This is a genomic window from Kitasatospora sp. NPDC088160 (assembly GCF_044741445.1).
In the GTDB taxonomy this organism is placed as follows: domain Bacteria; phylum Actinomycetota; class Actinomycetes; order Streptomycetales; family Streptomycetaceae; genus Kitasatospora.
In genome coordinates, this window is sequence record NZ_JBIUSS010000016.1 from 54985 (window position 1) to 232594 (window position 177610).

At 73.0% G+C, this 177610-nt stretch carries 135 protein-coding genes, 1 pseudogene and 5 riboswitches (1 of these 141 cut by a window edge); of the genes and pseudogenes, 70 read left to right on the forward strand and 66 right to left on the reverse strand.

Annotated elements, in window-relative coordinates:
- The 12 genes from ACIOGZ_RS24630 to ACIOGZ_RS24685 form a co-directional block, all read right to left on the reverse strand.
- Positions 1-796: the 5' portion of a class I SAM-dependent methyltransferase gene (locus ACIOGZ_RS24630; RefSeq protein WP_363629992.1), read on the reverse strand. It extends 53 nt beyond the left edge of the window; 796 of the gene's 849 nt are visible here — the first part of the coding sequence; it begins with the start codon at positions 794-796; its stop codon lies off the left edge, out of view.
- A 220-nt stretch (positions 797-1016) separates the two neighbouring features.
- Positions 1017-1466: a TIGR03618 family F420-dependent PPOX class oxidoreductase gene (locus tag ACIOGZ_RS24635; RefSeq protein ID WP_363629994.1), complete on the reverse strand. Its 450-nt coding sequence runs from the start codon at positions 1464-1466 to the stop codon at positions 1017-1019.
- A gap of 117 nt (positions 1467-1583) precedes the next feature.
- Positions 1584-2762, reverse strand: a complete 1179-nt coding sequence (locus tag ACIOGZ_RS24640) for a Glu/Leu/Phe/Val dehydrogenase dimerization domain-containing protein (RefSeq protein WP_400987290.1) — start codon at positions 2760-2762, stop codon at positions 1584-1586.
- Entirely contained in the window at positions 2759-2974 is a 216-nt protein-coding gene (locus tag ACIOGZ_RS24645; RefSeq protein ID WP_363629998.1) for an MbtH family NRPS accessory protein, read from the reverse strand. The genes ACIOGZ_RS24640 and ACIOGZ_RS24645 overlap by 4 nt, the downstream gene beginning before the upstream one ends.
- A 4-nt stretch (positions 2975-2978) precedes the next feature.
- On the reverse strand, positions 2979-3782 hold the full coding sequence (locus ACIOGZ_RS24650) for an indole-3-glycerol-phosphate synthase (protein WP_400987292.1): 804 nt from the start codon (positions 3780-3782) through the stop codon (positions 2979-2981).
- A complete protein-coding gene (locus tag ACIOGZ_RS24655) occupies positions 3783-4457 on the reverse strand; it encodes an N-(5'-phosphoribosyl)anthranilate isomerase (protein ID WP_400987294.1) in 675 nt (224 codons plus the stop codon).
- A gap of 6 nt (positions 4458-4463) precedes the next feature.
- On the reverse strand, positions 4464-5603 hold the full coding sequence (locus tag ACIOGZ_RS24660; RefSeq protein WP_363583403.1) for an acyl-CoA dehydrogenase family protein: 1140 nt from the start codon (positions 5601-5603) through the stop codon (positions 4464-4466).
- A gap of 12 nt (positions 5604-5615) precedes the next feature.
- Positions 5616-5990 carry an ectoine synthase gene (locus ACIOGZ_RS24665; protein WP_331744348.1) on the reverse strand — a complete coding sequence of 125 codons (375 nt, stop codon included), beginning with the start codon at positions 5988-5990 and terminating at the stop codon, positions 5616-5618.
- 108 nt (positions 5991-6098) lie between these two features.
- Entirely contained in the window at positions 6099-6902 is an 804-nt protein-coding gene (gene trpA, locus ACIOGZ_RS24670) for a tryptophan synthase subunit alpha (protein ID WP_400987296.1), read from the reverse strand.
- Positions 6899-7954 (reverse strand): anthranilate phosphoribosyltransferase, encoded by a 1056-nt coding sequence (locus ACIOGZ_RS24675; protein ID WP_400987298.1) that lies wholly within the window; start codon positions 7952-7954, stop codon positions 6899-6901. Before ACIOGZ_RS24675 ends, trpA begins: the two co-directional genes overlap by 4 nt.
- A 2-nt stretch (positions 7955-7956) precedes the next feature.
- Positions 7957-8226: an acyl carrier protein gene (locus ACIOGZ_RS24680; RefSeq protein WP_363583409.1), complete on the reverse strand. Its 270-nt coding sequence runs from the start codon at positions 8224-8226 to the stop codon at positions 7957-7959.
- A complete protein-coding gene (locus tag ACIOGZ_RS24685) occupies positions 8223-9740 on the reverse strand; it encodes an AMP-binding protein (protein WP_400987300.1) in 1518 nt (505 codons plus the stop codon). The genes ACIOGZ_RS24680 and ACIOGZ_RS24685 overlap by 4 nt, the downstream gene beginning before the upstream one ends.
- A 437-nt stretch (positions 9741-10177) precedes the next feature.
- Between ACIOGZ_RS24685 and ACIOGZ_RS24690 the strand changes: the two genes are divergently transcribed.
- The 7 genes from ACIOGZ_RS24690 (at position 10178) to ACIOGZ_RS24720 (ending at position 23982) form a co-directional block, all read left to right on the forward strand.
- Positions 10178-11965, forward strand: coding sequence for a condensation domain-containing protein (locus tag ACIOGZ_RS24690; RefSeq protein WP_400987302.1), 1788 nt, complete (start codon positions 10178-10180; stop codon positions 11963-11965).
- Positions 11962-16242, forward strand: a complete 4281-nt coding sequence (locus tag ACIOGZ_RS24695) for an amino acid adenylation domain-containing protein (protein ID WP_400987304.1) — start codon at positions 11962-11964, stop codon at positions 16240-16242. Before ACIOGZ_RS24690 ends, ACIOGZ_RS24695 begins: the two co-directional genes overlap by 4 nt.
- Positions 16239-19385, forward strand: coding sequence for an amino acid adenylation domain-containing protein (locus ACIOGZ_RS24700; RefSeq protein WP_400987306.1), 3147 nt, complete (start codon positions 16239-16241; stop codon positions 19383-19385). The genes ACIOGZ_RS24695 and ACIOGZ_RS24700 overlap by 4 nt, the downstream gene beginning before the upstream one ends.
- A 103-nt stretch (positions 19386-19488) precedes the next feature.
- Entirely contained in the window at positions 19489-19869 is a 381-nt protein-coding gene (locus ACIOGZ_RS24705; protein ID WP_363583418.1) for a nuclear transport factor 2 family protein, read from the forward strand.
- Between the two features lie 4 nt (positions 19870-19873).
- Positions 19874-21937: an amino acid adenylation domain-containing protein gene (locus ACIOGZ_RS24710; protein ID WP_400987308.1), complete on the forward strand. Its 2064-nt coding sequence runs from the start codon at positions 19874-19876 to the stop codon at positions 21935-21937.
- Positions 21934-23169, forward strand: a complete 1236-nt coding sequence (locus ACIOGZ_RS24715) for a cytochrome P450 (RefSeq protein ID WP_400987310.1) — start codon at positions 21934-21936, stop codon at positions 23167-23169. The genes ACIOGZ_RS24710 and ACIOGZ_RS24715 overlap by 4 nt, the downstream gene beginning before the upstream one ends.
- Before the next feature lie 54 nt (positions 23170-23223).
- Positions 23224-23982 carry a thioesterase domain-containing protein gene (locus ACIOGZ_RS24720; RefSeq protein ID WP_363583424.1) on the forward strand — a complete coding sequence of 253 codons (759 nt, stop codon included), beginning with the start codon at positions 23224-23226 and terminating at the stop codon, positions 23980-23982.
- Between the two features lie 159 nt (positions 23983-24141).
- Here the strand turns inward: ACIOGZ_RS24720 and ACIOGZ_RS24725 are convergent, their stop codons facing one another.
- Entirely contained in the window at positions 24142-29034 is a 4893-nt protein-coding gene (locus ACIOGZ_RS24725; protein WP_400987312.1) for a glycosyl hydrolase family 18 protein, read from the reverse strand.
- Between the two features lie 488 nt (positions 29035-29522).
- Here ACIOGZ_RS24725 and ACIOGZ_RS24730 point away from each other — a divergent pair, with 488 nt between their 5' ends.
- Complete coding sequence (locus ACIOGZ_RS24730; RefSeq protein ID WP_363630024.1) at positions 29523-32486, forward strand: glycoside hydrolase family 3 C-terminal domain-containing protein; 2964 nt, start codon at positions 29523-29525, stop codon at positions 32484-32486.
- A gap of 72 nt (positions 32487-32558) precedes the next feature.
- Here the strand turns inward: ACIOGZ_RS24730 and ACIOGZ_RS24735 are convergent, their stop codons facing one another.
- The 3 genes from ACIOGZ_RS24735 to ACIOGZ_RS24745 form a co-directional block, all read right to left on the reverse strand.
- The gene (locus ACIOGZ_RS24735; RefSeq protein ID WP_400987314.1) at positions 32559-33389 is read right to left on the reverse strand and encodes an SGNH/GDSL hydrolase family protein; all 831 of its coding nucleotides are present in this window, start codon (positions 33387-33389) and stop codon (positions 32559-32561) included.
- Positions 33390-33464: 75 nt separating this feature from the next.
- The gene (locus ACIOGZ_RS24740) at positions 33465-34703 is read right to left on the reverse strand and encodes an alpha/beta hydrolase (RefSeq protein ID WP_400987316.1); all 1239 of its coding nucleotides are present in this window, start codon (positions 34701-34703) and stop codon (positions 33465-33467) included.
- On the reverse strand, positions 34700-35452 hold the full coding sequence (locus tag ACIOGZ_RS24745) for a DUF2993 domain-containing protein (protein ID WP_363583434.1): 753 nt from the start codon (positions 35450-35452) through the stop codon (positions 34700-34702). Before ACIOGZ_RS24745 ends, ACIOGZ_RS24740 begins: the two co-directional genes overlap by 4 nt.
- 431 nt (positions 35453-35883) lie before the next feature.
- Between ACIOGZ_RS24745 and ACIOGZ_RS24750 the strand changes: the two genes are divergently transcribed.
- From ACIOGZ_RS24750 to ACIOGZ_RS24775, 6 genes are all read left to right on the forward strand, one after another.
- A complete protein-coding gene (locus ACIOGZ_RS24750; protein WP_363583436.1) occupies positions 35884-36570 on the forward strand; it encodes a response regulator transcription factor in 687 nt (228 codons plus the stop codon).
- On the forward strand, positions 36567-37940 hold the full coding sequence (locus ACIOGZ_RS24755) for a HAMP domain-containing sensor histidine kinase (RefSeq protein ID WP_363583438.1): 1374 nt from the start codon (positions 36567-36569) through the stop codon (positions 37938-37940). Before ACIOGZ_RS24750 ends, ACIOGZ_RS24755 begins: the two co-directional genes overlap by 4 nt.
- A 226-nt stretch (positions 37941-38166) precedes the next feature.
- On the forward strand, positions 38167-38814 hold the full coding sequence (locus ACIOGZ_RS24760) for a hypothetical protein (protein ID WP_363583440.1): 648 nt from the start codon (positions 38167-38169) through the stop codon (positions 38812-38814).
- Positions 38811-39707: a DUF692 domain-containing protein gene (locus ACIOGZ_RS24765; RefSeq protein ID WP_400987318.1), complete on the forward strand. Its 897-nt coding sequence runs from the start codon at positions 38811-38813 to the stop codon at positions 39705-39707. The genes ACIOGZ_RS24760 and ACIOGZ_RS24765 overlap by 4 nt, the downstream gene beginning before the upstream one ends.
- A 1-nt stretch (position 39708) precedes the next feature.
- Positions 39709-40497 carry a DNA-binding domain-containing protein gene (locus tag ACIOGZ_RS24770; protein WP_363583444.1) on the forward strand — a complete coding sequence of 263 codons (789 nt, stop codon included), beginning with the start codon at positions 39709-39711 and terminating at the stop codon, positions 40495-40497.
- Positions 40494-41813, forward strand: a complete 1320-nt coding sequence (locus ACIOGZ_RS24775; RefSeq protein WP_400335574.1) for a ferritin-like protein — start codon at positions 40494-40496, stop codon at positions 41811-41813. The genes ACIOGZ_RS24770 and ACIOGZ_RS24775 overlap by 4 nt, the downstream gene beginning before the upstream one ends.
- 212 nt (positions 41814-42025) lie before the next feature.
- Here the strand turns inward: ACIOGZ_RS24775 and ACIOGZ_RS24780 are convergent, their stop codons facing one another.
- Entirely contained in the window at positions 42026-45856 is a 3831-nt protein-coding gene (locus ACIOGZ_RS24780) for a cytochrome D1 domain-containing protein (RefSeq protein ID WP_400987321.1), read from the reverse strand.
- A 333-nt stretch (positions 45857-46189) separates the two neighbouring features.
- On the opposite strand from ACIOGZ_RS24780, the gene ACIOGZ_RS24785 reads away from it, so the two are divergent.
- The gene (locus ACIOGZ_RS24785; RefSeq protein WP_363583450.1) at positions 46190-46831 is read left to right on the forward strand and encodes an RNA polymerase sigma factor; all 642 of its coding nucleotides are present in this window, start codon (positions 46190-46192) and stop codon (positions 46829-46831) included.
- Positions 46828-47889: a CU044_5270 family protein gene (locus ACIOGZ_RS24790; protein WP_400987323.1), complete on the forward strand. Its 1062-nt coding sequence runs from the start codon at positions 46828-46830 to the stop codon at positions 47887-47889. Before ACIOGZ_RS24785 ends, ACIOGZ_RS24790 begins: the two co-directional genes overlap by 4 nt.
- 140 nt (positions 47890-48029) lie before the next feature.
- Here ACIOGZ_RS24790 and ACIOGZ_RS24795 read toward each other — a convergent pair whose 3' ends face one another.
- Positions 48030-48752 carry a TetR/AcrR family transcriptional regulator gene (locus tag ACIOGZ_RS24795; RefSeq protein WP_363583454.1) on the reverse strand — a complete coding sequence of 241 codons (723 nt, stop codon included), beginning with the start codon at positions 48750-48752 and terminating at the stop codon, positions 48030-48032.
- 104 nt (positions 48753-48856) lie between these two features.
- On the opposite strand from ACIOGZ_RS24795, the gene ACIOGZ_RS24800 reads away from it, so the two are divergent.
- Positions 48857-50485, forward strand: coding sequence for an FAD-dependent monooxygenase (locus ACIOGZ_RS24800; RefSeq protein WP_400987325.1), 1629 nt, complete (start codon positions 48857-48859; stop codon positions 50483-50485).
- Between the two features lie 110 nt (positions 50486-50595).
- On the opposite strand, the gene ACIOGZ_RS24805 is transcribed toward ACIOGZ_RS24800, so the two are convergent.
- Positions 50596-51513 (reverse strand): LysR substrate-binding domain-containing protein, encoded by a 918-nt coding sequence (locus ACIOGZ_RS24805; RefSeq protein ID WP_400987412.1) that lies wholly within the window; start codon positions 51511-51513, stop codon positions 50596-50598.
- Between the two features lie 142 nt (positions 51514-51655).
- On the opposite strand from ACIOGZ_RS24805, the gene ACIOGZ_RS24810 reads away from it, so the two are divergent.
- Both ACIOGZ_RS24810 and ACIOGZ_RS24815 read left to right on the forward strand, forming a co-directional pair.
- Positions 51656-53461 carry an acyclic terpene utilization AtuA family protein gene (locus ACIOGZ_RS24810; RefSeq protein WP_363583458.1) on the forward strand — a complete coding sequence of 602 codons (1806 nt, stop codon included), beginning with the start codon at positions 51656-51658 and terminating at the stop codon, positions 53459-53461.
- Positions 53448-54929, forward strand: coding sequence for a CoA transferase (locus tag ACIOGZ_RS24815; protein WP_363583460.1), 1482 nt, complete (start codon positions 53448-53450; stop codon positions 54927-54929). Before ACIOGZ_RS24810 ends, ACIOGZ_RS24815 begins: the two co-directional genes overlap by 14 nt.
- Positions 54930-54948: 19 nt before the next feature.
- Here the strand turns inward: ACIOGZ_RS24815 and ACIOGZ_RS24820 are convergent, their stop codons facing one another.
- Both ACIOGZ_RS24820 and ACIOGZ_RS24825 read right to left on the reverse strand, forming a co-directional pair.
- Positions 54949-55731: a MerR family transcriptional regulator gene (locus ACIOGZ_RS24820; RefSeq protein ID WP_363583462.1), complete on the reverse strand. Its 783-nt coding sequence runs from the start codon at positions 55729-55731 to the stop codon at positions 54949-54951.
- A gap of 47 nt (positions 55732-55778) precedes the next feature.
- Positions 55779-56987, reverse strand: coding sequence for a serine hydrolase domain-containing protein (locus ACIOGZ_RS24825; RefSeq protein ID WP_363583464.1), 1209 nt, complete (start codon positions 56985-56987; stop codon positions 55779-55781).
- Between the two features lie 400 nt (positions 56988-57387).
- On the opposite strand from ACIOGZ_RS24825, the gene ACIOGZ_RS24830 reads away from it, so the two are divergent.
- Positions 57388-58230, forward strand: coding sequence for an LLM class F420-dependent oxidoreductase (locus ACIOGZ_RS24830; RefSeq protein WP_363583466.1), 843 nt, complete (start codon positions 57388-57390; stop codon positions 58228-58230).
- A 332-nt stretch (positions 58231-58562) separates the two neighbouring features.
- On the opposite strand, the gene ACIOGZ_RS24835 is transcribed toward ACIOGZ_RS24830, so the two are convergent.
- Both ACIOGZ_RS24835 and ACIOGZ_RS24840 read right to left on the reverse strand, forming a co-directional pair.
- Entirely contained in the window at positions 58563-59759 is a 1197-nt protein-coding gene (locus tag ACIOGZ_RS24835) for a S8 family serine peptidase (protein WP_363583468.1), read from the reverse strand.
- 434 nt (positions 59760-60193) lie between these two features.
- Positions 60194-60904, reverse strand: coding sequence for a TNT domain-containing protein (locus ACIOGZ_RS24840; protein WP_400987328.1), 711 nt, complete (start codon positions 60902-60904; stop codon positions 60194-60196).
- 701 nt (positions 60905-61605) lie between these two features.
- Between ACIOGZ_RS24840 and ACIOGZ_RS24845 the strand changes: the two genes are divergently transcribed.
- Entirely contained in the window at positions 61606-61926 is a 321-nt protein-coding gene (locus tag ACIOGZ_RS24845; protein WP_363630054.1) for a hypothetical protein, read from the forward strand.
- A gap of 114 nt (positions 61927-62040) precedes the next feature.
- Here the strand turns inward: ACIOGZ_RS24845 and ACIOGZ_RS24850 are convergent, their stop codons facing one another.
- The gene (locus tag ACIOGZ_RS24850; protein ID WP_363583474.1) at positions 62041-62985 is read right to left on the reverse strand and encodes a nitrilase-related carbon-nitrogen hydrolase; all 945 of its coding nucleotides are present in this window, start codon (positions 62983-62985) and stop codon (positions 62041-62043) included.
- Positions 62986-63239: 254 nt separating this feature from the next.
- A riboswitch (cobalamin riboswitch) is annotated at positions 63240-63431 on the forward strand.
- Between the two features lie 216 nt (positions 63432-63647).
- Here ACIOGZ_RS24850 and ACIOGZ_RS24855 point away from each other — a divergent pair.
- The 7 genes from ACIOGZ_RS24855 (at position 63648) to ACIOGZ_RS24885 (ending at position 70925) form a co-directional block, all read left to right on the forward strand.
- A complete protein-coding gene (locus ACIOGZ_RS24855; RefSeq protein ID WP_400987330.1) occupies positions 63648-65147 on the forward strand; it encodes a CoA-acylating methylmalonate-semialdehyde dehydrogenase in 1500 nt (499 codons plus the stop codon).
- A gap of 7 nt (positions 65148-65154) precedes the next feature.
- Positions 65155-66294, forward strand: coding sequence for an acyl-CoA dehydrogenase family protein (locus tag ACIOGZ_RS24860; protein WP_363583478.1), 1140 nt, complete (start codon positions 65155-65157; stop codon positions 66292-66294).
- Positions 66294-67367 (forward strand): enoyl-CoA hydratase/isomerase family protein, encoded by a 1074-nt coding sequence (locus ACIOGZ_RS24865; protein ID WP_400987332.1) that lies wholly within the window; start codon positions 66294-66296, stop codon positions 67365-67367. Before ACIOGZ_RS24860 ends, ACIOGZ_RS24865 begins: the two co-directional genes overlap by 1 nt.
- Entirely contained in the window at positions 67364-68272 is a 909-nt protein-coding gene (gene mmsB / locus ACIOGZ_RS24870) for a 3-hydroxyisobutyrate dehydrogenase (protein ID WP_363583482.1), read from the forward strand. Before ACIOGZ_RS24865 ends, mmsB begins: the two co-directional genes overlap by 4 nt.
- Positions 68269-69045: an enoyl-CoA hydratase gene (locus tag ACIOGZ_RS24875; RefSeq protein WP_400987334.1), complete on the forward strand. Its 777-nt coding sequence runs from the start codon at positions 68269-68271 to the stop codon at positions 69043-69045. The genes mmsB and ACIOGZ_RS24875 overlap by 4 nt, the downstream gene beginning before the upstream one ends.
- An 86-nt stretch (positions 69046-69131) precedes the next feature.
- Positions 69132-69253: riboswitch (cobalamin riboswitch) on the forward strand.
- A gap of 99 nt (positions 69254-69352) precedes the next feature.
- On the forward strand, positions 69353-70426 hold the full coding sequence (locus ACIOGZ_RS24880; protein WP_400987336.1) for a peptidase: 1074 nt from the start codon (positions 69353-69355) through the stop codon (positions 70424-70426).
- Between the two features lie 19 nt (positions 70427-70445).
- Entirely contained in the window at positions 70446-70925 is a 480-nt protein-coding gene (locus ACIOGZ_RS24885) for a flagellar hook-length control protein FliK (protein ID WP_363583486.1), read from the forward strand.
- A gap of 179 nt (positions 70926-71104) precedes the next feature.
- Here ACIOGZ_RS24885 and ACIOGZ_RS24890 read toward each other — a convergent pair whose 3' ends face one another.
- A complete protein-coding gene (locus ACIOGZ_RS24890) occupies positions 71105-71500 on the reverse strand; it encodes a hypothetical protein (RefSeq protein ID WP_363630068.1) in 396 nt (131 codons plus the stop codon).
- Positions 71501-71815: 315 nt separating this feature from the next.
- On the reverse strand, positions 71816-73243 hold the full coding sequence (locus ACIOGZ_RS24895) for a hypothetical protein (RefSeq protein ID WP_400987338.1): 1428 nt from the start codon (positions 73241-73243) through the stop codon (positions 71816-71818).
- Between the two features lie 133 nt (positions 73244-73376).
- Positions 73377-73453: riboswitch (cobalamin riboswitch) on the reverse strand.
- Positions 73454-73530: 77 nt separating this feature from the next.
- Positions 73531-73674: riboswitch (cobalamin riboswitch) on the forward strand.
- Between the two features lie 104 nt (positions 73675-73778).
- Here ACIOGZ_RS24895 and ACIOGZ_RS24900 point away from each other — a divergent pair.
- From ACIOGZ_RS24900 to metE, 6 genes are all read left to right on the forward strand, one after another.
- Complete coding sequence (locus ACIOGZ_RS24900; protein ID WP_400987340.1) at positions 73779-76763, forward strand: prenyltransferase/squalene oxidase repeat-containing protein; 2985 nt, start codon at positions 73779-73781, stop codon at positions 76761-76763.
- A complete protein-coding gene (locus ACIOGZ_RS24905) occupies positions 76760-77950 on the forward strand; it encodes a hypothetical protein (protein WP_363583494.1) in 1191 nt (396 codons plus the stop codon). Before ACIOGZ_RS24900 ends, ACIOGZ_RS24905 begins: the two co-directional genes overlap by 4 nt.
- Before the next feature lie 10 nt (positions 77951-77960).
- Positions 77961-79196 carry a CbiQ family ECF transporter T component gene (locus ACIOGZ_RS24910; protein WP_363583496.1) on the forward strand — a complete coding sequence of 412 codons (1236 nt, stop codon included), beginning with the start codon at positions 77961-77963 and terminating at the stop codon, positions 79194-79196.
- Positions 79193-80866 carry an ATP-binding cassette domain-containing protein gene (locus tag ACIOGZ_RS24915; RefSeq protein ID WP_363583498.1) on the forward strand — a complete coding sequence of 558 codons (1674 nt, stop codon included), beginning with the start codon at positions 79193-79195 and terminating at the stop codon, positions 80864-80866. Before ACIOGZ_RS24910 ends, ACIOGZ_RS24915 begins: the two co-directional genes overlap by 4 nt.
- Positions 80863-81744: an ECF transporter S component gene (locus ACIOGZ_RS24920; protein ID WP_363583500.1), complete on the forward strand. Its 882-nt coding sequence runs from the start codon at positions 80863-80865 to the stop codon at positions 81742-81744. Before ACIOGZ_RS24915 ends, ACIOGZ_RS24920 begins: the two co-directional genes overlap by 4 nt.
- 29 nt (positions 81745-81773) lie before the next feature.
- Positions 81774-81996, forward strand: a riboswitch (cobalamin riboswitch).
- Between the two features lie 164 nt (positions 81997-82160).
- Positions 82161-84476, forward strand: coding sequence for a 5-methyltetrahydropteroyltriglutamate--homocysteine S-methyltransferase (metE, locus tag ACIOGZ_RS24925; protein WP_363583502.1), 2316 nt, complete (start codon positions 82161-82163; stop codon positions 84474-84476).
- Positions 84477-84581: 105 nt separating this feature from the next.
- Here the strand turns inward: metE and metF are convergent, their stop codons facing one another.
- The gene (gene metF / locus ACIOGZ_RS24930; protein WP_363583504.1) at positions 84582-85499 is read right to left on the reverse strand and encodes a methylenetetrahydrofolate reductase [NAD(P)H]; all 918 of its coding nucleotides are present in this window, start codon (positions 85497-85499) and stop codon (positions 84582-84584) included.
- 114 nt (positions 85500-85613) lie between these two features.
- Here metF and folP point away from each other — a divergent pair, with 114 nt between their 5' ends.
- Together folP and ACIOGZ_RS24940 are read left to right on the forward strand one after the other, a co-directional pair.
- Entirely contained in the window at positions 85614-86474 is an 861-nt protein-coding gene (gene folP / locus ACIOGZ_RS24935) for a dihydropteroate synthase (RefSeq protein ID WP_363583506.1), read from the forward strand.
- 17 nt (positions 86475-86491) lie between these two features.
- Positions 86492-87958: a short-chain fatty acyl-CoA regulator family protein gene (locus ACIOGZ_RS24940; RefSeq protein ID WP_363583510.1), complete on the forward strand. Its 1467-nt coding sequence runs from the start codon at positions 86492-86494 to the stop codon at positions 87956-87958.
- Here ACIOGZ_RS24940 and ACIOGZ_RS24945 read toward each other — a convergent pair.
- From ACIOGZ_RS24945 to ACIOGZ_RS24955, 3 genes are read right to left on the reverse strand one after another with little or no spacing between them, the layout of a single operon-like run.
- Positions 87904-89052 (reverse strand): bifunctional 2-methylcitrate synthase/citrate synthase, encoded by a 1149-nt coding sequence (locus ACIOGZ_RS24945; RefSeq protein ID WP_363583512.1) that lies wholly within the window; start codon positions 89050-89052, stop codon positions 87904-87906. The genes ACIOGZ_RS24940 and ACIOGZ_RS24945 overlap by 55 nt on opposite strands.
- 20 nt (positions 89053-89072) lie before the next feature.
- Positions 89073-89978: a methylisocitrate lyase gene (gene prpB / locus ACIOGZ_RS24950; protein ID WP_363583514.1), complete on the reverse strand. Its 906-nt coding sequence runs from the start codon at positions 89976-89978 to the stop codon at positions 89073-89075.
- Positions 89978-91483, reverse strand: a complete 1506-nt coding sequence (locus ACIOGZ_RS24955) for an MmgE/PrpD family protein (RefSeq protein ID WP_400808255.1) — start codon at positions 91481-91483, stop codon at positions 89978-89980. Before ACIOGZ_RS24955 ends, prpB begins: the two co-directional genes overlap by 1 nt.
- Before the next feature lie 155 nt (positions 91484-91638).
- On the opposite strand from ACIOGZ_RS24955, the pseudogene ACIOGZ_RS24960 reads away from it, so the two are divergent.
- Positions 91639-92040, forward strand: a pseudogene (locus ACIOGZ_RS24960) (short-chain fatty acyl-CoA regulator family protein); the annotation flags it as partial.
- 228 nt (positions 92041-92268) lie between these two features.
- The gene (asnB, locus tag ACIOGZ_RS24965; protein WP_400808253.1) at positions 92269-94116 is read left to right on the forward strand and encodes an asparagine synthase (glutamine-hydrolyzing); all 1848 of its coding nucleotides are present in this window, start codon (positions 92269-92271) and stop codon (positions 94114-94116) included.
- Positions 94117-94147: 31 nt separating this feature from the next.
- On the opposite strand, the gene ACIOGZ_RS24970 is transcribed toward asnB, so the two are convergent.
- Together ACIOGZ_RS24970 and ACIOGZ_RS24975 are read right to left on the reverse strand one after the other, a co-directional pair.
- Positions 94148-94891 (reverse strand): DUF4232 domain-containing protein, encoded by a 744-nt coding sequence (locus ACIOGZ_RS24970; RefSeq protein WP_400987345.1) that lies wholly within the window; start codon positions 94889-94891, stop codon positions 94148-94150.
- 253 nt (positions 94892-95144) lie between these two features.
- Positions 95145-96086, reverse strand: coding sequence for a nitrilase-related carbon-nitrogen hydrolase (locus ACIOGZ_RS24975; RefSeq protein ID WP_350876327.1), 942 nt, complete (start codon positions 96084-96086; stop codon positions 95145-95147).
- A 179-nt stretch (positions 96087-96265) separates the two neighbouring features.
- Here ACIOGZ_RS24975 and ACIOGZ_RS24980 point away from each other — a divergent pair, with 179 nt between their 5' ends.
- From ACIOGZ_RS24980 to ACIOGZ_RS24995, 4 genes are all read left to right on the forward strand, one after another.
- Positions 96266-97267 carry a LacI family DNA-binding transcriptional regulator gene (locus ACIOGZ_RS24980; RefSeq protein WP_363631861.1) on the forward strand — a complete coding sequence of 334 codons (1002 nt, stop codon included), beginning with the start codon at positions 96266-96268 and terminating at the stop codon, positions 97265-97267.
- A 190-nt stretch (positions 97268-97457) separates the two neighbouring features.
- On the forward strand, positions 97458-98771 hold the full coding sequence (locus tag ACIOGZ_RS24985; RefSeq protein WP_363586165.1) for a cytochrome P450: 1314 nt from the start codon (positions 97458-97460) through the stop codon (positions 98769-98771).
- Positions 98772-98940: 169 nt separating this feature from the next.
- Entirely contained in the window at positions 98941-99813 is an 873-nt protein-coding gene (locus tag ACIOGZ_RS24990) for a HEAT repeat domain-containing protein (RefSeq protein WP_363586166.1), read from the forward strand.
- A gap of 76 nt (positions 99814-99889) precedes the next feature.
- The gene (locus tag ACIOGZ_RS24995; RefSeq protein WP_363586167.1) at positions 99890-100246 is read left to right on the forward strand and encodes an immunity 51 family protein; all 357 of its coding nucleotides are present in this window, start codon (positions 99890-99892) and stop codon (positions 100244-100246) included.
- 208 nt (positions 100247-100454) lie between these two features.
- Here ACIOGZ_RS24995 and ACIOGZ_RS25000 read toward each other — a convergent pair whose 3' ends face one another.
- The gene (locus tag ACIOGZ_RS25000; protein ID WP_400987347.1) at positions 100455-101279 is read right to left on the reverse strand and encodes an SAM-dependent methyltransferase; all 825 of its coding nucleotides are present in this window, start codon (positions 101277-101279) and stop codon (positions 100455-100457) included.
- Between the two features lie 307 nt (positions 101280-101586).
- Between ACIOGZ_RS25000 and ACIOGZ_RS25005 the strand changes: the two genes are divergently transcribed.
- Both ACIOGZ_RS25005 and ACIOGZ_RS25010 read left to right on the forward strand, forming a co-directional pair.
- Entirely contained in the window at positions 101587-103086 is a 1500-nt protein-coding gene (locus ACIOGZ_RS25005; RefSeq protein ID WP_400808239.1) for a leucyl aminopeptidase family protein, read from the forward strand.
- Positions 103083-104783 carry an AbgT family transporter gene (locus ACIOGZ_RS25010; protein WP_363631859.1) on the forward strand — a complete coding sequence of 567 codons (1701 nt, stop codon included), beginning with the start codon at positions 103083-103085 and terminating at the stop codon, positions 104781-104783. Before ACIOGZ_RS25005 ends, ACIOGZ_RS25010 begins: the two co-directional genes overlap by 4 nt.
- An 18-nt stretch (positions 104784-104801) precedes the next feature.
- Here the strand turns inward: ACIOGZ_RS25010 and glsA are convergent, their stop codons facing one another.
- The 3 genes from glsA to ACIOGZ_RS25025 form a co-directional block, all read right to left on the reverse strand.
- The gene (gene glsA / locus ACIOGZ_RS25015) at positions 104802-106037 is read right to left on the reverse strand and encodes a glutaminase A (protein WP_363586171.1); all 1236 of its coding nucleotides are present in this window, start codon (positions 106035-106037) and stop codon (positions 104802-104804) included.
- A 77-nt stretch (positions 106038-106114) separates the two neighbouring features.
- Positions 106115-106417, reverse strand: coding sequence for an SHOCT domain-containing protein (locus ACIOGZ_RS25020; protein ID WP_363586172.1), 303 nt, complete (start codon positions 106415-106417; stop codon positions 106115-106117).
- Between the two features lie 46 nt (positions 106418-106463).
- Complete coding sequence (locus ACIOGZ_RS25025) at positions 106464-106886, reverse strand: DUF6325 family protein (protein WP_400328034.1); 423 nt, start codon at positions 106884-106886, stop codon at positions 106464-106466.
- Positions 106887-107250: 364 nt separating this feature from the next.
- Here ACIOGZ_RS25025 and ACIOGZ_RS25030 point away from each other — a divergent pair, with 364 nt between their 5' ends.
- Positions 107251-107790, forward strand: coding sequence for a hypothetical protein (locus ACIOGZ_RS25030; protein ID WP_363586174.1), 540 nt, complete (start codon positions 107251-107253; stop codon positions 107788-107790).
- A gap of 83 nt (positions 107791-107873) precedes the next feature.
- On the opposite strand, the gene ACIOGZ_RS25035 is transcribed toward ACIOGZ_RS25030, so the two are convergent.
- From ACIOGZ_RS25035 to ACIOGZ_RS25095, 13 genes are all read right to left on the reverse strand, one after another.
- Positions 107874-110708 (reverse strand): hypothetical protein, encoded by a 2835-nt coding sequence (locus ACIOGZ_RS25035; protein ID WP_400987350.1) that lies wholly within the window; start codon positions 110706-110708, stop codon positions 107874-107876.
- Positions 110705-110875 (reverse strand): hypothetical protein, encoded by a 171-nt coding sequence (locus ACIOGZ_RS25040; RefSeq protein WP_363586176.1) that lies wholly within the window; start codon positions 110873-110875, stop codon positions 110705-110707. The genes ACIOGZ_RS25035 and ACIOGZ_RS25040 overlap by 4 nt, the downstream gene beginning before the upstream one ends.
- Before the next feature lie 392 nt (positions 110876-111267).
- Complete coding sequence (locus ACIOGZ_RS25045) at positions 111268-112206, reverse strand: LysR family transcriptional regulator (RefSeq protein ID WP_363631853.1); 939 nt, start codon at positions 112204-112206, stop codon at positions 111268-111270.
- 132 nt (positions 112207-112338) lie between these two features.
- Positions 112339-113649, reverse strand: coding sequence for an MFS transporter (locus tag ACIOGZ_RS25050; RefSeq protein ID WP_400987352.1), 1311 nt, complete (start codon positions 113647-113649; stop codon positions 112339-112341).
- Positions 113650-113770: 121 nt separating this feature from the next.
- Positions 113771-115048, reverse strand: a complete 1278-nt coding sequence (locus ACIOGZ_RS25055; RefSeq protein WP_400987354.1) for an ATP-grasp domain-containing protein — start codon at positions 115046-115048, stop codon at positions 113771-113773.
- Positions 115045-115281, reverse strand: a complete 237-nt coding sequence (locus tag ACIOGZ_RS25060) for an MbtH family protein (RefSeq protein WP_400808226.1) — start codon at positions 115279-115281, stop codon at positions 115045-115047. Before ACIOGZ_RS25060 ends, ACIOGZ_RS25055 begins: the two co-directional genes overlap by 4 nt.
- On the reverse strand, positions 115278-116012 hold the full coding sequence (locus tag ACIOGZ_RS25065) for a DUF6875 domain-containing protein (protein WP_363631851.1): 735 nt from the start codon (positions 116010-116012) through the stop codon (positions 115278-115280). The genes ACIOGZ_RS25060 and ACIOGZ_RS25065 overlap by 4 nt, the downstream gene beginning before the upstream one ends.
- Positions 116009-117886: a non-ribosomal peptide synthetase gene (locus tag ACIOGZ_RS25070; protein ID WP_400987356.1), complete on the reverse strand. Its 1878-nt coding sequence runs from the start codon at positions 117884-117886 to the stop codon at positions 116009-116011. Before ACIOGZ_RS25070 ends, ACIOGZ_RS25065 begins: the two co-directional genes overlap by 4 nt.
- Complete coding sequence (locus tag ACIOGZ_RS25075; RefSeq protein ID WP_400987359.1) at positions 117883-119265, reverse strand: cytochrome P450; 1383 nt, start codon at positions 119263-119265, stop codon at positions 117883-117885. The genes ACIOGZ_RS25070 and ACIOGZ_RS25075 overlap by 4 nt, the downstream gene beginning before the upstream one ends.
- A 2-nt stretch (positions 119266-119267) precedes the next feature.
- Complete coding sequence (locus ACIOGZ_RS25080) at positions 119268-120167, reverse strand: phytanoyl-CoA dioxygenase family protein (protein WP_363586184.1); 900 nt, start codon at positions 120165-120167, stop codon at positions 119268-119270.
- A 136-nt stretch (positions 120168-120303) separates the two neighbouring features.
- Complete coding sequence (locus tag ACIOGZ_RS25085; protein ID WP_400987361.1) at positions 120304-124914, reverse strand: amino acid adenylation domain-containing protein; 4611 nt, start codon at positions 124912-124914, stop codon at positions 120304-120306.
- The gene (locus ACIOGZ_RS25090) at positions 124911-127889 is read right to left on the reverse strand and encodes a type I polyketide synthase (protein WP_400987363.1); all 2979 of its coding nucleotides are present in this window, start codon (positions 127887-127889) and stop codon (positions 124911-124913) included. Before ACIOGZ_RS25090 ends, ACIOGZ_RS25085 begins: the two co-directional genes overlap by 4 nt.
- Complete coding sequence (locus ACIOGZ_RS25095) at positions 127886-134365, reverse strand: amino acid adenylation domain-containing protein (RefSeq protein ID WP_400987365.1); 6480 nt, start codon at positions 134363-134365, stop codon at positions 127886-127888. Before ACIOGZ_RS25095 ends, ACIOGZ_RS25090 begins: the two co-directional genes overlap by 4 nt.
- An 829-nt stretch (positions 134366-135194) precedes the next feature.
- Between ACIOGZ_RS25095 and ACIOGZ_RS25100 the strand changes: the two genes are divergently transcribed.
- The 3 genes from ACIOGZ_RS25100 (at position 135195) to ACIOGZ_RS25110 (ending at position 137731) form a co-directional block, all read left to right on the forward strand.
- Complete coding sequence (locus ACIOGZ_RS25100; RefSeq protein ID WP_400987367.1) at positions 135195-136022, forward strand: LLM class flavin-dependent oxidoreductase; 828 nt, start codon at positions 135195-135197, stop codon at positions 136020-136022.
- Between the two features lie 122 nt (positions 136023-136144).
- Complete coding sequence (locus tag ACIOGZ_RS25105; RefSeq protein ID WP_363586189.1) at positions 136145-136570, forward strand: VOC family protein; 426 nt, start codon at positions 136145-136147, stop codon at positions 136568-136570.
- A 228-nt stretch (positions 136571-136798) separates the two neighbouring features.
- Positions 136799-137731, forward strand: coding sequence for a chitinase (locus tag ACIOGZ_RS25110; RefSeq protein ID WP_400808204.1), 933 nt, complete (start codon positions 136799-136801; stop codon positions 137729-137731).
- 41 nt (positions 137732-137772) lie between these two features.
- Here the strand turns inward: ACIOGZ_RS25110 and ACIOGZ_RS25115 are convergent, their stop codons facing one another.
- Complete coding sequence (locus tag ACIOGZ_RS25115) at positions 137773-138369, reverse strand: TetR/AcrR family transcriptional regulator (protein WP_400987369.1); 597 nt, start codon at positions 138367-138369, stop codon at positions 137773-137775.
- A 63-nt stretch (positions 138370-138432) separates the two neighbouring features.
- On the opposite strand from ACIOGZ_RS25115, the gene ACIOGZ_RS25120 reads away from it, so the two are divergent.
- Positions 138433-138921 carry an SRPBCC family protein gene (locus ACIOGZ_RS25120; protein WP_400987371.1) on the forward strand — a complete coding sequence of 163 codons (489 nt, stop codon included), beginning with the start codon at positions 138433-138435 and terminating at the stop codon, positions 138919-138921.
- Positions 138922-139022: 101 nt separating this feature from the next.
- Here the strand turns inward: ACIOGZ_RS25120 and ACIOGZ_RS25125 are convergent, their stop codons facing one another.
- Positions 139023-140522 (reverse strand): alpha/beta hydrolase family protein, encoded by a 1500-nt coding sequence (locus ACIOGZ_RS25125; RefSeq protein WP_400987414.1) that lies wholly within the window; start codon positions 140520-140522, stop codon positions 139023-139025.
- 324 nt (positions 140523-140846) lie between these two features.
- Between ACIOGZ_RS25125 and ACIOGZ_RS25130 the strand changes: the two genes are divergently transcribed.
- From ACIOGZ_RS25130 to ACIOGZ_RS25140, 3 genes are all read left to right on the forward strand, one after another.
- Positions 140847-142148, forward strand: coding sequence for a sensor histidine kinase (locus ACIOGZ_RS25130; protein ID WP_400987373.1), 1302 nt, complete (start codon positions 140847-140849; stop codon positions 142146-142148).
- Complete coding sequence (locus ACIOGZ_RS25135; RefSeq protein WP_363586194.1) at positions 142145-142807, forward strand: response regulator transcription factor; 663 nt, start codon at positions 142145-142147, stop codon at positions 142805-142807. The genes ACIOGZ_RS25130 and ACIOGZ_RS25135 overlap by 4 nt, the downstream gene beginning before the upstream one ends.
- 167 nt (positions 142808-142974) lie before the next feature.
- Positions 142975-143892, forward strand: a complete 918-nt coding sequence (locus ACIOGZ_RS25140; protein ID WP_400987375.1) for a phosphatase PAP2 family protein — start codon at positions 142975-142977, stop codon at positions 143890-143892.
- 196 nt (positions 143893-144088) lie between these two features.
- On the opposite strand, the gene ACIOGZ_RS25145 is transcribed toward ACIOGZ_RS25140, so the two are convergent.
- The 3 genes from ACIOGZ_RS25145 to ACIOGZ_RS25155 all read right to left on the reverse strand — a co-directional run bounded on the left by ACIOGZ_RS25145 (position 144089) and on the right by ACIOGZ_RS25155 (position 151392).
- Complete coding sequence (locus tag ACIOGZ_RS25145) at positions 144089-144346, reverse strand: hypothetical protein (protein ID WP_400987377.1); 258 nt, start codon at positions 144344-144346, stop codon at positions 144089-144091.
- Complete coding sequence (locus tag ACIOGZ_RS25150) at positions 144343-150561, reverse strand: DNRLRE domain-containing protein (RefSeq protein WP_400987379.1); 6219 nt, start codon at positions 150559-150561, stop codon at positions 144343-144345. The genes ACIOGZ_RS25145 and ACIOGZ_RS25150 overlap by 4 nt, the downstream gene beginning before the upstream one ends.
- A 300-nt stretch (positions 150562-150861) precedes the next feature.
- Entirely contained in the window at positions 150862-151392 is a 531-nt protein-coding gene (locus ACIOGZ_RS25155) for an AAA family ATPase (protein WP_400987381.1), read from the reverse strand.
- Positions 151393-151537: 145 nt separating this feature from the next.
- Between ACIOGZ_RS25155 and ACIOGZ_RS25160 the strand changes: the two genes are divergently transcribed.
- Complete coding sequence (locus ACIOGZ_RS25160; RefSeq protein ID WP_363586200.1) at positions 151538-151975, forward strand: VOC family protein; 438 nt, start codon at positions 151538-151540, stop codon at positions 151973-151975.
- A 94-nt stretch (positions 151976-152069) separates the two neighbouring features.
- Here ACIOGZ_RS25160 and ACIOGZ_RS25165 read toward each other — a convergent pair whose 3' ends face one another.
- Entirely contained in the window at positions 152070-153602 is a 1533-nt protein-coding gene (locus ACIOGZ_RS25165; RefSeq protein ID WP_363631834.1) for an alkaline phosphatase family protein, read from the reverse strand.
- A 202-nt stretch (positions 153603-153804) separates the two neighbouring features.
- On the opposite strand from ACIOGZ_RS25165, the gene ACIOGZ_RS25170 reads away from it, so the two are divergent.
- Positions 153805-154572: a GntR family transcriptional regulator gene (locus tag ACIOGZ_RS25170; RefSeq protein ID WP_063352162.1), complete on the forward strand. Its 768-nt coding sequence runs from the start codon at positions 153805-153807 to the stop codon at positions 154570-154572.
- Positions 154573-154643: 71 nt separating this feature from the next.
- Here ACIOGZ_RS25170 and ACIOGZ_RS25175 read toward each other — a convergent pair whose 3' ends face one another.
- Complete coding sequence (locus tag ACIOGZ_RS25175; RefSeq protein WP_363586203.1) at positions 154644-156149, reverse strand: MFS transporter; 1506 nt, start codon at positions 156147-156149, stop codon at positions 154644-154646.
- Positions 156150-156247: 98 nt separating this feature from the next.
- On the opposite strand from ACIOGZ_RS25175, the gene ACIOGZ_RS25180 reads away from it, so the two are divergent.
- From ACIOGZ_RS25180 to ACIOGZ_RS25195, 4 genes are all read left to right on the forward strand, one after another.
- Positions 156248-156772: a MarR family transcriptional regulator gene (locus ACIOGZ_RS25180; protein WP_363586204.1), complete on the forward strand. Its 525-nt coding sequence runs from the start codon at positions 156248-156250 to the stop codon at positions 156770-156772.
- Between the two features lie 234 nt (positions 156773-157006).
- Positions 157007-157216 (forward strand): ferredoxin, encoded by a 210-nt coding sequence (locus ACIOGZ_RS25185; protein WP_363586205.1) that lies wholly within the window; start codon positions 157007-157009, stop codon positions 157214-157216.
- Positions 157206-158579, forward strand: coding sequence for an FAD-dependent oxidoreductase (locus ACIOGZ_RS25190; RefSeq protein WP_363586206.1), 1374 nt, complete (start codon positions 157206-157208; stop codon positions 158577-158579). The genes ACIOGZ_RS25185 and ACIOGZ_RS25190 overlap by 11 nt, the downstream gene beginning before the upstream one ends.
- Positions 158580-158610: 31 nt before the next feature.
- Positions 158611-159807: a cytochrome P450 gene (locus tag ACIOGZ_RS25195; protein ID WP_400987383.1), complete on the forward strand. Its 1197-nt coding sequence runs from the start codon at positions 158611-158613 to the stop codon at positions 159805-159807.
- A gap of 180 nt (positions 159808-159987) precedes the next feature.
- Here the strand turns inward: ACIOGZ_RS25195 and ACIOGZ_RS25200 are convergent, their stop codons facing one another.
- Positions 159988-160470: a universal stress protein gene (locus tag ACIOGZ_RS25200; protein ID WP_363631831.1), complete on the reverse strand. Its 483-nt coding sequence runs from the start codon at positions 160468-160470 to the stop codon at positions 159988-159990.
- A gap of 417 nt (positions 160471-160887) precedes the next feature.
- On the opposite strand from ACIOGZ_RS25200, the gene ACIOGZ_RS25205 reads away from it, so the two are divergent.
- Positions 160888-161382 (forward strand): discoidin domain-containing protein, encoded by a 495-nt coding sequence (locus ACIOGZ_RS25205; RefSeq protein WP_400987385.1) that lies wholly within the window; start codon positions 160888-160890, stop codon positions 161380-161382.
- Positions 161383-161389: 7 nt separating this feature from the next.
- Positions 161390-161593: a hypothetical protein gene (locus ACIOGZ_RS25210; protein WP_400987387.1), complete on the forward strand. Its 204-nt coding sequence runs from the start codon at positions 161390-161392 to the stop codon at positions 161591-161593.
- Positions 161594-161758: 165 nt separating this feature from the next.
- Here the strand turns inward: ACIOGZ_RS25210 and ACIOGZ_RS25215 are convergent, their stop codons facing one another.
- Complete coding sequence (locus tag ACIOGZ_RS25215; protein ID WP_363586211.1) at positions 161759-162124, reverse strand: hypothetical protein; 366 nt, start codon at positions 162122-162124, stop codon at positions 161759-161761.
- Between ACIOGZ_RS25215 and ACIOGZ_RS25220 the strand changes: the two genes are divergently transcribed.
- Positions 162114-162314, forward strand: a complete 201-nt coding sequence (locus ACIOGZ_RS25220; RefSeq protein ID WP_363586212.1) for a hypothetical protein — start codon at positions 162114-162116, stop codon at positions 162312-162314. The two genes, ACIOGZ_RS25215 and ACIOGZ_RS25220, sit on opposite strands and share 11 nt — an antisense overlap.
- 7 nt (positions 162315-162321) lie before the next feature.
- On the opposite strand, the gene ACIOGZ_RS25225 is transcribed toward ACIOGZ_RS25220, so the two are convergent.
- Both ACIOGZ_RS25225 and ACIOGZ_RS25230 read right to left on the reverse strand, forming a co-directional pair.
- Positions 162322-162774 carry a hypothetical protein gene (locus ACIOGZ_RS25225; RefSeq protein WP_400987389.1) on the reverse strand — a complete coding sequence of 151 codons (453 nt, stop codon included), beginning with the start codon at positions 162772-162774 and terminating at the stop codon, positions 162322-162324.
- A 171-nt stretch (positions 162775-162945) separates the two neighbouring features.
- Positions 162946-163929: a LysR family transcriptional regulator gene (locus ACIOGZ_RS25230; protein ID WP_363586214.1), complete on the reverse strand. Its 984-nt coding sequence runs from the start codon at positions 163927-163929 to the stop codon at positions 162946-162948.
- A 104-nt stretch (positions 163930-164033) separates the two neighbouring features.
- Between ACIOGZ_RS25230 and ACIOGZ_RS25235 the strand changes: the two genes are divergently transcribed.
- A complete protein-coding gene (locus ACIOGZ_RS25235; RefSeq protein WP_400987391.1) occupies positions 164034-164927 on the forward strand; it encodes an NAD(P)H-binding protein in 894 nt (297 codons plus the stop codon).
- Between the two features lie 80 nt (positions 164928-165007).
- Positions 165008-165373, forward strand: coding sequence for a darcynin family protein (locus ACIOGZ_RS25240; RefSeq protein ID WP_363631821.1), 366 nt, complete (start codon positions 165008-165010; stop codon positions 165371-165373).
- 97 nt (positions 165374-165470) lie between these two features.
- On the opposite strand, the gene ACIOGZ_RS25245 is transcribed toward ACIOGZ_RS25240, so the two are convergent.
- The 4 genes from ACIOGZ_RS25245 to mdlC all read right to left on the reverse strand — a co-directional run bounded on the left by ACIOGZ_RS25245 (position 165471) and on the right by mdlC (position 169457).
- Positions 165471-165734, reverse strand: a complete 264-nt coding sequence (locus tag ACIOGZ_RS25245; RefSeq protein ID WP_400987418.1) for a hypothetical protein — start codon at positions 165732-165734, stop codon at positions 165471-165473.
- A 115-nt stretch (positions 165735-165849) separates the two neighbouring features.
- A complete protein-coding gene (locus ACIOGZ_RS25250) occupies positions 165850-166410 on the reverse strand; it encodes a hypothetical protein (protein WP_400987393.1) in 561 nt (186 codons plus the stop codon).
- 80 nt (positions 166411-166490) lie between these two features.
- On the reverse strand, positions 166491-167048 hold the full coding sequence (locus ACIOGZ_RS25255; RefSeq protein WP_363586218.1) for a hypothetical protein: 558 nt from the start codon (positions 167046-167048) through the stop codon (positions 166491-166493).
- Positions 167049-167846: 798 nt separating this feature from the next.
- Positions 167847-169457 carry a benzoylformate decarboxylase gene (gene mdlC, locus ACIOGZ_RS25260; RefSeq protein WP_400987395.1) on the reverse strand — a complete coding sequence of 537 codons (1611 nt, stop codon included), beginning with the start codon at positions 169455-169457 and terminating at the stop codon, positions 167847-167849.
- Between the two features lie 253 nt (positions 169458-169710).
- Here mdlC and ACIOGZ_RS25265 point away from each other — a divergent pair, with 253 nt between their 5' ends.
- Both ACIOGZ_RS25265 and ACIOGZ_RS25270 read left to right on the forward strand, forming a co-directional pair.
- Positions 169711-170871: an anion permease gene (locus ACIOGZ_RS25265; RefSeq protein ID WP_400987397.1), complete on the forward strand. Its 1161-nt coding sequence runs from the start codon at positions 169711-169713 to the stop codon at positions 170869-170871.
- The gene (locus ACIOGZ_RS25270) at positions 170868-171113 is read left to right on the forward strand and encodes a hypothetical protein (protein ID WP_363586220.1); all 246 of its coding nucleotides are present in this window, start codon (positions 170868-170870) and stop codon (positions 171111-171113) included. Before ACIOGZ_RS25265 ends, ACIOGZ_RS25270 begins: the two co-directional genes overlap by 4 nt.
- Before the next feature lie 81 nt (positions 171114-171194).
- On the opposite strand, the gene ACIOGZ_RS25275 is transcribed toward ACIOGZ_RS25270, so the two are convergent.
- Positions 171195-172196 (reverse strand): alpha/beta hydrolase, encoded by a 1002-nt coding sequence (locus ACIOGZ_RS25275; protein ID WP_400987399.1) that lies wholly within the window; start codon positions 172194-172196, stop codon positions 171195-171197.
- A gap of 175 nt (positions 172197-172371) precedes the next feature.
- On the opposite strand from ACIOGZ_RS25275, the gene ACIOGZ_RS25280 reads away from it, so the two are divergent.
- From ACIOGZ_RS25280 to ACIOGZ_RS25295, 4 genes are all read left to right on the forward strand, one after another.
- Positions 172372-173235, forward strand: coding sequence for a helix-turn-helix transcriptional regulator (locus ACIOGZ_RS25280; protein ID WP_400987401.1), 864 nt, complete (start codon positions 172372-172374; stop codon positions 173233-173235).
- Positions 173236-173529: 294 nt separating this feature from the next.
- On the forward strand, positions 173530-174108 hold the full coding sequence (locus ACIOGZ_RS25285; protein WP_363586223.1) for a hypothetical protein: 579 nt from the start codon (positions 173530-173532) through the stop codon (positions 174106-174108).
- 279 nt (positions 174109-174387) lie between these two features.
- Positions 174388-174996: a hypothetical protein gene (locus ACIOGZ_RS25290; protein ID WP_400987416.1), complete on the forward strand. Its 609-nt coding sequence runs from the start codon at positions 174388-174390 to the stop codon at positions 174994-174996.
- Complete coding sequence (locus ACIOGZ_RS25295) at positions 174993-175502, forward strand: transposase (protein ID WP_400987403.1); 510 nt, start codon at positions 174993-174995, stop codon at positions 175500-175502. Before ACIOGZ_RS25290 ends, ACIOGZ_RS25295 begins: the two co-directional genes overlap by 4 nt.
- 74 nt (positions 175503-175576) lie before the next feature.
- Here the strand turns inward: ACIOGZ_RS25295 and ACIOGZ_RS25300 are convergent, their stop codons facing one another.
- Positions 175577-176233 carry a hypothetical protein gene (locus ACIOGZ_RS25300; RefSeq protein WP_400987405.1) on the reverse strand — a complete coding sequence of 219 codons (657 nt, stop codon included), beginning with the start codon at positions 176231-176233 and terminating at the stop codon, positions 175577-175579.
- Positions 176234-176909: 676 nt separating this feature from the next.
- Between ACIOGZ_RS25300 and ACIOGZ_RS25305 the strand changes: the two genes are divergently transcribed.
- Positions 176910-177536, forward strand: coding sequence for a major capsid protein (locus ACIOGZ_RS25305; protein ID WP_400987407.1), 627 nt, complete (start codon positions 176910-176912; stop codon positions 177534-177536).
- The last annotated feature ends 74 nt before the right edge of the window (positions 177537-177610 follow it).

Below are 177610 nucleotides of genomic sequence, written 5' to 3' on the forward strand. Positions count from 1 at the left end.
GGGTGCTGACCGGGCGGCCGTAGGCGGCGGCGCGCTCGCGCAGGGTGTGGCTGTCGGCCTCCCAGCCGTGCCCGGCCAGCCAGCGCACCGGGTCGTCGGGCATCTCCGAGACCCACATGGACGCCGCCGAGCCGGGCACCGCGTCCGCGCCGAAGCGCTCGATCACGCCGCGCGAGCCCAACGTCAGCCCCATCCGACTGCCTGCCGCCGACTGCGCGCTGATCCGGGCCAGCAGCAGCTCCACCGCGTCCTCGGGCAGATAGATCAGCAGTCCTTCGGCGATCCACACGGTCGGCGCGGCCGGGTCGTGCCCTGCGGCGGCCAGCGCGGCCGGCCAGTCCTCCCGCAGATCCGCCGCGACGGTGATCCGCTCGCAGCGTGCGACGGCCCGCTCCTGGCGCAGTACCGAGGCCTTGAAGTCCAGTGGCGCGGCGGTGTCGACCTCGAACAGCCGGGTGCCCTCGGGCCAGTCCATCCGGAAGGCGCGGCTGTCCATGCCGGCGCCGAGCAGCACGACCTGCCGGACCCCGGACGCGGAGGCCTGCCGCAACAGGTCGTCGAGGAACTTCGTCCTGATGACGATGGAGAACGACACGGCCAGTCGGCGGCGGCGCGCGGACTCGTCAGCGGGTGGCGGCGAGGAGGGCCACAGGCCGCCGGCGGTGGCGAAGGCCTGTGCCAGTGGGTCGCGGAACAACGCGTCCACCCGCGCGGTCTCCAGCGCCCGCACCCTGGCCACCCCCACCGCCGTGGCCCACACTCCCGACGGCTGCACCCGCTCCTGCTCATCAGTCACCGCGCCAGCCTAGATGATCGATCCCGAGGGGCCTGATGAGGGGAGCCGGGTTCACGCGCGGCCGGTCGCGCATGCGCGCACTGACCGCCGACCTTGAGTCGCTTCGGTCGCTGACGAGTCGCTGCACCGGCCTCCGCACCGGCCTCCGCACCGGCCTCCGCACCGGCCTCCGGAACGGCGACCCGTCGCCGGGTCTCGATGACGACGCCCGGCAGGAGCACTACTCAGGGGCAGGGACGGGCCCGCCGGGACGGAAGCGCTCCACCCCGACGATGTGCCGCACCTTGAGCGGGCGCACGATCACCGCGACCCGCTGCTCACCGGGCATGGTCCACTCGAAGCGTTCGACGCCCAGGTACTTGCGGGCCAGCCGGTCCATCCGGTCACGCGCCTCCTCGCCCTCGACGAAGCGGGCCACCACGCCACTGATCTGCACGCGGTCGAAGGGGTCGGTGGCGTCCGCGTGCGAGAGGTAGACGCGCGGGTCGCGACGGAGGTTCTCCTCCTTCACCCGCCCCACCGAGGTGTTGAACGTCAGCTCCCCCTCGCCCTCCAGATCCACCCACATCGGGCTGACCTGCGGTGCTCCGTCGGCGAACACGGTGCCGACGTACCAGATGTTGGGTGCCCGCAGCCGGGCGCGGACGGCTTCGTCGAATGTCGCGGTCATCCGGGGAGGCTAGCAACCACGAAGGGGGCGGTTCGCTTCGAGTGAAGCCACGTTCGAGTGAGGCCGCGAGGGCGCGTCCTCCCGCCGGTCACCGTTCGGCCGACACCTCCCGCCGGGTCACCGCTCGGCCGGCACCTCCGGTTCGGAGGCGCCCGCCGGGGCTCCGCGCGAACCGAGGAGCTGCGCGACCGGATCGGCGCTGCCCGAGGCGCTCAGCTCCTGCACCAGCTCGCAGTTCCTGGCGATCCTGCTGGAGACCCATTCGCGCAGCCACTCGGACAGCTGCGGGAGCGGCAGGTCGGACGGGGCCAGCCCGGCGAGCACGCACCCGGTTGCCGCCGCTCCGCCGACGTTGACGACCACGTCCGGCAGGACGGTGTGGCCGGCCTCGCGCAGCAACCGGCGGGCGGGCGGGGTGCAGCTCAGGTTTCCGCCCTCGACCACCAGGCCGGCCCGGACCGCCGGCACCGCCTCCTCGTCGACCGCGGAGGCGGATGCCGCCAGCACCAGCACATCGGCGTCGACGTGCAGCCACGTCTGGCCGGGCCCGTGGACGGTGACCCGGGTGGGCAGGCGGCTCCGGTCGATCGTGCCGTCGCTGCTGGTGAGCGCGGCGAGTTCAGCGACGGGCAGTCCGCGCTGGTCCTCGATGGTGCCCCGGACGTCGGCCACGGCCACCACCGAGTGGCCGTGGGCGGCCAGGTGGCCGGCCACCGCGCGCCCGACGGTGCCGAAGCCCTGGATCGCGATGCGCTGCGGGGTCCGCGCACCGGAGGCCCGTAGGGCCCCGAGCACCGCGACGGCCACGCCGAACCCGGTGATGTCGGCCATGTGGTCCCACAGTTCGGCCCAGTCGACGGTGAGACGGGTGGTGCCGGGGCGGCGGGTGACGTCGTACCCGGCGGCCTCGAAGGCGACCTGCCGGTCGGCGTAGGTGGTGCCCTGGTCGCACCCCAGGTACACCCCGCCGTGCAGCAGCGGGGCCGCGGCGCGGCCGAACCCCCGCATCACCGCCCGCCGTTCGACGGTGGCGCCCGGATCGGGTGCGATGCCGGCCTTGGCGCCACCGATGGGCAGGCCGACCAGTGCCAGCTTGTGGGTCATCGCCCTGGCGAGCCCGGTCAGCTCCTGTTCGGTCACCGTCCGGGTCATCCTGGTGCCGCCCAGGGCCAGGCCGTCGACCATGGAGTCGACGACGACCCAGCCCCGGGCCTGGCACCCCGGGAGGTTCAGGGTGGTGGAGAGCAGGGGCTCGGCCACCGGGCGCGCGCCGTGCGGTGCGAGCGTCCGGTTCACTGCGCACCGCCCTCCGGGACGGACCGCAGGCGCAGGCTGCGGGGGCGCATGTCGGTCCACACGTGTTCGATGTGCGCGAGGCATTCGTCCTTCGCGCCCCGGACGCCGACCTCGCGCCAGCCCGCCGGCGACTCGCGGTCGGCGGACCAGATCGAGTACTGCTCCTCGTCGTTGACGACGACCTTCCACTGCTCGGATGCTTCGCTGGTCATGCCGTTACCTCCAGATGTCGGTGGTCGGGGGGTCCGCCGGGCGGCGGACGGGTGGAGCCGGTTCACGGCCGGTGTCGAGACGGGTGCCAAGACGGGAGCCGAGGTGGGTGCCAAGACGGGAGCCGAGGTGGGTGTCGAGGCCGTCCAGCCATTGCGGAAGGCTGGCGGCGCGCAGGAGGCCCGTTCCGATGAGTACACCGGCGAAGCCCTCACCGAGCAGGCGGGCGGCGTCATCGGGGCAGCGGATGGCCCCGGCACTCACCGGGCACCGGGTGCCGCTGCCCAGCACCGCGGGCAGGAGCGACGAGCTTCGCCCGAGGTCGCCCGCGCCGCGTTCGCGGGTGGCGATGTCCTTGTTGTTCACCGCGACCACGCACTCCTCGGCGCGCGGCACGCGGCCGATCTCCTCCTCGGTGGTGACCTCGACGAACGGCGTCAGGCCCAGGCTCAGGCCGAGCTCGACCAGATGGCCCAGGGTGGTGCGCGGCAGCAGCGCGGCGGTGAGCAGGACCGCGGACGCGCCGCTCTCGCGGGCCTGGTGCAGTTGGCTCCGGCGGGTGATGAAGTCCTTCTGCAGCACGGGCAGGTCCGTCGCCGCCACGACCTCGTGCAGCAGCTCCGGGGTGCCGCCGAACCACTGGCCGGTCACCACGGACAGGCAGGGTGCGCCGACGTCCTGGTAGTCGGCGACCAGCCGGGCGGCCGACCTGTCACCGAACAGGTCGTGCCCGGCGGCGTCCTGCCGCTTGAGCTCCATGATCACCGGTCGGCGGGCGTCCAGCAGCGCCTCGATGAACGCGGCCGTCATCTAGGCCCTCGCTTTCGGATCACGCCAGCCGCGCCGTACGGCCGTGACCCGGTCGGCGCTCAGTCGTCCGTCGCCGTCCCTGGCCGCCGTGTCCACGTCGATGCCCAGGAACAGGGGGTGGTCCAGCACCGCCCGGTAGTCCTCCCGGTTGTCGGCCGAGATGCCGCCGGCCAGCAGGAAGGGCCGCGAGAGGCGGTCCGCGATCTCGATGACGGCCCCGCAGTCCGCCGGTTGCCCGGTGCTGCCGATCCGGCCGTCTCCGGCGACCGCGTCCAGCAGGAAGAGGTCCGTTCCGGCCCGCTCGTACGCCGCGATCAGGGACCGCTCCGCGCGGGTGTCCGCGCCGAGGTGCAGCACCTTGACCACGGTGAGGTCCGTGGTGCCCTTCAGGGCGCGGACCAGGCCCGGCGGCTGGTAGCCGTGCAGTTGGACCCACCGGACCCGGGCCGCGGCCGTCGCCGCGCGCAGCGTCTCGGCCTCGTTGAGGAAGGTCACGAGGACCGGATGCATGCGCGCCGTTCGGTGTACGGCGTCGGCGAGGGAGGCGAGTTGACTGAGCGTCAGGTCGGCACGGCCGCCTGGGACGCCGTGCCACAGGCCGACGAAGTCGGCTCCGGCGCTGTCGAGCGATGCCACGTCCTCGGCCGAGGCGGCTCCGCAGATCTTGACCAGCATCAGGTGTCACAACCCCAACATGGCGGCGATGCGGTTGCGTTGGATCTCCGACGTGCCCGAGTAGATCGGGCCGGCGACCGCGTCGCGCACGTCCTTCTCCAGTCCGTACTCGGCCAGGTACCCGCTGCCACCGAAGATCTGCACGGCGGCCAGCGCGGAGGAGAGGTTGCTCTCGCTGGCGAGGACCTTGCTGACGGCGATGTCCCTCGTGACGTTCTCGCCCTCCGTCAGCCGGACGGCCGTGTCGTAGAGCCACTTCCGCGCGGTGTCCAAGCCGATGCTCATGTCCACGAGCTTGTGGGAGATCGACTGGTACGAGCCGATCGGACTGCCGAACTGGACGCGCTCCTTGGCGTACTCGACGCAGCGGTCGAGCCGGTAGCGCATCTGCCCGGTGTTGATGACGAAGGAGCAGAGGATCTCCCACTTCATCACGTGGTCCAGGACCAGGAACCCTGATCCGACCCGGCCGATCACGGCGGATGCGGGGATCCGGCAGTCGTCGAAGTGCAGTTCGCCCAGCGGCGCCGTCCGCAGCCCCATGGTGGCGACGGGCGGCCCGACGACGAGCCCCGGGGTGTCCCGCTCCACGACGAAGGCGGTGATGCTGAGCGGGCCGGCCTTCGGGTGGGTGCGCGCGTAGACCACGAACACGTCGGCCACCGGGCCGTTGGTGATGAAGGCCTTGCCGCCCCGCAGCACGAAGCCGTCGCCCTCGCGGGTGGCCGTGGTCCTCATCGCCAGCGCGTCGGAGCCGCTCTCGGTCTCGCTGATCGCGTGCGCCCCGATCGTCTCTCCCGAGCAGATCCCCGGCAGGTGGCGCGCCTTGAGCTCCGGCGAGCCGAACCGTTGCAGCGGGACTCCGACGCTGACCAGGTGGGTGGCGACCGAGAAGTTCAGTCCGCCGTCACGGCACCCGGTGCCGAGTTGTTCGAGCACGTGCATGGTGGTGAGTAGGTCCTGGCCCAGCCCGCCCCACTGCTCGTCGAACGGCAGGCCGAGGATTCCGGACCGCTGGATCAGCTTCCACTTGTCCCACGGGAAGGCGCCTTCCGCGTCCCCTTCGAGATGGCCCGAGCTGAGTTCCTCGCACCACTGGGCGATGCCCTCGCCCAGAGCGATCTGGTCGGCGTTCCAGCTGATCATCTGTCAGTCCTGTTAGTACTCGGAGAAATCGGTCGAGTCCAGGTTGTGGCGTTCGTCGCCGCGCAACGCGGGCGAGAACACGCACACCAGGCGGAGGTCCGCGTCCTGGTCCGCGATCAGGAAGTGGGCGTCGTGCAGGTCGAGCGCGTACAGCGTGCCCGGCTCGATCGGGTGGGACGTGCCGTCGGCGTTCACGACCTGCCCCGTTCCCTCGATGCAGTAGCAGGCCTCCAGATGACGGCGGTACTCCAGCCTCGACTTGGTGCCGGCGCGGACGGTGGTGTCCGTCATCGTGTAGCCCAGGCCGTCGGATTCGAGAAGGAACCTGCGGCTGAGCCCGTTGCCCCAGTCCACGGTGGTCACCTCGTCAAGGCGTCGGACGATCATCGGGTGTGCCTCCTAGCGGTTTGCCGAATCAGCGGTTTGTCGAATCAGCGGCTTGTTGAGTGAGCGGTTTGCTGAATGAGCGGCTTGTTGAGTGAGCGGCTTGCCGGATCAGCGGTTTGCTGAGTACGGCGAAACGGTCCGTACGAAGGTGTGGAACTCCTCGACCACGTCGGCCCCTGCGGCGAGGGCGTGCTCGATCCGGGCGACCCCGGCGCTGCCCACGACCGCGGCGTCGGCGCCGAGGCCGTGCAGCAGGTCGATGTCCGCCCGGGAGCGGACGCCGAATCCGACGGCGATCGGTACGGCGGTCGTCCTGCGCAGTGCGGCCAGCGCGTCGGCCAGTTCCTGGCGGTCGGCCGTGAGCTCGCCGCCGCTGCGGCCGTAGTGGGCCACCAGGTACAGGTACGCGGTGGCGGACTCGGCGGCTGCGGCCTTCACCTCGGCCGTCGACGCGGCGTAGCAGGTGGCGACCACGGGCAGCCCCGCCTCCTGCACCGCTTCGAGGTAGCCGGCCCGTAGCCGCGGCGGCAGGCCGTGGACCAGCAGGCCGTCGACGCCCGAGTCGGCGACCCGCCGGACGAAGCCGGGCACGGTCAGGCCTCTGACCGTGTGGCTCCAGTCGGCCAGCAGCGCCACCCGCAGGTGGCGCAGCCGGGGCAGGATCCCGCTGAGGAGTCCGAGCACCTCGTCGAGTCCGACGCCGTCGGCCAGGGCCCGCTGCGCCGATCGGCGGATGACCGGCCCGTCGGTGACCGAGTGGGGGAAGGGCACCGCCAGCTCCAGGCAGTCCACGCGGCAGTCGTCGAGCATCCGCATGACGTCGGCCAGGACGGGCAGCGGGGGATCTCCGGCGTTGAGGAACATCGCCAGGCCGGGCTGGTCCGGTGGCCGGCGTGCGAAGAACCCGCTCACCGCGCACGCGCCGTGGTGATCACGCGGCGCGCCGGGTGCGCGCGCAGGCGGTCGACGAGGTCGCGGGCGGCGCCGCTGCGGAGGGCGCCGTCGGCCGCCCTGATCGCCTCCGGCCACCCGTCGATCAGCCCGCTCGCGACGGCCAGGGCGGCGGCGTTCAGGCAGACGGTCCGCGTTGCGAGAGCCGTCCCGGCTCCGGAGAGCACGCCGAGGAAGTGGTCGACCACGTCCTCGCCCTCGCTGGTCGGCCGTAGTCCGGCGATCGGGTCGGTGCCGCTTGCGGGAGTCCCGGGAGCCTCGGCCCGCAGTCGGATCGCGTCGGTGCCGTCATTGGTGAGGACGACGCTGTCGACGGAGCTGACGAGCTCGTCGACTCCCAGCTCGTTGGAGCACAGCCAGATCCTCCGGTCGGCAACGGTGGCGGCGACCTGGGCCAGAGTCGGCAGCAGCGAATGGTCCGAGACACCGACGAGCTGGGCGGAGACCGGCACCGCGGCCAGGAAGGGGCCGACGGAGTTGATGAATCCGCCGATCATCCGCAGGTCCATCGGCACGATGCTCCGGGCCAGCAGTGCCACCTCCCGCGGGTAGACGAAGTTCCCCGGGAAGGCGATGCCGAAGCGTTCCAGCAGGGCGTCGGTCTGCTCGTAGGAGGTGGTCGTTCCGATGCCGAGGCGGTCGAGCAGGTCGTGGGAGCCGCAGGTGCTCGTGTAGGCGCGGGATCCCGTCTTGACGATGCGCACGCCCAGGGCGGCGGCGACGAACGCCGCCGCGGTGGAGATGTTGAACGTGGCCGGCCCGCCTCCGGTGCCGACGATGTTGGCCGTGCGGTCCAGCCGCGCGGTGACGGCCGGCCGGCGCTCGTCCAGCGAGCGGAGCATGGCGACCAGCGTGTCCCGATCGGGCATCCGGGTGGACAGCGAGGACAGCAGCGCCACCGTCTCGCCGGAGCGGAGGGCGCCGTCACGCAGTTGGTCCCAGAAGGACCCCCACATCTCCTGGTCGACGACGGCGCGGTCCCGGTCGATCAGCGCTCGCAGCACCTCGTGCATGGCTAGTGGGCGTCCGTCCGGTGCTGCTGGGCCTGCTCGATGAACCTGCTGATCGAGCCGACCGAGCGGAAGCTGTCCGGGTCGAGGTCGAGGTCGATCTCCTCGACGCGCAGGTCGAAGCAGTCCTCGAGCCAGGCGATCGTCTTGAGCAGGCCGAGGCTGTCGATGACCCCGCCGTCCACGAGGTCGTAGTCGGAGTCCAGTTCGTTCGCGCCGACGTCCGGCAGGAACTCCTCGATGATGAACTGCGTGACTACCGCGGCGTGTTTCACGTGGCCGTTCCTTCGTTTGGCTGGGACGGGGAGCAGGCGGGCTGGAGGGGCGTGCGGTCGATCTTTCCGGTGGACGTCCTGGGCAGCGGGTCGTCCACGATCAGCAGGGTCGAGGGGACGGCGGTGAGCGGGAGCCGTTGTGCGCAGTGCCGGCGCAGCGCCAGCGAGTTCAGCCGGCTGTCCGGGGCGCGGCGGACCACGCTGCGCAGCAGGCGGCCGGCCACCGGGTCGGGCACGGTCACCACGGCCGCCTCGACGACGTCGGGATGGTCGAGCAGCACCTGCTCGACCTCGTGGGTGTTGACCCGCACGCCGCGGACCTTGACCTGGTGGTCGTTGCGGCCTTCCAGGGTGATGCGGCCGTCCCGGTCACGTCGCACGAGGTCGCCGCTGCGGAAGTAGCGCCGCGCCTCCCCGTCGTGGTGGTGGGTCGCGAACCTGTCCGCGTCCTGCTCCCGGTCCAGGTAGCCGTCGGTCTGGAACGGCGTCGCGACGTGGAGCTCGCCGGTCCCCGGCCCGGTCACGATCCCGCCGTCGGCACCGACGATCACCGCGTGGACTCCGGGCAGCGGGCGTCCGATCGGCACCGGGCCGTCCGCCGGTTCGGTGCCGTCGACCTCGTGCAGGAAGCTGTCGTTGGTCTCGGTGCAGCCGTAGATGTTGTAGAACCGCGCGCCGGTGAACAACTGCGGGAGTTCGGCCAGGCAGCGGGCGGGCATGCTGTCGCCGGTGAAGACGACGTGCTCGACGGTGTCGAGCCGCCGGCCGCTCCCGGCGGCCGCGTCGACCAGCAGCCGGTAGAACATCGGTACCGCCTGGACGAGTTGGACCGCGTGGCGGGACACGAGGTCCAGCAGGTAGCCCGGCTGGGTGGCCCGGGCCGGATCGACCAGGACGACGCGGCCGCCGTACTTGAGCGTGGTCCAGATGTCCAGCAGGCACAGGTCGAAGGTGAGCGGGGCGTAGTTGAGGACCGTTGTTCCCCGGCGGACGCCGAACCGCTCGCCGGCCCAGGTGGTGAAGCGGTCCACCGCCCCCGTGCTCAGTGGCACGATCTTCGGCCGCCCGGTGGAACCGGAGGTGGTGAACATGAAGGAGACGTCGGCGGGCTCCGTACGGCGCGGCGCCTCCGGTTCCGCCGGCCGGTCCGGGGCGCCCGGCCCGGGTCCGGGCGCCCGGGGGCTCTCCGGTGACAGGACGTGCCGGATTCCGGCCTGCTCGACCAACGTGTGGGGCGTCCGCCCCTCCGGCGTGGGCGCCGGCAGCAGCAGGAAGCGCCGCCCTTCCAGCAGGCAGGCGAGCATCAGGGCGATCGTCGAGGGCGACTTGGCGGCCGGGATGCCGACCGGCTCGTCCCCGCCCGGGGCGAGCCGGGCGATCCGGACGCGCTCCCGCTCCGCCAGCTGGTGGAGTTCACGGTAGGTCGTCTCTTCTCCGCGCCATATCAGCGCCGGATCACCGGGGTGGCCGGTGGCGTGCGAGACGAATGAACCCACCAGACTCTGCTGCTGCATCACGACTTCTCCGAGTTCATGCAACGGGGTGGGTTCATATACAACGGATGAGTTCATGCAGCGGGTTCACCGATCTTATTCGGAACAATGAAGGCCCGGCATGAAAGGGGCCCACCCGGCCGTCCCCTGGAGACAGAAGAATTATCACGTGGTGCCCGTCCACGGAAGTGGGGTGCACGATCCGAGCCATGACGGCACGTCAGAGAGGGTGTCACGGCCGGCCGCGCCGATGCTAGCCGTCGAGCGTGTTCGATCTACATAAGGATTCCGGTGGACTGGCGTAAATATTGTCTTGATGCCTGCAACCCCGTTCTCGATCTTGCGGAGTGAGACGGGAGCCACCTAGTATCCGCCGTACTGTTCGCCAAGTAGCGAATCGGCGAGGGGATTTCCGGGGCGTTGAAGCGTTCCCGATCGCCGTGAAAGGTGGATCCGTCATGCCTGGTCCCGATCGGCGCGCGCACGCTCCGACCCTGTTGTCCTTCGCCCAGCAACGGCTGTGGTTCCTCGACCGGCTGCGGCCGGGCCGGCCGGACCACAACGTCCCGACCGCGGTACGCCTGCGCGGACGACTGGACCAGGGGGCGCTCACCCGGGCGCTGACCGAAGTCGTGCGGCGCCACGAGGTGTTGCGCGGCAGGATCGTCGACACCGAGGACGGCCCGCGCCACGCCGCGGAGCCGGTCGAGACCTTCGTGCCGACGATCACCGATCTGACGCACGCCCCCGCGGAGCAGGCCTGGCAGCGGGCCCGGGAGCTGGTGGCCGCCGATCTGGCGACCCCGTTCGACCTCGGGACCGCTCCGATGCTGCGGGCCCGACTGATCCGCATCGCCCCCGACGACCATCTGCTGCTCCTGGTGATCCACCACATCGCCTGCGACGGCTGGTCGCTGTTGGTGCTGTGGCAGGAGTTCTCCGCCGGATACGCCGCTGCCGTCGACGGCCGGCCGATCGCCCTGGCGGACCTGCCCGTCCAGTACGCCGATTTCGCCGACTGGCAACGGAGCCATCAGGCCGGAACGGCGATGCTGGACCAACTCGCCTACTGGCGCGAGCACTTGGCCGACCTGAGCCCGTCGGTGATCCCGACGGACCGAACCCGCCCCGCGGTGTGGTCAGGCCGGGGCGACCAGGTCGAGATCGAGATCCCGGCGGAACTCGCCGAGCGAATACGCACACTGGGGCGCGCCCACGAGGTGACGCCGTTCATGACGCTGCTGGCCGCCTTCCAGGTCCTGCTCGCGCGTTGCACGGGACAGGCCGACGTGACGGTGGGGACGCCGATCTCCGGGCGGACCCGGATCGAGGTGGAGCCGCTGGTCGGCTTCTTCGTCAACACGCTCGTCCTGCGCACCGACCTGTCGGGCGACCCCGGCTTCACCGACGTGCTCGCCCGGGTGCGGCGGTGCGCGGTGGAGGCCTACGCCCACCAGGACGTCCCCTTCGAGCGGCTGGTACAGGAGCTGCGGCCCGAACGCGACCTCGGCCAACACCCGCTGTTCACGGTCATGTTCCAGCTGGAGGAGCCGCCCGCGCTCCCGTCCGGCCTTCCGGGGATCGAGGTGAGTGACCACCAGATGCCGAACGACGTGGCGAAGTTCGACATCGAGGTCTCCATGACGGACGGCGGCGATCGCTTCACCGGCGTCATCCGCTACGCCGCCGACCTCTTCGACCGCGACACGGTGCGGCAACTCTCCGAGGGTTTCCGGGTGTTGCTCGACCAGCTCGTCGAGAGCCCCGAACGGCCGATATCGGCGTGGGAGACCCCTCCCGGCCTCCGGGTGAGCCGCCCCGCTCCCGCCACCAGGAGCGAGACGGCCAGCGAGCCCGCCACCGAGACCGAACCCGAGCCCGCCGCCGAGACCGAACCCGAGTCCGCCGCCGTACCCGAGTCCGCCACCGAGACCGGGCCCGCCACCGAGACCGGGCCCGCCACCGAGACCGAGCTCCTCGTGCTGGAGACCTGGGCCGAGGTGCTCGGTGTCACCCCGGACGGCGTGGACAGCGACTTCTTCGAGCTGGGCGGCCATTCGCTCCTCGCGTCGAAGGTCATGTCCCGACTGGGCCGGGCACTCGACCTCGAACTGCCCGTCGCCCTGCTCTTCTACCACCCGACCGTCGCCGAACTCGCCGACGGCATCGACGCGGCGTTGCTGGCGGACCTCGGTGCCGCCGCCGAAGCGGAACCGCTTCCCGCCGGAAAGGCCCGTCACCCGTGAAGGCACAGCACAGTCGCCCCGAGCCCGGCCGGCCGACCGGTTCCGCGCCCGGAGCCGCCCCGTCGGCCGGTTCCACGCCGGCCGCCACCCGGGCCCTGCTCGACCAACGCGTCCGCGCGGCCCGGAGCAGGGCCGCCGAGGGCGAGCCGGAGGCCGCGATCCCGCCCCGTCCGGCGGGTGCGCAGGTGACGTCGTTCACCCAGGAACGCATGTGGCTGGTCGAGCGGCTGTCCGACGGCCCCGCGATGTACAACGTCCACGAGGTCTTCCGGCTGCACGGCCCGCTGGACGTGGCCGCCCTCGGCCACAGCCTCACCGAGCTGGTGCGGCGCCACGAAGTCCTGCGCACCGCCTTCCCCGAGCGGGACGGGCTCCCCAGCCCCTCGGTCGAGCCGGCCCGGCCGCTCGACCTGCCCGTCACGGACCTCCGGACCGAGCCCGCGGAACGCCGGACGCGGCTGGCCCTCGATCTCGTTCAGTCCGAGATCCTGCGCCCGTTCGACCTGGCCGCCGCCCCGCTGCTGCGCGCATCACTGCTGCGGGTCGGCGAGGACGAACACGTCCTGGTGGTGGTCGTCCACCACATCGCCGTCGACGGCTGGTCGATGCCGCTGCTGTGGGACGACCTGTCGGCGATGTACCGGAGCCGGCTGGAAGGCCGCGAGCACGAGCTGCCCCCCTTGCGGATCCAGTACGCGGACTTCGCCCACTGGCAGCGGGCCCGGCTGTCCGGCGACCGCCTGCGGCGCCAACTGGACTACTGGAGCGCACAGCTGTCCGGGCTGTCGCCGCTGGACCTGCCCACCGACCGCCCGCGCGGACCGGTCCGCGCGGGCCGGGGCGAGCGGATCACCTTCACGGTGCCCGAGGAACTGGCCGACCGGTTGCGGCTGCTGGGTCGGCGGCACGGCGCGACGATGTTCATGACGCTGCTCGCCGCGTTCCAGGCCCTGCTCGCCCGCTACAGCGGGCAGTCCGACGTGGCGGTCGGCACACCGGTCGCGGGCCGGACCCGTCCGGAACTCGACCCGCTGGTGGGCTCGTTCATCAACACCGTGGTCATCCGCACCGACCTCGCGGACGACCCGAGCTTCGCCGAACTGCTCGACCGGGTCCGCAGCACCGCCGTGGACGCCTACGCGCACCAGGACCTGCCGTTCGAACGGCTGGTGCAGGAATTGCGGCCGGCCCGCGGTCTCGACCGCAACCCGCTGTTCCAGGTGATGTTCGCCGGCCTGTCCGACCCGGCCGCGGCCCTCCGGCTGGTGGGGACGGAGGTCGAACAGATCGAGGTCGACAACGGCACGGCCAAGGTCGACCTCAGCCTGGTGATAGCCGACCGGCCGACGGGCGCGACCGGGGCAGCCGGCACCACCGGGACCGTGGCCTTCGACACCGATCTGTTCGACCGCGCGAGCGTGGAACGGCTGGTCGGCCACTACCTGCGGCTGCTGGACGCCGCGGCCGGCGATCCCGACCGTCCCGTCTCGCGCCTGGACCTGCTCACCGAGGCCGAGCGCGAAGCGCTCCTGGTGGCCGCCAACGCCACCGACGAACCCTTCCCCGCGGACCTCTGCGTTCACGAGCTGGTCGAGGAGCAGGCCCGGCTGACCCCCGACGCGGTGGCGGTCCGCTGCGGCGCCCAGCGACTGACCTACCGGGAACTCGACCACCGGGCCAACCAGTTGGCCCGGCACCTGCGAGCCCGGGGAGCGCGGCCGGAACGCCTGGTCGGCGTGTGCCTGCCGCGCTCGGCGGACCTGGTCGTGGCCCTGCTGGCCGTCCTCAAGTCGGGCGCCGCCTACCTGCCGCTGGACCCGGACCTCCCGGCGCAGCGCATGTCGTTCATGCTCGCCGACGCCGAAGTGCCGCTGCTGCTCACCCAGCGCTCCCTGGCCGACCGGCTGCCGCGGCACGGCGCCGCAACGGTGTGGACGGACGACGAGGCCGGGCTCATCGCGGCCCTGCCCGGGGACCGGCTGCCGCCGCTCGCGACGCCCGCCAACCTGGCGTACTCGATCTACACCTCCGGTTCGACCGGCCGCCCCAAGGCCGTGCTGGTCCCGCACGAGGGCGTGGTCAACTACCTGGTGGTCCGCGGCCGACAGCTGGATCTCGGCGGGGACGATGTCGTCGCCTCGGTGGCCTCGATCTCCTTCGACGTCATCGTCCCCCAGGTGCTCATGCCCCTGGCCTGGGGCGCGAGCGTGGTGATCGCCCCGTCGGAGGTCGCGGTCGACGGCCCGCGCCTGACGGAGATGATGCGCGGGTTCGGCGTCACCACGCTCATGGCCACACCGGCCACCTGGCTCCTGCTGCTGGACGGCGGATGGCAGGGCGGCCGGTTCCAGGCGATCTGCGTGGGCGAACCGCTCCAGCCCGCCCTGGCCCGGAGGCTCCTCGACCGGGTCTCCACGCTGTGGAACGGCTACGGTCCCACCGAGGCGTCCGTCGGCTGCGTCACCCGGCGCGTGGACGCCGACCGGGACCTGGCCCGGCCGGGAGGGTCCGTGCCGATCGGCCGGCCGCTCGGCAACCTCCGGATCTACCTGCTGGACCCGGCCGGCGCCCCGGTGCCCGTCGGCGTACCGGGCGAGATCCACATCGGCGGGGTCGGCGTCACCCGCGGGTACGCCAACCGGCCGGGGCTGACCGCCGAGCGCTTCGTGCCCGATCCGTTCGGTGTCGACGGCGGCCGGCTGTACCGGACCGGCGACCTGGCGCGGTACCTGCCGGACGGCAGCCTGGTCTTCCTGGGCCGCACCGACGAGCAGGTGAAGATCCGGGGCTACCGCATCGAGCTGGGCGAGATCGAGGCCGCGCTGTGCGCGCAGCCCGGTGTCGCCAGGGCCACGGTGACGGTGCGGGGCACCGGGACGGACGCCGAACTGGCCGGCTACCTGGTGTGGCAGGACCGGCCCGGTGACCTGGCGGTCCTGCGGCGCTCCCTGCGCGAGACCCTGCCCGAGTTCATGGTGCCCACGACGCTGACCGCGCTCGACCGGATCCCGTTGACCACGAACGGCAAGGTGGACCGCGGGGCCCTGCCCGAGCCCGCCCGCCACGGCCACGACGCGGGTGCGCTACCGCCGCGGGACCTGCTGGAACTCCTGATGACCAGGATCTGGGAGCGTGTGCTGGGCACCCCGCGGGTCGGCGTCCGGGACGACTTCTTCGCGCTGGGCGGGCATTCGCTCAGGGCGGTCGAACTCGTGGAGGCGATCCGGCGGGAGTGGGGGGTCACCGTGCCGCTGAACACGGTGTTCCGCCATCCCACCGTCGAGGGTCTGTGCGCGGAACTGCCCAACGCCTCGCAGGCCCTGCGCCGGCTCGTGGTTCCGCTGGCCGAAGGAGATCACCGCAGGGCGCCGCTGATCCTGGTGCACCCGCAGAGCGGCGACGTGTGCTCCTTCCTCCACCTGGCCGAGCACCTCACCGAACACCTGGCCGAGCACCCCGCCGAACAGCCAGCCGAGCACCCCGTCGAACCGCTCGCCGGCGGCCGGCCCGTCTACGGCCTGGAGGCCGTCGGCTACAACACCGAGGAGCCGCCACTGGCCACCGTCGAGGAGCAGGCGCAGCGCTACCTGCGGGAGCTGCGGTCCGTCCTGCCCGACGGCCCGTACCTGCTGGCCGGCTGGTCCTTCGGCGGGCTGGTCGCCTTCGAGATGGCCCGCCTGCTGGAGGAGGAGGGGAACCCCCCGGGATTCCTCGGGATCATCGACGTCGGAGCGCCCGCGTTCACCGGCGGATCCACCGACGGCTCCACCGGCGGATCCACCGACGGCTCCACCGGCGGATCCACCGAGTCCGACCACGGGCCCACCGACGGGCCCGGCGGCCATGACGCGCACGGGACGGCCCGGTTCGCGCTCGCCTCCGGGCTGCCCACCGGAGCCGTCGGAGAGCTCCACGAGCTCGACGAGCAGGACGCCCTCTCCCTGCTGCTCCACGACGCGCACGCCGGCGAGCGCCTTCCCCTGCGGGTGCGCACCGAACAACTGCGGCGCATGGTAAGGGTCTTCACCACCAACGGCGACGCCGCCCGACGCTACCGGTCGACCGCGCGGCTGCGGACACCGATCCACCTGTTCACGAGCGCCGAGGCACACCCCGTGCTCGCCGCCCCGGTCGTGGTCCCCGCCCGGTGGCGCGACCGCACGCAGGGGGCGTTGAGCGTGGTCGAGGTGCCCGGCAACCACCACGACATGCTGTCGCCGCCCCACGCCGCACCCTTCGCCGACGCCCTGTCGGCCGTCCTGGAGGAGCTCGGATGAGCGACGGACACGAGCTGCCGTTGTCGTCGGCGCAGTCCGGCATCTGGTTCGCCCACCACCTGCGCCCCGGCAGCCCCGTCTACAACACCGGTGAGTACGTGGACATCCCCGGGCCGATCGACCCGGAGCTGTTCGAGACGGCCGTGCGGCGCGTGGTGGACGAGACCGAGTCCCTGCGCGTTTGCCTCACCGACGGTGCCGAGGGCCCCCGGCAGGTCGTCACCCCGTCGCCCGACTGGTCGATGGACCACGTCGACCTCACCTCGACACCGGATCCGCTGCGGGCGGCCGAGCGCTGGATGCGCGCCGACCTGTCCACACCGGTCGGGCTCACCCGGGACCCGCTGTTCCGCCAGGCCCTGTTCGCCGTCGCGCCGGACCGCTTCCTCTGGTACCAGCGCGTCCACCACATCGTGGTCGACGGCTTCAGCATGTCGCTCATCGCGCGCCGCGTCGCCAAGACCTACACCGGACTGGTCGAGGGCAGGGGAGGGGCAGGACCGGCCTTCGGGCCGCTGAGCCTCCTGCTGGCGCACGACGCCGCCTACCGCGCGTCGGAACAGCCCGGACAGGACCGGGCGTTCTGGGCGGCCCGGCTGGCCGGCCGGCCGGATCCCGTCAGCCTCGCCAGCCGCTCGGCGGCCGCCTCGGACGGCTTCCTGCGCCGTACCAGCACCCTCGACGCGCCCACCGTCGCGGCGCTGCGGCGGGCCGCGCGGCCCGCCGGGGCGAGCTGGCCCACCGCCTTCACCGCAGCGGTCGCCGCGTACCTCCACCGCCTCAGCGGCGAACGGGACATCGTGCTCAGCATGCCGGTGACCGGGCGCACCGGCTCCTCCGTGCAGGCCGTCCCCGGCATGGTGGCGAACGTGGTGCCGCTGCGGCTGCGCGTGCACCCGGAACAGGGTCTGTCCGCACTCGCGCGACAGGCGGCCGAGGAGGTCGCCGCCCTGCGCGGGCACCAGCGCCACCGCAGCGAGGACCTGCGCAGGGAACTGGATCCGGCCCGGTCGGAGCGGGTCCTGTTCGGGCCCCTCGTCAACATCATGTCCTTCTACTACCACCTGGACTTCGCGGGTGTCCGGGCCACCGTGCACAACCTGTCCAACGGGCCGGTCGAGGACCTCTCGTTCTCCGTCTACGACCGCTCCGACGGCACCGCGCCCCGGCTCGACGTCGACGCGAACCCCGCGCTCTACTCCGAGGCCGAACTCACCGCCCACCAGCAGCGGTTCCTCCGGTTCCTGGACGCGGTGGCCGCCGACCCGGACCGGCCGATCGGCCGGCCCGACCTCCTCACCCCCGAGGAACGGCAGCGGACCGTCGTGGCCGTCAACCGCACCACGCAGCCGCTGCCGCACCCGACGGTGCCGCTGGCCTTCGCGGCCGAGGCCGCGCGCACGCCCGATGCGCCCGCCGTCGTGTGCGGCGAAACCACCCTGTCCTACGCGGAGTTGAACGACCGGGCCAACCGGCTGGCCCACCGGCTCATCGCCCTGGGCGTCCGCTGCGACAGCACGGTGGCCGTGCTCATGGAACGCTCCGCCGACGTGGTGGTGTCGGTCCTGGCGATCAGCAAGGCCGGCGGCGCCTACGTACCGCTGGACACCCGGGCCCCGACGGCCCGCCTGCGCCGCGTCCTGGACGACACCGGGGCGGCGGTGCTGCTCACCCACCGGGCCACCCTGGACGACGCACTGTCCCACGGCACCCCGGTCGTCGTCGTCGACACCGACCCCGGACTCGCCGACGAGCCGGCCACCGACCCCGTCGTGCCGCTGCGCCCGGACCACCTGGCGTGCGTCCTGTACACCTCCGGGTCCACGGGCACGCCGAAGGGGGTGGCCCTGACCCACCGCAACGTCATCAGCCTGACCGCGCAACGCTGTTGGCGCGAAGAGGACGGCCCGCGGGTCCTCGCACACTCCCCGCACGCCTTCGACGCCTCGACCTACGAGTGGTGGGTGCCGCTGCTCAACGGGGGCCGGGTCGTCGTGGCCCCGCCCGGCGAGCTGGCGCTCGCGGACCTCCACCGGCTCATCGTCGACCACCGGGTCGGTGCGCTGTGGCTGACGGCCGGGCTGTTCCGGGTGTTCGCCGAGGAGTCACCCGGCACGCTGGCCGGGGTCGGCCAGGTGTGGACCGGCGGTGACATCGTGCCGGCCGATGCCGTCCGGCGCGTCCTGGCACGGTGTCCGGACTCCGTGGTGGTCGCCGGGTACGGCCCGACCGAGGCCACCACGTTCACCACGCGCAGGGTGCTGCGCCCCGGCCGGCCCGTGCCCGACGTCGTCCCCCTCGGCCGACCGGTGGACAACAGGCGGGTGTACGTCCTGGACGAGGCGCTGTCACCGGTGCCGCCGGGGGTGGCCGGCGTGCTGTACGTCGCCGGTGCGGGCGTGGCGCGCGGGTACCTGAACGACCCCCGCCGCACGGCCGGCCAGTTCCTGCCGTGCCCCTTCGGCGACCCGGGCGAGCGGATGTACCGCACGGGCGACGTCGTCCGCTGGAACGCCGAGGGGGAACTCGAGTTCCTCGGCCGCGCGGACGAGCAGGTCAAGCTCCACGGCTTCCGCATCGAGCTGGGCGAGATCGAGGCGGTGCTGGCCGGGCACCCGGCCGTCGCCCAGGCGACCGTGGTCGCCGGCCCGGGCGCCTCGCCCGGCAGGCGTCTGATCGGCTACGTCGTCCCGGCCGGGGACTCGGGGCTCGACCCGGCGGCGGTGCGGGAGCACGCCTGCGCGGTGCTGCCGGACTACATGGTGCCCTCGGCGATCCTCACGCTCGACGCCTTCCCCCTGACCCCCAGGGGCAAGATCGACCGGGCCGCGCTGCCCGTCCCGGACCTCGCGCCGGCACCGTCCGGGCCCGGACCGCGAACCCCGGCGGAGCAGACGATGTGCGCGCTGTTCGCCGAGGTGCTCGGCCGGCCCGCGGTGGGCGTCGACGACGGTTTCTTCGCGCTGGGCGGCAACTCCCTGCTCGCGACCCGGCTGGTCAACCGGGTGCGGGTGAGGTTCGGCCGTGAACTCACCCTCGGCGCCCTGTTCCAGGCACCCACGCCGGCGCGCCTGGTCGAAGCGCTCGAGGACGCCCCGGACGCCGCGGCCGTACCGGCTCTCTCACCACGTACACGACTCTGACAGATCAAGCGATCACAGGAAGCACCTCGGCATGGTCCACACCCTCTCCCATCCCGACGAAACGCCGGCACCACCGGCAACACCCGCAACACCGGAGACCCCGATGGCCCCGGAAACCCTGACGGCCCCGGCGCTGGGGGTGTCCCAGGTCCGCCGGTACTACCAGCTCGTCGACGCCGGGGACGTGCCCGCGCTGGTCGCCCTGTTCACCCCGGACGCCCGCTACCACCGCCCCGGCTACCGACCCATGGTCGGGCACGCCGAACTGGAACGCTTCTACCGCGACCAGCGGGTGATCCGCACCGGTGTGCACACCCTGGCCACCGTGGTCACGACCGACGACGAGGTGGCGGTGCACGGCCTGTTCCGTGGCGTGCTGCACGACGGCGGTGAGGTCGAGCTGCGGTTCGCGGACTTCTTCCGGATGACGCCGCAGGGCCGCATCGCCGCGCGGGACACCTTCTTCCACGTGCCGGCGGTCTGAGGCGGTGGACGCACCCGGTGACACCGCGCACCACGTGCTGCGCAGCGGCCACCGCGACGGCCACCGCGACGGCGACGGCCACGGCGACGGCCCACGCGGTCGCGCGTTCAACCCCGACGGGGACACTTCAGCACAGGAAAGCGGGAAGCAGTTGACCAAGACGGTCCTCACCTCCGACATCCCGGCGTTCGTCGGCAGCGGACGGCCACCGTTCGACGCGCGGGCCATCCACGAGCTGGTCGCCGAACAGGCGGAGCGGGCCCCGCACGCGCCCGCCGTCACCTGCGACGGACGGACCCTGACCTACCGGCAGCTCAACGACCGCGCCAACCGGCTCGCCGGGCGGCTGCGAGCGGCCGGACTGGCGCAGGAGGACGTCGTGGGCGTGCTGGTGCCGCGGTCGCCGGAGCTGATCGTGGCCCTGCTCGCCGTCCTCATCGCGGGCGGGGCGTACCTCGGACTCGAACCGGACGACCCGGCCGGCCGCCACGCGATGCTGCTCGAGGACGCCGGCGCGGGCATGGTGATCGTCGGAGAGGCCCTGGGGGAGCAGCTGCCCGGCACCGTCGTCACGGTGACGGAAGGCGGACCGGCGCAGGAGCCGGCCGCCGGGCCGGCGGCTGCGGCCCGCCCCGGCGACCCGGACCGGCTCGCCTACGTCAGCTACACCTCGGGCTCCACCGGCGAGCCCAAGGGCGTCGGCGTGCCCCACCGGGCGATCGACCGGCTCGTCCGGGGTGCGGACTGGGTGGACGTCCGCGCCGAGGACGTCTTCTTCCACCTCGCGCCGGTCGCGTTCGACGCGTCCACGTTCGAGATCTGGGCCCCCCTCGTCAACGGCTGCCGACTGGTCCTCTTCCCCCCGGTCGCCATCACGCTGGAGCACGTGGCGCGCGTCGTCCGCGCCGAGCGCGTGACGGTCCTGCTGCTGACCACCGGGCTCTTCCACCAGATGGTGAGCTCCCACCTGGAGGCGTTCGCCGACGTGCGGCACGTCCTCACCGGGGGTGACGTGGCCTCGCCGGGCCACGTCCAGCACCTGCTGGCCCGCTACCCGGAGCTGCTCTTCACCAACGGCTACGGGCCGACCGAGAACACCACGTACACGACCTGCTGGACCAGCAGCACCCTCCCGGAGCTGCGCAGCGTGCCGATCGGCCGCCCGATCAGCGGCACCAGGGTCGCCGTGCTCGACGGCGACCTCAGGCCGGTGCCCGTCGGCGAGTGCGGCGAACTGTACGTGGCCGGGGCGGGCCTGGCCCGCGGCTACCTGGGGCGCCCGGCCGCAACGGCCGAACGGTTCCTGCCCGACCCGTTCGGGACCGAGCCCGGGGCCCGGATGTACCGGACCGGCGACCTCGTGCGATGGCTGCCCGACGGCACGCTGGAGTTCGTCGGACGCGCGGACGACCAGGTCAAGGTCCAGGGCTACCGCGCCGAACCGCGCGCCGTCGAGGTCGAGCTGGAACGGCTCGCCGAGGTGCGGCACGCGGTCGTGCTGCCGCAGGCCGATCCGGCGGGCGGCACCCGGCTCCTGGCCTACGTCGTGCCCGCGCAGTCCGACCCGGCGGGTAACGCCGACCTCGGTCGGCGGCTGCGCCACGAGCTGCGGGACAGGCTGCCGGGCTACCTGATCCCCTGGGCGATCCTCGTCCGTCCCGAGCTGCCGGTGAACCGCAACGGCAAGATCGACCGCCGGGCCCTGCCCACCGCCACCCGGGTACCGCGCAACGTGGCCAACGAGTACGTCCCGCCCGTCACCGAGGTGCAGACGCGGCTGACCGAGTTGTGGGGCGACATCCTCGGCATCGAACCGGTCGGCGTCGACGACGACTTCTTCGACCTCGGCGGGCACTCCCTGCTGGCCACCGACCTCCTGGTCGCCACCCAGCGCGAGTTCGACGTGGACCTCCCCGCGCAGATCCTGTACCTGTCGCCGACCGTCGCCGAGCTGGCGACGGCCCTCACCGCCCGGATGCGGACGGCGGGCCAGGACGGCCCGGCGGCGCGCCCGGACAGTCCGACGGCGGGCCAGGCCGACGGAGCACGGCAGGAGCAGCCCCGATGACGGCGGTTCCCCCCACCCCGCGATGCCCGGTCCTCGCCCCGCAACTGGTCGACCTGATCGACCCCGACCTGTACCACTCGGGCGGGGCGCACGAGGTGTGGCGACGGCTGCGCCGCCACGCCCCGGTGAGCTGGCAGCCGGTCGGCGACATCGGCTACTGGTCGGTCGTCGGCTACGCCGAGGCCAACCGGGTGCTCCGCGACCACGACACGTTCACCTCCGAACAGGGCACCCTGCTCAACCTCCTCGGCCAGGGCGACCCCGCCGGCGGCCGGCAGATGGCCGTGACCGACCCGCCCCGGCACGCGCACCTGCGCGGCCCGCTGCAACAGGCGCTGTCGATCAAGACGGTGGAGAACGACCGGGAGGCCATCCGCCGGGTCATCGTCGAACTGATCCGGCCGTTGGCCGACGGCGGCCCGTTCGACTTCGCCGCCGCCATGGCCACCCTGCCGATGGCGGTGATCGGCACCATGATGGCGCTGCCGGAACAGGACTGGCCGCGGCTGGTCCGACTCGCCCACGCCTGCATCGCCGCGGACGACCCCGAGTTCCAGCTCGCCGCCGGACCGCAGGCCACCCTCGTGACCGCCCACCGCGAACTGTTCGCCTACTTCCAGGACATCGTCACCGCGCGTCGGCGCGCACCGGGTGACGACCTGATCAGCGTGCTGCTCACGATGGAACTGGACGGACGGCGGCTGTCGCCGGGCGAGATCGTGTCCAACTGCTACAGCCTGCTGCTCGGTGCGACCGTCACCACCGCCCAGCCGCCGATCGCGGCGATGGTCGAATTGGCCGGGACGGCGGTCCTGGACGACTGGGCGGCACACCCGGAGCTGCTCGGCAGCGGCGTGGAGGAAGCCCTGCGATGGGCCTCGCCCACCCAGCACTTCATGCGCCACGCCACCCGCGACGTCGAGGTCCGGGGCGTGCCGATCCCCGCGGGGGACGCGGTCGTCGTGTGGCTGGGGTCGGCCAACCGCGACGAGACCGTGTTCGCCGACCCGGACACCTTCGACATCCGACGGCGGCCCAACAAGCACATCGCGTTCGGCGTCGGCGCGCACTACTGCATCGGACACACCGTCGCACGGGTGGCCCTGCGGATCCTGTTCGCCGAACTGCTCGGCCGGTTCACCGGCTTCGAACTCGCCGGGACGCCGCGGCGCATGCGCTCGAACATCATCGCGGGCTTCACCCACCTGCCGATCACCGCGCGAGCCCGCTAGGGCGTGCACCACCGCAGCCGCACCCGAGAAGAAACCCCACCCGGAAGGTCATCAGTGAACGCTCCGACGGCCCGTACCCGCAACAAGTGGTTCCTGCGCGAGCCGTCGCCGGTGGCACCGGCACGGCTGTTCTGCCTGCCCTACTCCGGCTGCGGAGCGAGCATGTACCGCCAGTGGCCGTCATCGGTCAACGGCGTCGAGGTCTGCCCCGTGCAGCTGCCCGGCCGGGAGAACCGGATGCGCGAGCCCGCCCACACCACCTACGAGGCACTGGCCGACGACCTCTGCGAGGCGCTGCGCCCCTACCTGGACCGTCCCTACGCGCTGTTCGGGCACTGCGGCTCCGCGCTGGCGGCGTACGAGACCGCCGTACGGCTGGTCGAAAGGGGCTGCCCCGCCCCGACCCGGGTGTTCGTCTCCGCCGAGGTCGCGCCGCAGGATGGCCCCTACGGCCGCTTCCTCGGCATGGACGACGACGAGCTGGCCGGCGAACTGCGCCAGCTCGTCGCGGAACTGGGCGGCACCCTGGAACCGAGCCTGCTCGCGCTCTACCTCGGCGTCCTGCGGAACGACGTCGACATGAACAAGCGGTACCACGTGGCCGAGCCGGTCCGGCTGCCGTGCCCGATCACCGCCATCGGCTGGACGGAGGACACGGGCATCGAGCCGTCGCTGATGACCGGCTGGTCGGCCTGCGGCGAAGCGACCTTCGAACTCCTGGAGGGAGGCCACTACCGCTTCATCGAGGCGCCGACGGACCTGCTGGCGCTCCTGGTCGCGGACCTGACGCCCACCCGGTCCGGCACCCCCTGACACCTGCACCCCCTGACACCTGCACCCCCTGACACCTGCACCCTCTGACACCTGCACCCGGACGAGCCGGCAGCCCCGGCGTCGATGCGCAGCGGGCCCCGGCAGAGCATCGCTCTGCCGGGGCCCGCTGCGGTCAACTCCCCTCAGGGCGCGGGTCGGTCACGGTGTGGGGCCGAGCTTCTGCCAGGCGTCGCTCTTGCCGGGTTCGTCGGTCGCCTTGTTCCACCACTTGGCGCGCCAGTAGAAGCCGTTCCACGACACCGTCGAGGCCCAGGCGCCGTCGGTGTCCCCGGCGATGATCTTCGTACTGGAGGCGGTGGCGCTGTTGGCGGGGGCGGCGAGGTAGGCCGGTGCCTTCCACCAGTCGTCGTTCCCGCCGGCGAAGCTGCCCAGCGCGTAGGAGCTGCCGTGCTTGGCGCCACCGGTGACCCACCGGTCCAGCATCGGCTTGCCCGCGGTGGCCTGGTCCGTGCTGAGCGGCACCAGCCGCCACCACTGGTCGACCTTCCCGTCGCAGTCCCGGACCGTGAGGGTGCCCCTGGCCGTGGTGGCGCCGAGGCACTGGTCGTGGCCGCTGGTAGCGGACTTGATGTGGTACCAGCCCTGGTCGTCCTCGCTCACCGCCCACAGCTGGTTGGCGTTGCCGGTCTGCTTCATCGACAGGTGGGCGTCGGTCCAGCTGCCGGGGTGGTCGAGGACGTTGCCGCTGTTGCGGTCCTCGATGATCCACTTGTCGCCGGTCTGCCAGAACGCGAACGAGGGGTTGGGGTTGTAGGCGTGCGCCTGCCACGGCGCGGCCTGGCACTGGGCCCCGGAGGCCGGTGCCGGGGGATCGACGGTCGTCACCGCGCGGCGCTTGTCGCCGGTGGATCCGTAGTCCTTGCCGCCGATCCTGAAGGTGACGTTCGCCGGGCCGGTGACGGGCAGGTAGTACTTGACCTCGATGTCCTTCGACCTGCCGGCGGGGATGTCCTCGCAGTAGCCGAGTTTGACGGTCACCCGGTGGAAGTCGCCCTTCAGCCCGCCCGCGTTGGGCCCCGTGTGGCCGGGGACGATGCCGCTCATCTCCTTCCAGGCCCCGTCCTTCACCACCGGCGGGGCGGAGGTGGGCAGGTCGAAGGAGATCTCCGTGCCCTGGGCGAGGGCGACCTTGGAGTTGTTGGTGATCCGCAGCTTCGGCTGCATCGGCCACATGTCCCCGACGTCGGTCGGGAAGTCCACCAGCTCGGCCTTGACGTCGATCACCTCGGCGGGCAGCGTCTTGCCGCCGCCGGTGGTGTTGCCGGACGCCCCCGCGCCCTTGAGCGCGTTGTCGAGGCGGGTGGTCAGGTCGTAGCCCATCCCCCACTCGCCGTTGGAACGCTTGGTGTAGTCACCCGCGAGCTCCCAGATCATCGCCCCGCCGACGCCCTTGTCCGCGATGTACTTCGCCTTGGCGTCGATCGACCTCTCGTTCTCGGTGGAGAGGAACACCTTCTTGGTGTCGTTCCACAGCCACGAGGCCTGGAGCGGGTCGGAGTACTTCTCGGCGTAGCCGCCGGTCAGCTTGCCCGCGTCGGTGGCCGGGTCGACGCCGTAGGACTTCAGGTAGCCGGGGGTGCGGCCGTCCTGGAGGTTCTTGGTGTGCCACAGCGGGTTCGACCCGGCGCCGACCTCGCGGCCGTCCTCGGTGTCGTGCCACACGTTGTCGATGCCGGTCGCGCCGAGGCCGCAGTCCTGGCCGTTGGCCGGGCCCCGGCCGCCGACGCCCTTCGGGCACTGGGACTGGTCCGCCATGGCGGAGGTGCCCCACAGGCCGTCGGTGCCGCCTTGGACGTTCTGCCAGCCGCGGGAGTAGTAGGGGATGCCGAGGTTGATCCGGCCGGGCGGGAGGGCGCCGCGGTAGTAGTGGTAGGCCCAGTCGGTGTTGAAGTAGCCGTTCTTCTGGTAGTCCTTGGTGTTCGCGGCCTGGTCGTTGTAGATCCCGGCGTCGGCCAGCTCGTTGTCCTGCCCGGTGTCGTAGAGCGGGGCCTGCGGGCCGACGTACTTGTTCCAGGAGCCGTGCAGGTCGTAGCTCATGACGTTGACGTAGTCCTGGTACTGGAGCGCCTGGCCGGCGTCCAGTCCGCGCACGAGGTAGCCGGAGGCGGACCCGGCCGAGGTCAGCAGGTAGTAGCGGCCCTTGGTCGTGCCGGACTGGTCCAGCTTGGTCCGCAGGGTCTTCATCAGGGCGGTGTAGCCCTGCTGGAGGCCCTTGCGGCGCGGGTTGGAGACGTCCCAGTCGTTGGGGTTGCCCGTGTTGGGCAGGGCGCCGGGGTACTCGTAGTCGATGTCGACGCCGTTGAACCCGTACCGGTCGAGGAAGTCCGTCACGGAGTCGGCGAACGCGTCGATGCCCGCCTGGTTCACCGAGCCGTCGGCGTTGGTGGCCATCGCGTAGAAGTTCCGGGTGTCCGCCCAGCCGCCGACGGAGATCAGCGTCTTCACGGCCGGGTGCTTCTTCTTGTACGTGTTCAGCAGGTTGAAGTGCCCCTTGTACGGCAGCGACGGGTCCATGGCGTTCCGGTCGCCGTCCCAGGTCATGCCGGTGGCCGGGTTGGCCGGGTCGTTCACGTCACCGACGCTGATCCGGTTGTTCTCCACCTTCGCGAACGCATAGTTCACGTGCGTGACCTTCGACCAGGGGATGTTGGACGCCAGGTACGCGGGGTCTCCCTTGGCCCCGGAGCGCCACCCCGTGAAGTACCCCACCGTGCGCCGGGTGCGGTTGTTACCGACCCACTCCCGGCCGCTGTTGTCGTAGACGTCGCAGTACCGGGCGTTCACCCCCGGGGTGGCGGCCATCCCCTCGGGCCGGCAGTCGCCCGAGGAGGCGGGCTTCGTCCCCCGGTCGTCGGGCGAGTCGTCGAACGGGGCTCCCGCGGAGTCCGGCCCCCCGGGGTCGCCGGTGCTGGTGCCGCCCTCCAGGTGCCACCGCTGTTCGGCGGCCCCGGCGCACTTCCAGAAGGCCAGGGCCTTGTCCTCGCCCTGGTCGGTCAGGCAGCCGCCGTCCGAGGAGACGATCTGGTACGTCCGCCCGTCCAGCGCGTCGAGCTGCCAGCGCTGGTTCGCGCCCCCGCCGTCCCGCCAGAGCGCGCTGTAGTAGCTGGTGCCGTCCACGGTCTGCGACCGGTTGCTGTTGGCGTCCAGCACCTGTCCGGGGTCGAGGGCCGTCCGGATCGCGAACCGGCCGTCGTCCTGGCGGTCCAGGTTCCACTTCTGCGCCGGGTTCCCGTTCCCGCCGAGGGCTTTGACCTTGGTGCCGTTGGCGGGGTTCGCCTGGTCGACGTCGGCCACCCGGCCGGTGCCGTCGTTGACCAGCGAGACGCCGGCCGCCGAGGGCGGGGGCGGTGGGGTGTCCGTCGGGCGGCCGTTGTCGTCCATCCGCGGGATCTTCGGCATGCCGGTGGTGTCGCCGGCGGCGAAGATCGTGCCCTGCAGGACGTTCCAGCGCAGAGCCGTGGGGCCCACGACGACGGTGCCGTCCGTGCCGCCGGCCGCAACGAATCCGCTGGTCAACTGGTTCCCGCGGAAGAAGGAGGCATAGGCCCTGTTGGAGAACTGCGAGCCTGGCCACCGGATGGCCGCGTTGAACCCGTCGGTCCAGCCGGCTCGGGTCAGGGCGGTGAAGTTGTCGCCGATGGGCTTGGGCCCGTTGAGCACGCGGTCGGTGGAACGGCCGATGTTGGCTTCCAGCGACACGTACGTGTCGCCCTTGAAGAGGAAGACCTGGTTCTCCGTCACCGAGAGGGCGGCGTCGACCCCCTGGGTGAAGGGTGCGGTGCTGTCACTGCCGGCCAGGCTGTGCCACCCGTCCGCGATCGTGGTCGGCGGCTTGGTCATCGTTGCGGTCCCCGTGTCGGGGTCCACCCTCATCCGCATGTACTGGTCCCCCCGGAACATCATCACTTCATCCGGGTTCTCCGGCAGCGTGAAGGCCGCGTCGAAGCCGTTCGCGAACGGTGTGTTCCCCAGGACCGGCCACAGGTGGGAGATGGTGTCCTCCTTGCCTCCGGCCAGGCTGGCGTTGCCCGGGAAGTCCGTGATGCGGGCGACGAACGGCCCCCGGAGGAGGTAGACGTCACGGCTGGTGCTGAAACTCGCTTCCACCAGTGGCTGGGAGCACGCGAACGGGCCGTCGCTCGACCGCGGTATCCGGCAGATCCGATTCTGCGCCTGGACCTGGAGGACGGCCAGCCCGACGGCGGCTGCGGTGGCGGCGAACCAGGAGTTGCTCGGGTCCTGGTTGGCGTCCCACAGGTCCCTGCTTCGCCTGGCCCAGGTCAGGATCTGGGTCTCGTACTCACGGATGCGTGCCGGGATCCGGCTGCGCATCGCCGCCGCGATGCCGTTCCTGACGTTCTGGAACCGAGTGCCCTCGGCCACGGCTTCGACGAGGACCATCAGTGCGCTGCGCAACCATGGTGTCCGTTGCGCCTGCGCCGCCGGGTCCGGGCCGCCGTCGAGGACGTTCTCCAGGACTCTGACGGCGTTCCTCAGCGCGTCGGCATCGACATTCGCCCAGCCGTTCTCGAATGTGAAGAGGTTGCCTGGCGTGGCGGACTCGTTCCTGAGGTCGCCGTACTCGACGCCGATGGCGCTGAGCTCGCGATACCGGACCGTGATGGTTTGCCCTGGTTGCGGCCGCTGCCGCTGCTGCTGCGTGAACCAGTTGTCGCGGGCAGTCCGCGATGTGCCGACGCCCCTGTCGGCCAAGCGGTAGAGCGTCTTCACGCCCGCCCGGACGGTGTAGAAGCCGCAGATGTACATGTCGCGCGGCGCGATGATCAGTCCGGTTTCCATCCCCGGCACGGGGTCCTGATCCGGGTGTCCCAGATCGAAGAGGTCGACCATCACGGGGTTCGGGTCATCGAGCGTGACGTTGAAGTCCGCGCGGTACGGGCGGGTGAAGTTCCCCCGCAGCAGCTCGATGAGCTGGAGGTAGGGACGAGCCGGGTCCGGCGGGTCGGCGGCGTGCGCCGGCCCGGTCGCCCCGATGGGCAGGAGGAGAACCGCCAGCAGGACCACCAGCATCCGCCGGAGCCCTCCGACAAGCCGTCTTGGCGGTGGGCCCCCCGGTGCCAGGCCGGGCCGGACGGTCGTTCGCAACCGCAACATGTCCTCTCCAAAGGAATTCGGTGACATTGATGCGGCAGAACGTACGAGGCACCGGTAGACACGTGATGGACAGCGCCAGCCCGTTCGGCGCTCAGCGCCCTCCGGCGATGATCTCCAGGGCAGGGCGCGGTGATCGCCCCGAGGAACTCGGCGTACAGACCGTTGCGCAGCACCGTTCGTCTAGGGTCGGCGTGTTGACAGCGGATAGACGACGCGTCAACGACGGCCGGGCCGACGCCGTCCGCGCCCCCGCCTGCGCCCCTCGGTGACGGTTCGCGCCCTTGGTGCCTCCGACGCGCCCTTGCGCGCTACCTGCCGGTAAGTGTTAATGCGCCGTAAATTTGACTGGCCGTCACATTTCCCGGCCCTCCCGGCTCGGCCCGCCTTCGTCGAAAGGTGCTGCCATGCGGCGTATCACCTCGTGGACGCGAATACTCCGTTTCGGGCTCAGCGGCTGCCTCCTGGCGGCCGCCTCCGGCTCCGGCATGTGCCCAGCGGTCGCCGGACCGGCCGGTCCGCAGCCGCACGGCGGGCGGTCTCAGGACGGGGGGTCGCACGGTGGGTGGTCGCACGGCGGGCCGTCGCCGGAGCAGAGGATCGAAGCGCTCCTCGGCCAGCTGACCACCGACGAGAAGACGACGCTGCTACAGGGGATCGCCGCACCGAACGGGGTGTACGCGGTCGGCTACGTCCGGGGCGTGCCGCGGCTGGGCATCCCGCCGCTGCTGCTGTCCGACGGCCCGGCCGGCGTGCGGGACGGGCAACCGGCGACGGCGCTGCCGGCGCCGGTGTCGCTGGCCGCCGCCTTCGACCCGGGGCTCGCCACCACCTACGGCGCGGTGCTGGGCCGTGAGGCCCGGGCGCGCGGCTACCAGGTGCTGTACGCGCCGATGGTGAACCTCGTGCGGGTGCCGCAGGGCGGGCGGAACTTCGAGACGCTGGGGGAGGACCCGTTCCTCGCCGGGCGGGTCGCGGCGGCGGAGGTCCGCGGCATCCAGGCGCAGGGGGTCGCGGCGCAGGTGAAGCACTTCGCGGCGAACAACCAGGAGAACAACCGGCAGTCGTACAGCTCGGAGGTGGACGAGCGGACGCTGGCCGAGATCGAGCTGCCCGCCTTCCGGGCGGCCGTCCGGGACGGCCGGGCCTGGTCGGCGATGTGCGGCTACAACCCGGTCAACAGCATCTGGGCGTGCGAGAACTTCCCGCTGCTGCGGGACGTGCTGAAGGGCCGTTGGGGGTTCGACGGGGTGATCGGTTCCGACTACCCGGCCACCCACTCCTCGGTGAACGCCGCGGCGGGCGGGCTGGACCAGGAGTTCGGCGGTACGACGTACTTCGCCGACCTGAACGCGGCCGTGGCCGACGGGCGGCTCGCCCCGGCCGTCCTGGACGACCAGGTGCGGCGGGTGCTGCGGCTGATGGTCCGGACCGGGGCGCTGGACGGCGGCCGGCCGCCCGGCTCCGGCCCCGGCTCCGGCTCGGGCCAGGCCGTCTCCGATCCGCCCGTCTCCGATCCGCCCGCCTCCGACCCCGCCGCCGGCGCGCGCGACGCCCGGGCGGCGGCCGCCGCCGGGACGGTGCTGCTGCGCAACCAGGGGCCGGTGCTGCCGCTGGACGCCGCCCACCTGTCGTCCGTCGCGGTGATCGGCCCGTGGGCCGACCACGCCTACACCGGCGGCTACGGCTCCTCGCACGTCGCCCCCTACCCCGACCAGGTCGTGACGCCTCGCCAGGGCATTGCCGCCCGGGCCGGTGCGGGCGTCTCGGTGCGCTACCACCCGGGCGACGACGCGGCCGCGGCCGCCTCGGTGGCCGCCGGGGCGGACGTCGCGGTGGTGGTGGTCGGCGACGAGGAGACCGAGGGCGCGGACCGCGGCTCGCTGGACCTCGCCCCGGCGGACGACGCCCTGATCCGCGCCGTCGCCCGCGCCAACCCGCGGACGGTGGTGGTGCTCAACACCGGCGGGCCGGTCACCATGCCGTGGCTGGACGCGGTGCCGGCGGTGGTCGAGGCCTGGTACCCGGGCGAGCAGAGCGGCACCGCGCTCGCCGACGTGCTGTTCGGCGACGCCGATCCGGCGGGGCGGCTGCCCGTCACCTTCCCGACCTCGGTGGCGGCCACGCCGATCCGGGACGCCTCCCAGTACCCCGGCACGGACGGCGCCTACCACTACACCGAGCAGCTCGCGGTCGGGTACCGCTGGTACGACGCGACCGCCACCGCCCCGCTGTTCCCCTTCGGCCACGGCCTCTCGTACACCACCTTCGGCTACAGCAACCTCACCGTGACCGGCCCGGACGCCGCCGGCCGGGTGCGGGTCGGCTTCGACCTCGCCAACCAGGGCGCCCGGACCGGCACCGAGGTGCCGCAGCTGTACGTCTCCTTCCCGTCCGCGGCCGGCGAGCCGCCGCAGCAGCTCAAGGCCTTCGACAAGGTCACGCTGGCGCCCGGCCGGTCGACGCACGTGGAACTGCCGCTGGACCGCTCCTCCTTCGCGGTCTGGGATCCCGGCGTGCACGGCTGGCAGGTCCCCGGCGGGCGGTACGGCCTCATGGTCGGCTCCTCCTCGCGCGCGCCGAAGTTGCAGGGCGCGGTGGACGTCCCGGGCTCTCCGGTCGTCTCCACCTGGTCCGGGCGGATCACCGGTGCCGACGGGTCCTGTCTGGACGCGGGCGCCGCCGCCGCGGACGGCAACGAGGCGGTACGGCTGGCCGGCTGCGCGGGCACGGCGGCCCAGGACGCCATGGTCGGCTCGGACGGCACCGTCCGCGCCCTCGACGGCTGCCTGACCCCGGCGGGCCCGGACGACGGCGCCGCCGTCCGGCTGCGGGACTGCACCGCGGGCGCCGACCAGGTGTGGCGCCCGGGCCCGGGCTCCTCGATCCTCCACCCGGCGTCCGGCCGCTGCCTCGCGGCCGCCGACGGCCGGCTGCTGCTGCGGACCTGCTCGGGGGGCGCCGAGCAGAGCTGGGCCACCCCCCGCCCGAGCGGCCGGGTGACCGGCATCGCCGGGCAGTGCGTGGACCTCAACCGCGCCGACACGGCCAACGGCACCGCCGTCCAGCTCTACCGCTGCAACTCCACCGGCGCCCAGGACTGGACCGTCGGGCAGGACGAGTCCCTGCGGGCCCTCGGCAAGTGCCTGGACGTCACCAACGGCTGGACCGCCGCCGGGACGCCCGCCCAGCTCTACGACTGCAACGGCACCGGCGCCCAGCGCTGGCAGCCACGCCCGGACGGCACGCTCCTCAACCCGGCCTCCGGCCGCTGCCTCGACGCCCGCGACGGCAGCGGCGCCGACTGGACCAGGCTGCAGATCTGGGACTGCCACGGCGGCCCCAACCAGCGCTGGACCCTGCCCTCCTGATGCCCACCGCCGGCCGGGCGCCGGCCGTCCGCCGTCCGCCGCCGTCCGATGGCGGCGGGCGGCGGGGCTGCGTCAGCCGTTTGCTTCCAGAGCCGGGAGGTAGGCGCCGGCCTGGCCGGCGGCGGTCGGGTGGAAGGACTGTCCGATCGGCCAGTTCAGGGCGTGCAGCCAGGGAGCGGGGTCGCAGAGCTGGTGGCCGGCGAACCGGCTGGTCACATCCGCGTAGGCGAAGTTCGGGTACTTGGCGGCCTCGCTCTGGATGACGCTGTTCAGGACGTCGGCGCCGTCGTTGAGGGCAGCACGCCTGGCCGGGCTGATCCCCGGGCAGAGGGGGGCGCCGGGGTCGTAGAAGCGGGGGTAGCCGAGGATCACCACGTGGGCGTTGGCGGCGCGGGAGCGGATGGCGCCGTAGACGGTGTCGAGTTCGCCGGGGAGCTGGGTGCGGGCGGTGTTCTCTGCGGAGGAGACGGCGCTGAGGCAGGCGGCGTCGCTGCCGAGCAGGCAGGAGGCCAGTACGTCGCGCAGGCCGACGTCGTTGCCGCCGATGGTCATGCTGACCAAGGTGGTGCCGGAAGTGAGCGGGGCGAGTTGGTTGTTCACGACGTCGGTGGTGGTGGCGCCGCCGCAGGCCTGGAAGTCGAAGGTGGCCGGTGAGGTGGACTGGGCGTAGAGGTACGGGTACGCGTTGGTGCTCTGGTTGCAGCTGTTGAGGTACGTGCTGGATGATCCGCCGCCCGCGGAGTAGGAGTCGCCGAGGGCCACGTAGTTGACGGTGGCGGCGTGGGCGGCGTGGGCGGCGTGGGCGGCGTGGGCGGCGTGGGCGGTGCCGGTGGTGGCGGCGAGTGCGGTGGTCGTCAGGGTGAGGAGCGCGGCCGCGAGGGCTGCGGGGCGGGTTCGGCTCATCGGTTGCCTCCTTGGTGGGACGGCTGGTGTGTCAGTGGGGCTGTTCGGCGTTGCGGCGCGGTGCCCGGGACGCGGTCAGGAGTGCTGACCGAGGAAGTCGGCGAGCTCTTTGTCGTACCGGGCGGGGTCGGCGTTCCAGGAGCCGGTGTGGCCGGCCCCGGGGACGGTGACGAGTCGGACCTTGTCCGGCCAGTCGCGGGCGAACCGGGCGCTGCCGGCGTACGGGACGAGTGTGTCGGCGGTGCCGTGGAAGAGCAGCACGGGCTGTTCGGGGCCGCCGTTGCGCCGGTTCGCCGCCAGGGTGTCGACCTGGTCGAGGTCCACTCCGGCTCGGAAGCGGATGAAGGGGGCCGTGAGGTCGGCGATGGGGAACGGGAGTCCGAGGCCGGTGGCGATCGTGTCGATGGCCGCCCGGTAGTCGAGTGCGGGTGAGTCGAGGACGACTGAGCGGACCGCGCTGGTGTCCTGGGCGCGCTGAAGGTAGTTCTCGACGATGGCGCCGCCCATGGAGAACCCGTAGAGCACCACGCCGGAGGCTCCGTGGGCGCGGGCGTAGCGGACGGCGGCGTCGAGGTCGCGCCATTCCGTGTTGCCGAGTTGTCGGTTGCCGTTGGAGTCGCGGGGTGCGCCGGGGTCGTTGCGGTAGGTGATGTCGAGGATAGGGTAGCCGAGGTCGTGCAGTCCGGGCATCGTCCGCAGGCCCGCGCTGCGGCCGGCGCCGAGCCCGTGGACCTGGATGACCCAGGTGCTGCGCGAGCCCGGGAGGTACCAGGCGGGCATCGGGCCCAGGTCGCCGGGGTAGCTGACGTCCTGGTAGTCCAGCCCCACCGCTCGGCGCGGGTCCGAGTTCCACACGGTGACGATGATCTTCGCCTTGGCGCCGACGGCGGGTGGGGTGGTGGCCTGGAGTTCGCGGGTGACGGTCTTGCCGTCCGAGGCGAGGACGCGGCCGAGTTCTCCCGAGCGCCGCTGTGCGGATCCGCTGTCCTGCCAGACCAGGCCGTAGGTGCCGGTGTAGCGGCTCTCGTCGGTGGCGGGAAGGGTCACCGTCGCGGCCCCCACGGCGATGACGCGGGTGTTCAGCGGGGTGTCGTCGGTGGGGTGCAGCAACTTGCCGGTCAGTAGCCACAGCGCGCCGGACGCCGCGGTGAGAGCGAGGACGAGCAGGCCCGTGACGGCGACGACGATGCGTCGGCGCAGGCGGGTGCGGCGGCTGGACGGCGGTGTCGTGGGGTGGCTGGACGGCGGTGTCGTGGGGTGGCTGGACGGTGGTGTCGTGGGGTCGGTCATCGCCGGGGTCGGCTCCTGGTTCATGGCTGCTTCAGCGTGGTGGGGCCGGAGGCCAGGGTGAGGGCGAGCCCGGTCGGTGTGACGGTGAGTGAGACGGGCTTGAGGGACAGGGGGTAGTCGGCTTGTCGGTTCCGCGCGGTGAGCTTGGTGTTGATCTGGTCGAGCTGGGGACCGGTGATCGTTCGGCCGAGGAACTGCAGGCTGGTGGCGGTGATGGTGACCCGGCCGTCGGCCAGGGCGGGCTTCAGCGTCAACTGGCCCATGCCACCCGGGCCCAGGGCGAGCAGGAGGGTGCCGGTGGCGGGGTCGGTCCGGGTGCTGCTGACGGGAACGCCCTGGCCCGAGTCGTGGATCGCTCCCGCCAGGGAGTCGGCGGGGATCGTGACGGTGGCCCGGACGTCGGACGCCGTCGCGGGCTCGGCCAGGTGGAGGTCGTCGAGCGTGATGCGGACCGAGGCGCCCGTGAGTGAGCCGAGGTGGGCGTCGTCCGCGCCGAGCGTGACGTGATCCAGGTGCCGGTCGAGGATCGCGAGCAGCGCCGGGCCGGCGCCGGTGTCGACCGTCACCCGGGTGTCGAGCGCCTTTCCCATGCGGTCGGCGATCCGGCTCTTCAGGACGTGCCGGGTGACGGCCTCGCCGCCCCCGGCGAGGGCCAGCACGACGGCCACGGGCAGGACGACGGCGCGAGTGATCCGGCCTCGCCGGGTGGTCGGGCGGCGGAGGCGGCCCAGCCGCGCGGTGGCGGTTCGGGCCGGTTCTGGACGGATGGTCATCATTGTCCTGCTGTCGTTGTCGGGGCGTCGGAGGGGGCGGGCGGCCCGGTGCGGTCCCGGCGGCGTCCTGTGGTCGGCCGTTGTCCTGGGGACGGGGCGCGACCGGTGCGCGTGAGCAGCACGACGACCGCGACGATCAGGAGGGCCGCAACACAGACGCCGAGCAGCACGAGGGATCTGGAGCCCGTGAGCACGACTGCTCTCCCTTGTCCCGACCCCGCCGGTCGGCGAGGTCGGAAGCATCCTGTCGCCGTTGTGCAAGGCGAAGGTTCGGCCTGTGTTCGGGCCTTGTAAGGATCGCCGTCGGTCCGCCGGACGGTGACGGCCCGCGGGTTAGCATCGGTGCAGTTCGAAGCCGTGGCACGCGCGACTGGCCAAGCAGCCGCGGGATGGGTGCCGCGGCGCGGGGAGACTGCGGTGACACCGGACAGATGACACAGAGCAAGGGCCTTGTGCTGGTGGTGGAGGACGAGCGCCACATCGCCGACCTCCAGCGCCTGTACCTCACCCGCGAGGGCTTCGGCGTCCACACCGAGGCCGACGGCACCGCCGGGTTGGCCGCCGTGGCACGGCTGCGGCCGGTGGCGATCGTTCTCGACATCGGGCTGCCCGGGCTGGACGGCACGGACTTCTGCCGCCGGCTGCGCGCCGCCGACGACTGGACGCCCGTCATCCTGGTCACCGCCCGGGACGAGGAGGCCGACCGGATCCTCGGCCTGGAGATCGGTGCCGACGACTACCTCACCAAACCGTTCTCGCCCCGCGAGCTGGTCGCCCGGGTCAAGGCGGTGCTGCGCCGCACCGCCGGCCCACCGGTCTCGGCCGTCCTGGGCGGCAGCCGGCTGCGCCTGGACCCCGGTCGCCGCACGGTGCTCTGCGACGGCGAACCGCTGGAGCTGACCACCACCGAGTTCAACCTGCTCGCCCACCTGCTGGCCCGGCCCGGTCAGGTCTTCAGCCGCGAGCAGCTCCGTGCCCAGGTCTGGGGGCAGGCCGACTACGGCGACAGCCGGGTCGTCGACGTCTACGTCTCGCAGCTGCGTGCCAAGCTCGGCGACGCCAGCCCGATCCGCACCGTGCGGGGGATCGGCTACAGCGCCCAGGAGCCGGAGCGGTGAGGCGCCTGCGCGCGGGCTCCCTCACCGGCAGCCTGGTCCTGCTCGCCACCGTGGTGGCAGCCACGGCCGTGCTACTGGCGGGGGTCGCGGCCTGGCAGACCGCCTTCTCCAACGCCGAGTCCCAGTACCGGGAGCGCCTGTCCCGGCAGGCCACCGTGCTCAGCCTCGCTCCCAACCTGTCCGTGCTGCTCCTCGACCAGACCCAACGGCTGACCGGGGCCACCGGCGTCCTGGTCGCCGTCGTCGATCCCGACGGACACGTGGACGGCCCCGCGGCGCAGGCCGTCGCCCCGGCCGACCGGGACGCGCTGCTCGCCGGACGGACGCTCTCCGCCACGGCCTCGCTCGGCGACCAGCGCGTACTCGTCCAGGGACACCCGGCAAGCAACGGCGGCGCTGTCGTGCTGACCCAGCCGTTCACCGAGGTCGATGCGGCTGCCGGCCGGATGCGCGGCAGTCTGACGCTCCCCCTGGTCGCGGGCCTGGTCGGAGCCGCCCTCGCCGGAGCCCTGCTGGCCCGCCGCATCGCCCGCCCCCTGGTCGCGGCGGCCGGTGTCGCCCACCGACTCGCCGCAGGTGAACGCGGCCTGCGCTGCGAGGCCGACGGCCCCACCGAGGCCCGTGACGTCGCCCAGGCCCTGAACGCACTGGGCGCCGCCCTCGAACGCAGCGAACAACGCCAGCGCGACTTCCTGACCTCGATCTCCCACGAGATCCGTACCCCCCTCACCGCACTCCAGGGCTACGCCGAGGCCCTCACCGACGGGGTCGTCGAACCCGGGCAGCAGGCCCAGGTCGGCCAGATCCTCCTGACCGAGACCAGACGCCTGGACCGCTTCGTCTCCGACCTGCTCGAACTCGCACGCCTGGACGCCGACGACTTCCCCATCACCCGCGAACCCACGGACCTCACCGCCCTCGTCCGTGAGACCGCGCGAGCCTGGGACCAGAGGGTCCGGCAGAGCGAACTCCACCTGCGGGTGGAAACGGCCGGGGAACCCGTGATCACGGTCACCGACGGATTCCGGGTCCGCCAGTTGCTCGACGGTCTGATCGGCAACGCCGTGCGGATCTCGCCGCCCGGCGCCCCCGTGGTGCTGGCCCTGCGCCGAACGGACAGCGGCGACACCGAGCTACAGGTCCGCGACGGCGGCCCCGGCCTGACCGACGAGGACGTCCGGGTCGCCTTCGAACCCGGCGCCCTGCACTCCCGCTATGCGGGCACCCGCCCCGGCGGCACCGGCCTCGGCCTGGCCATCACCCGTCGCCTCACCGACCGGCTCGGCGCCACCATCACCGTCCACGGCCACGGCCCCGAGGGCGGCGCCTGCTTCACCGTCGCCCTCGGCACCATCCCGCTCGACGCGTAGCCGCCCGCGCAGCACCCCGGACCAGGGCCGCCGTCCGAACCGCCTGCCCCGCGCAGCGCCCGGAGCTCGCTCCGCAGGAATAATTCGCACACTACTCATTTGGCGCTATCCAGCCCGCCTCCGGCTGTGATGACCTTGGCGACTGTGGCGCGCGTCACATCGTGTGACAGCGCAGTGAGATCGCACTGCCGTGCGTGCCCGACCCAAGGCGATCGAGGAGGTACTCGTGAGTGGCAGGGAGAACAGTGGCAGGGCGGCCGGCGGTGACGGCTTCCCGGATCTGAGCCCCGGGGAACTGGCGGAGATCGAGCGCGTGATCCTCGGCGGCGACGACGGGATCGCGCTGCGGCACGCCGCGCACGAGGCCGGCGGGCCGCGCGTGTCTGCGGCCGAGCTGCAGAAGGCCCTTGAGCTCCATGTGTGCATGGGCTTGAACGCCTGCCGCAACCACGACATCGACGAGAAGGCGCCGATGGCGGGCATGGGAGCCTGTGCCACCGTCCTGCACGTGTGCCACGGCGCCAACGAGTGCCGCGGGCAGGGCGGGTGCGGCTACACCGGCCCCGACGCGGAACTCGCCAAGCCGGGCGAGCAGGCCTGTCGGCAGAACGGCAGCTGCGCGAGCCCGATCAATGTCAGCCGGGTGTTCGCGGGCGGCCCGCTGAAGGGCAAGAGCGTCTGGAAGCTCGCCCGCCAGCTGTTCGAGGCCCGGATGTACGCCGCCGGCCTCCCGTTCGGCCCGTCCCCGGGTGAGGGCTACCCGGACGACCTGGTCCCGCCGTACGAAGTGAACGAGGCCGAGCGGAGGAAGAAGAGGCTCGACCGGAGCAAGCCGCAGGTGCTGCCGCTGCCGTCGGACGAGGCGACCGCGTGACGGAGCCCCACCAGGGCGAGCGGATCGGCAGGGTGTCCCGCTTCGACCTGCCGAACCTGGGGTTCGGTGTCGGCCTGCGCGGCCCGCACCACCGGTACGTACTGGACCACCTCGGTGATGGGCTGGGCGCCGAGTGGCTGGAGATCATCTCCGAGAACTACCTCGACTCCCACGGCCACCCACGTCACGTACTGGACCGGGTCGCCGAGCGGCACTCCCTGGTCATGCACGGGGTGTCGCTGTCGATCGGCAGCGTGGAGCCCCTGGACTTCGACTACCTGGGGCGGCTCCGGCGGCTGGCCGACACGGTGGGCGCCGCCTGGGTGTCGGACCACGTGTGCTTCACCGGGGTCGCCGGGCTCAACACCCACGACCTGCTGCCGGTCCCCTTCACCGAGGCCGCGCTGACGCATCTGGTGCGACGGGTCAGGACCGTGCAGGACTTCCTGGAGCGCCCGCTGGTGCTGGAGAACCCCAGCACGTACGTGGGCTTCGCCGCATCGACCATGCCGGAGGAGGAGTTCGTCGCGCGGCTGGCGGTCGAGGCCGACTGTGGGCTCCTGCTGGACGTCAACAACGTCTACGTGTCGGCCGTCAACCACGACACCGATCCGCGCGCATACCTCGGAGCGCTCCCGCACGACCGGGTCGTACAGATCCATCTGGCCGGTCACACCGACGCGGGCACACATCTGATCGACACCCATGACGGACCGGTCGCACCGGCCGTGTGGGAGCTGTACGACGCGGCGATCGCGCTGACCGGGCCCGTGTCCACCCTGCTGGAGTGGGACGACCGCCTGCCGCCCTTCCCCGAGCTGGTGGCGGAACTCGGAAAGGCGCGCCAGCGGGCCCTCGATCCGGCGAACATCCCCGTCGCGACGGGAGTCTGACATGTCGACGGTCGAAGGGGCGCCGGCGCACCTGGCCGAACTCCAGCACTGGCTGCAGGCCGCCGTCCTCCACGCCACCGGCCCGGACCAGGAGGGCGGCGAGGCCACCGCCCAGGTGCTCACGCCGTCCAGCCGGCTCACCGCCGGCGAGCGGCTGGACATCTACCGCCGCGGTTACCGGCTGCGCCTACTGGCCTGCCTGCGCTCCTGCTTCCCCGCGCTGCGCCGACTCCTGGGGCCGGAGGCCTTCGACGCGCTCGCCACCGAGTACCTGAACACCTGCCCGTCCCGCAGCTGGACCCTGGAGCACTTCGCCGACGGCTTCGCGTCGCACCTCGCGACCACCAGACCCGACCGCGACCCACCGGGCCACGACGTCGATCCCTGGGTCCAGCTGATCGTCGAACTCGCGGGATATGAAAGGGCTTTCGCCGAGGTGTACGACGCCGAGCCGGACCGCGCGTGCCGAGTGCTGGCCTGTCGGCACCCCGTGCACCGCTACGCGGCCGCGGTGGCCCGCGGCGAGGACCCGCAGCCGCCGGCCGCACGCCCCGTACTCCTGCTGCTGCGCCGCCGGGACCACGGCGTCCACGTGACGGAGCTGACCGAGGACGTCCGGCGCACGCTCCTCGCCTCCCGGGCTGGGTTCCCCGACCACCCCGACCGAGTCGACCGCCCCGACCGGGCAGGCCACCCCGACCGAGTCGACCGCCCCGACCGGGCCGGTCCGCCACCCGCACCGCCCTCACCGCGCCACGAGCGCCCGGAACCGAACGGAGCCGAGGTATGACGACCGATGCCACCAAGTCCGCCACCCGTCGCCTGGCCGACATCCCCTTCGCCGTCACCCCGATCGACACGATCAAGGCCGACCGGCCGATCGAGGACATCGACGCCTTGCTCGACCACCTGCATCAGGCGGCCCAGGTCGAGCTGTCCACGATCCCGATGTACCTGTACGCGGCCTACTCCATCGGGACCAAGGGCCACAGCCAGTGGGACCCGGGAATCTCCGCCCAGCGCACGATCATCAGCATCGCGATCGAGGAGATGCTGCACCTGTGCCTGGTGCGCAACCTGGCGGTCGCGCTCGGCGGAGCGGACCGGATCGTCTTCTACGACCCGGACTTCATCACCAAGTACCCGAGCAAGATGCTCCATCGGACTCCGCCGTTGACCCTTCACCTGGAGCGGTGCAGCAAGGACCTGATGACCCGGGTGTTCCTGCCGCTGGAACTGCCCGCCGAGAAGGGCGCCGAGCCGCAACCGGACGAGTACAACACGCTCGGCCAGTTCTACCGGGCGATCGAAGAGGGCCTCAAGCACCTGACCCAGGTCGACCCGGACGGCGTGTGGAAGTACGCGAAGGCAAACGCCCCCTGGCAGTACGAGAGCGCGTACTGGAACCATGACGGCGGCGGCGAACCCGTGGTCATCACCGACCTCGACACGGCCCAGACCGCCTTGAAGATCGTGATCGAGCAGGGCGAGGGCGTGGACCCGAAGAAGGCCACCGTCCCGATCGACCCCGTCAACCCGCGACCCGGCCTCGACGAGCTCTCGCACTACGCGAAGTTCAAGAGGATCGAACAGGGCATCGAGGTCATCGGGCAGGTCCGCGACGTCCCCGGCGATCCCCGGGTGAAGGACTTCTCCGGACCGGCCGGAGGCCTGGCCCTCCTCTTCAATGCCGCCTACTGCTACACCCTGGCCATGCTCGACAAGCTCTACGCCGTCCGGTCGAACCTCAACCCGAACCGGACGAGCACCCGTTACCACCTGGAACGCACCTTCATCGCCTCGATGAGCGGTGTGCTCTACCCCATCGCGGAACTCCTCATGACGACCCCGGGCAGCGACGACCCCGCCTGGGACGGAGCCTGTGCCGCTCCCACCTTCGAGTACTACGACTTCGCCGCGGAGCAGAAGGCCAAGGGGCACCGGACCATGAAGGAGCACCTGATCTGGCTCTGCGAGACCGCCGTCGTCGACTTCCCCGAACTCGGCGGTGACAACAGCGTCCACTGGCTCCTGAAGAACCTGCCCAGCGTGGACGACATCCCCTCGGATCCCCCCGCCAGCCGCCCGCGCCCGATGCCCAACTGACGGACCGCGACCGGCGCCCCGGCCCGTCCGCCCGCTCCGACGATCCGCGCAACGGGGGGTTGGCGGTGTCTTCGTGGCACATCCGGCGTTCGGGCGGGTGCGGGCGGGTGCGGGCGGGTGCGGGCGGGTGCGGGCGGGTGCGGGCGGCGAAGCAGGAGAGCTGTGGGTGGGCGGGTGCGCTGTGGGCGCGGGCTACGTCAACGACTCGGAGCTCACCGGCAGGTGTCGCCCGTGGCGGAACCGGAGAGGGATTCGGGCCAGTGGTTGCTCCGGCTCAGGTCGCAGATGCGGTCGGCGGTCCGGTCCGCGTCCGTGGGCCACAGCCGTGCTCCGTCGCCGGCGGCGGTGAGGAGCGTGCTCTGGTCGGGGCTGAAGGCGGCCGTGTGCACGGCTCTGGTGTGACCGACGAGCAGTGCCGTGACCTGCTGTGATGCCACGTCCCACAGGCACACCGTGCCGCTGGCGTCCGTGCTGGCCAGCGTGCGGCCGTCGGCGCTGAAGGTGACGGAGAAGACGGTGTTGATGTGGCCGGTGAGGGTGGCGACCGTCCGGCGCTGCGCCACGTCCCACAGGCGCACGGTGGCGTCGGAGCTGCCGGTGGCCAGGGTGCGGCCGTCGGGGGAGAAGGCCAGGGAAGCGATGGCGTTGGTGTTCTCGGACAGGACGGCGACGGTGCGGTGCGTGGCCAGGTCCCACAGGCGCACCGTCCCGTCGTACCCGGCGGTGGCCAGGGTGCGTCCGTCGGGGGCGAAGACGGCCTTGGAGACCAGGCTGGTGTGCCCCTGGAGGACCGCTGTCGTCTGGTGGGTCGCCACGTCCCACAGGCGTACGGTCGTGTCGAGGCTGCTGGTGGCCAGGGTGCGGCCGTCGGGGGAGAAGGCGACGCTCGACACCTGGTCGGTGTGGCCTTCGAGGGTGGCGACCGGGCGGCCTGACGCGGCGTCCCACAGGCGTGCCGTGCGGTCGGAGCTCGCGGCGGCCAGCAGGAGGCCGTCCGGGGAGAACGCCAGGTGCATGATGCCCTGGCTGTGCGCCGCGAAGGTCACGGCGGGGCGCAGCGGAGCGGTGGTCCACGAGGTGACGGAGCCGTCGGTGTGGCCGATGGCGAGGGTCCGGCCGTCGGGGGCGTAGGTGGCGACGGTCGCGAGGGTGTCCAGGTCGTTCGTCGCGCTGAAGGTGGCGGCGATCTGGCGGCTCTTGAGGTCCCACGTGTGGACGATGTTGTCGGTGGCGGTGGTGGCCAGCTCGTTGCCGTCGGGGGAGAGCGCCAGCGCGGGGGCGGATGTGTTGGTCTCGTGGAGGGTGGCGGTCAGTCGGCGCTCGGCCACGTCCCACAGGGCGACCGTGTTGTCCTGGCCGATCGTGGTCAGGGTGCGGCCGTCGGCGGTGAACGCGGCCTGGCTCACCTCCTGCGTGTGCCCGTTGAGGACGGCCGTGGTGTCGTGCGACGCCACGTCCCACAGCCGCACGGCGCGGTCGGCGCCGGCGCTGGCCAGGGTGCGGCCGTCGGGGCTGAAGGCGACGGTGCCGACGGCGCCGGTGTGGCCGGTCAGGGTGGCGAGCATGCGGTGGGTGGTGGTGTCCCACAGCTTCACGGTGTGGTCGGCGCCGCTGGTGGCCAGGGTGCGGCCGTCGGGCGCGTACGCCACCGCTCGTACGGAACCGGCGTGACCGGTGAGCGTCGTGAGGGCGCGCTGGGACGCCACGTCCCACAGCCGGGCGGTCTGGTCGTACCCGGCGGTGGCCAGGGTGTGTCCGTCGGGCGAGAACACCGCCGAGGAGACGGCGCCGGTGTGGCCGGTGAGGATGCCCGTCGTGCGGTCGGAGGCGACGTCCCACAGCCGTACGGTGCGGTCGGCGCCGGCGCTGGCCAGGGTGCGGCCGTCGGGGCTGAAGGCGACCGTGTTGACGATGCCGGTGTGGCCGGTCAGGGTGGCGAGCATGCGGTGGGTGGTGGTGTCCCACAGCTTCACGGTGTGGTCGGCGCTGCCGGTGGCCAGGGTGCGGCCGTCGGGCGCGTACGCCACCGCCGTCACGGTGCCGGTGTGACCGGTGAACTGGTTGGAGGAGTAGGCGGCGTAGGCGCTCAGCAGGCTGCCGCGGGCCTCGGTGGTGCGGGCCGTCCGGTAGCCCTCCAGCGCGACCAGCGCCGCGGCCTCGGGCTGCGTTTCGAGGAGCTGCCTGGACTGGGCGGCCCGTTCGCGGGAGACCGCGACGCGGCGCTGCGCGTCGGACTGCTCCCCCTGGACGAACGCGGTCACCGCCAGCACCAGGGAGAGCACGGTCAGGACGGCCAGCGCCACGACCGTCCGGCGCCGGCGACGGCCACGCTGGCCGTCCGCCGCGGTGCTGGCGTCCAGGAAGGCGGACTCAAGCCGGTTGAGCGCCGCGCCGCGGGTACGGGACCAGCTCCAGGCGGTGGCGAGCTGTGCTCCCCGGTACAACGCGCCCGGGTCGCGCTGGAGTTCGTTCCAGGTCAGGGCGGCCTGGGTGAGCCGGCGGTGTGTCCGCAGGGCCTCGCGGTCGACGTCGAGCCAGTGGCGCAGCCGAGGCCAGGCGCGGATGACCGCTTCGTGGGCGACGTCGACGGTGCCGTCGGCCAGGACGATCAGGCGGGCGGCGGCGAGCCGGTGCAGGAGGTCGTCGACGGTCGCGGCGTCGGCGAGGCCGTCGAGTTCCTTCCGGGCCAGGCGGCGGCGGGTGTCCTCGGTGCCCTCGCCCGGGGCGGTGAGCCGGAGGAACAGCAGCCGCATGGCCTCCTGGTGGCCCGGCGGGAGAGCGGCGTACATGGCCTCGGCGGTCTGGGTGATGGCTCCCCGCATGCCGCCGGTGGCCCGGTAGTCGGCCAGCCGCAGGACGGTCCCGCGGTGCCTGGTCCAGGTCTCGCGCATCGCGTGGGCCACCAGCGGCAGCGCGCCGGGCTGGCCGGTGGCCTCCGCGAGGACGGCCTCGAGCAGGTCCGGGTCCACCACGACGCCCGCTCGGGCCGCGGGTTCGACGACGATGTCCCGCAGCTCGGCCCGGGTGGGTGCGCCGACCGGCAGTTGGGCGCCGGAGCGGAGGGCGGCGGCCAGGGCGGGGTGGGCGAGGCAGCGGTCGTAGAAGTCGGCGCGCACGCTGATGACGACCCGTACCCGGGCCTCGGCCGCGCCGGCCCCGGCCGCTCCGTCGCCGGCTGTGTGGCCGTCGGCCGTCCCGTCGACGGCCGTGCGGTCGCCGGCCGTCCAGGCCAGGCAGGCCAGGGCCGCTTCCCGCTCCCCGACGTCCGCGCAGGTGGTGAAGAGCTCCTCGAACTGGTCGACGACGAGGACGACGCGCCGGTCGGCGGGCTGCGTGACCAGCCAGGTGTCCAGCGCGATCCCCAGGGCCGCGGGCTCGTCGGCCAGCGCGCGGGACAGTGCCTCCGCGTCACCGCCCGTCAGGGCGCAGACCGCCAGGGCCAGCGCCCGTAGCGGGTGGTCGCCGGGGACCAGCGGCGCGGTGTGCCAGGACTCGTCGAGCCGGGGGAGCAGCCCGGCCCGCAGCAGCGAGGACTTGCCGCTGCCGGAGGCGCCGACGACTGCCGTCAGCCGGTGGTCACCCACGTGCCGGACCAGGTGGCTCACCAGTTCCGACCGGCCGAAGAAGATGTCGGCGTCCCCCGTGCCGAACGCGGCCAGTCCCAGGTACGGGCAGTGAGCGGGGTCGCCCCCGTCCGCGCGGTCCTTGTCGCCGTCCTGCGCCGTGGCGGACGGCCCTTGGACGGCCCGGGAAGCCGCCAGCCAGCGGGCCTCCCACTCCGCCTTCTCCCCGCCGCACACCCGCGCGTAGGCGAGCACCACGGCCAGCGACGGCAGGCGCTCGCCCTTCGCTGCCTCCGCCAGCGTGCTGGCGGAGTAGTGCGACTCCTTCGCCAGCGCGCGGTAGCTCGGTGCGCCCGACCGGTCCCGTAGCTGGCGCAGCTCCCAGGCGAGCCGCTCCACCGGACCGGCCTGCGGATCGACGAACCGCTCCGGTCTGCCCAGTCGGGCCTTGCGCCGTGTCCCGTTCGGCCGCGTGTCCACGTTCACCACCCCTGGCAGGCCTCTCCCGCCCCCTCACATCGTTGTCCGACTTGAATGTCCTGCCCAGAGGGCTCTTTCGGACAATGCGCCGCCGCTGCAGAGTTTCTGGCATCGGGGGGTTCGCCGGAACACCTCGTGGCGTTCGGGGGACGGCCCGGTGGCAGCCGCTCGCCACCGGGCCGAGCGCCTCAGGTGCCGCCGCGCAGGTGCCGCCGCTCAAGTCGGCACCTGCGCGGAGGACCCGTCGTCCGCGCGAAAGGCATCCGCCGGTTGCCGGCACACCTGTGACGCAGCTCACTGGAACTGCTTCGTGGTGGCCGGACAACCAGAGGTGTGGACTATTCGCTGCACGAACGGATCAGAGCCGGGGACCCGGGCGCCTTCCGGCAGTTGTTCCAGGAGCACTCGCAGGCGGTTCTGTCGCACGCGGTCCGGGTGAGTGGGGACCGCGCCGGTGCCGAGGACGTCATGGCGGTGGTCTTCCTGGAGGCCTGGCGGCTGCGGGACAAGCTCCGCGACGAGGGGACCACTCCTCGCCCGTGGTTGATGGGCATCACTGTCAACGTGCTGCGCAACCGGGCCAGGGCGGCCCGCCGGCATGCGGCCGCCCTCGCCCGCATGCCGCTCGCCGAACCCGCCCCGGACTTCGCCGACGAGTTGGTCGGCCGGCTCGCCGACCGCGATCAACTACTCGCTGCCAAGGCGGCGCTGGAGAAACTGCGCCGCGGGGAGCGCGAGGTGTTCTCGCTGTGCGTGTGGGCGGGCCTCAGCTACCCCGAGGCCGCCGAGGCCCTCGGCATCCCGGTCGGCACCGTGCGCTCCAGGCTCTCCAGGGCCCGGACCCGGCTGCGTGCTCTGGCCGACAAGGAACTGCGGCAGGCTTCGAAAACTCGCCGGGAACCCCTGCCGGCAGCCGGACAAGTACAGGGTGGCCGGATGGTTCCGGCCCGGTCGAACAAGGAGTGGAACAGATGACCAGCACCCCGGAGTGGCAGCAGCCGCTTGAGGACGCGGAGCTGAGGCACCTGCTGCCGGCGGCCGGAGCACCGGCCGCCCCGCTCGGCCGACAGCGCCAGATCGAGGAGTTCCTGATGAACGAGATCACCCGTACCCCCGAAGCCGCAATGCCGGTCCGCCCCGAGGCCAGGAGGCGTCGGCGGCTGCTGATCGCCGTGCCCACCACGGTGGCGGCCTTCGCCCTCGCCGCCACCGTGGCGGCCACCACGCTCGGCAGCCCGGGAACGACCCCCGCGCGCAGTGAGCGCGTCGCCGCACCCGTCATCCAGGTCTCGGCGGGCGACACCGCGGGCCTGGCCGGCGCGGTGGAGCGGATCTCGCTGGCCGCCGCGGCCGCGCCCGACCTCGTCCTGCGCCCGGGGCAGTACGTCTACATCGAGAGCACCGTCTCCCACCTCACGGGCACCATCGACGCCGCCAGCGGCACCTCGAACGTGTGGGTCGAGAAGCCCCACCAGCGCCAGATCTGGCACTCGGCCGACGGCCGCACGGGCTGGCTCACCGAAGAGGGCAAGTCCCCGGAAGGCGGCAAGGCACTCGAATCGGGCACTGGTGCCTACCTGAACGCGCCCTCCTACGACTACGTGCGCACCCTGCCCACCGACCCGCAGGAACTGCTGCAGAAGATCTACACCGAGACCAAGGGAAGCGGCAACGGGCCGGACCAGGAGGCGTTCGTCACCATCGCCGACCTGATCCGCGAGCAGGCCGTCCCCGGCAAGCTCGCCGCCGCGCTCTACCAGGCCGCGGCCCGCATCCCCGGTGTCGTCCTCCTCGACAGCGCCACCGACGCCGCCGGGCGCACCGGCATCGCGATCGCCCGGACCAACACCACCACCGGCTCCCGCGACGAGATCATCTTCGACCGCAGCTCCTACGCCTTCCTGGGCGAGCGCAGCGTCCAGGTCACCGAAGCCTACGGAGTCAAGCCCGGCACCGTCACCGCGAACACCGCCGTCCTCAAGCGCGCCGCCGCCGACGCCCCCGGCCGCCAGCCGGGCAACGCACAGGCCTGACCACACCCGCGCGTCGCTCCGCCCGTCGCTCCGGCCCCCGTTCTCGGGCCGGGGCGACGGGCGGAGCTGTGTGAGCAGACGGGCGGAGCTGCGTGAACAGCAGTTGACAGTGAACCCGGCCGGCTTCGGAACGTCACGCCCTAGCGGCGGGCGAGGCCGTCGATCATCAGGGAGACGGTGAAGTCGAAGCGGTCGTGGCCCGTGCCGGCGGTGAGTTCGGCGGCGTGGCGGGTGGTGTGGGGGAAGGTCTCGGCGGGCAGGGCGGTGAGGCGGCGCAGCAGCTCGTCGCGGTCGAGGACCCACGCGTCGTCGTCGTGTGCTGCTCGCTGGCGCACGATCGAGGCTTCGAGGCAGTAGGCGGCCACGTACAGCAGGAGCGCGTCGACGGCCCAGGCGGCGGCCTGTGGGGCGACGCCGCCGGCGAGCAGGATCGCCAGCATCCCTTCGCTGACGCGCATGGTTTCGAGGTCGGTGGGGGCGATGGCGAGCGCGGCACGGGAGATCCCGGGGTAGTCCAGGTACTGGTCGCGGATCCGGGTGCAGACGCCGCGGATCTGGTCCCGCCAGGCCGCGGGGTCGGGCTCGGGCAGGGCGAGCGCGGCGCACAGCCGTCCGATGAGCAGCTCGTCGAGGTCGGCCTTGTTGACGACGTGGGCGTAGAGGGAGGCGGGCCCGGTGTCGAGGGCGCCGGCGAGGCGGCGCATGGTCAGTGCCTCGTAGCCCTCGGTGGCGATGACGCCCAGCGCGGTGTCGATGACCTGGTCCACGGTGATGGGGGCCTTGCGGCGGCGCGGCCTGGGGTCGGTTTCGGCGTCGGGGTTCGGCGGCTGGTGGCGTGCCGCGCGTCGCTCTCTCGGGTTCACCGGATCATCATAGCTTGACACGAACGCTGTTCGTTTATAGAACATTGTTCGTGACTAGGAATGTGAACGTGAACCGGGATCCGCATCAGGATTCGAACCAGACCATGAACCAGGACGTGGACGTGGACGTGGACGTGACCGTCGTCGGCGCCGGGCCGGTGGGCCTCGTGCTCGCCGCCGAGCTGGCGCTCTCCGGGGCGACGGTGCAGGTGCTCGAACGGCTCGCCGAGCCGGACCGGTCGATGAAGGCGGGGGCGGTCAACGTCCCGACGGCCGAGGCGCTCGACCGCCGCGGCCTGCTGCCGGCCGCCGAACAGGTGCAGCGGGAGCAGCTCGAACGGGTCGGGTCGTTCGCCCGCGCGGTCGACCAGCCGCCCGGCGGTGGCCGGCCGGCGCGCGCACCCCGCTTCACCGGGCACTTCGCCGGGATGGTCCTCGACGCCGACCTCGTGGACTGGTCCGATACCGACCTCGCCGCGCACACCGCCGTCGACGGAGCGCGGATGGTGCCGCAGCGCGAGCTGGAGGCGCTGCTGGCCGGCCAGGTCGCGCGTCTGGGCGTGGCGGTGCGTCGCGGGGTGGAGGTCACCGCGCTCGAAGACACCGGCGACGGCGTGCTCGTCACCACCACCGCCGGCACGGTGCGCACCGGATGGCTGGTCGGGTGCGACGGCGGGCGCAGCACCGTGCGCCGCCTCGCGGGCATCGGCTTCCCCGGCACCGACCCCGAACTCACCGGACACCTGGCGGTCGTCGACATCGCCGACCCCACGGTGCTCGCGGACGGATGGGTGTGGTCGTCCAAGGGCGCCTACCGTTGCGGGCCGCAGCCCGGGCGGGTGGTCACCGTGGAGTTCGGCGGCGCCCCCGCCGACCGCTCCGCGCCGGTCACCCTTGAAGAGGTGCAGAGCAGCCTGCGCCGGGTCTCGGGCACCGACGTCACGCTCACCGCGCTGCGTGGCCCCGCGACCCGCTGGAGCGACAACGCCCGCCAGGCCGCGGCCTACCGCTCGGGGCGGGTGCTCCTGGCCGGCGACGCCGCGCACGTGCACTCGCCGTTCGGCGGCCAGGGGCTCAACCTCGGGGTCGGCGACGCGATGAACCTCGGCTGGAAGCTCGGCGCCGTGGTCGCCGGGTGGGCGCCCGAAGGGCTGCTCGACACCTACGACGCCGAGCGCCGCCCCCTCGGCGCCTGGGTACTGGACTGGACGAGGGCCCAGATCGGGGTGATGCGCGGGGACGCCAAGTCGGCCGCGCTCCGGGAGGTCGTCGCCGACCTGCTGGGCACCGGGGCGGGCGCGACCTACGCGGTCAAGAAGATCTCCGGGGTGACGCAGCGCGTCGACCTGCCCGGCGACCACCCGCTGGTCGGGCGGTACGCCCCCGACCTGTGGCTGGGGGACGGCTCCCGGCTGGTCGACCACGGCCACGGCGGCGGGTTCCTGCTGCTCGACCGTACGGCGGACGGCGCGTTCACCCGTCTCGCCGCGGGCTGGACCGGGCGGGTGACCAGCGTGACCAGCGTGACCGACGACCACGCGACGCCGACCGGAGTCCTCGTCCGCCCGGACGGAGTGGTCGCCTGGGCCTGCGACACCACCGACACCGACACCGACACCGACACCGACACCGACACCGACACCACCGCCGCCGACGCCGCCGGCCTCGAAGCCGCCCTGCACCGCTGGGCGGGCACGCCGTCCCCCTCGCCGGAGCCCGAGCCGGTGCGCTGAACCCCGGTGCGCGTCGACCTCGGCGGGTGTCCTGCCGCACGGCGTTGCCCCCCGCTCCTCGGGGGCGGCCGTTCAACCGTGGTGCCGACTCCCCGCCCGCTCCCGCGGCGTCACCCCGGGGAGGGACCGTGGGCGGTGGGCAGACCTTTGGCGAGGGCGGCGGCCAGTTCGGCCAGCATCTCGCCGGGGCCGGGCCGGTCCTGGTGCCAGGCCGCGACGGTGGTGAGGGTGAGATCGCCGCCTTCGATGGCGAGGGTCACGACGGGCTCGCCGGTGAAGGCCTTGCCTGTGGTGCCACCGCCCAGGGCGATGAGGGTGAAAGCCTGGCCTGCGGCGACCAGGTGGGCCAGGCCGCCGAAGTTGTCCCCTTCGAGCCTGATGCGCTTGCGGACCGCGACCCGGTTCAGGGCGTCGTCCAGTCTGCGGTAGATCTCCGGTGCGGCGTCGTAGCCGATCGAGGCGAACGGCAGGTGCGCGAGCTCTTCCAGCCGGACGGTCGTGCGGGCGTCGAAACCGGTCCCGCGTCCGACCACCACGGCCACCGGGGCCGTCTCCAGGTCGAGGGTGCGGATGCCGGGGCCGGTGACGGGACCGTGGAGGAAGCCCATGTCGATCTCGCCGGTGAGCAGGGAGCGCACCAGGGGCTCGGTGCTGGCGGGGCGCAGCCGCAGGAGGAGATCGGGGTGCCGGGCCGCGACGGTGTTCAGGAAGCTGGTCCGCAGTTCGGTGGACACATCGGGTGCGATGCCGATGACGACGGTGCGCGCAGTGGTGCCGGCTGCCGTGCGGACGAGGCCGGGGAGGGCGTCGAACCGTCGGATCGTGTCGCGGGCCGCCGGTAGCAGCGTCTCGCCGGCGGGGGTGAGTTCGACCTTGTGGTGGGTGCGGACGAACAGGGGGGTGGCGAGTTCGCGTTCCAGGTCCCTGATGCGCTGGCTCAGCGGGGAGGTCGCCATGTGCAGGCGTGCGGCGGCGCGGGTGAAGTTCAACTCCTCGGCGACGGCCACGAAGTACCGCAGATGCAGCATGTCCACCGCCACAACATACGCCCGTCTTCCACGTGACCGGTGCGGTCACGTGCGCGTGCGGGGATTGGTCGTGGCCGCCGGGGACGGTCGCCTCCTAACGTCGGACGGGAAGGGCTCACCCCATCGAGGGAAGGTGTTGACCATGAGCGGCCGACCCATTCGCATCGCCAACTTCTCCGGCTACCTGGGAGACCGGTACACCGCCATCGACGAGGCCGTGGCCGGTGACCCGGTCGACGTGCTGGTCGGTGACTACCTGGCGGAGATCACCCTCGCCGGCCTGTCGGCGCAGTACCAGGAGGATCCGGCGCGGGGCTACGTCGAGTACTTCCTCGACCAGCTGCGGCCGCACCTGGCCACGCTGGCCCGGCGGCGGGTCAAGGTGGTGACCAACGCGGGCGGTTTCCGGCCCGCGGCCTTGGCCGAGGCCGTGCGCGCGGCGGCCGCCCGGGCGGGCGTCGAGGTCTCGGTGGCCCACATCGAGGGCGACGACCTGCTGCCCCGGCTGCCCGAACTGGCGCGGGCAGGGCACCGGTTGGAGCACCTCGACACCGGCCGGCCGCTGGCGTCGTGGGGCGCGGAGCCCGTGTCTGCCAACGCCTACCTCGGCGGTTGGGGCATCGCGCGGGCGCTGGCCGAGGGCGCGGACATCGTCGTGTGCGGCCGGGTCACGGACGCGTCCCTGGCCCTGGGCCCGGCGGCGTGGTGGCACGGCTGGGACGGCACGGACTGGGACCGGCTGGCCGGTGCGGTCGTCGCCGGGCACATCATCGAATGCGGCCCGCAGGCCGTCGGCGGCAACTTCTCCGGCTTCACCCGCATCCCGGGCATGCTCACCCCCGGCTTCCCGATCGCCGAGATCGCCGAGGACGGCACCAGCGTGATCACCAAGCACCGGCGGGACGGCGGGGCCGTCACGGTCGACACCGTCACCGCCCAGCTCGTGTACGAGATCCAGGGGCCGCGCTACCTCAACCCCGACGTCACCGTCCACCTGGACGGCGTCCGGCTCCATCCGGCCGGTCCCGACCGGGTCCGGGTGTCCGGGGCGGCGGGTTCGCCTCCGTCGCCGACGACCAAGGTCGCGCTCTTCGCGCCCATCGGCCACACGGTCGTGAACACCGTCTACGTGACCGCGCCCGAGGTCGAGGAGAAGGTGGACCTGCTGCGCGCCCAGATCGGCAGGGACCTGCCCGCGGGCGTGGACGAGCTGGACATCACCAGGATCGGGACCGCGGCCACCGACCCCGAGACGCAGTGGGACGCGACGGTCGCGCTGCGGGTCATGGCCGCCGCCCGCGAGCGCGAGCCGCTGGAGCGCCTCGACCTCGCGGGCCGGCTGGGCAGCCTGTACCTGCAGAGCATCCCGGGTTTCTTCCTGGACGGCCAGGCCGTCCCGCAGACCAGCCCGAAACCCAGGATCGACTACTGGCCCGCCCTGCTGGACATCACCGCCGTGGCCCACCGGGTGGTCCTCGCCGAAGGCCGCACCCTCGACATCGCACCCCCCTCCCGGACGGCGACGGCCCGTCAGCCCGTCCACCCCGAGCCCGAGGAAGCCGTAGAGGAAGCCGTGGAGGCAACCCGGGTGCGCCGCGTGCCGCTGGGCACGGTCACCTACGCCCGCAGCGGCGACAAGGGCGGCAACAGCAACGTGGGGATCTGGGCCCACGACCCCGCCGTGTGGCCGTGGCTGCGCCGGACGCTGACCACGGCGCAGCTGCGGCTGCTGCTGCCGGAGGCGAAGGACCTCGACGTGGTCCGCCACGAGTTCGAGCACCTGCGCGCCGTGCACTTCGTCCTGCGCGGACTGCTGGGAACCGGGGGGTCGTCCAATCTGCGGGTCGACCAGGTCGGCAAGGCGGTCGGCGAATACCTGCGCGCCAAGCACGTCCTGGTTCCCGAAGCACTGCTGACCGGCGCGGAGGGGCCCGATGACGCTCACTGACCAACTCGCCGAAGCGGTCGCCGACCCGCTGACCCACGACGCCTTCGACCCGCACGCCCACCTCGCCCAGGTCCTGGCCGGGATCGGGATGAGCCCCGCCGACACCGGTGGTGCCATCGCCTTCCACGGCGCGGACCCGGTGGTGCCCAGCACCCTGCGCCTCGGGGCCGCCTCCGCCATCGCGCTGGCCGCCAAGTCCGCCGCCATCGCCAAGCTCTGGCGGCTGCGCGGCGGTCCCGGACAGGACATCGCGGTGGACCTGCGGGTCACCCCGCACCGGCTCTGCCCCTTCTACGACCGCAGGTGGGAACTGCTGAACGGCCACCCGCCCACCGCCTCGTCGAACCCCTCCCAGGCCCTGGGATTCCGCTTCTACCGCACGGCGGACGACCGCTGGGTCATGCCCCTCAACCCCTACCCCAAGATCAAGATCGCCGCCCAGCGGCTGCTCGACGTCCCGGACGACCCCGACCGCGTGGCCGCCGCCATCGCCCGCCGCGACGCGCGCGAGCTGGAGGAAGCCGCCGGGGCGGCCGGAGTGGTCCTGCCGATGCTGCGCACCACCGGTGAACTGCTCGCCGAGCGGCACTACCGCGACGTCCTCGCCGACCTTCCCCTGATCGAGATCACCAAGATCGCCGACAGCGAGCCCGAGCCGTTCCCCCACGGCGCCGACCAGCCCCTGTCCGGGATGCGCGCGCTCGGCATGGGCCACGTGATCGCCGGCGCCGGCCTCGGCCGGGCCCTCGCCCTGCACGGCGCCGACGTCCTCAACCTCTGGCGCCCGGACGAGTTCGAACACGACCTCACCTACGCCAGCGCCAACGTCGGCGTACGGTCGGCCACCGTGGACCCCTACCAGGGCGAAGGCGCCCGGCGGATCAGAGAACTGCTCGCCTCGGCCGACGTCTTCTACGCCAACCGCAGGCCGGGATACCTGGAACGGATCGGCCTCACCGCGCAGGAGGCCGCGCACCTGCGCCCCGGCATCGTCCACGCCACCGCCTCGCTCAACGGTGAACGAGGCCCCTGGGCGGAGCGCGTGGGCTTCGACCAGAGCGCCGGAAGCCTGACCGGCATGATGCTGCTGGAAGGCGGCGGCCAACGCCCCGCACTGCCGCCGATCCTCGTGGTCAACGACTACATCGTCTCCTGGCTGATGGCCGCCGGCGTCGTCGAGGCCCTGACCCGCCGGGCCACCCACGGCGGCAGCTACCGGGTCCACGTCTCGCTGACCCGCGCCGCCCTGTGGATCCTCGCCATGGGGGTGTTCGACCACGCCTATGCCCACGAGACCGCCGGACACGGCGAGCAGCACGCCTACCTGCCCCCACGGACCTTCACCGCCGACACCCCGCTGGGCCGCTACCAGGGCGTCACCGACCAGGTGGCCATGTCCCGCACCCCCGGCCGGTACCGCACCGTCCTCGTGCCCCGGGGCTCCTGCCGCCCGCAATGGGAGCGGTGACGCCGCGACCCCGGGCCGGTCAGGGGGAGTCCGGCCCGGGGATGCGGACGCCGGCGGAGCGGAGCTCGGTCTCGACCAGTGCGACCAGCCGGGCCCCGCCCGATCCCTGTTCTTCGCCGTGGTGGGCGATCAGCTGGTACCGGCGCGCGGCTTCGGCGCGGGCTTGGAGGCCGGTCACGATCTTCAGCTGGGCGGGGTTGGCGAGGAAGTGGTCGGCCGCGGCGGTCGCGAGTTCGGCGATGCGCGGGTCGTCCGGCTCCCAGGCCGCGGCTTCGGCGCCGCGCTTGAGCAAGGCGACGAACCGGCTGTCCAGCAGGGCGTGTTCGACATGGGTGAGGTAGTCGTCGAAGCCTTCCGGTACCAGGGCCCTGGCCAGCACCCAGCCCTCCCTGGTGGCCGCCGCCTCGTCCGGGGTGAAGCCGAGGTCGGCCATCCGCTCCAGCAGTGCCACGGCGCGGTCGGGCAGCAGCGCCCGGTCGCCGTCGGCGAGCCGGTGCAGCATGTCGCGCCGAGCGGTCAACTCCTCGATCCGTTCGGTGAGTTGACGTTCGACGTCGGCGAGCTTGGCGGTGAACAGTGCGGCGTCGGCGTCGAGCAGGGGCCCGGTCTCGGCCAGCGGCACCCCGGCGGCGGCCAGCGTCCGGACCTGCACCAGCCGCAACAGGTCGGCCGATCCGTACCGCCGGTATCCGGAGCTGTCGCGTTCCGGCTCCTCGGCCAGGCCGAGCTTGTGGTAGTGCCGCACCGTCTTCACCGTGACGCCGACGAACGCCGCCGCCTGCCCGATCGTGACTCCGTTCATCCGCCAATCCTGCCTCGGGTTCGAACTCGGTGGCTACGCGCAGCACATCAGTCCGTCGGCCGGGCCGGATCGGCCTGCCCGCCGCGGAACACCTCGCCGACGAGCCTGTGCATCGCCTGCTGGAACGCCCCGCCGACGGACAGGCCGGCGTCGTCCACGCAGTTCAGCGCGGCGGTCAGGGTCCTGCTGCCGTCGGGCGTGCCGTACATCAGCGCCGCGTGGCCCACGGCGGCGCCGTTGTGGGAGATGACGGTGGCGCCGTCGTCCGTCGTCACCACGAACACGCCCAGGCCGTAGTCCATGTTCGGGATGCCCGTCGGGTGCGGGGTACACATCTCGGCCAGCAGCGGGGGCGGCAGGAGCCTGCCGCCCAGGAGCGCGGAGATGAACGTGTGGAGGTCCCGGGTGGTGGAGATCATGTCGCCGCCGCTGGAGATCCAGGAGGGGTTCTGGCGGGTGATGTCGACCGTCCTCTGCTCGCCGGCGTCCTCGTAGCGGTAGTAGGCGTGGGCGTGCGGCTCGGGGATCTCCGGCGAGGCGCCCGGCACCACGGTGCCCGACAGTCCGAGCGGCCCCAGGACCAGCCGCCGCATCTCCTCGGCGACCGGGCGGCCGGTGACCTTCTCGATCAGCAGCCGGGTCAGCACGTAGTTGGTGTTGGAGTAGCTCCAGCCCGCCCCCGGCTCGAACCGGGCCGGCCTGGACAGCGCCAGCCGCACCAGCTCCTGCGGCCGGTAGGTCTTGAACCGGTTGTCCATCCACTCCCTGCCCGTGGTGCCGTAGGGGATGGGGATGCCCGGCGCGACCGTCCCGTCGGCGTAGACCTCGCCGGTGTGGTTGAACACCCCGCTGGTGTGCTGCAACAGCATCCGCACCGTGATCCGCCCGTCCAGCCCGAACTCGGGCAGGTAGTGCGCCGCGGGGGTGTCCAGCCCGACCTTGCCCTCGGCCACCAGTTGCAGCACCAGGGTCGCGGTGAAGGTCTTGGTGCTGCTGCCGATCCGGACCCGCCCGTCCGTCGGCGGCTTCGCGGCCCCGCCCAGTTCGGCCGCCCCGGCGCTGCCGACCCACGCGCCCCGCTCGTCGTGCACGCGCAGCGACACCCCGGTGAAACCGGAGTCGACGATCTCCTCGATCGCCTTCCGCAGTTCCGGGCGGTCCTGCCCGGCGGCGTCGGGGGCGACGGTCCGCAGGGTGCTCTCGTCCTGGCCGGAAGGGCCGGAAGGGCCGGAAGGGCCGGAAAGGGGGAGTGGCATGGTGGTGTGCTCCTTCACATCGGTGACGCCCGGGTCGGCGTCGTGCCGTTGCGAGGAGCTTGAGCCCTGACCCAAGGTCAACCTCAACGGTGATCTGGCTCACAGGCGAGCGGGGGCAAGCCCCGGCGGGCAGGCACCCTCGCCGCTCGGCAGCCTCCACGCCACCCGCCACCGGGAGGCCGCCACGGACCAGTGGCAGCCCGGCAGTCCTCGATGAGAGAAGTGGCGAGAACCGCGGGTTTCCGCGCGGTGCCCGCCGCCACCGGGGCGGACCGCCGCGCGTCGCCCGTGACGGCGGCCTCCGCTTCGGGTATGACGGGTCCACGGCCGTGAAACGCGCACGCCACCGGTGCGACGTTCCCGGCCGCACACATGCCGGTGTCGAACGAGGCGGGCAGTCATGGAACTCGGAGTGTTCGGAATCAGCGCCAAGGCCACGCACGGGCGGCAGGCGACGGCGCGCCTGGCCGCCCTGGCCGAGGAACTCGGTTACCGGTCGTGGTGGGTGGGCGACCACGTGGCGCTGCCCGACCCGCGCACCCCCGACTCGCCCATGGATGCGGACGAGCCGATCCTCGACCCGCTCGTCCACCTCGCCTATGTCGCTGCCCTCACGCAACGGATCGAACTCGGCACCGGGATCATCATCCTGCCCCAACGCCACCCCGTGGTCCTCGCCAAACAACTCGCCAGCCTCGACGTGCTCAGCGGCGGCCGGCTGCGGGTCGGCGTCGGAGCCGGCTACCTGGAACCGGAACTCGCCGCAGTGGGCGTGCCGTTGGCCGAGCGCGGCGCGCGCACCGACGAGTACCTCGACGCCATGACGGCCCTGTGGACCCAGCCCGCACCCTCCTTCCAGGGCAGGTACGTCGCCTTCGACCACCTCGACGCCCACCCCCGCCCCGTACAGACCGGCGGCCCGCGCATCCTCATCGGCGGACACAGCCCCGCCGCCTACCGCAGGGCCGTCGCCCGCGGCCACGGCTGGTTCGGCGCCGGCGACAGCCCCGACCAGCTCGCCGCCAACCTCGCCGGGCTGCGCAAGGCGGCCGACGAGGTCGAACGCCCCGCCCGGCTGGGCCCCCTCGAACTCAACTACACCGCCATGACGCCCGTCGACACCGAGGCCTACCACCGCTACGCAGCACTCGGCCTCACCCGCCTCGTCGTCTACCCCCTGCCCCTCGACGACGTCCAGGACGTCGCCGACTTCCTCCGCCGACACGCCCGCCTCCCCCACTGAACGAGCCGAGGGCCGGCCGCCATCAGTCAAGTTCCAGCCCCATCCGTGAAGCGCCCCGACTGCATTGCGTTCATGGCCACCTGCACGAGCGCAATCCAGCGCAAGCGGATCTGGCCCGATCGTGTCGTATGGGCGAGCGGTGGTCTCACGTGGACGCGGGCCGCGCACCGGGCAACCACCCGGGCCCGGGCCGGGGGTCCGGTCAACGACGGGACCGCCCTCCGGACGCGCACCATCGAGTCATCGCCGCGGCCCGGGGAGAACGCGGGGTTCGGGCCTGGTCCGGCGGGAACGGCCGGACCGGGCCCGAAGTGCCGTGGTGGCGGGCGGTGTTACAGGCCGTCGGTGAAGAGGAGGAGGTTGGGGGTGTCCTGGTGGACGTTGCTCAGGACGTTCCGGGTGGCGGCGCGTTGGAGGAAGGCGGCGGTCTCGGCGGGGTCGGCGTCGGGGTGTTCGGCGGTGTAGAGGGCGGCGGCGCCGGTGACGTGGGGCGCGGCCATGGAGGTGCCGCTGAGGGTGGTGCTGCCGCCGCCGAGTTTGGCGGATTCGATGGCCTGGCCGGGGGCGTGGAGGGTGACGCAGGGGCCCCAGTTGGAGAAGGTGCTCTCCTGGTCCTGCCGGTTGGTGGCGGCGACGGTGACGACCCGGTCCGCGGAGGCGGGGGAGGCGGTGCAGGCGTCGGCGGCGTCGTTGCCGGCGGAGACGACGGGCAGGACGCCCTTGTCGGAGAGTGCGGTGGTGGCGTCGTTGAGGGCCTGGGAGCGTTCCTCGCCGGCGGAGGCGTTGAGGACGGCGGGGTACTGGGCGTGGTGGGCGACCCAGTCGAGGCCGGCGATCATCTGGGCTTTGTCGCCGTTGCCGGTGCAGTCGACGATGCGTACGGAGACGAGGCGGGCCTGCGGGGCGACGCCGTAGGTGCGGCCGGCGACGGTGCCGGCGACGTGGGTGCCGTGGCCGTGGCAGTCGCGGCCGTTCTGGCCGTCGCCGACGGCGTCGAAGCCGGGTACGGCGCGGCCGTCGAATTCCGGGTGGGTGTAGTCGATGCCGGTGTCGAGGATGTAGGCGGTCGTTCCGGCGCCGTGGCCGTGGGTGGTGAACTGGCCGTCCAGGGGCAGGTTCCGCTGGTCGATGCGGTCCAGGCCCCAGGTGGCGGCCGGTGCCCGGGTGGCGCTCGCACCGTCGTGGGGGGCCGGGACGCGGAGGGTGGTGTTCTCCTCGACGGCTTCGACGGCGGGGCTGGTTCGTACGGCGCGCAGCAGGAGGGGGTCGAGGGTGGCGGCGAAGCCGTTCAGCGTGTCGGTGTAGGTGAACCTGGGGGTGATGCCGAGGCCGCGCAGGACCTCACCAGGGTCGCGGCCGTGCTTGAGGGTGACGATGTACTGCCCGGGCACGGCACTGGCGGAGTGCGCCACGGCCACGGCGGTGGAGGCGGTGGGTGGCTGGGCGGCATACGCGGCGGGCGCAAGGGCCGTGACGGGTGTGAGGGTCAGCAGCAGGGCCGCCGACGCCCGGCGGAGGGGCAGGGGCACGGATCGGGCTCCGATCAGTCGGGTCAGTCGGGTTGCCTGCGGGCCCGGCGGCCGCAGGGCACCCGGATCATCCCTGGTGCGGCGGTCGCATCCGCGCCGCCCTGCCGGGCGCGGGGAGCGGACAACCCGTACGGGGGTGGGTGCCGGGAGGCCGAGGCGGGGGAACCAGCCCTGCCGGTCGTCCGGTGGCCGGAGCGCGGTGCGACCCATACCGACCTCGCCCAGGCCCTGTCGCCTCGCCGGTCCGCCGCGCTGGCGACTTGACGAGGAGTAACCGGTTCTCGTTGCCCGCTCCGCATTGAAGCCGCAGGTCACAGGCCCGTGCCGACTGCTGCGGCAGCCCCGCCGAGCGCGTAGCAGGGCGTGGCGGGCCGGTTGCCGGTTGCCGGTTGCCGGTTGCCGGGCGTGCGCAGCCAGGTCCGGCCGGGTGGGGGTCAGGCGTCGTTCTGGCTCGACAGGCAGAAGGTCTTGTCGGCGGCGTGTTCGGTCAGGTACCCGGCGGTGATGAGGGCGGCGACGTCGTACGTGCCCGGGATGTCGCCCGGCTTCAGGGCCGGGTCGAGCCACTGCTGGAGTCCGTTGCCCGGCTGGGAGAACGCGCCCGCGATGTGCCCCTGCTGGACGTTGAACGGCCTCTGCACCTCGAAGCAGTGGTAGTTGTCCTCGCCCCCGTTGAGGGAGTCCGGCGGAAGGGCGCGCTGGGAGAACAGTGTGCCGCCGGGGGCGAGGAACGAGCCGTAGGCGCTGTTCCCGAAGCGGTCCAGCTTCTGGTGCTCCGTCATGCTCTGTACGGCCATGTCGAGGGTGCCGTCGTTGTCGGTGAAGCCGTTGTGGTCCGGGTACTTCCACCCCCTCCAGTCCCGGTACCAGTCCAGGAAGCGCACCGGCGTCACTCCGCCCAGCCGGTCGTAGCCCGCCAGCAGCTTGGTCAGCACGGAGTCCGTCGGCAGGGTGACCGGGCCGAGTTCCTTCCGGGTGCAGAGGTAGTTCTCGGCGCCGGTATCGCGGACCTTGGGGACGCCCTCGCACTCCGTGATCGGCACCGCCCGGGAGGAGGACTGTGCGGCGGCGGTGCCGGTGGCGGCCAGCCCCGTCAGGGGTAGGGCGATCGCCAGCGAGAGGGCGGCGAGAGTGGGGGTGCGCATGGGCGGGCGGCTCCGTTCGGGGTGCGGGGCGTGGAGGGGTGGGACTGGGCGGGTTGCGGCCGTCGGCTCGTACGGCGGACCGTGTGGCCGCCGGACCCGCGCACAGTTACGCACGGCGATTTGCCTTCGTGCGCGCACAAGATGTCCGACGCCGCTGGTGCCCACCCGTTCGGCCGATGCCGCTGACGGATGCTCGGCTCGCGGGAGCCGGACCCGTCCCGTCCGCTCCCTCGCCCTCATCCAGCCCTCCGCCTTCACCGGGGTAGCGCTTGTCAGACGACCGCACGCGCCTTGGTGTCGGCTGTCACGCTTCGGCACATGCGGAGCCTTTCCGGTGGTGCCGTAGCATCCGGATGGCAAAAACGCACACCTGTCAGCGGGGGAGAGTACTGCACTTGTTCAAGAGATCGACGGCCGTGCCGGCCGGGGCGGGCGCACGGGCGGCCTGCGCGGCCGTGCTGATGGTGTCGGGTGCCCTGGTGCTCGGCTCATGCTCGTCCGTGGGGTCGCCGGGCGGAGGGCGGGAAACGCCGGGCGGAGGACGGGAAACGCCGAGCGAGCCCACACGTGTCGAGTCCCGGGAGGAGGCGCTGGCCCGGACGGATCGGGTCCAGGGCCACGTGCGCGAGCTGACGGGCCTCGAGCGGGATCCGTGGAGCAAGCTCATCGGCTACTACAGGTGCCCGGGGCGGGGATTGGGTGTGGCCGACGAGGGCGAGGCCTACCAGCTCAGCTCGGGGATCCTGCTCAAGGCCACGGACGACCAGCGCCCCGAGGTGCTGCGGGCGCTGCGGGAGAAGCTGGCGGGCGAGGGCTTCAAGATCACCTCGTCGGCGTCCGGTGCGGACGCTCAGTCCACCCCGCCCACCTGGGAGTTCGATGCCGTCCACGAGTCCGACGGCTACACCGTTTCGGCGGGCGCGTCGAAGCCCGGCCAGGGTGTGAGTGTGATGGTCGTCCTGCCCTGCCAGGCCCCGCCGTCCGCCGGTGCGGCTTCGCCCGCTCCGACGGCCACCACCTGAGGTCGGCGCGTCGGTCACGTCAACTACGCTACTGGAAAAGGTAGTTGGCGTCAGTCCCGGCACGTCGACTCGTGGCGGCGGGACGCCCCGGCGTGGGTGCGCCGGGGCGTCCGGTCAGGCGTCGGTGCGGCTCGTCGCGGTCAGCGGGGCGTACAGCTCGGGGCGGCGGGTGCGCAGGAGGCCGAACTCCCGCCAGTCCCGGCACTGGTCGAGGTCGAGGTCGGCGACGAGGACGGCGGGCCGGTCGCGCGGGGCGCGGAGCAGGATCCGGCCGTACGGGTCGGAGATGAACGACGAGCCGTAGAAGGTGGACCGGCCCTCCGTCCCGATCCGGTTGGGCACGATCATGAACAGCGCGTTGGCGAGGCCGTTGGCGCTGATGGCGTGCTCCCACATGGGCCGGGTGTCGAAGTCCGGGAGGTCCACCTCGGAGCCGATGGCGGTGGGGTGGACGAGGACTTCGGCGCCGCCGAGCGCGTAGGCGCGGGCGAGTTCGGGGAACCACTCGTCCCAGCAGGTGGGGAAGCCGAAGGCGGCGCCCTGGTGGGCCAGGACGGGGAACCCGCTGTCGCCGGGGCGGAAGCACAGGTCCTCGCGGTAGCCGGGGAAGGCCGGGATGTGGTTCTTCCGGGTTCTGGCGACGAGGGTGCCGTCGCGGTCCACGCAGACGGCCGTGTTGTAGCCGAGGCCGCCGTCCTCGGCGCGCTCGTACAGGGAGGCGTGGACGCTGATGCCGAGTTCGGCGGCGAGTTCGGCGGCGAGGCGGGTGGTGGGCCCCGTCTCGACGTCCTCCAGGTGGCGGGCGGCGCCCTCCCCCATCGGGTCGTCGGTGTTGCAGAAGTAGGGACTGCGGGTCAGCTCGGGCAGGCACACCATCGTCGCGCCCTGCGCGGCGGCGAGTGCCACGCCCTCGCGCAGCCGGGCGTCGTGCTCGGCCGGGTCGGTGTGCCAGCGCATCTGCACGAGCCCGACGCGCAGCGGTGCGCGTTCGGCGGGCCTGGTGCGGCCGGGGGAGCCGAGCGGGGAGCCGAAGGAGGTGAGGACGGCGTACGAGGTCACGGGTGTTCCTTCTGTTCTCTGGCGCTGATACGGAGGTGCCGGTGAAGGCCCTGCGATATAACTGAAAGTTCAGTCAGCTTTGCTGGCGTGGTGAAAATGTAGCCATGCCGGAACGTTCCGGCAAGGGGTGGCCGGCGAATGGTGTGCGGCTGTGCGGCTGTGCGGCTGTGCGGCTGTGCGGCGACCGCGTCGGGCAGGAGATCAGCGCGGCGGAAACCCGATGGCGCAACGCGCGTGCGGGCCTCTGGACTTACTAGGACGTCCAACTATATGGTCGACGACAGGTCCGCGGTGTCAGGGAAGCCGGTGTGAGTCCGGCACGGTCCCGCCACTGTGACCGGGGAGCTCGTCCTCGCAGACGAAGGCCACTGGCAGCCAGCCGGGAAGGCCTGGGGGCGTGCGGTGATCCGGGAGTCAGGATACCGGCCGCGGGTGTTCCGTGTTTTCCACGAGGATGGAGACGACACGCATGACTCCGGGCTGCTCCCGCTCCACTGCCGCTCCTGGTCGTCCCGTGCCCACGGCCGCCGGGGCGTCCACGCCCTGACGTTCCGTTCCGCCGCCGCACGCCCGTGCCGCGGGGCGCACCACCGTGTGCCCGCCGACCCGCGGCGGCCTCCGATCCTCCTCCTCTCCCCACCCCTGTCGAGAGAAGGAACCCGATGGTCCGAGAACTGACCCACTTCGTCGCCGGCAAGCCCACCGCCGGCACCTCCGGTCGCTTCGGCGACGTGTACGACCCCAACACCGGCCGGGTGCAGGCCCGGGTGCCGCTGGCCAGCCGGGCCGAGGTCGAGGCGGTGATCGCCGACGCCGCGCAGGCCCAGCCCGGGTGGGCCGGGTGGAACCCGCAGCGGCGGGCCCGCGTCCTGCTGCGCTTCCTCCAACTCGTCGAGCAGGAGAAGGACGAGCTGGCCCGGCTGCTGTCCGCCGAGCACGGCAAGACCGTGGCCGATGCCCACGGGGACATCCAGCGCGGCCTGGAGGTCGTGGAGTTCGCCGCCGGCATCCCGCACCTGCTGAAGGGCGAGTTCAGCGACAACGCGGGCACCGGCATCGACGTGTACTCGATGCGCCAGCCGCTCGGCGTGGTCGCGGGCATCACGCCGTTCAACTTCCCGGCGATGATCCCGCTCTGGAAGGCCGCACCCGCCCTCGCCTGCGGCAACGCCTTCGTCCTCAAGCCCTCGGAACGCGACCCCTCGGTGCCGCTGCGCCTCGCCGAACTGCTCCTGGAGGCCGGGCTGCCGCCGGGCGTGCTGAACGTGGTCAACGGCGGCAAGGAGGCCGTGGACACCCTGCTGGAGGACCCGCGGGTGCAGGCGGTCGGGTTCGTCGGCTCCACGCCGATCGCCCAGTACGTGTACGCCACCGCCGCCGCGCACGGGAAGCGGGCGCAGTGCTTCGGCGGTGCCAAGAACCACCTGGTCGTGATGCCGGACGCCGACCTCGACCAGGCCGCGGACGCGCTGATCGGCGCCGGCTACGGCTCGGCCGGCGAGCGCTGCATGGCGATCTCGGTGGCCGTCCCGGTGGGGGAGGAGACCGCCGACGCCCTGGTGGCCAAACTGGTCGAGCGGATCGCCGCGTTGAAGGTCGGGCGCTCGGACGACCCGGCGGCGGACTTCGGCCCGCTGGTCGGCGCCGACGCGCTGGAGCGGGTCCGCGGCTACCTGGACCTCGGGGTCGAGGAGGGCGCCGAACTCGTGGTCGACGGGCGGGACTTCCGGCTGGAGGGGCACGAGGGCGGCTACTTCCTCGGCGCCTCGCTGTTCGACCGCGTGACTCCCGACATGCGGATCTACCGGGAGGAGATCTTCGGCCCCGTCCTGACCGTGCTCCGCGCCGCCGACTACGAGGAGGCGCTGCGCCTGCCCAGCGAGCACGAGTTCGGCAACGGCGTGGCCGTCTACACCCGGGACGGCGACACGGCTCGGGACTTCGCGCGCCGGGTGAACACCGGCATGGTCGGCGTCAACGTGCCGATCCCCGTGCCGGTCGCGTACCACACCTTCGGCGGCTGGAAGCGCTCCGGGTTCGGCGACCTCAACCAGCACGGGCCGGACTCGATCCGCTTCTACACCCGCACCCGCACCGTCACCTCGCGCTGGCCCTCCGGGGTCAAGGAGGGCGCGAGCTTCACCATCCCGACGATGGGCTGAGGGCGCCGTGCACGACCTCACAGAGGACCAGCTCGCCATCGCGGCGACCACCCGGGCCTTCGCCCGCGAACACCTGGCGCCGAACGCGGTCGCGTGGGACCAGGCCAAGCACTTCCCGGTGGACGTGCTGCGCAAGGCGGCGGACGTCGGCCTGGCCGGTGTCTACGTCCGCGAGGAGTCCGGCGGCTCCGGACTCACCCGCGCCGACGGCGTGCTCGTGTTCGAGGCGCTGGCCACCGGCTGCCCGTCCATCGCCGCCTACCTGTCCATCCACAACATGGTCGCCTGGATGATCGACCGTTACGGCGACGACGCCCAGCGCGCCCGGTGGCTGCCGGGCCTCAGCGCCATGGCGACCCCCGCCAGCTACTGCCTCACCGAGCCCGGCGCGGGCTCGGACGCGGCGGCACTGACCACCCGCGCCCGCCGGGACGGGGACCACTGGGTCCTCGACGGCGTCAAGCAGTTCATCTCGGGCGCCGGCGTCTCCCGGGTCTACCTGGTGATGGCCCGCACCGGCGGACCGGGGGCCGGCGGGGTGTCCGCGTTCGTCGTCGAACGCGACGACGCCGGCGTCTCGTTCGGTCCCGACGAGAAGAAGATGGGCTGGAACGCCCAGCCCACCCGCCAGGTGCTCCTGGACGGCGTCCGGCTCCCGGCCGACCGCCTCCTCGGAGCCGAGGGCGAGGGCTTCCGGATCGCCATGAACGGGCTGAACGGCGGCCGGCTCGGCATCGCCGCCTGCTCCCTCGGCGGAGCGCAGGACGCCCTGGAGCGGGCCACCGGCTATCTGGCGGACCGCGAGGCGTTCGGCGCCCGGCTCCTGCACGCCCAGGCGCTGCAGTTCCGGCTCGCCGACATGGCCACCGAGCTGGAGGCGGCCAGGTCGCTGCTCTGGCGGGCTGCCTCGGCCCTGGACCGGGGGGACCCCAGGGCGCCGGAACTGTGCGCGATGGCCAAGCGGCACGCCACCGACACCGGCTTCGAGGTGGCCAACCAGGCGCTCCAACTGCACGGCGGCTACGGCTACCTGGCCGAGTACGGCATCGAGAAGATCGTCCGCGACCTGCGGGTGCACCAGATCCTGGAAGGAACCAACGAGATCATGCGCGTCATCGTCGCCCGCGGCCTGATCGGGGCCGCGTGATGGCCGGGACCGACCTCGACGAGGTCCTGGTCCACCGCGAGGGCCGGGCGGGCCTGATCGTCCTCAACCGCCCCGCAGCCCTGAACGCCCTCACCCACGGCATGGTGCGGAGGATCTCCGAAGCGCTGGACGCGTGGGAGGAGGACGAGCGGGTCGCGACCGTGGTCATCACCGGCGCCGGTGAGCGGGCCTTCTGCGCCGGCGGCGACATCGTCGCCATCCACCGCGCCGCCACCGGCGCGGACCCGGGCGCCGTCGAGGAGTTCTGGCGCGACGAGTACCGCCTCAACGCCCGCATCGCCCGCTACCCCAAGCCCTACGTCGCGCTCATGAGCGGCATCGTGATGGGCGGCGGGGTCGGGGTCTCCGCCCACGGCAGCGTCCGGATCGTCACCGAGACCACGCGCATCGCCATGCCCGAGGCCGGCATCGGCTTCGTCCCGGACGTCGGCGGCACCTACCTGCTCGCCCTCGCACCCGGCGAGTCGGGTACCCACCTCGCCTTGACCGCGGGCTCCGTCGGCGCCGCGGACGCGCTGCTCTGCGGCCTCGCCGACCACTTCGTCCCGGCCGAGCGGCTGCCCGCGCTGCTGGACGACCTGGCCGAACTCCCCCTGCACGACGCCCTCGAACGGAACGTCGGGCCCGCACCGGCCGGCGTGCTGGACGGCCGGCGGGCGTGGATCGACCGCTGCTACGGGGCCGACACCGTGGAGGAGATCCTCGACCGCCTGCGGGACAGCGGCGAACCGGAGGCCAAGGAGGCCGCGGACCGGATCGCCGCCAACTCGCCCGCCGCCGTGAAGGCCACCCTCGCCGCCCTGCGCCGGGCCCGCGCCCTCGGCCCGCTGGAGGCCGTCCTCGACCAGGAGTACCGGACCTCCTGTGCGGCGCTCTCCACACCGGACCTGGCCGAGGGGATCCGCGCCCAGGTCATCGACAAGGACCGTTCCCCGCGGTGGAACCCGTCGACGCTGAGCGCCGTCGGGCCCGCCGCGGTGGCCCGCTACTTCGCCCCGCTCGGCGACCGGGAACTCGGCCTGGCCCCCACCACACCCCTGGAGCGCTGGTGACCCGCCGCAACGGATTCAACGGAGTCATCGGATTCATCGGCCTCGGCAACATGGGCGGCCCGATGGCCGCCAACCTCGCCGAGGCCGGGCACACCGTGACCGGCTATGACCTGGCACCCGAGGCGCTGCGGAGGGCGGAGGAGGGCGGCGTCCGTCCGGCGCGGTCCGCGACCGAGGCGGTGCGGGAGGCCGACGTCGTCATCAGCATGCTGCCGGCCGGCCGGCACGTGCTGGCCGCCTACGCGGACCTGCTGCCCGCCGCCCGCCCGGGAACGCTCTTCGTCGACTGCTCCACGATCGACGTCGCGGACGCTCGGGCGGCGCACGACCTGGCCGTGACCGCCGGGCACCGGGCGGTGGACGCGCCGGTCTCCGGCGGGGTGGTCGGTGCCACGGCCGCGAGCCTCACCTTCATGGTCGGAGCCGCCGAGCCGGACTTCGAGGCGGCTCGACCGGTGCTGGAGGCGATGGGCCGCAAGGTCGTGCACTGCGGATCCCCCGGAGCGGGGCAGGCCGCGAAGATCTGCAACAACATGATCCTGGGCATCTCGATGATCGCGGTCAGCGAGGCCTTCGTGCTCGGAGAGAGCCTCGGGCTCAGCCACCAGGCCCTCTACGACGTCGCCTCGACCGCCTCCGGCCAGTGCTGGGCGCTCACCACCAACTGCCCCGTCCCCGGGCCGGTGCCGACCAGCCCGGCCAACCGCGACTACGCGGCCGGGTTCGCCGCCGCCCTGATGGCCAAGGACCTCGGACTCGCCGCCGGGGCCGCCGACGCCGCGGGCCTGCCCACGGACCTCGGACGCAGGGCGGCACAACTGTACGCGGACTTCGCGCAGGCCGACAGCGGCGCCGGCCTGGACTTCTCGGCGATCATCACCACCCTGCGGGAGGACGGCAAGTGACCGGCTACGAGACGATCCTGGTCGAGCGCAAGGGCCGGGTGGGGCTGATCACGCTCGACCGGCCCAAGGCGCTGAACGCGCTCAACACCCTGCTGATGAACGAAGTCGTGCAGGCAGCAACGGAGTTCGACCGTGACCCGGAGATCGGCGCGCTGGTGATCACCGGCTCCGAGAAGGCCTTCGCGGCCGGCGCCGACATCAAGGAGATGCAGTCGCTCGACTTCGTCGACGCCTACCTCGGCGACTGGTTCGCCGCCTGGGACCGCTTCGCCGCGCTGCGCAAGCCGGTGGTGGCGGCGGTGGCGGGCTACGCGCTGGGCGGCGGCTGCGAGCTGGCGATGCTGTGCGACGTCCTCCTGGCGGCGGACACCGCGAAGTTCGGGCAGCCGGAGATCAAGCTCGGCGTGATCCCCGGCATCGGCGGCTCGCAGCGGCTGACCCGGGCGGTCGGCAAGGCGAAGGCGATGGAACTCTGTCTGACCGGCCGGATGATGGGCGCCGAGGAGGCCGAGCGGGCCGGCCTGGTCTCCCGCATCGTCCCGGCGGGCCAACTGCTGGCCGAGGCCCTGGCGGTGGCCGAGACGATCGCGGCGATGTCCACCCCGGCGGCCGTCATGCTCAAGGAGAGCGTCAACCGCTCGTACGAGACCACGCTCGCCGAGGGCGTGCGCTTCGAACGGCGACTGTTCCACGCCACGTTCGCCACGGCGGACCAGAAGGAGGGCATGGCGGCCTTCGCCGAGAAGCGCCCACCGGAGTTCCTTCACCGCTGACGGTCCGAGCGGTTCGCGGCGCGATGTGGCGCGATGCGGCGGACGATCCCTTGACCGGGACTTCTCCGTCTCGCCATGATGGGCCGTCATGTTGTGACTCCGCCGCTGGGGGAAGTCCGGTTCGAATCCGGCGCTGACCCGCAACGGTAGGCCGCCGATCCGATGTCGGCGGCGAGCCCGAGTACCCGGCGGCGGAGGTGTGTCGTCCCCTCCTCCCGTCGTGGTCTGCGGGCCGGAGCTCCGAGGGCTGCCCGGCTTGTTGCCGCCGTCCTCCGGGCCCCTGCGTGCGGGCCCGGAAAGGCCCACCGTGTCCTCGTTCCGACGCCCCCTGCGCCTCTTCGCGATACCCGCGCTCGCCCTCGCCACCGTCCTCCCGGCGGCCGCTGCCGCCCACGCGGCACCTGCCGCCGCGACTTCGTCCCCGACGGTCCGCCCCGACGCCGCCGCGGGCGGCTGGCTCGCCCGCCAACTCGTCGACGGCGACCACTTCGAGTCCGTCTTCAACGGGACCGCCTACCCCGACCAGGGCCTGACCATCGACGCCGTGCTGGCCTTCGCCGCCTCGCACAGCTCCGACCAGGCCGCTGCGAAGGCCACCGCCTGGCTGGCCAAGCCCGAGGTCATCAGCGGCTACCTCGGCGACGGCACCACCGAGGCCTACGCGGGCGCGACCGCCAAGCTGCTGCTCGCCGTCGAGGTGCGCGGCGGGAACCCGACGGCCTTCGGCGGCGTCGACCTGCCGGCCCGCCTGCGCTCGCTCCAGACCGCCGAGGGCCGGTTCTCCGACCGCTCGCAGTGGGGCGACTACAGCAACGCCTTCGGCCAGTCCCTGGCCGTGATCGCCCTGCACCGCACGGCCGGTGGGGCCCCGGCGACGGCCGTCGACTTCCTCGCCAACAGCCAGTGCGCGGACGGCGGGTACCCGGTCGCCTTCGGCCAGGCCACCTGCGCCAGCGACCCGGACGCCACCGCGCTCGCCGCCCAGGCCCTCGCCGCGACCGGCCGCACCGCCAAGGCCGACGCCGGACTCGGCTGGCTGACCGCCCACCAGAACGCCGACGGCGGCTTCTCGGCCGCCGGGGCCGTCGCGTCCAACGCCAACACCACCGGCCTCGCCACGCAAGCGCTGCTGGCCGGCGGACGCTTCGGGGCCGGCCTCAAGGGCTGGAGCAGCCTGGTCAAGCTCCAGCAGGGCTGCGCCACGGACCCGGGCGTGCGCGGGGCGGTCGCCTACGACGGGACCGGCTTCAACCCGGCCACCGGCGCCCGGGCCACGGCGCAGGCCGTCCTCGGCCTCGCGGGCACCCCGCTGGCCACCCTCTCCGCCGCCGGTGCCCGCCCGGACGCGCCCGTGCCGGCCTGCCCGGCGACCACCCGCTGACCCCGCGAGGAGAGCTCCGATGACCGACACCATGGCGCCCGCGTGCCCGGCCCGCCGCACCCTCGGGTCGATCGCCGCCGCCGCTGCCCTCACCGCCGGACTGCTCGGCGCCTCCGTCGTCCAGGCCCCGCAGGCGCGGGCCGCCGCCTGCGACGGCACCACCGGCGTCACCGTCGTGGTCGACTTCACCGCCGTCGGCGGTGGCATCCAGACCGGCTGCGCACCCGGCGACCCGGCCAGCGGCCTGGCCGCGCTGACCGGCGCCGGGTTCGCGTACACCTTCCACCCGCGCTACCCGGGCTTCGTCTGCACCATCAACGCCCTGCCGACGACCTGCACCAACCCCACCGGCAGCGCCTACTGGTCGTACTGGCACGCCCAGCACGGCGGCCCCTGGTCGTACAGCAACCTCGGCGCGGGCAGCTACAACCCGGCGCCCGGCGACGTCGAGGGCTGGTCCTTCGGCGCCGGCGCCCAGCCGGGCGTCACCGCGCCCTGACCTCCGGAGACACCCCGCTGCCCCGGCCCCTCCGGAAGGGGGGCCGGGGCACCGGCGGTTCAGAGTTCAGACGGTGCGGGACGTTCGGCGCCGCCGGGCGAGCTGTTCGGTCAGCAGCTGTGCGAGCGGCCCCGCGCGCCGGGGTCGGTGCGCGGGGCCGCTGTGGGTCATCGGGTGGTTCAGCAGTGGGGCAGGCCGGGCACGTTGTGGAACATCGCCGCGCCGTCCACGTAGGGTGCGAACGTCCAGGAGGACCCCGAGGGGGTGACCACACCGTACTGGTACACCCACGTGGTGTGGTACCAGACGTCGCCGTCATTGCCGACGTTCCCGCCGGCCACCCAACAGTCCGCCCAGGCCGAGTCGCCCGGCGCGAGGGTGATGTTCTTGTACTTGCCGGACCCCGCGTCGGCGGCGGTGTAGACGCCCGCGGAGTGGCTGGTGCTCAGCCGGACCCACTGCGGGGAGGAGCCGATGTTGGACGGGTTCGGGTCGGCGGATGCCAGCGACGTCACGCCGACGACGGATGCCCCGGCCAGAGCGAGTGCGGCGAGCGCCTTGATCGAACGGGTCATGATGTGATTCCCCGATTCCTCCCGGCCCTCCTGTAGGGCTGGTCGGTGATGAGCAAACCGCACCTCGACCGCGCAGTCCAGGCTGCAAACCGGCCAGGTCCCGTTCCCCAGAAGTCCCCCAGGCGGACCGCGAGTTGGGGGACCGCCGGGTCGCGGAGAGGGTGGCCTGGGGCGCCGGCGTCGGGTGGTGCGGGCTCGGCCCGCCGGTGGGCCCGGTGGAGGCCGCTCCGTGCACCGGAGAGCTGACGGCAGGTCAGTTCGCCGCTTTCGTGGCTTGGCTCGTACCCGGCGTCCAGGACGGCCAGGGTCTCCGGATCAGTTGCCGTAGCGGAGCGAGACGGTGTCGCCGAGGTGGACGGTGGTGGCCCGGGTGGCGCCGGTGGCGGTGGTGCCGTCCAGGCTGACCTGCCAGGTGGAGGAGCCGCTGTTGGCCGTGCCGTTGATCGCGGTGACGGTGTCGCCGCCGGTGGACGGGGCGACCGAGGTGACGCAGCCGCTCGGGGCGGCGCCGGCGGCCGCGTCGAGGACGTCGCCGAGGGTCGCGGTGGTGCCGGTCGGGGTGAGGGTGGCGGCGCAGACCTTGAGCGCGCCGGTGCCGTCGTCGATGACCAGCGCGAGCTTGGCGGCGGTGCCGGGGACGAAGGCGGTGGCGGCGGCCCAGGCGGGCTCGCCGGTGGTGGTCGGGGTCGGCGGGGTGGCGGTGAAGCCGGCGCCGGCGACGGCGCGCAGGCCGTCGACGGAGGCGTAGGGGGAGGGGGTGGTGTCGGTGGGCAGGTACTTGAAGCCGCCGCCGGGCTTGAACTGCTGGGCGATCAGGAAGTCGACGGGGCTCTTGCCGGTGCCGCTGGTGAAGTCGGTGCCCTGGGGGTTGATGCCGCAGGCGTTGAGGCCGGAGACGGCCCAGCCGTTGGAGTCGGTGTTGACGCCGAACATGGCGTTGAAGGCGCCGGAGGCGGTGAGCTTGCCCTTGAGGAAGTTCTTGGCGGCGACGATCGCCGGGTCGGTGGCGGCGACGCCCCCGGTGCAGAGCGAGGCCATGGCGGCGCCGGTCATGTCGATGTCGCTGCCCTGGGCGAGGGCGTTCGGGTCGCCCGCGGCCTTGCTGAAGTTCCAGCCGCCATCGTTGTGCTGGTTGGCGCGCACCGCGGTGACGGAGGTGTCGAGCAGCGGCTGCGGGACGCGAGGGCTGCCGGCCTGGGTTTTGGCGCCCGCGAGGGCGAGGAGGCCGAAGACGGTGCCGTTGAAGTTGGCGGACGGGCCGTAGTAGCCGGGTTCGGCGGTCTGCCAGTAGGCGGCGAGGTCGGCGACGAGGTTGCGGCCCGGGCCGACCCGGGCGGGGTCGATGCCGGCGGCGTAGGCGTTGAGGATGCCGCGCTCGTAGTCCGTGACGACCGGCGAGGCGCTCGGCCAGCCGGGGGCGGCGAGCTGGCCGCGGTAGACCAGGCGGGCGTTCTTGGTGGGGTCGCCGCCGGGGGTGACGTCCGCGGCGGCCGTGCCGGCGGCCGCGAGTGCGCTGAACGCCCACTCGTTGGAGAGCCCGCCGCCGGTGACGTAGCTGCCGTCGGCGGCCTGGAGCGACTTCAGGTAGGTGACGCCGGTGCTCTTCGAGGTGGCTATCTGGGTCGGGCTGGCCGTCGCGTGGGCGGGGACGGCGGAGAGCAGGAGCGCGCCGGCCGTCAGGGCGACGGTGACGGCGGAGGCGGCGCGGGCAGGGGTGGTCCGCGAGGGGGCGAGGAGGGACACGGGACAGGCTCCTTGGGGTGGCGGGCGCCGACCCTGCCCCGGAGTTCCGGCGTCCGTTCGAGGGCGCGCGACGGCCGGAGCGGTCGCCGCCCGGATCGCGTGGGCCGGCTTTCGCCATGGTGCGTGGCCGGGCGGGCATCCGGGCTCGGGGCAGCACGATCGCCACCCCACACCGCTGCGCGTCAGCCCCGGATTCGCACCGGGTTCCCCCGCTCGGCCACCGCGGACGCTACCGCACGGCGCACCGGCCGACGAGGTGATGTGATCGACGTGACGGACCGTTGACTCCCGTTCGGCCGTCGTGGTCTGATGAACCGATTTTTTGCCCTCGGCATTCAGGGGAAGCCGGTCCAACTCCGGCGCTGACCCGCAACCGTGGACCCACCTGTGGTGGGTGAGCCGGAATGCCTGGACCGGGGGCCCTGTTCACAGAGCACTTGCGTCGTCGCGGACTACGACGCGGTCCGGACGGTCCCTGCCCAGGGGACCGTCGGCTGCGCCGTTGCGTCCCACGTCGACCGACCAGGGAGTCGTCGTGAGGGTCAGCAGCAGTCGCACACGTCACAGGAACCGGGACCTCGCCTCCTTGGTGGTCGCCGGTGCTGTCGCGGTCGCCGCCTGCGGAAGCGTCCTGTTCGGGCGCCCCGGCACCGCGGCCGCCGACCCGATCGAGCGGTGCACGGCGACGACGGGCGCGATCGTCGCCGTCGACTTCACGCACTGGGGCGGCGGTGTCGTCCGGGGCTGCGACGCCCACCCCACGACCGGGATGAACCTGCTGCACGCCGCCGGCTTCACCACCGCCGGAACCGAGCACGACGGACCCGCCTTCATCTGCCGACTCGGAACCGGGACCTTCAACAGCGGCACCCAGTACCCGACGCCGGCCGAGGAACCCTGCGTCAACACCCCGCAGGCCACCGCGTACTGGTCGTACTGGATCGCCGAACCCGGCCAACAGGCCTGGTCCTACAGCCGGTTCGGCGCCGGGACGCAGAAGCCCAAGCCCGGCGAGGTCGAGGCCTGGGTGTACGGCGGCACCGACATCGGCGGCACCAGCGGGGCACCGGGCTTCACGCCGGACTCCGTCCGGGCGAAGAGCGGTGGTTCGCCGGCTTCGCCGTCCGCCTCGCCGTCGCCCTCGGCGACCCTGACCCCGACTCCGACCTCGACCCCGACTCCGACCGGGCCGTCCGCCGCCGGTGACCCGGCGGCCGCCGCGGCCTGGCTGGCCCGCCAACTCGTCGGCGGCGACCACATGGAGAACTGGGCCGTCGAGGGGCCGGACTACCCCCGGACCGCCCTCACCGCCATCGCCCTCGCCGCCGCCGGCACGCAGGACCCGGCGCTGCGCAGGACGGTCGCCTTCCTCTCCGCTCACACCGACGCCTTCCTCCACCCCGACGGACCGGCCGGCCGGCCCGATGCGAGGGCCGCCGCACTGCTGGCCCTCGTCGCCGAGAGCACCGGTGGCGATCCCCGGGCCTTCGGCGGCCGGGACCTGATCGCCGCGCTCACCGGCCATGTCTGCACGGCGGCGGGGGAGAACGGCAAGTGCACCGCCGCCGGGGACTTCCTCGGCGCGGCCTCGCCCTGGGTTCAGTCCCTCGGCGTCATCGCCCTCCAGCGCGCCGGCGTCACGCCACCCGCCCCGGCGCTCGCCCGCTTCACGGCGCTCCAGTGCGCCGACGGCGGGGTGGCCGGATCGATGATCGTCGCTGGCGACCACTGCGAGTCCGACCCGCTCACCACCGGCCTCGCGGTCCTCGCCCTGCGTACGGCGCCCGGGTACGAGACGGCCGCGAGGAAGGCTTCGGACCAGCTCGCGGCCGGACAGCAGGCCGACGGATCCCTCCTCCCGTACCTCGGCGCCCCCGGCGACACCATCAGCACCGCGAGCGCGGCCCAGGCGTTCAAGGCCACCGGACAGGACACCCGCCGGGCCGCCGCCACGGCCTGGCTCGCCGCCCGGCAGGGCACGGACGGCGGCTTCGGCCCCGACGCGTCGACCACCGACCCGGACCCGGCGGCCACCGAGCAGGCGATCCTGGCCCTGACCGGCACCGACCTCACCAGCGTCCGACACAACCCGGACGCCACCACCCCGCCGACGACACCCGCCAGCACGCCGCCGACCTCGCCCGCGACCACGCCGCCTGCCGGGAGAGCCCCCGACGCCGCCAAGGGCAGCGCCTACCTCACCGACCCGTCCCGCCTGATCAACGGCCGCTACTACGAGGGCTTCCCGGCCTTCGCCGACTTCGGCCTCACCATCGACGGCGCCTACGCCCTCGCGGCCACCGGCACCGACGACGCCGCGCTGCGCAGGATCGTCGACTTCCTGGACCAGCCGGGCAAGGACGCCGGCGAGCGCACCGTCAACGACTGGACCGGCATCGGCACCGAGTACGCAGGCGGCGGCTCGATCGGAAAGGAGGCGCTGCTCGCCGAGGTGGTCGGCCGCAACCCGCGCGCCTTCGGCGGCCACGACCTGATCGCCGCCCTGGCCGCCCTCGTGTGTATCAAGGCCGACCAGAACACCGGCTGCGCGGCGCCCGGCAACTACACCTACGCGACCTCGGTGTTCTCCCAGGCGCTCGGCATCATGGCCCAGCTCCGGGCCGGGGACTCGACGAACGCGGCTCCCGCGATCGCCTACCTGAAGGGCCTCCAGCACCAGGACGGCTCGTGGCCGAGCCTGATCCCCGCCACCGGTGACTCCGACGTGGACAGCACGGCGATGGCCGTCATGGCCCTCGCCCTCGTGCCGGGCGACGAAGCCGCGCGGGCCGTCGACCAGGGCCTCGGCTGGCTCGCCGCGCGGCAGCTGCCCGACGGCGGCTTCCCGGGAGCGGCCGGCGACTCGACCAACTCGGCCGCGCTCGCCATCCAGGGCATGACACTGCGCCAGTCCACGTACGGCGCCCAGATCGCCAAGGCGCGCGACTTCCTGTCGGGCCAGCAGAACGGCGACGGCGGGTTCAACGTGGCCTCCGCCGGGCAGCCGGGATCGGACGTCCGCGCGTCCACGCAGGTGCTCGGCGGTGCCACCGGGATCTCGTTCGGCACGCTGTTCCGGGACCTCGGGGGAACGTCGACGCCGACGCCCACTCCGACTTCCACCGGGACGGCGACCCCGACGGCGACCCCGACGGGTTCGCCGACCAGCACCCCGACCGGCACGCCCACGGGCACACCGACCGGCACACCTACGAACATTCCCACGAACACGCCGGGCCCGATGGGCTTGCCCGCCACGGCTGGGCCCTCGGACACCGCCGCTCCCTCGACCGGCGACGGTTCGGCCACCTGGTCGGCCGGCGGCATCGACGCCCCGGCCGATGGCAGGGGCGCGCCCGCCGGTGGCGTGGCGGCGCAGACCGGCTCCGGCAGCCTGGCCGGGACCGGAACCCAGGCCCTGACGCTGACGGCGGGTGCGGGCGTGCTGACCGCGCTCGGCGCGGCGGCCGTCCTCGTCGCCCGGCGCCGCACCGCGGCCGCCCCGGGGCGTCACCGGTGAGCCGGGGACTCGGCGGTCGGCTCGGCCGGCTGTCCGGGGCGGCGGCCCTGACCTTCGCCCTCGCGTTCGGTGGCGTCGCCGTGGGCACCGCCCCGGCGTCCGCGGCGCCGCTGCCGATCGACCAGTGCACCACCGCCTCCGGCGTGGTGCTCGCCGTGGACTTCAGCAAGTGGGGCGGCCCGCTGCTGCGTTCCTGCGGGACCACCCCGACCACCGGCTTCACCCTGCTCAACCAGGGCGGCTGGAAGACCACCGGGACCGGCCACGACGGTCCGGCGTTCATCTGCCGGATCGGCTACAGCGGCTTCCAGGGCGGTAAGCAGTTCCCGGCCCCGGACCAGGAGAAGTGCGTCCTGACGCCCCCGGCCACGGCCTACTGGTCGTACTGGCACGCCGATCCGGGCCAGAACGAGTGGTCCTACAGCCAGCTCGGCGCGATGAGCTACCAGCCGAAGCCCGGCAGCGTCGACCTCTGGATCTTCGGTGGCACCAACGTCGAGGGCACCGAGGGGCGGCCGGGCTTCTCGCCGGACAGCGTTCGCGCCCACAACTCCAGCCCCGGCGGGCAGCCCGCCGACCCCGGTCAGGGCACCACGGGCGGCTCCGGCGATTCCAGCGTCTCCGGCGGCGGGTCGACGGGTGCCACGGGTACGACCGGCGGCAGCGGCAGCGGCACCGGTTCGAGCGACGGAACCGGCGGAACCGGCGGAACCGGCGGCACCGGCGGTACCGGAAACGCAAGCGGAACCGGCAGCACCGGCACCGCCGGTGGCACCGGATCGGGCCGGGCCCCGGCCCCCGCCAAGCCCCCGGCGGGCGGAGCCCGTCCGCCCGCGCCCGCCACTACCCCGGGGCCCGGCGCCGCCGCCACCCCCGAGGACGGCATCACTCCGCCCGGAGCGCCCGAGCCGACGCCCGTGCCCGCCACACCGGTGCCGGTCGAGCCGTCCACCGCGCCGCCGACGGACACCCCGAGCGATCAGCCGACCCCGCAGACGGTCGAGGCCGCGGCCGCGCCGACGTCGACCTCCGCCGTGCCCGGCGGCGTGGTGGACGCCAATCCGGTGGCCGACGCCCCGCACGACTCCGGGTCGATGGCCCCCGCCGTCATCGCGACCGCCCTCGTGGGGGCGCTGGGCGCGGCCACCGTGGTCGTCGCGCGACGGCGCCGCCGCCGGGCCGAGTGATCCGGTGACCATGCCCGACAAACCCGACGCCGGCCCCCCGAAGCCCACCCCGAAGCCGAAGCCCACCCCCGGACGGGACGCCGGGAGCCGGCGCAGCCCCCGGAACCTGCACCCGCTGGCCTGGTGGACCTGGGCGCTCGCCCTGGCGACGGCGGCCAGCCGCACCACCAACCCGCTGCTGCTCCTGCTCGTCCTCGCCGTGCTCGGCTACGTGGTCACCGCCCGCCGGACCGAGGCCCCGTGGGCGCGCGGGTTCACCTACTACCTGTGGCTGGCTCTGACCGTGGTGGCGATCCGGGTGGTGTTCCGGTGCGTCTTCGCCACCGGCATCACCCCGCACGACCACCTGCTCTTCTCGCTCCCGCACCTGCCCACCCCCGCCTGGTACGCGGGCATCCAGATCGGCGGGCCGGTCTCCCTGGAGGCGACCCTCTCCGCCGCCTTCGACGGGCTGCGCCTGGCCTGCCTGATCTGCTGCATCGGCGCCGCCAACACCCTCGCCAACCCCAAGCGCGCCCTGCGCGTCCTGCCCGGCGCCCTGTACGAGCTGGGCGTCGCCGTGACGGTGTCGCTCAGCGTCGCCCCGCAGCTGGTGCAGAGCGTCCAACGCGTCGCCCGGGCACGGCGGTTGCGCGCCGGGCAGCGGAAGGGAATCCGCGCGCTGCGCGGCATCGTCGTCCCGGTGCTGGAGGACGCGCTGGAGCGTTCGCTGCACCTGGCCGCCGCGATGGACTCGCGCGGCTACGGCCGCTCCGGCACCGCGACCCGCCGCTCCCGCCGCATCACCGGCGCCCTGATGCTGCTCGGCATGTGCGGCCTGTGCGCCGGGGTGTACGGGCTCCTGGACGGAACCGCCCCCGCTGCCCTGGGACTTCCCGCCTTCCTCGCGGGCGCCCTGCTCTGCGTGGCGGGGCTGGTCCTCGGCGGCCGGCGCGTACGGCGCACCACCTACCGGCCGGACCGCTGGCGGGCCGCCGAGTGGGGCGTCGCGGGCTGCGGGGTGACCGCCGCCGTCCTGCTGTTCGCCACCGTCGGCTACGCCGCCACCGATCTCAACCCCTCGCTCTACCCGCTCAGTTGGCCGAGCCTGCCGCTCGTCCCGGTGCTCGCCCTGCTGCTGGCCGGCGCCGCCGGGGTCATCGCGCCTCCGCCCGGGCGTACCCCGGAGCCCGGGCGTACCCCGGAGCCCGCCGCCGGGACCCGCCGCACCGGCGCCGACCGCACGACCCCCGAGGTGAGCACGTGATCCGATTCGACCAGGTCGGCGTGGTGTACGACGGCGAGACCGCCCCCGTCCTGCGCGACGTCGACCTGCACATCCCGGAGGGCGAGCTCTGCCTGGTGGTCGGCCGCACCGGCGTTGGCAAGTCGACCCTGCTCGGCGCCGTCAACGGCCTCGTGCCGCACTTCACCGGCGGCACCCTGCGCGGCCGGGTGACCGTGGACGGCCGGGACACCGCGCACCACCCCCCTCGCGAACTGGCCGACGTGGTCGGCGTGGTGGGGCAGGACCCGCTGGCCGGCTTCACCACCGACACGGTGGAGGAGGAACTGGCCTACGTCATGGAGCAGTTGGCCGTCCCGCCGGCGGTGATGCGCAAGCGCGTCGAGGAGACCCTCGACCTGCTCGGCCTCGCCGACCTGCGCCACCGCGCCCTGCACGAGCTCTCCGGCGGCCAGCAGCAGCGTGTCGCCATCGGCTCGGTGCTCACCGCGCACCCGCGCGTCCTGGTCCTGGACGAACCGACCTCGGCGCTCGACCCGACCGCCGCCGAGGAGGTGCTCGCGGCCATCACCCGTCTGGTCCACGACCTCGGCGTCACCGTCCTGCTCGCCGAACACCGCCTGGAGCGGGTCGTCCAGTACGCCGACCGCGTCGCCTACCTGCCCGGCGACGGCACGGTCGTGCACGGGCCGCCCGCCGAGGTCTTCCGGCGCACCGCGATCGCGCCGCCGGTCGTCGACCTCGGGCGGCTGGCCGGGTGGCGGCCGCTGCCGCTCTCCGTCCGGGACGCCCGGCGCGCCGCCGCCCCGCTGCGGGAGCGGCTGAACGACGTGCCCGTTCCTCCGCCGCGCCGGGCAGCGGTGGCGGGGGAACGGGTGCTGGACGCCCGAGGGGTGGTCGTCCGGTACGGGCAGGTGACCGCCGTCCGGGAGATCGGGCTGGGTCTGCGGGCCGGCGAGGTCACGGCGCTGATGGGGCGCAACGGCTCGGGCAAGTCCTCGCTCCTGTGGGCCCTCCAGGGCTCAGGCCCGCGACAGGGTGGCAGCGTGCAGGTCCTCGGAGCCGACAGCGGGCCGGCCATGGACCCCAAGCGGCTCTCCGCGGCCAGGGCCCGACAGCTCGTCGGGCTCGTCCCGCAGACCCCGACCGACCTGCTGTACCTGGAGACGGTCGCCCAGGAACTCGCCCAGAGCGACCTGGAGGCCCACCGCGCAGCCGGCCCGACCGTCGCCGGCCCGACCACAGCCGGCCCGACCGCGAGGCAGATCCTCGACCGGCTCGCCCCCGGGATCCCCGACGGCACCCACCCCCGGGACCTCTCCGAGGGCCAGAAGCTGGCCCTGGTCCTGGCGATCCAACTGGCCGCCGCGCCACGGGTGGTGCTGCTGGACGAACCCACCCGAGGGCTCGACTACCACGGGAAGGAAGCGCTCACCGGCATCGTGGACGCCCTCGCCGCCGAAGGCCGCACGGTCGTCGTCTCCACCCACGACGTCGAGTTCGTCGCCGCCGCCGCCGACCGGGTGGTGGTGATGGCCGAGGGCGAGATCGTCGCCGACGGCCCCACCGCCGAGGTCATCGTCGCCTCGCCCACCTTCGCCCCCCAGACCGCCAAGATCCTCGCCCCGCTGCCCTACCTGACCACCCGACAGGTCGCCGCCGCCCTCGCGCCCGCGCAGGCCGCCCGGTGAGTGCCGTCCGGATCCCCGGCCGGGCCCGCGTCGTCGCGGCCCTGGCCGCCTTCATCGGCCTGGTCGCCTTCACCTGGCCGTTCGTCGTCGCCCCCGGAAAGTTCGGCTCCTCCTACGCCCCGCCGCTGATCTTCGGCGCCCTGCTGGTCCTGGTGCTCGCCGTCGTCATCGCGGAGATCGCGGCCGGCGGCATCGACGCCAAGGCCCTCGCCATGCTCGGCGTCCTGTCGGCCGTCAACGCCGGGCTGCGCCCGCTCGGCGCCGGCACCGCCGGAGTGGAGACGGTCTTCTTCGTCCTCGTCCTGGCCGGCCGGGTCTTCGGCCCGGGCTTCGGCTTCACCCTCGGCTGCACCTCGCTGTTCGCCTCCGCGCTGCTCACCGGCGGCGTCGGCCCCTGGATGCCGTACCAGATGTTCGGCTGCGCGTTCGTCGGCATGCTCGCCGGGCTCCTGCCGAGAACCCGGCGGCGGCGCTGGGAGGTCCCGATGCTGGCCGCGTACGGGGCGTTCTCCGGGTACCTCTTCGGCTTCCTCCTCAACCTCTCCTTCTGGCCGTTCTCCACCGACCCGAACAGTTCCATCGCCTACCTGCCGGGGCTGCCCTTCACCGAGCAGTGGCACCGCTACCTGCTCTTCGACCTCGCCACCTCGCTCGGCTGGGACACCGGCCGTGCCGTCACCACCTTCACCGCCGTGCTCGTCGTCGGCCCGGCCGTCCTCACCGTCTTCCGCCGCGCGGCCCGCCGCGCCAACTTCGAGCCCATGGTGCGCTTCGAGGCCCCGGACGGTCGACGAGTCACCGCGAACGACACCGCGAACGGCTCCGCCATCGGCTCCGCGAGCGGCGAGGGAGTCTCACCATGCGGACGGCTTCCGTGAATTCCGCGTCGGCCCCGGCGGTTTGCCCCTAAGCTGGCGACGCAGCTGGTTCGTCCTGCCCGCCAGGCAGGACGTCGCAAGAGGGAACCCGGTGGGAATCCGGGACTGCCCCGCAGCGGTGAGTGGGAACGACCGCCGTCATACGCACTGGACCCGGGACGGGTCTGGGAAGCGATGGCCAGTAGGTACCGGACGCCAACAGGCCCGGTGCGCCCACGAGTCCGAAGACCTGCCCGTTGCCCGCCCGCGGACCGTTCCGCGTGCGGATATCCCGGTGACCTCGTGGGCGGGTCGGCGACCATACCAGGCGGGTCCGGCACGCGCATCGACGTGAGCCGCCGCCCGGTTCGTCATCCCTTCGCGCTCTCGTCCCGTCCCCGGGTACTTGAGGAGCCAGACTCGCGAAGGAGAGTCCCTTGACCACGAAGTCCGCAGCCGCGGCAACCAGGGCCACCGTGTACGGCTACCCCCGGCAGGGCCAGGGCCGGGAGCTGAAGAAGGCCATCGAGGGCTACTGGAAGGGCACGGTCACCGCCGACGCCCTGCGGGAGACGGCGGTCGGCCTGCGCCGGGAGAACTGGGCGCAGCTCGCCCAGGCCGGGGCCTCGGAAGTGCCCACCGGCGACTTCTCGCTCTACGACCACGTACTGGACACCACGGTCGCCGTCGGCGCGATCCCGGCCCGCCACCGGGCGGCCGTCGAGGCGGACGCGCTGGACGGCTACTTCGCCATGGCGCGCGGCACCCAGGAGGTCGCGCCGCTGGAGATGACCAAGTGGTTCGACACCAACTACCACTACCTGGTGCCCGAACTCGGCCCGGACACCGTCTTCACCGCGAACCCGGCCAAGGCCGTCGGGGAGTTTCGGGAGGCGCTGGCGCTCGGCCACACCGCACGCCCCGTGCTGGTCGGCCCCCTCACCTACCTGCTGCTCGCCAAGCCCGCCCCCGGTGTCGCCGAGGACTTCCAGCCGATCACCCTGCTGGACCGGCTGCTGCCCGTCTACGCGCAGCTGCTGGCGGACCTGAAGGCGGCCGGCGCCGAGTGGGTGCAGCTGGACGAGCCCGCGCTGGTGCAGGACCGCACCCCGGCCGAGCTGAACGCCGCCGCCCGCGCCTACCGTGAGCTGGGCGGCCTTGCGGACCGTCCGAAGCTGCTGGTCGCGAGCTACTTCGACCGCCTGGGTGAGGCCCTGCCGGTGCTGGCCAAGGCCCCGGTCGAGGGCCTGGCGCTGGACTTCACGGGGCCCGCCGCGGCGAACCTGGACGATCTGGCCGCCGTCGGCGGGCTGCCCGGCAAGCGGCTGGTCGCCGGGGTGGTCGACGGGCGCAACATCTGGATCAACGACCTGGAGAAGTCGCTGGCCACCCTGGCGACCCTGCTGGGCCTCGCCGAGCGGGTCGACGTCGCGCCGTCCTGCTCCCTCCTGCACGTGCCGTTGGACGCCGCCGCCGAACGCGACGTCGACCCGCAGATCCTGCGCTGGCTCGCCTTCGCCAAGCAGAAGGCCAGGGAGGTGGCGCTGCTGGCCCGGGGCCTGCGCGAGGGCACGGGGGCGATCGCCGCCGACCTGGCCGCCAACCGCGCCGACCTCGCCTCGCGCGCCAACTCGCCGATCACCCACGACCCGGCGGTGCGCGCCCGTACCGCCGCCGTCACCGCCGACGACGCCCGCCGCGCCCAGGCCTACCCGCAGCGGGCCGAGGCCCAGCGCGCCCGGCTCGGCCTGCCACTGCTGCCGACCACCACCATCGGCTCGTTCCCGCAGACCTCCGAACTGCGGGTCGCGCGGGCCGATCTCACGGCGGGCCGGATCGACGCCCCGGCCTACCGCGAGCGCATCGAGGCGGAGGTCCGGGAGGTCATCGCCTTCCAGGAGAAGGCCGGACTGGACGTCCTGGTGCACGGCGAGCCCGAGCGCAACGACATGGTCCAGTACTTCGCCGAACAGCTCACCGGCTACCTCGCCACCCGGCACGGCTGGGTGCAGTCCTACGGCACCCGGTACGTGCGCCCGCCGGTCCTGGCCGGGGACATCTCCCGCCCGCACCCGATGACCGTCGACTGGTTCGGCTACGCGCAGGGCCTGACCGACCGCCCGGTCAAGGGCATGCTCACCGGCCCCGTCACGATGCTCGCCTGGTCCTTCGTCCGCGACGACCAGCCGCTCGGCGACACCGCCCGCCAGGTCGCCCTCGCCCTGCGCGACGAGGTCACCGACCTGGAGGCCGCCGGCGCGGCCGTCGTCCAGGTCGACGAGCCGGCCCTGCGCGAGACCCTGCCGCTGCGCGCCGCCGACCGCCCGGCGTACCTGGCGTGGGCGACCGAGTCCTTCCGCCTCGCCACCTCCGGGGTGCGGGCCGACACCCAGGTCCACACCCACATGTGCTACGCCGAGTTCGGCGCGATCATGACGGCGATCGACGAACTCGACGCGGACGTCATCTCGCTGGAGGCCACCCGCTCGCACATGGAGGTCGCCGGCGAACTCGCCGGGGCCGGCTACCCGCGCGAGGTCGGCCCGGGCGTCTGGGACATCCACTCCCCGCGCGTCCCGAGCACCGACGAGGCCATCGCCCTGCTGCGCGCGGGCCTCGCGGCCATCCCCGCCGAGCGGCTCTGGGTCAACCCCGACTGCGGCCTGAAGACCCGCGGCTGGACGGAGACCCGCGCCTCGCTCGACAGCCTCGTCGGCGCCGCCCGCCACCTGCGCGCGGAGCTCGCCGGCTGACCCCCCGGTGACGCGACCCGGCCGGGCCCCGCACGCCGTGCGGCGCCCGGCCGGGTCGGCCCGGGACCGTCCCCGGGCCGGGCCGCAACGGCGGCCCGGCCCGTTTCACCCGGACCCGGGAAGCCCGAGGTTCTGGTAGATCTCCGTCGTCACCGTGGAGAAGTTCATGGTCATGAAATGCAGCCCGGGAACTCCCTCGGAGAGCAGGCGCCGGCACATTCCGGTGGCCTGATCGATACCGATCGACCGGACGGCCTTCGGGTTGTCCTGGTGCTTCAGCATGCTTTCGGAGAGATCATCGGGAATGGCGGCAGTGGTCAGCGTCGGAATCCTCCGAAGCGACCGGATACTGGTCACCGGCATGATCTCCGGAATGACCGGAACGGTGCAGCCGGCCGATTCCAGTCGATCCCGGAAACGGAGGTAGCTGTCCACGTCGAAGAACATCTGGGTGATGGCGTAGTCGGCTCCCGCCCGGCACTTCTCGATGAAGTGCCTGATCTCGGAATCCCAGTCGGGGGACCTCGGGTGCAGGTCCGGGAACGCGGCCACGCCGACGCAGAAGTCGCCGGACTCCTTGATCAGCCGCACCAGGTCGGCGGCGTACTCCACTCCGTCGGGGTGGCGGTGCCAGGTGCCCAGCGGATCGCCCGGCGGGTCGCCGCGCAGCGCCAGGATGTTGCGAACTCCCTGGTCAGCGTAGTGGCCGAGGATGTTCCGCAGTTCGGCGACGCTGTGGCCGACTGCGGTCAGGTGGGCGGTCGGCGTGAGGGTGGTCTCCTGCGCGATGCGGCCGGTGACGTTCACCGTCCGCTCCCGTGTCGACCCGCCGGCGCCGTAGGTCACGGAGACGAAGGTGGGGGACAGCGCTTCCAGGCGCCGGATCGCATTCCACAGGCCGACCTCCGCTTCGGCGCTCCGGGGCGGCATGAATTCGAAGGAATAGGAAAGCCTGCCGGCCGCGAGGAGTTCGCGGACGGAGGTCGCCCGATCCGTGCGCGTGGAGGGAATTCCGAGTGTCATGGCAGGAGGTTAACCAGCCGGGCTCGCGGTAGTCCTCAGGTGTCCACTCTGTGATACGAATTCTCTCGGTGGTACGAGTTGGGAGACGGGTGGGGCGGGCGGCACAATGGGCGCATGAAAAGACCTTCGCAGGTATTGTCGGGACTGCCCGGATGGGATCGGTGCGCGGTGATGGGAGTCGTGAACGTGACCCCCGACTCGTTCTCGGACGGCGGCCGCTGGCTGGACCCGGGGCGCGCGGTGGACCGTGGACTGCTGCTGGCCGAGCAGGGCGCGGACATCGTGGACGTCGGCGGGGAGTCGACCCGGCCGGGAGCGACCAGGGTGTCCGAGGAGGAGGAACTGCGCCGGGTCCTGCCGGTGGTGCGCTCGCTCACCGACAAGGGCGTCCTGGTCAGCATCGACACGATGCGGGCCCGGGTCGCCGAAGCGGCGGTGGAGGCCGGCGCCCGGATCATCAACGACGTCAGCGGGGGCCGGGCCGACGCGGGCATGGCCCGCGCCGCGGCCAGGGCCGGAGTGCCCTTCGTCGTCATGCACTGGCGCGGGCAGTCCGCCCACATGGACGAGCTGGCCGCGTACGAGGACGTCGCGGCCGAGGTGATCCGCGAGGTCGCACGGCAGATGGACGCGGTGGTGTCGGCCGGGGTCGACCCCGCCCAGGTCATCGTGGACCCGGGCCTCGGCTTCGCCAAACGCCGGCAGGACGACTGGGCGCTGCTGGCGTCACTGGACGCCTGGCGCGTACTGGGGCGCCCGCTCCTGGTGGCGGCCTCGCGCAAGCGCTTCCTGGGCGAGCTGCTGGCCGACCCGCGGACGGGCGAGGCCCGTCCGGCCCGTGAACGCGACGCGGCCACCGCGGCGGCCAGCGTCCTGGCCGCCGCGCAGGGCGCCTGGGCGGTGCGGGTGCACGAGGTCCGTGACACCGCCGACGCCGTCCGGGTCGAGGCCGCGATCCGAACCAACCGGGTCTGAGAGAGGAAGTACGCGCCATGCCACGTCCGACCGGGCGGAAGATCTACGCCCACGCCAAGCTGCGCCGACTGCGCCGCGAGCACGGCATGAACCAGGTCGAGCTGGCGCGCGAGCTCGGCATCTCGACCAGCTACCTCAACCAGATCGAGCACAGCCAGCGCCCGCTGACCGCCGCCGTGCTGCTGCGGATCGCCGAGGTGCTCGGGGTCGACCCGGAGTTCTTCTCCGAGGCCGAGGAGGAACGCCTCGGCACCGACCTGCGCACCGTGCTCGCGGACGAGGCCTGTGGCGGAGCCGTGCCGACGGAGGAGATCGCGGAGGTGAGCCGGAACCACCCGGAGGTGGCACGGGCCCTGGTCGCGCTGCACCGCGGCTACCGCGAGGCGCTCGCGCGGGTCGTCGACCTCGGTGAGCCCGGCACCGGGGCGGGCATCCGCCCGGCCGAACCCCATGACGAGGTCAGGGACTTCTTCTACACCCATCACAACCACATCGCCGCCCTGGACGAGGCGGCGGAGCGGACCGCGCGGTGCCTGGCGACGACGACCGCGGGCCGCACCGCCGCCGCGCTGGCCGCCCGCCTCGGCGAGCGGCACGGGGTGCGGGTGCTGGACGCCGACCACCGGCGGCCCGGCGACCTGCGGCGCTACGATCCGGCGGCCGGCACGCTGCGGCTCTCACCGTGGCTGGCCGGCGGCCGGCGTGCCTTCCAACTCGCCACCCAACTGGCCCTGCTGGAGCACCGGCCGCTGCTCGACACGCTCGTGGCGGCGGCCGGGCCCGGCCTCACCTCACCCCAGGCCGCCGACCTGGCCAGGATCGGCCTGGCCAACTACTTCGCCGGCGCCCTGCTGATGCCGTACACCGCCTTCCACACGGCCGCCGAGGAGCTTCGGTACGACATCGAGCTGCTCCAGGCCCGCTTCGGGGTCGGGTTCGAGACGGTCTGCCACCGGCTGAGCACCCTCCAGCGTCCGGGCCGACGCGGCGTCCCGTTCTCCTTCCTGCGCGCCGACCGGGCGGGCAACATCTCCAAGCGCCAGTCCGCGACCGACTTCCACTTCTCCCGCCTCGGCGGCACCTGCCCGCTCTGGACGGTCTACGAGGCCTTCTCCGCGCCCGGCCGGATCCTCACCCAGGTCGCCGAGATGCCGGACGGGAAGCGCTACTTCTGGATCGCCCGCACCGTCTCCCACGGCGGCTTCGGGCACCGCGCACCGCGCAGCGAGTTCGCCGTCGCGCTCGGCTGCGAGCTGCGCCACGCCCACCGCCTCGTCTACGCCGAGGGCGTCGCGCTCGACGCTCCGGGAGCGGCGACCCCGATCGGGCTGGGCTGCCGGATCTGCGAGCGCCGCGACTGCGTCCAGCGCGCCCGCCCGCCGGCGGGCGGGCGCCTGGCGGTCGAGCCGGACCGCCGCAGCCGCGTTCCCTACGCCGTGCTCGGTGACAGCCCCGGCACCGGGCGCTGGCCGGGGCCGTCGTAGCAGGCGAGCGGGCGGATCAGGGAGTTGTGGGCGAGCTGTTCGGTGATGTGGGCGGTCCAGCCGGTGATGCGGCTCATCACGAAGACGGGTGTGAAGACGGGGGTGTCGAAGCCCATCAGGTGGTAGGCGAGGCCGGCGGGGTAGTCGAGGTTGGGGTGGATGCCCTTGCGTTCCAGCATCGCCTCGCGCAGTGCGGCGTGCAGGGCGGCCAGCCGGGCCGTCCGGGGGTCGGCGCTGCGGGCCACCAGGGCGTCCAGGGCGGCCTGCATGATCGGGACGCGGGAGTCGCCGTGCTGGTAGACGCGGTGGCCGAAGCCCATGATCTTCCGCTTGGCGGCGAGCGCCTCGTCGAGCCACTGCGCGGCCCGGGCGGGGGCGTCGATCTCCTCCAGCATGTGCATCACGGCCTCGTTGGCGCCGCCGTGCAGGGGGCCCTTGAGTGCGCCGATCGCGGCGGTGACGGCGCTGTAGAGGTCGGAGAGGGTGGAGGTGACGACGCGGGCGGTGAAGGTGGAGGCGTTGAAGCTGTGCTCGGCGTACAGCACGAGGGAGATCTCGAAGCAGCGGACCACCTCCGGGGCGGGCACCGCGCCGAAGCACATGTGGAAGAAGTTCTCCGCGTAGCCGAGCCCGGGGTCCGGCGGGATGGGCGCCAGGCCCCGGCGGCGGCGCTGGTCGGCGGCGACGACGGTGGGCAGTTTCGCCAGCAGGGTGAGGGACTTGGCGAGGTGGGGCGCGGGGCGGCCGTCGTCCTCGGTGGGGTCCTCGGCGCCGAAGAAGCTGACGGCGGTGCGCAGCACGTCCATCGGGTGGCAGGTCTCGGGCAGCTTGGCGAGCAGTTCGGTGGTGGTGCGGTCGAGCGGGCGCAGGGCGGCCTCGAGGGCCCGGAACTCCCGCAGCTGTCCGGGGTCGGGCAGCTCGCCGTGCCACAGCAGGTAGGCGACCTCCTCGAAGGAGCGCTGGGCGGCGAGGTCCTGGACGGGGTAGCCGCGGTAGGTGAGGGAGTTGGTCTCCTGGATGACGGTGGAGATCCCGGTGGTGTCGACGACGACTCCGGCGAGTCCGCGGTGGATCCCGGGCGCGGTGGTGGGCATGGCTGGTCTCCGATGCGGGGTCAGGCGCCGGGCGGGAGGGTGAAGTCGAAGACGGCGGTGTCGAAGGCCGCGTACTGCTCGTAGCCGAGGAGTTCGTACAGCCGGGAGCGGGTCTGCATGCGCGGCAGCAGCGACTCCTGGGTGCCCTCGGCGGCGAGGGTGCGCAGGCCGTCCTCGACCGCGCCCATGGCCAGGCGCAGCAGGGTGACGGGGTAGAGCGCGATCTCGTACCCGAGGTCCTGGAGGGTGCGGGCGTCGAGCAGCGGGGACTTGCCGAACTCGGTCATGTTGGCGAGCAGCGGGACGTCGACGGCCTTGCGGAAGGCCTCGAACTCGGCCTCGTCGGCGAGGGCTTCGGGGAAGATCGCGTCGGCTCCGGCGTCGACGTAGGCCTTGGCCCGGTCGATCGCCGCGCGCAGTCCCTCGACGGAGCGGGCGTCGGTGCGGGCCATCAGCAGGAAGTCGGGGTCGCGGCGGGCGTCGACGGCGGCCCGCAGGCGGCGGGTCATGTCCTCGCGGGGGACGACCGCCTTGCCGTCGAGGTGGCCGCAGCGCTTGGGGTTGACCTGGTCCTCCAGGTGCAGGCCGGCGAGGCCGGCGTCCTCCATCAGCTGGACGGTGCGGGCGGCGTTCATGGGTTCGCCGAAGCCGGTGTCGGCGTCGATCAGCACCGGGAGGTCGGTGACCCGGGTGGTCTGCTGGGCGCGGGCGGCGACCTCGGTGGCGGTGGTGAGGCCGATGTCGGGCAGGCCGAGGTCGGCGGCGAGGACGGCGCCGGAGAGGTAGGCGGCCTCGAAGCCGAGGTCCTGGATGAGCCGGGCGGAGAGCGGGTTGAGCGCGCCGGGCATCGTCAACAGCCGCCCGGTGGCGAGGCGTTCGCGCAGGGCGCGGCGGCGCTGGGCGGGGGTGGTGCGGGTGTGCAGCATCAGAACAGGCCCTTCGGGAGGAGCGCGTCGAACGCGCGCACGGTCTCGGTGTCGACGGCCGGGAACAGCTCGTCCAGGTCCGGGGCCTTCAGCTCGGCGAGGTCGGCGGCGGCTGCCAGGAAGCGGTCCTGGTCGGCGGGGGAGACGATGCCCTCGGCCAGGGTGCGGAACTTCCGCTGGTAGGCGGGGCGGTCGAAGGGGCGCGCGCCGGCCGGGTGGGCGTCGGCGACGGCCAGCTCGTCCTGGATCACCGTGCCGTCGTCCCGGGTGATCACCACACGCCCGCCGAAGGCCCGCCGGGCCGGGTCGGGGTCGTGGTAGCGGGCGGTCCACTCCGGGTCCTCGACCGTGGTGATCTTCTGCCAGAGCGCCACGGTCTCCGGGCGTTGGGCCCGTTCGGGGGCGTAGGAGCGCTCGTGGTGCCAGGCGCCGTCCTCCAGGGCGACGGCGAGGATGTACGGGATCGAGTGGTCGAGGGTCTCCCGGCTGGCGCGCGGGTCGTACTTCTGCGGGTCGCCCGAGCCGGAGCCGATGACGTGGTGGGTGTGGTGGCTGGTGTGCAGGACGACCGAGCGGACGCCGTCCAGCGGCCCGGTCCTCTCGCGCAGCCGCCGGGCCAGGTCGATGATCGCCTGGGCCTGGTACTCGGCGGAGTGCTCCTTGGTGTAGGTGTCCAGGATCGCCCGCCTCGGCTCGCCGGGCGCGGGCAGCGGCACGGTGTAGTCGGACTGCGGGCCGTCGAGCAGCCAGGCGAGGAAGCCGTCCTCACCCTCGTAGACGGGGGACGGGGAGGTCTCGCCGCGCATCGCCCGGTCCACCGCCTCGATCGCGGCCTTGCCGGCGAAGGCGGGGGCGAAGGCCTTCCAGCTGGAGATCTCGCCCTTGCGGGACTGCCGGGTGGCCGTGGTGGTGTGCACGGCCTGCTGCACCGCCTGGTACACCGTCTCGGTCGGCAGCCGCAGCAGCGCCCCGAGCCCGCAGGCGGTGGCCGCGCTCAGGTGCGCGACGTGGTCGATCCGGTGGGCGTGCAGGCAGATGCCCCGCACCAGTGCGACGTGGACCTCGTAGGCGGCGACGATGCCGCGCAGCAGGTCGGCCCCGCTGCGGCCGGTGTGCTGGGCGACGGCCAGCAGCGGCGGGATGTTGTCGCCGGGGTGGGAGTAGTCGGCGGCGAGGTAGGTGTCGTGGAAGTCCAGCTCGCGCACCGCCGTCCCGTTGGCCCAGGCCGCCCACTCCGGTGAGACCCGGGCCAGGCTGCCGAACACCCGGGCGCCCGGCGCGCCGCGGTGGGCGAGCGCCTGGGCGCGGGCCACCGTCACGGGCCGGCGCAGCAGCGACGCGACGGCCACCGCCGCGTTGTCGATCACCCGGTTGACGGCCATGTTCACGCTGGCCGGGTCCAGCTCCTCGGTGCCGGTCGCGACGGCGGCCAGCTTCCAGGCGAGCTGCTCCTCACGCGGCAGCCGGTCGGCACTGGGGTGGACGCGGACGTGGTGCTCGATCACGGGACTCCTCGGGGGCGCTCGATGGCTCTCGGTCTTGCATGACCGAGCCTGCTCGTCGGACGGCCGATGATCCAGCATGCCAATCGGTGGAATCCGTACGGCGGATTCCTGCGAACCTGCGAAACCTGCGAACCCCGCCGGGGAACCGGCTCCTCCACTTCTCCCGCACCGGCGGCACCTGCCCGCTGTGGAACGTCTACGAATCCTTCGCCGCCCCCGGCCGGGTCCACGTCCAGGTCGCCGCCATGCCCGACGGCCGGCGCTACCTCTGGACCGCCCGCGCCGTCACCCGCTCACCCGGCGGCTGGGGCCGCCCCGGCAAGACCTTCGCCATCGGCCTCGGCTGCGAACTCCGCCACGCCGCACGGCTCGTGTACTCGGCGGGACTGGACCTCGGCGACGTGGCGGCTGCCACCCCGATCGGGCTCGGCTGCAAGGTGTGCGAACGCCCGGCGTGCCCGCAGCGCGCCGCGCCCGCCATCGGCCGGCCGCTGGCGCTCGACGAGCACACCAGCACCTTCATCCCGTACCCCGCGCTGCCCGATCCCCGGAACTGAACGCCGCCGGCCGACGTACCGGTCCGGCCGTCCGAGCCCGACGCCCCTCCGTCCGAGCCCGACGCCCGGCGGTGCACCCCCGGTGGGCTTCGCGCGGGCACCGCCCGACCCGCCCCGGGAATCCTGCGGTTGCCCGGAACTTCCCGGACGTCCGGCCCGACTTCTGGGCCGGGCGCCGTCGCCGACAGCGTCCGGCAGAGCACACCCCTTCACCCCAGGAGCGCGAGCATGTGCGGGATCACCGGCTGGGTGTCCTTCCACCAGTCCTTCCACCAGGACATCGGCCACGGGGCCGCCTCCGTCATCCAGGCGATGACCGACACCATGGCCCTGCGCGGACCCGACGCCGGCGGGGTCTGGCTCGGCCGCCACGCCGCGCTCGGCCACCGCCGCCTCGCCGTCATCGACATCGAGGGCGGCACCCAGCCCATGACCGACCGCCCCGAACACCCGCAGGTGGTGCTCACCTACAGCGGCGAGGTCTACAACCACCACCGGCTGAGATCCGAACTCGCCGCCAGGGGCCACCGGTTCGAGACACGGAGCGACACCGAGGTGGTCCTGCGCGCCTACCAGGAGTGGGGAGACGCCCTGGTCGACCACCTGGAGGGCATGTACGCCTTCGCCGTCTGGGACGACCGCGAGCAGCGCCTGCTGCTGGTCCGCGACCGGCTCGGGGTCAAGCCGCTGTTCTGGGCCGAAACCGACGGCGGCCTCGCCTTCGGCTCCGAACCCAAGGCCCTGTTCGCCCACCCCGAGGTGACCCCCACCGTGGACGCCGACGGCCTGCGCGAGGCCTACAGCCTCCTGTTCAACACCGGCCCCACCGTCTGGGCCGGCGTCCGCGAGGTGCACCCCGGCAGCATGCTCGTCCTCGACCGCGACGGCATCCGCGAACGGCGCTACTGGGAGCTGACCGCCCGCCCGCACACCGACGACCCGCAGACCACCACCGAGCTGATCGGTGGCCTGGTCGACCGCGCCGCCCGTACCCAGCTGGAGGCCGACGTCCCGCTGTGCAGCCTGCTCTCGGGCGGCCTCGACTCCACCGTCGTCACCGCCCTGATCGCCGACGAACTCCGGCTCCGCGAAGGGCCGCAGGCCACGCTGCGCTCCTACGCCGTCGACTACAGCGACCAGGCCGAACAGTTCACCGGCGACGTGCTGCGTACCGGCCACGACACCCCCTTCGCCGCCGAGGCCGGCGCGTTCATCGGCACCCGGCACTCCACCGTCGTCCTCGACCCCCGTGCCCTGCTCGACCCGGACAACCGGCGCGCCGTGGTCGTCGCCCGGGACTCGCCGATCGGCGTCGGCGACATGGACACCTCGCTCTACCTGCTGTTCGGAGAGATCCGCAAGCACTCCACCGTCGCCCTCTCCGGCGAGGCCGCCGACGAGGTCTTCGGAGGCTACCCGTGGTTCCACCACCCGAAGGCGCTCGCCGCTCGCGCCTTCCCCTGGCTCCTGGTGACCGGGGACCAGGCCGCCATGCCGCTCCACCCCGACCTCGCCGCCCGGCTGCGCATCCCCGAGTTCCGCGCCGACACCTACCGCACCGCCGTGGCCGCCGTCCCCCGCCTCGACTCCGAGAGCGCCGCCGAACACCGCCTGCGCGAGATGCAGCACCTCTCGCTCACCCGCTGGCTGCGCCAACTCCTGCACCGCAAGGACCGCCTCTCCATGGCCCAGGGCCTGGAGGTGCGCGTGCCCTACTGCGACCACCGCCTCGTCGAGTACGCCTTCAACACCCCCTGGGCGATGAAGAACCACGACGGCCGGGAGAAGAGCCTGCTGCGCGACCTCGGCCGGGGCATCGCCCCCGACTCGGTGCTGTGGCGGCCGAAGAACCACTACCCGGCCACCCACCACCCCGACTACAACGCGGGCCTGCAACGGCTGGCCCGCGAGGCGCTGGACGCACCGCACGTACGGGACATCGCCGACGAGACGGTCGTCGGGGCGGCCATCGACACGCCTGCCGAGCAGTTGCCGTGGGGCCACCGGCTCCGCCTGGAGCGGGTCGTCGACCTCGCGCTGTGGCTCGACCACCACCGCCCCGCCCTGGCCCTCTGACCTCGCGGCCTCGTCGGTGGTGTGGTCGGGGTTACTTGCCTGCGGCTGTCATGGAGGTGACGGCGTCGGCGGTGGTGGCGCGGTAGTTGCCCAGGTGGGGGTTGAGGACGCGGGTGTCGCTGGTGAGCGGGAAGTTGTGGGTGGCGGCGAGGGGCATGTTGGTGTCGTCCTGGTCGGCGAGGACGTTGAGTTCGTTGATGTCGGGGGTGGTGCCGGTGGTGGCGCCGCCGGGGTTGAGGTCGATGACGGCGTAGGCGTTCTGGCCGGCGGGGACGGGGAAGCGCTGGGTGCCGCTGGCGAGTACGGGCCGGATGTTGTTGCTCTGGTCGCGGGCGGTGGAGTTGCCGAGGTTGACGCCGGGGGAGGAGCTGAGGCTGCAGGCCTTGGTGCCGGTGTTGTGGACTTCGATGACCCGCTGGCTGGGCGCTCCGGGGCGTGCGGTGACGTGGATCGAGAGGTTGTTGATGTCGCACGGGCTGGCGTCGGCGGGGGCGGGGGCGTTGCCGGGTCGGGTGCTGGTGGAGGGGCTGGTGCCGGACGGTGTGTGGGGTGTGCCCGTGGGGGTGTGCGAGGCCGGGCCCGTGGTCGGTGCGGTCGGTGCCCCGGTTGCGGGGGCCGCGCCGGTGGGGGCGGGTGTGACGGCCGCGGTGGTGGGGGAGGCCTTCGGGCCGGCGGCCGGGTCGGTGTTGTCGGGCCCGCAGGCGGTCAGGACGAGTCCGGCGCCGACGGCGAGGACGGCGGTGACGAGCAGCGGGCGACGGCGGCGGACGGACATGGTGGCTCCCCGATGGCGGTGCGTGCTGGCTTGCTGGACACCTACCATGACGGTCGGTCAGTGGCTTTCGGTGGCATGCGCGGCGTCACAATCACCAGGACATCCCGAGGACCGGACTGTGACAATCGGCCAGGCGCAACACCATTGACACCGCGAGCCCCGGGCTCACCACTTCGCTCGCCTTCAGCCCCGCAGCCCCGCAGCCGGGCCTCCCCGTTTCCTGGCCGGAACCGGGCCGGGGAGGCCGGGGGCGTCAGCGCTGGGCGGTCAGGGGCGCGTAGGCGTCGGGGCGGCGGGTGGTGTTGAAGGGGAAGAGTTCGAGCCAGTCGTGGCGCTGGTCGAGGTCGAGGTCGGCGACCAGGACGGCGGCCTCGTCGCGCGGTGCCCGGGCGAGCACGCGGCCGTACGGGTCGACGATGAACGAGCTGCCGTAGAAGGTGAGTTCGCCTTCGGTGCCGATGCGGTTGGGGACGACCATGAAGGTGGCGTTGGCGATGGCGTTGCCGGTGATGACCTGCTGCCACAGCGGCTGGGTGTCGAAGCCGGGGTGGCCCGGCTCGGAGCCGATGGCGGTCGGGTAGACGAGCACGTCGGCGCCGGCGAGGGAGTAGGCGCGGGCGAGCTCGGGGAACCACTGGTCCCAGCAGGTCGGCAGGCCGACGGCGGCGTCGCCCACCTCGGCGAGGGGGAAGGCGTCCTCGCCGGCCGGGCCCTGGCGGAACCAGGTGTCCTCGTAGTAGCCCTCGGTCACGGGGATGTGCAGCTTGCGGGTGCGCTGCACCAGGGTGCCGTCGGGGGCGACGAGGATCGCGGTGTTGTAGCCGAGGCCGTCGGGGCCGTCCGGCCCGTCGGCCTTCTCGAAGAGCGAGGCGTGCACGTGGATGCCGTGCTCGCGGGCGGCGGCCGCGGCGAACGCGAAGGTCGGGCCGGTGCGCAGGTCCTCGGGCTCGACGGCCTGCGGGTGGTCGGACTGGCGCAGCACGGCGAAGTACGGGGAGAGCGTGAGCTCCTGGAGGGCGACGAGGGCGGCGCCCTGTTCGGCGGCGAGGCGGATTCCCTCCAGCAGGCCGGCCCGGTGCTGCTCGGGGTCCGCGTGCCAGCGCTGCTGGACGAGGGCGACCCGCAGGGCGGCGCGCCGGGGCGCGCGGGTGCGGGCCGGGGACGCGGGCGGGTTCAGGGCGGTGATCAGGCGCATGGCGGGTCCTCGGGTCATCTCGGGTCATGGTGTCGGGAGCAGCGGCCGAAGCTGTGCCGGAACGTTCCGGCACGGATGACCCTAAGCCTTGCCGGAACGTTCCGGCAAGGGGGTTCGAGGAGCATGGCAGGCGCCCGGACCACGGGTGGCCTCCGGTTCTGCGTCTAGACTTCCGGGCTGTGACCAGCCGATCCGTGACCTTGTTCGACGTGGCCCGGGCGGCCGGGGTGTCCAAGAGCACCGCCTCCGACGCCCTCCTCGGATCCGGCCGGGTGGCCGAGGCGACGCGTGAACGCGTCCAGGCCGCGGCCCGAGAGCTCGGCTACCGGCCGAACTCGGCGGCGCGCAGCCTGCGCCGCTCCAGCACCGGGGCAGTGGGCCTGTACCTGCCGCGCACGGCGACCCGCCTCGACTACTACATGAAGCTGGCGTTCGGCGCCGTCGAGCGAGCCCGCGAGGACGGCCTCGACGTGGTGCTGCTGGCCCCCGGGAAGGCGGCGGAGGGCGGGCTGGCCGCCCGGGTCGACGGGCTGATGGTCATCGATCCGGAGGTCGACGACCCGGCCGTGCCCGGTCTGCTGGCCGCCGGCGTACCCGTGGTCACCGGGGAGCGCTACCTCGGAGGCGGGGCCGCACCCAGCGGATCGGTGGTGTGCGACAACGCCACCTCGCTCGCCGCCCTGCTGGACCACCTCGCGCACCGCGGCGCACGCCGCCCGGCACTGCTGGCCCCCGGCCCGGGATCCGACTGGGCGGCCGCCCTGCGGGCCGCCGCCGCCGACTGGACCGGGCGCCACGGCGTCGAGGTCGCCGTGCGAACGGTCCCGTTCGCGGCCACGCCGACCGAGGCCGAGGCCGCCACCACGGACCTGCTCGCCGGCACCCCGGGCCTGGACGCCGTGGTCTGCGCCCCCGACGGCGCGGTGCCCGGCGTGCTGGCAGCCGTGGCCCGGGCAGGCCTGCGGGCCGGAACCGAGGTGCTGGTGGCCGCCTGCGTCGACGGCGCCGCGGCACGCGGGTCGAGCCCGCAGGTGACGGCGGTGGACCTGCGCGCGGCGGAGTACGGCCGCGAATGCGCGGCCCTGCTCAGCGACCTGCTGTCGGGCGCGGCGGAACCGGGCGTGGTACGGACCCACGCCTGGGAACTCCGCGTCCGGGCTTCCACCGCCGGTCGCGGCTGACACCGACCCGAACGGACACCGACCCGAACGGACACCGACCGCGGCCCCGGACGACGACCGGGCGTCCTCGTCTCCGGGGTCGAGGGCGAATGCATTCGTTCGGGTGGATTGGCACCGATAGCGGCAGGTGGGGCGCGGTCCGGCCGCCATGATGCCGTCACGGAACGACCACCCGTTGGGAGCGCTCACCATGACGACGCAAGGCCGGACCACCACCGAGTCCGGCGACGAACCACTGGACCTGGCGGATCAGGAGCTGGTCCGCGATCCGTTCACCTCCTACGCGCACATCCGCGAACGCGAGCACCTGGTGCGGGGCTGCGTCCGAGGCGTCGACCCCATGTGGGTGGCGACCCGCCACGACGACATCCGCACGATCATGAGCGATCCCGACTTCACCATCGACGCCGCGACCGTCCCCGGCGCGAAGGTGGCCCACCGCACCGAACAGACCTGGCAGGCCCGCGGCATGTACGCGGGCTACGAGAAGTACCTGCGCGCCGGGATCTTCGACTCGGACGGCTCCGACCACCGCCGTCTGCGCGGCCTGGTCGCCGCCGCGTTCTCCCCGCGCCGCGTGGCCGCGCTGCGCCCCCGGATCGAAGCCATCGCCGCCGACCTGCTCGACCGCCTGCCGGACCACGCCGAGGACGGCGTCGTCGACCTGATCGAACACTTCGCCCGACCGCTGCCCATCACCGTCATCTGCGAACTCATCGCCGTCCCCGAAGCCGACCGCGACCGCTGGCGGAGTCGCAGCGCCACCCTGGCCGCCGGCACCTGCGGCGAGGAACTGGGCGACGCGCTCGCCGGCATGGTCGCCGACGCCCACCTCCTCGTCGGCCTCCACACCGCCGACCCGGGCGACGACCTCATCTCCGAACTGCTCGCGCCCCACCACGACGACCGCCTGAGCACCGACGAGCTCGTCTCGCTCATCACCAACCTGGTCGTCGCCGGGCACATCACCACCGTCAACCTCATCGCCAACAGCACCGAAGCGCTCCTCGCCCACCCCGACCAGCTCGCCCTGCTGCGCGAGGACCCCGCCCTCATGCCGCACGCCGTCGATGAACTCATGCGCTACTGCGGGCCCGTCGTGCGCGCGCTGCCCCGTTACGCCACCCGCGACACCACCGTCGGCGCCACCCCGGTGTGCGCCGGAGAAGCCGTCCTCCCGATGGTGTCCGCGGCCAACCGCGACCCCGCCGCCTTCGCCGACCCCGACCGCCTCGACCTCGGCCGCACCCGCCACAGCAAGGAGCCCCACCTCGGCTTCGGGCACGGCGCGCACCGCTGCCTGGGCGCGCACCTCGCCCAGGAGGAGGCCGCCGTCGCCCTGGCCGCGCTGTTCAGCCGGGTACCCGACCTGCAACTCGCCGTCGACCCGGAGCACCTGCAACGCGGCACCAACCCGCTCAACTGGCACCTGAAGACCCTCCCCGTACGCCTCCAACCCCCGAGCCACACGGCGCCGGCCAGGAACGAGGCACACCCGGCCTAGCTGGCAGAGAACGGCAAGGGCAACGCGCGCAGTGTCCCCGAGCAAGGCGCGGAGGTGAGTGGCCGGGAAGTACTCGCACATGACGGAATGTTGAACGCCCGGGCGGCCGCGAGAGACTGTCCGGGCACCTACCGCGACCCGCTGATCCACCGAAAGCCGGCTGACTTCCATGGACTTGACCACCGACGGGATCGACAGCCTCCTCGCGCGCTACATGCACGGGGACGGTGGCGCCCTGGAGGACCTGGTGGCTGCCGGACCGGTGAGCCTTCGCCGACTCCTCGACGTGTTCGCGGGCCGGGCGGAGAAGAGCTGGGACCTGGCGGAGATCGTGAGCCGCGACCGGGACGAGTACCGGCGCCCCGCCTCGCTGCAGGTACTCCTGGCGGAGGCTCTCCCGGATGGGTTGTTCGACGCGCTGGCGGACGACCCCTCGCTCGAATCGCTGCTGGCCCGTGAGACGTTCGCACATGTCAGGGACCCGCGGACGGTGCCGTTCCTGGAGCGCCAACTTCGCTCCGGTAGCCCGGAGTTCCGTCACCGGGCGTTGCTCGGTCTGGCAGAGAACGGGTCCGCTGAGCACACGGAGGCCGTCGTCGGGTGTCTGGCGGACCCTGCGATGCGGTCCGAGGCGGTGGAGACGCTGGCCCGGCTGGGCGATGCCCGCGCGGTCGGGCCGTTGCTGCGTGAGCACCTCGCGGACGACTCCGACTTCGCCCGGCGCGCCGGAACGGCTCTGGACCTGGTCGAGCAGCGCATCGGCGGGCCGCCGACGCCCCCGGTCTGGCGCGAGCTCGGGCCGGTGGAGTTCGTGGTGACGCCCAAGATGGGCGTCCCGTGGTGTGTGACAGAGGTCCTGGTGGTGCCCGGACAGACGGTCCGGGGAGGCGAACTCATGGCCGCCATGGAGAACGACGCGCTGAGCAACGATCTGATCGCCGACTGGCCCGGCACGGTGACGGAGGTCCGGATCGCGGTGGACGACGAACTGCCCGAGGAGATCGTCGCCCTTGTCGTGCAGAGTCGCAGGCGGGTCGGGTAACGGGAGTGACGATCCGGCAGTGCGGCCCGGGAGCCTTCGCCCGCCGCTGTCGGACCCCGCCGCTAAGGTCGGTCCCATGACCGATCGGACGACCTACGCACCCCTGATCCTCTCCGCCTACGACCACGAGCCGGAGTCCTACTACCTGATGCTCACCGACGACGCCATGGTCGCCGTCGAGGACGAGTTCGAGGCCTGCGGCCAGTACGGCAACGGGTACGGCTGGGCGGGCGTCGCCCGGGCCGCGGTGCTCGCGCACGCGCCGGAGGTGTCGGAGCGGCTGACCTACGATCCCGAGGCGGGGATGTTCATCGCCCGCAGTCGGGACCTGGACGCTCTGCAACGCCTCGCCGCGCTCCTGAGTCAGGCGTTCCACGACCGCGCCCGGCTCGCCGAGTTGATACGCGGCGTCGATCCGGACGACTTCGACTGACTGTCGGCCGGGCGCCTCCCGCCGTACCGCGGGGTGGGGGACGACCCGCGCGCCGGGCGGCACCCTCACGGCGGCTGCGGCTGACACGTTCGGTCCGCCTGCACCGGAAGCCGTCGGCGACGTCGCGGAGCGATGCGACAGCGGTTGCGGCGGTGGCGAAACGGATCGTGGAGGGACCGGTGTACGGGGCGCGCGGGCCAACAGCCGGCTACGGCTTGCGGGCCAGTGCGCAGGAGATCAGCTGTTCCCACACCGTCGGAGCGGGCCTGTCCACGCCGTTCCCGGTGCCGTCGTCGTCCGGCGCGGGGTCCGGCCGCCACAGGGAGCAGGGGACCAGGCCCGGTTCGAGGAGCTCAAGGCCGTCGAACAGGCCGGTGATCTTCTCGTCGGTGCGCCAGCGGCCGCGGCCGAAACTGCTCTGCAGCTTCTGCTCCATGAGCCGGGTCTCCTCGTTCCCGCCGGAGCGGAAGTGGGAGATGTAGACCTGACTGCCCGACGGCACCCGGTCCACCCACCAGCGCGCGAGCTCGGCGGGGCGTTCGGCATCGGTGAGGTGGTGCAGCACGGCGCTGAAGACGACGCCCACCGGCTCGTCGAAGTCGATCAACTCCTGTAGGCCGGGGTCGTGGTAGAGCTCCTCCGGCGCGCGCAGGTCCGCCCGGATCACGGTGGTGCGGTCGTCGGCGGCCAGCAGGGCCCGGCTGTGCGCGACCACGACCGGGTCGTGGTCGACGTAGACGACGCGCGCGTCCGGACGGTGCCGCTGGGCGACCTGGTGCACGTTGTCGGCGGTGGGCAGGCCGCTGCCCATGTCGACGAACTGGGAGACGCCGTCGCGGGCCATGGCCGCCACGGCGCGAACGAGGGCCCCGCGATTGGCGAAGGCCATCGCCCGCGAACCGGGCAGGTCCTTGATGAAGAAGTCGCCGATCTCGCGGTCGACGGCGTAGTTGTCCTTGCCGCCGAGCAGATAGTCGTAGACCCGGGCGATGCTCGGCTTCGACTGATCATCCTCTGTGCTGCGATCGGTCACGGCAGCCGACTTCCCGTCCCTCGGACCAGTGCGGCCTCAAGCCTAGGGTGTGTCCTCCCACCCCCGCCTGCGCGCCGACGCCGGTGCGCCGGGCGTTCGTGCGTTTGGGGGCACAGCGCGTGGCGTGTCCTGGAAGCGCCCTGACCGTGCGTCTTACTGGGGAGCGGCTGCTGGGACCGGCGGCCTCTGGACCGCCGCCCCAGCAGAGGAGAGCACAGTGGCGCAGAGCAGGGCAGCCCTCGATCTCATTCCTTCGTGGAGCCGCGTTCCGAGGGTTGACGTCGCGCCGGCCCGGGATCCGGAGGCGGTGCGAGATCCGGAGGCGGTGGGGCTGCCGGTGGTCCAAGGGGCGGTGGCGGTGCCGGCGTGGATCGGGCTGGGCCCGGGGGCCGTGGAGGCCGCCGGCATGACGGGGGCGACGGGCCGGGTGCTGCTGGTGCCCCGGGAGGACGGGCCGGACGTCGTGCTCTACGGGACGGGGCCGGAGGGTGAGGCAGGTCCCGATGTGCTGAGGGACGCCGGGGCGGCCGTGGCGCTCGCGGTGCCGGGCCGTTCGCGGCTGGCCGTCGTGGTGCCGTCCGGGGCGGGTGCGACGCCGGCGGAGGCGGCGCAGGCGTTGGTGGAGGGGGTGCTGCTGGCCCGTTACGGCTTCGATCCGCTCAAGCGCGAGCCGTCCGGCACGGCGCTGGAGACTGTCACGGTCGTGGAGGGTTCGGGCTCGGGTTCGGATTCGGACTCGCGCGAGGCCGTCGAGCGGGGCGCAGAGCGCGGGGTGTGGCTGGCCCGCGCGACGATGCTGGCCCGGGACCTGGCCAGCGCGCCGCCCAGCCTGCTGACCGCGCCGGACCTGGCCGAGGTTGCGGTGCGGCTCGGCGCGCAGTGCGGCCTGAGGGTGGAGGTGTTCGGGCAGCGGGAGCTGGAGGAGCTGGGCTGCGGCGGCCTGCTGGGCGTGAACCGGGGCGGCGTGGACGAAGCCCGCATGATCAAGCTCACCTACCTGCCCTCCGGCGCCGGTGACGGGACGCCCCGGCTGGCCCTGGTGGGCAAGGGCATCACCTACGACTCCGGGGGCATCAGCCTCAAGCCCGCCGACGCCGTGCACGCGACGATGAAGAACGACATGTCCGGTGCAGGGGCGATCCTGGCGGCCCTGTGCGTCCTGGCCGGGCTCGGCTGCCGGACGGCCGTGACGGGCTACCTGATGTGCACGGACAACATGCCCTCGGGCTCGGCGCTCAAGCTGGGCGACGTGCTGTGGATGCGCGGCGGCACGAGCGTGGAGGTGGTCAACGCCGACGCGGAGGGCCGCCTGGTCATGGCGGACGCCCTGGTCCTGGCCGGCGAGGAGCCGGGGGACGCGATCGTGGACATCGCCACCCTGACCGGCGCGTGTCTGCGGGCGCTCGGCGCCGAGACCGCGGGCGTGTTCGGCAACGCCCAGCCGCTGGTCGACCAGGTCCTGGACGCCGCCGCCCGCACCGGCGAGCCGGCCTGGCAGCTGCCGCTGTCGCGGCGCTACCGGCCGGAGCTGGACTCGGAGGTGGCGGACCTGAAGAACATGGGCGGCCCCAACGGCGGGGCGATCCATGCCGCGCTGTTCCTGGAGGAGTTCGTCGCCGGCCGCCCCTGGGCGCACATCGACATCGCCGGGCCGGCCCAGAACGACAAGCCGAGCGGCTGGCGCACCAAGGGCTGCACCGGCTTCGGCGCGCGCCTGCTCGCAGAGCTCGCGCTGGCCTTCACCCCTCCGTCGACGGCCGCGCGGACCGACTCCACCCGCTCGATCAGTGAGGAGGCCGGCCGGTGAGCGCCCTCGCCCACGCCCAGGCCGACGGCCCGCAGGACAAGAGCGCCACCGCCTCCGGGAACGGAAAGTCCGGCGGAGGGTCGGGGCGCGTCCTGGACGCCATCGAGAAGATCGGGAACAAGGTCCCGCACCCGGCCATCATCTTCCTGCTGCTGTGCGTCCTGGTGATCGTGCTGTCGGCGGTCCTGGCCGCGTTCGACGTCCACGTCACCGGCGAGACGGTCAAGTCCGTTCCCTACCCGGCCACGCAGGTCCACGAGGGCGGCACCGAGTACGCGGGCACCCACCTGCCGCCGGAGTCGACGTACACCCACCACTACGAGACCGTCGTCGAGACGACGAAGGTCGAGAGCCTGCTGTCCGGCGACGGCGTCCGGTTCCTGTTCACCTCCGCGGCGCACAACTTCAACGACTTCGGCGTCGTCGCGGTCATCCTCGTCATCATGGTCGGCGTCGGGCTCGCGGAGGAGGCCGGACTGATCGCGGCCCTGATCCGACGCCTGGTCAGGATCTCACCACCGGAGACCCTCACCGCGATCATCGTCTTCGCCGGCATCCTGTCCAGCATCGCCTCCGACGCCGGCTACCTCGTCCTCATCCCGCTGGGAGCGGTCGCCTTCATCAGCGCCGGGCGCCACCCGCTCGCCGGGATCGCCGCGGCCTTCGGCGGAGTCAGCGCGGCCTTCAGCGTCAACCTGCTCATCGCCCCGATCGACGGCATCATGACCGAGATCACCAACCAGGCGATCAGGCTCGTCAACCCCGGGCAGTCCCTCAACCTGACCGCGAACTACTACTTCGCGATCGGCTCCACCCTGTTCCTCACCATCGTCATCACCTTCATCACCGAACGCATCATCGAACCCCGCCTGGGCCCCTGGCAGCCGCGGGACACCGCCGCCGTCGCGGACAGCGAGGAGCCCCCCGTCGACACCGCGGCCGAGGCCCGGGGGCTGCGCTACGCCGGCCTCTCGCTGATCGCGCTCGTGGTGGCCGTCACGCTGCTCGCGTTCATCCCCGGCGCGCCGCTGCGCAACCCGGAGACGGGGAGCCTGTTCGAGGACTCGCCGTTCATGGACGGCCTGATCGTCATCATCATGATCGCGTTCCTGGTGATGGGCCTGGCCTTCGGCGCGGGCGCGAGGACCCTGCGCGGCAGCGCCGCCGCGATGGACGCGATCACCAAGACCTTCGCCGGGCTCGGCGGCCTGATCTTCCTGCTGCTGATCATCGCCCAGTTCATCTCGTACTTCAATTACAGCAACATCGCCACGGTGGTCGCCGTGCAGCTCGCCGACCAGCTGGAGAGCGCGAACATCGGTGCGATCTGGCTCCTGATCGCCTTCATCCTGCTGACCTACGTCATCAACCTGATCATCCCCGGGATCATCCCCAAGTGGGCGATCTTCGCGCCGATCTTCGTGCCCCTGTTCATCCGCCTCGGCGTCGCGCCGCAGACCGTGCTGGCCGCCTACCGGGTCGGCGACTCCCCGACGAACGTCGTCACCCCGCTGATGGTCTACCTGCCGTTCATCGTCCTGCAGTGCCAGAAGTTCAGGAAGCAGGCCGGTGTCGGCACCGTCATCTCCCTGATGATCCCCTACACGGTCATCGTGGCGGTGGCCTGGCTGCTGTTCTTCGTCGCCTGGTACGCCATCGGCATCCCGATGGGGCCGGGCGCACCCGTCAAACTGTGAACCTGTGCTTGCCGGTGCTCACTCGGCTCTCTCGGCCGGGGTGTCGCTCCGGTCTGCGGACGGCCTTCGGACCAGGCCCGCGGGGTCGACGAAGCGCACCGTCGTCCGGGCCCGGAGGCCGGCGGCGCAGTCGGCCAGCAGCCTGCGGGCGATCGGGCGCACGGCGGTGACGTGGGAGAGGTCGACCGTGACCAGCGGCCGGGGCTGATCGCGGGCCAGGCGACGGACGCAGTGGACGATCTCCTCGGCGGCGGCGAAACCGAGGTCGCCCAACAGCTCCAGGTGGTGCGCGCCGTGGTCGGTGCGCACCGCCTGGAGCGGTGAGCGCGCACGCTCGGTGTGCCGCAGGACGTGCAGGCCCAGTTCGGCGGACAGCTCCCGCAGGACGGCGCTCGCGCGGACGCTGTTGCCCCGAGGGTCCAGCGGGGGGCTGAACACGCCGACGCCGAACTGGCCGGGGCTCACGGCGCAGACCCCTCCGCCGACGCCGCTCTTGGCCGGCAGGCCCACCCTCAGCATCCATTCCCCGCTGTGGTCGTACATGCCGCAGGTGGCCATGACCGACAGCGTCGCGCTCGCCGCGTCGGCGTCCACGACGCGGCGCCCGGTCACCGGGTTGCGCCCGCCGTTGGCCAGCGTGGCGCCCATGACGGCCAGGTCGACGGCGGTGACCTCGATCGCGCACTGGCGGAAGTACACGTCGCAGGCCTGCTGGGCCGGGCGCTCCAGCACGCCCTGGGAGAGCGTGAGGTAGGCCAGCGCCCGGTTGCGGTCCCCGGTGGCGGCCTCGGACCGGTAGACGTCCTCGTCGACCGTCAGCCGGCGGCCTGCGAAGCCCGACAGGGTGTCGCGGATCCGTTCGAACGCGGCCTCGCAGTCGCCGCCGATCAGCGCGGTCGTCACGATCGCCCCGGCGTTGATCAGCGGGTTCGCCGGGCGCCCGGTGCCGGCCTCCAGGCTGATCGCGTTGAACGGCTCCCCGCTCGGCTCGAACCCGACCCTCCTGGCCACCTCCGCCAGGCCCAGCTCCGACAGTGCCAGCGAGTACACGAAGGGCTTCGAGACCGACTGGATCGTGAAGGCGGCCGACGCGTCACCGGCCTGATAGGCGTGGCCCTGGACGCTGACCATGGCGAGGCCGAAGGCGTGCGGGTCGGCGCGGGCGAGTTCGGGGATGTAGCGGGCGACGTCACCGGCGGTATCGGCGCGGTGCCGTTCGACGAGTTCGGCGAGCACCGCCGTCACGGGCTCCATCACCGCACCACGGCGGCGCAGCGCGCGGGCCCGGTCGGGCCCTGCCCCCCGTGCGGGCGCCGTCCGGCGGAGGGGGTTCACGAGGTGAGGAGGCGTTGCTTGGCCGCCGTGAACTCGTCGTCGGTCAGCATCCCGCTCTGCCGCAGTTCGACGAGGCGTTCGAGCTGGGCGAGCGTCTGGTCGTTCGGCGCGGCGCCCGGCACGGCCTGAGACGCGGGTGCGGGCGACGGCGGTGCCGGGGCCGCCTGCGCGGTTGCCTGCTGGTGCCGGGCGGCGACCCTGCTCGACACGGACGTGGCGGTCCCGGCGATGACGGCGGTGCGGGCGGCGGTGCCGATGAGCCCCGGGCGCCCGCTGCGCGACAGACGACGGCCGATCATGACAGCTCCTTCTCGGAGTCCGGCTCCCCTTTTGGAGTCCGATCTTTCAGAGACCGATCGCGGCGAGGTCGGCCGCCACCACGGTGTGCGGCACGTGCTCGCGCGTGACCAGGACCCCGTCCGCGTCGTCGAGTGCCCGCAGCAGCGGCGCGGCCCAGCGGTGCTCCCAGACGATGATCGCCGCCGAGCACCCCGCCGGGATCTCGTCGCAGACGCTGGCCAGGTCCTCGTCGCTCAGCAGGCCCATGATCTCGCCGTCCAGTTCGGCGAACACGGCGGCTTCGTCGCTGTCCAGGGCATCGAGTTCGAGGACGCGGACCGTCCCCCGCTCGTCCCTCTTGATGAAGGTGAGGTCGAGGATGCGGATGATCCCCTCGGAGGTCAGGCGCTTGAGCTCCGGCAGGATCGCCCCCCGGAACCGGTTGCCCGGGAAGGCCATGACGGCGTACTCGACCGGCCCGACGTCCATGGCGCCACGCCCCTTCCGCATCGCGTCCCGCCCGTACCCTCATCCTCCGCCGCCCCCAGCGCCGCCGCGACCGCGCGGACGGCTCACCCGTACTGATGACGTACTGAGGGCGCGCTGTTGACGAGTGGAACCGGATCGCCGGGGGCCGCACCACCGCCCCCGGCGTTCCGCCGTACCACCGGGACCTGCGGAAAGCCGCCGCGGACGGGTGAGCGCGGGCGGCCCGCCGGGGCGTGGGCGAGGGGCGGAAACGGGCGCCCGGCCGCAACGGGGAGCGGTACCGTCGGGCGGTGACCCGACCGGCCGACGAACCCTGCGACCGGACCTGCCGCGCACCCGCCGCGGCCGTGTGAGAAGGAGTCCCGTGTCATCGCCTTGTGACCCCCGATACGCCGCCGTCGGCGATGTGAGCACCGCGCTCATGATGATCGACTCCCGGCTCAAGGCCGTCTACGACGGTAGGACCGGGACGGACCCCGTACAGCAGCGGCTGGTCGACGAGTTCGCCGCATCCGTGGGCCCCGAAGAGTTCAACGCGCTGCTGGACGGCGCGTGCACGCTCATCTACCTGTTCATGAACTGGCTGCGGTCGGCCTGCGAGGAGCACGACAAGGACGTCATCGAGCACGTGGTGCCCACCCTCGTGGCCACGATGCGGATGATGCCCAGGACCTTCCGCCCCGAGGTCATCCCCACCATGGCCGGCCTGGTGATCGCCGCGGGCAGCGGCCTGAGCCCCAACCTGTGGCGCGCGCAGTACGGGCCCTGGACCGACGCCGAGATGAACCCCCTGGAAGCCACGGCCACCCTGCTCGCGGAGCACGTCAACCGGGTGTCCGGCGACGACCACGACTTCGCCACCCGCCTGATCACCGACGCCCTGTCCAAGCTGGACCAGGACTGAGGCGCCACCGCGTGCCCTCGACCACCGGGTCGAGGGCCGGTCATCCGGTCATCCGGTGATCGCGGAGAGCCGCCGTCGCGGTGTCACGACTGCTCCCCCGCCCGCAGTTCGGTGGCGATCTGGCGCCGGCCGGCGACCAGCGTCTCCAGCACCACCCCGAGGCCGACCAGCAGGGCCAGGCCCGCGGTGGGCAGCAGCACCGGCATCAGCGCGGGGGTGACGACCTCCCCGACCCTGGCACCGACCAGGGTCGAGATGTCGAACGCGCCGCCCAGCAGGGCGACCGCCGCCACCGCGACCAGCCCGCCGCCGACGGCCGCCACCAGGGCCTGCGGCAGCGTCTCGGTGATGATCAGCGCCAGCCCCTGCCGGGGCCGCAGGCCCATGGTGCGCAGCCGGGCGAGCACGGCCGTGCGGTCGGGCGCGGCCCGGAACAGCGTCAGCAGCACCGCGAGCAGGGCGAACCCGGCGCCGGCGGCACCCGAGTACCGGAACAGCCGCCCGGCGGCGTGCTGCAGCGGGTCGTCGCCGAGCTCGGCGATGGTCTCCCGGCTGCTGTGCACCGTGTATCCCGCGGGCAGGCCGCGGACGGCCTTGCCGACGGCTGCGGCGTCGTCCGCGATCATCTTGGCCAGGCCGGTCGGCTGGACCCCGCCGTTGTCCCGCAGTGCTGTCCTGACCCCTTCGGGGTCGATCTCGCCGACGGCGAACCACTGGTTCACCCGCTTGGCGTCCGGCAGTCGCTCCCAGGCGGGGCCGGCGGGAACGACGGCGAACGGCTTGCCCGGGTCCGGCAGGGCGGGGGTGGCGCCGACGGTCCCGGCGACGGCGAGGCGCAGGTCGTTGCCGTTGGGCGTGCGCACCTGGGACGACCCTGCGGCCAGGCGCTCGGCCAGGTCGCGGCTGACCAGCGCGGGCACCGGGGTGTCCCGGCCGCCGGCCGCCCCGGCCAACTTCGCCGGATCGAACTCGCCGGCCCCGAGGGTCCGGGCGATCTCGGCGTACGCCGCCGGATCGACCACCATGATCAGGTAGGCCTCGGTGTAGCGCTGGTCGGCGCCGACGATGCGGGCGTTGGGCTCGACCCAGACCGCGGTCGAGGCCCGCACGCCCGGCAGGGCGTCGGCGGCCTTGGTGAACGACTCGGACAGGGTGGCGTAGCCCGGGAGGGAGACGCCGATGTCCCCGCCCGTGGCGATGTGCGCGGCGCGGGTCCGGGCGTGATCGACGGTGTCGAGCACGGTGGCGCCGAAGCCGGTCGTGGTGACGGCGATGACCAGGGCGAGCAGCGGCAGCGCGGAGGGCCTGCGGCGGCCCGAGTCGTCGCGGGCGGCGCGGGCCAGGCCGAGGAAGCCGATCAGGCCGCGGCCTCGGCCGACGAGGGCGGCCAGCCGGCCGACCACCACCGGCTCGATCCGGGCCAGCAGCAGGCCGCCGGTGACGGCGAGCAGGAGCGGGGCGGCCACCAGCAGTGGATCCGGCCCGGAGCCGGTGCCGACGCCCCGGTGCCGGACCTCTGCCACGGCCGCGGCGGTGACGGCGAGGACGGCGAGTTCGCCGACCAGTCGGCGTCGGCCGCCGGCCGGCCGCCGGCGTGCCCACAGCAGGGCCGCGCGGGCCGGGAAGGCCAGCAGCGCGATCAGGGCCGCGGCCAGGGCCGCCAGCACCGCGCGGTCCCAGCGGGGGGTGGGCAGCAGCACCAGGGCGAGGGCCGTTCCGAGCACGGTGGCCGGCAGGACGGTGACCGCGCCCTCGGCGATCAGCCGTCGCAGCACCCCGGCACGGGAGCCGCCGCGGGCCTGGAGCAGCCTGATCTCGGCGGTGCGCCGGTCGGTGGTGAGGGCGGCGGCCAGGAACAGCACCACGGTGGCGACGCCCGCGACGGCGGCCGGGCCGATCGTGCTGAGCGGCAGCGAGGCTTGGTAGCGGTCGTCCGCCCGGTTGAGGATTTCGGGAAGGCCCGAGGAGGTGTGCAGGTCGGGACGCCGGGTCGCGTCGGCCAGGGCGGTGGCGTCGCGCCCGGTCAGGAAGGAGCTGAGGATGCCGCGGGTGCGGTCGAGCTGGTCGGCGTGCAGCGAGGCGGCGTCGACGGGCAGCCGCCAGAAGTTCTCGGCGTTCGAACCCCAGCGGGCCAGCGCGGGCAGGCTGTCGCCGTCGACGAATCCGCTGGTCATCCAGTGCTCGTGCTCGGGGTCGGCCCTCAGGCAGGCGCGGGCCGGGCAGCCGAGCTCCTCCCAGAACGGGTCCTGGGGGTCGTTGACCTGGTAGAGGCCGACCACCACGGTGGTCCGCTTGGCGCCCGAACCCTCGGTGCCGTTGTCGATGACGTCACCGAGCTTGATGTGGATGCTCTCGGCGGCCTTCTCGCTGATCACGATCGGCAGCGGACCGCCGGCGGCGCCGGGGGTCGGCCAGGTGCCGTCGGTGAGGGTGGCCCGGGCGGCCAGGTCGTGCAGGTAGAGCAGGCCGAGGGCCGGGTCGGTCCTCCTTTCCGCGAACCGGTCGTACTCCGGATTGCCCATGCCGCGGTCGCCCAGGGCGCGGGCGCCGTAGGCCTGGCCCGACTGGGTCAGCGTCAGCTGTCGACCGACCATCTCGGTGAGCTGCCGCTGCACCCGGTCGAGTTCGGCGGCCTTGTCGTCGTCCCGCGTCTTGGACGTGGTCTGCAGGCTGGTCTGGTTGAGGCCCTTGTGGCCGACGAAGTCCTGGAGCGCCGTGTCCGCGCCCCGGTCCGCGATGCGGGGGAAGGCCGCCGCCAGGAAGACGGCGACGAACGCCAGGGCCGCCATGAGCAGCGCGGCCAGCGGGTTCGCCCGCAGCCTGGTGCGGACCCAGCGCGCGGGGCGGTGGGCGGTCCCGGGAGCGGTCCCGGTGGTGGGCGCGGTGGTGGGTACGGTGGTGCCGGTCCGGGGGGTCACCGCTCCTCCACGTGGCGCAGCCGGGTGGCCACGTCCCGACGGCGGCGTCCGATGGGGAAGGCCGACAGCAGCGGGGCGGCAGCCGCCAGCGGCGGTCGCCCGCGCGGTCGGCGCACGACGAAGCCGAGCATCAGGTTCTCCCCCCAGTCGTATCCCGGCCCACCCATTGATCCGATCCAGGCACAGATCGGCCGTGGACGGACACCCGCGGGCGCACCGGCGCAGTGATCACCGACATTCGGTCGCCGGATAGCGGACGATGCTGTCAGATTCGTTCCGGGAACGGAAGGGATTTGGGCGAATCAAGTAAGCAAGGGCAAATGCCATGCACACTTCACAATTCTGGTATTTGCTGCACTCCTTTGACCGGCGGAAATTCCTTTCCCGAATCTTCTGCTCGGGATCGTGAACCCGTGAGCCGCTGCGTCCGTTGGCCCGGGCGACCGCCGGCTCGATGGTGGCCGTGGCCGCACCCGTTCCGGAGGAGGTTCGACAGCGATATTCTGTCGCGTTGTCCGAGGAATCCGGGGTTGTGGCCGGAAAGCGCGGCCATTCGAGATCACCGGCCTGGGCGGATTCCCGGTGTGCCGATCGCGGGAATGAGCCCAGGCGGTGGAGCGAAGAAGGGCTCGGACCAGGTCTCCTGACGCAGGAGTTCGAGCAGGGCCGTTTCCGCCGGGCCCGCAGCGTGGCGGACGACGGCGATGACGGGCTGGGAGACGGGCGGGGACACCGGGCGCGCGAGGTGCTCGTGGCCGTGGGGCACCGCGGAGGCCGGGACGAGTGTCACCCCCAGCCCGTGGGCGGCCCAGCGTACGGCCGTCGCCGTCTGGGACACCCGGGCGACCGTGGTCGGGGTCAGCCCGTTCTCGAGCAGCACGTCCAGCAGCACGCCGTCGAGCGCGCTGTCGCGGTCGAACCGCACCCACGGCTCCCCGTCCAGGTCGCGCAGCTCGACCCGGTCCGTGGCGAGCAGCCGGTGCCCGGCGCCCAGCACCACGACGAACTCCTCGTCGCCGAGGTGGTGGGCGTCGGCGGGGCTCCGCTCGCACACCGCCATCAGGGCGAGGTCCAGCGTGCCCCGGCGGCCCAGCCGCTCCATCTCGGCGGAGCTCGGCTCCTCGAAGACGGTGACTTCCAGCCGGGGGAAGCGGCGGCGCAGCGCGCCCAAGGCGCCCGGCAGTTGCCGGGTGCCGAAGCCCATCTGCACCGCGACCGTCAGCTCGCCCACCAGCTCGTCGGCGCCGGCCCGCGCCGTCGCCCTCGCCCGCCGCGCCGCGCTCACCGCGGCCTCCGCCTCCCGCAGGAACGCGCGGCCGACCACGGTGGGCACCAGCCCGGTCGGCGTGCGGGCGAACAGCTCCACACCGAGCTCCCGCTCCAGGGCGCGGATCTGCTGGGACACCGACGGCTGGGCGACGTGCAGCAGCTCCGCCGCGGCCGTCACCGAACCCTCCTCGGCAACGGCCAGGGCGTACTCGAACTGACGAAGACTCATCGACTCCCCTCCCCTCCCCACGTCGTCCTCGGGTGCACGAGGCGGCGCCTCGTCGCGTCCCAGGTGGACGGGTCCCAGGCTATGAGGTGGTCGACGAGACGCCGGTCGCCGGCCACCACCGGCGGACAGGGCCTATAAGACGAGGGGATCCGGATCCTTCGCCGCCGGATGCTCCTCCGAGGCCGTGGTGCTCAGCGCGCGGGCCTCGCGGTCGAGGGCCAGGTGGAGGCCGACGGCCAGCATGGGAATCGCGGCGAGCACGAACGCCCACTGTATGTCCCAGCCGACCAGCAGGCCCATGGCCGCGATGGAGAGCGGTTCCAGCGTGGCCCGGGGCAGTTCCATCACGCTGCTGACCCGGCCCAGCACGTCCGTCGGGGTCCTGGTCTGGATGAACGTCGGCAGCGCGACGTCGCTGGAGTACGCGACGCCGATCCCCAGCAGGGTGAGCACCACCGCCGCGCTCCACACGCTGGGAAGGAAGCCCAGCAGTACGAAGGCGGTCCCCTCGCAGAGCGTCATCCCGATGATGAGCAGTCCCCAGCGGCGCGGCAGCCCGGTGAAGACCGCGCCGATGGTGCCGATCAGCTGCCCCAGTCCCCAGGCGGACAGCAGGACGCCCAGTGCGAGCGAGCCCTGGGGGAAGGTCTTGGCCAGCGCGGGAAGCCCCACGCTGAAGAGGCCGCTGTAGCTGAGGGCCGCCGCGCCGATCAGCAGGAGGACAGTGCGGATCTCCCTGCTGCGTCCGGCGTAGCGGAGACCCTCGACGATCTCCCGCCGGATCGCCGTGAACGACTTGGCGCCCTCGTCGGCCTCGCCCGCCTGGTCGGAGGCCTGGTCGCCCGCCTGGTCGGACGGTTGTCTGCGGGGTGCGCCGAAGACCGTCAGGGCGGCGAAGAAGAAGGTGAAGGCATTGAGCAGGATGGTGGTCGACGTCCCCACCGCGGCCACGAGGGCGCCGCCCAGGATCGGCCCCAGCAGCCGGGCCCCCTGCTCCCCGAAGCCGACGAGCGCGTTGCCCCGGGCGAGGTGCTCGGGCGGCAGGAGGGAGGGGATGATGCTGCCGGCGGCCGGCCAGAAGAACGCTTCGGCGACGCCGGTGAGCGCGCCGAGGGCGTAGAGGTGCCACGTGCTCACGTGGTCCGTCAGGGCGATCAGCCCCAGCGTGGCGACGGCGAGCCCCCTGAGCGTGTGGGAGCAGAACATGACGGCGCGCGGGGAGAGCCGGTCGGTCACCGCGCCGCCCACCAGCATCAGCACGCCCCGGGGGACGGCCTGGACGAGCAGGATTGTGGCCAGCGTGGTCGTCGATCCGGTCTCGTTCAGGATCAGCCAGATGAAGGCGACCTCGAAGCTGTAGTCCCCCACCAGGGAGACGGTCTCGCCCAGCCACACCCGCCGGAAGGGCCGGTGTTTCAGCGGCTGTCGCACCTTGTCGAGCATCGACTACCTCTCTGCTGTTCCACTTTTCCACGATGAAGGACTGCGGGACACTGCGGGGCACCTGCTCTTCGACGCTCTCGGCGGGGCGTGCGCGGCCGGTCTGTGGTGGGGAACGTTCTCTTCACTGGGGTGCGAACTCCAGGTGGAATCTGTCATGGACGGACGTGATGAGCCGGAGCAGTTCGTCATGGGTGGCGACGGCGCCCCGGACGAACGCCAGGCGCTGTGCGGGGTGGCGCCAGTCGACGGGCTGCCCAGGGGCCGTCGCCACGTCGACCTCGCCGACGCCGGGGAGGGCCCGTACGGCGTCGGCGCCGTCGATCGCCCGGACGGTGCCGACCGTGCGCGGTGGCACGATGAAGTACTCGAAGGTCACCGCCGCCGGCCGGGGGGCCGTGACGGGCTCGACGCCGCGCTCCAGGGCCAACTCGAAGGCGAGGGCCAGAAGATCGATGCCCAGCGCCCGGTCCAGCAGGCCCACGGCGCGCCCGCCGACGCGTCCGTTGACCTCGATGACGCGGGGGCCGTCCGGGGTGAGCTTCACCTCCGTGTGGGTCACCCCGGTCGTCACGCCGAGGGCCCGGACCGCGGCCGCGGCGAGCTCGGCGACGTCCTTCTCCACGGCGGGCGTGAGGGTGGCGGGCAGGAACAGTCCGGTCTCCCGCAGCGGGTCCGCCAGGGCGAACTTGCCGGTGACGCAGAGGGTCGTGACCTCCGCGTGCTGCACGACGGCCTCGACGGAGACGTAGTCCCCCCAGCCCGGTCCGGCCACCGCGGGGTCCCCGGGCAGGTACTTCTCCACGACGAAGTCGCGCGGGCCGCCGCCCGGGCCCGCCGGCCCGTCACCGGGCCCGGGGGCGAGGCCGACGTCGGCCAGGGCGCGCCGCTGCTGCTCGGGGTCCGCCAGCCGTACGGTGTCCTGACTGCCCGCCCCGGTACGGGGTTTGAGCACCACGGGGTAGCCCAGGCGGGCCACGGCGGTGTCGACCTCGGCGGCGGAGCGCACCACGACGCTCGGGGTGTGGTCGACCCCCGCCGCCGCGAACGCCGCGCGCTGGTCGGCCTTGTCGGTGAGCAGCCGGACGGTGTCCGGCCGGTGGTAGGGCAGGCCGAGGGCCTGGGCCAGCCGCGCGGTGCCGGCGAGGCAGTACTCGCTGAAGGTGACGATGCCCGCGGGGCCGTGCTCGCGCAGCAGTTCGGCGGCGGGGGTGTCGTGTCCGCTGATCTCGCAGACCCGCGCCCGCCGGCGCATCCCCGCGAGCAGCGGCGCCACGCCCGGTACGGCCGGGTCGCAGACGAAGACCACGTCGCACAGGCCGCGGGCGGCGCCGAGGATCTCGGCCGGCCCCGCCGACCCCCTGCCGTAGACGACGGCGACCGTGGGAAGCGTGTCGGTCACGGGGACCCCGGGGAGCCGGCCGGGCCCGCGGGGGCCGGTGCGGCGGGGGCCGCCTCGCGCCGGGCGGACTTCGGGGTCATGTCGTCCCACTCCTCCTCGATCCTGCGCAGGCAGTCCTCGCGGGACGCCGGCTCGCCCACCGTCCGCCACCCCTGGGGGACGTCGTGGTAGGTGGGCCAGATCGAGTACTGCTCCTCGTGGTTGACGACGATGCGGTACTGGTCCTCGGTCACGGCGCGTCGTTCTCCTTTGCCTTCGGGGCGAGCTCGGGCAGGCCGTGACGTTCCACAGCGGTCACGTACAACTCGCGCAGGAGCGGGTCGCGTACGCGGCCCCGTTCGTAGTGGGCGCGGAAGTTCTGATCGTAAATCCTGAACCAGGCGCGGTGCTTGTACAAGAAGAGCACATCGTGGGGCGCCATCCGGCGGATCGCGAACAGGCCGACGGGGGCCACGGAGACGGGGAAGAGCGGGTTGCGCACGGCCCGTTCGTCGCAGTGCGGGTGGAACTGACCGACCATCAGCCCGTGGGCGACCGCGTTGTTCTTCAGGTCTTCGTACGCCTCGTCGAGGACCCGCCAGCCCTCCGGCCCGGTGGCCGGCAGCACCACGATGCGGCAGTCGAGGGAGGCTCCGGTGTGCGTACGGCTGCGCTCCGTGCCGAGGGCGAACGTGGACATCTCCGCCTCCAGGGCCTCGCGCAGCTGCTGCTCGTCCTTCCCGGTGACGTCGTAGCGGAAGCTGAACTGGGCGTCCTTGCCGCTGAGGGCGGGTGGGATGAAGGGGCAGACCGGCCCGGTGCGGCCGATCTCGTCGTGGGGCCGGCTGATGTACTGGCGCAGCCAGGTGTGGACCTGGGCGAAGTCCCGGGCGTGCCGGGCGGGTGACTGGGGTTCGATCACCCGGATCCACAGGCCGTCCATTCTGGCCAGATCATTGTCCTGATCCTGCATCACCTGCGTCATGCGACGGTCTCCTGGGCTCGGTCGCCGGGGGGTGCCGGGGTGGCGCTCGGGGCGGTCAGCCGGCACAGATCGGCGTACGTGGGAGCGGCGTAGAGCTGGGCGAAGTCGAGGGTCGGTCCGAGCTGGGTGCGCACCTGTTCGACCAGGCGCATCAGCCCCAGGGAGGTGCCGCCGTCGGCGAAGAAGTCGGAGTCGGGCAGCGGGTGGTGCCCCGTCTGGGACTCCCAGGCCGCGGCGAGTGCGGGGTGGCCCGGGGCGGCGGTGTCGTGCGTCCGGGCGTCCGCGTCGTGCGTCCGAGGATCGTGCGCGTCGTCCGCGTCGTGCGCGTCGTGCGCGTCGTGCGTCCGGGCGTCCGCGAGACGGGCGAGGGCGGCGCGGTCCACCTTTCCGGTGGGCCCCAGCGGAAGGGCGTCGACCGCGATGATCCGCTCGGCCACCAGATGGCGCGGCGCCCGCTGCCACGCGCCCCGGCGCACCGCGTCGGTGTCGACGGACGCCGGCGTGAGGAAGGCGGTCAGGACGGCGCCGTCGGGACCGGTACCGGCGATGACCACGGCGTCGTCGACAGCGGGGTCGGCGGCGAGGACCGCCGCCGCCTCCGCCGGATCGGTGCGGAAGCCCCGGACCTTCACCTCGTCGTCGGCGCGCCCGAGGAAGTCCAGGGCGCCGTCGGGGAGGTGCCGTACGCGGTCACCGGTGCGGTACATGCGGGCACCGGGCCGCGCGGAGAAGGGGTCGGGCACGAACCGCGCGGCGGTCGCGGCGGGGTCGTGCAGGTAGCCGCGGGCGAGCCGGGGGCCGCCGAGGTAGAGCTCGCCCACCGCGCCCGGGGCGACGGGCCGCAGCCGTTCGTCGAGGACGTGGCACGTCGTTCCCGCGACGGCGGTGCCGATCGGGAACGCGGCGGAGTGCTCGCGGTCCCACGCGGAGGCGTCCCCCAGGGTGCTGAAGGTGGTGTTCTCGGTCGGGCCGTAGCCGTTGACCAGCCGGGTGGCGGGGTGGGCGGCGGTGAAGGAGCGCGCGGTGCCGGCCGGGACGGTGTCACCGCCGGTGACGAGGGTGCGCAGGGTGCCCAGCGCCAGACCGTGGTGGGTGGCCATGAGGCGGAAGAGCGGGGCCGTCAGCCAGGCCGTGGTGATCTGCGGCCGGGCCAGCAGGGCGGCCAGTTCGTGGAGTGCGAGGGGGTTGCGGTCCGCGGCCGTGATCCGGGCCCCGGCCAGCAGCGGGGACCAGATCTCGAACGTCGACGCGTCGAAGGCGAGGGTGGAGTGCAGGAGCACACCGTCGCCGGGGCCCAGCCGCAGGGACTCCGCCCCGAGCGCCAGCCCGGTGACCCCCCGGTGGGTGACGCCCACGGCCTTGGGGGCTCCCGTGGTGCCGGAGGTGAACATGACGTAGGCCAGGTCGTCGGGGCCGGCCGGTGAGGACGGCACCGCCGTGGTGGTCCGCTCCGCGAGGAGGGAGGCGATGTCGTGCACGGGGATGCCCAGGTCCGCCACGGTCGGGCTGTCGGCGCTGTCGGCGCTGTCACCGCCGTCGCCGGCGTGCAGGGCCAGGGCCGCCCGGGCCGTGCCGGCCATGAGCCGGACGCGGTCAGCCGGGTACCGGGGGTCCACCGGCACGTAGCAGCCGCCCGCCATCAGGACGGCCAGCATGGCGAGGACGGTCCGGCGGTCACCGTGCCCGACGATCAGCACGGCGGTACCGGAGTCGACGCCCTTCGCCCGCAGCGACGCCGCCGCGGTGCGCGCCCGCGTCAGGAGCTCCCCGTAGCGGATCTCGCCGTACCGGTCGGCCAACGCCACGCGCTCGGGGAACGCCTCGGCGACGGCGGTGAAGCACTGCTCGATCCGGGCGTGCGGCGCGGTCGTCATCGTGCCCCCGAGGGGTGCTTGCGGGTGTTGCTGAGGCCGATGGTGCCGGTGCCGTTGGCGGTGTCGGGGTGCGGGGTGAACACGGCGCGCGGGCTGGGGTCCGGCGTCAGGGCGATGGCCGGTCGGAGCCCGGTCGCGGCCCGGTCGCCCAGCAGGGTGAACCGGCCGTGCGCGAGGATCGTCGCCGTGGCGAGCTGGGCCTCCAGCAGCGAGAACTGCCGCCCCAGGCACTGGTGGGGGCCCGCCCCGAAGGGGAAGTACTGCTGGACGGGCGGGCGCCGGCCCAGGAAGCGATCCGGGCGGAACTCCTCGGGTGCCTCCCACAGGGCCGGGGCGCGGTGGATGGCGTAGGTGCTGGCCAGGACGAGGTCGCCGGGCTCCAGCCGTACGCCGGCCGCTTCGACGGGGGTGTCGATGCGGCGGAAGAGCGCCCACGCGGGCGGGTGCAGCCGCAGGGATTCCTCGACCACCGCCAGGGTGTACGGCAAGGTCCCCTGAGGGATCGACGGCGCGGCGCGCAGGGCGCCGAGGTCGGTGGAGCGGACCTCGTCGAGGGTGCGGGCCAGGGCCGGGAGCGAGCCGGCCAGGTTGTGGAAGGTCCAGGTGAGCAGGGTGCCCATGGTCTCCACGCCGGCCACGAAGATCGACATCAGTTCCTCGCGCAGCACGTCCTCGGGACGGTCGCCGAGCGTGTCCCCCCGCTGGTGCAGGGCGGCGACGAGCGACGGCAGGACCCCGTCGGCCGTGGCCGCCGCGGATACTTGGGCCGCCCGGTGCGCGATGAACTCCTCCAGCACCGCCCTGTCCCGCGCGAACGCCTCGCCGTCCGCGTCGGTGACGGTCTGCGGGGCGAACAGCCGCCGGTCCAGGTAGTGGACGGCCGTGTCCACCGTCGAGGCCAGGGACGCCAGTTCGGCGCCGGTCAGCTCCGGGTCCACGAGCCGGAGGATGATCTCGATGCTCAGCTGCTGGAGGGTGTGTCCGAGGTCGAACTCGCGGCCCGCCGCGGGCAGCAGCCGACGGCGCACGAAGTCCTCCGCGCTCTCCAGCACCAGGGTGTGCAACTCCGCCACGGCCCGGGCCGAGAACATCGGGCGCAGCAGGGCGCGGCGATGGCGCCACTGCTCCCCGGAGGCGACCACGAACAGTCCGCTGCCCACCAGTTCGCGCAGCAGCCCGCGGTGGTTGCGGGTGCCGTGGGCGAGGGCCGCGGCGGCGACGGCGGGCTCCGCCGCGACGATCAGCCGGGTGCCGTCGTCCAGCGGGACGGCGCTGACCGTCCCCTCGTCGCGCAGCCGCGTCATCAGCCCCAGGGGGTCGCTGCCGAGCTCCTGGTCGAACTCCTCGTAGCCGACCGAACTCACGGTGATGCTCGCCATGGCTAGCCCCGCCCCTCGGCGGACTTCTCCGCGTCTTCCGCGAGCGTGATGATCTGCTGGGAGTGGTCGTTCATCGTCCAGCCCTCGGCGGTGCGCACCGAGGTGCGCTGCTGCTCCGTGTAGCCCCTGCCCCGGTCGTGGAAGTGCCAGGCGAACGGCGGGCGGAGCAGCCGGCGTTCGACCGGGGTCCACTCCTCGCCCGGGAGGTCCTCGGGCACGGGCGCGGGAGCGGTGTGCTGCACCATGCCCGCGGTGTAGCGGCAGAAGACGACCCGGCGTTCGAAGTCTGCGGCCCAGGGCCAGCTGCCGTGGGTGGCGGTGTCCGCGAAGAGGACCACCGAGCCGGCCCTGACCGGGACGCGGGAGACCCAGTCGCCGACCTTCTGCCAGGTCTGGAAGTCCTCCGGGATCTCGAAGGCCGACTTGTGGCTGCCGGGGACCACCGCGAAGCCGCCCTGGTCGGCGAGGGCGTCGGTGAGGCAGAACGCGACGATCAGGTGTCCGCCGTAGATCCGGCCGTCGCGGACCTGGTAGGTCAGCGGGGGGTACTCCCACGGGGTGTTCCCGTTGTGCAGGATCAGCGCTCCGGCGCCCTTGCGGGCGTAGAGCACCTGCCCCTCGTCGTAGCGCAGGTCGGGGCCGAGCACCTCCTCCAGGTGCGGCAGCACCTTCTCGTGGCTGATCAGGTCGCGCACCGGGCGCGGGGTGGTGTGGAGGGGGCCGGCGTTGGCGATGAACGGGTTGTACCGCTTGAGCAGCGGGTAGTCGAGCTTGTTCTCGCCGTCCCACAGGCCGTGGCCGTCGAGGGCGGCGTTGACGGCGGCGAGTTCCTGCGCGGAGAGGATGTCCTCCAGGACCAGGTAGCCGCGCAGGTCGAACAGGTACTTCTGCTCTTCGTCCATGACTTTTCCCCTTGTGTCGGATGCGTCGGATATGTCGGAGAGCGGGCGGTTGGGACGCGGGCGCGACGGGCGCACCGCGCGGGAGGTACGGCCGGGGCGGGTAGGGCTGGGGCGGGTGCGGCTGGGGGGCCGGGCCTCAGCCCTGGTCGGGTTCGAGCTCCGCCAGGGCCCGGGCGAGGTGCTCGCGCAGCTCGGCCTGCGGGAAGAGGCCGACGGCTCCGGTCAGGAGCACCGAACACCCTCCCGAGCGGGCCGGTTGCACGTGGAGGACGAGGTCGAGGTCCGCCCAGTGCTCGGGCACGGTGTCGTGGGGCGGGTCGTCCGGCACCACGGCCGGGTTCTCCTCCTGCCCGTGGACGACCAGCCCGGCCGCGCAGACCGGCGGCCGGAGCGCGGGGTCGACCGGATCGGCGAGCTCGGCGATGTGCAGCAGCGGCAGGTCGGCGTGGTCCAGGGCCGACAGCAGCGCCCGGTGGGCGTGGCCGGCCCCGGTGGCGCCGAGCACCACCGGCAGCAGGTCGACGGCGCGGCCGACGAGCGTTTCCTCGGTGGCCGCCGAGCGGTGGGAGACCGGCATGCCGATCACCGTGGACGTGCCGCCCGACATCCGGGAGACGATCCGGCCGAGCAGGTCGAGGAAGGCGGCCGTGGTGGTCGTGCCCGCCGTCCGGCCCGCCCGCTGGAGGCGCGCGTACGCGTCGGCGGGGAGGACCTTCCGCACCCCGTGGTTGCGGAAGGTCCTCGGGCCGGTGCGGCGCTCGGCGAACGGGTCCGGGGGGACCGGGCCCAGGCTGGTGCGCCAGTACTGTTCCAGTTCGGCGCGCCGGGCCGTGCGGCGGGAGGCCCTGGCGCGGGCGTAGTCGCTGTAGCGCGGGGCCGGCCGGGGCAGGTCGCGTCCGGCGAGCAGGTTGAGGAGCTCGTCGGCGAGGATGCCCACGGAGGCGCCGTCGCCCCGGTGGCGGGCCAGCCTCAGCAGCAGGTGCCGGACGGTGCCGTCCTCTCCGGTCAGCAGGACGACCTCCAGCCCCGGTGATCCTGCGGGCAGTGGCCGCTCGATCAGTGCGGTGTCCCAGTGGACCTGGGCGGGCTGGTCCGGCAGTGGGGCCACGGGGCAGGGCTGCCACGCGTCGTGCTGTCCCGATCCGGCGGCCCCCGGTGTCGCCTCCGTCGTCCCGGGCACGGCCTGCGGGGCCGCCGGCCGCAGGGCCTCGTGCCGGGCGACCAGTGCGCGGACCGCCCGCTCCACGTCCCGCGGATCCACGGGGGCGTCGAGCCCGAGCAGCAGCGGAATCGGGGGAGCGGGGTGTCCGAGGGCCCGCTCCTGCTGGGCCACCAGGAGCTGTTCGGGTGTCTGGGAAGCGCCGGCTCCGGCGTCGGCGGGAGGCGGCGGTGCTGCTGCTGCTGCGAGCAACGTCCTGACCTCGGTGGCGAGTTCGGCGGCCAGCGGATGCGTCAGGACGGTGCGCACGGGGACCTCCGCCCCGAGGCGGCGGCTCAGCGCGGAGGCGATCCGGGCCGCCCCCAGCGACGCCCCGCCGAGGTCGTAGAGATGGTCGTCCAGGGTGGCCGACGGCCGGTCGAGCGCCGCCGCGAACGCCTCCACCACGGCGGCGGCCACCCGGTCGTGGGCGGCGGCGGGGCCCGCCGCCGTGCGCGCGGAGCGCACCATCGCCAGCAGCGCGCGGCGGTCCGCCTTGCCATTGGCGGTCACCGGCAGCCGAGGGAGCACCCGGATCTCGCCGGGCACCATGTACGGCGGGAGGGTACGGGCCAGATGGGCGCGCACCGCCGCCGGGTCCGGGGCGGGCTCGCCGGTGACGAAGCCCACCAGGCGGCTGACGCGTTCCCCGACGACGACGGTGGCCGCCTCCCGCACCCCCGGCGCGTCCACGACGTGCCGGTCGACCTCCTCCAGCTCCACCCGGTGGCCGCGCACCTTGACCTGGTTGTCGCTGCGGCCGACGAACTGCACGCTCCCGTCGGCGTTCCACCGCACCCGGTCCCCGGTGCGGTACATCCGCGAGCCCGGGGGACCGGCCGGGTCGGGCAGGAACCGGGCCGCCGTCTCGGCCGGACGGCCCCGGTAGCCGCGCGCCACCCCGGTGCCGCCGATGTACAGCTCGCCGGTGACCCCGATGGGCACCGGACGCAGCGCGCCGTCGAGGATGTGCAGGCGCACGCCGGAGATGGGGTGGCCGACGGGGGCGGTGCCGCCCTCGGCCCCCGCCGCGCACCGGTACGACGTGGCGTCGATGCAGGTCTCGGACGGCCCGTACTGGTTGCGCAGTTCACCGCGGCCCACGCGCAGGTAGCGGTCGGCCTGCGCCGAGGGCAGCGCCTCCCCGCCGCAGAAGACGACCCGGGCCGGCAGCCGGCGCAGGTCCTCGTCGTCCAGGGCCGCGAGCAGGGACGGGACGACGTCGACCACGGTCGCGGAGTGCTCCAGGGCGGCCTCCACCAGGGCGGCCGGATGCGCCCCGAGGTCGACGCCGGGGAAGACCACGCCGGCCCCGGCGACCAGCGGTCCGAAGCACTGCCACAGCGACGGGTCGAAGACCAGGGGAATGGTCTGGAGCACCCGGTCGGGGGCGGCGAGGCCGATCGCCTCGCGGCGCCAGGCGAGCTCGTTGGCCAGCGCCCCCAGCGGCACCGGGACGCACTTGGGCGTACCGGTCGTGCCGGAGGTGAACACCGCGTAGGCCAGGTCCTGCGGGCCCGTGCGGGCCACGGGCGGCACCGCCGCCCCGGTGGCCGGGAGCTCGCGCGCGCCCCCTCGGGGGAGCCGGATCGTCCGGAGCACCCTCCCCGGCGCGCCGCCGTCGGCACGGTCTTCGTCGGCATGGTCCCCGTCGGCATCGTGCCCGGGGGCGTCGGCCGTGCGGACGAGGAAGTCCGCCCGGGCGCTGCGCAGCAGGGCGCGGCGGCGTTCCACGGGGTCGTCGGGGCGCAGCGCGATGATCCAGCCGCCGAGCCGCCAGACCGCCAGGGCCAGCGCCGGGTAGTCGGCGCCCGCCGGTACGTCCAGGGCCACCGCCGAGCCGGGGCCGACCCCGGCCAGGGCGAGGTGGGCCGCCGCGCGCTCGGTGCGCTCGTGCAGCGCCCGGTAGGTGAGGTGACCGCCGGCGGTGTCCCAGACGGCGAAGGCCTCGGGGGTGCGCCGCGCCCAGTCCGCGAAGGCGTCGTAGGGCAGGCGGGCCCCGGCCGCGGGCGGCGCCGTGGAGGCGGCCGCGATGGTCTCGCGCTCGGCCGGGTCGCGTGCGTCCAGCGCGGCCAGCGGCGCGTCGGGGGCGGCGAGCACGGAGGCGAGGCAGCGTCGGTAGGCCCGCCCGAGCCGGGCGAGGGCCGCGTCGGTGTAGTGCTGCGGGGAGCCGGTCAGCCGGACGGCGGCGGTGTCGGCGTGTTCCGTGAGTTGCACGGTCAGGGCGCCCTGGTCGCCCTGGACGCGCACCGGCAGGGGGGTGACCGTGAGGGGGCCGGCCGGGCGCGGCCGGTTGTCCTCGTGGGTCAGGACGAAGGCGGCGGCGGGTACGGGCACGGCGGTGTCGTCGGAGGTCAGGGGGAGGGTCGGGTGTCGGGAACCGGTCAGGAGCTGCTCGCCGGTCCGCCGGGCCAGCGCGGCGAAGCCCAGCGCGGGGGGCAGGGACAGGGCGAGGGGCATAGCGGAGACGAAGGCGCCCACGGTGAGGTCGTAGCGCTCCGCCGCCCGGTTGGCGGTGGGAACGCTCACGGAGGCCGTCCGGGCGCCGGTGACCGCGCTCCAGGTGGCCGCGAACGCGGCGAGCCACACCGCGTGCGCCGTGCAGGCGTACCGCCGGGCGAACGCGTGGACCTGCCGGGTGAGGTCCGGGGGCAGCGCCAGCTCGGCGTGCGGCATCCGGGCGGTCTGCTGCGAGGCGGTCTGCCGTGTGGCGGCCTGTTCCGCGGTGGCCTGCTCCGTGGCGGCCTGCTCCGAGGCGGTCGGGTCGACGGCGAAGGGGAGTTCGGCCCCGTCGTCGGCGCTGCCGCCGGAGCGGGCCCAGTGGGCGGCGTGGGCGGCCAGCGCGGCCCGCCCGTCCGGCGACTGCTCCCAGTGGACGTAGTCGAGGTGCTGGGCGGCCGGCGCGGGACGGGCGGAACCGGGGCCGCCCCCGGCGGCGTACGCGTCCAGCAGGTCGTCGATCAGCACCCCCAACGACCATCCGTCGCAGACGGCGTGGTGGAAGGTCAGGAGGAGGGTGTGCTGCTGCGGCCCCTGGGCCAGCAGGACGGCACGGACGTACGGGGGCCGGTCCAGGCGGAACGGGCGCGCCGCCTCGGCGTCGAGGGCCCGGTCCCGCTCCGGCGTTCCTGGGGGCACCGGCCGTACCTCCAGCGGGATGCGGGCGGGCAGGTCGAAGCGCTGCCGGGGCACCCCGTTCTCCTGGCCGAAACGGGTGCGCAGGGCCAGATGGCGCCCGGCGAGGGCGTCCAGGCACGCGCGGAGCCGGTCGATGTCGAGCGGGCCCGCGAGCTGGAGGGCCAGGGGCACGGTGTAGGCCGCCGACGCGGCGGGGGACGCTTGCTCGGCGAGCCACATCCGGTACTGGGTGACGGAGAGGGGGTGGCTGCCGGCCGCGGCCTCCGGGCGGGGCGGGAGCGCCGGTTCCGAATCCGCCGATGACGGTGCGGCAGCCGCCGGAGACGCGGCCGCGGGGCTGCGCCCCTGGAGCCGGGCGGCCAGTTCGGCGCGCTGCCCGGGGGTGAGCCGGTCGAGGGGTGAGGCGGTCATCCGAGCTCCTCCCCGGCCTCGTCGAGGATCTGCTGGGCGATCAACCGCTCCACCAGCGCGTACTGGAGCCCGATGGACCGGGCCCGCAGCAGCTCGCCGACGGGGACGTCGACGCCGAACCGGCGGCTCATCCCGCGCGCCAGCCGGGCCACGGTGAGCGAGTCACCGCCCAGCTGGAAGAAGTCGGCCGTGTCGGGCACGTCGGTCACCCCCAGCTGTTCGGCCCACAGGGCGCGGAGGATCGCGACGGGGGTGTCCGCGACGGGATCGGCCGCGTCGGTGACGGGTGGTCCGGGCGGTGGTCCTGGCGGTGCTCCGGGCGCCGGGGCGGCCGGCACCGGGTGGCGCGGGCCGTGGAACGGATAGGTCGGCAGGGGGACGGAGCGCCCCGGGGCCTGGAGCGGGGAGAGGTCCAGGGGGAGGCCGGAGCACCACAGCCGGCCGATTGCCGCCAGCACCGGGCGGGCGGTGGCAGCGGCCGGGGCGTGCGACGGCGCGGCGGGGGCCGGCGGCGAGGAGCCCAGCAGCGGGATCGCGGGCAGCCCGGCGGCTTCCGCGAAGCCGCTCAGCACCCGGCCGGGCCCGACCTCGACCGCGACGGCGTCGGGGAACTTCGCCCGGGCCGTCGCCAGCGCGTCCGCGAAGCGCACCGGCCGGCGGGCGGCCCGGGCGAAGTGGCCGGGGTCGGTGAGCGAGCCCTCGGGCAGCAACTGCCCCTCCGTGTTCTCGATCCACGCCAGGGCGGCGGGGCGCACCTCATCGGCCGCCGGTGTGCCCCGCAGCGCGTCGGCCGCCGGTTCGATCAGCGGGGAGTGGAAGGCACGGGACGACCGCAGCACCTTGGCCGCGTACCGGCCGCCGATCCGCTCCCGGAAGGCCGCCACCGCCCCGGGGGACCCGGCGAGCACGGTGCTCGTGGCGGCGTTGACCGCCGCGATGCTCAGCTCGGCGCCGGTCTCGGCCAGCAGGGCCCGGGCCTCGGCCTCGCCGCAGGCCAGCGAGACCATCGCGCCCGGGGCGCAGTCCTGCATCAGCAGGGCCCGGCGTGCCACGAGACGGGCCGCGGCGTCGAGGGCGAGCGCGCCGGCCAGGGTCGCCGCCGTGATCTCCCCCAGGCTGTGCCCGAGCAGCGCGCAGGGGACCAGGCCCAGGGCGAGCAGCGCCGTCCCGGCGGCGTACTCGACGGCGAAGAGCGCGGGCTGGGCGAGCGCCGTCCGGGCGAGGCGTTCGGCGGGGAAGGCGGCGTCGTGCAGCGCCTCGTCCACCTCGCGGGCGAGCCCGGGGGAGAAGGCGGCCAGGCAGGCGTCCAGCGCGTCGGCGAACGGGGGCAGGGCGGCGGCGAAGGGCGCCGCCATGCCGGGGAACTGCGTCCCCTGCCCCGGGAAGAGCAGCAGCGCCGGGGCGGGGTGCGCCACGGGCTCCGGTGCCGCCTCGGCCGGGGCGCGCAGCGCCGCCACGACCTCGGCCACGCTCGCGCCCACCGCCGAGGAGCGGTAGGGGAGTTCCGCCCGCCGGGTGAGGGTCCGGCCGACGTCCTCCAGCGAGGGGGCGGCTTCGGCGTCCTCCAGGTGCGCGGCGAGCCGCTCCCGCATGCGGGCGAGGGCCCGTGGGTCCTTCGCGGAGAGCACCACCAGCCGTTCCCGCCCGGACGGCGGGGCGGGCGGTGGGGCGGCCGGCTCCGGAGGCTGCTCCACCACCATGTGCACGTTGGTCCCGCCCACGCCGAACGAGCTCACCGCGGCCCGGCGCGGCTGCGGGCCCCGCCACGGCCCGGCCTCGGTGGGCAGGGACAGCGGCGAGTCCTCCCGCTCCAGCAGCGGATTGGCCCGGCTCAGCCCGGGAATCGCGGGCACGTACCCGTGCCGGACCACCAGCAGCGCCTTCACCAGCCCGGCGAGCCCGGCGGCGGCGTCGAGGTGGCCGATGGTCGCCTTGAGCGCGCCGACCGGGATGCTGCCGGGAGCGGCACCCAGTGATCGGTACACCGAGGAGGCGGCGGACCACTCGATGGGGTCGCCGACGCGGGTGCCGGTGCCGTGGCTCTCCAGGTAGCCGACGGACGCGGCGTCGACGTCGGCGGCGGCGAGCGCGGCGCGGATCGCCTGCTCCTGGCCCGCCGCCGACGGCGCGAGGAAGCCCGCCTTGGCGGTGCCGTCGTTGTTGACGGCGGAGCCCAGCAGCACTCCGTGCAGGGGGAGCGGGCCGTCCGCCACGTCCTCGTAGCGGCGCAGGACGACGCCCAGCGCCCCCGAGCCGCCGAGGGTGCCGTCCGCCGAGGCGTCGAAGGGGCGGCAGTGCCCGCTGAGCGACATCACTCCGCCGGCCATGGGCAGGTGCCCCGCCTGGGGGGCGTTGGCCGACGCGGCGAGCACCAGGGCCTGGTCGCACTCCCCGTTGTTCAGCGCCTGGACGGCCAGGTGGGCCGCGACGAGCGAGGAGGAGCAGGCCGTGAGGACGGTGAGTGCGGGCCCGGTCAGCCCCAGTTTGTAGGCGATGCGCGTCGCGAGGAAATCGCGTTCGTTGACGAGGAGCGCCTCCTCGAACTCCGGGGGCGCCAGCGAGCCGGCGGCCAGGAGCGCCCGCAGGTGACCGCTGCCGCTGGCGGCCGCGTACACCGCCGTCCGCAGACCGTCGCCGGCCGTGACGCTGTGGCCGGCGTCCTCCAGGGCGGCCCAGGCGCACTCCAGCAGCAGGCGGTGCTGCGGGTCCGTCAGCCCGGCCTCGCGGGGGCTGACGCCGAAGAACGCGTGGTCGAAGCGGTCGGGATCGTCGAGCGACCCGTGGACGGGGACGTAGGCCGGATCGTCGGCGAGGGACGCGGGGACGCCGCGGGCCGACAGCTCCTCCCGGCTCAGGCGCCGGGTCAGCACCCGCCCGTCGCGCAGGGCCTGCCACAGCTGTGCCACATCGGCCGCGCCGGGGAAGCGCCCCGTCATGCCGGTGAGGGCGATGTCGAGGGAACGGTCGCGGTTCATCGGTCGGCCTCCTGGGCACGGCGGTCGCGGAGCGTACGGGCCGCGTCGCCGCGTCGGCGACGGGACGACCCGGCTGAGGGCGGTGGTTCCGTCCCGGGGGCGGGCGGCGAGTCCGTTTTCGCGCGGGCCAGTCGGGCCGCGAGGTCGGCGACGGTGCTGTGGCGGAAGAGGTCGAGGATCGGCAGCCGGACGCCGGTGTGCCGGTGCAGCGCCTCCTGGAGCGCCGGCACCAGCAGCGAATGCCCCCCGAGGTCGAAGAAGTTGACGTCGCCGGGAACCTCGACGACGCCCAGGACCTCCCGCCACGCCGCGGTGACCGCCGCGTGCCCGGGCGACACGTCCCCGGCGGGCCGGGCGAGCGCCGAGGCCCGGCGCCGGGCCGCCTCCTGCTCCAGGGCCCGCCGGTCGACCTTGCCGTTGGGGGTGACGGGCAGCCGCTCCAGCGCGTGGACCACGGCGGGGACCATGAACTCCGGCAGCAGCTCGGCGACTTCGCGCCGGATGGCCTCCGGCCGCCCGCCGCCGGTGACGAAGCCGACGAGGCGCGCGCCGCCGTCGGCGACCACGGCCGCCTCCCGGACGCCCTCGGCGCCGCGCAGCGCCGCCTCCACCTCGGCGGGCTGCACCCGGTGGCCACGGACCTTGATCTGGTGGTCCAGCCGGCCGACGAAGGCGAGCGCCTCCGGCCCCTGCCACCGCACCCGGTCGCCCGTGCGGTACATCCGGGCCCCCGGCTCGCCGCTGAACGGGTCGGGCAGGAAGGCGCCGGCCGTCTCGGCGGGCCGGCCGACGTACCCCCGGCCCACCCCCGCGCCGCCGACGTACAGTTCGCCGTCGACCCCCGGGGGGACGGGCCGCAGGGCGTGGTCCAGGACGTAGAGGCGGTACCCCGGCACCGGGCCGCCGATGTCCACGGCCTCCGGCCCGTGGTAACGGCGGTAGCTCGCCCAGACGGTGGCCTCGGTGGGCCCGTACTCGTTGACCAGCGCCACCCCGGGCAGGACGGCGAAGTGGCGCCGCAGCAGCTCGTCCGGGAGCGGCTCCCCGGCCGTGACGACCTCGCGCAGGCTCCGCACCGCGTCGGGGCCGGCCCGGTCGGCGGCGGTGAGCAGCAGGGCGTGGAGCGAGGGCACGCACAGCAGCCGGGTGACCTGGTGCCGGGCGATCAGGGCGACCAGGGCCTCGGGGTCGCGGACCTCGTCGTCGCTCGCGACGACCAGGCGGCCATCGGCCGACAGCGTTCCCCAGATCCCGGCCGCGGCCGAGTCGAACGCCGCAGGCGAGAGCAGCAGGAAGACCGGCCGCCCCGGATAGACGGTGCGGCGGGCGGCCGTGGAGGCGGCCAGCGTGCCGTGCTCGATCACCACGCCCTTGGGCCGCCCGGTCGTCCCGGAGGTGTAGATGACGTACGCGGGGTCGTGCGGTCCGGGCGGGAGGGGGACGGCGGGCTCGGCACTCCGCCCGGCCGCCGGCCCGGCCGTCGGCGCGGCACTCCGGTCGGCCCCCGGCTCGGGCGTCGGGCGCAGGGGGACCACGGGGACCAGCGGGACCAGCGGCAGCCCGAAGGACGCCGCCCGCCCGGCCATGGCCGCGTCGGCGACGACGGCGGAGGCCCCGCAGTCGGCCAGGCACGCCGTCATGCGGGAGTCGGGGTGCCGGGGATCGAGCGGGACGTACGCGGCACCGGCGAAGTGCACACCGAGCAGCGCGGTCATCTGGCCCGCGGACCGCTCGGTCAGCACCGCCACCCGGGCGCCCCGGCCCGCGCCCCGGGCCGTCAGCCGGGCGGCGAGGTCCAGGGCGTCGGCCCGCAGCCGCCCGTACGTGAGCTGCTCGCCCCCGGCGACCACGGCGGTCCGCTCCGGTGCCTCCCGGGCGATCCGGGCGATGAGCTCGCTCACCGGGACCACCGGCGCGAACGGCTCCGGGCCCCGCCCCCACTCCAGGGGGAGGCGCCCCGGGTCCAGCGCCACGGGGAGCGCGGCCGGTGCGGAGGGCTCGGCCGCCAGCGCGAGCAGCGCCCCGCGGATCCGCTCGGCCAGCTGCCAGGCCTGGTCCGTCGTCCACCGGTCGGTGCGGTGGAGCACGTCCAGCCGGGCGCCGTCAGCGGTCTCCCGGAGCAGGATCTCGACGTCGTACTTCGCGATGGCCGCCGGGATCTCCACCGGGCGGGCGCGGACGCAGGGCGGCGCGGCCGTCGCCGTGGCCGGCTGCTCATGGTCGACCAGCACCTGGAACAGGGGGGCCTGCCCCGGACCGGCCCGCAGACCGAGCTCCCTGACGAGTTCGTCGAAGGGGTGCGCGCGGTGTGCGTGCGCCCGCAGGAGGGCCGCGTGCGCCTGGGTGACCGCCTCGCCGGCGGTGCCGCCGGGGCGGGGGCGCAGCCGTACCGGGACGGGGTTGACGAAGAGGCCGACGGCCTCGTTGAAGCCGGGCGGTCGGACGTCCATGGTGGTACCGACCAGGACGTCGCCCGCCGCGCCGTACCGGTCGGCCGTCACCGCGAACGCCGACAGGACGAGGACGAGGGCAGTGGTGCGATGCGTACGCGCCGCCTCGGCCACACGCTGCCACTGCGCCGCGTCCAGCGGGACGCCGACCGTCGCCGCGGTGCGCCGGTGCGGGCCCGGCCGGGGCCCGCCGAGGGCGACCGGCGAGTGGGCGGAGACGCCGGCGAGCTCCTCGGCCCAGAACCGGCGCAGCCGTTCGGCCTCGGCGGGCGACGGCCCGGGGACGGCGCCCGCCGGTGCGGGCGGGAGCGCCGGGCCGCCGGCCAGCCGGCTCAGCAGCTGCTCGGTGATCAGCTCCGTGGAGCGGCGGTCGAGCACGAGGTGGTGGCCGACGAAGACCAGCACGTGGTCCCCGGGGCCGGTCCTGAGCACCCGCAGCTCGACCAAGGGCTCCTCGAACAGGTCGAAGGGCCGGTGGGCCACGCGCCGCAGGTGCTCCGCCAGGGCGTGCCCGGGCACGTCCCGCACGCTCACGGTGAACGCCGTGAGGGGCCACTGCCCGCGCCCGGGGGCCACGTCGTCGTCGATGACCCGCAGCCGAGTCTCGGGGTGGGCGGTGAGCACGTCGTGCCAGGCCGCCTCCAGGCGCCCGGGATCCAGCGGACCGCTCAGCCGCAGCGCCCAGTACACGGTGAACTCATGGCTGTCCGGCTCCGCCCGGTGCAGCAGCCACAGCCGCCGCTGGGCGGCCGACAGGCCGGCGGGCGCAGCCGTGGACGGGCCCTCGCCGCCGGCGGGCGCGGCCCGCGCGATCAGGTGCCGCAACCCTTCCGGTGTCGGGTCGCCGAAGAACGAGGCGAGGTCGACGCGCACCCCGCACTCCTGGTTGACCTCGGCGACGAGCCGGGCCGCGTCCAGTGAACTCCCGCCGCAGGAGAAGAAGTTGTCCCCGTTCGAGGCGGGCGGGCGGCCGAGCGTCAGCGCCCAGAGCCGGACGGCGGGGTCCGCGCCGCCGTCCGGCGGCTGCACGGGTGCGGGCACGGGCAGGGCGCGCTCGTCGACCTTTCCGCTGAGCGTGAGCGGGAACGCGTCGACGACCTCGATGTGCGCGGGCACCGCGGCGGGCGCCAGCCGCCGGGCCGCGAGGCTGCGCAGCTCCCCCGGCACCGGAACCGGCCCGGGGCGGCGGGGGGTGACCCAGGCGAGGAGCCCCGCCGTCCCGATCGGACCCTGGCGTGCCACGTGGGCGTCCTGGACGCCCGGCGTGCCGCGCAGCACCTCCTCCACCTCGTACGGGTCGACCCGCTGGCCGCGCACCTTCAGTTGGTGGTCGGTCCGGCCGTGGTAGATCAGGTGTCCGTCGGCACCGAGGGTGACGCGGTCCCCCGTGCGGTACATCCGGGCGCCGGGTGCCGGGGCGAAGGGGTCCGGGAGGTAGCGCTCGGCCGTGAGCGCGGGGGCGTTGAGGTAGCCGCGGGTGACCAGCGGCCCAGCGAGGTACAGCTCGCCGCGGGAACCGACCGGCACGGGGCGGAGGTCGGGGCCCAGGACGTAGGCCGAGGTGCCGTCGAGGGGCCGGCCGATGCTGGGGGTCCCGTACTCGTCGAAACCGCACCACGTGGTCTGGATCGTGACCTCGGTCGGACCGTAGCCGTTGGATCCCCTGACACCCAGCTCGCGCAGCCTGCGCCAGGTCGTGGCGTCGACCGCCTCGCCCCCGAAGTCCAGCTCCAGGCCCGTGCGTTGGAACATCTCCTCCACGCCGAAGGGGCGCATGGCGGCGAACATCGACGGCGAGGTGCTGAGCAGGCGCACGTCGTTGCGCTCGACCCACTGCACCAGCGCCTGCGGATCGCGGTACGTGGCCTGGTCGGCCACCACCAGGCAGCTGCCCCGGAAGAGGTAGAGGAGCTGCTGGAAGAAGACGTCGAAGGAGACGGCGGCGGTGACGCCGACCCGGGCGGCCCCGGCTCCCGCCGGCTGCGCGTCGACGAGGACGGCGAGACCTCGGTGCTCGACCATGACGCCCTTGGGGCGGCCGGTGGTGCCCGAGGTGTGCAGGACGTACGCCAGATCGTGGGGGCGGGCGTCTTCGGCGTGCGCGTCCTCGGCGTCCGGGGCCTCGGTGTGCGCGTTCTCCGCGTCAGGGGCCCCGGCGTGCGCGTCCTCGTCGACGATCGTGAGCGAGGCGTCGAGCCGGTGGCGTGACGCGGGGTCGCACAGCACGAGACGGGTACCGGTGTCCGCCACGACGTAGGCGAGACGGGAGTCGGGCTGGGAGGGATCGAGGGCGACGACGTGGGCCCGCACCCGCCACGCCGCCAGCACGGACGCGACCAGGGCGACGCCCCGCTCGCGCAGGACGCCCACCGCGGTGCCCGGGCCCGCGCCGTGGCGGCGCAGGGCGGCGGCGAGCCGGGCGACCTCGCGGTCCAGGCCGGCGAAGGTGAGGAGGTCGTCGCCGCACCGCACCGCCGGCCGCCGGGGCTGTGTGCGCACCCAGGCGTCGAACCGGTCCATGAGGGGCTGTGCGTGCTCCGACGGATCGGCCGGTGCGACGATCAGGGACGGCGTCGCCGCGCTCGTCGAGCGGGGCAGCGGTGCCCCCGGGTCGCGGGCGAGGGCGAGCAGGACCCGGCGGTAGACGGCGAGCAGTTCGGCGGCGGCCGCGTGGGTCGTGCCGCCGCGCACCCGGCGCGTCACCGTCACCGAGGCGTCGTCCGCCCGTAAGCACAGGTCGAATTCGAGGTCGAAACGAGTGAGGCCGTTCGTCCCGCCGGGGTGCCCGGCCGGGGGAGCGGCTCCGGGAGCTTCGAGGGCTTCAGGGGCTCCGGGGGTTTCAGTCGCTTCAGTCGCTCCGGGCGCCTCCGGTGCACCTGCGACGGGTGCCGCCGGCTCACGCACCGCTTCCGCCCCGGGTACGGTGCCCGCCGCCCACGCCGCTTCCATCGCACGGACGGTGAGCCCGCCGAGTGCCGGCCCCGGAAGGGGGTCCCGCAGCTGGAAACTGACGGTGAGTCCGGGCGCCGCGGCGTCGAAGAGGTCCGCGCTCTCGTGGATCGGCTCGTGCGCGTGGGACAGCGCCTCGGCGACGGTCCGCCGCACACCGTCGCAGAGCTCGGTGCCGGAGGCTCCCGAGGGCCACCGCTGGCGCAGCGGGACCATCCGCGCGAAGCAGCCGACCAGCGACACGGTGGCCGGTGTCCGGGAGGCGAACGGTGTGGCGACCATGACGTCGGGGGCGTTGCCCTGCGTGGCGAACGCCGCGTAGAGGGCGGCGAGTCCCATGAGGTACGGGGTGACGCGCAGGCGGCGGGCCGCCGCGCGCACCGCGTCGGCCTCGTCCGGGGGCAGCGGGAGCACCAGGACGTCGGCTTCGGCCGTCCGGGGGCCCGGGGTGCGCGGCAGGGCCTCCGGCCACTGGGCGTCCGCCAGTTCGAGGGGCCAGAAGCGGGAGGGCTCCGCCGGCGCGGGCGGGTCGGACACCGCGGGCGGTGCCGGTGACGGTGTGAAGGGGGGCCCGCCGCCGGTGCGCGCGTTGTACGCGGCACCGATGTCCGCCAGCACGTTCTCCAGCGACGCCCCGTCGCACGCGATGTGGTGCACCAGGAGGGAGAGCACATGGTGGTCCGGTCGGTGCCGGAACAGGTCGACGCGGACGGGGCAGTCTCGTCTCAGGTCGAACCGGTGGCGTCCGACGGGCGCCCAGGGCGTGGCGTCGACCGTCGTGGCCGTGTCCATCGCGGTCCATCGCGGCTGCGGCACGCCGGGAACCCAGGAGGGCACGCCGTCCTCGTCGACGAGCCGGCGGGCGAACACGGGGTGCCGGGCGACGGTCTCCTCGACGGCGCCCTTCAGGGCCTGCTCGTCGAGCTGCCCGCGCAGTTCCCAGACGCGGTGGATGTTGAAGGACTCCGGCTGGTCCCGACAGGTGAGCCAGATACCGAACTCCGGGGCCGAGAGCGGGAACGCGAATTCGGCATCCGGCGCCGGACCCGAATCCGAAACCAGGTCGCTCCTGTTCACTTCGGTTGCCCCTTCCGTACGTGCTGGCGGCACTCGGCCGGTGGTCCGAGCGCGGGGTGTCGAGAGGAAGAATGAAGCTGTGCGGCCATCCGGGCATGGGGCTCTGCAAACTCGAAGAGTTCGCCCGTGAGCGGGCGGATGCCGGCGACGGCGAATTGAGAGGGGAACCAGGGGCGCGTACGTGAAGGTGCGGTCGGCGCCCTCGGGGATCGGTGCCCCGGGTCGGACCTCCGGCACGCCGGGGTCCGTTCACGAAACGAGTCTGTATGTACCCTGGGAGTTTTTCAAGAACGAGCAAACGGAATGTCTCATTCTCGAAGGTGCAGGGAAGGCGACTTTCTGGACATAGGGCTATGCCCGCCTCTCCCGACACCGGATCCAGTGCTTCCGCCGACGCCCCTGCCGCCTCGGGGGCGGCGCAAGAGCGCACTTTGGGGCGAATCACACCGTTGGTTTGAGTGAAACCTGTGGACCTTGCGAAGATTGGTTAAAGGATGTTATATGGCTCGGTAAATGAGCTTCGGGCCTGGATTGGCGCACTTCTCGAAGGCTTGACCCCTGTGGTACGTTCCAGGCGAAGGTGTATCTGATCTGCTTCGTCGGCTGCGCACGGTGAGCGGAGACCCCTTATTTCGACAGGGTTCGAAAGGGTTCGACAGGAGTGGAAAATCCTGTGGATCGCGGACCTGAAGTCGGTATTCATATGGCTCCCGCCAATTCATCGACCGCCCGCCTGGCAGGCGGCCGTGCCCCGCAGGCAATATCTCGACAGGGAGGTCTCATGGGTCTGCAATTCGGCTTCTGTTTCGGTACCTCGTTGCGTCATGACGTGACGCGGGACCACTTGTGGAAATTGCTCGACGCGGTGGAGCAGCACGGATTCGATTCGTTCTGGTTCTACAACAACAACGGGGACGACATGCCCCCGCCGCTTGAGCTGGCACGGGAAGTGGCCCACCGGACATCCGCCCTGGTATTCGGTCCGCACGTCCTGGTCGCCGCCGGCCTGGAACCCTCCGCCGTGGTCCGCGAACTGACCGACCTGTACCGGCGGTCCAACGGCCGGTTCGTCGCCCAGCTCGGCATCGGAGGCCCCCGCGAGGCCCTCATCCGGGACCCCGCCGAAGCGGCCGCCGCCCTGGAGGACATCCTGCGCCGCCTGCGCCGCCTGCGCCGCCTCGTCGGGGAGTCCGCCGGGGAATCCAGCGGCAGCGGCCCGACCGGGGTGCCGCCCGTGTGGCTGGGCGGAGGCAGGGAGGGGACCGTACGGCGCGTCGCCGCCCTCGCGGACGGCTGGGTCCCCGCGTTCATCACCCCTGCCGAGTACCGCCGGCGCCTGAAGGTCCTCGACGAGGAGCGGCAGCACCTCGGCCGCACCGAGCACATCACCCGCGCGGTGCAGCTCGTCTACGTGCCGCCCGCCATCGACACCCCCGAACTCCGGCGCGAGCTGGACGCCGAGGTCTCGGCCCACAAACAGGGCTGCACCAGCCGCGATGTCTATGCCGTCGGCGGCGACCGGGCGTTGCGCGAGCGCCTGGCCGAGTTCGCGGACGTCGGCGTCGAACACGTCATCCTGGTCCCCGCCCGCGCGGTCCCCGACTGGGAGGACGAGATCGCCCGGCTCCACCACACCGTCACCACGTCGTTCGGCTAGCACTCCCGCGGCTGCGTGGCTCCCGGTTCTCCTGGAGGACCCGCGCCCCTGCCGTTTCGGGAGCGCCAACGTGCGGCTCCTGGGCCGGAGATGAGCGACAGCACCCCTGTTATGGTGCGCTTATGTCATTGATCAAGAAGTTCCAAGTCACCTTCGACTGCGCGGAACCCCAGCGCGTCGCCCGCTTCTGGTGCGAGGTGCTGGGGTACGAATCGCCGCCGCCGAAGGGGTTCGCCACCTGGGACGAGTACGACCGCTCCCAGCCTGCTGAGGACCGGGGTTCGTGGTCCGCCTGCAGCGACCCCTCAGGCGAGGGCCCGCGACTGTTCTTCCAGCGCGTTCCCGAAGGCAAGGTCGTCAAGAACCGGGTGCACCTCGACGTGCGGGTCGGCACCGGGCTCGTGGGCGAAGAGCGCCTCGCCACGCTCGAAGCCGAGTGCACCCGGCTGGTCGCGCTCGGCGCGGTACGCGTGCAACTGCTCTACGACGGCCACGATTCGTGCATTGTGATGCAGGACATCGAGGGCAACGAGTTCTGCGTCGACTGAGCCTCCCCCGAGCCGGCGAGGCGGGGAGCTCGTCGGGCCGAGCGCGACACCGACCTCGCCGGCCTCGACCCGGCGGGCCGGGCCGATGGGCGGCGGCGGTGGTACGGGGCTGGCGGAGTGGAATTCCAGGACGCGTGGTGGGAATGCGCGAGGCCCTCCCGGGTGGAACGGCACGCTTCCTGGTGACCCACAGCAGGTCTGTGGCCGACCACCAGGAGGAACCCGTCCATGAGCAGTCACGGACACCCGGATGGGGTGCGAGGCACCTCTCCCGCGGCGAAGACGTCGGCGACCCGCCACGTCGTCGCGTTCTACCAGACCGGCACGACCACAGGTGACCCGGACAGCCACTACGTCTCCCCGGTGCCCCTGATCGGTCACGCGGACGTGGTGGAGGTGGCCGCGTTCCACCTCAACGACCCCGCCCAGTACCCGATCCTCACCCTGAACGACGACCCGCCCTCCGCGCCCAAGTACGTTCCGATGTGGCGTGACATCGCCTCGGTGCAGGCGAAGGGCGTCAAGGTCACCGCTCTTCTCGGCGGCGCCGCGCAGGGGACGTACGGGCTGCTCGACAAGGACTTCGGCACGTACTACCCGCCCGTCCGCGACGCCCTCAGGACGTACCGGCTGGACGGCATCGACCTCGACGTCGAGGAAGCGTTCCGCGAGGCGACCGCCGAGCGGCTCATCCGTCAGCTGCGCTCCGACTTCGGGCCGGACTTTCTGATCACCCTTGCCCCGGGGCCCGGCGATCTCACCATGCCCGAGGGCGGCAACCTTCCCTTCCTCGACTACCGCACGCTCGAAAAGCAGGTCGGCCCCCTGATCCGCTGGTACAACACCCAGTTCTACTGCGGCAACGGCAGCCTCGCCGACACCGCCGACTACGACGCGGTCATCCAGAACCAGTTCCCCGCGTCCAAGGTCGTCGCCGCCGGCATCACCAACGACAACCTGGACTGCGGGGGCTACGTCGACATGCCGGTCCTCCAGCGGACCCTGCGCGCTCTCGCCGACAAGTACCCGGACTTCGCCGGTGCCGCGGGCTGGGAATACGCGCTCTCCCGCAACGTCGACGGCCCCGACTGCCCCACCGGCCCCGCCAGCTGGTACTGCGCCGTCCGTCAGGCGCTCGTCGTCCCGGCGGCCAGGGCCTGACGGTGTAGCTCCGCGCAGTTCTCCGGCTTCGGGGAGTCCGATCACGGAGCCCCCGCGTCGGCCAGCAGAGCCGTCGTGCATTCCTCGGTGAGGTCTTCTGCGTGCGGTGGCAGCGGCTGCCCGGCGCGCAGATGGCGGCGGACCACGGACAGCGGCAGGTCGATCAGGGCCAGGGTGATGCGCTCGTGGTCCCGGGGGCCCGTCGCGCCGAGGGCTTCGGCGAGGGAGGCGATGGAGTCGAGCACGCGTCGGCTGCCGAGGTCCGCGCGCTCCTTGTGTTCCTCGGACCAGTCGGCGCGGCCGAACTCCTCGGCGCCGTAGAGGAGGAGCGAGGCTTCCTGCGGGTGGGCGCGGCTCCAGGAGATGACGTGCCGGGCGGCCGCGCGGGCGGCCGGGTGGGGGTCGGGCGCGCTGCCGAGCGCGGCGAAGTACCCCTCCTGGAAACGCTCCACGGTGCGCAGCCACACCTCGGCGAGCAGTGCCGTACGGCCGGGGAAGCGGTGGTACATGGACCCGCTCGGCGCGCCGATCGCCTGGGCGACGGCGGACATGGTCACGCCGGCCGGCCCGGCGGAGGCGGCCAGCCGGACGGCGGCGTCGAGGATCTGGTCGGTGTCGAAGCGGGGTGGTCTCGCCATGAATCAGAGGGTACCCTCCAGATTATTAGAGGCTGGTCTCTAATAATCTGAAGGGGAGGACGCATGGGCGTCTACAACGTGCACGAGCGCCTGCTGGCCGCCAAGGCGAGCGAGGTGGGCGCGCTCGTCGACAACCTGTCAGGCGGCCCGGCGGACCGGCTCTGGCCGCACTCGGACTGGCCCGTGATGGAGTTCGACCGCCCACTGGCGGTCGGCGCGACCGGAGGCCACGGCCCGGTCCGCTACACGGTCACCGCCTACGTGCCCGGGGTCTGGATCCGCTTCACCTTCAGCGGGCCGCGCGGATTCCACGGCTTCCACGAGTTCACGGTGCTGCCCGTCGGCGAGGAACGCACCGTGCTGCGGCACACCCTCGCGATGAAGGCCGGCGGCCTGGCGCGCCTGACCTGGCCGGCGGCCTGGCGCCCGATGCACGACGCCTGCCTGGAGGACGGCCTGGACCGCGCCGAGCTCGCCTGCACGGGCACGGTGGCCCGCCCGGCCCGCTGGACCCCGTACGTACGCCTGCTCCGCGCGTTCGCCCACAGGTGAACAACGACGCGGGGCCGCCTACCAGCGGTTTCGGGCGCGACCGTCCGGCCGATGATCCCGTCGTCCTCGTCCGGCAGGCGTACGTGCCCCGGAACAGTTGGTCAGCCGCTGCTGTCCGGGCGGTGGACGCTGAGGTTGCCGTAGGCCGGCAGAACGCCGGCCAGGTCGCCGGGTTTGCCTCGCAGAGTGGCGTCCAGGAAGGCGAGGGTGGCCGCGGCGACGACGCGCGGGCTCTCCGTGCGGCCCAGGGAGCCGACTATCGAGGGCACGGGCGGCAGATACAGGGGGCCGTCCATGAACGTGAGATGCGCGGCGCCGGGGATGGTGAGCCGGTAGCTCGTCGCGGTGCTGGACTTGAGCGCCTCGGTGAGGCGGGGCAGGTAGCGCGGGTCGGTTGCCGGGGTGATGGCCTGGGTGAGCGCGAGCGTCGGCTGGTCGAGGGAGGGGGAGGCGGGGCCGTGGGGGTAGCCGTCCAGATCGATGACGGCGTGGAAGCGGCGGTCCTGCCGGGCTGCCTGGAGGGCGGCGGCGCCGCCCATGGAGTGTCCGGCCACCGCGGCCCGGCCGGTGTCCAGGTGTCCGCTCAGCGGGTCGGCGGCCTCACCCCGGTCCAGGCCGTCCAGTTGGGTGAGGACGAAGCCGAGGTCGGCGGCCCGAATCGCCGTCCAGTCGGCCGCCAGTTTCTCGTCCTGGTCCGGGTCGCCGGTGGAGGAGGTCTCGGTGGTGATCGTCCGGCCGTCGGAGAGGACGACGGCGGCGGAGTCGTACGGGTGGTCGAGGGCGGCGACCACGTAGCCGTGGCTGGCCAGTTCCTCCGCCCAGGCGGTGTTCTGGGTGCGCACTCCGCCCGACCCGGGAGAGAACAGGACGACGGGGAACCGCCCCCGCCCGCCGTCCACCGGGGCGTCGAAGACCGCATGGGTGTGGGCACGCGGAACACCGTCGACCAGGAAACCCGGCAGGCCGACCTGGCGGGCGAGGGCGTCGGAGACGGTGCGCGCCTCGTGCTCCGTACGTCCGAGGTACTGGGCCCGCTGCGCGCCGGCGGGGCTCTTCTGCGCGGGGTACCAGAGCTGGACCACGACCGTGCGCCGGTCGTCCGGATCGGCGGTGAAGGTCTCGGGGCGGTGCGGGTCGGTCCACTGGACCACGCGGGTGCCGACCGCGAAGTCGCCCGACGGTTGGGGGAACTCGGGTACGGGAAGGGCCCAGGCGGCCACCGGGCCCGTGGCGATCAGGCCGACACAGGCCACCGATCCCGGCAACGCCAGCCACCAGCGGGCCCGCCACGCCGGCCGGCCGGGACGGCGTCGAAGCGGTCGCAGCAGGGGGGAGAGGGCGAACGGCGACGCGAAGGCAGCGCCTGCCAGTACCGGCAGCATCTGCCAGCGGATCCCCGCCACGCTCAGCAGGATCGCGGACAGCACGAGAACCGCCCCCGCCGCGATCGTGACGCGTGGGCGGGCGGAGGGGGGAAGCCAGCGCGCCACCACCAGTGCGACGGCGCCCAGCAGGACAAGGATTTCCAGGGGGGACATGTACAGCCCCGTGATGATCTCGGTCACCAGGCCATGTTCGGCGCCGGGCACGCGCTGCCACATCGATCCCGGGTCGCCGTCGGGTGCCACCGGGGTCGCAATCCGCGGCAGGTCCCGGTGCGACCGGAGTGGCAATCGGGCACGCCGGATCGGCGGCCGCCCTACGACCACGGGAGGTAGCGGGACTCCTCCTGCGGTCGTACCCGGGCACGGTGCCATCAGACGGTGGACTCATGTGCTCCATGGGGCCCGCCGCCTACCGTGACAGGGCCGCGGTACGTGCCGGGCAGCGCGAGGCGTACGTTCCCGTACTCCACTCGGATCCGGCTGCACGCGGTGGCAGCCCCGGCCGGGGCCACCATGACGCCGAATCGACAGGGACGTGCGATGACCGAGGCGGCCGCGGAACCCGGCAATGCCCACCGGGGCCGGGGCAGGGTGTGGGTGCTGACGCGGGTGCGGTGGGCGGGGACGACCTCACGGCTGACGAGGTACGCCGACCTGGCCTCCGCACGAGCGGCGCGACTGGTGACAGCCGCCGGGCGCCGGTCCTCCCGGCTGCCGCCCGTGGCGTGGGACTCGCTGCTGCCGACGCTTCTCCTGCTCAACATCATCACCACCCGGGCACCGCACGAGCTGCCGGTGGCCGTCGCCCTCACCGCCGCCCTCGCACTGCCCCTGGTGTGGCGGCGCAGGGCCCCGCTCACGGTGTTCGGCGTCGTGGCAGCCGCGGCCTTCGTCCAGTGGCTGACGGACGTCCAACTTCCGGCGGACGTCTGCCTGCTGGTGGCCCTCTACACGGCAGCCGCGAACTCGGGCCGGCGCGGCACGCTCGTCACCGGTGCCGTCGTGGAGGCGGGGGCCCTGCTGGCCTGCCTGCGCTGGGCGACGGAAGGCGCGTTCCTGACCCCCTTCGTCGCGGTCACCGCGATGGTCGTCGCCGCCGCCGTCCTGGGTGTGAACGTGCGGACCACGCGCGCCTACCTCGCGGCCCTGGAGGAACGGGCCGCACGCCTGGAGCAGCAACAGGAACAGCAGGCGCGACTGGCCGTCGCCGAGGAGAGGACACGTATCACCCGGGAGATGCACGACATCGTCACCCACAACCTGTCCGTCATGGTCGCGCTCACCGACGCCGCCGTCTACGCGCAGCACCGGTCGCCCGACAAGGCGACCACCGCGATGCTCCAGATCTCCGAGACGGGCCGGCAGGCCCTGACCGACATGCGGCGCTCGTTGGGCATCCTGCGGACCGACGAACCGGACGCGGAACGCCACCCGTTGCCCGGCATCGCCCAACTGGAGGCCCTCGCCGACCAGATGTGCGCCGCCGGGCTGCCGACCCGCATCGAGGTCCAGGGCGGCCGCACCCACATACCCGCCACCGCACAACTGACCGTCTACCGCCTGGTACAGGAAGCCTTGACCAACACCCTCAAGCACACACCCACCGGCACACGCGCGAAGGTCCGGCTACGGTGCTCGACCGGGACCGTCACCGTGGACGTCACCGACAGCGGCCCCCGCCCGCCGCTTCCCGGCGCCACACCGTCCGGCCACGGCATCCCCGGCATGCGCGAGCGCGCGGCCGCCTACGGGGGGACGTTGCGGGCCGGACCGCTTCCGGGTGGCGGCTGGGGAGTCCACACCCGTCTCCTCCTCGACAGCGGCGGAGCGGCGTCCGCATGACGATCCGCATCCTGATCGCCGACGACGAAGCACTGCTCCGGATGGCCTTCAGCACGGTCCTGGAGGGCCAGCCCGACATGACACCGGTCGGCGAAGCCGCGGACGGCGCCCAGGCCATCCGCCTCGCCCGGGAACTGCGCCCCGATGTCGTCCTCATGGACGTCCGGATGCCCGGCATCGACGGGATCGAGGCGACCCGGCAGGTCATCCGGGCCTCCCCGCACAGCAGAGTGCTGATCCTCACCACCTTCGACCTGGATGAATACGCCTTCGCCGGACTCAGCGCCGGAGCCTCGGGCTTCCTGCTGAAGAACACCAGGCCCGAGGAACTGCTCACCGCGATACGCAGCGTCGCCGCGGGCGACGCGGTGGTGTCCCCGCGGATCACCCGCCTCCTGCTGGAGCACCTGCGCCCGCACATCCCCGACGGCGGCAGCGCCGGCCCCGACCATCGGCTGAGCCGGCTCAGCGCCCGTGAACGCGAGGTGCTCGTCCAGGTGGGCTGCGGCCTGTCCAACACCGAGATCGCGGCCGCCCTGTTCCTCGCGGAGGCGACCGTGAAATCCCATCTGGGGCGAATCCTGCACAAGCTCGAACTCCGCGACCGGATACAAGCCGTGGTCTTCGCCTACGAGAGCCGCCTCATCCACCCGGCATGACGCCGCAGGAGCCGACGGCGATGTCCTCAGTCCGGGTCCGGGCCCGGGTCCGGTGTCGGGTCCGAGTCGGGACGGGAACCGTGACGTCGTCGTCGGCGTCCCCGTTCAAACCAAGTCGTCTACGACCAGGGCTCGCGGTTCCCAGAGCTGCGAGCAGAAAGACAGTGATGACTCAGCAAGATCACCCGGCCCTGTCCGCACCCGGGCCGGACGCTCCCGGCCGGGCCCCGGGAACCCCGGCCGGAGGGGGCCCTTCGCGGTCGATACGGCCGTGGCTGCCGGCTCTGCTGTGCGCTCTGGGGTTCGTGGCGGTCTACCTGCTCGCCGTCTGGACCCCGTTCGGGCAGCGGGGGGAGAACTCCCTGATGAACGGGAACGGCGGCGAACCGGCGTGGATCTACGACTGGTCGGGGTCGGTCTACGACTCGGCGGCCATGCCGCCGCTGGAGTTCACGGCCCTTCCCACCCTGGTCGTGGGGATGGCCGTGATCGTGGTCGTCGCGCTGGTGCGGCGGTGCTGGTGGCAGGGCTGCGCGGCGATCGGGGTCGTCCTGGGCACGTTCGGGGGCACCGAGGTGTGCAGCAAGATGCTCCTGCCCCGCCCCGACCTGGTGAACGCGCCCGACATGCTCACCGAGGTGAGCTTCCCCAGCGGGCACGCGGCCGTCCCCATCGGGCTGGTCCTCGGCGCCGCCCTCGTCGCCTCCCCGCGCCTGCGCCCCTACGTCACCGCGGTCGGCATGCTGTGGCTCACCGTCACCGCCGGCGCCGTGCAGGCGCTCTACCACCACCGGCCCAGCGACGTGCTGGGGGCCGCGCTGCTGGGCTGCGCCTGTTACGGTCTCGCGCTCTGGCTGCTGCCGTCCTCCGCCGCACCGGGCGTCGCGCGCAGCCCTCGTGCGCTGGCGGCCGTCGCCCTCGTCCTGTCGGCGGCGGCCGCGCTCGCCGCCGGCGCGCGGGACGACTCCGTCACGGGACCGCTGGTCTTCGCGGCGGCGGCCTTCCTGTGCGCGGTCCTGGTCTGGTTCACCGTGGTGGAGGTGCCTGCCCGCGCCGCGCGTCGTACGCGGCCCGCGGTGGGCTGACCGCCCGGCGCGCCGTTCGGCGTCGGGCGGCCGAAAGGCCGAGGCCGTTGGCCTCGGCCTTCGCCATCGGCCGCCCCGTCTGCCTCGTGACCATCGGTGTGCCCCGCTGGCACGGAACGAGCACGGAACGAGCACGGAACAGGCCGACCCGCCGGTGGCGCCAGCGGGTCGGCCTGTTGCGGGGGTGTGCGTCGGGCTATCGCTGGCTGGTCCGCGCCCGTCGGCGGCGGGCCACGAGGGTGGCCGCGGCACGCAGGGCCAGGCCGATCACCGGTGCGAGGAGCAGGGTGCACCAGGTGCGGGTGGTGGCGTCGGCGGTGAGGCGGTCGGCGAGCAGGTAGGCGGCGAGGAAGGACGGCGCGAGCCAGGCCCCGTTGGTCGCGGCGAGGCGCAGCGGGCTCACCCGGCGCGCTGCCGGTTCCTCCGCCGACTCCGCCGACTCCGTGGATGTCACACGAACCTCCTGACCACGCCGATCACCTTGTCGACGATCCGCTGGGAGACGCCGCGGTCGAAGACGAAACCCGCGAGGCAGCCGGCGACGGCCCAGACGATGCGCTGCTTCCAGCCGCCGCTCCCGAACAGTACACCGGCGCAGGCGCCGCCGGCGCAGTTGCCGATGTGGAGCGCCCAGGGTGCCAGGAAGGGGATCCAGGCGGCCACGGCCGCGGTGACGGACAGTTGGACGGCACGGGCGACGGCGGCCTTGAGCGCGGCCTTCAGCCAGCCGGGCATCCGGCCGTTGAGGTCGGTGCAGTTGACCGGGTCGGCGTTGCAGTAGTCGTAGGCGTTGGCGCTCGCTCCCTGGACCGGGTCGGGGGAGAGGAAGCGGCCGGCGGCCGGGTTGTAGAGGCGCGCTCCCATGAGGGTGAGGGCGCTCGGGGTCTCGTCGGAGCGCTGCTTGTCGCCGAGCCAGGCGTAGCGGGTGCCGGGCTGGCCGGTGCGCGGCTGGCCGTACTCGTCGTAGTCGAGGACGGTGGGCGCGACGGCGGTGTCCAGCGGCAGCCGCAGGGTGATGTCGCCGTGCAGGTTGGCGAGTTGCAGGACAGTGCCGCCGGTCTTCGCGGTGGTGGCGGCGAGGGTGCCGGCGGGGCCGGTGACGTTGCGGGTCAGGGTGCCCGCGGAGTCCTCGGTGATCCAGCGGGGGCTGTCGGTGTCGGAGCCGTAGTGGTTGGTCCGCAGACCGGTCTGGGCCCAGGCGCCGGCGGTGTTGGCCTCGGTGGTCCAGGCGCGGAAGCGCTGGGCCGAGTCGAGGGTCCAGCTCTGCCGGTTGGTGCCGCTGGTCTGCTGCTGCACCAGGTCGGTGTTGTAGTACGCGACGGTGCTGCCGGGCAGTGCGGTGGTGCGGCCGAACGCGTCGTAGGTGTAGCCGGGGTTCACCAGGCGGTCGGCGGTGTCGTAGGTGCTGGTCTGGCCGGTGCCCCCGGTGGTGGTGCAGGTCTGGCCGCGGGCGGCGTCGGCGGTGGCCAGCGCGGTGCGGTTGGTGTTGCGGTCGAAGGTGTAGGTGCGGGTGGTGCAGACGGCGTCGGTCGAGGTGTCCTGGACCTGGAGGAGCCGGCCGGCCCGGTCGTAGGCGTAGATCTGGGCCGCGGTGACGCCGGGGGTGCCGGTGTGGGTGGCCCGCTGGCCGTGGATGGTCTCGGTGATGCCGTCGGAGACCAGCACGAGGCCGTCGCTGTCGCGGGTGTAGGTGCGGCCGGTGATGGTGCCGGCCGGGTCCTTGTCGTCGGTCCGGGTGTAGCCGCCGGGCAGGCCCTGGGTGAGCGGCGTGCCGTCGGCGTCGTAGCGGGCGGTGAGGGTGCCGGCGACGGAGTCCGTCACCGAGGTCGCCAGGCCGCGCGGGTCGACGGCGGTGTCGTAGGTGTAGGTGGTGGTGGAGGGGGAGGTGTCGGTGACCTTGGTGGGGCGGTTGAGGGCGTCGTACTCCGTGGTGGTGACGGCGCCGTCGGCGTCGGTGTAGGAGATCAGGCGGCCGAGTTCGTCGTAGCCCTTGGTGATGGTGCCGCCGGTGGCGGAGGTCTGGCGGGTGACGGCGCCGGTGCCCGGGTGGTACGTGGTGGTGGCGGCGGGGGCCGGGGTACCGAGGCCGTCGGTGACGGTGACGGTGGTGGGGCGCCCCGCCGTGTCGGTGTCGGTCACGGTGGTGCGGGTGACGCCGTTGGCCGTCTCGGTGGTGCGGGTGACCTGGCCGAACTGCCCGTACTGGGTTGTCCTGGTGGGCAGTTGTGCCGGGTTGGCGCCGCCGCCGGTGATGGCCGCGGCGGGCCCGGTCTGGCAGACGAGGTCGGCCCACTCGGGGCGGTTGCCACAGGTGCCGGTGCCGCCGGCGGTGTAGTAGGTGGTCCAGCCGGCCGCCGCGTCGGAGCCGGTGGAGGCCGGCTGCTGGGTCGAGACGACCCGGCCCTGGCCGTCGTAGCCGGTGGTGGTGGTCAGGGCGAGGCCGCCGCTGTCCTTGATCTGCGCGGTGGGCACGCCGAGCGCCCAGTTGTACGTGGTCCGGTCCTGGCGGGCGTCGACCAGCAGGTCGGGCCAGGCGCGGAGCCGGGCGCCGGTGGTGGTGAGGGTGATCTGGTTCTTGATCTTGGCGGTGCCGTCGGTCGGCCGGCCCTCGTCGTAGGTCTTCACGGTGTGCTGGCGGGCGGGCAGTTGGGTGCCGGCCTTCGCCAGGACCGTCGCACCGGAGGTGGCGTCGGCGGCGAGGGTGATGCGGTGGAGCGGGTCGTAGACGTCGGTCTCCTGCTGGCCGTCCGCGCTGTAGGCGCTGCTGCTCGACAGGAGCCGGGCGCGCTCGGCGGAGGGCAGGGTGTCGATGCCGAGGTCGGCCAGTTCGGCCTTGGCCGCGGGGGTGGCCCCGAGGGCGAGCTCGCGGTTGCCCGCGGTCAGGCTGCGGACCTGGTGGCCCTGGTTGTCGTACTCGGTGGTGGTGACGTGGTGGCCCGGGGTGGCCTGGTTGACCTGGCGGCCGGAGGCGTTCAGGTAGGTGACGCTCGCCCTGGTGTAGTCGCCGGCGCCGAGGTCGGTGCCGTTGTTGGAGGCGGGGGCCTGGTCCGGCGGGAACACCGCGGTGGCGTCGGTCGGCAGGTCGCTCTGGCCCCACGCGGAGGCGGCGGGCGCGGAGAGGTCCTCCGGTGCCTTCGCGCCGGAGAGCGGGACGCCGTAGACGACGGTGGTGGTGGCGGTGCCGTTCACGGTGCCCGTGGTGCCGGGGGCGAGGGTGTCGTGCCAGGTCTTCGTCAGCATGCCCGGGCCCGCGGCCGGGTTGGCGGTGACGGTGCCGTACGCCAGCGAGGTGGCGAGGGTGCCGCTGAGCTGGACGGAGGAGAGCAGGCCGTCGTCGGCGCCCTGGGTGTAGTAGGCGTACTGGTTCTGGCTGCTCTGGCCGAGCCGCGGGTCCCAGGTCTGGCGCAGCCGCCCGGCCGAGTCGTAGCGGTAGACGGCGACGTCGGTGGCGGTGGCCGCGGCGGCCCCGGGCGCGGTGCTCCAGAGCCTGATCGCGCTGACCTGCCCGGCGACGTCACCGAACTCGGTGCCGGTGGTGACGCCGGTGGCGGTGGTCGCGGTGGCGTAGACGAACTGCAGGACGCGGCAGCCCTTGGCGGCGACGTTCGCCGCGCACACCGCCGGGGTGGCCGCGGAGGTCGGCGCGATGACGAGCTTCGGCCGGGCCAGCGTCTTGCCGCCGACCACGGTCGTCTCCGACACCACGCTGGTGGTGGTGTTGGCCAGCCCGCCCTGGAGCGTGGAGGTCACCGTCCAGGTGGCGGCGGCCGGATCGGCCTTGGCGAAGGTGGTGACGGTGCCCTCGGTGCCGGAGAGCGTGAAGTCGGCGCCGAAGGAGCCGCTCAGGGTGAGGTCCTCGCTGCCCGGTTCGGGCGCCCAGCCGTTGCCGGCCGCGTTCGAGGTGAAGGAGACGGCGGAGCCGTCGGCGGCCATCACGCTGAGCGAGGTGCCGGAGGTCCTGCGGATCTCCGTGTACTCCGAGGCGGACAGGCTCGACGACACGCTGGACACCCAGTTGGGGCCGAAGACCGCCGCCTGGCCGTCCTGGCCGGCGGCGGCCCGCGGGTCACGCGAGGAGTGCGTGCGGCCGACCGTCATGCCGAACAGCGACACGTCGGTGGCCGGGACCCTGAGGTCGCCGGTGAGCAGGTTCAGCGCACCCGGGCCGACGTTCTCCGTCGCCGCGCCGTCGGCCTTGCGGTCGACGACGACCCGCACCGGCTCGGAGGAGACGGCCGCGGCGCCGGGCCCGGTGAAGTCCGCGCGGAGCTGGACGGTGCCGTCCGGGGTCACCGTGGAGGTGGCGTTCCAGGTGAGCGCCGGGCTCTTGCCCGCGGCGAGGGGCACGGGCCAGGCCGCCAGTGCGGCACCGCCGTTGGTGATGTCGCCGGCGGGGATCCGCGTCCAGGCGTCGGCGTCGGAGCGCCGCCAGGAGAAGGCCACCTGGTCGTACCGGGCGGCGTCGGCCTCGGCGGTGAGCGGCAGGCGCGCCGCGGTGCGGGTGCCGTCGTTCGGCGAGGTGACACCGCCCGCGCCGACCTGGAAGGTGTGGGTACGGGCCTCGGACTTGTTCTCCGCCCGGTCCACCGCCCGCACCTGAAGGGTGTTGGTACCGGCCTTGGCCGGGGTCACGGTGAAGGTCACCGGCGCGGTGGAGCCGTTCGTCGCGACCTTGGTCCAGGTCGCGCCGTCGAGCGTCCACTCCAGGGCGTTCTGGTCACCGGCCGGCGGGGTCGCGGTGAAGGAACCGGCCTGGCCGGGGCCCTTGACCCACTGGCCCGACGGGTAGTCGGAGGAGGAGAGCGCGGCGGGCGCCGAGGGGGCGGAGGTGTCGACCGTGAAGGTGGCCCACGCCGACCAGTTGTTGTTGTAGTGCAGCCCGTCGTACGGGGAGGTGCGGAACTTGTACGTCCTGCCGTTGGCCAGCACACCGGCCGGGACCTTGACGGAGGCCGGGGCCCCGCTCGGCACGTACGGGGAGACCAGGACGTTGCCCACCTGGGTGTCGGTGGCGGCGTCGAAGATCTGGAAGGTGCCGTCGACCTTGTCGTTGTTCGGGTCGACGAAGGTGTCGCGCAGCGTCGGGGTGGTGGAGTTGACCCACCAGGTGCCGGCGGCGTCCTTGTAGAACGGGGAGCCGGCCTGCTGGTCCGTCCCGGTCCGGGGGCGGTAGTTGTACGTCACCGTCAGCTTCGGGACGTTGGTCGCGGCGTTGGCGGAGTTCACCTCCTTCCAGTACTTGGTGTTGGTCTCGTCCGGGGCGCGCAGCCCCATGCCCGAGGTGGTGTTCTTCGCCGACGTCCAGGTCTGCACCAGGTTGGTGACGTCCGCGGTGATCCAGCCGTCGCCGCCGCAGGCGTCCCGGCCCTTGGTCTCGGTGCCGGTGGCCTTCTTGGCGTTCCAGGAGGGCTGCGCCGTCCAGCGTGAGGCGGTCGAGGCGAGGCCGGTGTCCCAGATGTCCCACGCGTAGGGCTGGCAGTCGCTGTTGCCGGAGTGGAAGTTGTACAGCGACAGGCTGGCGTTGGTGATCAGCGCGTCCGCGATCGGCGCGGTGTTCCAGTTGATGAACGACCGGGCCTGGCGGGAGGAGCCGTCCGCGTTCTTGGTGCCGGAGTTGCCCCAGTAGATCTCGGTGTCGGTCGACCAGTCGACCGTCTCGCCCTGCTGCACCCGGGTGTCGAAGACGTTGCCGAGGGCCGTGGTGGAGGGGTCGACCGTCACCGGGTACTGCGTCCTCGGGTCCGCGAGGAACGCGGCGTCCGGCGTGAACACCAGGTCGATGCCGTCGCCGCGCTGAACGACCTTCAGACCGACCTTCGCCTGCCGGGCGTGCTCGCCGGAGCCCTCGGCGACGGCCGTCGCGTCCCACATCACCGGCGCCGGGAGCACGGCCCGCCGCTCGCCGGTGCGCTTGTCGGTGAACAGCACGCCGCCGTCCGGCTGGACCTCGGCCTTCAGGCCGTCGGCCTTCAGCGGCATCGTGTACGAGAACCCGGCGGCGCTCGGGCGCTGCTTGAGCACCGTGTACTGCTCGAAGCCGGTCCGGGTGGCCTCCACGACCAGGTCGGCCGCGCCGTCCGCGATCGCGTCCCGGTAGGTGGCCTTCGTGCCGTCCAGGGCGGGCTTGGGCAGGCCGCCGCGCCACTGGAGCTCGACCTGCTGGTCGCCCTGTCCGAGGGTCACCAGGGTGCGGGCGTCGTCCGCGGCCGCCGCCTGCGCGTGGAGCAGCGACTTCGCCCGGGTGCCGCCGGCACCGGCGAGCCGCAGCGCGTTCGGGTGGGCCTTCGGCGCCACCGACCCGTCCGCGCCCGCCTGGAGGCCGAGGTCGACGTCCACCCACTGGCCGTCGCGCTGGAAGCGGACCGGGCCCGCGAACAGCTCGGTGGTGAGCGAACCGTCCTTGTTCACCCACGTCGTCGACGTCTCCGTACGCTCGGAGAGCGCCTCCACCCGCTGCCCGGACAGCCGGGCGGCGACCCTCGCCGACGGCACGTCGGCGGCGGACGTGGCCCACTGCCCGGCTCCCCTGCCCGCCTTCGCCGCCGCGCTCGGTGACGCGGCGAGGGCCGTCTCGGACCCGGCCAGCAGCGACACCGCCACGGCGAGGGCCAGCGACCCGCTCACCGCCCGCATGCCAACGGGCCTGCCGGGTCTGCGTCGTGTGGTCATCCGTCTGTTCATATCGACTCCTTGAGACACCGTCGCTCGACGGCGCTCTCGGAGCATAGGAGTGGGCGGCAAGATCAAAGATGGGGTCAAATGACGCCAAAGGATCATCAAATAATGATCTTGTTTCGACAAGATTCACGTGATCGTGATCATGGCGTAGGCAACCGCGCCCGCGCCCCGCGCGTTACGTCAGCGGCGCCGGCTGCGCCGACCACTTACCGGCCGCCACCGCCGGTAGGGCGGGGCCGTTCCGTACCCCCGGCCTCCTGCGGGGGACGGGCTCAGCTGTCGTAGCGCCGCTCACCGGTGGCGAAATGGCGGGGTGAGACGGGTGTCGGCGAGGATCCGCTCGACGGTCTCGTCGAGGGTGCTGTGCTGCGGAACGACGCGTTCGAGGCCGCCGGGCAGGAGGTCGTGGGGCTGGTACCAGCCGGCCATGTCCTCGGGGGAGAACTCGCCGGCCTGGGGGCGGGTGGCGTGGCGGCGCACGGTCTCGTCGAAGTCGGCGTCGAGGTAGTACAGGTGGCTGCGGCCGCGGTGGTCGGCGGCGAGCCGGGCGAGCATCGGGCCGTAGCGCTCGGCGGCGAGGATGCCCTCGACGACGGTGTGGAAGCCGTGGTCGAGGGCGTGCCGGGCGACCAGGTCGATGAGGCCGATGTTCGCCCCGCCCGGGAGGTCGCGTTCGCGCAGGACGGTGCGCCGGAGCACGTCCTGGGCGACGACGGCCACGCCCCGTCCGTACGCGGCGCGCAGCCGCGCGGCGACGCTCGACTTGCCCGCCCCGCTCGGACCGCGCACCACCACCAGCACGGCGTCCTGAGTTCCCGTCACGCCGGTACCGTACCGGCAGTCGGGGGGCCGCCCGGCCGGCGCGCGCCGAGGGCCCTGACGGCGCCGGCCGCCACCGGACGGCTCACCGGCCGCGAGTGTCAGAGGTGCGCGGTACCGTCGCGGCATCCGACCGGAGGAGGACCGCATGGCGACCAGGTGGAGCTTGACGATCGACTGCGCGCACCCGGCGAAGCTGGCTGAGTTCTGGGCACTGGCGCTGGGCTATGCGGAGAAGCCCGCACCTGTGGGATTCGGGAGTTGGGAGGAATGGCTCTCCCACTACGGGATCCCGGAGGACGAGTGGGATGACGGCGCGTACCTCTGTGATCCCGAGGGGGTGGGCCCCACCATGTCCTTCCTGAAGGTGCCGGAGCCGAAGGCGGTGAAGAACCGGGTGCACGTGGACGTCCAGGTCGGTGGCGGCCGTGAGACACCGTGGGAGGTGCGATGGCCGCGCGTGGTCGAGGCGGTGGAGCGGTTGACCGCTGCGGGCGCGACCGTGGTCAGCGAGGAGGAGTTGGACGGCAGGCCCGATCATGTGGTGATGGCCGACCCGGAAGGAAACGAGTTCTGCCTGGTCTGACAGTCGAACTCCGCTCCGGGAGGCCGCCGTACCGCATGGTGGGCGTCGCCTCCCGCCGCCCCGGGGGCCGGGGCGGCGGGGGCCGGTGGTGGTGTCAGGAGCCGAAGGAGACCTGGTCGACCGTCCAGAAGGCGCTGTTGGTGCCCGTGTAGCGGAACTGCAGGCGCGCGGTGGTGGCGCCGGCCGGCACGGTGACGGGCAGGTGCTCGACGGTGTTCAGGTCGGCGCGGTAGGACTTCACCAGCTGCGGGGCGCCGTCGTCGAAGACCACGTACACGTCGCCGGTCTGCGGGCCGTCGACCTTGTAGTTCGTCGCGAAGGACAGCGTGGCCCGGCCGAGGCCGGCGACCGGGTAGGCCGGGCTGACCAGGGTGGAGTCGAACTGGCCGGCGCCGTGCGCCTTGTCGTCCCACTCGTCGGAGTCGGCGACCGCGAAGACGTTGCGGGCCCGTACGTTGGTCTCCCGGCCCTGTCCGAGCTGGGTGGCGCTCCAGAACTCGTCGGTGGCGAAGGCCCAGCCGCGCCACTCCGTCACCCCGCCGCTGGGCATCCGGGAGTTGTCGATGCTCCAGCCGCTGGGCGGCGTGTGCGTCCAGCCCCGGACCGCGGCCGGGATGCCCGTCTCGTCCGCCCGGCCCTGTAGGGCGGGGCGCAGCGCGTCGAAGGCGTCCGGGGCGATCTCGTCGATCGGCTGCCCGTCCAGGCGCCAGGCGGGGTCGATCGCCGCGCCCTCGTGCTTGAGGACGGTGGGCGCGATGTCCACGGGCTTGACGTCGTAGCGCCGGGAGCCGGCCGGGTAGCCGGCGCCGTCGGCGATCACGAAGGTCTGCCGCTCGTTGGCGCTGTTGCCGCCGTGCCCGCCGGCGTCGGTGTGTCCGTGGTCGGTGGTGACGACGATCAGCCAGTCCTCCGAGCCGTACGTGGGGCGGGACTTGACGGACTGCACGACCTGGCCGACGAGCGCGTCGACGGTGTGGATGGCGGCCGCGTACTGGGCGCTGGCGCCGCCGGAGGCGTGCCCGGCCTCGTCGATCCCGTCGAAGTGCAGGAAGGCGGCGTCCGGGTTGCCGTGGGCGAGGTAGTCGGCGGCGTCGGAGGCGGTCTTGGCGTCGTTCTCGTTCTCGGCGATCCGCAGGTCCGCCTTGCCGTTGAAGACGTTGCCGGTGATCGGGTTCCACGAGCCGATCACCAGCGTGGAGGCGGCCGGGTCGGCGGCCTCCAGGCGGCTGGCGAAGTCCGGGTACTGGTCGAACCGGGCGCCGGTGAACGCGTTGTCCTTGACCTGGTGCTTGTCGGGCCACACGCCGGTGGCGATGGTCGACCAGCCCGGCCCGGACAGGGTCGGCGCCAGCGGGTTGGCGTACAGGTTGCTGGTGGCGGTCATGCCGCCGGCCATCAGCGCCTTGAGGTTGGGCGCGTCGGCGGCCGCCAGCTTGTCGTAGCGGGTGCCGTCGACGCCGATGACCAGGGTCTTGGCCTGCTTGGTGCCGTCCGGCAGGCCCTTGTAGGCGGGGGCGGCTGCGACGGCGGAAGCGGCGGGGGCGGCGCCGGCGGGCGCCGACGGCAGCAGCACGGCGGCTACGGCGGTGGCCGCGGTGACGGTCCGGATGGAGCGGGGGATGCGCACGAGGGCTCCCAACTAGGGGGCGACGCGGTGCGGTTGCACCGGCACCGAGGATGGGGCGCCCGTGCGAGGAGGAGCCCTCCCCGGATCCACGGTTGTATGAACAACCGCCGAAATTCAGTCCAGACCGGTTACCATTCCGTGACCTCGGGGGCGCCGAACCGCCACTCGATGGCGCCGGACCACCGCTCGATAAGGTGACGCGGTGAACCACGGCACCCCCCGGCCCCCCGTCGCCCCCGCCCGCTCCGGCGTCCCCGACCACGGCCGGGTGCCCAAGTACTACCTGGTCAAGGCCCAACTCGAAGACCTCATCGCCGAATTGGGTCCCGGCGGGCGCCTGCCCACCGAAGCCGACCTCGCCGAACGCCACCACGTCGCCCGCGCCACCGTCCGGCAGGCCCTGCGCGACCTCCTCCTCGAAGGCCGCCTGCGCCGCCAGGGCCGCGGCACCGTCGTCGCCGGCCCCAAGATCGAACAGCCGCTCTCCCTCGCCAGCTACACCGAAGGCGTCACCCGCCAGGGCCTGCGCCCCGGCCGCACCCTCATCACCCTCGACCGCCTCCCCGCCGACCCGCCCATGGCCCAGCGCCTCGCCGTCCCCGAAGGTGAACCGCTCTGGCACCTGGAACGTGTCCTGCGCGCCGACGAGGAACGCGTCGGCCTGGAGTCCACCTACGTCCCTGTTGCCCGAGTCCCGCACCTGGAGCGGGAGTTCGACCCCGAAGGCTCGTTCTACGGGTACCTGCGCGAGTGCGGCGTGCGGCTCGGCGGCGCCGACGAACGCATCGAGACGGTCCTCGCCACCCCCCGCGAAGCCCTGCTCATCGGCACCCCGCCCGCCCTGCCCATGCTGCTGCTCCACCGCCGCAGCCGCGACGCCGAGGGCCACCCCCTCGAACAGGTCCGCACCCTCTACCGCGGCGACCGCTTCAGCTTCACCCTCGCGCTGCACGCCCCCGACAGGGACTGAAGCCGGTCCTGCGTTCCTCGCGACAGGTACGCGTATCGGCGCCGTAGCGCCCGGGCGGGGCGGGCCGGGGGTCACGCGGCGGCTTGTGGGGTGTCGGCGGGAGTGTCGGTGGTGATGCCGTGGTGTTCTTCCTCGGGGCGCCCCTGCTCGGGCAGCAGGAAGGTGATGGCGAGGAATGCGGCCAGCAGGCAGGCCTGGATGGTCAGGGCGTGGTGGAAGCCGGCGGTGAAGTCGCCGGTCCCGGCCTGGGCGAAGAAGACGGAGCCGAAGACGGCGACGCCGACGGAGCCGCCGATGGACTGGACGGCGGACAGGAACCCGGAGGCGGAGCCGATCTCGGCGTCGTCCACGGCGGCGAGGACGAAGCTGAACAGGGCGGCGATGACCATGCCCGCGCCGATGCCGGAGACGGCGATGCCGGGGGCGATGTCCCGGATCGAGAACGAGGCCGGTGTGAGGCCGTCGAGTTCGAACCAGAGGAGGGTCGCGCCGGCGAGTTGGACGAGCGGGCCGATCTGGAGGACCTTGCGGCCGATCCTGTCGGCGAGGAAGGCGCCGCTGACCGCGCCACCGATGGCCGTGCCCACGGCGAGCGGCAGGTTGCCCAATCCCGCGTCGCCGGCGGTGAAGTGCCGGCCGATCTGGAGGTAGAGGGTCAGGACGAGTTGGGTGCCGACGAGCCCGGCGAAGAACAGGGCGATGCCGCCGAGTCCGATGGTGAAGGCGGGCTTGCGCAGCAGGGCGGGGATGATCAGCGGCTCGCGGCCCGCCGCGACGGTGCGGCGCTGGTGCAGCGCGAACAGGGCGAACCCGGCGGCGGAGGCGGCCATGCACAGCCACGTCCACAGCGGCCAGCCGTCCTCCTGCCCCTGGTTCAGCGGCAGGACGAGGAGCGCGCAGGACACGGCGACCAGCGCCGCGCCGGCTTTGTCGACGTCCACGGTGCGATCCCCCGGCTTCTTCGGGACGTACTTCGCGGCGACGGCGAGGGCCGCGAGGCCGATGGGGAGGTTGACGAGGAACACCGAGCGCCAGCCCAGGCCGAAGAAGTCGCCCTCGATGAGGAATCCTCCGAGGACCGGGCCGATGATGCCGCCGAGGCCGAGGACGGGGCCGAAGATCCCGAAGACCTTGGTGAGCTCGGGGCCGGGGAAGTTCTCCCGCAGCAGGCCCAGGCCCTGGGGCAGGAGCATCGCCCCGGCGGCGCCCTGGAGCAGCCGGAAGGCGATCAGCGACCCGGTGTCCGGCGCCAGCGCGCACAGCAGCGATGCGGTGGTGAAGGCGGCCAGACCGATCAGGAACATCCGGCGCCGGCCGTACCGGTCGCCGAGCCGGCCGCCGAGCACGAGCCCGGCTCCCAGGGTGAGGGCGTAGCCCCCGATCACCCACTGCAGGCCGACGGAGCCGGCGCCGAGGGACTGCTCCAGATCCGGACCGGCGACGTTGACGATCGAGGCGTCCAGGAGATCCATGATCTCCGCGACGAGCATCACCACCAGGATCAGCCATCGCCGGCGGTAGGGCCCCGCGGTCTCGTCGGTGATGGGGGAAGAGCCGCGCACGCCAGATACCTCCATGGTGAAGTAGTTTTACGATAAAGGTAAATTGGTGGCGGTAGGTTGTCAAAGCAGGCCGCCGACGCGGACCGCACAGCAGCACGGAAAGGCGCGAGGCCATGGAGGAAGCGATGCTCGACGGCGTGGCGGCGCAGCGTGAGCGGTTGATGGAGTCGCTGAGGACCTACGGCGGCCACTACGCCGAGCTCAGCCGGCGCTTCGCCGCCTGGCTGGGCCTGCACTCCACCGACGCGACCGCGGTCCTGGAGATCGCCGCCGCCGAGGAGCGCGACACCCCCCTGTCGCCGGCGCGCCTCAGCGAGCGCATCCCCCTGTCCACGGGCGCCACCACTGCGCTCCTGAACCGCCTCGAAGCCGCAGGGCACATCACCCGCGTCCGCGAGCACCCCGACCGGCGCATCATCACCCTGCGCAGCGGCCGCCACATCCAGGAACGGGCGGACGAGTTCTTCGGCCCCCTCGCCCGACGCCTCGACACCGCGATGTCGCACTACCCGCCGCAGCTCCTGGAACAGTTCGAATCGTTCATGGCCGACCTGAACTCCACCATGGACACCCACCTCGCCGAGCCGAGCACGACCACGCCCCGCTCTCCCGAAACCCCGGATCACCGCACTCCCTAGGCGGCGCGCCGCGCCCAGGCCGCCCGCCGCGCCCGGGCCGCCCGCCGCTCGATCGCGGTGCCGCACGCCCGCTGGTCGGAGCGATGCCGGTGGACAGCTCGACGCGGGCTCCGCACCTGCGGCATCCCCGAGCGGTTGCCGCGCCCGCGCCCGGTTCTCGGCCCGTGCTGCGCGCGTCCGGTTCTCGTCCCATGCTGGAAGAGAGGGGGTACGGCGGCAGAGGAAGTGGTGGGGATGCAGACCGTTGTGGACCTCACGCGTTGCCAGGGCTACGCACAGTGCGTGTTCCTCGCGCCGAAAGTGTTCCAGCTGCACGGCGAGGAGGGACTGCTGTACGCCCCGGCTGTCCCCGACGACCAGGTCGAGCGCGTGCGCCAGGCCGCGGCGGCGTGCCCGGTCCAGGCCATCCTCCTCGGTGAGGAGGTGAGCGCTGATGGCCGGTGACCAGAGCGAGGGCCGGATCGTTGTCGTCGGCGCGTCGCTGGCCGGGTTGCGGGCCGCGGAGGCGCTGCGGGAGGAGGGCTTCACCGGCTCACTGACCGTGGTCGGCGACGAGCCTCATCCGCCCTACGACCGGCCGCCGCTGTCCAAGCAGGTGCTGCTGGGCCACGCTGCGGCGGACTCCACCGGGCTGCCGATGCGCCGGGATCCGGACGCCGAGTGGCGGTTGGGCGTACGCGCCACCGGCCTGGACCCCCTGGGGAAGCGGGTGATGCTGGCCGATGGCGAGTCGCTGCCGTACGACCGGTTGCTGATCGCCACCGGGACCCGGGCGCGTCCCTGGCCCGATCCGCAGGAGGCCGCCCTGGACGGGGTGTTCACCCTGCGTACCCGCGAGGACGCCGGCGGTTTGGCCGAGCGGTTGGCCGCCGGGCCACGGCGGGTGCTGGTGATCGGCGGCGGCTTCACCGGTTCGGAGATCGCCTCGGCCTGCCGGGAACGCGGACTGGACGTCACCGTCGCCGAACGCGGTCCCGCACCTCTGGTGGGCGCGCTCGGCGGCACCCTGGCGAAACTCGCGGCCGCCATGCAGCGCAACCACGGTGTGGACCTGCGCACCGGCGTGACGGTCACCGCCCTGCGCGGGGACGACGGCGGCCGCTTCACCGGCGCGGAGCTGTCCGACGGCAGCCGCGTCGAGGCGGACGTGTGCGTCGTGGCGCTGGGGGCGGTCCGCAACGTCGAGTGGTTGGCGGATTCCGGACTGGCGGCGGGCCCGCGCGGAATCGCCTGCGACGCCGGGTGCCGCGCCTTCAACATGTACGGAATCGTCACTGACGACGTCTTCGTCGCCGGCGACGTCTCCCGCTTCCCCCACCCGCTGTTCGGTTACCAGATGCTCTCCCTCGAACACTGGGGGAACGCGGTCGAACAGGCCGGGGTGGCGGCCCACAACATGGTCAGTCCAGGGCCCCTGCGGCGCCCGCACCTCGCCCTGCCGACGTTCTGGTCGACCCAGTTCGGGCTCAACATCAAGTCGGTGGGCGTGCCCACCTTCTCCGACCACGTGGTCATCGCCCAGGGTTCTCTGGAGGCGCGCCGTCTGGCGATGGTCTACGGCTACCAGGGGCGGGTCACCGCGGCGGTCACCGTCGACATGGCCAAGTCGCTCGACTACTACCGGCACCTGATCGAGACGGCTGCGCCGTTCCCGCCCCCGCCCGGCGCGGCGGACCGCGCGCTCGCGGCGGACATCCCGATTCCGTCCGACGTACCGGATCCGAAGGGGCTGTCCCACGGCCCCACCGTGGCGCTCACCGGATACCTGCCCGACCGTCGACTGACCGTGGTGCAGCCCCGCGGCTGACCCACGTCCCGCCCAACGACGAGGAGCCACCATGGACTCCGACACCTTGCTGGCACGGATCACCGACTACGCGAACCGCCCCAACCCCTACCCGCTGTACGCGGAACTCCGCGAGGCCGGTCCCGTCGTGCGGCAGGCAGACGGCAGCTACCTGATCGGCACCTACCACGAGGTCGCCGCCCTGCTCCACGATCCACGGATGAGCGTCGATCCCCGCACCTGTGGCGAGACGACGCACAAGCCGCCGTTCCTGCGGCTCGACGACCCGGAGCACCACAGACTGCGCACCTTGGCCATGCGGCCGTTCGGCCCCCCGCACAGCCCGTGCCGGGTCGATGCCATGCGCGGCGAGATCGTCCGGCTCACCGGGGAACTGATGGAGCCGTTCCAGGCGGGCGGCCGGATCGACATCGTCGACGACCTCGCCTACCCGCTGCCCGTCACGGTGATCTGCCGCCTGCTCGGCGTGCCGCGCGAGGACGAGCCGCTCTTCAGGGCGTGGTCCGACGCGATCGTCGCGTCCGCCGACGTCCGGCCCGAAGAGGACTCCTCCGAGCGGGACGAGGCGGGCGACCAGGCGGGCGAACAGGCGCGGGGCGAGATGGGCCGGTACCTGGCGGGCCTCGCCGAGAAGCGCCGTGGCAATCCGAGCGACGACATGCTCTCCGCCTTCGTCAACGAACCGGACCCGGCCCTGCGGCTCACCCAGGAGGAACTCGCGGAAACCGCCGTGCTGCTGCTCATCGCCGGACACGAGACCACGGTGAACCTGATCGCCAACGGGGTGCTCACCCTACTGCGTCAGCCCGAGCAGCTGGACCAGCTGCGTCGCGAACCGGAACTGCTGCCGCGAGCGGTGGAGGAACTGCTGCGCTACGAACCCCCGGTCCACATGCGCGAGCGCATCCCCCTCGCCGACATCGACGTCGGCGGCACCACCGTCCCCCAAGGCGCCACCGTCGTGCTCGCGCTGGCCTCGGGCAACCGCGACCCCAAGCGGTTCTACGCGCCGGACCGGTTCGACCCCACCCGCCCGGACAACCAACACCTCGGCTTCGGCAGCGGTATTCACCTGTGCTACGGCGCACCACTCGCCCGCATCGAAGCCGAGGCCGCGCTCGGTGCGCTGATCCCTCGCCTCGGCCCGGCACGCCTGGTCCAGGACCCGCCCCCCTACCGGCAGAACGCCATGCTCCGCGGACCCCGCCACCTGCCCGTCCACCTCTGAAGCCAGCGGGCCTGGAGCCGGCGGGCCGGGTGTGGAGGATGCCGTTGGTCAGGACCCCTCAACCTGGACAACCTCGTCCAGATCGCCGCCGACCGCGGAGCGACGGTGCGCCTGCTCGGCGACTACCGCCAGCCTGTCGTCCTCACCTGACCCGGCTCAGAGGGCGGCTGAAGTCGACGGTCACGAACGTGCGGTGCCGTGCTCCGCCGGCACGACGACCACGGGAAGGCCGGCGTGGTGGACGACCTCGGTGCTCGTCGACCCGAGGGTGAGTCGGCCCCAGGCACCCGACCCTCGGGAGCCGACCACGAGCAGGCTGGCGTCCTTGCTCGCCTCGAGGAGGACCTGCGCAGGGCGGCCGCGTTCGCAGACGATCTCCACCTCCACGGATGGCCCACCGAGCTGTTGCTGCAGTTCCTCGACCGAGTCCGCCACGGCCTGCGTGACGAGATCGCGCTGCTGGGGGATCGGACCGGAGTCGACCGTCCGTTCGAAGCCGGAGTGCTGGGTCGGGGTGTACTCGTACGCGCAGACGGCCCGCAGGCCTGTACCGCGCAGCTGGGCCTCGCGCAGGGCGAAGGTCACAGCGTGCCGGGCTGGGGTCGAGCCGTCCGTGCCGACCACGATCGGGCCGGCCGGGTGGGGGACAGGAGGATCGGTCACGGGGGACCTCCAAGGAGTCGGCGGGCTCGGAGACGCGTGGGGCCCTCTCCACGTGCCCGGTGGCGGGGCCTGCGCGAGCCGCCTCTCAAGCCTGCTCCTGTCCGCCGGTGGGCACCAGTGCACGGGTGAGCTGTACGCGGTCGGGTCCCATGGCCGCCCCGCCGCGGTGCACGAGGAACGCCACGGTGGTCACGGCGATCTCCGGCAGGGGCCGTGGTCGCTGACCAGTCACGGCAAGGGCCGCAACCCACAACGGCGGCGGTCCTTTCAGCCACCCGCTGTTACCGGCGGAGAGTACCTACTTCTCGGTCATGTTCGTCCACGAGGACTGCTGGCTGTCGGACGACGAACTGCGCCGCGACCACCAACCTGGGCTTCACCACCGACCCGGACGGCACCCGACGCCTCCCGTCCGATATGACCGACGGGAACCTGGACACGTACTACTGGAGCGCACGCACCCCCGAGTTCAACGACTGGATCCAGATCGACCTCGGCAGCCAACGCGACATCACCAAGATCGACATCTATCTCGGCAAACCCGACGGCAGCTTCACCCTGCCCGACTGCAACCTGGAATCGTCAACAGACGGCACCAACTGGACCCATTACGCACCCGTCGTGGCATATCAATCGGAGTATCGCGGCACCACAGCCCGAACCACCCGCTACATGCGCCTGAGAATTCTGATCTCACGCAGCACCCGAATCGCCATCCGCTCCTTCCAGATCACCACCAAACCCCGCGGCGCCACCATCACCCCCGACGGCGCCACCTTCCACACGGGCAAGGTAGAAATCGTTGGAGACCTCGTCGTCACCGGCAACGTCACCGTGCTGGACGGCGGGAAGCTCAAGGTGAACGACGTCACCAGTCAGGTGGTCACAAACGTCATACTCGGTCTCCGTTGACGCCGACATGATCACCACGGTCGGGAACGAATCCAACAAGAAGCAGTTCATCAACGCCTGGTTCGGCGGAAATGAGCTGTTCAACATCGGCCTTGACGCCTGGGAAGTAGCGACCGTGCCACTCAAGAAGGGATGGGTTTTTCAGAAGACCTCTCCGAACGGAGCAGCGGACTTGATTGTCTGGAGGTTCTACCTGGGAGCCGAGCCGTAGGTGCAGCCCCACGAGGTCAGCGGCTGGCCCTCCGTTGGCAACCTTCCCTGCGTGCGACCGTTGAGGTCCGCCCGCTGCGACGAGCGGGCCGCCACGTGGGGAAGGTGTACCGACCTGGCTGCCTGTGGCCGAGCCGACCGCGGGGCTCGGCCACAGGTCGCAGGATCAGACGGAGATGACTTTGCCCTTCGCGAAATCCGTGCCTTGCTGCCCGTAAATACTGATCCTGTACTGCGTGCTCGACACGTGCTCCCCCATGGCGAACAGCATCAGCTTGCTGCCGTTCGCATAGAAGAAAAGGGTGACACTCTGCTGCCCGTTACCCGAACTGGCGTGCAGGACCGGCTGATTGTTGAACTTGTGCGATCCGGTGGGCTTTCCCTGGCCGTCAAATGCCTGGTTCAGGGACTGCTTCAGGTTTGCGAGCCTGTTCCCCATGCCTGCCTCATTGAGGACGTTTTCCAGGTAGGACTGGGCTTGCGGCTGGCGCATGGGACTGGTCTGAGTCCCATCGCTCTTGATGACCACCATCTCGGAAATTGCGGCAGGTGACGCCATGCTCTTCCCCCTCGCGCTGTCGTGCAGGAAGTTCGGGATCTCCCGACCTTTCCTCAGCGTATCCCGGCAGGAAGGTCCGGGTGAGACTCTTTGGGTAATCAGCTGCGGCATTCTGAGCTTGGCTCTGTCGGTGATCTTGGTGTTCGGCCGCCTGGGATCGTGATGGTGCGTCAGTCTTGCGGGTGCAGGAGGTCCGTGAGGCTGGCGAGGAGTGTGAAGGCCTCGACGACCCTGTGGTCGAACGTGTCCATCCGACAGCTGTGGAAGGCGGGGTGGAGATGGTGCTCAAGCAGAGATTCGAGGTGCCGGAGCGACGCGGGGCTGAGGTCGCGCTGGTGGGCCTTCCACTCCTCGACGTAGTCCCCGACCTGCATCGGGCTGTACTTCCGGATCCGTTCCGCCTTGCGCCGGCTTTGCGGAGCGTTCTTCCGGGCCTGGTAGACCTCGGCGAGCCGGGCCTTGGCCTTGTCCTGCGTGGTGAACCCGGACTCCTCCGCCTGCCTTCCGGCCGCGTTGCGGTACCGGATCTTGTACTCGCGCGGGCACCGGGGCCACCGGGACCCGGGGTGCTCGCACTCCTTGAAGAAGGAACCCATGCCGCGGATGAGGCTGGTGGTTGCCATGATCGATCTCGCTCCCCGGGCGTCCTGCTGACGTTTTGCTGACCCCGGATGGTCGATCAAGCCCCTGAGCTGGGACGAACCGCCGAAAGCGTGCTATGTGGTGGGGATGTGCTGATGGCCTCTCAGCTCGGGTCCGCCCCTTGGAGCATCGCGGGCCGGTGCGGCGTCGTCCTATGCGGGGCCGATCCCGTCCGCCGCGGTGGGCTCAGAAGCTGCCGCCGGCGTGCGGAGGACCCGGCGGACGGTGTCGCGGAGCCAGCGGTGGGCCCCGTCGGCCGTGTGCCGGGGGTGCCAGGCCATGCCGATGGTCAGGGGCGGCAGGGCCAGGGGGATGTCGAGGAGGTGCAGTCCGAGGGCGCCGGCGTCGTGGGTGAGGGGCGAGGGAGCGGCGCCGGGGAGTGCGGCGGGTACGAGGCAGACGAGGTCGCTGCGGGTGGCGAGGGTCATCGCGGCCAGGTGGCTGGGGAGGACGACGCTGACCCGCCGGTGGAGGTCCTGCTCGGCCAGGGCGGCGTCGAGGGGGCCGGTGAACCGGCCGCGGCGGCTGACCGCGGCGTGGTGGGCGGCAGCGAGCCGGGCCGGGGTCAGCGGTCCTTCGGTGAGCGGATGGCCGGGCCGGACGGCCGCGACCATGCGGAGGCTGACCAGTTCTTCGACCTGGGTTTCGGGGTCCACGTGGTCGATGGATCCGACCTCCAGGTCGATCCGGCCGTCGCGCAGGGCGGGCCCGGCCTCCAGGTCTTCGGCCCGGATCCGGAACGAGACCCCCGGCGCCTCCCGCTGGGCCAGTCGCAGCAGCCCGGGCGCCAGCGCCGCGCCGACCAGGTCGGCGGCCTGGAGGGTGAAGGTGTTGCGGAGGCCGGCGGGGTCGACGCTCGTGCCGGGACTGAGCAGCGCGCCGAGGCTGCGCACCACTGTGGCGGCTTCCTCGCGCAGGGCCTGGGCGCGCGGGGTGGGAACCATGGTCTGTCCGGCCCGGACCAGGAGGGGGTCCTGGAGGATGCGGCGCAGCCGGGCCAGGGTGCGGCTCATGGCGGCGGGCGAGGTGTGCAGTCGTGCGGCGGCGCGGGTCACGCTGTGCTCGGCCAGCAAGGCATCCAGAGCGATGGCGAGATTGGCGTCGATGACCGGATCCGGGCTGCTCACCAGCATCATTCCATTTCAGTCAATGATTCCGTGCTGAAGTTCCCATTGTGGCAGCACGGCGGACCTCAGCAGGATGAGGGCGTACCGAAACCAGCACCAGCTACGAGGTTTTCATGATCGTCATCACTGGTCCCACCGGGAACATCGGCCGCCACCTGCTCTCCTGGCTCCTGGAGTCCGCCCCCGCCGCGGGCGAGGAACTGCGCGTGATCGTGCGCGATCCCGCCCGGCTTCCGGACGCGGCGCGCGGACGCGTCGAGGTCGTCACCGGCTCGCACGCGGACGCCGAGGTCCTCGACCGGGCCTTCGAGGGCGCGGACGCGGTCTTCTGGCTCGTCCCCCCGGACGCCTCCCTGACCCCGTACGACGCCTACAGCGGTTTCACCCACCCCGCCACCGAGGCGCTCGTCGCCCACGGCGTCGGCCACGTCGTCGGCGTCTCCGCGCTCGGCCGCGGCACCCCGCTCGCCGACCGGGCCGGCCTCGTCACCGCCTCCCTCGCCATGGACGACCTGATCGCCGGCACCGGCGTCGCCTACCGGGCCCTGGCCAACCCGTCCTTCTTCGAGAACCTCCTGGAGGAAGCCAACTCGATCCGCGAGAAGGGCGTCTTCACCGACTCCGTCGACGCCGACCGCAAGGCCCCGTTCGTGGCCGTCGCCGACATCGCGGCGGCCGCAGCCGGCCTGTTGCTGGACCGCTCGTGGACCGGCACCGGCAGCGTCCCGGTCCTGGGGCCGCGGGACCTGTCCCCGAACGACCTGGCCCGCATCATGACCGAGCAGTTCGGCCGCCCCGTCCGCTACGAACGCCAGTCGTTCGACGAGCTGTACACCACCCTCGTCGGCTACGGCCTCAACGAGGCGTTCGCCCAGGGCGTGGTCGACATGAAGCGGGCCAAGGACGAGGGCCTCGACGCCGGCGTCGCCCGTACCCCGGACACCGCCTCCTCCACCGGCTTCGAGCAGTGGTGCGCCCGGACCCTCAAGCCCGCGGTCCTCTCCTGAAGTCCAGCACCCGGCGCCGGGGCAGCACGGAGCCCGGCGAACCAAGACCACTACCCACCTGCCGCTTTGGAGGCACCCCGATGTCCGCTGAAATGTCCGAACCGCCGGTCACGGCGTTCATGCTGGTCAAGACCACGCCCGAGTGGCTCGCGCTGACCGTCAAGGAACGCGTGGACGCCTTCACCACCCAGGTCCTGCCGGCCATCAAGGCCAAGACCACCGGCGTCCGGTCACGCTTCTACGACACGGAGTTCTACTCCGCTCGTGTCACCGACGTCTGGGTGTGGGAGGCCGACGACCACCACGCCTACCAGCTCCTCGTCGACGCACTGCGCGAAACCCCCTTCTGGGACCGCTACTTCGAGGTCGTCGACCTCCTCGTCGGCACCGAGAACGGCTACGCCCGAACCTACGGCCTCGAACCCGTCGCCACCATCGCCACCTGACACACCGCCCGCCCACCCACCCACCTGCGCACGAGCGCCGATGCCCCCTGACCGGTCGGCGGTTTCTAGGGGTCGTTGCAACACGTGGTCGGTTTGATCAGGCCGCGATGAGTTTATGCAGGCGCTCGGCTGGGGTTTCCCAGCCGAGCGTTTTGCATGGGCGGCCGTTGAGTTCGGCGGCGACCGCGAGTCCGGTGGCGTCCTTGAGCCGCACCGCGACCCGGACACCCTCGCCCTGGTGCGGGCCACCATCGGCACGGGCGGAGAACAGGGTGCCGAGGCGTGCCGCGGAGAGCGCGAGCAAGGGCTCGAAGCCGTCCTCGGACGGGAACGGGCCCGGGGCGAGCCCGGTCCGGTCCACCAGCAGGCCTCCTGAAGTTCGCAGGAGGCCCGAAGAACCTGTTCGGTTTTCTTGGGCGAGGACCGAATGGAACTCGATCATCGCAGGTCGGGGGCGTGGCTTCGGCCCCGTTGCTTCAGGTGTTGAGCAGGCGGTTGAAGAACGAGCGGTAGCGCTGGAGCGCGACGCGCAGTTCTTCGGTCGGCACCTCGTCGCCGCGGTGCCACTGGCCTTCGAGGTCCTGCTTGTGCGCGGAGAAGGTGGTGGCGAGTGCCTGCATCGCCTCGGCGACCAGGTTATCGGCCGCGGACACGGCATGGCGCGGGTCGTCGACGAATTCGCCCTGGATCTTCTGCCACCGGGAGCGGAACTCCTCCTGCTGCCCGCCCAGCAGGGGTTCGTTCTCGGCGGCTTCCGGGTCCTCGGTGCGCTCGGATGGCTCGGATGCCTGGGTGTAGCCCCTTTCCTGCTCCTCTTCCTGTCCGCGTTCCTGCCCGTAGTTCTGCTCGCGGTCGCGGCCTTCGAGCGTGAACTCCTGCTCACCGCTCCGCTGTTCGGTGGTGGCTTCCCCGGGGAACGCCGGTGGCGAATCCGCCCCGGAGGTATCGCTCTGTTCGTCGGTGTCCTGTCGGGCGCCGGCCAGATCCTCCGTGGACAGGCCGCCCTCGCGCGGTTCGGATGTTGCTCGGCTGTGCATCTCTTCACTTCCCTCTCGGCAGTTCCGGTCGGCGGCCGTCGCCGGGTGCGTCCCGTCAGCTCAACTCGCCGGTCCGGGGCTCACGCACGGCTGCCCTGCGGACGGTCACCGTTGTGGAGCAGTTCCTCGAACAGGGTGCGGTAGTGCACCATGGCGCCTCGCAGTTCTTCCGTGGTCGCCTGGTGGCGGCTGCTGCGGTCGTTGACCTCGTGAGCGGACCGGAAGTGCGTCAGCACGCTCCCGTGTTCGACAGAAAGGTCCTTGAGCTGCTGCTCGTACCCCTCGGTCGGGTATCCGCGCTCGCTCATGAGCGTGGTGACGAGCCGGTCCGCCTCGTGCACCGTGTCGTCGGGCCGGTCGACGAACTGTTCCTGCACCCGTGCCCAGTCCTTGGCGTACCGGTCACGGGCACCCGGTGACAGCGGTTTGATGTTCAGCGAGTCGTGGCGCGACTCGCGTTTGCGCAGCTCCCGGTCGGCGGCGAAACGGCCGTCCTTCGCCTCCGCGGTCCGGTCGTACTCCGGGCCGAACCGCTCCTGCAGATGGCGGCGGCGGATGACGAACGTCGCCACCAGCGCGCACACGACCAGAAGGACGACGACGATGGCGATGACTGCGATGAGGGTCCCTGTTGACATTTGGGTCCTCCGCTTGTAGCTCCAGACCTCCCTGAACGGCGCGTGCCCTGCTGCCCGGAGCCAAAACACGGACGAACCGAAGAAGTCGAACGATGTGCCACGCGGACGTGCCCGAGACGCAGCGTCGGCTTCTGGTTCGCACACACCTCGCGGGTGGGCGGGCTCCTCCGGGGGGCGATCGACGGCGTGCCCGGAGATGCTGACGGGGCTGCCCGTGGAGTGACCCGGGCGGACCCGAGGGGGCAAGGGCGGCGGAGGACGGGCGGGTTCCGGGGTTGGTGGGGCGGCGGGCGTCACCGGTGTGGATCTTCGCGTTGCGGACGACGACGTCGGCGGCGTCCTCGACGGCGTCCTCGGCGGCGCGGGGGACCAGCCCACCGACGGGTATTGCAGGCACCTCGACGGCCTCCTGTCACGGGATCGACCTGCCGCCCGGGTGCGGGCGGCAGGCGGAGGCTTCCGCGCGGGCCGGGGTCGCAGCCGCGCCCCGTTCGGGCGCCTGACGAGACGTCAGGCGCAGGGGTGGTGCCGGACTTGGCCCACAGCACACCGGCCCCGGTCCGCGAGCGCACCAGCCGCCCGCAGCGGCGATCGTTCGGGGGTGGTCAGGGGGTGGTCGACGGTGAGGGCCGAAGAGGTCCGTGGTGCCGAAAGGGGAAGGTGCCCGGCTGTCGGACACCTTTCCCCGCTGGTCGCCGAGGTGCTCGCCGAGGTAGCTCTCGCCGGCGACGGCGTTGTCGAGTTCCCGCCGCCCGGCCCGGCCCGGCCCCGCCGCCCGGCCCGGCCCCGCCGCGCGGGCTACAGCGCGGCCCGCTGGGGCCGGGTGGGAACGACGATGACGGTGGGGGTGCCGGCGGTCAGGGCCGCGGTGAACTCCCGCTCCAGGTCCTCGGTGGTCTCCACGTCGACGGCGCGGCAGCCGAAGCCGCGGGCCACCGAGGCGATGTCCAGCCCGGGCAGGTCGAGCCCGGGCACCCCGGGGGTGTCCTCCAGCAGGGCGAACGACTTGAGGATCGAGTACTCGTGGTTGCGCATCACCACGTAGACGATCGGGAGGCGGTGCCGGGCCGCCGTGTAGAGGGCCTGCACGGAGTACTGGAAGGAGCCGTCGCCGATCAGGCCGACCACCGGGCGCAGCACTCCCCGGTCCCGGTCGCCCAGCGCGACGCCGACCGCGGCCGGGACGGCCCAGCCGATGCCCCCGCTGGCCGTGGCGAAGAACGAGCCCGCTCGGGTGGTGGGCAGCCATTCGAGCTGCTGCGCCATGGTCGAGGTCGACTCGTTGACGAAGACCGCGTCCGGCGGGCGGACCCTGCTCAGGGCGGCGTACACCTCGGGCGGGGTGAGCGGCCGGTCCGGAGCGGACGGCAGCACGCGGGGCCGCGGCATCGGCTCCGGAGCGGTCCGCGTCGAACCCTCCTCGACCAGGTCCAGCAGCAGCTCGATCGCCCGCCGGGGATCGCCGAGCAGACTGTCGCCGACCCTCGCGGCCGCGGCCGCCTCCGGGTCGCCGGTGATCTGGAGCAGCCCGGTGCCCGGGGGGAGGTAGTCGCCGGGCACGTACGGGTAGTAGCGGAACACCTCCGCGCCGATCACCACCACCAGGTCGTGCCCGGCCAGCCGGTCGCTGATGGTCTTCACCGACATGCCCAGCGGGCCGGCGAACAGCGGGTGGTCCTCGGGGAAGGAGACGCGGTCCCCCAGCGGGGCGCCGTAGACGGCGGCGCGCAGTCTCTCCGCCAGGGCGACGGCCGCGTCCCAGCCGCCACCGCGGTCGACCTCGGGCCCGAAGACGAGTGCGGGCCGGCGGCTGGCGGTGATGCGCTCGGCGAAGGCGCGCAGCCGCCCGGGGTCGGGGGCCACCCGCTCGCTCACCGTCCGCACCCGGGTGAAGCCGGACAGCGGCCGCTTCCAGTCGTCCATCGGGATCGACAGGTAGACCGGGCCGGCGGGCGGCTGGAGCGCCTGCGCGTAGGCACGCATGAAGGCCTCGGGGACGTCCTCGGCGCAGGCCGGCTCGTAGGACCACTTCACCCAGGGTTTCGGCAGCTGGGTGGCCTCGCGGTTGCCGAGGTACGGCTCGCCGATCACCAGCTCCCGGTGCTGCTGGCCGGCGGTGACGATCAGGGGCGTGTTCCCGTGGTGGGCCGCCACCAGGTTGCCCAGCGCGTTGCCGGTGCCGGCCGAGGAGTGCAGGTTGACCAGCGCGGGGCGGCCGGTGACCTGGGCGAAGGCGTCGGCCATCGCGAGGGCGGACGCCTCCTGGAGCGCCAGGACATAGCTGAAGTCCGCGGGGAAGTCCTGGAGGAACGGCTCCTCGGTGGAGCCCGGATTCCCGAAGACCGTGGTGAGTCCGAGCGTGCGCAGCAGGTCGTACGTCACGGTGCGGACGGTGGGGTGCTCAGCCATGGGTGCCAACGCTTTCACCCGGGGCACCAGGGCCTCGGGGTTCGCAGGGACGGGTCTCGGTCCAGCCGACCAGCAGCCTCCTGGGGCGGGACGGCGACGGGGGACGGCACATCGGTTCCGATCGTCACGCCGGCCGGCTCTTGCAGGAGAGCATCGGCACCGAGGGCCCCGCAACCGGACGAACGGGTGCCGGGCCCTGGGGCAGGGCGGGTCGGCCGCCGCCTCGGCCGGTGCGCGGGCTAGGTTCGGGTCCGTGACCGGCAACGACGCGGTCCTGGCGCTGATGGTCGCCACGGCGCTGGGCTTCGACTTCACCAACGGCTTCCACGACACCGGCAACGCGATGGCGACCTCGATCGTCACCGGCGCCCTGCCGCCGCGCGTCGCGGTCGCGGTGTCGGCGGTGCTGAACCTGGTGGGCGCGTTCCTGTCGACCGCCGTGGCGGCGACCATCGCCAACGGCCTGGTCGCCACGGGAGAGGTGACCTTGACGGTCGTCTGCGCCGGTCTGGTCGGCAGCATCCTGTGGAACCTGGCCACCTGGTTCCTCGGGATCCCCTCCAGTTCCTCGCACGCGCTGATCGGCGGGGTGGTCGGGGCGACGGTGGCGGCCGCCGGGGCCTCGGCCGTCAAGTGGCAGGGGCTGGTCTCCAAGGTGATCGTGCCCGCGGCGCTGTCGCCGTTCATCGCCGGTGGGGTGGCCGTGGTGGGCACCCTCCTGGTCTACCGCCTCACCCGCGACGTGCCCGAAGGCCCGCGCGGGCGCGGCTTCCGGCTCGGCCAGATCGGCTCGGCCTCCATGGTCTCGCTCGCCCACGGCACCAACGACGCGCAGAAGACCATGGGCGCCATCACCCTCGCCCTGATCGCCAACGGCACCCTGCCCGCCGGGGCGAAGGCACCGGCCTGGGTGATCCTCTCCTGCGCGCTGGCGATCGCCCTGGGCACCTACATCGGCGGCTGGCGGGTGATCCGGGCCCTGGGCAAGGGGCTGGTGGAGATCGAACCGGCGCAGGGGATGGCCGCCGAGTCGGCCTCGGCCGCCGTGATCCTCTGCTCCACCGACTTCGGCTACTCGCTCTCCACCACGCACGTGGCCACCGGGTCGATCCTGGGCTCGGGGATCGGTAGGAGCGGCGCCGTGGTGCGCTGGCAGCTCGCCCGCCGGATGGTGACGGCCTGGCTGCTCACCCTGCCGGCTTCCGCCCTGGCCGGCGCGCTGGCCTACTGGGCCGCGAACGGGATCGGCGGGACGGCCGGTGTGGTGGTGATCGTCGGCGCGCTGGTGGCGGCGTCGGTCGCCTTCTTCGCCGCCTCCCGCCATCCGGCCGTGACGCCGGAGAACGTCAACGCCGCGTGGACCGGTTCGGCGGCCCCGGAGCCCGCCAAGGCCAAGGACGAGGTGAGCCCGTGAACTCCTGGATCAACCTGGACGCGGTGTGGAGGATCGTCGTGGTGGGCCTGCTCACCGGCGCCGGACTGCCCGCGCTGTTCGCCCTCGGCCTGCGCCTGCTCAACCCGTCCGGCGCGGCCGGTGAGCCGGCCGCGCTCCGGCCCGCCGCCGGGCCGGTCGGCTCCACCCTGGCGGGACTGATCTTCGCGGTGGTGCTCGCGGCGATCGGCTGGGGCATCTCCGTCATCGTCAGCCACCACTGACCGCCCGGCGCCCGGCACCCGAGAACCCGGCACCCGAGCACCCGAGCACCCGAGCACCCGAGCACCCGAGAACCCGAGCCTTCATGACCGATCGCCCACGGCGTCGGCTCCGCCCCGGCTGTGCAAGGCCTCGGGTGCCGTATCCGGTCCTGAGCGGGTGTCAGTGGTCGCGGCGAGGTGGGTGCCGAAGAAGTCGGTCAGCCTCGCGACGGCGGGGGTGACGTACTCGTCCTTGTCATAGAGGTCGACGTGCGCGGCGCCGTCGATCCAGTGCAGTTCCTTCGGCCCGGTCGAGCGCTGGAAGGCCCGCACGCTCATCCAGGCGGTCACCGCCTCGCGCCCGGCGACCATGAGCAGCGGGCGCGGGGCGAGCAGGGGCAGGGAGGCGAAGGCGTCGAAGGCCGCGATGCGGTCGATGCTGGACCAGGTCAGGGCCTTGGCCGCCCGGGGGTGTTCGGCGCGGGGCGTGCAGTAGTACTCCCAGCCGTCGTGGACGTGCGGGCCGCCGCGGCGGGCCTCCTCCTCGGTCGCGGGGGAGATCGGGAAGGTCCGGACGCCCTCGCCCCGGCCCTCGGCGGTGCGGGCCGCGGCGGCGCCTTCGAGCATGGCCCGGAAGACGGCCGGGTCCTGGGTGCCGTCGGCGCCGTCGCGGAACTGACGGGCCATGTCGGTGGCGCTGACGGTGGCGACGGCCCTGATCCGGTGGTCGGTCGAGCCGGCGGCCAGGGCGTAGCCGCCGGAGGCGCAGATGCCCAGCGCCCCGGTCCGGCCCGGGTCGGCCTCGGCGCGGGTGGTGAGGAACGAGACGGCGGCCTTGAGGTCCTCGATCCGGTGCGCCGGGTCCTCCAGGCCGCGCGGCTCGCCCTCGCTCGCGCCTTGGAACGCGGAGTCGAAGGCGAGGGTGACGAAGCCGCGCTCGGCCAGGCGCCGGGCGTACAGGCCGGCGGCCTGCTCCTTCACCCCGCCGCCGGGGTGGCCGACGACGATCGCCGGGCGGGGGCCGCCCGTGCCGCCGTCGTCGGGGGTGTACAGGTGGCCGGCGAGGTTCAGGCCGGCGCTGGGGCAGGTCACATCGGTGATCACGGTGCTGCTCCGGTCGTCGTGCGACGGGCGGGTCGGCGCGGGGCCGACTCCGGCGGCTCTCTTCGGTGGCCGTTCCTCCACCGTGGCGCCGGAGCGTGCGGGGGTGCCAGGGAGGAAGCTGCCTATGCACGCCGGTACCAGGCACGAGGCCGCTCCCGTGCCGGACACTGGAACCATGACCGTCCGCGACCGGCCCTCCCGCGACAACGAGCTGGGGGACTTCCCGCGTGCCCGCCGCGCCGCCCTCGACCCCCACGGGGCCGGATTCCCCGACGACGGACGGCTGCGGCGGGTGCCGGGCCTGCGCCGCGAGGAACTGGCGCAGCTCGCCCACGTGAGCGTCGACTACGTCGTCCGCCTGGAGCAGGGACGCACCCGAACGGTCTCCCGGCCGGTCCTCGACGCGCTCGCCGACGCGCTGCGCCTGGCGCCGGACGAACGCGCCTACCTGTTCGCGCTGGCCGACGCGGCCCCGGCACCCGCTGCCCCACCGTCCGGCCGCCCACCCGTGGACCCGCAACTGCGGCAGCTCCTGGCGACCATGCACGACGTCCCCGCCATGGTCCTCAACCGGCGCCTGGACGTCCTGGCCTGGAACCACGCGGCCACTGCCCTGCTCACCGACTTCGGCGCACTCGCCCCCGGGGAGCGCAACCTGATCCGCCTCACCTTCCTCGACGACGCCTACCGCGCGCTGTACGCGGACTGGCCCCGCGCCGCGCGCGACTGCGTCGCCACGCTGCGCATGGAAGCCGGGCGCCATCCGGAGGACCGTGAACTTGCCTCCCTGATCGCGGAGTTGACTGCCCGAGACGCGAACTTCCGGGCCTGGTGGGCCGACCACCGGGTGCGCGGCCCCCGGCAGCTCACCAAGACCTACGTCCACCCGCTGGCTGGCCCCCTGACCCTCGACGTCCAGCAGTTCACCGTCGACACCCGGCCCGACCAGCAACTCATCGCCTACACCGCCCCTCCCGGCTCCCCGGCCCACGAGGGGCTGCGATTCCTCCTCCAGTGGGCACCTGCTCCGCGCGGATGACGCTCGCGCGCGGAGCCCGCGGGGAACCGTCGTTGGGCGCGGGTGCAGTCGTGCAGTCCTACAGCTGCACCCGCGCCCGCCCGCGGCGGCGGGCGGATCGGGCCTGGGGCGGATTCTCGGAGAGGGCGGGAGGCCGAGCAGCGTCCTCGTTCAGCGCGAGTTTCAGTGCGAGCCGGCACAACCAGGTGCGGTACCAGCCGACTTGTCGGTATTCGACCTGCTCTGACGGGAGTCGCACGGCCGTTCACCCATCCCCCTGCGAGGCCGGGCCGAGGGAGGCGTAGTGTGCGCGGTGTGAAAGAACTGATCTTCCGGGGGAAAGACAGATTCCGCCCGGACTGGTCCGATCTCGGGCCGGTGCTCATCGTCGTCACGGTCGAACTCGTCGCCGGCCACCTGAAGTTCCACCTCGGCCTCGGCCCCATGGTCCTCCTCGTCGGCGGGACCGTGGTGCTGGCCGCCGCGAGCCGCCTCCTCTCCATGCGGTACTGGAGCAGGGTCGGCACCGACGGAGTCACCATCTGCTGGGGGTTCGGCCGTGGCCGCACCTACTCCTGGCAACAGATCTCCTGGATCGACGTGTCGGAGATCCAAGGCCGCGGCGCGCCCACACGCGTGGCCCGGATCCACACCACCGACGGTCGGCGCCACTGGATGTCCACCGTGATGGCCAGCGACCTCCACCCGTCGGAGGACTTCGACGCCGACTTCCGGCGGGTCGTCGACTGGTGGAAGCACAGCACCAGTCCGAGCCTGCGCGTCCTGCCGGAGAAGAAGTTCCGGGACCGGCTGACGCCCGTGAGAACCGCGGTGCTGTGTACCGTCGTCCTCGCCGTCGTCCTCTTCGCCTTCACCGTGGTGCTGGCCCAGTAGCCACCTGAACGCGTCGGCTCGGCTCTCCTGACGGGCGGTGGGCCGTGGCGCCGGGTTGTGGAGATCAGTCGGCCCTTGTCAGCGAGCCGGTGGGGTGAGGACTGCGCGGTCGAACGGGCCACCGTGTGAGGTGGCGTACGTGACGGCGTCGTTGACGGCACTGATGCCGAAGGACCGGACCCGTTCGGGGGCGAGGTCGAGGGTGCCCGAGGCGAGGAGCCGGATGATGCCGACGTTCGCGGTACGCGGGTACTCCAGCCGTGCGGACACGGTGCGGTACTGCTCGGTGAGGTAGGGGCCCATACCACTCGCCCGGACCTCGTCGGCGGTGGTCCGCTCGGTGGTGTAGCCGCGCAGGACGCCACGCAGCCGGGCGTCGACCCGTCCGGCGGCGACAGCTCCCTCAACGACGAGACCGGCGTCGTCGGCCTCGGCCTCGACTACCAGGACCACCTGTACGTCGTCGCCGACGAGTCCGACACCCTCGGCGCCAACGACTGGGGCCTCACCGCCTGCCGGCTCGCGCTGCAGCTGCGCGCGGACGCGATCGTGGTCGAGGCGAACTACGGCGGCAACATGGCCCGGCAGATCCTCAGCCAGGCGTGGGACCAACTCGCCCGCGAAGGGGAGACACACGGCCAGCTGATGCCGCTGATCGTCGAGGTCAACGCCAAGGTCGGCAAGCGGCTGCGCGCGGAGCCGGTGACGCAGCTGTACGAGCCGGGCCGGGTCCACCACGTCGGGCACTACCCGGAGCTGGAAGGACAGATGGTGACCTGGGTCGCCGGGATGGACAGCCCCGACAGGATGGACGCTGCGGTGCACGGCCTGACCGAGCTGGCCGCCGGATCCTGCCGAGCGCCGCGGTCATCGACTCCCAGTCCGTGAAGGCCTCACCGAACGCCCCGGCCGACAGCCAGGGCTACGACGGCGGGAAACGGGTCAAGGGCCGCAAGCGCCACATCGCCACCGACACCCTTGGCCTGATCCTGGTCCTGATCGTCACCGCCGCGGGCGTACAGGACTCCGCGGGCGGTAAGCAGGTCCTGGACGCCCTCGCCGCCCAGTGGCCCACCGTGACCAAAGTGTGGGTGGACGCCGGCTACAACAACGCCGTCGTCAGGCACGGTGCCGACCTGTCCATCGACGTCGAGGTGGTCGCCCGCGACAAGGAGCAGAAGGGCTTCGTCGTCCAGCCGATCCGCTGGCGGGTCGAGCAGACATTCGGGATCATGTCCCGGTACCGGCGGCTCCACCGCGACTACGAGGAACTGCCGGACCGGTCACGCTCGATGATCCACTGGGCCATGGTCAACTCCATGACCAACCGCCTGACCGCCAGCCCCGACAAAATCGGGCAATACCTCCGCCCGAAACCTCTCGCGGCAGCCTAAATCGGTATCGAACACCCTCTGAGAGGTCCGTGCCGGGGCGGTAGGGCCCTGGTGGAATGCGTCAGATCGGGAGGCTACTGCCCGCTTGTCCAGGAGTTGCGTTCCTTTTCACGCTGGTTGTCCTTGGCCTCGCTGGCGTAGCCGGCGTTCCGCGTAGCCTCGACGACCAGATCTGAGCCCCTGGGGTAGACGGTTACCTCGCTGCCGTATGTCGGCCGGTACAGCGTGACCCCGTAGTCGTCATCGCCACCATCACCCCGCCAAACCTTCTTGATGACTCCGTCTTGATACTGACCGCCAGTGGACTGTTCCAGCTTGGTGTTGATGATCCGCACCTCTCCGGTGGGATAGGGCTCCTTGAGCTTGTTGACCCTGAGGGTGGAAGCCTCGCGTGCGGCCCACTCGCGCTCCGCCACGGCCATGGCGTCCTCCCGGTCGAGGAAGCCGGAGTTGTCCGAGTCGAGGTCATCGAAGAGCTTGGCGGCTTCCTGCTCGTTCCACAGTCCGTCGCGGAACCTGCCCTGGTCACTCCGGGCGTAGGCGAGCCACTCCTCCTTGCTGACCCTGCCGTCCGCGAACGGGAGGCCGTCCTCGGGCGAGTCGGCCATGAGAAGCCACCGCTCGAACTGCTTCAGCGTGACAGTACTTACATCCATGGTTATCTCATCTCTCTGCGGCTTCTTGTCGCCCGGAGCACTGCCCACCGTGATCGTCCGGAACACCTCAATCACTCGAACGAGTGAACTAGAACTACCCCTCCTGCTGGTCGAGTAGATCCGAGGTATCCCATGCCCCGCAGACCCCGCCCCCCGTGCAGCGTTCCCGGGTGCCCCGAGCTGACCGACCGTGGTGGTCGTTGTCCGCAGCACCAGCGCGAGGCGGAACAGCAGAGAGGTAGTGCGGCAGAGCGCGGCTACGACTCCCGGCGCTGGGCCTGGATCCGACGGGCCTACCTGTACGCGCATCCCTGGTGCGTGCTTTGCGCTCGCGCCGCTGTGGTGGTCGACCACTTCCCCGAGTCGCGTCGCTCGCTGGTTGCCCGCGGCGTCGCAGACCCGGACGCGTGGCACAGGCTTCGGCCGTTGTGCACGCAGTGTCACGGCCGGGAGACGGCCGCCCACCAACCGGGCGGATGGGCTGCCGAGCGGGTCAAGCCGGTGACAGGGCTCTGACCTGCGGGTTTACCCAGGGGGGTGACCCCCTCCCGTTCCCACCCTGACCGGCAGGGAGGTGTCTTTCTCTGATGGCTAATTTGATCGTTTTTGGCGGGGCGAGAATATGCCCGAGTGGGCTGCTTTTAGTGACCGAATATCGCGGCGCCGGAGTCCGAGGGTGACTCGGACATCTGGGAATGACCTTCCCAGAATCAAGTAACAGCAATTCCTGCAAAACTAGGAGATTTTAATTATGGCCCTTACCCTCGCCGAATCCGCTAAGCTCTCCACGGAAGACCTTCAGCGTGGCGTGATCGAAACGTTCGTCCAGGAGTCGCCCATTCTGGACCGCCTCCCTCTCATCTCGACCGAGGGTACGGCGTACCGGTACAACGAGGAATTCGAGCTTCCCGGAGTTTCCTTCCGTGCCGTGAACGAGGCGTACCCCGAGAGTGTGGGTGCGGTGAGTTCACGCATCGAAACCCTTGCCATTCTCGGCGGCGACTCCGATGTGGACAAGTTTCTCGTGCAGACGCGCGGCAATATCAACGATCAGCGGGCAATTCAGGAGACGCTGAAGATCAAGGCCGCTTCGCTGCATTTTTCGGATCAGTTCTTCAATGGTGACACCGCTGTGAATCCGAAGGGGCTTGACGGTCTTCGGAAGCGGCTGATCGGCCGACAGGTGCTCGATGCAAAGGGAGCCGGCCCGGTTGCCAACGGATACGACTTCTTCGATGCACTTGACGCGCTGACCGGGAAGGTTCGCGGTATCAGCGGGCAGAACGGCGCGCTGTACATGAATGCGGCGATCCTGGCGAAGATCCGTTCCGGGTTCCGCCGGCTCGGTGGCGCGGAGCTACTGAAGTTGAATTCGTGATGTCGGTCTGAGATCTGGTCAGCCATCCATGATCAGGCCGGTGGTGGCGAGGCATCCGTCGATGAGGTGAGGGC

What these genes read in the sequence shown, in the direction of transcription:
- ACIOGZ_RS24635 (WP_363629994.1), bottom strand. Translation starts at nt 1,466, where the DNA reads ATGACCGCGACATTCGACGAAGCCGTCCGCGCCCGGCTGCGGGCACCC.
- ACIOGZ_RS24645 (WP_363629998.1), bottom strand. Translation starts at nt 2,974, where the DNA reads ATGACCAGCGAAGCATCCGAGCAGTGGAAGGTCGTCGTCAACGACGAG.
- ACIOGZ_RS24650 (WP_400987292.1), bottom strand. Translation starts at nt 3,782, where the DNA reads ATGACGGCCGCGTTCATCGAGGCGCTGCTGGACGCCCGCCGACCGGTG.
- ACIOGZ_RS24655 (WP_400987294.1), bottom strand. Translation starts at nt 4,457, where the DNA reads ATGCTGGTCAAGATCTGCGGAGCCGCCTCGGCCGAGGACGTGGCATCG.
- ACIOGZ_RS24660 (WP_363583403.1), bottom strand. Translation starts at nt 5,603, where the DNA reads ATGATCAGCTGGAACGCCGACCAGATCGCTCTGGGCGAGGGCATCGCC.
- ACIOGZ_RS24665 (WP_331744348.1), bottom strand. Translation starts at nt 5,990, where the DNA reads ATGATCGTCCGACGCCTTGACGAGGTGACCACCGTGGACTGGGGCAAC.
- ACIOGZ_RS24675 (WP_400987298.1), bottom strand. Translation starts at nt 7,954, where the DNA reads ATGCACGAGGTGCTGCGAGCGCTGATCGACCGGGACCGCGCCGTCGTC.
- ACIOGZ_RS24685 (WP_400987300.1), bottom strand. Translation starts at nt 9,740, where the DNA reads ATGCAGCAGCAGAGTCTGGTGGGTTCATTCGTCTCGCACGCCACCGGC.
- ACIOGZ_RS24690 (WP_400987302.1), top strand. Translation starts at nt 10,178, where the DNA reads ATGCCTGGTCCCGATCGGCGCGCGCACGCTCCGACCCTGTTGTCCTTC.
- ACIOGZ_RS24700 (WP_400987306.1), top strand. Translation starts at nt 16,239, where the DNA reads ATGAGCGACGGACACGAGCTGCCGTTGTCGTCGGCGCAGTCCGGCATC.
- ACIOGZ_RS24705 (WP_363583418.1), top strand. Translation starts at nt 19,489, where the DNA reads ATGGCCCCGGAAACCCTGACGGCCCCGGCGCTGGGGGTGTCCCAGGTC.
- ACIOGZ_RS24715 (WP_400987310.1), top strand. Translation starts at nt 21,934, where the DNA reads ATGACGGCGGTTCCCCCCACCCCGCGATGCCCGGTCCTCGCCCCGCAA.
- ACIOGZ_RS24725 (WP_400987312.1), bottom strand. Translation starts at nt 29,034, where the DNA reads ATGCTGGTGGTCCTGCTGGCGGTTCTCCTCCTGCCCATCGGGGCGACC.
- ACIOGZ_RS24730 (WP_363630024.1), top strand. Translation starts at nt 29,523, where the DNA reads ATGCGGCGTATCACCTCGTGGACGCGAATACTCCGTTTCGGGCTCAGC.
- ACIOGZ_RS24735 (WP_400987314.1), bottom strand. Translation starts at nt 33,389, where the DNA reads ATGAGCCGAACCCGCCCCGCAGCCCTCGCGGCCGCGCTCCTCACCCTG.
- ACIOGZ_RS24740 (WP_400987316.1), bottom strand. Translation starts at nt 34,703, where the DNA reads ATGAACCAGGAGCCGACCCCGGCGATGACCGACCCCACGACACCACCG.
- ACIOGZ_RS24745 (WP_363583434.1), bottom strand. Translation starts at nt 35,452, where the DNA reads ATGACCATCCGTCCAGAACCGGCCCGAACCGCCACCGCGCGGCTGGGC.
- ACIOGZ_RS24750 (WP_363583436.1), top strand. Translation starts at nt 35,884, where the DNA reads ATGACACAGAGCAAGGGCCTTGTGCTGGTGGTGGAGGACGAGCGCCAC.
- ACIOGZ_RS24770 (WP_363583444.1), top strand. Translation starts at nt 39,709, where the DNA reads ATGTCGACGGTCGAAGGGGCGCCGGCGCACCTGGCCGAACTCCAGCAC.
- ACIOGZ_RS24775 (WP_400335574.1), top strand. Translation starts at nt 40,494, where the DNA reads ATGACGACCGATGCCACCAAGTCCGCCACCCGTCGCCTGGCCGACATC.
- ACIOGZ_RS24790 (WP_400987323.1), top strand. Translation starts at nt 46,828, where the DNA reads ATGACCAGCACCCCGGAGTGGCAGCAGCCGCTTGAGGACGCGGAGCTG.
- ACIOGZ_RS24800 (WP_400987325.1), top strand. Translation starts at nt 48,857, where the DNA reads ATGAACCAGGACGTGGACGTGGACGTGGACGTGACCGTCGTCGGCGCC.
- ACIOGZ_RS24805 (WP_400987412.1), bottom strand. Translation starts at nt 51,513, where the DNA reads ATGCTGCATCTGCGGTACTTCGTGGCCGTCGCCGAGGAGTTGAACTTC.
- ACIOGZ_RS24810 (WP_363583458.1), top strand. Translation starts at nt 51,656, where the DNA reads ATGAGCGGCCGACCCATTCGCATCGCCAACTTCTCCGGCTACCTGGGA.
- ACIOGZ_RS24815 (WP_363583460.1), top strand. Translation starts at nt 53,448, where the DNA reads ATGACGCTCACTGACCAACTCGCCGAAGCGGTCGCCGACCCGCTGACC.
- ACIOGZ_RS24820 (WP_363583462.1), bottom strand. Translation starts at nt 55,731, where the DNA reads ATGAACGGAGTCACGATCGGGCAGGCGGCGGCGTTCGTCGGCGTCACG.
- ACIOGZ_RS24825 (WP_363583464.1), bottom strand. Translation starts at nt 56,987, where the DNA reads ATGCCACTCCCCCTTTCCGGCCCTTCCGGCCCTTCCGGCCCTTCCGGC.
- ACIOGZ_RS24830 (WP_363583466.1), top strand. Translation starts at nt 57,388, where the DNA reads ATGGAACTCGGAGTGTTCGGAATCAGCGCCAAGGCCACGCACGGGCGG.
- ACIOGZ_RS24840 (WP_400987328.1), bottom strand. Translation starts at nt 60,904, where the DNA reads ATGCGCACCCCCACTCTCGCCGCCCTCTCGCTGGCGATCGCCCTACCC.
- ACIOGZ_RS24855 (WP_400987330.1), top strand. Translation starts at nt 63,648, where the DNA reads ATGGTCCGAGAACTGACCCACTTCGTCGCCGGCAAGCCCACCGCCGGC.
- ACIOGZ_RS24865 (WP_400987332.1), top strand. Translation starts at nt 66,294, where the DNA reads ATGGCCGGGACCGACCTCGACGAGGTCCTGGTCCACCGCGAGGGCCGG.
- ACIOGZ_RS24885 (WP_363583486.1), top strand. Translation starts at nt 70,446, where the DNA reads ATGACCGACACCATGGCGCCCGCGTGCCCGGCCCGCCGCACCCTCGGG.
- ACIOGZ_RS24890 (WP_363630068.1), bottom strand. Translation starts at nt 71,500, where the DNA reads ATGACCCGTTCGATCAAGGCGCTCGCCGCACTCGCTCTGGCCGGGGCA.
- ACIOGZ_RS24910 (WP_363583496.1), top strand. Translation starts at nt 77,961, where the DNA reads ATGCCCGACAAACCCGACGCCGGCCCCCCGAAGCCCACCCCGAAGCCG.
- metF (WP_363583504.1), bottom strand. Translation starts at nt 85,499, where the DNA reads ATGACACTCGGAATTCCCTCCACGCGCACGGATCGGGCGACCTCCGTC.
- folP (WP_363583506.1), top strand. Translation starts at nt 85,614, where the DNA reads ATGAAAAGACCTTCGCAGGTATTGTCGGGACTGCCCGGATGGGATCGG.
- ACIOGZ_RS24940 (WP_363583510.1), top strand. Translation starts at nt 86,492, where the DNA reads ATGCCACGTCCGACCGGGCGGAAGATCTACGCCCACGCCAAGCTGCGC.
- ACIOGZ_RS24945 (WP_363583512.1), bottom strand. Translation starts at nt 89,052, where the DNA reads ATGCCCACCACCGCGCCCGGGATCCACCGCGGACTCGCCGGAGTCGTC.
- prpB (WP_363583514.1), bottom strand. Translation starts at nt 89,978, where the DNA reads ATGCTGCACACCCGCACCACCCCCGCCCAGCGCCGCCGCGCCCTGCGC.
- asnB (WP_400808253.1), top strand. Translation starts at nt 92,269, where the DNA reads ATGTGCGGGATCACCGGCTGGGTGTCCTTCCACCAGTCCTTCCACCAG.
- ACIOGZ_RS24970 (WP_400987345.1), bottom strand. Translation starts at nt 94,891, where the DNA reads ATGTCCGTCCGCCGCCGTCGCCCGCTGCTCGTCACCGCCGTCCTCGCC.
- ACIOGZ_RS24975 (WP_350876327.1), bottom strand. Translation starts at nt 96,086, where the DNA reads ATGCGCCTGATCACCGCCCTGAACCCGCCCGCGTCCCCGGCCCGCACC.
- ACIOGZ_RS24985 (WP_363586165.1), top strand. Translation starts at nt 97,458, where the DNA reads ATGACGACGCAAGGCCGGACCACCACCGAGTCCGGCGACGAACCACTG.
- ACIOGZ_RS24990 (WP_363586166.1), top strand. Translation starts at nt 98,941, where the DNA reads ATGGACTTGACCACCGACGGGATCGACAGCCTCCTCGCGCGCTACATG.
- ACIOGZ_RS24995 (WP_363586167.1), top strand. Translation starts at nt 99,890, where the DNA reads ATGACCGATCGGACGACCTACGCACCCCTGATCCTCTCCGCCTACGAC.
- glsA (WP_363586171.1), bottom strand. Translation starts at nt 106,037, where the DNA reads ATGGAGCCCGTGACGGCGGTGCTCGCCGAACTCGTCGAACGGCACCGC.
- ACIOGZ_RS25020 (WP_363586172.1), bottom strand. Translation starts at nt 106,417, where the DNA reads ATGATCGGCCGTCGTCTGTCGCGCAGCGGGCGCCCGGGGCTCATCGGC.
- ACIOGZ_RS25025 (WP_400328034.1), bottom strand. Translation starts at nt 106,886, where the DNA reads ATGGACGTCGGGCCGGTCGAGTACGCCGTCATGGCCTTCCCGGGCAAC.
- ACIOGZ_RS25040 (WP_363586176.1), bottom strand. Translation starts at nt 110,875, where the DNA reads ATGGGTGGGCCGGGATACGACTGGGGGGAGAACCTGATGCTCGGCTTC.
- ACIOGZ_RS25045 (WP_363631853.1), bottom strand. Translation starts at nt 112,206, where the DNA reads ATGAGTCTTCGTCAGTTCGAGTACGCCCTGGCCGTTGCCGAGGAGGGT.
- ACIOGZ_RS25050 (WP_400987352.1), bottom strand. Translation starts at nt 113,649, where the DNA reads ATGCTCGACAAGGTGCGACAGCCGCTGAAACACCGGCCCTTCCGGCGG.
- ACIOGZ_RS25065 (WP_363631851.1), bottom strand. Translation starts at nt 116,012, where the DNA reads ATGACGCAGGTGATGCAGGATCAGGACAATGATCTGGCCAGAATGGAC.
- ACIOGZ_RS25070 (WP_400987356.1), bottom strand. Translation starts at nt 117,886, where the DNA reads ATGACGACCGCGCCGCACGCCCGGATCGAGCAGTGCTTCACCGCCGTC.
- ACIOGZ_RS25075 (WP_400987359.1), bottom strand. Translation starts at nt 119,265, where the DNA reads ATGGCGAGCATCACCGTGAGTTCGGTCGGCTACGAGGAGTTCGACCAG.
- ACIOGZ_RS25080 (WP_363586184.1), bottom strand. Translation starts at nt 120,167, where the DNA reads ATGGACGAAGAGCAGAAGTACCTGTTCGACCTGCGCGGCTACCTGGTC.
- ACIOGZ_RS25085 (WP_400987361.1), bottom strand. Translation starts at nt 124,914, where the DNA reads ATGACCGCCTCACCCCTCGACCGGCTCACCCCCGGGCAGCGCGCCGAA.
- ACIOGZ_RS25090 (WP_400987363.1), bottom strand. Translation starts at nt 127,889, where the DNA reads ATGAACCGCGACCGTTCCCTCGACATCGCCCTCACCGGCATGACGGGG.
- ACIOGZ_RS25105 (WP_363586189.1), top strand. Translation starts at nt 136,145, where the DNA reads ATGTCATTGATCAAGAAGTTCCAAGTCACCTTCGACTGCGCGGAACCC.
- ACIOGZ_RS25110 (WP_400808204.1), top strand. Translation starts at nt 136,799, where the DNA reads ATGAGCAGTCACGGACACCCGGATGGGGTGCGAGGCACCTCTCCCGCG.
- ACIOGZ_RS25115 (WP_400987369.1), bottom strand. Translation starts at nt 138,369, where the DNA reads ATGGCGAGACCACCCCGCTTCGACACCGACCAGATCCTCGACGCCGCC.
- ACIOGZ_RS25120 (WP_400987371.1), top strand. Translation starts at nt 138,433, where the DNA reads ATGGGCGTCTACAACGTGCACGAGCGCCTGCTGGCCGCCAAGGCGAGC.
- ACIOGZ_RS25125 (WP_400987414.1), bottom strand. Translation starts at nt 140,522, where the DNA reads ATGTGGCAGCGCGTGCCCGGCGCCGAACATGGCCTGGTGACCGAGATC.
- ACIOGZ_RS25130 (WP_400987373.1), top strand. Translation starts at nt 140,847, where the DNA reads ATGACCGAGGCGGCCGCGGAACCCGGCAATGCCCACCGGGGCCGGGGC.
- ACIOGZ_RS25135 (WP_363586194.1), top strand. Translation starts at nt 142,145, where the DNA reads ATGACGATCCGCATCCTGATCGCCGACGACGAAGCACTGCTCCGGATG.
- ACIOGZ_RS25140 (WP_400987375.1), top strand. Translation starts at nt 142,975, where the DNA reads ATGACTCAGCAAGATCACCCGGCCCTGTCCGCACCCGGGCCGGACGCT.
- ACIOGZ_RS25150 (WP_400987379.1), bottom strand. Translation starts at nt 150,561, where the DNA reads ATGACCACACGACGCAGACCCGGCAGGCCCGTTGGCATGCGGGCGGTG.
- ACIOGZ_RS25160 (WP_363586200.1), top strand. Translation starts at nt 151,538, where the DNA reads ATGGCGACCAGGTGGAGCTTGACGATCGACTGCGCGCACCCGGCGAAG.
- ACIOGZ_RS25175 (WP_363586203.1), bottom strand. Translation starts at nt 156,149, where the DNA reads ATGGAGGTATCTGGCGTGCGCGGCTCTTCCCCCATCACCGACGAGACC.
- ACIOGZ_RS25180 (WP_363586204.1), top strand. Translation starts at nt 156,248, where the DNA reads ATGGAGGAAGCGATGCTCGACGGCGTGGCGGCGCAGCGTGAGCGGTTG.
- ACIOGZ_RS25185 (WP_363586205.1), top strand. Translation starts at nt 157,007, where the DNA reads ATGCAGACCGTTGTGGACCTCACGCGTTGCCAGGGCTACGCACAGTGC.
- ACIOGZ_RS25190 (WP_363586206.1), top strand. Translation starts at nt 157,206, where the DNA reads ATGGCCGGTGACCAGAGCGAGGGCCGGATCGTTGTCGTCGGCGCGTCG.
- ACIOGZ_RS25195 (WP_400987383.1), top strand. Translation starts at nt 158,611, where the DNA reads ATGGACTCCGACACCTTGCTGGCACGGATCACCGACTACGCGAACCGC.
- ACIOGZ_RS25205 (WP_400987385.1), top strand. Translation starts at nt 160,888, where the DNA reads ATGACCGACGGGAACCTGGACACGTACTACTGGAGCGCACGCACCCCC.
- ACIOGZ_RS25210 (WP_400987387.1), top strand. Translation starts at nt 161,390, where the DNA reads ATGATCACCACGGTCGGGAACGAATCCAACAAGAAGCAGTTCATCAAC.
- ACIOGZ_RS25220 (WP_363586212.1), top strand. Translation starts at nt 162,114, where the DNA reads ATGACCACCATCTCGGAAATTGCGGCAGGTGACGCCATGCTCTTCCCC.
- ACIOGZ_RS25215 (WP_363586211.1), bottom strand. Translation starts at nt 162,124, where the DNA reads ATGGTGGTCATCAAGAGCGATGGGACTCAGACCAGTCCCATGCGCCAG.
- ACIOGZ_RS25225 (WP_400987389.1), bottom strand. Translation starts at nt 162,774, where the DNA reads ATGGCAACCACCAGCCTCATCCGCGGCATGGGTTCCTTCTTCAAGGAG.
- ACIOGZ_RS25230 (WP_363586214.1), bottom strand. Translation starts at nt 163,929, where the DNA reads ATGATGCTGGTGAGCAGCCCGGATCCGGTCATCGACGCCAATCTCGCC.
- ACIOGZ_RS25235 (WP_400987391.1), top strand. Translation starts at nt 164,034, where the DNA reads ATGATCGTCATCACTGGTCCCACCGGGAACATCGGCCGCCACCTGCTC.
- ACIOGZ_RS25240 (WP_363631821.1), top strand. Translation starts at nt 165,008, where the DNA reads ATGTCCGCTGAAATGTCCGAACCGCCGGTCACGGCGTTCATGCTGGTC.
- ACIOGZ_RS25250 (WP_400987393.1), bottom strand. Translation starts at nt 166,410, where the DNA reads ATGCACAGCCGAGCAACATCCGAACCGCGCGAGGGCGGCCTGTCCACG.
- ACIOGZ_RS25255 (WP_363586218.1), bottom strand. Translation starts at nt 167,048, where the DNA reads ATGTCAACAGGGACCCTCATCGCAGTCATCGCCATCGTCGTCGTCCTT.
- mdlC (WP_400987395.1), bottom strand. Translation starts at nt 169,457, where the DNA reads ATGGCTGAGCACCCCACCGTCCGCACCGTGACGTACGACCTGCTGCGC.
- ACIOGZ_RS25280 (WP_400987401.1), top strand. Translation starts at nt 172,372, where the DNA reads ATGACCGTCCGCGACCGGCCCTCCCGCGACAACGAGCTGGGGGACTTC.
- ACIOGZ_RS25305 (WP_400987407.1), top strand. Translation starts at nt 176,910, where the DNA reads ATGGCCCTTACCCTCGCCGAATCCGCTAAGCTCTCCACGGAAGACCTT.